The sequence below is a fragment of the Chitinophaga ginsengisegetis genome, from assembly GCF_900168065.1.
Classification (GTDB): Bacteria; Bacteroidota; Bacteroidia; order Chitinophagales; family Chitinophagaceae; genus Chitinophaga; species Chitinophaga ginsengisegetis.
The window spans coordinates 115,344-346,029 of sequence record NZ_FUZZ01000003.1 but is presented as its reverse complement, the minus strand read 5'-3'; the positions used below and the strand labels follow the sequence as shown (position 1 = coordinate 346,029).

At 45.3% G+C, this 230,686-nt stretch carries 200 protein-coding genes and 2 tRNA genes (2 of these 202 only partly in view); 128 read left to right on the top strand and 74 right to left on the bottom strand.

What is annotated here, in order from left to right:
• The 4 genes in view from nadB to B5Z18_RS20000 are tightly spaced (at most 56 nt apart) and all read right to left on the bottom strand, a layout consistent with a single transcriptional unit that may run on beyond the window.
• Positions 1-1,425, bottom strand: partial view of an L-aspartate oxidase gene (nadB, locus tag B5Z18_RS20015; RefSeq protein WP_079471271.1) — the 5' portion only. It extends 174 nt beyond the left edge of the window; 1,425 of the gene's 1,599 nt are visible here — the first part of the coding sequence; the start codon lies at positions 1,423-1,425; its stop codon lies off the left edge, out of view.
• A 19-nt stretch (positions 1,426-1,444) separates the two neighbouring features.
• Complete coding sequence (locus B5Z18_RS20010) at positions 1,445-2,119, bottom strand: lysoplasmalogenase (protein ID WP_079471270.1); 675 nt, start codon at positions 2,117-2,119, stop codon at positions 1,445-1,447.
• A gap of 37 nt (positions 2,120-2,156) precedes the next feature.
• Complete coding sequence (locus tag B5Z18_RS20005) at positions 2,157-3,497, bottom strand: sensor histidine kinase (RefSeq protein ID WP_079471269.1); 1,341 nt, start codon at positions 3,495-3,497, stop codon at positions 2,157-2,159.
• 56 nt (positions 3,498-3,553) lie between these two features.
• Entirely contained in the window at positions 3,554-4,903 is a 1,350-nt protein-coding gene (locus B5Z18_RS20000; protein ID WP_079471268.1) for a sigma-54-dependent transcriptional regulator, read from the bottom strand.
• Between the two features lie 216 nt (positions 4,904-5,119).
• On the opposite strand from B5Z18_RS20000, the gene B5Z18_RS19995 reads away from it, so the two are divergent.
• The 12 genes from B5Z18_RS19995 to B5Z18_RS19940 all read left to right on the top strand — a co-directional run bounded on the left by B5Z18_RS19995 (position 5,120) and on the right by B5Z18_RS19940 (position 26,804).
• Positions 5,120-6,367, top strand: coding sequence for an efflux RND transporter periplasmic adaptor subunit (locus B5Z18_RS19995; protein WP_079471267.1), 1,248 nt, complete (start codon positions 5,120-5,122; stop codon positions 6,365-6,367).
• Between the two features lie 47 nt (positions 6,368-6,414).
• Positions 6,415-7,104: an ABC transporter ATP-binding protein gene (locus B5Z18_RS19990; protein ID WP_079471266.1), complete on the top strand. Its 690-nt coding sequence runs from the start codon at positions 6,415-6,417 to the stop codon at positions 7,102-7,104.
• A gap of 27 nt (positions 7,105-7,131) precedes the next feature.
• Positions 7,132-9,543: an ABC transporter permease gene (locus B5Z18_RS19985; protein ID WP_079471265.1), complete on the top strand. Its 2,412-nt coding sequence runs from the start codon at positions 7,132-7,134 to the stop codon at positions 9,541-9,543.
• A gap of 2 nt (positions 9,544-9,545) precedes the next feature.
• Complete coding sequence (locus B5Z18_RS19980) at positions 9,546-11,903, top strand: ABC transporter permease (protein WP_079471263.1); 2,358 nt, start codon at positions 9,546-9,548, stop codon at positions 11,901-11,903.
• 4 nt (positions 11,904-11,907) lie between these two features.
• Positions 11,908-14,295: an ABC transporter permease gene (locus B5Z18_RS19975; protein WP_079471262.1), complete on the top strand. Its 2,388-nt coding sequence runs from the start codon at positions 11,908-11,910 to the stop codon at positions 14,293-14,295.
• Between the two features lie 152 nt (positions 14,296-14,447).
• On the top strand, positions 14,448-16,844 hold the full coding sequence (locus tag B5Z18_RS19970) for an ABC transporter permease (RefSeq protein ID WP_079471261.1): 2,397 nt from the start codon (positions 14,448-14,450) through the stop codon (positions 16,842-16,844).
• Positions 16,845-16,902: 58 nt separating this feature from the next.
• A complete protein-coding gene (locus B5Z18_RS19965) occupies positions 16,903-19,245 on the top strand; it encodes an ABC transporter permease (protein ID WP_159454366.1) in 2,343 nt (780 codons plus the stop codon).
• 11 nt (positions 19,246-19,256) lie between these two features.
• Entirely contained in the window at positions 19,257-21,665 is a 2,409-nt protein-coding gene (locus B5Z18_RS19960; RefSeq protein WP_079471259.1) for an ABC transporter permease, read from the top strand.
• An 80-nt stretch (positions 21,666-21,745) separates the two neighbouring features.
• Positions 21,746-22,411 carry an ABC transporter ATP-binding protein gene (locus tag B5Z18_RS19955; RefSeq protein ID WP_079471258.1) on the top strand — a complete coding sequence of 222 codons (666 nt, stop codon included), beginning with the start codon at positions 21,746-21,748 and terminating at the stop codon, positions 22,409-22,411.
• Positions 22,412-22,560: 149 nt separating this feature from the next.
• Entirely contained in the window at positions 22,561-23,916 is a 1,356-nt protein-coding gene (locus tag B5Z18_RS19950) for a TolC family protein (RefSeq protein ID WP_159454365.1), read from the top strand.
• 25 nt (positions 23,917-23,941) lie between these two features.
• Positions 23,942-25,327, top strand: a complete 1,386-nt coding sequence (locus B5Z18_RS19945; protein WP_079471256.1) for an efflux RND transporter periplasmic adaptor subunit — start codon at positions 23,942-23,944, stop codon at positions 25,325-25,327.
• Between the two features lie 454 nt (positions 25,328-25,781).
• On the top strand, positions 25,782-26,804 hold the full coding sequence (locus tag B5Z18_RS19940) for an NAD(P)H-dependent glycerol-3-phosphate dehydrogenase (RefSeq protein WP_079471255.1): 1,023 nt from the start codon (positions 25,782-25,784) through the stop codon (positions 26,802-26,804).
• 50 nt (positions 26,805-26,854) lie between these two features.
• On the opposite strand, the gene B5Z18_RS19935 is transcribed toward B5Z18_RS19940, so the two are convergent.
• Entirely contained in the window at positions 26,855-27,133 is a 279-nt protein-coding gene (locus B5Z18_RS19935) for a hypothetical protein (RefSeq protein WP_079471254.1), read from the bottom strand.
• A 431-nt stretch (positions 27,134-27,564) separates the two neighbouring features.
• Here B5Z18_RS19935 and B5Z18_RS19930 point away from each other — a divergent pair, with 431 nt between their 5' ends.
• The 3 genes from B5Z18_RS19930 to B5Z18_RS19920 all read left to right on the top strand — a co-directional run bounded on the left by B5Z18_RS19930 (position 27,565) and on the right by B5Z18_RS19920 (position 31,724).
• The gene (locus B5Z18_RS19930) at positions 27,565-29,838 is read left to right on the top strand and encodes a glycosyltransferase (protein WP_079471253.1); all 2,274 of its coding nucleotides are present in this window, start codon (positions 27,565-27,567) and stop codon (positions 29,836-29,838) included.
• 7 nt (positions 29,839-29,845) lie between these two features.
• Positions 29,846-30,214: a response regulator gene (locus B5Z18_RS19925; protein WP_227024459.1), complete on the top strand. Its 369-nt coding sequence runs from the start codon at positions 29,846-29,848 to the stop codon at positions 30,212-30,214.
• Positions 30,215-30,287: 73 nt separating this feature from the next.
• On the top strand, positions 30,288-31,724 hold the full coding sequence (locus tag B5Z18_RS19920) for a sigma-54-dependent transcriptional regulator (protein WP_079471251.1): 1,437 nt from the start codon (positions 30,288-30,290) through the stop codon (positions 31,722-31,724).
• Between the two features lie 40 nt (positions 31,725-31,764).
• On the opposite strand, the gene B5Z18_RS19915 is transcribed toward B5Z18_RS19920, so the two are convergent.
• On the bottom strand, positions 31,765-33,207 hold the full coding sequence (locus B5Z18_RS19915) for a hybrid sensor histidine kinase/response regulator (RefSeq protein ID WP_079471250.1): 1,443 nt from the start codon (positions 33,205-33,207) through the stop codon (positions 31,765-31,767).
• A gap of 71 nt (positions 33,208-33,278) precedes the next feature.
• Complete coding sequence (locus B5Z18_RS19910) at positions 33,279-34,718, bottom strand: sensor histidine kinase (protein ID WP_079471249.1); 1,440 nt, start codon at positions 34,716-34,718, stop codon at positions 33,279-33,281.
• A 301-nt stretch (positions 34,719-35,019) separates the two neighbouring features.
• Between B5Z18_RS19910 and B5Z18_RS19905 the strand changes: the two genes are divergently transcribed.
• The 4 genes from B5Z18_RS19905 to B5Z18_RS19890 all read left to right on the top strand — a co-directional run bounded on the left by B5Z18_RS19905 (position 35,020) and on the right by B5Z18_RS19890 (position 37,834).
• Entirely contained in the window at positions 35,020-35,247 is a 228-nt protein-coding gene (locus tag B5Z18_RS19905) for a hypothetical protein (RefSeq protein ID WP_079471248.1), read from the top strand.
• A gap of 30 nt (positions 35,248-35,277) precedes the next feature.
• Entirely contained in the window at positions 35,278-35,832 is a 555-nt protein-coding gene (locus B5Z18_RS19900; RefSeq protein ID WP_079471247.1) for a YciE/YciF ferroxidase family protein, read from the top strand.
• A gap of 81 nt (positions 35,833-35,913) precedes the next feature.
• Positions 35,914-36,780 carry an SDR family oxidoreductase gene (locus B5Z18_RS19895; RefSeq protein WP_079471246.1) on the top strand — a complete coding sequence of 289 codons (867 nt, stop codon included), beginning with the start codon at positions 35,914-35,916 and terminating at the stop codon, positions 36,778-36,780.
• Entirely contained in the window at positions 36,773-37,834 is a 1,062-nt protein-coding gene (locus B5Z18_RS19890; RefSeq protein ID WP_079471245.1) for a DNA topoisomerase IB, read from the top strand. The genes B5Z18_RS19895 and B5Z18_RS19890 overlap by 8 nt, the downstream gene beginning before the upstream one ends.
• 26 nt (positions 37,835-37,860) lie before the next feature.
• On the opposite strand, the gene B5Z18_RS19885 is transcribed toward B5Z18_RS19890, so the two are convergent.
• A complete protein-coding gene (locus B5Z18_RS19885) occupies positions 37,861-38,208 on the bottom strand; it encodes a hypothetical protein (RefSeq protein ID WP_079471244.1) in 348 nt (115 codons plus the stop codon).
• 107 nt (positions 38,209-38,315) lie between these two features.
• Here B5Z18_RS19885 and ku point away from each other — a divergent pair, with 107 nt between their 5' ends.
• Genes ku through B5Z18_RS19865 form a run of 4 tightly spaced genes read left to right on the top strand, consistent with a single transcriptional unit; the run spans position 38,316 to position 43,475 of the window.
• Complete coding sequence (gene ku, locus B5Z18_RS19880) at positions 38,316-39,104, top strand: non-homologous end joining protein Ku (RefSeq protein WP_079471242.1); 789 nt, start codon at positions 38,316-38,318, stop codon at positions 39,102-39,104.
• A complete protein-coding gene (gene ligD / locus B5Z18_RS19875; RefSeq protein ID WP_079471241.1) occupies positions 39,101-41,617 on the top strand; it encodes a DNA ligase D in 2,517 nt (838 codons plus the stop codon). The genes ku and ligD overlap by 4 nt, the downstream gene beginning before the upstream one ends.
• Positions 41,618-41,644: 27 nt before the next feature.
• Positions 41,645-42,109, top strand: a complete 465-nt coding sequence (locus tag B5Z18_RS19870; protein ID WP_079471240.1) for a DUF4199 domain-containing protein — start codon at positions 41,645-41,647, stop codon at positions 42,107-42,109.
• 16 nt (positions 42,110-42,125) lie between these two features.
• On the top strand, positions 42,126-43,475 hold the full coding sequence (locus tag B5Z18_RS19865; RefSeq protein WP_310006448.1) for a sigma-54-dependent transcriptional regulator: 1,350 nt from the start codon (positions 42,126-42,128) through the stop codon (positions 43,473-43,475).
• On the opposite strand, the gene chrA is transcribed toward B5Z18_RS19865, so the two are convergent.
• The 4 genes from chrA to asnS form a co-directional block, all read right to left on the bottom strand.
• Entirely contained in the window at positions 43,470-44,630 is a 1,161-nt protein-coding gene (gene chrA / locus B5Z18_RS19860) for a chromate efflux transporter (RefSeq protein ID WP_227024460.1), read from the bottom strand. The genes B5Z18_RS19865 and chrA overlap by 6 nt on opposite strands.
• A 355-nt stretch (positions 44,631-44,985) precedes the next feature.
• Positions 44,986-45,942, bottom strand: a complete 957-nt coding sequence (locus B5Z18_RS19855; protein ID WP_079471236.1) for an isopenicillin N synthase family dioxygenase — start codon at positions 45,940-45,942, stop codon at positions 44,986-44,988.
• A 43-nt stretch (positions 45,943-45,985) separates the two neighbouring features.
• Positions 45,986-46,507: an ExbD/TolR family protein gene (locus B5Z18_RS19850; protein ID WP_079471235.1), complete on the bottom strand. Its 522-nt coding sequence runs from the start codon at positions 46,505-46,507 to the stop codon at positions 45,986-45,988.
• Positions 46,508-46,661: 154 nt separating this feature from the next.
• Entirely contained in the window at positions 46,662-48,101 is a 1,440-nt protein-coding gene (gene asnS / locus B5Z18_RS19845) for an asparagine--tRNA ligase (RefSeq protein WP_181784981.1), read from the bottom strand.
• Between the two features lie 446 nt (positions 48,102-48,547).
• On the opposite strand from asnS, the gene rho reads away from it, so the two are divergent.
• Positions 48,548-50,260, top strand: a complete 1,713-nt coding sequence (rho, locus tag B5Z18_RS19840) for a transcription termination factor Rho (RefSeq protein ID WP_079471765.1) — start codon at positions 48,548-48,550, stop codon at positions 50,258-50,260.
• Positions 50,261-50,330: 70 nt separating this feature from the next.
• Here the strand turns inward: rho and B5Z18_RS32730 are convergent, their stop codons facing one another.
• The 11 genes from B5Z18_RS32730 to B5Z18_RS19790 form a co-directional block, all read right to left on the bottom strand.
• On the bottom strand, positions 50,331-50,504 hold the full coding sequence (locus tag B5Z18_RS32730; protein ID WP_168771287.1) for a hypothetical protein: 174 nt from the start codon (positions 50,502-50,504) through the stop codon (positions 50,331-50,333).
• A 120-nt stretch (positions 50,505-50,624) separates the two neighbouring features.
• Positions 50,625-51,230: an outer membrane beta-barrel protein gene (locus B5Z18_RS19835; RefSeq protein WP_079471233.1), complete on the bottom strand. Its 606-nt coding sequence runs from the start codon at positions 51,228-51,230 to the stop codon at positions 50,625-50,627.
• 64 nt (positions 51,231-51,294) lie between these two features.
• Positions 51,295-51,930: a TetR/AcrR family transcriptional regulator gene (locus B5Z18_RS19830; protein WP_079471232.1), complete on the bottom strand. Its 636-nt coding sequence runs from the start codon at positions 51,928-51,930 to the stop codon at positions 51,295-51,297.
• A gap of 258 nt (positions 51,931-52,188) precedes the next feature.
• On the bottom strand, positions 52,189-52,941 hold the full coding sequence (locus B5Z18_RS19825) for a LytR/AlgR family response regulator transcription factor (protein ID WP_159454364.1): 753 nt from the start codon (positions 52,939-52,941) through the stop codon (positions 52,189-52,191).
• Between the two features lie 29 nt (positions 52,942-52,970).
• Positions 52,971-55,055: a histidine kinase gene (locus B5Z18_RS19820; protein WP_143313648.1), complete on the bottom strand. Its 2,085-nt coding sequence runs from the start codon at positions 55,053-55,055 to the stop codon at positions 52,971-52,973.
• A gap of 20 nt (positions 55,056-55,075) precedes the next feature.
• Positions 55,076-55,306: a 4a-hydroxytetrahydrobiopterin dehydratase gene (locus tag B5Z18_RS19815; RefSeq protein ID WP_079471229.1), complete on the bottom strand. Its 231-nt coding sequence runs from the start codon at positions 55,304-55,306 to the stop codon at positions 55,076-55,078.
• 83 nt (positions 55,307-55,389) lie between these two features.
• A complete protein-coding gene (locus B5Z18_RS19810; RefSeq protein WP_079471228.1) occupies positions 55,390-55,833 on the bottom strand; it encodes an IPExxxVDY family protein in 444 nt (147 codons plus the stop codon).
• Positions 55,834-55,878: 45 nt separating this feature from the next.
• Positions 55,879-56,301: an MGMT family protein gene (locus tag B5Z18_RS19805; protein ID WP_079471227.1), complete on the bottom strand. Its 423-nt coding sequence runs from the start codon at positions 56,299-56,301 to the stop codon at positions 55,879-55,881.
• Entirely contained in the window at positions 56,228-56,431 is a 204-nt protein-coding gene (locus tag B5Z18_RS19800; protein WP_079471226.1) for a C1orf53 family protein, read from the bottom strand. The genes B5Z18_RS19805 and B5Z18_RS19800 overlap by 74 nt, the downstream gene beginning before the upstream one ends.
• Complete coding sequence (gene trmB / locus B5Z18_RS19795; protein ID WP_079471225.1) at positions 56,403-57,110, bottom strand: tRNA (guanosine(46)-N7)-methyltransferase TrmB; 708 nt, start codon at positions 57,108-57,110, stop codon at positions 56,403-56,405. Before trmB ends, B5Z18_RS19800 begins: the two co-directional genes overlap by 29 nt.
• Before the next feature lie 131 nt (positions 57,111-57,241).
• Positions 57,242-57,679 (bottom strand): TolB-like translocation protein, encoded by a 438-nt coding sequence (locus tag B5Z18_RS19790; RefSeq protein ID WP_079471224.1) that lies wholly within the window; start codon positions 57,677-57,679, stop codon positions 57,242-57,244.
• 420 nt (positions 57,680-58,099) lie between these two features.
• On the opposite strand from B5Z18_RS19790, the gene B5Z18_RS19785 reads away from it, so the two are divergent.
• Both B5Z18_RS19785 and B5Z18_RS19780 read left to right on the top strand, forming a co-directional pair.
• Positions 58,100-58,567, top strand: coding sequence for an Lrp/AsnC ligand binding domain-containing protein (locus B5Z18_RS19785; protein WP_079471223.1), 468 nt, complete (start codon positions 58,100-58,102; stop codon positions 58,565-58,567).
• Between the two features lie 63 nt (positions 58,568-58,630).
• Positions 58,631-59,560, top strand: a complete 930-nt coding sequence (locus B5Z18_RS19780) for a tryptophan 2,3-dioxygenase family protein (RefSeq protein WP_079471222.1) — start codon at positions 58,631-58,633, stop codon at positions 59,558-59,560.
• Between the two features lie 6 nt (positions 59,561-59,566).
• On the opposite strand, the gene B5Z18_RS19775 is transcribed toward B5Z18_RS19780, so the two are convergent.
• Both B5Z18_RS19775 and B5Z18_RS19770 read right to left on the bottom strand, forming a co-directional pair.
• Entirely contained in the window at positions 59,567-60,274 is a 708-nt protein-coding gene (locus B5Z18_RS19775; protein ID WP_079471221.1) for an alpha/beta fold hydrolase, read from the bottom strand.
• 109 nt (positions 60,275-60,383) lie between these two features.
• Positions 60,384-61,136: an SDR family NAD(P)-dependent oxidoreductase gene (locus B5Z18_RS19770; protein ID WP_079471220.1), complete on the bottom strand. Its 753-nt coding sequence runs from the start codon at positions 61,134-61,136 to the stop codon at positions 60,384-60,386.
• Between the two features lie 143 nt (positions 61,137-61,279).
• On the opposite strand from B5Z18_RS19770, the gene B5Z18_RS19765 reads away from it, so the two are divergent.
• The 16 genes from B5Z18_RS19765 to B5Z18_RS19690 all read left to right on the top strand — a co-directional run bounded on the left by B5Z18_RS19765 (position 61,280) and on the right by B5Z18_RS19690 (position 79,513).
• The gene (locus tag B5Z18_RS19765; protein WP_079471219.1) at positions 61,280-61,999 is read left to right on the top strand and encodes a DUF4290 domain-containing protein; all 720 of its coding nucleotides are present in this window, start codon (positions 61,280-61,282) and stop codon (positions 61,997-61,999) included.
• Entirely contained in the window at positions 61,996-63,306 is a 1,311-nt protein-coding gene (murA, locus tag B5Z18_RS19760; protein WP_079471218.1) for a UDP-N-acetylglucosamine 1-carboxyvinyltransferase, read from the top strand. Before B5Z18_RS19765 ends, murA begins: the two co-directional genes overlap by 4 nt.
• A 101-nt stretch (positions 63,307-63,407) precedes the next feature.
• Positions 63,408-63,977, top strand: a complete 570-nt coding sequence (gene gmk, locus B5Z18_RS19755) for a guanylate kinase (RefSeq protein WP_079471217.1) — start codon at positions 63,408-63,410, stop codon at positions 63,975-63,977.
• A gap of 42 nt (positions 63,978-64,019) precedes the next feature.
• Entirely contained in the window at positions 64,020-65,291 is a 1,272-nt protein-coding gene (locus tag B5Z18_RS19750) for a hemolysin family protein (protein ID WP_079471216.1), read from the top strand.
• Positions 65,292-65,910: 619 nt separating this feature from the next.
• Entirely contained in the window at positions 65,911-66,768 is an 858-nt protein-coding gene (gene tatC / locus B5Z18_RS19745) for a twin-arginine translocase subunit TatC (protein ID WP_079471215.1), read from the top strand.
• Between the two features lie 30 nt (positions 66,769-66,798).
• Entirely contained in the window at positions 66,799-67,257 is a 459-nt protein-coding gene (gene rpiB / locus B5Z18_RS19740) for a ribose 5-phosphate isomerase B (protein ID WP_079471214.1), read from the top strand.
• A gap of 127 nt (positions 67,258-67,384) precedes the next feature.
• Positions 67,385-68,896, top strand: coding sequence for a M28 family peptidase (locus tag B5Z18_RS19735; RefSeq protein ID WP_079471213.1), 1,512 nt, complete (start codon positions 67,385-67,387; stop codon positions 68,894-68,896).
• A gap of 577 nt (positions 68,897-69,473) precedes the next feature.
• A complete protein-coding gene (locus tag B5Z18_RS19730; RefSeq protein WP_079471212.1) occupies positions 69,474-70,007 on the top strand; it encodes an HdeD family acid-resistance protein in 534 nt (177 codons plus the stop codon).
• Between the two features lie 305 nt (positions 70,008-70,312).
• Positions 70,313-70,813, top strand: coding sequence for an RNA polymerase sigma factor (locus B5Z18_RS19725; protein WP_079471211.1), 501 nt, complete (start codon positions 70,313-70,315; stop codon positions 70,811-70,813).
• Positions 70,814-71,205: 392 nt separating this feature from the next.
• Positions 71,206-72,276, top strand: a complete 1,071-nt coding sequence (locus B5Z18_RS19720) for a fatty acid desaturase family protein (protein WP_079471210.1) — start codon at positions 71,206-71,208, stop codon at positions 72,274-72,276.
• A 327-nt stretch (positions 72,277-72,603) separates the two neighbouring features.
• Entirely contained in the window at positions 72,604-74,931 is a 2,328-nt protein-coding gene (locus B5Z18_RS19715) for an ATP-dependent helicase (protein WP_079471209.1), read from the top strand.
• A 5-nt stretch (positions 74,932-74,936) separates the two neighbouring features.
• Positions 74,937-75,395: a regulatory protein RecX gene (locus B5Z18_RS19710; RefSeq protein ID WP_079471208.1), complete on the top strand. Its 459-nt coding sequence runs from the start codon at positions 74,937-74,939 to the stop codon at positions 75,393-75,395.
• A 65-nt stretch (positions 75,396-75,460) separates the two neighbouring features.
• Positions 75,461-76,264, top strand: a complete 804-nt coding sequence (locus B5Z18_RS19705; protein ID WP_079471207.1) for an amidohydrolase — start codon at positions 75,461-75,463, stop codon at positions 76,262-76,264.
• Between the two features lie 20 nt (positions 76,265-76,284).
• Entirely contained in the window at positions 76,285-76,674 is a 390-nt protein-coding gene (locus tag B5Z18_RS19700; RefSeq protein WP_079471206.1) for a VOC family protein, read from the top strand.
• A gap of 21 nt (positions 76,675-76,695) precedes the next feature.
• The gene (gene nagA, locus B5Z18_RS19695) at positions 76,696-77,793 is read left to right on the top strand and encodes an N-acetylglucosamine-6-phosphate deacetylase (RefSeq protein ID WP_079471205.1); all 1,098 of its coding nucleotides are present in this window, start codon (positions 76,696-76,698) and stop codon (positions 77,791-77,793) included.
• A gap of 40 nt (positions 77,794-77,833) precedes the next feature.
• A complete protein-coding gene (locus B5Z18_RS19690; RefSeq protein ID WP_079471204.1) occupies positions 77,834-79,513 on the top strand; it encodes an ArnT family glycosyltransferase in 1,680 nt (559 codons plus the stop codon).
• A 52-nt stretch (positions 79,514-79,565) separates the two neighbouring features.
• On the opposite strand, the gene thiL is transcribed toward B5Z18_RS19690, so the two are convergent.
• Together thiL and B5Z18_RS19680 are read right to left on the bottom strand one after the other, a co-directional pair.
• Complete coding sequence (gene thiL, locus B5Z18_RS19685) at positions 79,566-80,600, bottom strand: thiamine-phosphate kinase (protein ID WP_079471203.1); 1,035 nt, start codon at positions 80,598-80,600, stop codon at positions 79,566-79,568.
• Positions 80,601-80,611: 11 nt separating this feature from the next.
• Positions 80,612-81,382: an inositol monophosphatase family protein gene (locus tag B5Z18_RS19680; RefSeq protein WP_079471202.1), complete on the bottom strand. Its 771-nt coding sequence runs from the start codon at positions 81,380-81,382 to the stop codon at positions 80,612-80,614.
• A gap of 180 nt (positions 81,383-81,562) precedes the next feature.
• Here B5Z18_RS19680 and B5Z18_RS19675 point away from each other — a divergent pair, with 180 nt between their 5' ends.
• Together B5Z18_RS19675 and B5Z18_RS19670 are read left to right on the top strand one after the other, a co-directional pair.
• The gene (locus tag B5Z18_RS19675; protein ID WP_079471201.1) at positions 81,563-83,101 is read left to right on the top strand and encodes a GH3 family acyl-acid amido synthetase; all 1,539 of its coding nucleotides are present in this window, start codon (positions 81,563-81,565) and stop codon (positions 83,099-83,101) included.
• A 29-nt stretch (positions 83,102-83,130) separates the two neighbouring features.
• The gene (locus tag B5Z18_RS19670; protein ID WP_079471200.1) at positions 83,131-83,769 is read left to right on the top strand and encodes a LysE family translocator; all 639 of its coding nucleotides are present in this window, start codon (positions 83,131-83,133) and stop codon (positions 83,767-83,769) included.
• Between the two features lie 67 nt (positions 83,770-83,836).
• Here B5Z18_RS19670 and B5Z18_RS19665 read toward each other — a convergent pair whose 3' ends face one another.
• Positions 83,837-84,877: a 2-oxoacid:ferredoxin oxidoreductase subunit beta gene (locus B5Z18_RS19665; RefSeq protein WP_079471199.1), complete on the bottom strand. Its 1,041-nt coding sequence runs from the start codon at positions 84,875-84,877 to the stop codon at positions 83,837-83,839.
• A 66-nt stretch (positions 84,878-84,943) separates the two neighbouring features.
• Positions 84,944-85,288: a carboxymuconolactone decarboxylase family protein gene (locus B5Z18_RS19660; RefSeq protein ID WP_079471198.1), complete on the bottom strand. Its 345-nt coding sequence runs from the start codon at positions 85,286-85,288 to the stop codon at positions 84,944-84,946.
• A gap of 236 nt (positions 85,289-85,524) precedes the next feature.
• Between B5Z18_RS19660 and B5Z18_RS19655 the strand changes: the two genes are divergently transcribed.
• Positions 85,525-87,729: a transferrin receptor-like dimerization domain-containing protein gene (locus tag B5Z18_RS19655; protein WP_079471197.1), complete on the top strand. Its 2,205-nt coding sequence runs from the start codon at positions 85,525-85,527 to the stop codon at positions 87,727-87,729.
• Positions 87,730-87,949: 220 nt separating this feature from the next.
• On the opposite strand, the gene B5Z18_RS19650 is transcribed toward B5Z18_RS19655, so the two are convergent.
• Both B5Z18_RS19650 and B5Z18_RS19645 read right to left on the bottom strand, forming a co-directional pair.
• Positions 87,950-89,692 (bottom strand): N-acetylmuramoyl-L-alanine amidase, encoded by a 1,743-nt coding sequence (locus tag B5Z18_RS19650; protein WP_079471196.1) that lies wholly within the window; start codon positions 89,690-89,692, stop codon positions 87,950-87,952.
• 128 nt (positions 89,693-89,820) lie between these two features.
• Complete coding sequence (locus B5Z18_RS19645; protein WP_079471195.1) at positions 89,821-91,614, bottom strand: acyl-CoA dehydrogenase family protein; 1,794 nt, start codon at positions 91,612-91,614, stop codon at positions 89,821-89,823.
• A 464-nt stretch (positions 91,615-92,078) separates the two neighbouring features.
• Here B5Z18_RS19645 and B5Z18_RS19640 point away from each other — a divergent pair, with 464 nt between their 5' ends.
• The 23 genes from B5Z18_RS19640 to B5Z18_RS32835 all read left to right on the top strand — a co-directional run bounded on the left by B5Z18_RS19640 (position 92,079) and on the right by B5Z18_RS32835 (position 112,835).
• Complete coding sequence (locus B5Z18_RS19640; protein WP_159454363.1) at positions 92,079-92,855, top strand: alpha/beta hydrolase; 777 nt, start codon at positions 92,079-92,081, stop codon at positions 92,853-92,855.
• A 5-nt stretch (positions 92,856-92,860) separates the two neighbouring features.
• A complete protein-coding gene (locus B5Z18_RS19635; RefSeq protein ID WP_079471193.1) occupies positions 92,861-94,003 on the top strand; it encodes a glycosyltransferase in 1,143 nt (380 codons plus the stop codon).
• Positions 94,004-94,024: 21 nt separating this feature from the next.
• A complete protein-coding gene (locus B5Z18_RS19630) occupies positions 94,025-95,146 on the top strand; it encodes an ABC transporter permease (protein ID WP_079471192.1) in 1,122 nt (373 codons plus the stop codon).
• Between the two features lie 48 nt (positions 95,147-95,194).
• Positions 95,195-95,626: a hypothetical protein gene (locus B5Z18_RS19625; RefSeq protein ID WP_133256138.1), complete on the top strand. Its 432-nt coding sequence runs from the start codon at positions 95,195-95,197 to the stop codon at positions 95,624-95,626.
• Positions 95,627-95,701: 75 nt separating this feature from the next.
• Positions 95,702-96,841, top strand: coding sequence for a glycosyltransferase family 4 protein (locus B5Z18_RS19620; RefSeq protein ID WP_079471190.1), 1,140 nt, complete (start codon positions 95,702-95,704; stop codon positions 96,839-96,841).
• A 29-nt stretch (positions 96,842-96,870) separates the two neighbouring features.
• Positions 96,871-97,224: a gliding motility protein GldC gene (gldC, locus tag B5Z18_RS19615; protein ID WP_079471189.1), complete on the top strand. Its 354-nt coding sequence runs from the start codon at positions 96,871-96,873 to the stop codon at positions 97,222-97,224.
• A gap of 18 nt (positions 97,225-97,242) precedes the next feature.
• The gene (locus tag B5Z18_RS19610; protein WP_079471188.1) at positions 97,243-97,695 is read left to right on the top strand and encodes a GatB/YqeY domain-containing protein; all 453 of its coding nucleotides are present in this window, start codon (positions 97,243-97,245) and stop codon (positions 97,693-97,695) included.
• Between the two features lie 106 nt (positions 97,696-97,801).
• Positions 97,802-98,344, top strand: coding sequence for a CvpA family protein (locus B5Z18_RS19605; protein ID WP_079471187.1), 543 nt, complete (start codon positions 97,802-97,804; stop codon positions 98,342-98,344).
• Positions 98,345-98,415: 71 nt separating this feature from the next.
• Positions 98,416-99,192 (top strand): alpha/beta fold hydrolase, encoded by a 777-nt coding sequence (locus B5Z18_RS19600; RefSeq protein ID WP_079471186.1) that lies wholly within the window; start codon positions 98,416-98,418, stop codon positions 99,190-99,192.
• A gap of 117 nt (positions 99,193-99,309) precedes the next feature.
• Entirely contained in the window at positions 99,310-99,969 is a 660-nt protein-coding gene (locus tag B5Z18_RS19595; RefSeq protein WP_079471185.1) for a CBS domain-containing protein, read from the top strand.
• An 81-nt stretch (positions 99,970-100,050) separates the two neighbouring features.
• Positions 100,051-101,463 carry a POTRA domain-containing protein gene (locus B5Z18_RS19590; RefSeq protein WP_079471184.1) on the top strand — a complete coding sequence of 471 codons (1,413 nt, stop codon included), beginning with the start codon at positions 100,051-100,053 and terminating at the stop codon, positions 101,461-101,463.
• A 35-nt stretch (positions 101,464-101,498) separates the two neighbouring features.
• Positions 101,499-102,389: an NAD kinase gene (locus B5Z18_RS19585; RefSeq protein ID WP_079471183.1), complete on the top strand. Its 891-nt coding sequence runs from the start codon at positions 101,499-101,501 to the stop codon at positions 102,387-102,389.
• A 156-nt stretch (positions 102,390-102,545) separates the two neighbouring features.
• Positions 102,546-103,412 carry a type IX secretion system protein PorG gene (gene porG / locus B5Z18_RS19580; protein WP_079471182.1) on the top strand — a complete coding sequence of 289 codons (867 nt, stop codon included), beginning with the start codon at positions 102,546-102,548 and terminating at the stop codon, positions 103,410-103,412.
• Positions 103,413-103,632: 220 nt separating this feature from the next.
• Positions 103,633-104,394 carry an isoprenyl transferase gene (locus B5Z18_RS19575; RefSeq protein WP_181784980.1) on the top strand — a complete coding sequence of 254 codons (762 nt, stop codon included), beginning with the start codon at positions 103,633-103,635 and terminating at the stop codon, positions 104,392-104,394.
• Positions 104,375-107,131 (top strand): BamA/OMP85 family outer membrane protein, encoded by a 2,757-nt coding sequence (locus B5Z18_RS19570; RefSeq protein WP_079471181.1) that lies wholly within the window; start codon positions 104,375-104,377, stop codon positions 107,129-107,131. Before B5Z18_RS19575 ends, B5Z18_RS19570 begins: the two co-directional genes overlap by 20 nt.
• Positions 107,132-107,195: 64 nt before the next feature.
• Entirely contained in the window at positions 107,196-107,711 is a 516-nt protein-coding gene (locus tag B5Z18_RS19565; RefSeq protein WP_079471180.1) for an OmpH/Skp family outer membrane protein, read from the top strand.
• Between the two features lie 57 nt (positions 107,712-107,768).
• Entirely contained in the window at positions 107,769-108,278 is a 510-nt protein-coding gene (locus B5Z18_RS19560) for an OmpH/Skp family outer membrane protein (protein WP_079471179.1), read from the top strand.
• Between the two features lie 182 nt (positions 108,279-108,460).
• A complete protein-coding gene (gene rpmH / locus B5Z18_RS19555; protein ID WP_012788729.1) occupies positions 108,461-108,616 on the top strand; it encodes a 50S ribosomal protein L34 in 156 nt (51 codons plus the stop codon).
• 13 nt (positions 108,617-108,629) lie between these two features.
• Positions 108,630-109,022 carry a ribonuclease P protein component gene (locus B5Z18_RS19550; RefSeq protein WP_079471178.1) on the top strand — a complete coding sequence of 131 codons (393 nt, stop codon included), beginning with the start codon at positions 108,630-108,632 and terminating at the stop codon, positions 109,020-109,022.
• A gap of 108 nt (positions 109,023-109,130) precedes the next feature.
• Positions 109,131-109,361: a membrane protein insertion efficiency factor YidD gene (gene yidD, locus B5Z18_RS19545; protein WP_079471177.1), complete on the top strand. Its 231-nt coding sequence runs from the start codon at positions 109,131-109,133 to the stop codon at positions 109,359-109,361.
• Positions 109,362-109,408: 47 nt separating this feature from the next.
• Positions 109,409-111,082: a S41 family peptidase gene (locus B5Z18_RS19540; RefSeq protein ID WP_079471176.1), complete on the top strand. Its 1,674-nt coding sequence runs from the start codon at positions 109,409-109,411 to the stop codon at positions 111,080-111,082.
• Between the two features lie 187 nt (positions 111,083-111,269).
• Complete coding sequence (locus tag B5Z18_RS19535; RefSeq protein ID WP_079471175.1) at positions 111,270-112,661, top strand: Gfo/Idh/MocA family protein; 1,392 nt, start codon at positions 111,270-111,272, stop codon at positions 112,659-112,661.
• Positions 112,662-112,730: 69 nt separating this feature from the next.
• The gene (locus B5Z18_RS32835; protein WP_317044691.1) at positions 112,731-112,835 is read left to right on the top strand and encodes a 3-keto-alpha-glucoside-1,2-lyase-like domain-containing protein; all 105 of its coding nucleotides are present in this window, start codon (positions 112,731-112,733) and stop codon (positions 112,833-112,835) included.
• Positions 112,836-112,917: 82 nt separating this feature from the next.
• Here the strand turns inward: B5Z18_RS32835 and B5Z18_RS19530 are convergent, their stop codons facing one another.
• Complete coding sequence (locus tag B5Z18_RS19530; protein ID WP_079471174.1) at positions 112,918-113,523, bottom strand: superoxide dismutase; 606 nt, start codon at positions 113,521-113,523, stop codon at positions 112,918-112,920.
• Positions 113,524-113,814: 291 nt separating this feature from the next.
• Here B5Z18_RS19530 and B5Z18_RS19525 point away from each other — a divergent pair, with 291 nt between their 5' ends.
• From B5Z18_RS19525 to B5Z18_RS19515, 3 genes are all read left to right on the top strand, one after another.
• Positions 113,815-114,519, top strand: a complete 705-nt coding sequence (locus B5Z18_RS19525) for a LuxR C-terminal-related transcriptional regulator (protein ID WP_079471173.1) — start codon at positions 113,815-113,817, stop codon at positions 114,517-114,519.
• A 192-nt stretch (positions 114,520-114,711) separates the two neighbouring features.
• Positions 114,712-114,927, top strand: a complete 216-nt coding sequence (locus B5Z18_RS19520) for a hypothetical protein (protein ID WP_079471172.1) — start codon at positions 114,712-114,714, stop codon at positions 114,925-114,927.
• Positions 114,928-115,042: 115 nt separating this feature from the next.
• Entirely contained in the window at positions 115,043-115,972 is a 930-nt protein-coding gene (locus B5Z18_RS19515; protein WP_079471171.1) for an SPFH domain-containing protein, read from the top strand.
• On the opposite strand, the gene B5Z18_RS19510 is transcribed toward B5Z18_RS19515, so the two are convergent.
• Both B5Z18_RS19510 and ligA read right to left on the bottom strand, forming a co-directional pair.
• A complete protein-coding gene (locus tag B5Z18_RS19510; protein ID WP_079471170.1) occupies positions 115,973-116,410 on the bottom strand; it encodes a nucleoside deaminase in 438 nt (145 codons plus the stop codon).
• A 48-nt stretch (positions 116,411-116,458) separates the two neighbouring features.
• Complete coding sequence (gene ligA / locus B5Z18_RS19505) at positions 116,459-118,567, bottom strand: NAD-dependent DNA ligase LigA (protein ID WP_079471169.1); 2,109 nt, start codon at positions 118,565-118,567, stop codon at positions 116,459-116,461.
• Between the two features lie 165 nt (positions 118,568-118,732).
• Here ligA and B5Z18_RS19500 point away from each other — a divergent pair, with 165 nt between their 5' ends.
• From B5Z18_RS19500 to B5Z18_RS19450, 11 genes are all read left to right on the top strand, one after another.
• Positions 118,733-119,452 carry an NUDIX hydrolase gene (locus tag B5Z18_RS19500; RefSeq protein WP_079471168.1) on the top strand — a complete coding sequence of 240 codons (720 nt, stop codon included), beginning with the start codon at positions 118,733-118,735 and terminating at the stop codon, positions 119,450-119,452.
• Positions 119,453-120,094: 642 nt separating this feature from the next.
• Positions 120,095-123,496 carry a methylmalonyl-CoA mutase family protein gene (locus B5Z18_RS19495; protein ID WP_079471763.1) on the top strand — a complete coding sequence of 1,134 codons (3,402 nt, stop codon included), beginning with the start codon at positions 120,095-120,097 and terminating at the stop codon, positions 123,494-123,496.
• A 135-nt stretch (positions 123,497-123,631) separates the two neighbouring features.
• Positions 123,632-126,061, top strand: coding sequence for a bifunctional YncE family protein/alkaline phosphatase family protein (locus B5Z18_RS19490; RefSeq protein ID WP_079471167.1), 2,430 nt, complete (start codon positions 123,632-123,634; stop codon positions 126,059-126,061).
• Between the two features lie 63 nt (positions 126,062-126,124).
• Positions 126,125-127,555 (top strand): glycoside hydrolase family 125 protein, encoded by a 1,431-nt coding sequence (locus tag B5Z18_RS19485; protein ID WP_079471166.1) that lies wholly within the window; start codon positions 126,125-126,127, stop codon positions 127,553-127,555.
• A gap of 103 nt (positions 127,556-127,658) precedes the next feature.
• Positions 127,659-129,440, top strand: coding sequence for a MutS-related protein (locus B5Z18_RS19480; protein WP_079471165.1), 1,782 nt, complete (start codon positions 127,659-127,661; stop codon positions 129,438-129,440).
• A 40-nt stretch (positions 129,441-129,480) separates the two neighbouring features.
• A complete protein-coding gene (locus B5Z18_RS19475) occupies positions 129,481-130,563 on the top strand; it encodes a PA0069 family radical SAM protein (RefSeq protein ID WP_079471164.1) in 1,083 nt (360 codons plus the stop codon).
• A gap of 580 nt (positions 130,564-131,143) precedes the next feature.
• Positions 131,144-131,710, top strand: a complete 567-nt coding sequence (locus tag B5Z18_RS19470; protein WP_200817306.1) for a DinB family protein — start codon at positions 131,144-131,146, stop codon at positions 131,708-131,710.
• Positions 131,711-132,553: 843 nt separating this feature from the next.
• On the top strand, positions 132,554-133,618 hold the full coding sequence (locus tag B5Z18_RS19465) for an AAA family ATPase (RefSeq protein ID WP_079471162.1): 1,065 nt from the start codon (positions 132,554-132,556) through the stop codon (positions 133,616-133,618).
• A gap of 100 nt (positions 133,619-133,718) precedes the next feature.
• A complete protein-coding gene (locus tag B5Z18_RS19460) occupies positions 133,719-134,450 on the top strand; it encodes a hypothetical protein (RefSeq protein ID WP_079471161.1) in 732 nt (243 codons plus the stop codon).
• Positions 134,451-134,462: 12 nt separating this feature from the next.
• On the top strand, positions 134,463-135,875 hold the full coding sequence (locus tag B5Z18_RS19455; protein ID WP_079471160.1) for an RtcB family protein: 1,413 nt from the start codon (positions 134,463-134,465) through the stop codon (positions 135,873-135,875).
• Positions 135,876-136,094: 219 nt separating this feature from the next.
• The gene (locus tag B5Z18_RS19450; RefSeq protein ID WP_079471762.1) at positions 136,095-137,312 is read left to right on the top strand and encodes a sterol desaturase family protein; all 1,218 of its coding nucleotides are present in this window, start codon (positions 136,095-136,097) and stop codon (positions 137,310-137,312) included.
• Between the two features lie 63 nt (positions 137,313-137,375).
• Here B5Z18_RS19450 and B5Z18_RS19445 read toward each other — a convergent pair whose 3' ends face one another.
• Entirely contained in the window at positions 137,376-137,876 is a 501-nt protein-coding gene (locus B5Z18_RS19445; RefSeq protein ID WP_079471159.1) for an RNA polymerase sigma factor, read from the bottom strand.
• 516 nt (positions 137,877-138,392) lie between these two features.
• On the opposite strand from B5Z18_RS19445, the gene B5Z18_RS19440 reads away from it, so the two are divergent.
• The 14 genes from B5Z18_RS19440 (at position 138,393) to B5Z18_RS19375 (ending at position 154,621) form a co-directional block, all read left to right on the top strand.
• Positions 138,393-140,858 carry an SLBB domain-containing protein gene (locus tag B5Z18_RS19440; RefSeq protein ID WP_079471158.1) on the top strand — a complete coding sequence of 822 codons (2,466 nt, stop codon included), beginning with the start codon at positions 138,393-138,395 and terminating at the stop codon, positions 140,856-140,858.
• 21 nt (positions 140,859-140,879) lie between these two features.
• The gene (locus B5Z18_RS19435) at positions 140,880-141,968 is read left to right on the top strand and encodes a Wzz/FepE/Etk N-terminal domain-containing protein (RefSeq protein ID WP_079471157.1); all 1,089 of its coding nucleotides are present in this window, start codon (positions 140,880-140,882) and stop codon (positions 141,966-141,968) included.
• A 102-nt stretch (positions 141,969-142,070) separates the two neighbouring features.
• Positions 142,071-143,642 (top strand): aldolase catalytic domain-containing protein, encoded by a 1,572-nt coding sequence (locus B5Z18_RS19430; RefSeq protein ID WP_079471156.1) that lies wholly within the window; start codon positions 142,071-142,073, stop codon positions 143,640-143,642.
• 7 nt (positions 143,643-143,649) lie between these two features.
• On the top strand, positions 143,650-144,384 hold the full coding sequence (locus B5Z18_RS19425; protein ID WP_079471155.1) for a 3-deoxy-manno-octulosonate cytidylyltransferase: 735 nt from the start codon (positions 143,650-143,652) through the stop codon (positions 144,382-144,384).
• A gap of 45 nt (positions 144,385-144,429) precedes the next feature.
• Positions 144,430-145,593, top strand: a complete 1,164-nt coding sequence (locus B5Z18_RS19420; RefSeq protein WP_079471154.1) for a sialidase family protein — start codon at positions 144,430-144,432, stop codon at positions 145,591-145,593.
• Entirely contained in the window at positions 145,593-146,219 is a 627-nt protein-coding gene (locus B5Z18_RS19415) for an HAD family hydrolase (RefSeq protein ID WP_079471153.1), read from the top strand. Before B5Z18_RS19420 ends, B5Z18_RS19415 begins: the two co-directional genes overlap by 1 nt.
• Complete coding sequence (locus B5Z18_RS19410) at positions 146,219-147,661, top strand: lipopolysaccharide biosynthesis protein (RefSeq protein ID WP_079471152.1); 1,443 nt, start codon at positions 146,219-146,221, stop codon at positions 147,659-147,661. Before B5Z18_RS19415 ends, B5Z18_RS19410 begins: the two co-directional genes overlap by 1 nt.
• On the top strand, positions 147,651-148,934 hold the full coding sequence (locus B5Z18_RS19405; RefSeq protein ID WP_079471151.1) for a hypothetical protein: 1,284 nt from the start codon (positions 147,651-147,653) through the stop codon (positions 148,932-148,934). Before B5Z18_RS19410 ends, B5Z18_RS19405 begins: the two co-directional genes overlap by 11 nt.
• Before the next feature lie 10 nt (positions 148,935-148,944).
• Complete coding sequence (locus B5Z18_RS33000; RefSeq protein ID WP_143313647.1) at positions 148,945-149,538, top strand: acyltransferase; 594 nt, start codon at positions 148,945-148,947, stop codon at positions 149,536-149,538.
• Between the two features lie 49 nt (positions 149,539-149,587).
• Positions 149,588-150,730 (top strand): NAD-dependent epimerase/dehydratase family protein, encoded by a 1,143-nt coding sequence (locus B5Z18_RS19395; protein ID WP_079471150.1) that lies wholly within the window; start codon positions 149,588-149,590, stop codon positions 150,728-150,730.
• Complete coding sequence (locus B5Z18_RS19390) at positions 150,727-151,800, top strand: WaaS/CpsH family glycosyltransferase (RefSeq protein WP_079471149.1); 1,074 nt, start codon at positions 150,727-150,729, stop codon at positions 151,798-151,800. The genes B5Z18_RS19395 and B5Z18_RS19390 overlap by 4 nt, the downstream gene beginning before the upstream one ends.
• A 3-nt stretch (positions 151,801-151,803) precedes the next feature.
• Positions 151,804-153,015, top strand: a complete 1,212-nt coding sequence (locus B5Z18_RS19385) for a hypothetical protein (protein ID WP_079471148.1) — start codon at positions 151,804-151,806, stop codon at positions 153,013-153,015.
• Between the two features lie 20 nt (positions 153,016-153,035).
• On the top strand, positions 153,036-153,917 hold the full coding sequence (locus B5Z18_RS19380) for a glycosyltransferase family 2 protein (RefSeq protein ID WP_159454362.1): 882 nt from the start codon (positions 153,036-153,038) through the stop codon (positions 153,915-153,917).
• Between the two features lie 32 nt (positions 153,918-153,949).
• On the top strand, positions 153,950-154,621 hold the full coding sequence (locus tag B5Z18_RS19375; protein WP_079471146.1) for an HAD family hydrolase: 672 nt from the start codon (positions 153,950-153,952) through the stop codon (positions 154,619-154,621).
• 851 nt (positions 154,622-155,472) lie between these two features.
• Here B5Z18_RS19375 and B5Z18_RS19365 read toward each other — a convergent pair.
• A complete protein-coding gene (locus B5Z18_RS19365; RefSeq protein ID WP_079471144.1) occupies positions 155,473-157,227 on the bottom strand; it encodes a DUF4838 domain-containing protein in 1,755 nt (584 codons plus the stop codon).
• Between the two features lie 208 nt (positions 157,228-157,435).
• Here B5Z18_RS19365 and B5Z18_RS19360 point away from each other — a divergent pair, with 208 nt between their 5' ends.
• From B5Z18_RS19360 to B5Z18_RS19330, 7 genes are all read left to right on the top strand, one after another.
• Positions 157,436-158,257, top strand: coding sequence for a glycosyltransferase (locus B5Z18_RS19360; RefSeq protein ID WP_079471143.1), 822 nt, complete (start codon positions 157,436-157,438; stop codon positions 158,255-158,257).
• 45 nt (positions 158,258-158,302) lie between these two features.
• Positions 158,303-159,265 (top strand): NAD-dependent epimerase/dehydratase family protein, encoded by a 963-nt coding sequence (locus B5Z18_RS19355; protein WP_079471142.1) that lies wholly within the window; start codon positions 158,303-158,305, stop codon positions 159,263-159,265.
• A gap of 40 nt (positions 159,266-159,305) precedes the next feature.
• Positions 159,306-160,418, top strand: coding sequence for a GDP-mannose 4,6-dehydratase (gmd, locus tag B5Z18_RS19350; RefSeq protein ID WP_079471141.1), 1,113 nt, complete (start codon positions 159,306-159,308; stop codon positions 160,416-160,418).
• Between the two features lies 1 nt (position 160,419).
• The gene (gene fcl / locus B5Z18_RS19345; protein WP_079471140.1) at positions 160,420-161,352 is read left to right on the top strand and encodes a GDP-L-fucose synthase; all 933 of its coding nucleotides are present in this window, start codon (positions 160,420-160,422) and stop codon (positions 161,350-161,352) included.
• 191 nt (positions 161,353-161,543) lie between these two features.
• Entirely contained in the window at positions 161,544-163,130 is a 1,587-nt protein-coding gene (locus B5Z18_RS19340) for a hypothetical protein (RefSeq protein ID WP_079471139.1), read from the top strand.
• A gap of 239 nt (positions 163,131-163,369) precedes the next feature.
• Entirely contained in the window at positions 163,370-165,271 is a 1,902-nt protein-coding gene (locus B5Z18_RS19335) for an ABC-F family ATP-binding cassette domain-containing protein (protein ID WP_079471138.1), read from the top strand.
• A gap of 236 nt (positions 165,272-165,507) precedes the next feature.
• Complete coding sequence (locus B5Z18_RS19330; protein ID WP_079471137.1) at positions 165,508-166,695, top strand: sialidase family protein; 1,188 nt, start codon at positions 165,508-165,510, stop codon at positions 166,693-166,695.
• Between the two features lie 71 nt (positions 166,696-166,766).
• On the opposite strand, the gene B5Z18_RS19325 is transcribed toward B5Z18_RS19330, so the two are convergent.
• From B5Z18_RS19325 to B5Z18_RS19300, 6 genes are all read right to left on the bottom strand, one after another.
• Positions 166,767-167,384, bottom strand: a complete 618-nt coding sequence (locus B5Z18_RS19325) for an acetyltransferase (RefSeq protein WP_079471136.1) — start codon at positions 167,382-167,384, stop codon at positions 166,767-166,769.
• A 20-nt stretch (positions 167,385-167,404) separates the two neighbouring features.
• The gene (locus B5Z18_RS19320; RefSeq protein ID WP_079471135.1) at positions 167,405-168,589 is read right to left on the bottom strand and encodes a glycosyltransferase; all 1,185 of its coding nucleotides are present in this window, start codon (positions 168,587-168,589) and stop codon (positions 167,405-167,407) included.
• Between the two features lie 4 nt (positions 168,590-168,593).
• Positions 168,594-169,706, bottom strand: coding sequence for a DegT/DnrJ/EryC1/StrS family aminotransferase (locus tag B5Z18_RS19315; RefSeq protein ID WP_079471134.1), 1,113 nt, complete (start codon positions 169,704-169,706; stop codon positions 168,594-168,596).
• A 345-nt stretch (positions 169,707-170,051) separates the two neighbouring features.
• Entirely contained in the window at positions 170,052-171,458 is a 1,407-nt protein-coding gene (locus tag B5Z18_RS19310) for a hypothetical protein (RefSeq protein WP_079471133.1), read from the bottom strand.
• A gap of 248 nt (positions 171,459-171,706) precedes the next feature.
• A tRNA-Arg gene (locus B5Z18_RS19305) sits at positions 171,707-171,781 on the bottom strand.
• Between the two features lie 49 nt (positions 171,782-171,830).
• Positions 171,831-172,397 (bottom strand): MarC family protein, encoded by a 567-nt coding sequence (locus B5Z18_RS19300; RefSeq protein ID WP_079471132.1) that lies wholly within the window; start codon positions 172,395-172,397, stop codon positions 171,831-171,833.
• Between the two features lie 88 nt (positions 172,398-172,485).
• On the opposite strand from B5Z18_RS19300, the gene B5Z18_RS19295 reads away from it, so the two are divergent.
• The 4 genes from B5Z18_RS19295 to B5Z18_RS19280 all read left to right on the top strand — a co-directional run bounded on the left by B5Z18_RS19295 (position 172,486) and on the right by B5Z18_RS19280 (position 179,473).
• Positions 172,486-173,070, top strand: coding sequence for a helix-turn-helix domain-containing protein (locus tag B5Z18_RS19295; RefSeq protein WP_079471760.1), 585 nt, complete (start codon positions 172,486-172,488; stop codon positions 173,068-173,070).
• Positions 173,071-173,171: 101 nt separating this feature from the next.
• Entirely contained in the window at positions 173,172-176,384 is a 3,213-nt protein-coding gene (locus B5Z18_RS19290) for a SusC/RagA family TonB-linked outer membrane protein (protein WP_079471131.1), read from the top strand.
• A gap of 26 nt (positions 176,385-176,410) precedes the next feature.
• Complete coding sequence (locus tag B5Z18_RS19285; protein ID WP_079471130.1) at positions 176,411-177,997, top strand: SusD/RagB family nutrient-binding outer membrane lipoprotein; 1,587 nt, start codon at positions 176,411-176,413, stop codon at positions 177,995-177,997.
• A gap of 150 nt (positions 177,998-178,147) precedes the next feature.
• Positions 178,148-179,473 carry a DUF5690 family protein gene (locus B5Z18_RS19280; protein ID WP_079471129.1) on the top strand — a complete coding sequence of 442 codons (1,326 nt, stop codon included), beginning with the start codon at positions 178,148-178,150 and terminating at the stop codon, positions 179,471-179,473.
• An 80-nt stretch (positions 179,474-179,553) separates the two neighbouring features.
• Here the strand turns inward: B5Z18_RS19280 and tatA are convergent, their stop codons facing one another.
• The 12 genes from tatA to B5Z18_RS19220 form a co-directional block, all read right to left on the bottom strand.
• Entirely contained in the window at positions 179,554-179,775 is a 222-nt protein-coding gene (tatA, locus tag B5Z18_RS19275; RefSeq protein WP_079471128.1) for a twin-arginine translocase TatA/TatE family subunit, read from the bottom strand.
• A 129-nt stretch (positions 179,776-179,904) separates the two neighbouring features.
• Entirely contained in the window at positions 179,905-180,462 is a 558-nt protein-coding gene (gene cobC / locus B5Z18_RS19270) for an alpha-ribazole phosphatase (protein ID WP_159454361.1), read from the bottom strand.
• Positions 180,447-181,223 (bottom strand): adenosylcobinamide-GDP ribazoletransferase, encoded by a 777-nt coding sequence (gene cobS / locus B5Z18_RS19265; RefSeq protein WP_079471126.1) that lies wholly within the window; start codon positions 181,221-181,223, stop codon positions 180,447-180,449. The genes cobC and cobS overlap by 16 nt, the downstream gene beginning before the upstream one ends.
• Complete coding sequence (gene cobT / locus B5Z18_RS19260; RefSeq protein WP_235015968.1) at positions 181,220-182,266, bottom strand: nicotinate-nucleotide--dimethylbenzimidazole phosphoribosyltransferase; 1,047 nt, start codon at positions 182,264-182,266, stop codon at positions 181,220-181,222. The genes cobS and cobT overlap by 4 nt, the downstream gene beginning before the upstream one ends.
• An 11-nt stretch (positions 182,267-182,277) precedes the next feature.
• Positions 182,278-182,790 carry a bifunctional adenosylcobinamide kinase/adenosylcobinamide-phosphate guanylyltransferase gene (locus tag B5Z18_RS19255; RefSeq protein WP_079471125.1) on the bottom strand — a complete coding sequence of 171 codons (513 nt, stop codon included), beginning with the start codon at positions 182,788-182,790 and terminating at the stop codon, positions 182,278-182,280.
• A 61-nt stretch (positions 182,791-182,851) separates the two neighbouring features.
• Positions 182,852-184,180: a DUF5074 domain-containing protein gene (locus tag B5Z18_RS19250; protein ID WP_079471124.1), complete on the bottom strand. Its 1,329-nt coding sequence runs from the start codon at positions 184,178-184,180 to the stop codon at positions 182,852-182,854.
• Between the two features lie 193 nt (positions 184,181-184,373).
• Positions 184,374-184,967 (bottom strand): DUF6580 family putative transport protein, encoded by a 594-nt coding sequence (locus tag B5Z18_RS19245; RefSeq protein ID WP_079471123.1) that lies wholly within the window; start codon positions 184,965-184,967, stop codon positions 184,374-184,376.
• Positions 184,968-184,984: 17 nt separating this feature from the next.
• Positions 184,985-186,931, bottom strand: a complete 1,947-nt coding sequence (locus B5Z18_RS19240) for a TonB-dependent receptor plug domain-containing protein (protein ID WP_143313646.1) — start codon at positions 186,929-186,931, stop codon at positions 184,985-184,987.
• 110 nt (positions 186,932-187,041) lie between these two features.
• Positions 187,042-187,692 carry a tetratricopeptide repeat protein gene (locus B5Z18_RS19235; RefSeq protein ID WP_079471121.1) on the bottom strand — a complete coding sequence of 217 codons (651 nt, stop codon included), beginning with the start codon at positions 187,690-187,692 and terminating at the stop codon, positions 187,042-187,044.
• Positions 187,693-187,759: 67 nt separating this feature from the next.
• Positions 187,760-188,632, bottom strand: a complete 873-nt coding sequence (locus tag B5Z18_RS19230; RefSeq protein ID WP_079471120.1) for an EamA family transporter — start codon at positions 188,630-188,632, stop codon at positions 187,760-187,762.
• A gap of 66 nt (positions 188,633-188,698) precedes the next feature.
• A complete protein-coding gene (locus B5Z18_RS19225) occupies positions 188,699-189,919 on the bottom strand; it encodes an MFS transporter (RefSeq protein WP_079471119.1) in 1,221 nt (406 codons plus the stop codon).
• A gap of 48 nt (positions 189,920-189,967) precedes the next feature.
• Positions 189,968-190,642: a FadR/GntR family transcriptional regulator gene (locus B5Z18_RS19220; protein WP_235015967.1), complete on the bottom strand. Its 675-nt coding sequence runs from the start codon at positions 190,640-190,642 to the stop codon at positions 189,968-189,970.
• Between the two features lie 145 nt (positions 190,643-190,787).
• Between B5Z18_RS19220 and B5Z18_RS19215 the strand changes: the two genes are divergently transcribed.
• The 7 genes from B5Z18_RS19215 (at position 190,788) to B5Z18_RS19185 (ending at position 199,468) form a co-directional block, all read left to right on the top strand.
• A complete protein-coding gene (locus B5Z18_RS19215; protein ID WP_079471758.1) occupies positions 190,788-193,184 on the top strand; it encodes a S9 family peptidase in 2,397 nt (798 codons plus the stop codon).
• Positions 193,185-193,315: 131 nt separating this feature from the next.
• Positions 193,316-194,194, top strand: coding sequence for a helix-turn-helix domain-containing protein (locus B5Z18_RS19210; protein WP_079471117.1), 879 nt, complete (start codon positions 193,316-193,318; stop codon positions 194,192-194,194).
• Between the two features lie 15 nt (positions 194,195-194,209).
• On the top strand, positions 194,210-194,671 hold the full coding sequence (locus B5Z18_RS19205) for a DUF983 domain-containing protein (RefSeq protein WP_079471116.1): 462 nt from the start codon (positions 194,210-194,212) through the stop codon (positions 194,669-194,671).
• A gap of 222 nt (positions 194,672-194,893) precedes the next feature.
• Positions 194,894-196,246: a TolC family protein gene (locus B5Z18_RS19200; protein WP_235015966.1), complete on the top strand. Its 1,353-nt coding sequence runs from the start codon at positions 194,894-194,896 to the stop codon at positions 196,244-196,246.
• Between the two features lie 13 nt (positions 196,247-196,259).
• Positions 196,260-197,489 (top strand): efflux RND transporter periplasmic adaptor subunit, encoded by a 1,230-nt coding sequence (locus B5Z18_RS19195; protein ID WP_079471115.1) that lies wholly within the window; start codon positions 196,260-196,262, stop codon positions 197,487-197,489.
• The gene (locus tag B5Z18_RS19190) at positions 197,486-198,235 is read left to right on the top strand and encodes an ABC transporter ATP-binding protein (RefSeq protein ID WP_079471114.1); all 750 of its coding nucleotides are present in this window, start codon (positions 197,486-197,488) and stop codon (positions 198,233-198,235) included. Before B5Z18_RS19195 ends, B5Z18_RS19190 begins: the two co-directional genes overlap by 4 nt.
• A gap of 12 nt (positions 198,236-198,247) precedes the next feature.
• Complete coding sequence (locus tag B5Z18_RS19185) at positions 198,248-199,468, top strand: ABC transporter permease (RefSeq protein WP_079471113.1); 1,221 nt, start codon at positions 198,248-198,250, stop codon at positions 199,466-199,468.
• A 4-nt stretch (positions 199,469-199,472) separates the two neighbouring features.
• Here B5Z18_RS19185 and B5Z18_RS19180 read toward each other — a convergent pair whose 3' ends face one another.
• The 3 genes from B5Z18_RS19180 to B5Z18_RS19165 all read right to left on the bottom strand — a co-directional run bounded on the left by B5Z18_RS19180 (position 199,473) and on the right by B5Z18_RS19165 (position 201,020).
• Positions 199,473-199,799 (bottom strand): hypothetical protein, encoded by a 327-nt coding sequence (locus B5Z18_RS19180; protein ID WP_133256261.1) that lies wholly within the window; start codon positions 199,797-199,799, stop codon positions 199,473-199,475.
• 108 nt (positions 199,800-199,907) lie between these two features.
• A complete protein-coding gene (locus B5Z18_RS19175; protein WP_111579877.1) occupies positions 199,908-200,201 on the bottom strand; it encodes a hypothetical protein in 294 nt (97 codons plus the stop codon).
• Positions 200,202-200,624: 423 nt separating this feature from the next.
• Positions 200,625-201,020: a nuclear transport factor 2 family protein gene (locus B5Z18_RS19165; protein ID WP_079471109.1), complete on the bottom strand. Its 396-nt coding sequence runs from the start codon at positions 201,018-201,020 to the stop codon at positions 200,625-200,627.
• A 142-nt stretch (positions 201,021-201,162) separates the two neighbouring features.
• Between B5Z18_RS19165 and B5Z18_RS19160 the strand changes: the two genes are divergently transcribed.
• Positions 201,163-202,161, top strand: coding sequence for an AraC family transcriptional regulator (locus B5Z18_RS19160; RefSeq protein ID WP_079471108.1), 999 nt, complete (start codon positions 201,163-201,165; stop codon positions 202,159-202,161).
• On the opposite strand, the gene B5Z18_RS19155 is transcribed toward B5Z18_RS19160, so the two are convergent.
• Complete coding sequence (locus B5Z18_RS19155; RefSeq protein ID WP_079471107.1) at positions 202,149-202,736, bottom strand: SMI1/KNR4 family protein; 588 nt, start codon at positions 202,734-202,736, stop codon at positions 202,149-202,151. The genes B5Z18_RS19160 and B5Z18_RS19155 overlap by 13 nt on opposite strands.
• A 146-nt stretch (positions 202,737-202,882) precedes the next feature.
• Between B5Z18_RS19155 and B5Z18_RS19150 the strand changes: the two genes are divergently transcribed.
• Positions 202,883-203,164, top strand: coding sequence for a hypothetical protein (locus tag B5Z18_RS19150; protein ID WP_079471106.1), 282 nt, complete (start codon positions 202,883-202,885; stop codon positions 203,162-203,164).
• Between the two features lie 60 nt (positions 203,165-203,224).
• On the opposite strand, the gene B5Z18_RS19145 is transcribed toward B5Z18_RS19150, so the two are convergent.
• Positions 203,225-204,070, bottom strand: coding sequence for an AraC family transcriptional regulator (locus tag B5Z18_RS19145; protein WP_079471105.1), 846 nt, complete (start codon positions 204,068-204,070; stop codon positions 203,225-203,227).
• Positions 204,071-204,156: 86 nt separating this feature from the next.
• Between B5Z18_RS19145 and B5Z18_RS19140 the strand changes: the two genes are divergently transcribed.
• The 7 genes from B5Z18_RS19140 (at position 204,157) to B5Z18_RS19110 (ending at position 208,907) form a co-directional block, all read left to right on the top strand.
• Positions 204,157-204,564, top strand: coding sequence for a DoxX family membrane protein (locus B5Z18_RS19140; RefSeq protein ID WP_079471756.1), 408 nt, complete (start codon positions 204,157-204,159; stop codon positions 204,562-204,564).
• The gene (locus B5Z18_RS19135; RefSeq protein ID WP_079471104.1) at positions 204,554-205,498 is read left to right on the top strand and encodes a polysaccharide deacetylase family protein; all 945 of its coding nucleotides are present in this window, start codon (positions 204,554-204,556) and stop codon (positions 205,496-205,498) included. Before B5Z18_RS19140 ends, B5Z18_RS19135 begins: the two co-directional genes overlap by 11 nt.
• Positions 205,499-205,576: 78 nt before the next feature.
• The gene (locus B5Z18_RS19130) at positions 205,577-206,518 is read left to right on the top strand and encodes a helix-turn-helix domain-containing protein (protein WP_079471103.1); all 942 of its coding nucleotides are present in this window, start codon (positions 205,577-205,579) and stop codon (positions 206,516-206,518) included.
• Between the two features lie 86 nt (positions 206,519-206,604).
• Positions 206,605-207,345 carry an SDR family oxidoreductase gene (locus B5Z18_RS19125; RefSeq protein WP_079471102.1) on the top strand — a complete coding sequence of 247 codons (741 nt, stop codon included), beginning with the start codon at positions 206,605-206,607 and terminating at the stop codon, positions 207,343-207,345.
• Between the two features lie 56 nt (positions 207,346-207,401).
• Positions 207,402-208,154, top strand: a complete 753-nt coding sequence (locus B5Z18_RS19120) for an SDR family oxidoreductase (protein WP_079471755.1) — start codon at positions 207,402-207,404, stop codon at positions 208,152-208,154.
• A 13-nt stretch (positions 208,155-208,167) separates the two neighbouring features.
• Positions 208,168-208,515, top strand: coding sequence for a hypothetical protein (locus B5Z18_RS19115; RefSeq protein ID WP_079471101.1), 348 nt, complete (start codon positions 208,168-208,170; stop codon positions 208,513-208,515).
• On the top strand, positions 208,512-208,907 hold the full coding sequence (locus tag B5Z18_RS19110) for a hypothetical protein (protein WP_079471100.1): 396 nt from the start codon (positions 208,512-208,514) through the stop codon (positions 208,905-208,907). The genes B5Z18_RS19115 and B5Z18_RS19110 overlap by 4 nt, the downstream gene beginning before the upstream one ends.
• Here the strand turns inward: B5Z18_RS19110 and B5Z18_RS19105 are convergent.
• The 4 genes from B5Z18_RS19105 to B5Z18_RS19090 form a co-directional block, all read right to left on the bottom strand.
• A complete protein-coding gene (locus B5Z18_RS19105) occupies positions 208,901-209,461 on the bottom strand; it encodes a 2'-5' RNA ligase family protein (RefSeq protein WP_159454360.1) in 561 nt (186 codons plus the stop codon). The genes B5Z18_RS19110 and B5Z18_RS19105 overlap by 7 nt on opposite strands.
• A gap of 295 nt (positions 209,462-209,756) precedes the next feature.
• Entirely contained in the window at positions 209,757-211,301 is a 1,545-nt protein-coding gene (locus B5Z18_RS19100) for an FAD-dependent monooxygenase (RefSeq protein ID WP_079471098.1), read from the bottom strand.
• 40 nt (positions 211,302-211,341) lie between these two features.
• Positions 211,342-212,175, bottom strand: coding sequence for a helix-turn-helix domain-containing protein (locus tag B5Z18_RS19095; RefSeq protein WP_235015965.1), 834 nt, complete (start codon positions 212,173-212,175; stop codon positions 211,342-211,344).
• A 48-nt stretch (positions 212,176-212,223) separates the two neighbouring features.
• Positions 212,224-212,514, bottom strand: a complete 291-nt coding sequence (locus tag B5Z18_RS19090) for a winged helix-turn-helix transcriptional regulator (RefSeq protein WP_235015990.1) — start codon at positions 212,512-212,514, stop codon at positions 212,224-212,226.
• 172 nt (positions 212,515-212,686) lie between these two features.
• Between B5Z18_RS19090 and B5Z18_RS19085 the strand changes: the two genes are divergently transcribed.
• A complete protein-coding gene (locus tag B5Z18_RS19085) occupies positions 212,687-213,457 on the top strand; it encodes an SDR family oxidoreductase (RefSeq protein WP_079471096.1) in 771 nt (256 codons plus the stop codon).
• 72 nt (positions 213,458-213,529) lie between these two features.
• Here B5Z18_RS19085 and B5Z18_RS19080 read toward each other — a convergent pair.
• The 11 genes from B5Z18_RS19080 to B5Z18_RS19030 form a co-directional block, all read right to left on the bottom strand.
• A tRNA-Arg gene (locus B5Z18_RS19080) sits at positions 213,530-213,601 on the bottom strand.
• A gap of 60 nt (positions 213,602-213,661) precedes the next feature.
• On the bottom strand, positions 213,662-215,476 hold the full coding sequence (locus tag B5Z18_RS19075) for an AMP-dependent synthetase/ligase (RefSeq protein ID WP_079471095.1): 1,815 nt from the start codon (positions 215,474-215,476) through the stop codon (positions 213,662-213,664).
• Positions 215,477-215,505: 29 nt separating this feature from the next.
• The gene (locus B5Z18_RS19070) at positions 215,506-215,793 is read right to left on the bottom strand and encodes a 2TM domain-containing protein (RefSeq protein ID WP_079471094.1); all 288 of its coding nucleotides are present in this window, start codon (positions 215,791-215,793) and stop codon (positions 215,506-215,508) included.
• A gap of 83 nt (positions 215,794-215,876) precedes the next feature.
• The gene (locus B5Z18_RS19065) at positions 215,877-216,542 is read right to left on the bottom strand and encodes a YceI family protein (RefSeq protein WP_079471093.1); all 666 of its coding nucleotides are present in this window, start codon (positions 216,540-216,542) and stop codon (positions 215,877-215,879) included.
• Positions 216,543-216,602: 60 nt separating this feature from the next.
• The gene (gene paaN / locus B5Z18_RS19060) at positions 216,603-218,258 is read right to left on the bottom strand and encodes a phenylacetic acid degradation protein PaaN (protein WP_079471092.1); all 1,656 of its coding nucleotides are present in this window, start codon (positions 218,256-218,258) and stop codon (positions 216,603-216,605) included.
• Positions 218,259-218,352: 94 nt separating this feature from the next.
• Positions 218,353-219,426 (bottom strand): tetratricopeptide repeat protein, encoded by a 1,074-nt coding sequence (locus tag B5Z18_RS19055; RefSeq protein WP_079471091.1) that lies wholly within the window; start codon positions 219,424-219,426, stop codon positions 218,353-218,355.
• A 95-nt stretch (positions 219,427-219,521) separates the two neighbouring features.
• Positions 219,522-220,373 carry a CPBP family glutamic-type intramembrane protease gene (locus B5Z18_RS19050; RefSeq protein ID WP_079471090.1) on the bottom strand — a complete coding sequence of 284 codons (852 nt, stop codon included), beginning with the start codon at positions 220,371-220,373 and terminating at the stop codon, positions 219,522-219,524.
• 74 nt (positions 220,374-220,447) lie between these two features.
• Positions 220,448-221,692 (bottom strand): DUF1015 domain-containing protein, encoded by a 1,245-nt coding sequence (locus B5Z18_RS19045; RefSeq protein ID WP_079471089.1) that lies wholly within the window; start codon positions 221,690-221,692, stop codon positions 220,448-220,450.
• 121 nt (positions 221,693-221,813) lie between these two features.
• A complete protein-coding gene (gene serC, locus B5Z18_RS19040) occupies positions 221,814-222,923 on the bottom strand; it encodes a 3-phosphoserine/phosphohydroxythreonine transaminase (RefSeq protein WP_227024673.1) in 1,110 nt (369 codons plus the stop codon).
• 154 nt (positions 222,924-223,077) lie between these two features.
• Positions 223,078-224,058 (bottom strand): zinc dependent phospholipase C family protein, encoded by a 981-nt coding sequence (locus tag B5Z18_RS19035; RefSeq protein WP_235015964.1) that lies wholly within the window; start codon positions 224,056-224,058, stop codon positions 223,078-223,080.
• A gap of 157 nt (positions 224,059-224,215) precedes the next feature.
• Entirely contained in the window at positions 224,216-224,824 is a 609-nt protein-coding gene (locus B5Z18_RS19030; protein WP_079471087.1) for a DUF502 domain-containing protein, read from the bottom strand.
• 165 nt (positions 224,825-224,989) lie between these two features.
• Between B5Z18_RS19030 and B5Z18_RS19025 the strand changes: the two genes are divergently transcribed.
• The 4 genes in view from B5Z18_RS19025 to B5Z18_RS19010 are tightly spaced (at most 36 nt apart) and all read left to right on the top strand, a layout consistent with a single transcriptional unit that may run on beyond the window.
• The gene (locus B5Z18_RS19025) at positions 224,990-225,601 is read left to right on the top strand and encodes a TetR/AcrR family transcriptional regulator (protein WP_079471086.1); all 612 of its coding nucleotides are present in this window, start codon (positions 224,990-224,992) and stop codon (positions 225,599-225,601) included.
• A gap of 4 nt (positions 225,602-225,605) precedes the next feature.
• Positions 225,606-226,964 carry a TolC family protein gene (locus B5Z18_RS19020; protein WP_079471085.1) on the top strand — a complete coding sequence of 453 codons (1,359 nt, stop codon included), beginning with the start codon at positions 225,606-225,608 and terminating at the stop codon, positions 226,962-226,964.
• 36 nt (positions 226,965-227,000) lie between these two features.
• A complete protein-coding gene (locus B5Z18_RS19015) occupies positions 227,001-228,125 on the top strand; it encodes an efflux RND transporter periplasmic adaptor subunit (RefSeq protein WP_079471084.1) in 1,125 nt (374 codons plus the stop codon).
• A 29-nt stretch (positions 228,126-228,154) separates the two neighbouring features.
• Positions 228,155-230,686, top strand: partial view of an efflux RND transporter permease subunit gene (locus B5Z18_RS19010; RefSeq protein ID WP_079471083.1) — the 5' portion only. Its footprint extends 1,029 nt past the window's final position; the window shows 2,532 of its 3,561 coding nt (coding positions 1-2,532); its start codon is at positions 228,155-228,157; its stop codon lies beyond the right edge, outside the window.

The window sequence follows — 230,686 nt, the reverse complement described above, 5'->3', positions numbered from 1 at the left end:
CGTTTCTTCATGCAGGATATCCATCCTGCGGAGGGCGCGTTGCAAACGTACGTCTGTTCTTACAATCCCTACGTAATCGCTCATGATCTGCTTCAGCTCTTTCAAACTTTGGGTGATCAGGATCATTTCTTTGGGTGCGCTGGTGCCGGTGGCATCCCAGTCGGGTACATTTTCTTTGAACTCCAGTAAATCTATTTTGCTCGTGGCATCCATAAAGCAGCGATGGGCAAACACCATTGCTTCCAGCAGTGAGTTGGATGCAAGACGGTTGGCGCCATGAAGCCCGGTGCTGGCGCATTCGCCACAGGCATACAAGTTACGGATAGAGGTGAGCCCCCATTCATTGGTTTTAATACCGCCACAGCTGTAATGCGCGGCAGGCGATACCGGGATCATCTGATGGGCCACATCAATTCCTGCGGCCTTACAGGTTTCATAGATATTGGGGAAATGATGAATAAACTTCTCCAGGTCCATGTGCCGGCAATCGAGGTATACATGTTCTGTACCGGTGATCTTCATTTCACTGTCGATGGCGCGGGCCACAATATCGCGCGGAGCCAGCGACAGGCGTGGATCGTATTTGTGCATAAAGTCTTCCCCGTGGATATTCCGGAGAATACCGCCATCGCCTCTTACTGCCTCGGTGATGAGGAAGGAAGGGCTTACACCTGGCTGGTAAAGGGCTGTAGGGTGAAACTGGATGAACTCCATGTTTTCGATACGGCCCTTTGCGCGGTACACCATTGCCACGCCATCGCCGGTAGCGATGTTGGGATTGGTGGTACTGCGGTATACCTGTCCATTGCCACCGGTAGCCAGCAGGGTTACTTTAGACAGGATCTTTTCTATTTTATTGGTAGCGAGGTTGAGTACATATACCCCGTAGCATTCTATATCGGGCGTGGATTTGGTGACCAGGTAGCCCAGGTGGTGCTGGGTGATGAGATCTACCACGAAGCAATGTGTGACCAGTTCTATATTTGGACGTTGGTGGATGGCCTCCAGCAGCGCGCGTTCAATTTCCTTGCCGGTAACATCCTTGTGGTGGATCACCCTGAAAACGGAGTGCCCGCCTTCGCGGCCGAGAGAGAAATCGCCATCGGCATTTTTGTCGAAGTTGGCGCCCCATTCGATGATCTCGTTCACTCTTTCCGGCCCTTCGGTTACCACGATCTTTACTATCTGTTCGTTACAGAGCCCGTCGCCCGCGATGAGCGTATCTTCTATATGTTTCTCGAAACTGTCATTCTCCAGGTCATTTACCACCGCAACGCCGCCCTGGGCGTATTTGGTGTTGGTTTCATCCTCCCGGCTCTTTGTAATGACGGTGATCTTTTTATCCGGACACTGTTGTGACACCTTGAGCGCATAAGTGAGCCCTGCAATTCCTGAACCGATGACAAGAAAGTCTGTTTGCTGCATAGTTAGACAAAAGTAAGAATTACCGGCTAATTTTTACCCGGAAGTACTCCGTACTGCCATATACCAGTCCCCATTGCGCAAAACCATAGGTGAGCATCACCAGGATATTGCCACCTGGAAACGGATGATAGAATTTGCCCACTGCTATCATGGCATCTGAAATCACAAATAATATAGCGCCAGCCAGGGAATACCAGCCGGTAGGTTGCCGCCGGAAATGAAAGGCATGCAGTACGCATTGTACCAGGAAGAAAAGGGTGATTGAATACGCGATAACGGGTACGGCTAAACTGCCCAGGTAGGGCAGGAGGAAAAGAATAAACAGGATAATGACAACAGCGTTGAGGAATATGTACGGATACCGGCACAGCGGTACCGGCAGATTGCTGTATCTTATTTTCAGGAAGAAGACACAATACATCACCTGTGCAATGAAAAAGCTGCCGAGGCCCGGCAGGAAAAGGTTTTCAAACAACAGCAGGTCATCTCCCAGGGAAGAAAAGAATAATGCCAGCAATAAAAAGATACGGAATGAACGGGGCATTTTTACATTGGTATACAACACATACACCGCCAGTAAAATCATCAGCAGCGGCTTGGTGGCATACCGGTATTCCTCCCTGCCAAAGGCAATCAACAGGATATCAGCCAATAGTACAAGAAAGTAAATAACCAAATGCTTTGGGCGGAACATGGAAAGGGATTGTATCAGTAATTTACAAATATTTCTGCTAAGTATTTAACAGGATATAAAACGTAGTGCCATTACCGTTAATGCCCGGACTGATCACTTTCAGCTGTCCGCCATGCATTTGTATGATTTGTTGAGACAGGCTCAAACCAATGCCGGACCCTTTCTTCTTGGTAGTAAAGAAAGGGATGAATATTTTGTTCATGGCGTCTTTATCAATACCAGGGCCGTTGTCTGTAATTTCAATGCATATCTGCTGGATGTTGTTAAGATACAGCTTCATGCTGATGGTCGCTTCCGGCGTATGTTCCAGTGCATCCATTGCGTTTTTGACAAGGTTGATCAACACCATTTGCAACTGCGATATATCCGCATGGGTCTCCATATTTTCGGCGTCTGTTTCTACGGAGAACCGGATGCCTGCCTGCTTCATATCTGCCTGGAACAGGCTGCTCACGGAGTTTACCAGAGTTCTTACATTAACCGTAGTAAACTGGGGTTGCGGCAGGGTGGTATAATCGCGGTAGGCATTTACAAAGTTCATGATGCCTTTGCTGCGGCTTTCTACTGTTTGCAGGGCTTCACGTAAGTCGGAGATTCCTTCCTGGTGTTGTGCGCCGGGAGCTATATCCAGGTCCACAATTTCCTGCATGGTACCAATCAGCGATACAATGGGCGTTACAGAATTCATGATTTCATGGCGCAATATTTTGGTAAGGTTTTGCCATGCTTCCAGTTCTTTTTTCTGCAGTTCCGAATGGATATTCTGGATGGAAATAAGTTTGATGAGCCGTCCCTGCAAACGTACGGTAGCAGCGTGAATAGACAGTTGTTGTTCCTGCCTTGTGGCATACAGTGTTTTATTGCCCGACGACAATTCCATCAGCAATTCCGACAGGCCCGGATGAACTGTTTTCAGCTCATGGATATTACGCAGCCGGTAGATGCCCATCAGGCGGAATGCCGCGGGGTTAATGAGTTCTATTTTGCCTTCTGCATCAAATGATAATACTCCAATGCTGATGTGCTGCACAATGGTATCGATATATTTCAGGTTAGCTTCTTTCTCTGCCCGGGTTTGCCGGAAGGCCTCCAGTACTTCGTTGAACTGGTGGTTGAGCATACTGAAACTTTTACCGAGTTTATTGTCGGCGCTGAAGCGGATGGAGAAATCTTCGTAGCGGATAGACTCGAGGAACAGGGTGAGTTTACGGTTAATCCGGTTGAGGTAATGATAGATACCGTACAGCTGTATTAATACCAGCGGGATCAGCAGGAATGTGAGTGGCTGCATACTGTGCATGAACAGCCAGATAGCGGCTGTGAGCGTGGCGGCCAGCAGGATAACCCGTAAGCTGATATTAATGCTGAAACGATTCATTGGAGCGCTTTTAGCTATTGGCTTTCAGTGATTATTTAACCGCTGAAAGCCAACGGCTATATGTTATATTTTTCCAGTCTTCTGTAAAGGGCGGCCCTGCTAAGTCCCAGTTCTTTGGCAGCTTCGGTGATGTTGCCGTTGCATTTTTTCATCGCCTGGGAAATGATGTTGCGTTCCATTTCTTCCAGGTTATAGCCGGTGTCCATTGCCTGATCGGCATTGTTGTTACTTTTCACAAACACATCTTTGGGCTGGAGTGTTTTTCCCTGTGAGAGAATCACGGCTCTTTCCAGTGCATGTTGCAGTTCGCGGATATTGCCGGGCCAGTCGTACCGCTGCAGCTGGGTGATGAGTGATTCGTGCATGCTGTTTACCGGGCGTTTATATTTATCGCGGTACAGCTGCAGGAAATGTTCTGCCAGCGGGATGATATCTTCCACGCGTTCACGCAGTGGCGGCAGGTGTATTTCGATGGTATTGATACGATAGAGCAGATCCTGTCTGAACAGGTGTTGCGCAGCCATGTGCGAGATGTTGCGGTTGGTGGCGCAGATCAGTCTAACGTCGATGGGTATACTTTTATTGGAACCTACTTTTGTAACCGACCTGTTTTGCAGTACAGTAAGCAGTTTTGCCTGGAAGGGGATGGAAATGTTTCCTATTTCGTCCAGGAAGATGGTGCCGCCGTTGGCTTCTTCAAAGCGGCCGGCGCGGTCTTCGCGGGCATCGGTGAAGGCGCCTTTTACGTGGCCGAACAGCTCACTTTCAAAGAGGGTTTCGCTGATGGCGCCGAGGTCTACGCTTACGAAGGGTTTGCTGCTCCGGTTCGACTGTGCATGTATCTGGCGGGCCAGCATATCTTTACCGGTACCGTTTTCACCGAGGATGAGGATATTGGCATCCGTGGCGGCTACTTTGGATACGGTATCAAATACGGCGAGCATACCGGGGCTTTTACCGATTACCTGGTTGCCGGGATGATGTACCGCAGCAGGTGGTTTATCCTGTTGGGCTGCACGTTTGTTGTAGGCTGTTTGAATAGTGGCAAGAAGCTTTTCGTTTTCCCAGGGTTTGAGCACAAAATCAACTGCACCGGCCTTGATAGCCCTTACCGCCATTTCCACGTCGCCATAAGCAGTGAATAATACAACGGCCGTTTCCGGTTTTATATCCAGGATCCGATCGAGCCATTCAAAGCCTTCTTTTCCGCTGCTCAGGTCGCGCGTAAAGTTCATATCCAACAGGATTACATCGTAATCGAAGTTGGATACGAGATAGGGTATTTTTTGCGGATTCTTCTCAAAATCAACCTGTTCGAAATGTCTTTTAAGTAACAGGCGGGCTGCACGTAAAACATCTACATCATCATCAACAATTAAAATCTTTCCTGGTTGCATGGTAGTCATATGCGAATGGTGAATAGGTGACAATATTAAACAAAGATTCTTTCAAACCCACAGCTAATTTCAGGAACTTTTAAAAGTGTCCGATTATGGACACCGCTTGTCCGGCAAAGGACGTTTTTTTAAACCATTTTTCCCTGAAAACGTTGCTGGTAAGCGGTTTTCAGCTTTGGCATGTGGATTGACTTTCTCCGGTCAGCAAACTTTTCGCTAAAAAACATGGACAGAAAATTAGAAAAGAAGTTTTGGAATAAAAAGCGCATCCTGATGATAGGTGGTGGCGCGGCAGTAGCAATGCTGCTGTTGTATACATTGCTTTTTGCGGATCACCGGGCCACCCTGAATGTAGAAAAGGACAAGATCACTATCTCTACAGTAAAGAAAGGAACCTTTGATGTATATATTGCCGTTACCGCTGTGGTAATGCCCCTGAAAACCATCCGCCTGGATGCCATTGAAGGCGGATATGTAAGCCGTAAGTACCTGGATGGAGGTAGTATGGTAAAGGAAGGCGATTCTATCCTGCGGCTGGATAACCAGCACATGATGATGGACTTTGTAAACCATGAAACAGAAATCTACCGTTTACGCAACGAACTGCAGAATACCCGTCTGAGTATCCGCCAGCAGGAATTTACCATGCAGCAAACCATTTCAGATATTGACGCTAAAATAGCCGCTGCACAGGATCTGTACGACCGGAACAAACAACTGGTAGAGGAGAAGATCGTTGCCCGCCAGGAGTTCAACAAAAACAAATTTGAACTGGAAGGACTCCTGCGTCAGAAAGATATCCAGCTGCAATCCCAGAAATACCAGCAGGACAATGCCAAAATGCAGATTACCCAGCTGGAGGGCACCCTGGCCAGAACCCAGCGCAACCTGGACCTGATGCGGGAAAACCTGAACAGCCTGATTGTTCGCGCCCCGGTATCCGGACAGCTCTCTTCCATCGACGTGGAAGTTGGTTCCAGCATCACCGCCGGCCAGAATATTGGCCAGATCGATGACCTGAACGGATTTAAATTACGCGCCGATATAGACGAACACTATGTTTCACAGGTATTTGCCGGGTTGAAAGCCACCTTTGAGTTCGATGGTAAATCTTACGAAATGCTGGTTACAAAGGTATATCCCGAAGTAAAAAGCGGCCGTTTCCAGGCCGATATGACCTTTGAAAAAAATACGCCGGAAGGCATCCGCCGTGGACAATCCTCTCCTATCCGCCTTGTATTGGGTAAGTCCGCAGAAGCCATCCTTTTACCGCTCGGCGGATTTTTCTCCGACACCGGTGGTAACTGGGTATATGTAGTGGATAAAAGCGGCAACCGCGCAGTAAAACGTAATATTTCGCTGGGCCGCAAAAATCCGCTATATTTTGAAGTACTGGAAGGCCTGCAGCCAGGCGACCAGGTGATCACTTCCTCTTATGAGAATTTCGGTAACAAAGATGTTTTATCCTTTTAGTTCATCCATTTTTTTATATAAACTAGCATTTAAAATAAATAACACTTATGATACGCACTGTTAACTTACAGAAGCTGTTTACAACAGAAGAGGTAGAAACCACTGCTCTCAATGGTATTAACATGGAAGTGCAGGATGGAGAATTTGTGGCGATCATGGGGCCCTCCGGTTGCGGCAAATCCACTTTGCTGAACATATTGGGTCTGCTGGATAACCCCAGCGATGGCGAGTATCACTTCTGGGATAAGGAAGTAGCGCGTATGAGTGAAAGACAAAGAGCACAGCTTCGCAAAGGTTCCATTGGTTTCGTGTTCCAGAGCTTTAACCTCATTGATGAGCTGACCGTTTTCGAGAATGTGGAATTGCCTCTGCTCTATCTGAAAGTTCCCGCCGCTGAAAGAAAAGTGAAGGTAGAAGAAGTGCTGGAACGCATGAACATTATGCACCGCCGCAACCACTTCCCGCAGCAGCTGTCCGGTGGTCAGCAACAAAGGGTAGCCATTGCCCGCGCCGTGGTAGCCAAGCCCAACCTGATACTGGCGGATGAGCCCACCGGTAACCTGGATTCTACCAACGGGGAAGAAGTAATGAAGTTGTTGCAGGAGCTGAACAACTCCGGTACCACCCTGATCATGGTAACGCACTCCCCATATGATGCCGGATTTGCACACCGTATTATCAACCTGTTTGATGGACGCGTGGTGACAGAGAATATCAAGGAGCAGTTTCATGTGTGATTTTTTCCGCCATTCTAAAACCACATCATGATGTTTCGGAACTATTTCAAAATTGCTGTCCGCCATTTGCAGCGCCATAAGTTCATCACGGTGATCAACATCTCCGGGCTGGCTGTGGGCATGGCCTGTTGTATACTGATTACGCTGTATGTGCGCGATGAGCTGGGTTTTGACAGGTTCCACCGTAATACGGATAACCTTTATCGCGTTACAACTCAAAGCACCCGCCCAACCGGTAACACAGAGTACGGCGCCGCTACCCAGTTTCCCATTGGCCCCAATCTGAAAAAAGATATCAGCAGTATAAAAGAATCCGTGCGCATTTTCGCACCGGGGAACACGCTTTATACTGCGGGAGATAAAAGAATCTGGGAAGAAAATACGGCCTTTGCCGATGAGCCTTTCTTCCGGGTATTCAATTTTCCTTTGCTGGAAGGGAATCCTGCTACTGTTTTAAAAGAACCTTATTCCATTGTATTAACCGAATCTGCTGCAAAAAAATACTTCGGAAATGAATCGCCCATTGGTAAACTGATAAAGGTAGGGAATGGCTACAGCTGCGCGGTAACCGGCGTGGCAAAGGACTTTCCGGCTAATACAGATCTTCGCATGACGATGATCATGTCGTTTTCCACAATGCTTAAAGAAGGATTAAAAACGGGAAACGACGTGGAAAACCAGTGGTTCATGTTCGGCAACAATGTTACCTATGTGCAGCTGGCCGATCATACAGATCCTGATAAACTCACCAAAGAATTAAAAACTTTTGTATCCACTCATATTGGTGGAATATTGAAGCGGCATAATATACAGTTTGCGCTGGAATTACAACCCGTTCAAAATGTACACCTGCACCCGGAAGGCGACAAAGGAGTGGATAATTCCCCGTTGATCTGGTTATACATTGCTATAGCCGTTTTTCTGATCCTGATTGCCTGTATCAACTTTATGAACCTCACCACTGCACGGGCCCATGAAAGAGCAAAGGAAGTAGGATTACGTAAAGTGCTGGGCGCTGAAAGAAAGAGCCTTGTCATGCAATTTCTCACAGAATCACTGGTGATCAGTATCATTTCTTTTGTGCTGGCTATTTTGCTGGTAGGGCTGGTAATGCCGCTGTTTAATACCATTACCGGTAAAGAACTGTTATTACTTTCTTCCGCAGATAGTTTTTTATATGCTGGTTTATTATTGCTGGTACTGGTTGTTGGCCTGGTAGCCGGCAGCTATCCTGCGCTTTACCTGTCTGGTTTAATACCGGTACGCGTATTGAAAGGCAATTTTATTACTTCCGGTTCCCGCGTGCTGATACGTCGTGGATTGGTGGTAGCGCAATTTGCGGTAGCCGTGGCGCTGATCATTTCCACGGTGGTGGTATTTTCCCAGCTCCGCTACTGGCAAACAAAGAACCTCGGATTCGACAAAGAACACCTTGTAAATATATACCTGTCCGGCGTGGATGGCAGCGCTAAAGTTGCACTGCTGAAATCTTCTTTCTTAAATCAGTCGGGTGTGCAGCAGGCTTCCATGCATAACTTTTTAATGGGCAGTGGCGTGTTTAACAATAACCCGGTAGTACGTGAGGGTGAAGATGATAAAGAAGGTTTCGTAGCGGGGATCATTCAATCGGATTTTGACCTGCTTAAAACAACCGGTATCAAGCTGGTATCCGGACGTGATTTTAACCCGGCGCTGGCCACTGATTCGTCTGATGCCTATATCATAAACCAGGCCGCCGCACGGCAGTTTGGATTTAAAGATGATGCCGTGGGTAAACGGATTGAATGGCGACCAGGCTATATGAGCAGGCACGGCACCATTATAGGAGTGGTGGAAGATTTTAACCTCCGCTCGCTGCAATCGGCGGTAGATCCTATCATTTACATGGTAAGGCAGGAAGAGGTAGCTATCATTACACTGCGGCTTGCCGCCGGCGATCAGAAGGCGATATTAAAACGCGTGGAAGCCGCATGGAACAGCATCGTCCCGGATGTACCATTTAATTTCACCTTTGTGGAAGCTGATATACAGTCGAAGTATGCCTCTGAACGTACACTGGGCAAATTATTCGGTATCTTCTCCGGCCTCGCCATCTTTATAGCCTGTATGGGCCTGCTGGGATTGTCTATGCTCATTTCCCGGCAGCGTACCAAAGAGATCGGCATCCGCAAAGTGCTGGGTGCTTCTGTTGCCAATATTTCATTGTTGTTATCGAAAGACTTTCTCAAACTGGTTTTGATAGGTATCTGCATTGCTTCTCCCATAGCCTGGTACGGTATGGAAAAATGGCTGCAGAACTTTGCTTTCCGGGTACACGTTGAGTGGTGGGTGTTTTTACTCACTGCCGTTGTGGTAGTGCTGATAGCATTGTGTACCGTCAGCTTGCAATCTGTAAGAGCGGCATTAATGAATCCGGTTAAATCACTTAGATCTGAATAAACATGATTAAGAACTATTTCCGCATTGCCTGGAGGAGTCTGAAAAGAAGCCGGTTTTTCGCTGCCGTGAATATCGCGGGGCTGGCCTTTGGCATGGCGGTGTGCATGTTTATCCTCTGCTGGGTACTGGATGAATACAGTATTGATAAGTTCCATTCAAACGGGAAGAATATTTACCGGCTGCAGGCAAATGTAGACTGGGGCGGTATACGTACCATGACGGCTACACCTGTTGTACTGGCAGATGATCTGAAAGATAATTTCCCGGAGATAACGGCGAACGTGAAAGTGCGCACGACTTATAGCAATATGTTGTTTAAAACCGCGCAGAAAACCGGCCTGGAAAAAAATTATATATACGCCACGTCTAACCTGCTGGAAGAGATGGATTTTCCGGTAGTAGCCGGAGATAAACATTCCGCGCTGACGCAACCCAAATCCATTGTACTGACTGAATCATTTGCAAAAAAATATTACGGTACCACCGATCTGGTAGGAAAGATCATTAACGTGGAAAAGAACAGTGCATTACAGGTAACGGCTATCGTGAAAGATGTACCCGCTGCGTCATCCATTCAGTTTGACTTTATCCTGCCCTTTGCGCTTACCCTGCAGCAAGATCCCTGGCTGCTGAAACCAGGTAGTTATAGCATTTATAATTACATGGTGATAAAACCCGGTACGGATATTTCCCGTCTCACTGCAAAGATGCAGCAACACTACGCTAAACTTAACCCCGGCAATAAGAACGAAATATGGCTGCAACCTTTCCGGGACATCTATCTGCATGAAAAATATGAAAATGGAAAAGTAGCCGGTGGAAGAATTGAATATGTGCGTTTGTTTTTTATTACGGCGCTTATTGTACTGGCTATAGCCTGTATCAACTTCATGAACCTTTCCACCGCACAGGCTTCCAAAAGAGCCCGGGAAGTAGGTGTACGTAAATCAATGGGTGCCTCCAGGCTTTCACTGATGCTGCAGTTTACCGGGGAAGCAATCCTGATGTGCGCTATTGCAGCCGTTACTGCGGCAGCAATAGTATACCTGCTGATGCCGGCGTTCAATAACTTTACAGGCAAACATATCACGTTTACGTTGCCTGTTACCCTTAAATACCTGTTAGGGATACTGGGTGTAATACTGGTGACCGGCTTGCTGGCCGGCAGTTACCCTGCTTTTGTATTGTCGCGTTTCCTGCCGGTGAAGGTATTGAAAGGTGACCTGAGCAGCGGCAGCGGCGCTTCCCTGTTCCGGAAAAACCTGGTGGTGCTGCAGTTTGTACTCTCTTTCATTTTTATTGTGAGCAGCGTAGTGATCTACAACCAGATGCAGTATATCTACCACCGTAACCTGGGGGTTGACAAGGAAAATGTAATGTATATAGAGCTGGATGAAGGCTTTTCTGCTAACCAGAACGCTATTGAGCAATCGCTGGCACAGCTGCCGCAGGTAAAGTCGTTTACCTATAACAGTTTCCTGCCACTGTCTATTGAGGGCACAAGTGCCGACCTGGGCTGGGAAGGAAAACCCGATAAGCTGATTGTGAATACCGCGCCGCAACAGGTAGGATACGATTATGTTTCCACTATGGGAATGACGATGAAGGAAGGCCGCGATTTCTCCCGTGATTTTGCTTCAGACTCCGCTGCTTATATCATCAATGAAACAGCTGCCCGTGTAATGGGCATGAAACATCCATTAGGAAAACAAATCAGTTTCTGGAAAGGAAAAGGAACAATTATCGGCGTGGTAAAGGATTATCATTTTGCTTCTATGCGGGAAAATATTTCATCGATGGTGATGATGCTGGAACCGAAGGATAACGGTTATATGATGATCCGCCTCGCAAAGGGAGAGGTATCCGGCCAGGTGGCCGCTGTGGAAAAAGTGTTCACCACACTGAACGCCGGCTACCCGGTAGATTATCATTTCCTTGATGAAACGTTTGACAATATGTACAGGTCGGAAACGATGTTGCGTAAACTGGCGCAGGTATTTGCGGTGGTAGCGGTCCTGATTTCCTGCCTGGGGTTATTCGGATTATCCGTTTTTACTGCCGAGCAGCGCAAAAAGGAAATTGGTATCCGCAAAGTTTTGGGCGCTTCTGTAATGAACGTTACCCGTTTGCTTTCAAAAGAATTCCTGACCCTGGTGATCATTGGTATCTTACTGGCCACGCCTATCAGCTGGTACATGATGAATAACTGGTTATCCGGGTTTGCGTATCATACAAATTTATCTGCCTGGATCTTTATCATTGCCGGTGTGCTGGCAGTGGTGATAGCGCTGGCAACGGTAAGTTTCCAGTCGGTGAAGGCCGCTATGGCCAATCCTGTAAAATCTTTAAAAGCCGAATAATTTTATGTTCAAGCGTTATATCGTCATAGCATTCAGAAATCTGCAGCGGCAAAGGTTGTTTACCTTTATCAACATCGCCGGGCTGGCGGTGAGTATGACGGTATGCCTGATCGTATTGATCTCCGTCAGGGAAAATTTCAGTTACGATAATTTTCATCCTGCTGCTTCGCGTACCTGGAGAATCACTACCCATGCGCAAACGCCGGATGGAAGAAAATATCATATGGCCAGTGTGCCTTTGCCAATGGGAGCGGCGTTGAAAAATAATTATGCTGCCGTTGAAAATGAGGCTACTTTATACGGTGTTTTGAACGGAGAAGGAAAAATAGATAAGAAGAAGATCTATATCAGCGGGACATTTGCCACGCCCTCCTTTTTTGAGGTGTTTGGCTTTAAACTGGCCGCAGGTGATCCCCGCACCGCGTTAGTTACTCCCAACAGCATAGTCCTTACGGCAGAAACGGCCCAACGCTTTTTCGGCACCAATGATCCGATGGGAAAAGTAATCCAGTTTGATCGCTTTGGTAGCTTTATCGTTAGCGGGGTAATGGAACCTGCACCCTCCAAATCACATATCGATTACGAAGCCTTTGCCGCGATGTCGTCTGTGCCTTCACTGGAACAAAGTAAAGTATTGCCGGATAAACTGAATAACTGGGACCAGGTACAGAGCAGCTATACCTATGTGGTGATGCGCCGCGGCGAAAAGTTATCGGCATTGGAATCTGCCCTGAAAGACCAGGCCCACCGTTACGACGGACTGGTACAGAAAGGACAGGGCAGCATGGCCTTTGAGCCACAGGCGCTCAGCAAAATCACCCCATCGCAGGAGCTGGTGGACGACATCGGCGGTACGCCGCCCTGGGGCAAAATATTGGCGGAAATAGGCGTGGCACTGGGCCTGATTATCTGCGCCTGTTTTAACTACACCAATTTATCCATTGTGCGTTCTTTACAGCGGGCCAAAGAAGTAGGCGTGCGGAAAGTAAATGGCGCGCAACGCTGGCAGATATTTTTACAGTTTATTACGGAATCTGTGATCATGTGTATACTGTCGCTGATCATGGCGGTTTTATTACTGCTGCTGATGCAAGCCACACATTTCAGGGGATTACCGGTTCCCGACAACAATCTGCTGGAGCCCCGGTTGCTTATGCTATTCCTTTTGTTCAGCATCGTCATTGGTATAGTGGCAGGCGCTATTCCCGCATGGGCCCTATCTGCTTTTCAGCCGGCTAAGGTATTAAAGAACCTCATCGATATTAAACTGTTTGGCGGACTGGGATTAAGGAAAACACTCATCGTCATCCAGTTTTCCCTGTCGTTAACCGCCATTATCTTCCTGGTAACAGTGTATCGGCAATTCCATTATAAAGCCATTAAGGACATGGGCTTCTATCGTAAAGATATCCTGAATGTACCGCTGGCGGACGCGGATTTCCAACGGATGAAGGAGCGGATGCTGCAATTGAAGGATGTGGGAACAGCCACTGCCAGTTCCGGAACATTAGGAATGCCAAGACATTGTAACTTTTGCGTTATCCGCACTGGTGAGAGCAAGGATAGAATGGAATTTGGTTACTACGCCGGGGATGTGGACTTCCTCAAAGTAATGCACCTGAGATTGATGGCTGGCACTACTTTCCCCGAATCCGCTTCTGCTGAAAAAGAACAATATATTATTATCAACGAAAAGGCGGTCAGCGTAATGGGTATAAAATCTCCTGCAGACGCTATCGGAAGAACCTTGTTCCTGTCCGATTCCCTGCCTGTAAGTATCATTGGCGTAGTAAAAGATTTCAACTTCCAGCCGATAGAAGTAAATATCCGCCCGATGGCGATCCGTTTTGTGCCTGCCGAATTCCATCAGCTGCAGTTAGCAATGCTGAAAGGAGATAAAGAACAGCAGGTAGCAGACGTGAAGAAAATATGGACCGCTATGCATCCCGGGGAAATATTTACCTCGGAATGGATGGATGAGCAGCTAGGTAGCCGCGATGGAAGAGAAGTGGTTTCCATGCTGGGGTTCCTGGTGTTCATTACCACTTTGATAGCTGCATTAGGACTGCTGGGCATTGTAGCCTATACCTCTTTTACCCGCAGAAAAGAAATCGCTATCCGCAAAGTACTGGGCGCCAGTGCGGCGGGGCTGTTAATGCTTTTGTCTAAGAACTACATAAAGTTAATCGTTATAGCGGGATGTATTGCCCTGCCACTGGGATATATCAGTAGCCTGCTTTTCCTGCAGATATTTGCTTACCGGGTAAGCACGGGCATTTTGGCAATGCTGGGAAGCTTTTTATTCCTGGTATTCCTGGCGCTGGTCACCATTTTTTCACAAACCTGGAGAGCTATTGAAGTGAATCCGGCAGATAACCTGAGAAACGATTGACTATGCTACTATTCAATTACATAAAATTTGCCGTGAAAGCCGCTATCAGGAACCCGGTAAACGCATTAAAGATAGAATAACAAGTGAACAGCAAATCAGAGTGTGTGTCTACACGCCCTGCTTTTATTTTTTATCACTTTAAATATAGCCGTATGTTAAAGAGTTACTTAAAGATTGCCTGGAGAAATTTGCGGAAACAAAAAGTGTTCGCCGCCGTTAACATTGTGGGAATGAGTACCGCATTGTGTGCCGCATTACTTTTATCTCTTACTGCATACCGGGAATGGACCTACGATAATTTTCATGAGAATGGGAAAGATATATACCAGCTGATTGGTATTGAAGACACCGGCGGCCAGGTGAAAACAGGTTCCAGTATGTCGAAACCACTGGCAGTGGCTTTGCAGAAAGAGGTGCCGGGCGTAAAAGGTATCACGTTTATAGCCGGGTATAATGTGCCGGTAAGATATGGCGCCAATCATTACTACCTGGGTGCGCAAATGGTAGACAAGGATTTTTTGAAGATGTTTACCTTCCCGGTGATTAAGGGAGATAAGAATAGTGCATTACAGCAGCTAAACCAGGTAGTGCTCACAAAGCGCGCCTCGGGGATCCTGTTTAAAGATACCGATGGGGTAGGCAAAACTGTGGAACTGAACCTGAATGGTAAATGGCAGCCTTTCATTGTAAGCGCAATAGCCGCCGATATTCCCGATAACTCAGGGATGTATTTCGAGTTGCTCACACGGTTTGAAAATGAACCCGAATATAATACCACCAAAAACGATTGGAGCGCATCAAATTTTCCTTTGTTTGTTCAGCTGGAACCGGGCGTTAGTAAAACTTCTTTCGAGAAAAATATGAACGTGGTGGTGAACAAATATTATAAAGGGAAGATAGAAGACCTGCAAAAAAACGCAGGGGGCGTTAAAAACGTATTTTACCTGAAAGGACTTCCGCTGAAAGATTTCCACCTGGACGCAGACAGCTCTTTTTATAGTGGCCTGAATAAATTTTATCCCTGGCTGATGATCATCCTTGCTACGCTGATTATCGGTATTGCCGCTATCAACTTTATTAATCTCTCTATAGCCAGATCTTTTGCCCGCAGTGGTGAAATAGGTTTGCGGAAATCCCTCGGTGCGCAGAATGGTCAGCTGCTGCTGCAGTTCTGGGCAGAAGCGTTCCTGTTGTGCTGCTTTGCGCTGGTACTGAGCCTGGGTCTGATGATCCTCCTGCTGCCTTATTACAACCAGGTGTTCGGACATCATATTGCGCTGAGTGTATTCCGTAATATATGGGTAGTAACCGGCACTGTTGCCGGCTTCTTCCTGATCACGTTACTGGCGGGTGGTTACCCGGCCTGGAAAGTAGCGCGGCTCAATATCCTGCAGGTGCTGAAAGGCAAGCTGGGTATGGGTAAAAGCAGTGGTGTCCGCAACGGGCTTATTGTTGTACAGTTTATGGTGGCAGTAGTACTGATCAGTTGTACTTCCATCATCTGGCAACAACTTAATTTCATACAGTCGGCCCCGTTAGGATATAATTCCTCCCAGGTGATCAGTATCCCGCTTGATAATGCCACGCCTTCAGATATCACTACCATGAAAAACAGGCTCGCCGAAATGGGTGAGGTAAGAAGCGTGAGCGGCAGCATGTTAAACCTCGGCATGGGAAAAGACGGCTCTTCCGGTAACTGGACCCGGGGCTTCATGTATAAAGACCGCCACGTTTCCACGCAATGTCTCGCAGTAGATTACGACTACGCCAGAACGCTGGACCTCAAAATATTATCCGGCCGCGATTTCTCCCGGGAATATGGAACAGACAGCAGTGCCGTAGTAATCAATGAACTGATGGCGAAGCAACTGGGCGTAACAGACCCGGTAGGCATAACTTTCCGGATGAGCGACGATGAGCCGCCGGTACATGTGATTGGCATGGTAAAGGATTATCACTTTGAATCGTTACACAAGAAAATTGATCCGCTGGTAATGATCATGAACGCTCCCCTGAACTATATCTTCGTAAAAGTGGAAACCCACAACCCGGTAGCCTCACTGAAAAAGATCACTACGCTCTGGAAAGGCATTAATGAACTGGCAGAAAGCGATCCTTCTTTCCTCGATGAAAATGCACAACGGTTATACAGACAGGAACAACGGTTTTCAAAGATATTTATGAGTGGCGCTGTTCTCGCCGTGATCATTTCCTGCATGGGATTATTTGCAATTGCCGTGCTGGTGATGGCGCACCGTAAAAAAGAAATTGGTATCCGTAAAGTATTAGGTGCATCTGTGAGTGGTATTGTGTTGTTGTTGTCGAAAGATTTTCTCCGCCTGGTACTTGTGGCAGTATTGATAGCCACCCCGGCAGCCTGGTACTTCATGCACCGCTGGCTGGAAGGGTTTGAATACCATACCACCATTCATTGGTGGGTATTCGGGGTAGCAGGGCTGCTGGCGGTATGCATTGCTTTTTTAACCGTGAGTTTGCAGTCGGTGAAAGCTGCGCTGGCAAACCCCGTAAACAGTTTAACCAGGGATTAACGTTAAAATATCACCTATGATGTGGCGTAATTATTTGAAAACAGCGGTAAGAAATCTGATGAAACGCAAGCTGTATTCGGCGATCAATATCACCGGGCTTTCTGCGGGCATTGCCTGTTTCATACTGCTCGCACTGTACCTCCGGAACGAATGGACGTATGATCAGTTCCACGCGCATGCGGCGGAGTTGTACCGTATCCGTTTCGACTATGGCGAAAAGGACCAGCCGGTGACTCATACCGCCCTCACGCCGGGCGGACTGGCGCCGGTGATGAAAGATTTCCCGGAAGTGAAACACATCTCTAGGGTTTATCCTTTGGCTACCACAGTGGCTTACGGGGATAAGGTAATGAACGAGAATAGCTTTCTTTACGCAGATCCCGCTTTTTTCAACATGTTTTCTTTCCCGCTGATAGCGGGAAATGCAGCTACTGTGTTGAGCGGGCCTAATATGATAGTGCTGTCTGAAACGATGGCCAGGAAGTACTTTGGAACTACTGATATAGTTGGTAAAACGCTAAAGATTAATAACAGAAAGGAATACCAGGTAACCGGTGTGGCAATAGATCCTCCTGCGAACACCCACCTGAAGTTTGACTTTATAGCCAGCTATGCTTCGCTGGGTAAAAACGATACCTGGAATTCGGCGAATGATTATACGTACATACAACTGGCAAGCAACACTACTGCCAGCGCGCTGCAAGGCAGGTTAACCAACCTGGTAAAAGAACAGATGGGCAATGCTACCAGGAGTGGCGTTACGTTTGGTTTTGTGCCGGAATCTGTACCCGGTATCCATCTCCATTCTATCTCCCTTAATTCAACAGAACCAGGCGGGGATATCCGCTATAATTATATTCTCACCATCATCGCGGCGTTGTTGTTGCTGATTGCATGCATCAATTTTATGAACCTGGCCACGGCCCGTTCTGCGGAAAGAGGCCGCGAAATCGGTGTAAGGAAAGCCCTGGGCGCAGTACGCGGACAGCTGTTCTGGCAGTTCATTGCAGAGTCTACGCTGATCTCCTTTTGCGCGATGGTACTGGGAATAATGATTGCTTTGGTACTGCTGCCGGCATTTAACAACATGGCCGGTACTACCCTGAAGCTCGGACTGGGTAGCTACCACATCTACCTATGGCTGGCTGGTATTTTTCTTTGTACTACTTTTTTTGCAGGTACCTATCCGGCCCTGTTCCTGTCGGGCTTCCGGCCGGTACAGGTATTAAAGGGAAGGGTGATGCATGGTTCGGGCGGCAGCATCCGTAAAAGCCTGGTAGTGTTTCAGTTTGCGGCTTCGGTGTTTTTTATTATCTGCACACTGGTGGTGGGCAGCCAGCTGAAATATATCCAGCATAAGAAAATAGGACTGGACAGATCGCAGGTATTGGTGCTGTCGGGAGAAAACTTTAACCGGCAGATGCTGGAAACGTTTAAAGGCAGGCTGTTGCAACAATCAGGTGTAAAATACGTAAGCGCATCCTACGACTCACCGGTATCGGTAGGTGGTGGATATACGATTGGCAACCTGGAAGGAAAACCGGCGGACTATAGCATGAATATTACCGCTATCCCTGTGGAGAAAGATTACCTGCAAACAATGGGGATTTCATTGCTGGCCGGCGCAAACTTAACCGACGCAGATATACAGGATGTTTTAAAAGAAGATAAAGACCGGGTATACCACTTCTTTCTCAACGAAACCGCTGTAAAGCAACTGGGCTGGACAGCCGAAACCGCAACAGGAAAGCGGATGGTGATGAATGGCCGCGCCGGAACAATTAAAGGCGTGATGAAAGATTTTCACTTTGCTTCTATGAAAAGCAAAATAGAACCCATCGTTGTTTTCCCGGAATATGAATGGTTTGGGGAAATTCTCGTTAAAACTTCCGGGGATAACCAGCAACAGGTAATAGCGGGAATAGAAAGCATCTGGAAAGATTATCTGCCTGCAGTGCCTTTCGCGTATCATTTTATGGACGAAGACTTTAACGGATTATACAAATCGGAATTCAGAACCGGTACCATTTTATCAACCTTTTCTATCGTTATTATCCTTGTTTCCTGTCTTGGTTTACTGGGTCTGGCTGCGTTTACCGCAGAACAACGTACCCGCGAAGTGGGCATCCGCAAGGTATTGGGCGCATCCGCCACCAGTGTGGTGGCCTTGCTGTCGAAAGATTTTATTAAGCTGGTGCTGATATCGCTTTGTATCGCGTCCCCGTTTGCCTGGTATGCCATGCATCAATGGCTGGAAGGCTTTGCTTACCATACCCGTTTACATGCAGGTACTTTCCTGCTGGCAGGTGCTATCGCTATTGTAATAGCCTTGCTCACGGTGAGTTTACAGTCGGTAAAAGCAGCATTAATGAACCCTGTTAAAAGTCTGAGATCAGAATAAACACTTGTATCATGCTAAAGAATTTTCTACTGGTATCTTTCAGAAACATCTGGCGCAACAAAGCCTTCTCCATAATCAATATCATGGGGCTGGTAGTGGGCATCAGCGCGGCATTGATGGTGTACCTGGTGGTACATTATGAAAACAGCTTCGACCGGTTTGAAAAGGATGGCGACCATATTTACCGGGTGGTGACAGAAATTGATTTCAACGGCGATATCATTAAAAATTCTGGCATTGCCGCGCCGGTAGCGGGCATGGTGGCAAATTATATTCCTGCCGCCGAAACAGTAGCGCCGTTTTTTGAGAATGACATCACCGGCAGGATTACTGTTAACGGAAAGGATTTTAAGAACGGGAAGGATATTATTTATGCAGATAAAAATTACTTCAGCCTTATCCCGCATCAGTGGTTGGCAGGATCTCCTGAAACCTCTTTGCAGCAGCCATTTAAAGTGGTATTAACCTCCGGCAAGGCGGCCGCCTATTTCCCGGGATTGCCCGCGGAAGCGGTACTGGGGAAGGAAATTATTTATGACGATACCATTCGTACAACAGTAAGTGGAATAGTGGCCGACCTGCAATATCCCTCTGATTTTGCCAACAAAGAATTCATTTCGCTGGCTACGCTGCAGAGCAACGGGTTAAAAGAAATGTATAGCCTCGACCAGTGGAATAGTGTGAATGCCAGTTCACAGCTACTCGTAAAACTAAACGCATCGGCCAATGTACCGAAAGTAACTGCGCAGCTCACAAAACTGAAAGATGAGCACCGGGTAGATGATTATACCAAAACCACCCTGCATTTGCAGGCGCTGCGCGATATTCATTTCAATAAAGATTATACGGCACAGGGCCGGCCGGCCAGCTTAACCCGGTTATATGCGCTGGGTGGCGTAGCATTGGCGTTGTTGCTGCTGGCGGGGATCAATTTTATAAATCTTACTACCGCCCAGGCCGCCCGCAGGGCCAGGGAAACGGGTATCCGCAAATCGCTGGGAAGCAGTTTCCCGCAGCTGATCACCCAGTTCCTCAGTGAAACATTACTGCTTACTTTGCTGGCATGCATCCTGTCTGCATTGGTCACGCCTTTGCTGATAGTGGCATTCCACTCTTTTTTACCAGTTGGTTTAACGGCGATGGCCCTGTACAGCTGGCAAACGGCGCTGTTCCTGGCCGGACTGTGTATCGCCATTACGCTGCTGGCAGGTATTTACCCGGCAATGGTACTGGCCAGGTTTGAGCCGGTAGCGGTATTAAAAACACAGGTGCAGTCGGCCGCAGGAAAATTATGGCTGCGTAAAACCTTAACGGTTTCGCAGTTCGTAGTAGCGCAGGTGTTTATCATAGCTACCATCATCGTGAGCAAACAGGTGCACTTTTCGCTGAGCCGCGATCCCGGTTTCCGGAAAGATGCCGTGGTAACGGTACGTACTCCTTTTCGCGGCGATGGCGCCAGTCAGCGTAACACCCTTCAGGAAAAATGGTCGGCCATTCCGGAAATTGCGATGGTAAGCCAGGGAGGAATGCCGCCTTTATTCAGGGGCTTTATAAGCAGTACCTTCCGGTATCATAAAGGAGATAAAGAGATTAACAAGAATGTGGAGATCCGGTATGGCGATAGTGCCTATGCAAAACTGTATGACCTGAAATTTGTGGCGGGCAGAAACCTGCGTACCAGCGATACTATTGCGGAATGGGTGTTAAATGAAAAGGCGGTAACTGCGCTGGGATTCCGTAATCCGCAGGATGTGATCGGAGAGATTGTGCAGAACCACCCGGTAGTGGGCGTGGTAAAAAACTTTTACACCAGCAGCACCCGTAAGGAAATACCCGCACTAGCCATCGCCAGTGATGCATCAAGACAACACCGCAACATGCACGTGCTTTTGCGGGCGCCCGGCGAAAACAGTATCGTCTGGAAGCACGCACTTGAAAAGATGGAGAAAGCCTGGAAGGAAGTGTACCCACGGGAAACCTTCAGCTATAATTTTCTTGATAAAAGTATAGAAGCTTTATATGAAGAAGAACGACGTACAGGGCAGCTCTTAAACTGGTGCGCGGGACTGGCATTCTTTATCAGCGCCCTGGGGTTATTGGGGTTGGTTATTTTTACCACTAACCAGCGCACCCGGGAAATTGGTATCCGGAAGGTATTGGGCGCTTCCGTATGGCAGATGGTGACCCTGCTCACCAGCGACTTTATGAAGCTGGTAGGTATTGCTTTCGTATTGGCTATTCCGTTGTCGTGGTGGGCCATGCAGCATTGGTTGTCGTCCTATGCTTACCGCACGCCGCTCAGCTGGTGGGTGTTTGCCGCCGGCGGTGGACTAATGGCTATACTGGCATTGGCTACTATGAGTATAAAAACGATCCGGGCGGCTTTGAGTAACCCGGTCAACGCACTAAAATCTGAATAACCGGAGCAGCTACTTTTAATTATATTGCTGAGCCGATATGCAGAAAATATCAATGTAAATTAAAAAACAAATTACCGATCATGATACAATTGCAGAAAATTTCCAGGCATTACCCGGTAGGATTCGGAAAAAATTACATCCTGAAAGATATTGACCTCACGATCAATGAAGGCGAGTTTGTATCTATTATGGGACCTTCCGGTTCCGGGAAATCCACCTTACTGCATATTTTGGGTTTACTGGAAGAACCATCCGAGGGACAGTACTTATTTGAGGGAGAGCGTGTAGACAAGATGAACGAGAAAAAACGGACCCAATTGCACAGGGGCTCCATTGGATTTGTGTTCCAGGCATATCACCTGATAGATGAGTTAACCGTGTACGAAAATATTGAAACGCCGTTACTGTATAAGAATATACCTGCTTCAGAAAGAAAAAGCCGGGTGGCAGATGTGCTGGACCGCTTTAACATGGTGGCCAAAAAAGATCTGTTCCCCAACCAGTTATCCGGCGGACAACAGCAGCTGGTAGGTATTGCCCGCGCTATTGTAGCGGAACCCCGGGTGATCCTGGCCGACGAACCCACCGGTAACCTGCATTCCGATCAGGCGAAGGTGATCATGCAGCTATTTAAACACCTGAACGAACAGGATAAAATTACAATTGTGCAGGTAACCCACTCAGACGTGAATGCCACCTATGGCAACCGCGTTATCCAGATCCGCGATGGACATATTCAACCATAATAAAGGCGGATCAGTTTTAAGAATTCTGTAAAAAAAAGATTATGTTGTACGCTCAATTAGTGAGGTATACTGCCATACCTACTAAATTTTTGCCTTCTATCAAGAAGGGTGGAAAAGTATCATCACAATTATTATATTTTTGGAATGTTATGAGAATATCCCGAATAGCAGGAGCAATCCTGATTTTATTGTTTGCTAACATAACATCCGCTGATGCGCAGGATACGTGGAGTTTACAACGTTGTGTGGATTATGCACTGCAAAATAACCTGACGGTTAAACAACAGGAAGTACAGAAACGCCTGGCAGATCTCACTTTACAGCAAAGCCGCCTGCAAATGATCCCTGGTTTCAGCGGATCAGTATCAGGAGGGTATACTGATGGTAGAAGTGCCAGCCTGGGAGATAACCAGTATGTTAACCAAACCGTGTTTAACTCCAGCGGTAACCTGAATATGCAGGCGAACCTTTTCAGCTGGTTTTATCAGCAAAAAACAATTGCCGCCAACAAACTGGATGCACAGGCTAACAGTTTCCTGCTGGAAAAAGCAAGGAACGACCTCGCTTTTAACGTAGCCACCGCCTTCCTGCAGATACTGCTCAATATCCAAACGGAGAAAGTAAACGAAGAAAACGTACGCCTTACCAACTCCAACCTGGATAACACCAAAAAGCTGGTGATCGCGGGCTCCGTACCGGAAAGCAACCAGGCCGACCTGGAAGCGCAGCTGGCGCTGGACAGCAGCAACCTGGTTACCGCCCAGAATAATGTGACCCTGGCTATTCTCCAGATGAAGGCATACCTCAACCTCGGATTTGAAATTCCTTTTAAACCGGATGTACCGGAAAATATTTCTTCCCTGCCATTAGCTGCCTTACAGGAAATGGCGCCTGAAATGGTGTACAGCGCCGCTTTAACCAACTACCCGCTGGTAAAATCGGACGAACTGAAGATCAAAAGCGCTACCAAAGCATACCAGGCGGCCAAAGCGCAGCTGTATCCCAACCTGAGCATCGGGGGCGGCCTCAGTACCTACTACGCCAATAACTATTACGAAGATATTGCGCAAACGAAAGTGCTGCCGTTTCATGACCAGATCAGCAATACCTACAGGAAAAATCTTGGGTTAACACTTAACATTCCTATTTTTAATGGCTGGCAGCAACGTACTACCGTAGCCAAAGCCAAAGTAAATATATATAGCCAGGAGCTGATCCGTGACCTGGATCACCAAAAGCTCAGACAGGATATTTATACCGCCCATGCCAATGCAGTAGCTGCTTTACAGAAATATAACGCATCTGCCACAGGGGTAATGGCCGCCCAGAAAGCGTATGATTTTGCCACCAAACGCTTCAATCTCGGATTAATGAACACCATTGATTATATCACAACGCAAAGTAAATTGTATAATGCGCAGGTAAACAAGGTGCTTGCTCAATACGATTACATATTTAAAATGAAATTGCTGGAATTCTACAGGGACCAGAAAATATCACTGTAGCCAACCCTGGAAATTAAATTGCTTTATGAAGAAGAAAAAACTTTACTGGTTCATAGGCATACTTTGTTCACTCGTTATTTTGTTCCTGGTGCTTAAAGCGTCCGGGGTTATTGGTAAAGAAGAAGGAATTAAAGTTGCTGTAGACAATGCTTCTAATAGAAATATTATAGAAGTGGTTACCGCCAGCGGTAAAATTTATCCTGAAATAGAAGTAAAAGTAAGCTCCGACGTTTCAGGTGAAATCACAGACCTGCCCATCCTGGAAGGTGATTCCGTGAAAAAAGGACAGGTACTGGCACGGATATACGCAGATATCTACGGATCGATGGTAGACAAAGCTGCGGCTTCCATGAGCCAGTCGCAGGCGCAGCTGGCCAATTCCGCTGCGGCGCTGAACTCCTTTAAAGCCCGTCTTGATCAAAACAAGGCTGCCTTCAACAGGAACAAAGAACTCCTTGCCCAGAAAGTGATTTCCAGGTCAGAGTTTGAAACAGCGGAAGCCACCTATCTCGCTTCCCTGGCAGACTATAACGCCGCCGTGCAACAGATCAACGGAAATAAGTTTGCCGTTGCCAGCGCGCAGGCCAACCTGAATGAAGCCAATAAAAACCTGGGTCGTACCACTATTTCCGCTCCCATGGGCGGTATCGTTTCCCTGCTCTCTGTAAAGAAAGGAGAACGCGTGGTGGGTACCGCACAAATGACCGGTACCGAAATGCTGCGTATCGCTGATATGAACACCATGGAAGTACAGGTAGACGTAGGTGAAAACGATATTCCAAAAGTAAAATATGGCGACACTGCCATCATTGAAGTGGATGCGTATAACAGCCGTCAGTTTAAAGGCATTGTAACACAAATTGCCAGTTCCAGTAAAGGCGCCGCTACCGCTACAGTAAGCACCGCCTCCTCTGCAGAGCAGGTAACCAGCTACATTGTACATATCCGCATCCTGCAGGAAAGCTACCAGGATCTCCTTGATAAAAACAAGAAGACCTTTCCTTTCCGCCCGGGTATGAGTGCCAGCGTGGATATTCAAACCAGGCATGTAAATAATGTACTGGCCATTCCAATTAACTCCGTTACTACCCGCGACGGCGATTCTACGAAAGCAAAAGGCGATAAAAAGAAAGAAGCGCCGGTACAGGATAACACTACACCGGGTTCTTCTGCCGATACCAAACCCGTGTTAAACGAGGTGGTATTTGTATTGCAGAAAGATGGCAGCGTTAAAATGGTACCCGTTAAAACCGGTGTGCAGGACGATGCCTGGATCCAGATCACTTCCGGCCTCAGTGCCGGCGACCAGGTAATCAGCGCTCCTTATACTGCCATTTCCCGCAACCTGGAAAACGGCAAAAAAGTAAAGGTGGTACCAAAGGCTGAGCTGTTTGAAGGTCAGGCAAAATAACGCAGTTACACAACTTTATATAAAGCAAAGAGGTTGTATCAAATTACTTGATACAACCTCATTTTTTTTGGTATTTCCGCTGATCAGGGTTATCTTTATGATATGCATAAAGCGTTGATATACAACATATTTCTCCGAAAAATTTATACAAAGAACGCAAGCGGACTCTGTATAGCGCATTGATATCCAATACGTTACCGATCAAGTCCACATCACCTCCACATCAAGTCCGTGTTATCTCCACATCAAAGGCATGTCCTAAGTATCTGCCAAGCATGTGCAAGGCAACTGCCAAGCATGACCTATATCATGATCAGGCATAAATCATTTATAAAATCCAAAAAGTAAAATCAGCAAAATCAGCGTAATCCGGAGAAAGACAACATCCGCGAATATCCCCCGCCCGCAAAACTGCTTTATTGCTTTTTAATTACATTGCATAAAAATTTGCATTGTGAGCAATAGCATTGGAATTATAGGCAGTGGCAGCTGGGCTACTGCCCTGGCTAAAATACTGACTGATAACGGGCATCATATACATTGGTGGATAAGGAACGATGATACCATCCGCCATATGCAGCTGCGGCATCATAACAAACATTATCTCACCTCCGTATATTTTGATACCAGCCTGCTGAGCCTCAGTAGTGATGTGAAAGCAGTAGTGGCTGCCTGTGATGAGCTGGTATTGGCTGTTCCCAGTGCTTTTTTGGAAGATGTGTTAAGCATGTTGCCCGCGGATGCGCTGATCAATAAAAGAGTCATTTCTGCTATTAAAGGGCTGGTACCAAGTACCAACGACCTGATTGGAGAATATCTTCTGAAACAATTCAATTTACCGGCCAGCCAGTATTTCACCATTACAGGCCCCTGCCATGCGGAAGAAGTAGCCAGCGAAAAGCTGTCGTACCTTACCTTTTCAGGCGCCCATCTGGATACTACCCAGTCTATCGCCGACAAATTTACCGGCAGCTACCTGCAAACAATTGTAAACACAGATGTAATAGGCGTACAACTGGCCGCAGTACTCAAAAATATTTATGCAATGGGCGCCGGTATTGCGCACGGACAGGAATACGGGGATAACTTCCTGAGTGTATTTATTACCAACTGCTTCCGGGAAATGCAAAGTTTCCTCGAAAAATATGAAGAGCAGAAAGCTACAATAGCCGGAACAGAGCCGGTGGTGCATAACTACAGCGCCAGCGCCTACCTGGGCGATTTGCTGGTTACCTGCTACTCACTGCATAGCCGTAACCGTACTTTTGGTAATATGATCGGGAAGGGGTACAGCGTAAAAGCTGCCCAGCTGGAGCTGAATATGATTGCAGAAGGTTATTATGCCAGTAAATGTATGCATGAAATGAACAGGAATATAGGGGCGTATATGCCGGTTGCCGAAGCCGTATATGCTATTTTGTGGCAGCAGGTGCATCCCTCAGAGGCGTTCCTGTCTCTCGAAAAAGGTTTCATATAAAGAACGGCCGGCTGTTAGTCTTGACAGGCTAACAGCCGTCTGCCAGGTGTCTAAAAATCGTCGTAATCTTCATAGTTATCTTCCCCAATCTTCATAATTGCCCGCACGTTCGGGAAATACTGTTTAATAAGACTGGCAATCCGGGTGAAAAGATATTCGCTTAACACCGGTCCCTCATAATACTCAATCTCATTGGTCTCGTCTGAGATGATATACTCCGTGATATTACGGTCAATGATGGCTTGAAAGCGCCTTTGCCGGGGAAGTTTTCTCAAACTGATTTTGGTAGGAACACCATCTACATTAAATGTACATGCAATGTTTCGCATAACGGCCATTGGGTTTAAATGAGAAAAAATGGAATGGTTAAAATTTGCTCTTCACATGGTAGCTTGGGGGCATCCTTCAGCTAAAATAAGCTGAAATGGACAAAAAAACATTATTGTTTACCTGTTATGGTAGTAATGTTGCTATTTGTGCCTGAATTAACCCTGTAACCAGCAAATTACATTACAATTGTAAACAATTATGATTATATGGACTGTTAATAGAATGTAAATGGTCCGCTTTTATTTTATTCACAGACCTTACCTGTGGATACGGGATAAAATGTGTGGAATTATATCCACACTTTCTTGCGTCCAAATCCGGTGAAACCCCCTACAGCAGGCATTGGATTGATATTTGAAACATCCTATGTCCCGATCCGCAAAATTGAGGACCTGGTTACTTGTTAACTGCGTAGTATAAAATTTTTGCCATGAAGATTAGAACTTTGCTTTTTGTTACATCTTACCCGCCCCGTGAATGTGGGATCGCAACTTTTGCACAGGACCTGGTAAACGCAATGAATAAGAACTTTGCCGGTAACCTGAATATTGAGGTGGCAGCACTGGAAGAATCAGGCAAACCTGCCAATGTAAAAGAAACACCTGTTACTTACTCGGTCAACCCGTTTGATATTGATAATTGTATCGATTTTGCACAGAAAATAAATGAGAACGACAAAATAGACCTGGTTTGTTTTGAACACGAATTTGGCCTGTATGGTGGAGAATACGGTCATAACCTCCTGGCTATGCTTTCCTTACTGGATAAGCCTTTTGTGGTCCGTTTCCATACCGTACTGCCTTACCCCGATCATAAATGCACTAAAGTAGTAAGCCTGATCAGCGCACTGGCGGCAAAAGTGATTGTAATGACCCGCTCGTCCGCCGACTTACTGCAAAATGTATATCATGTGCCTGCAGAAAAAATTGTGCATATCCCGCATGGTACACACGCGCACATCGTAGAAGATGTAGATACACTGAAAAGACAATACAATGTTGAAAACAGGATGGTACTGAGCACCTTCGGTCTGCTCAGCGAAAACAAAGGTATTGAAACAGGTATCCGGACTATGAAGGATATTGTGAAACAATATCCTGATGCCATTTACCTGGTGCTGGGAAAAACCCATCCGGTAGTATGTTCCCGCGAAGGAGAAAAATACCGTGATTCACTGGAACAATTGGTGAAAGAACTCGGCCTGGAAAACAACGTGAGATTCGTCAATAATTATCTTTCCCTGAAAACATTACTCGATTATTTATCTCTTACAGATATATACCTTTTTACATCAAAAGATCCGCATCAGGCAGTAAGCGGTACTTTCGTATACGCCATGAGCGCCGGCTGCGCGGTGATCTCCACCTCCTTTGTGCAGGCCCGCGAAATGCTGGAAGACGGAGCCGGTTGCCTGGTAGATTTCAATAACCCGGAACAAATTGCCGCATGCGCGTTACAGCTGCTCGGCGATCCGGAACTGCGCGCGCAGATGAGCCAGTCGGCTATTGAAAAAACACGCAACTCTATCTGGGAAAATGTAGCTATTGCACATATGAGCGTAATCAGCGAAGCACTGGCAGAAGATAAGATCCTGCCTAACCTGCCACCGCCTTACCTCGATCACATCGATCGCATGACCGATGAAACAGCGATGCTGCAATTTTCCAAACATGATATTCCTGATCCTGCGTTCGGATATACGCTCGACGACAATGCACGCGCACTTATTGCTACCTGCATGTATAGCAGCGAATTAAAATCCAGCAGCTTCGTGAACTCACTGACCCGTAAATACATTGATTTCATTACCTACTGCCAGCAGCCTTCCGGCAAGTTCCTTAACTATGTGGATATCGATCGCCAGTTCAATAAAATGAATGACGAAGTAAACCTGGAAGACGCCAATGGCCGTGCTGTATGGGCGCTGGGCTATGCCCTCGCTTCGCACCGTCACCTGCCTTTTGATGCGGTTCAGGATGTAGCAGCCATATTCACAAAATGCTTCACCTGGATGGATTCACTGAACTCACCCAGGGCAATGGCTTTCACCATCAAAGGACTGTATTACTTCCTCGCCTATAAGCCCGGTGGCAAAGCAGTGGAAATTTTACAACATCTGGCTGCAAAATTGTATGAACATTACAAACAGGAAGCAGATGAAACCTGGCATTGGTATGAATCCTACCTTACCTACGGTAACGCCGTATTGCCCGAGGCAATGATGATGGCCTACCAGGTAACCGGGATAGATGCCTATCGCAGAACCGCGGAAAACAGCCTCGCTTTCCTTTGTGGCAAAACCTTTACAGATAGCCATATGAAGGTGATCAGCAATAAAACATGGTACCACAGGAATAACACCCAGCAACAGGAAGACGGCGGCGAACAATCTATAGAAGTAGCCTATACCATGCTGGCATTGAATACTTTTTATAATACCACAAAGAATAAATCATATTTGGAAAAGATGCGTTTGGCATTCAGTTGGTATTTAGGTAATAATCACCTGAAACAACTTGTTTATAATCCATTAACTTACGGTTGCTACGATGGCCTTGAAAAAAACAACATAAACCAGAACCAGGGCGCCGAATCTACTGTATGTTACCTGATTGCCAGATTATTAATGGAACAATGGAATAAGCATAAGTATGTTACACCGAAACAAAACAGCCTGGCACCAGTCAGACTTGGCTACAACTGAGAATAACATGAAGTATCCCAGCATATTGATTATAGATGATGAGCCGGATATATGCAGACTATTGCAACTTACGCTGGTACGTCACGGATATAATGTAAAATACGTACATGAATTGGGAGAAGGGATGAAGTCCATTTTCAGACATCAGCCCGATCTCCTTTTCCTGGACATCCACCTGCCCGACGGATCGGGCCTCGAGGCTTTGCCAGTGATCAAGGAACGTTGTCCCACGTTACCAGTAATCACCATCAGCGCCTATGATAATGCGATGGAAAAGCAAACCGCACTGAAAGCAGGAGCCGCATTTTTCCTGGCTAAACCTTTCAGTCTCAAGAACGTAGATGAACTGATCGACAGTATCAAAATAAAAAGCTGATAACGCCCTCTTGGTTATAATCAGTAATTTTAACCAGCTATTCTGTTGCCAATTACCACTATATTAAAGAAGTATGAAAAATATTCTAATAATAGACGACGAAATTAATATCTGTACACTCCTGAGCAAATTCCTCGGGAAACATGGCTTTGATGTAGATACCACCATGACGGGTGGCGCTGCACTTAAAATGATGAAAGAGAAAACCTATGACCTTGTACTCTGTGATTACAGACTGAAAGATACAGATGGTGCACAACTGCTGCAGGATATCCATCAGATCAATCCTTCTACTATTGTAATTATTATTACAGGTTATACAGATGTAAGAGTAGCGGTGGAAATGGTGAAAAACGGCGCATACGATTATCTTTCCAAACCGCTGTACCCGGATGAAATTCTGAACCTCGTACATAAAGCCTTTGCGCATAAAGACGCAGAACAGGAACGGCGCGCATCCAGACCAGTAGAGTCGGGCAGTGAGCCCGAAGCAGTACGTGAAACGTTATTATCACGTAACCAGGACGACAAAAATAACAAATACGTATACGGTGAAAGCGAAGGAGCGAAAGAATTAATAAGACAGATTAAACTGGTGGCGCCCACCGATTACAGCGTTATCATTTTTGGAGAAACCGGTACCGGTAAGGAATCCGTAGCACATCTTATTCACCATCACAGTAAAAGAAACCAGCAACCATTTGTTGCGCTGGATTGCGGCAGCCTCTCCAAGGAACTGGCTGCCAGTGAATTGTTTGGTCACGAAAAAGGCTCTTTTACCGGCGCTATCAATACCAAAATAGGCGCCTTTGAACAGGCACAGGGAGGTACCCTGTTCCTGGATGAAATCTCCAATTTATCGTACGACATACAGGTAGCCCTGCTACGCGTTCTTCAGGAAAAATTAATTCGCCGGGTAGGAAGTTTAAAAGAAATACCAATTGATGTACGCATCATTGTAGCATCCAACGAAAAGCTCTCTGAATCAGTACAGCGCGGCAAATTCAGGGAAGACCTGTTCCATCGCCTTAATGAATTCACCATTTATATTCCGCCTTTACGCGAGCGCCGCGAAGATTTACCACTGTTCACTACCGCCTTTGTAAACCAGGTGGAAAAGGAACTGGATAAATCATGTGGTAAAATTTCTTCTGAAGTGTGGGATTGCTTCCAGCAATACAACTGGCCAGGTAATATCCGCGAACTGAAAAATGTAATCAGGAGAGCCTGTTTACTTACGCCTGAAATGGAAGATATTACCATGATCGCTTTGCCGCTGGAAATGAAAGAATCTTTTAACCAGATTCCGGAAGAAGTACACGTTTCCGGTGAACTGGCGCTGCTTTCCAACGATAATGATCTGAAAACAGTAGCCCTTCAGGCAGAATACAATAAGATTATCAATGTGCTGAAAGAAGTGAAGTATAATAAAACAAAAGCAGCGCAGGTATTGAATATCGACCGTAAAACACTGTATAACAAATTACGGTTGCTGAATATAAATTATTAGCAGTTTATTCCCTGGCAGACATCCGTCTCCAGGGAATAAATTATCCTATTGCAGGTATCGCAATCGTAAATACCGCTCCCTTCCCCGGTTCACTATCCACGTGTATAGTTCCTTTGTGATTTAATAGAATATTCTGTGTGCTGGTCAGGCCAAGACCTGTGCCTTTCGCCTTACTGGTATAGAAAGGATCAAACAAACGCGCCAGCTTGTCTTCCGCAATACCAGCACCATTATCACGGATCATCAGCTTCGCCTTGTCCTGGCTAAGCCTTGTACTGATGGTGAGTACGCCTTTGCCCGGTACCATTGCCTCAATGGCGTTGATGATAATATTCAGAAAGGCAATCACTACTTTTTCTTCATCCGCATTAATCATCACATCCGGCGATACCAGGTTTCTTTCCACACGGATTTCATTCAGTTGCAGCCGGTCGTTGGATAGCTGCAGCGCTTTCTCTATAAGCTCGTTGATACCTACAGGTTCCATATGCAGTTCAATCATACGGGTGCTGTGCAGCAGCTCTGTAATCAACTGGTTAATACGGGTGCAGTTCCGTTCAATGATATCTGTATACATCAGCGTATCATCATTGGCGGCCACTTCTTCTTCTTCCTTAAACTGGCTTACGGCCAGCAATATATTGGTTAGCGGGTTTCTTACTTCATGTGCAATTACCCTGGCAATACGCCCGGTGATTACAAATTTTTCCTGGTGTTGTTTCTCCTGTTCTTCTCTCTTTTTATCGGTGATATCCTGGATTACACAAAGGAATATCTGCGCCGCTTCGTCCAGCATAACGGCATTGATCAATACCACCAGCTTTTTGTTATCGGCAGTTTTGAAATCATATTCCTGTAAATTGGCAATACCACTGTTGCAGATGTTGTTCAGGAAATTCTCGCTTTGATCTTTGGAGATGAAGAGATCGCGCAGATGTAATTTCAGTATCTGTTCCCGGTTGTAACGAAGGGTTTTTAATGCAGCGGGATTGGCGTCAATAATATTCCGGTCGCAATCGGCCAGTACAATCAGGTCGTGCGCTTTTTCGAAGATGCCATAATATTTTTTCTCGCTTTCTTCAATAGACCGGCGATGGTTGAATTCATCGAGCGCATAGCGGATGGATCTTTCCAGCAGGTCGGCAGTCATTTCTCCTTTCACCAGGTAATCGTAAGCACCGGCCTGCATGGCTTCCCGGTCAATATTATAATCGCCTTTACCGGTAAGCATAATTACCGGCGGCTGATGATGCATCTGGTGTAACCTGCGGAGGATATCGATACCGGTATTGGGTCCCAGCCGGTAATCTACCAGGAATACATCATACGTATTGTCGGCTATGGCCGCCAGCCCCTTCTGATAGGTAGAAGCCCATTCAAGCACATATTGACCTGGTGAAATATCATGAAGTAGTTCTGTTACGAGAAAGAAATCGTCTTCATCATCGTCTATCATTAAAATGTGTATCGGTCGCTCGCTCATCGCAATAGAATAGATTAGGAGTTTGGGCAATTAATGACAAAATCCACAGCAATAAAGGTGCTAACCTTTTATTAATCTGTAGGTCCATCATTCCTGTTTCTCTGTCGCAGGGGTAGAATAATCACAAAGGAGGCTCCTTTCCCCGGGTATCCGTGGGCTTGTATGAAACCATTGTGGCTGTCTACAATTTTTTTGCAGATGGCGAGTCCTATCCCTGTACCGGAATATTCGCTGATGCCATGCAGCCGCTGGAAAATAAGAAAAATGCGATCGGCATAAGCCTGCTCAAACCCAATACCATTGTCGTCCAGGCTGATGCGGCAGTAGCTCTCGTTCCACCGGCTTTCTTTTACAATACCCAGTTCCTTTCCGAGCAGTAACTGGTGATGGATATTGATTTCCAGGCGCCTGTCGGGGCTGGCAAACTTAATAGAATTGGCCAGCAGGTTCTGAAACAGTTGGTGGAAAGAAGTATCGCTGCCTTCTATGACCGGCAGCTGGTCGTATGTAACCTGTACATTTTTTTCTTCCAGGGTAACCTCCAGGTCGCTGAGTACTTCCTGCAACAGCCTGGTCATATCCACGGGGGTAATGCTTTCCGGCGTAATACGGCCTGCCCTGGAAAAAATGAGGAGGTCGTTGATCAGCACCCGCATCCGGGAAACGGCGGACACCATACGGTCTATCAGCTGCGTGGCATCCGGCGGCAGCTGGTCTTTATATTTCATCTGCAGCCGGTCGCTGAAGGTAGATATCTTGCGTAACGGTTCCTGCAAATCGTGCGAAGCCACATAGGCAAACTGCTCCAGCTCCTGGTTGGTTTTATTCAGGAGGGAGATATTCTGTTGCAGATCACGTTGGTAGGACTTCATCCGGCTTTCAATATGTAACTGTAGTTTGAATTCCCTGGTGAGGGTAATATAGGAATAGATGCCTATCAGGATGGCCACCAGCGAGGATATAAAGATCATGGGTACCCACATCACCGCAAAGAAATGGAACAGTTCCGATTTTTCCTGTACCAGGCTTTCTTCAATCCGGATCATGTCACGCACCTTAATGTCGATGATATCCATTGATTTTTCCCCTTCTTTCACATCGGAGAGTTGTTTCAGCTGGGTGGAATTCTCCTCGCCCAGTTGTAGTTGCTGGTATTTGACGGCCAGTAACCGGCGAAGGGTATCCAGGTGTTTTTGCTGAACGGGGTTATCAGCAGTTATTTTCCGGAGCAGGAGATATTCCCGCTCAATCCTGTTGCTGCGCTCCTGCATACTGGGATCCAGGAAGGAGCTGTCTTTGGTAAGCGTATATCCCCTGATTGCAGCTTCCGCTTCCTTGAGCTGCCGGGTAATTACCTCCAGCCGTTTGGATACTTCAATGGCATGATTCAGCCTGCCGGCGTTATCCAGCAGGTTTTTGGCCACCAGGTACGAGAACACGGAGGCTGCCACGATAACGGTAAATGCAATGAAAAAGCCAAGTCGTATTTTTTTGTGTACTGAAAAATGCATCTGTATGTATGAGATCTTGAGAAAGCATTTCAAGTTACTATTTCTGCCTGAATTTCACTACTAAAAAATACCCTTTTCCCGCGAAGGGCTTTCTGAGCAACATATTCCACAGAATGACGGTAAATTCTACAAGCACCGGAAGCAGTGGCGCCTTACTGTTACCGCAGAGATACAGGTACGCTGGAATGCCTTCCCGTAGCGGGTTTGAGAAACGCGTTTTTTTGGTAAAAACAACAGGTCTAACTAGTGGAATGAACTTTGGACAACTAACTATAGTTCTTAACCAATAAACTTGTGAGGTATGAATAATCCGGATAGAAATAAACAGCCGATTCCTGATCCAACTCCAGATAAACAACAGCCGGGAAAAGAAGACCCAATACCGGTTCAGCCGCCACCGGACAAGCCGGAAATTGAACCCATCCCGCAGGAGATACCGGACAGGGATACTCCTCATACCCCCGCCAATCCGCAGGCGGTAGAGGAAAAAGAAGAAGCATTTAAAAGACAATCACCTGATAAACATTAACCATTCTTTCATCTAAAAAAATCTGTTACAATGCCTACCACAAAATCAGCCGGCAACGGCACCGCAAGAAGAACAGCCAGCGAAAAAATGCCGGACTCCAAATTCCATGAACTGTTTATGGATGAATTAAAAGACATCTACTGGGCAGAAAAGAACCTGGTAAAAGCACTGCCCAAAATGCAGAAAGCTGCTACCTCGGAAGAATTAAGTACCTGCATAGGAAACCACCTGGAAGAAACAAAAGAACATGTAGCCAGGCTGGAACAGGTATTCGAATTACTCGGCAAAAAACCACAGGCAAAAAAATGCGAAGCGATGGAAGGATTGATTGCCGAAGGACAGGAAGTTGTAGCAGATACTGACGAAGACACGGCCGTAAGAGACGCTGGTATTATCATTGCTTCCCAGAAAATTGAGCACTACGAAATATCCGCCTATGGCAGTTTACGCACACTCGCCAATGTAATGGGCCATTCCCAGGTTGCGAAATTACTGGAGCAAACTTTGAAAGAAGAAAAGAATGCCGACAGCTTACTCACAGAAGTAGCTGAATCTACTGTAAACGAAGAAGCTGCGGCAGAATAGGTTAACGATGATTTGTATAATTGTGTTAATGAAAACTGCAAAAGTCCCTGCATAAACAGGGACTTTTTTTAACCCGTTGATATGCAAAAATCCAATCCCAAAAAGCCAGTGAGGCCGGCCCGGAAACAATCCGTACAACCCGGCCTGGAAGAAGTGATGAACCCGGCCCCGGTGTTCGAAAAAAGCAATACAAAAAATGGTAAACTGCATAACAAGGTGGCCGTTATTACCGGCGGCGACAGTGGTATTGGCCGCGCAGTAGCGGTAGCCTTTGCCAAAGAAGGCGCAGACGTAGCCATTGCTTATTTTAATGAGCATACAGACGCAGAAATTACCTGCGAACACATTACCTTCGCCGGCCGGGAATGTATGCTCATTGCAGGCGATATCAGCAATGAAAAGCATTGCAACGATATTGTTAAAAAGGTAATAAAGAAGTTTAAAAAGATAGATATCCTGGTAAATAATGCAGCGGTACAATACCCGCAGGAAAGTATCACGGATATCAGCGCCGCCCAGCTGCACAAAACTTTTGAAACTAATATTTATCCGCACTTTTATCTTACGAAAGCGGCCCTGCCGTATATTCCCAAAGGCGGAAGTATTATTTGCACCACTTCTGTAACCGCTTACCGGGGCAGTAGCCATCTTATTGATTACAGTTCCACCAAAGGCGCCATCGTTTCTTTTGTCAGGTCTTTATCCGCCTCCCTGTCTGAAAAAGGAATCCGGGTAAACGGCGTAGCGCCCGGTCCCATCTGGACCCCGCTCATCCCCGCTACTTTTACCGCGGAGGAAGTGGCAAAGTTTGGTACAGATGTGCCGCTGAAACGCGCCGGCCAGCCCGTGGAAGTAGCCCCCTGCTACGTATTCCTGGCCAGCAATGAAGCCAGTTATCTCACCGGTCAGATCCTGCATCCCAATGGAGGGGAAATCATAAATGGTTAGCATAGATCTGATAACAGACCCCGTGGCCGTAGCCCGGTCAGTGAAACTGCGGTACGTTACAGCAAATACACCCAGGTATACACGCGTCCGCAAAGGGAAGGACTTTATCTACCTCGACCCCTCGGGCAAAAGAGTAAAAGACCCTGAAGTGCTGGACCGTATCCGGAAACTGGTGCTGCCGCCCGCCTGGGAAAATGTATGGATCTGCATCTGGCCTAATGGCCACCTGCAGGCCACCGGCACCGATGTGAAAGGACGCAAACAGTACCGTTATCATCTTGAATGGGGCAAAGCCCGCAATGAAACCAAGTACTACCGACTCCGGCAGTTCGGCAAAAAATTACCGGAAATACGGAAACGTATACACGAAGATTTAAAACGAACATCACTGGATAAAAATAAGGTAATTGCCATTGCTTTGTCCGTGATGGAGGAAACACTGATCCGCGTGGGCAATGCTTCTTATGAAAGGTTATACGGCTCACACGGACTTACCACCCTGCGGAATAAACATGTGAAGATCAATGGTAACAAAGCATTCTTTCAGTTCCGGGGGAAAAAAGGAGTGGAGCATAAAATAGCACTTCATGACGCCGCACTTGCAAAACTGCTGAAAAAAGTACAGGATATTCCCGGCCAGGTATTGTTTCAGTATTACGATGAAAACGGCGAACACAAAGCCCTCGATTCCGGAGAAGTAAATGAATATATAAAGCAGTGCTGCGCAGAAAATGAATTTACCTGTAAAGACTTCCGCACCTGGGCCGGTACGGTAAACGCATTAAATCTTCTGGCAGACCTTACACCCTTTGAATCCGTTACGGAATGCCGCCGGAATATTGTAGCGATAATCGACGGTGTGGCGGGCAAGTTGGGGAATACCCGCGCCGTGTGCAGGAAATATTACATCCATCCGCAAATCCTTAACAGCTACGAAACCGGCGAATTGGAACCCTGGCTGCAACAGCTGAGGGCTAAACGCAGTAAACCCGCCAGTGGCGGGTTACATGCGGATGAAAAGTTGCTCATGCAATTTCTGAAGGAAGCCCTGTAGCAGGTAAAGGCGCCTGCTATGCCCGGCTATCCGAATATCAGCTGATCTTCTCTGTCTTCTACTTTAATCTTCTGGATAAATTCGTCAAAACCTGCCTCTTCGTGCGAACTGTAGGCGCCGTAAGCGTCCAGTATGTAGCCCTTATTGCCATCCTGGTCTTCCATTACATACAAAATGGAGGAATCTGAAGGATCTGACTCTCCCTCAAAACGATAGGTTTTAATGATAGTCAGGTCTTCCGGGTTATAGATCTTCTGCTCATCCGTATTCTGTAACCTGCCGTGATCACTCATCTTTAACTCATGATCAAATCCTTTCTCATGCAGCTTTTCCAATACCCTCGATAAAGTTGTCATTTCGCCTGGCTTTTCCATAAAATAAGGTTTTAGTTAAACTTAAAAAACCAAAAGTTATGCCGCGATGTTTTAATATCATGGTACCATTTGTGTTAACTTTTATTTAATACCAAAACTATCATTTTATGCGAGCTATATGGTCAGGATCCATAGGATTCGGGTTGGTAAATATCCCGGTAAAACTATTCAGCGCTACACAGGACAGCCGCCTGGACCTGGACATGCTGGATAGCAAAAACGGGGCGCACATCAAATACCAGCGCATCAATGAAAATACAGGTAAAGAAGTACCCTGGGAACAGATCGTAAAAGGCTATCTGTATAAAGATGAGTATGTTATACTGGAAGATGAAGATTTTGAAGCAGCCAGCCCAAAAAAAAGTAAGATCATCGAAATAGAATCTTTTGTGGAAGAAACAGAAATCGATGACATCTATTTTGAAAATCCTTATTTCATTGAACCCGCTAAAGGGGGCGAAAAGGCATATGCCTTACTGCAACAAACCCTGGAAAAAACGGGTAAGGCGGGCATCAGCAGGTTTGTGCTGCGTACCCAGGAACACCTGGCCGTAATCCGGCCACGGGAAAATTACCTGCTGCTGCAACAACTCCGCTTTGCGGAAGAAATCCGCCCTTCCGGCGACCTCACCCTGCCAACACATATAAAACTGGCAAAGAAGGAGCTGGATATGGCCATAGAACTGGTAAAACAATACACGACCGAATTTGATATCAGTCAGTATAAAGATGAATATAAAGCGGAACTCCTGAAAATTATCAAGGCCAAAGCCGGTGGTAAGAAAACCGTAGTGAAGAAAATGCGTGTGGTACACACCAAGAGCGATAACCTGTTCGATCAGCTGAAAGCCAGTCTGGGTGGTAAACCCACCGCCACTAAAAAACGCGCATCATGAGCCTGTCGGAATACAAAAAGAAACGAAACTTCACGGAAACTACCGAACCTGCTACCGGTAAACCGGTGGCAGGGAAACACATCTTTGTGGTACAACGCCATCATGCTTCCCGGCTGCACTATGATTTCAGACTGGAAGTAAATGGCGTGCTGAAAAGCTGGGCAATACCAAAAGGTCCGTCCATGAACCCGGCAGATAAACGGCTGGCAATGGAAGTAGAAGACCATCCCTACGATTACAAGGATTTTGAAGGCACCATCCCGGCAGGCAACTATGGCGCAGGTACGGTGTACATCTGGGACAAAGGCACCTTTGAACTGATGAATCCCGATGGGAAAAGTTTTGATAAAGAAGCCCTCCGGGAGCTGAAATCCGGCGATCTTAAAATTGTAATGAAAGGGAAAAAGCTAAAGGGAGAATTTGCCCTTGTGAAGATGAAAGGACGCGAAGAAAATGCATGGCTGCTGATCAAACATAAGGATAAGTACGCAGTAGATGAATATAACAGTGAAGACTATACGCCAGAAAGAATAAAAGCACAGGGAGAAAAGAATAAAGCAACCACGAAGGTGGCAAAAAAAAAAGTAACAGCAGTAGTACGTAGTGAGTCAAAAAATAAAACAGCACGGGCTGTTCACCGGATAAAGAAAGTATATAAGCCCATGCTTACAACCCTTGTCAGTGAACCATTTGATGGGGACGGCTGGCTCTTTGAAACGAAGTGGGATGGCTACCGGGCCATTGCCAGCGTGGAAAAGCACAAGGCAACTTTATATTCGCGCAATGAGAAATCATTCAACAATGACTATCCCGCGGTAGTGGCTGCCGTAGAGAAAATTTCGCACAATGTGGTGCTGGACGGAGAGATTATTGTACTGGATAATAAAGGCAGATCCCACTTTCAAACCCTGCAGAATTACCGGACTACAGGTAAAGGGAAACTGGTATACGTGGTGTTCGACCTGCTTCATCTCGATGGGAATGAACTGCAGCACCTGAGCCTGCTGGAACGGAAAAGCCTGCTGAAAGATGTGATAGCGGAATTAAATGATAAAACAATCCGTTTCTCTTCTCATGTGCTAAAAAAAGGAACCAGCTTTTTTGAGAAAGCCCGGAAGCAACAGTGGGAGGGCATCATTGCCAAGAAAACAGACAGTGTGTATGAAGAAGGCAGAAGAGGGATGTCGTGGCTGAAGATAAAAATTGTGAACGAACAGGAAGCGCTGATTTGTGGATATACAGCTCCCCGCGGCAGCAGGAAACAGATAGGTGCCCTGGTGCTGGGCATGTATGAAAACAAAAAAATGAAATACATCGGGCATTGTGGAGGCGGATTAAACGAAGCCACTATCGGTGAACTTTACAACAGGCTGCAGCCCCTGATCAGCAAAACGTCGCCCTTCTCAGAAAAGGTGGCCACCAATATGCCCGTTACCTGGGTAAAGCCGAAGCTGGTATGTGAAGTGAAATTCCAGGAATGGACCGGCGACGGACATCTGAGGCAACCAGTTTTCCTCGGCCTCCGGGAAGATAAACCGGCAAAAGAAGTACATCCTGAAACCGCAAAAAAAATAAACATGGCTACTACTATTGAAAAAGAACGCACCCTGACGCTCAACAGCAAGAAAGTATCCCTCACCAATCAAACGAAATTATACTGGCCGGATGAGCAGATCTCAAAGGGACAACTGATCGATTATTACCTGTCGGTGGCAAAATATATGCTGCCTCATTTGAAAGACCGGCCGCTGTCGCTGCACCGTTTTCCCAACGGTATCAAAGGACCTTCTTTTTACCAGAAGGATCTAGACCTGGAACAAACCCCCGCCTGGATTAAGAGCGTGCCGCTGCACGCAGATTCTACCGGTAAGGATGTAGACTATCTGGTATGTAATAACGAAGCTACGCTGGCCTATATGGTAAACCTCGGCTGTATAGAAATAAACCCCTGGCTGTCGAGGTTAAGCAGCCTCGACAAACCGGACTTTATGATACTGGATCTTGACCCGGAAGACATTGATTTTAAATACGTGGTAGAAACGGCCCTGCATATCAAAAACATGCTGGATAATTTCAACATTACCTCTTTTTGTAAAACTTCCGGCTCTACCGGTTTACATATCTATGTGCCTGTTGGGGCAAAGCATTCTTATGATACCACCCGGCTGCTTGCGGAATATATTGCACGCCATGTTAATGAGGAGTTGCCAAAAAGCACCAGTGTGGTTCGCGCTAAATCTGCCCGGAATAAAAAAGTGTATATCGACTTTTTGCAAAACAGTAAAGGACAAACGGTCGCATCTCCTTATTCCGCCCGTCCAAAACCCGGTGCTACGGTATCTATGCCGCTTCTGTGGGAAGAAGTGAATGAAAAACTCCGTATCAGCGATTTTAATATTCATAACTCACTGGAACGGTTAAACGAAACTGGCGACTTGTGGCACGATATTAAAAGTATTAAGAATGACTTGCGTAAAGTGATCCGTGAAATAGAAAGCAATGCGCACGCCTGATCATTTTGTTCATTTAAATACTGAGTTATGGAAAGGCCTTTATCTTCAAAAGCGCTACCGGCGTATGGTTTCATTCTTGGCGCCATATGCATCGTTTTTACCCTCCTCTTTTATGTAACAAAGTTGTACGGCAATTTGTGGATGGGATATTTTGGCAACCTCATCATGTTCCTCGGTGTGCTGATCTCCATTATTCATTATAACAGGGTACATAAAGATAAGAACTCGGCTATGACGTCTTTTAATATGGGTTTACGCACCACTATCATAGCCACTATTATGTATGCTATATTCCTGCTCATTTTTCACCTGGTAGTGGGTGGAAACCCATCGCACGCCCTGCAGGAGGAAGACACGGTAAAAAGCAGTTTCTGGATTTACTTCCTGGGGAATGCTTTATTTGTAAATATTTTTGTTGGCGTAGTGGCAGCCCTGCTGGGTGCTATGGTTTTTAAACCCAATCAGAAAACAGATAAATCACGGAAGCCATAGGAACTATTATCTTTGCATGGCTATGTCTAAAGGCCATATTTTAATAATCGATGATGAGGACCAGCTCCGCAGGCTTTTAAGCCGGCTGCTGGCCCTGGAAGGATATACACTTCATGAGGCGGGCAATATAAGGTCTGCCTTAAAGATCCTGGAAAAAGAAGAAATACAGGTGATCCTGTCTGATGTAAAGCTGCCGGATGGCAACGGGGTGGAACTGGTGCAGCAGATACGCGCCAGGTACCCCGAAATTGAAACCATTGTGCTCACGGCATATGGTAACATCGCCGATGGGGTACAGGCCATTAAAAACGGCGCTTTTGACTATATCACCAAAGGAGACGATAACAACCGGATCCTCCCGCTGGTGAGCAAAGCGTTGGATAAGGCACACCTGCAGTTCCGCATCCGCGACCTGGAAAAGAAGATCGGCGGTAAATATAATTTCGGCAGCATCCTGGGCGAATCCCCTGAAATACGCGCCGCCATTGCATTGGCGGAAAAAGTGGCGCCGTCAGATATGACTGTACTGTTGCTGGGAGAAACCGGCGCCGGTAAGGAAGTATTTGCACAGGCCATTCACCAGGGGAGCCAGCGGCGGCAACAACCCTTTGTAGCCGTTAACTGCAGCGCTTTTGGAAAAGAGATCCTCGAAAGCGAATTATTCGGGCACGTAGCCGGCGCCTTTACCGGCGCTGTAAAAGATAAAAAAGGTTTTTTTGAAGAAGCCCGCGGCGGTACCATTTTCCTCGATGAAATAGGAGAGATGGCGATAGAACTGCAGGCCAAAATGCTCCGTGTGCTGGAAACGCAGGAGTTCTATAAAGTGGGCGAAACAAAACCCACTAAAACAAATGTACGGATCATCGCTGCCACCAACCGGCAACTGGAGCAGGAAATCGAAGCCGGGCATTTCCGGTCCGATCTCTACTACCGGCTGTCGGCCTTCCAGATTTCCCTGCCATCACTAAACGAACGCCGGAAAGATATCCCATTGCTGGCCACCTGGTTTCTTCAGCAGATAGCGCCTAAAATGAATAAACGTATTACCGGGATGACGCCCGCTTTCCTGCAGGCGCTGCAACAGCACAGCTGGAAGGGAAATATCCGCGAACTGCGTAATGTAATCGAAAGAGCCGCCATCCTAACGGACACGGACATACTGGATACCCCCGTGCTGCCGTTCGATTTTCAGCAAGGGAACGCGGAAGATGCATCTTCCCTTAAACTGGCAGATATGGAAAAAGCACACATTATCCGGGTGCTGGCCCACGCCAAAGGCAATAAAACCAGGGCCGCAGAACTGATGGGCATCGGGTTAACCACGCTTTACAATAAAATTAAAGAATACAATATCAGCGCATCATAACAGCCAGCCCAGTAACAGGCACGCCAGTACGATAAAAGGGGAAGGCACCTTGGTAAGGCACAGCAATGCCAGGGTGCTGGCCATGATCAGCAGGTTGTACCAGTTGACCGGGATCACAAAGAAGAGAATAAAAGTGGCTGCCCACATAATACCCACTACTACCGCATTGATCCCCTCGAGGGCACGGTATATCACCACGTATCTTTTCAGGTTATTCCAGATAGGGAAGAAAAACAATACCAGCAACAGGCTGGGCAAAAAGATCGCAATAGGCGCTATAATACACCCCAGGAACTGGTAACCCATACCCAGGTTACGCATGGCCATACCGCCTACATACGCAGATATGGAAAAGGTAGGACCAGGGAGCGCCCGCATAATACCGGCGCCGGTAAGTAACTCTTCCGCAGAAAGATATTGCGATTTGGCGCGGGTTACATACTGTTCCAGCATCATCGCAATCAGGATATCCCCTCCGCCAAATACAAGGCTGCCGAAACGGTAAAAGTTTTCAAAGAGGTTAAATGGCCGCCTGGTAATCCACTCGTGGGTACGCGCCAGCTCAGAAAGGAATCCGGCGAGTATAAACAACGACACAAATAACCAGATATTTCCCCACTGTATTTTACGGGGCTTTTCCGCCACACCGGGAATACGTTTGTTACTGAAGTTGGATACAATACCCCCCAGGATGATCAGCGCGGGAAAGGTCCACGGCGATTTCAGGAAGAAGGCAGTGAACATGGATACCACCATGATGGCAAAAGTGGCCACGCTGTTAATACTGATCCGGAAAGCACGGATGCCCCCGTACGCGAGGAAGCCTACCGCCATCGGCTGTACGTACTTGAAAATATCAGTGTGCAGGGCATTTTTGCCGAAATATTGCAACAGGAAACTCAGGGAACCCATGATCAAACAGGCCGGGGAAATCCAGATGAGCAGGGTAATAATAGCCAGTATTGCGCCGCCGCGTTTATAGCCGATTAAGGTAAGGGTTTGGGAAGAAGAAGCGCCGGGAAGCAGCTGGCAGAAAGCATTGTATTCCATCAGCTCCTGTTCCGTTACATCCTTCCGTTGCTGTACAAATGTTTTCATCATCATGGCCAGATGACCCTGCGGGCCTCCGTAGGCAGTGATGCTATGTAATAGCACAGCTTTAAGAAAAGGTATATGACGTAGAAGCACAGTTTATTTTAGTGTATGCCGATTGGACAGGTTATAAGGTACTCAAATATCCGGACAAAATACAACCGTGTTGCTAATATCGGTAATCCCCAAAATAATAAAGGCACAATACTTGTAATATCGGTGATTATTATAACGAATATGGCCTTTTGTCCGTTGTGATCAATTTATCAGACAGGTTAATTACCCACCAACATGAGAAATGTTCGGATCTAAAGAATAACCATATCAGGAAGAACCGTTAAAGAAGAGACTTGCTTATACGCAGGATATTTACAAAGTCCCGGTAACAATTTTACCGGGACTTTGCTATGTATAGTCCCTATTTTTTCAAGCCTATTTCGCGTAAGCGCTCATCCAGGTACTCACCGGCAGTGATGGGTTCATATGCCAGCGGGTTCTGTGCAGTAACGCAGCTTTCCAGGCTGTCCAGTTTCATATTGGATTTTGGATGCAGGAAGAAAGGAATCGAATAGCGGGAAGTATTCCACATTTCGCGGGGAGGATTCACCACCCGGTGTGTGGTAGATTTTAAACGGTTGTTTGTTAACCGCTGCAACATATCTCCCACATTTACCACAATCTGTTCCGGCAGGGAGGTAACCGGTACCCAGTTATCTTGTTTATCCAGGATCTGCAAACCATCCGCAGAGGCGCCCACCAGTAAAGTGATGAGATTGATATCTTCATGCTGCTCCGCACGGATGGCCGATTTAGGCTCCTGCGTGATAGGCGGATAATGGATGGCTCTCAGGATGGAATTGCCATTATGGATTTTATCATCAAAATAGGTTTCCTCCAGTCCCAGGAACAGGGCGATGGCCTGTAACAGGTATTTACCGGATTTTTCAAACCCACGGTATGCTTTAAAGAAAGTTGGCGTAAACTCCGGCACTTCCGCTACCTGTACGTTGGCAGGATATTCCGAACTGATAGGATCTTTATCTTCCACAGTTTGACCAAACTGGAAAAACTCCTTCAGGTCCGGAGCGTCATAACCTTTGGCGTGTTCTTTACCAAAGGAAGTATAACCGCGTTGCCCGGCCAGTTCCGGAATTTCATACTGATGTTTGGTGTCAGCGGGAAGCTTGAAGAATTGTTGTACGTATTTGTAGAGGTCCGCAATCAGTTCGTCAGGAATCCCATGATTCTTTACCGCTACAAAACCAACTTCTTCATAAGCCTTACCTAACTGCTGCACAAAGGCTGCCTTTCGTCCTGCATCTCCGGATGTGAAGTCTGCAAGATCCACTGAGGGGATAGAGTGGGTAGTTGCCATATTGAATAATTGTTTTGGAGCGATAAAGGTAGGGAAAAATAGCTCATTTGAAGTAGCCGGCCTCTTTATCGTTAATATCTACCATTGCGTAGCGGTCTACTTTATTGATGAGCATTTCATCCATCATATCCACCACATTCTTATAATTCGATGCCTTGTCTGCTTTGATCAGTACCATCAGCTCATTCTTGTGGAAAGCTTCGTATACGGCAGCCTTTTTTGCGATGATCACATCCCGGATTCCGTTACGGTTGGCATAGGTGCTGTAGTGCACCTGTGGCGGCATTGCGGGGTCGTCGCCAATGCCTTCGTACCAGGCAATACGGTTGTCCGGACCGAGGATTACGGTCAGTGCTTTTTTGGCCGGCAACGACATCGGATCGCCGTCTTCTTTGGGCATGATAAGATCCATTGTTTTGGGTTTGGCCATGGTGGTGGTAAGCATGAAAAAAGTGATCAGCAGGAATCCCAGGTCTACCATAGGTGTCATATCTACACGTGTAGATTTTTTGTTGCTGCGGGTGCCTCTTTTACTCCCCTGTGTAGCGGTGTTTATTTCAGCCATAAATAACGGTTTAGGTTAAACGAAATTGGTTGAAAGCGCTTTCAGGAGTATAGATGCGGAGAAGGGGAGTTTCCATAAGTAAGAGATAAAAAAGAAGGGAGACAGCCAACGGCTGTCTCCCTTCTTTTTATAAAATCAAAAATAATAACTCCGCTTAAAACTCTGCGCTCTTCGGTGTCCGCGGGAATGCAATTACATCGCGGATGTTCGTCATACCGGTAACAAACAGCATCAGGCGTTCAAAGCCTAAGCCAAACCCGGCGTGTGGCGCAGTACCAAAACGGCGGGTATCCAGGTACCAGCTTAGTTCTTCTACCGGCACATGCATTTCCTGCATACGTTTTACCAGTTTGTCGTAGTCCTCTTCACGCTGCGAACCGCCTACCATTTCACCGATGCCGGGGAACAGGATATCCATTGCCCGCACGGTTTTATTGTCGTCGTTCAGCTTCATGTAGAAAGACTTGATCTCTTTAGGATAATCGGTTAAGATCACCGGTTTCTTAAAGTGTTTTTCTACCAGGTAGCGTTCGTGTTCGCTCTGCAGATCGGCGCCCCAGCCTTCGATCAGGTACTGGAACTTTTTGTTTTTATTATGCTTGCTGTTTTTCAGAATGTCGATGGCTTCTGTATAGGTAATACGTACAAACTCGTTGTTCAGCACAAATTCCAGCTTTTCAATCAGTCCCATTTCACTGCGTTCCTGCTGTGGTTTTTGTTTCTCTTCTTCCGCGAGGCGGTTGGCCAGGAAGTCGAGGTCATCACGATTGTTATCAAGTATATAGCCGATAACAGACTTGATAAATGCTTCCGCGAGGTCCATGTTTTCCTCCAGCTCATAGAAGGCCATTTCCGGTTCAATCATCCAGAACTCTGCCAGGTGGCGGGCTGTGTTGGAGTTTTCAGCACGGAAAGTTGGGCCAAAGGTGTAGATGTCGCCAAAGGCCATAGCGCCCAGTTCTCCTTCCAGTTGCCCGGAAACAGTGAGGTTGGTGGATTTGCCGAAGAAATCTTCCTTGTAATCAATATCGCCGTTTTCGTTCAGTGGCGGTTTTTTCATGTCCAGTGTGGTTACGCGGAACATTTCACCGGCGCCTTCTGCATCGGAAGCGGTAATAATAGGCGTGTGCAGGTACACAAATCCGCGTTCGTTAAAGAAACGGTGTACTGCAAATGCCAGTGCGTGGCGTACACGGAAGATGGCGCCGAAGGTATTGGTGCGGAAACGCAGATGCGCTATTTCACGCAGGTATTCCAGGCTGGGCTTGTTCTTCAGCTGCAGCGGATATTTTTCCGGATCGCAGTCGCCCAGTATTTCCAGGGTAGCCGCTTTTAATTCTACTTTCTGTCCTTTACCCAGGGAAGGAATAATTTCGCCGGTAGCGCTGATAGCCGCACCGGTAGTGATACGCTTCAGCAGCGCGGCATCCGTATTCTCAGTATTAATTACTATTTGTAAATTATTATTGGTGGAGCCATCGTTCAAAGCTATAAACTGATTGTTGCGGAATGAACGCACCCAACCCTTAACTGTAACTTCGTAATGCGCCTTGTCGTCTGACAAGATTTGCTTGACTTTCACCCTTTGGCTCATGATATATATAATTTTAGGATTGCAAAAATAAGTGGAAAACTTCATAGTATGTAGTACGGGCTCCGGCCTTTTTCCGGGCTGCTACTGCAAAGGAAATGTTAAAAAAGAGGGGCAAACAGGCGCTACCCCTGTATAAACAAGGGTTTGAGCGTTCGGCTAACAGTAGGGTACAGCCCGGGGAAGAGCGGTTTTAGGGGCTACTTTGGGGCAATTTGCACTTAAATATTTTTGGATAATAGTAAAACTTGTTTTAATCTTGCGGTATATTCTGCCTGATTAAGTTCATTTTTCCATCTTCATCAGCAGTTCCTAAACTCAATCATTCCCTATCAAATTTAATAAGCTAATTAAATTTATTGACTCAAAAACAATTATTTGTAATTGGTGTATGTTGGTATGCAGTGGTACCCGCCTCACAACACTTCTAAAATTTGACAACACAGATGATGTACGACATCTTACAACTGAACGACATGCTCGTTCCTGAGCTGCTTGATATTGCAGAGAAACTGGACGTTCCCAACGCAAAAAAACTGAACAAACAGGACCTCATCTACAAAATTCTTGATAAACAAGCAGTATTAGCCTCAGAAGATAACCAAGCCAACGGAGACGAAAAGAAAGCACGGAAACGCAAACCTGTAAAGAAAGACGAAGCAAACAACGCTGCTGAAGAACCTGCTCACGCTGAAGAAAAACCAGCTGCTAAGAAACCAGCAGCAAAAAAAGCTACCGGTAATAAATCAAAAGATCATGACGAAGACGAGAAACCGGTAACTTCCGCCAAGCCTAAAATAAAAGACTTTGAGATAGACCTGGACAGTATCCCTTCCCTCACTTTCGATGATGATGACGATATCATTATCCCTTCTTTTACAGAAGATGAAGAACCGGAAGAGGAAGAAGAAGTGGTAGTAATTCCTCCGGCAGAAGATGAGCTGGACGAAGACGACGATTTTGTAGTGCCCGGAGAAATTCCGATAGTGCCTGCAGCGCAGAAGAACCGCTTCCCTAATAAGAAAGAACCAGTTTTCAATATAGAATTTGATGGCGTTATCGTAAGTGAAGGCGTACTGGAAATGATGCCCGACGGCTACGGTTTCCTCCGCTCTTCCGACTATAACTACCTCAGTTCCCCGGATGATATTTATGTGTCTCCGTCGCAGATTAAACTCTTCGGCCTCAAAACCGGCGATACCGTGAAAGGCTCTGTACGCCCGCCTAAAGAAGGGGAGAAGTACTTTGCTTTGCTGAAAGTGGAAACAATTAATAACAAGTCACCGGAAGAAGTACGCGACCGTGTACCTTTCGATTACCTGACACCACTGTTTCCTTTCGAAAAACTGAGATTAACTACTACTTCCAATAACTACTCCACGCGTATCATGGATATGTTTACGCCTATCGGTAAAGGACAACGCGGACTGATTGTAGCGCAGCCTAAAGTAGGTAAAACCATGTTACTCAAGGAAGTAGCCAACGCCATCGCTACCAACCACCCCGAAATTTACCTCATGGTGGTGCTGATCGATGAACGTCCGGAAGAGGTAACAGATATGGAACGCAGCGTAAAGGCAGAAGTAATTGCCTCTACCTTCGATGAACCGGCTGAAAAACACGTGAAAGTATCTGCCATCGCACTGCAAAAAGCAAAACGCCTGGTAGAATGCGGTCATGATGTGGTGATCCTCCTCGATTCCATTACCCGTCTCGCCAGAGCACACAATACCGTAGCACCTGCTTCCGGTAAAGTACTGAGCGGTGGTGTGGAAGCTAACGCCATGCAGAAACCAAAACAGTTCTTCGGTGCGGCACGTAAAATAGAACATGGTGGTTCACTGACCATCCTGGCTACCGCATTGATCGATACCGGTTCTAAAATGGATGAGGTGATCTTCGAAGAATTTAAAGGTACCGGTAACATGGAACTGTTGCTGGATCGTAAACTGGCTAACAAACGTATCTTCCCGGCGATCGATGTTTCTGCATCCTCTACCCGTCGTGATGATCTGTTGCTGGATAAAGATTCCCTGAAACGTATCCACATCCTGCGTAATCACCTGGGCGATATGAACACAGATGAGTCTATGCACTTCATGCTGCAACACATGCGCGGAACTAAAAACAACGAAGAATTCCTGATCTCTATGAACAGCTAGAAACAGGTTATCTTATAAAAGCAAAAACCCGTTACGGATATCCGTAACGGGTTTTTGCTTTTATAGAATGCTATTGTTTTTTCTGTTGCCCGGGTGCAAATGGTTTGGCCGACTTCGTGCCATAGATCTTTTTTTGCTGTCCCGGTGGTAACCCATGTGGATTGCCTCCCGGATGAGTAGTTACACAACCGCTGTAAATGATAGCGGCGGTAAAAAGCGACAGTACTAATTTTAGGTTTCGCATAACAGTTATTTTAAACAGAATTACTGCTATAATGCAAAAATCCCGCCACAGTAGTACTGCGGCGGGATTATCCAATCTATCTAACCTTATAACTATCTTACATAAAACATCATACGATGCTTAGAATATCCAGTTTACACCAACTTGAAATTCTTTAGGGAAATCGAAGTTAAAAGTGCTGGTGTTGGTTTTAACACCTGTTGGTTCTGCTTTCTTCTGATCGTAAGCGTAGCTCAGACCACCGAATGCGCCTTCCAGCATGAAACGTTTGGTTACGAAGTAAGTGATACCAGGCAATACTCTAACGGAGAAACCGTTGTAAGTAGCTGTTTTGGTATCATCAGTTTTGTCTGTACCAAAGTGGTAGCCGGCATTGGCTTCAGCGAAGAATGCAAATTTGCTTTCACCGATCATGTGGTAGTTACGAACAAAAACGCCCGGAGTGATATCGGATGATTTGGTTTTAACACCTGCAACATTTTTGTCGTTGCTGAATTCTGATCTTGCGAATACACCGATAACCCAGTTAGGAGTCAGTGCCACACCAACTTTCGGGCTGATACCGAAGGAAGTGCTGGTGGTTTTGTTGTCTGTGTCTTTTACTTTTTGTGAGCTGGTCGTAACATTCAGATTACCTCCTAAAATTACATCGCCTTTCGAAAACTGAGCCTTTGCTACTTGTGTGCCGAACAGTGCTACTGCGGCCAATACAATCAACTTTTTCATCTGTCGTTAAATTTAAATATTCATTAAAACTATTCCTGTGTTATTGGTTCTTCTACATACATTCTTAGCAATCCTTGTTGATGTTTGGTCGATATCTTAAGCCATTAAAAAAAATGGTCAGTACTTGTTTTTCACGATCCATAAAGCATTTCAGCGCTTCCCTGTCGTGCGGATCAAAACCTGCTGCCTGCCACTTGCACCATATTACCCATAATCCGAATAATACATTTACCAGTAGCTGCGCCGTGAGTGCTGTATCCGTATCCTTGTTAAGTTCCCCGCTGCTCACCCCTTTTGAGATAGTAGCAGAAAGAAAAGAAATTTCCACCTGCTGCAGTAACTCAATCGTTTGCCGCATCCTGCTGGAAGGAACATCCTTGATCCATTCGTTTACACCAAACAGAAAATGATACTCCAGCAACATTTTTTCTTTCAGCGCCAGGTAGCGATCCATGATGTCTGCGGTACAACGCGCCTCTTCCACATATGCCGACATGTCAATGAAACAATCGGCTATCATACGCTCTACCACCGCCGCATAGATGGATTCTTTATCTGAAAAATAATAATACAAAGAGCCTTTGGAAATTTCCAGATCCCTGGCTATCTCCTCCATGGTAGTTTTAGACAACCCAAACCGCTTGAAGCGCTTTAACGCCGCTTCCAGAATCATCGTTCGTTTCAGGTCCTGCTCTGCCATAGTGTGCTGCTAAACAAAACTGACTGTTTGACTATTTTGTTTTGCGGGTCAAATGTACGACCAAAACTAAAACCACCAAATTTTTTTGTTAAGAAATTGTTACGTACCCTTCGCGCAATACATTAAAACGAACGGAAAGTCATAGAAATACTAACACGTTCACAAAAACGTTGGCAAATCGTTAACTAAATCGAAAACATGTCCGCGGAAAAATTGAAATTGTATAATTACCGGAAAGGGATACACGAAACGGAACGGCTAATGATGCGCCATTTTATGCAGCAGATCACGTTGCCTTTTTTCGGTAATATCCAGTGTAGTACCGCCTTTCAGCACCACCTTCCCGGAAGAACCATCCAGGCGGCTGATGTTGGATATCTGTATCATCTGGTTGTTGTTGATCTGGTAGAAGTGAAGGGAAGTAAAAAGATCGGCATAGTAGCGGAACGACTGCACCGCTGTAATCAGCTTACCGGAGTTTAAGCGGAACATACAGTTATCGCCTTTTACTTCCAGGTATTCAATAGCGGGGATATTAATAGTATAGGCTTCCCCGTTAGTAGCAGGGATCAGCAGCTGCCAGGCCACAGGCTTGCTGTTATTGAAATTTTCCAGCAATACGCGGTAACGGTCTTTACTGCTGCCGGTGTTAATCCGCTCTGTGATCAGTGCCACTGCCTGCAACAGGCTTTCTTTGTCGATAGGCTTCAGTATCAGCTCCACGTCACTGAAACGGATTACATGCAGGAACTTCTTTTCAAATGCAGTTACAAACACCGCTTCAAAAGGGATGTCCGGTAAAGTGCCGGCCAGTACGTCAAAGCCGGTACCATCAGGCATTTCCAGGTCAAGAAATACCAGTTCGGGGCGATGCTGTTTTATTTTTTCTATGCCATCCGCACAATCGGAGGCCATGTCGGCAATCGTAATTTCAGGGCAGTATTTACCGAGCATTAACGCGATTATGTCCCGGCTGTTTCTCTCATCATCGATTATAATAGCCTTTATCATAAAAAGTAACATTAACGGATACACTAAAATTATAACTGGGGGATCAGTATTTTAACGATCGTGCCGCTATCCGATTCATCCTCAGATGATCTGTCAATAATTTCTATATGGATTTCAGTATTATACATTTTGTTCAGTAACTCAGCGCGGTTCTGGCTTATTTCCATGCCGGACGACTGGTGATGTTTTGGCAGCATACGCAATGATTTGGAACGGGCAATGCCAATTCCGTTATCTGCAATCACGCACTCCAGCATATCTGAAGCCACCTGGTTAAAATAGATGGAAAGCTTTCCTGTTGGCTGTTTGGGATTCGTCATGCCATGCTTTACGGCATTTTCCACGTAAGGTTGCAACAGCATCGCGGGGATTTCCAGTTCGGCGGTGGCAATCACGGGGTCTACTACTATTTCATACTCCATCCGGTTTTCAAACCGCATCTTTTCTAACCCAAGATAAGTATTCAGATAGGTAATTTCATCTGCCAGGGATATAAAATTACGCCGGGAGAAGTCCAGCGTTTTGCGGATCAGGTAAGAAAAGTCAGAAAGATATTTCTGTGCATACTCATAATCCCGCTGCATCACAAATAATTGTATGGAATTCAGGCAGTTGAAAATGAAATGCGGATTGATCTGCGCCCGGATGGCTTTGAGTTCAATTTCTGTCAGCTTTTTATCATATTCTGTTTCCAGCTGCTTCTTTCGCTGCTCTTCCAGTTCCTGCTTTTTGCGCAGGATCTCGGTGGTTTGCTCTTTTACCAGTTCTTCCAGTTGCTCATTCAGCTTGCGCTGCAGCTCTTTGTTTTTATTCAGCTGCTTAATCAGCAGTTCCTGGGTACGGGTTCTTTCCAGGTGTACCAGTTTATTGCGGTAGCTCAACCCGGCAAGAAAAAACATGGCCTGCAACAGTACACCGCCTATCAGCAGGATAGTAGGCGCTGCCAATTCGCCCAGGGCGCTGAGTAAGCCCAGCGGCCGCACATGCATAAGGAAGGAGCCCAGGCAGGCAAGGTATAAACATACCGATCCATACAAAAAGAACCGGACCAGCGGATGGTGACGGGAACGCCGCGCCAATGCCACAAATACCGCCAGCAGCGGTACCAGCGTTACAAAATACACATAGCTGTATATAATGGTAGGCATGTGGTACTGACCTATCCTGATAAAATACAAGCATAATATGATCAGCCCGCCCACTATCGCCGCTACCCAGGTAAACGCGCGCTCCATAAAAGGATATCGCTCGGTAAGGTTAAGAAAGGCATTGCCAAATAACAGGTACATCAGGTAAAAGCAAAACAACAGGCCGGGAATGTCCCAATAATATTTCAGCATGGGCCAGCGGTGGAAAAACGACAACTGGTAAGGCTTATCATCCAGCCGCAACGCAAAGAAGAGGATCAGTCCAAGTATATAGGCTGCAAAATAGATATACGATTTGTCGGGTAGCTGGATATAGTTAATAATGGAAATACTAAAAAATACGAGCAGCATACCCAGCAGCACCTGGATTACTACGGCTTCTTTGCGGAAGCCGTCCAGTTGTTTGTCGCGGAAGGTGCCATAGGCTTCGGTGCTGAAAAGTGCAGGCATCAGGGCGCCTTCATTGTAAGACTTATTGATGATATGAAGGTAAAACGTGCGGAGTTCCCCTGCTGGTACCTGTACGGCAAATGCGTAGTGGTTCCATCTTTCCACGCCACCTTTGTCCAGCATTAAACCGGTTTGCATCAGCAGCCGGGGCTTATCGCCCGGAGATTGCGCGTACCAGTACATATAGTCGTGCCAGCCGGAAAACAGGTGGTACGATAGCGGTTTATTGCTTTTATTTTTTACAGTAAGCCGTAGCCAGCAGTTATTAACCCGTCCGTTATTCTGGGGATTACTATGAAAGATGCTTTCCTGCCGGGCAAACGGCATAGTGGCTGCCTGCTCCGGGGTCAGGTGCTGCTCATCGGCTGTCAGCACATATAAAAAAGGCCGCAGGTCCAGATTCGCAGGGGCGAAAGCAGTATCAGTGATCAGTGTGTCTACTGGGGTACGATCTACAGTGGCAAAGGATTCTGCAGTGTAACAATACAACAGCAGCATTAGAATAATGCGCTTCACAAAGTGTAATATAAGTTTGGTTATAGCAATTTGTCAATAGCTTTTGCCATTGCTTCATCCTTAGCGGTGATGATATCACCGGCATCATGTGTGCACAGGAATATTTCCACTTTATTATAAACGTTGCTCCAGTTGGGATGGTGATCCATTTTCTCTGCGATCAGTGCAACCTTGGTCATAAATGCAAACGCATCCCGAAAGTCTTTGAATTCAAAAGCCCGGTAAAGCTGTTTATTTCTTTCTTCCCACATAAAAAATCAGGAATTTAAAGGTAAAACATCGGGTCTGTCATGGAATCTGGTCAAAATATTACCGCTGATGCGTCGTGCCTCTCCTAAAAAATAAGGTTCATCTTATTCTTGATCTCTCTGATATCAAGTAAAGATACTAATTGTACAAGCGGAACAAGGCGTAATTCTTCTAATAATTTTTTTACATCGCCGGGTTGGTAGTAATCCCCCTTGATCATCCACAGAAAATTGATCTGTTTAAGTTCGGGCAGCAGGAATTCTGCCTGGCAACGGTTGTTATAAAGGTAGTGTGCTACTGAATTGGTTGGTTCGTGAAACTCAAATACGGGGAAATGAAAAGATCTTGTTTTTTTAGACAGGGTAATTTCCAGGTTGTTATTCACCCGGAAGTTGGTATGCAACTGCCGGTTAATATGCCAGCACAACTGATAATCCCGCGTAGTGGAAGCGATGCCGATTACGTAGGTGCTTTCAAAGAAGTCCTCTACCAATTGGTCGTTGTCCAGTTTAAGCTTGAGTATTGTCATATGGAAAAGTAGCGCTGCACCCTGTCCGGATGTTGAATTAATATTTTATCCTTTCTTTTTACTGCCCTTTTTTAAAGGTTGTCCCGGATCCCAAAATACGGCTTTAAAATTTTCTATTTTATCTTCTTTTACAACTATTCCTTCCTGTTCCAGTAATTCCTGCATCAGGGTAGGGGTGGCAAAATGACTCCGGCCGCTGAGTTCTCCTTTGCTGTTTACCACACGATGCGCGGGAACAGGCGGTTTGGCGCTGCCGGCTGCATTCATGGCCCAGCCAACCATGCGGCCGGTGAGCTTTAAGCCGGAAGCGTCTGCAATGGCGCCATAGGAGGTTACCCGGCCGCGCGGTATGGTGCGTGCAATTTTAAAAACCGTTTCAAAAAAAGAAACCGGCTCAGCGGCCTTCTTTTCCTTCGTCCCTGCGGCGGGCAAGGAGTGCTGATCTTTCGGGTTCGGGTACTTTTTCATAATTAAATGGACAGTGCTTACAGCCGTTGCCGCAACAGAAGCCCCGGTCGAGGTGGAATTTTTCGGTAAATACCATATAGCCCTGGGCATTATAGTAGAAATCAATCTTCTCCACCAACGGTTGCTTCATCGGAAGGCAGTTTAATGCTTTGCCAGTTCAACGGTGCAGCAGGCAATTGAAATTTGAGATAACGGATTGTTCTGCCATCGGCGAGGTGCATGCCTTCATAAAAGGTCTGGATTCTCAGCAACGGCGGTACTTCCGGTAATGCGTATACATCAGGAATATCTTCTATTAACGTGCATCCGGCCGCGGCAATTACTTCCTGTGTGAAAGCATACAGCTGCGGGGAGTCTGTTTTCAGGTTAATGGTGGCTCCGGGCGCCAGCAAAGGCTGGAACAGCTGCAGGAACTTAGGGTGCGTTAATCTTTTCTTCGACTTGGAATTGCGCAGGAAAGGGTCAGGGAAGGTAATCCAGATGTCCTTTATTTCTCCCGGCGCAAAGTAATTATTGAGCTTATCTATTTGTGTACGCAGGAAAGCAGCGTTTGGCAGCGGTTCTTCCATGGCGGTTTTAGCGCCTCTCCAGATGCGGTTGCCTTTGAGATCCACGCCTAAAAAGTTCTGATCAGGAAACAGCCGGGCCATGCCCAGGGTATAGTCTCCTTTACCACAGGCCAGCTCTAATGTAACAGGGTGGCTGTTTTTGAAGAACTCATTCCATTTTCCCTGCATACCTTCCGGGTATATCAATACATTGGGGAAGGTTTCGATTTCAGCAAATCGTTGTAATTTTTTTTGTCCCATTTGCCGCAAAAATAGGGCGATTTTTTGAATGGGGGAGGGATAATGGGGAACTTGCCGCTTTGAGGCCGGGATATAAAAAAGAAAGATGCTGCCGGCTAGCCGGCAGCATCTTTTATAAGTAAGTACAGAAATTAGTAAGCACCTTGCACGGTCACATAGTTCCCGTCCGTATTGCCGTCTACTATCTTTTTTGCGTTTGTGCCGTCTGTTTTACAGGTATAGATGCCGCCGTCTTTTCCACTTGTACCTGACATTTCGTAGGTGCTGAATACCACGGTTTGGCCATCCGGTGTGAGGGAAGCTTCATCTCCTACCACGATATTGGGCGGTAAGGTGACATTTATTTTGTGTTTGTTACTGCCGTCCAGCTTACAGATCCAGATTTCGGATGCCGTAGTGCCTGGGCCGGTTTTAACGTAGTTAATGTATAACACAATATCCAGTTGTCTTAATGTGGTGCCGGTAACAGGAGTTTCGGCATTGGCTTCTTTTTTACAGCTCATCTGGGTGATGATAACCGCTGCATTAAAGGCTAAGAGGGCTACGGTACCTAATAAAAGTTTTTTCATGATAACTTTATATTTGAATTAATTCAAATATAAAACATCGTGATATAAAATAAAAAAAGCCCGTAAGCATGATAACTTACGAGCTCTTTAAACCAATTAAGCTGTAGGAGGAGGAGTCGAACCTCCACGGGGCAGTTAGCTATAGCACAAGTAAGATTAGTGGTCAACCCAATTATACTACGTTTATCCTGTGATCCCCACCCCCGAGACAAGAGGGCATGTCTGCCAATTTCATCATCCCACAATGTGTTTGAATCGTTACCAGCTATTGCTTTTCGTTAGCCGTTGTCGTAATGATTATGATGCAAATCTAAAGAGAAGGTGACTTTCTTGCAAATTTTTTAAGAAGAATTTTGGAATTTTCGATATTTTTTAAATATTTGCATATAACTTTAAAACATTCAAAAACAAATTGTAAAAATGAGCCACAATTTGAATATTGACAAACTAGATTTGCAGATTATCAGCGAGATGATGTCTAATGCTGAGATCTCCTACGCCGACCTGGGGAAGAAATTGTTCGTTTCCGGCGGGACTATCCACGTGAGAATGAAGAAATTACAAGAACTGGGTGTAGTTAAAGGTACTAAATTACATGTAGATTTAAAAATGATCGGCTATGATGTGATCGCTTTTATCGGCATTTATCTGGAAAAAAGCTCCATGTACGACACTGTCGCCAAGGAATTAAGGAAAATACCCGAAATGGTACGCCTTAATTATACAACAGGCAGTTATAGCATGTTTGCTGAGATCATCTGTAAAGATATCACCCAACTCCGCCGTATCCTCCACGATGAACTGCAGAAAATTAAAGGTATTGAGAGAACTGAAACCCTGATTTCCCTCGAAGAAAGCTTCTACAGAACAATTAACGTGGTGGAATAATTGGTTTTTAAGAATGGAAAGTTTACCCTGTTGCTATTTCATTCTTAATTATTAATTTTCATCATGGTTACAACAGAAATTGCCGAAAAAATTCAACGGCTGGAAGAAAAGTATGCCGCTATGGGGCAGAACCTGTCGTCCTACCTGGATGGCCTTCTGTATGCGGACTACCTCACTTATTGGGACTATATTCAACTTGATGTACTGCTTAATCTGCAACATCCACGCACACCAATTCCTGATGAAAGGATTTTCATCATCTATCACCAGATCACGGAATTGTATCTGAAATTATCGTTGCAGGCAATCGAGCAAATCAGCCTCGCACCCGTACTGTCGGCTGAGATATTTAAAACCCAGCTTAAAAGGATCAACAACTATTTCCACAGCCTTATCAGCTCATTTGAAATAATGGTGGATGGGATGGATAAGGAACAGTTCCTGCAATTCCGCATGGCACTGTTGCCTGCCAGTGGCTTCCAGAGCGGACAATTCCGCATGATCGAAATCTGCTCTACCCGGTTAAACAACCTGGTATACGAACCCCAGCGCCCGGAAGTGGAAGGGCTGGAACTAAAAGATGTGCTGGAGAAAATTTACTGGAGAAGCGGCGCCACGGAACTGGCTACCGGTAAAAAAACACTCACCCTCCGCCAGTTTGAGCTGAAATATATGGATACCTTCCTCAAACTGGCTACTGAGTACAAAGACAATAACCTGCTCGCCAGCTATAAAAAGCTTTCTCCCGCAGAACAAACGGAATTAATTCCCCTGCTAAAGGAATACGATCTCAATGTAAACGTGCGCTGGCCGCTGATGCACTACAAATCCGCAGTAAGATACCTGCATAAAAAACCGGAAGACATCGCCGCCACAGGAGGTACCAACTGGCAGCAATTCCTGCCGCCGAAAAATAAACGCATCGTTTTCTTCCCCGAACTATGGACGGATGAAGAACTCAGCAACTGGGGCAAAATTGCAATGGGAGAGTAACTGATATCAGATATCCTGTGTAGTAAATCTTCTTAAATAGTAAGCCAGTAGCGGTACATCCGCTTTTTCCAGTGGATGTGGCGTATCCGGCATCACCGTTAGCTGCGCCAGTGGAAGGGCGTTGTATACCTCGATGGTTTCCTGGAAAGACACCATGTTATCGCGGTCGCCCATCATCAGCATGCAGGGGGTTACCACCCGGGCATAATCTGCCGGTTTCAGCAGCGACTGATGTCCCAGCTCTTCTATCAGCTGCGCCGTGCGTGTTACCACGGTTTTCCAGTCGCTGGCGGTATGCCTTGCCTCCAGCACCCGTGCAAAGGCGGGAACTTTCTCTTCAATTAAATCCGGGTTCAGCTGCCGGATCTCTTTACCGGCGGTAGCCTCGTTCCAGTTGAACTTGGTGGCCAGCGTAATTACACGCCCTGTTTTTTCGGGGTAATGTCTTGCCAGGTACATCGCCACATACCCACCCATGCTGTATCCGAAAATGTGTACAAAGTCGAGTTGATGGGTTTCCAGATAGGATAATACTTCCGCCGCAAATACCTGGATGCTGAACCCCTGCTCGGAAAAAGGCACATCACCATGCCCGCTGAAATTAATCAGGTGCACATCGTAATGGTCGGACATTTCCTTAGCCAGCGGTTCAAATTGGGAAGCGGCGCCCAGTGCGCCATGTAAAAAAAGTATGGGGAGTTTATGTGTTTGCATTGACTAAAACTAGCAAACATTTTGGATTTGCCTGTTTGATTGTTTGAATTTTTCAGGGAGATAACATTTTTTTATCTCCCTGAAATGCTCAAAAAACAGCATAACCAAATCATCTGGCCAGGTATGCTCCATCAATGGGATAGTAGCTGCCGGTTACGAAAGAGGATTGCGGAGAACTGAGCCATAATACCAGTTCTGCTACCTCTTCCGGCTTGCCTAGCCGGCCTATGGGATGCAAACCTACAAGTGCCTGCATCTCCTGCTGGCTCAGATGTTTGGTTAATAATGGGGTTTCAATAAATCCCGGCCCCACGGCGTTTACCCGGATGCCTTTGGCCGAATATTCTACTGCCGCCGCCTGCGTAAGCCCTACCACGCCATGTTTGGCGGCTACATAGGCGCAGGAACCGGCAAAACCTACCGCTCCCAGTATGGACGCCATGTTCACAATTACGCCGCTGCCGGCCTTTTCCATCACAGGCAACTGGTAACGCATGCCATAAAAAACGCCATTGAGATTTATGTTAATAACTTTTTGCCAGTCCTCCAGCTTGTATTCGCCCGTAGGCGCCGCCGCGCCGCCAATCCCGGCATTATTGCAGGCAATGTCCAGTTGTTTGAACTCCGCCAGGGTTTTGGATACGAGTTGCTCGCAATCCGCCGGACTGCTGGTATCCGATTTTACAAAAATGGCCTTGCCACCTTTACTCCTGATGCCATCTGCCACTGCGTTTCCGCCCTTTTCATCAATATCGCTGAGCACTACAGCGGCGCCATTGGCTGCATACAGTTCGGCCACACATTTACCAATGCCGGAACCTGCGCCTGTAACCAGCGCTACCTTGTTTTTCAATTGGTCCATAACAATGTTTTTTGCTCTAATAAACAATACAGCCCAATGAAATGTTCCTCATATTTTTTTATTATGTTTGCATAGATGTTGCCGATTAATTTTCTTCACTTAAGATGTCCCATCATCAAATCATGTTTTTTTAAATACTAGTAATGGAATACAATACCACGCGCAATTACCTGATAATGAAGGAATATGGCAGGAATATCCAGAAAATGGTGGAGTACCTGGTAACCATAGAAGACGACGAAGAGCGCCAGCGTAATGCTATGGCTGTAATAGAGCTGATGGGTACGCTGAACCCGCATTTACGTAATGTGGAAGACTTCAGGCATAAATTATGGGATCATATTTTTAATATCTCCGGCTTTACCCTGAAGGTGGAATCACCATATCCAATCCCCACTATTGAAAAGCTCAGAGCCAAGCCCGACAGACTTCCTTATCCCAAAAAATATCCCAGGAACCGTCACTTCGGCAAAAACCTGGAAATGATCATTGATAAAGCCGTACATGAAGATAATCCTGAAAAAAAAGAAGGATTTACCCAGTGTATCGGTAACTATATGAAACTGGCCTACAGTAACTGGCATAAGGAAAGTGTACACGATGATGCCATCAAGGCAGAATTACTGGCCATTACAGACAACCAGCTGGAATACCACCCGGGTCATACTGCCCATATTCCAGGCCCTGTAAGCTTCGCACCAAGCGGTAACGTAGCAGGTGCCGGCGACCAGTTCCGCTCCAATAAGCGCAAAAACTTCCAGCAAAACAAGTTCAAAAGCAGCAACAGCGGCAGTGGCGGCAGCAAAAGCCGGGATAATAACAATAAGCACAATAACAAATACAACAAAAACAGGAACAAGTGAGTAGTGCTTTTGAAGTAAGAGGCGGCAACCGCTTAAAGGGGGAAATTATACCCCAGGGTGCCAAAAACGAAGCTTTACAAATCATCAGTGCCGTGATGCTAACCCCCGAAAAGGTTACTATCACCAATATTCCGGATATAGTAGATGTAAATCTGCTGATAGAGTTGTTAGGAGATGCTGGCGTAAAATTGAATCGTATCAGCAGGGACACCTGCGAATTTCAGGCAGATGCAGTAGATCTGAAGTACCTGGAAAGCCCTGAATTTAAAAAGAAATCCGGCCGGCTCCGTGGTTCGGTGATGATTGCAGGTCCGCTGCTGGCAAGGTTCGGACGTGCCTTCATCCCAAAACCCGGTGGCGATAAAATAGGCCGTCGCAGACTGGATACCCATATCATCGGGTTCGAGAAACTGGGAGCCAGGTTTGTATATGATGCGGATGATAACTACTTCCGCCTGGAATCTTCCGGAGGGCTCAAAGGCACCTATATGTTGCTGGATGAGCCAAGCGTTACCGGTACCGCCAATATTGTAATGGCAGCCGTAATGGCCGAAGGAACCACCACTATTTACAACGCTGCCTGCGAACCATATCTGCAGCAGCTGTGTAAAATGCTGAACCGGATGGGCGCCCGCATCAGCGGAGTAGGCTCCAACCTCCTCACCATTGAAGGCGTAAAATACCTGGGCGGCTGCGAACACAGCATGCTCCCGGATATGATCGAAATAGGCTCCTTCATTGGCCTGGCCGCCATGACGCAAAGCGAAATCACGATTAAGAATGCAGGCGTAGATAACCTGGGTATCATCCCGGAGAAATTCCGGCAGTTAGGTATCCAACTGGAAATCAGGGGAAACGATATCTATATTCCTTCCCAGGACTCCTACGAAATCCAGACATTCCTGGATGGCTCCATTCTTACCATTTCTGATCATCCCTGGCCCGGATTTACACCGGATCTGCTGAGCATTGTGCTGGTTGTAGCCACACAGGCAAAAGGCAGCGTGATGATCCATCAGAAAATGTTTGAAAGCCGCCTGTTTTTCGTGGATAAACTGATAGACATGGGCGCTCAGATCGTATTATGCGATCCGCACCGTGCCGTGGTAATCGGTTTGGGCCGTCAGCACAACCTGCGCGGTATCACCATGTCGTCTCCCGATATCCGTGCCGGTGTATCCCTGCTGATCGCTGCACTCAGCGCAGAAGGAAAGAGCACCATTCAGAACATTGACCAGATAGACCGTGGCTACCAGTACATCGACGAGAGGTTGAGAAAACTGGGAGCAGACATAAAAAGAGTATAAACAGTTGTTCATACTTCATCAAAGCCCAAATACCAGCAAAACATTTTACTGGTTTTTGGGTTTTGCATTTGGAGTAACCGCTACCTTGATTGTAATTAATAATGGAAAGAAAGATCATCATCGTTACCGCTCCTTCAGGCGCCGGTAAAACCACCATCGTAAAAAAGCTGCTGGCCAATATGCCGGTACTGTCCTTTTCTATTTCCGCCAGCACCCGCACCCCGCGTGCCAGCGAAGTAAACGGAAAAGACTACTACTTCCTGTCTTCCGATGAATTTCATCAGCGGATTGAAGAAAACGCCTTTGCAGAATATGAAATGGTGTATGCCGGTAAATATTACGGTACCCTGAAAAGTGAACTGGAGCGTATCTGGAACAACAACCAGATCCCGATGGTGGATATTGATGTAAAAGGCGCTTTATCTATCAAAGAAAAATATCACAACAACGCACTCACTATTTTCATACAGCCCCCCTCGTTAGATGCCCTGCGCGTCAGGCTCAGCGAAAGAGGCACGGAAACACAGTCTTCCCTGGACGAACGGCTCGCCAAGGCCCGCTATGAGCTGTCGTTTTCCCATGAATTCGACGAGATTGTAGTAAACGACGAACTGGAGCACGCCTACCAGGAAGTGAAAAGGCTGGTGACAGATTTTTTAAATATAAAATAGCGACGTGATCGTTGGTTTTCCTAATTCGTTATTTTTGTTAGGATGGACGGATACACTATAATTATTTTGGTTTTCCTGGTATTGCTGGCAGGCTTCTTTTCAGGTATCGAAGCTGCATTTGCCAATGTTAACAAACTTAGCATTGAGCTCAAAAAAAAGCAAGGCAGGGCTACTGGCAAAATATTGGCCAGTCTGAACGAGAACCCCAGTCGCTTCCTGGCTACCAGCCTGGTAGGATTCACAATTACCATAGTCGTTTATGGGATCCTTGTGGCAGGCGTATTTCAGCCGGCACTGGACACTATTATGCGGAAGCCTGATTCAGCCAGCATTCAGCCCTTTATTATTTTCGTTGAAATAATACTGGCTACCCTGTTGGTATTATTCCTGGGCTTTTTTATCCCACGGGCAATTTTCCGGTCAAGACCGGAAACGTTACTCAGTTTCTTTGCACTACCCGTGTCTATAGTGGCCAAGCCGCTGTATGTGATCGGTAATGTACTTGCTTCCATCTCAGAATGGATGCTGAAATATTTGTTCAATGTCCGTATCGTGGAAAACGGTGAATCCTTTACCCGCGTGGATGTAGAGCATTTTATCCGGCAGTCGCAACAGCATTTTGGGGAAAATAACCAGGAGCTGAATACAGAACTGTTTGAAAACGCCTTGTCACTTGCACACGTAAAAATCCGTGGCTGTCTTATTCCCCGCAAGGAAATAGAAGCGCTGGAAATACACCGGCCCCTCAGCGATGCCCGGAATAAATTTATGGATACCAAACTATCTAAGATCATTATTTACGAAGGTTCCATCGATAATATCCTGGGCTATATCCACCAGCTGGATATGTTTAAAAGCCCGCCGGATATCAAAAGCATCATTCATCCGATATTGGCTGTGCCCGAAACAATGAGCGCCATCGATCTCCTCAGCAAGTTTAATAAAGAACGCAAAAGTATTGCCTGGGTAGTAGATGAGTTCGGAGGAACAGCAGGTATTGTAACAATTGAAGATGTACTGGAAGAAATTTTCGGAGAAATCAAAGATGAACATGATGAAGAAGAATTCGTAGAGAAGCAGATTGCCGAAAAAGAATATATTTTTTCAGGAAGATTAGAACTCGATTATTTGAATGAGAGATATGGACTGGATTTTCCGGAAGATGAAAGTGAAACCTTATCGGGCTACATCATCAACCATCACGAAACCATTCCGAAGATCAAAGAACGCATTATAATCGACGATTATGAGTTTGATATTCTGAATGTTACGGATACCAGGATCGAAATGGTGAAGATGAAGATGTTAGTTTAAGATTCACCGTTAAACTGGTTGACTTATCAGATATTAATATGATATAATTATTTCCTTAATGTAACGCTTAACGATACAATAACAATTTTGCTAAAACGTTTTTAAAAAAAGTAGTAGGAATTTAACACGGATTGTATACATTTGCTTCAGATGATGTAACACAATGATTTGATTTTTGTTAAAAGGTTGTAAAAAAAGTGTTCCAACATTGATAATAAAATAATTCTTGTTATTTTTGTATTACAATATAAAACGCAACCAGGGATTCTTACTTATTCTGAACGCTTGCCATCAATTAGGTAAGTAGTTTAACTGGAAGCTAAAGACATTCTCGAATTCAACTTTTTTGGGGTTAACAAACAATGGATGAAAGGCCGGCTCTTGATTCTTCTCGGGCTGGCTCTTTTTTTTCTCCCAACTGCTCTCTCACTTTCTCCCTTTTTTCTTCTTCCTGATTTTTTCTTTTTACATACATGCAGTGAGCATGAACACCACTCTGCTTAAAGCAATATTAAAATAGGCACTTTATACGCGGTACACTGTAATTTGTAGTATGCAACAGCTATATTTGTGATCCTTAATAAGAAACTGTATTCAACATCGTTCGACCGTATAAAGTATGTTAAAGAAATTGTTCGCAAGCAATGAGGATAAGGCAGAAATGTCCTTTTTCGACCACCTGGAAGATCTCCGGTGGCACCTTGTCAGATCGGCCCTGGCACTTGTTGCATTCAGCGTATTCGGCTTTTTATATACACAGGAAATTCTGGACAACGTAATTTTCGGACCTACCAACGCCGATTTCCCCTCTTATGTGGCATTATGTAAAATCAGTCATTGGGTAGGACTGGGAGATCAGCTCTGTATTACGCCTGTAAAGGTCCAGTTTTTGAATTATAAGATGGTAGGGCAGATCATGTTGCAATTTAAACTGGCGTTCATGATTGGCTTTATTTGTGCCTTTCCTTACATTTTCTGGGAGTTTTGGCGCTTCGTAAAACCAGCACTGAAAGAAAAAGAACTGAAAGGAGCAAGAGGCGTGATCTTCTGGGTATCTTTTCAATTTTTCCTCGGGATCGGATTTGCCTATTTCCTGATGGCGCCTTTCACTATCAACTTCCTTGCTTCCTACACCGTTACAGCAAAAGCTGTAAACCAGTTTTTTATAGATGACTATTTTGATCTGATGACACAGATCGTACTGGGTATGGGCATTCTGTTTGAATTGCCTATTCTCGTATTTTTCCTCACCAAACTGGGCATCCTCACACCGGAATTCCTCAAATCTTACAGACGCCATGCTATTGTGGTGATCCTGATCCTGGCTGCAGTAATCACCCCACCGGATCTCATAGATCAGCTGATCGTATTCGTTCCCTTATACTGTCTGTATGAAATCAGTATCTTTATATCGAAAAAGGCGCTGAAAGACCGTGAAGACAAGATGACTAAAACAGAGGTGGAAGAGTGGTCCTAGTTCTCTCTAACAGTTAATAAGATATTTAAAATGGAAAATACCATATTTAACCTGACATTGCCAGTAGCTATCGGTTCTGATCATGCAGGATATGAATATAAAGAAGAAGTGATTTCTTTCCTGGAATCGAAAGGCTTGCAGGTAAAGGATTATGGCACTCACTCGAAAGACTCCGTGGACTATCCTGATTATGCACACCCGGTATCTACAGCAGTGGAAAGGGAACAAGCTGCGTTCGGGATCCTGATCTGCGGCAGCGCCAACGGAGTAGCCATTACCGCCAACAAACACCAGGGAATCCGCGCTGCGATTTGCTGGGGAGAAGAGCTGGCGCGACTGGCACGTTCACACAACAACGCAAACGTGTTGTGTATCCCTGCCCGTTTTGTGGATATTCCCGCTGCCAATCAAATGGTAGAAGTGTTTATCGGTACACCGTTTGAAGGCGGCCGTCACCAGGACCGGGTCCGTAAAATGGTTTGCCTGTAACGGTTTTAAGCCATATATCATTTTTTACTGTAACGAATACACGAAATTGTGGTAATATTAAAGAGCCGGCTTCCAACCGGCTCTTTTTTTTAATATACATGTGAATCTGACTATAAAAAAATACTCCATGAGAGTTCCCTTTGCTGTTGCTTTTCTGTTGCTGATGAATATTGCGCAGGCACAAACCAATAACGGCGTGGCTGCAGAATATGGTGAAACCATAACCGCCGGTGGTCTTAGCCGGCAACTCCACATCATTGCAGGACCGGAAATGGAAGGAAGGGAAACCGCTACAAGAGGGCAGGAGAGGGCTGCCGCTTATATTATCAGCCAGTTTTCAGCGGCAGGACTTCAACCCGGCGCCAATGGGAAATGGGAACAATATTATCCTATCTATTCAGATAGTTTGCTCAAAAGCACCATCACCGTTCGCAATAAAACATATTCATTTGCACAGGATTTTCTTGCTGATCTGCGCTCCGGTAACAAACAGGACTTACGCGTATCCCGCGTATTTTATGCAGATGCAGGAGTAGTAACCGCAGATCATAACGACTACCAGAACATGGATGTAAAGGGACAGGTAGTAATGATCCGGGATGACGTGAGGAGAGGACTACAGCGGGACCGCCGTAGCCTCGATGAAAGAATCAGCACTGCAAAAAGTAAAGGCGTGGCCGCCCTGCTGATCATCAGCCCTGCGGCCGGCAGATACCGTTCCCTGGAGCAAAAGAAACTGCATACCACCGGTCTTTACTGGCAGAAGGATACCTCCTGGAATCCGAATATCTACTACATCACACCCGCACTTGCCGCCGACATACTCAATACCGACAAAGGAGATAACCTCCTCGAAGAAATAGACAGGGGCTGGAAACCAGCTGCCGTTACGCAAACACCGGTTCATCTTGTTTTTGATAAAGCAGCCACAGTATTACAACCCTCCAACGTACTCGCCTACCTGGAAGGCACGGATAAAAAAGACGAAATTGTTTTCGTTACCGCCCACTATGATCATCTCGGCAAAAAAGATGACGAGATTTTTTACGGTGCAGATGACGACGGATCAGGTACCAGTGCGGTGATAGAAATAGCCGCTGCATTTGCCCGCGCAAAAAAAGCCGGCAACGGCCCACGGAGAAGCATGGTATTTATGACCGTGTCCGGTGAGGAAAAAGGACTGCTTGGCTCCCAGTATTATACGGAACATCCTGTTTATCCGTTAGCCAACACTGTCACCGATCTGAATATTGATATGATAGGACGCATTGATCCTGCGCATGAAAGAGATACCAACTATGTGTATATTATCGGCGATAATAAACTGAGTTCCGAACTGCGGCCCATTAATGAAAAGGCCAATGATACCTATACCCATCTTAAACTGGACTATAAATACAACGACCCCAACGATCCGGAAGGATTCTACTACCGCTCAGATCATTATATGTTTGCCCAACACGGTATTCCGATCATTTTTTATTTTAATGGCACACACGCTGATTATCACGCTCCAACGGATACGGTTGATAAAATCAGTTATAACCTCCTGGCGAAAAGAGCCCGCCTGGTTTTCTACACCGCCTGGGACATTGCCAACCGCGAGCAGAAACTGGTAGTAGACCGGCACGAAAAGTAACCCGATCAGCTCAAATCTTCCAAAAATCTCTTATTTCCGGTATAGAAGTACCGGTTAAATCCTTTTTGTTTTTTTTAACAAAATTTTTTAAATTGTGTATAGAGTCTTATTTTTTTTAGAAGGCAATAAATACATATTTCTTTTTTTGTATTTAAATGAACAGGTGAATCAAGATTAGTTAAGGTGTTATAAGGCGATTATTTCACTGAGAGCAGGCCTCCCCATTAAACATTTTTAACTAAGTTGTTGTTGTTCAATCGGTATTTATAGGATCAAGTGGAATTTTAACGGTAATGGAAAGCAGAACCGGTTCCCACTATTTGTAACCATATAAACTTACCAGTGTGGAAACACCTGCCACCTTTTCTGTTTTAAAAAAGTACTATCCCACAAGGAGAGCACCCTTGTGCCCTGATCGATGTTGCAACGGAAACACCTGGTTACATGTCTTGTAGTATTGTTATTATTAATTATCCTGGTTGTTCAGAATGTTGAGAAACGGAGAGGCTTACAGCACGTAATGGTACACCCTGCCATAAATACAGCACTCGTAGTGGAAACCTAAAACTGAGAATGCATGCCTGATTTTTATAGCGCTTATTGGTGGCTCTTTTTGTTGAGAGGAATTTTCGCCCTGGTATTGGGAGTGCTGGCCGTTGGTTGGCCCGGTGCTACTTTTACCACATTGATCGTTTTCTTAGGCGCCTATCTTTTTATCGCCGGCCTTTTTGCTGTTGCCGGCGCAATAGCTGCCCGGAAAACGAACGAAAACTGGGGTATTTTCCTGCTTTCAGGGCTGTTAGGCGTTATATTAGGTATCCTCACTTTTTACAATCCTTTTGCCACCGGCGCGGCACTCATTTACGTGGTTGCTTTCTGGGCTATGCTGGCGGGCCTGTTTGAACTGATTATTGCCATCAGGTTAAGAAAAGTGATAACAGGCGAGGGCTGGTATATTGCAGGTGGTTTGCTGACTATCATCTTTGGAATTCTCCTGGTTGCAAACCCTGTAGCAGCGGCGGTTACACTTACCTGGATCTTTGGTATATATGCCATCTTCACAGGAATCATGCTCGTATTGCTTTCATTCAGATTGCGCAGCAGGAGTTAAACGATAGCTATATTGATATAACTGAAGAATACGGTACCCTGTTTTACTATTTTTAAAGTACCCCATTATGCAAGCTTATTCTTTAACTAAAACCTTTTTTATGATTGTCGCAACACCTGGTTAGGGCGCCTGTTGCCGCCATTTATCAGGGTGTTGATACCTCCCTTTTAAATTACGTGGCAGGTGCCGGCAGTACCCGGAAGGAGACCCGCGGCTTTACCACTACTGCCTCAAATTCTATTTCTCCCGGCCAGATTTACAGGCTGTTGTTCTAGCTAATTGTGAATAATTTAAAGTTAACCGTTATGTCATCCACCGAATTTAACAACTTATTACTTGGAAACGCCGACTTCCTGCGGCCGTATGCAGTAACCTTAACTAAAGACTCTGAATCTGCAAAAGATCTCTACCAGGAAACCTTATTCAGAGCACTGTCTAATCGTGATAAATACCTTGCCGGCACTAACATCCGTGCCTGGCTGTATACCATCATGAGGAACATCTTCATTAACAACTACCGTCGCGGTAACCGCCAGTACCGGCTATTGGATAATGCGGTAGGAGATTACCTGCTGAGCCACCAGCCTTCTGCCATCGGAAATTTTGCAGAATCAGACCTGCGGGTGAAGGATGTGCAGATGGCAGTATACAATCTGCCGGTGATTTTTAAACAACCATTCCTGTTGTACTTTGAAGGTTATAAATATTATGAAATTGCAGCTATACTTAATGAACCATTGGGCACGGTAAAAAGCCGTATCCACTTTGCCCGGAAAATGCTGAAGACCCGTATTACAAGGCATTAACGGCTATTAACCATACAATACTATTCTCAGACTTTTAGATAACAGAAGTCTGCAAACCCTCAATATGGCCATTGAAAGCCGCTATGAATACCCGGTAGCAGGCGAAAATTGTGATTGTTTGTATATCGTATTGCCTGTAATTACCCTGTCAGGTGAGCGGTTATTGCTGTATGATTGTTTGCAGACTCCCATTATCCCTTTCTCCTCCGATTGTCATCCCCTCTACTGTCAAATCCCCTTATAAGCACAAATCTTTGTTAAATAACCGTTTATTATCCCGGGAAATATATAAAAACCGGTTTAAAGCCGTTTATTAGCGTAGACTTTTCAATTTTTTTTCCGGATTCTCTACAACTTACTGTACGCCCGGCAACAACAATGCTTATTTTTTTATGCCTAAAGTAACTTTCAACAACAAGAATGCATTATTCTTTCCGGCGCTCAAATCCGCTGTAGAGGACTATTTCAAATCAAACAACATTCAAAAAACAGGTAACTGGAAATTATATATTAAAACCGCCGTCCTTATTCCGGTAGCGGTAGCCTTGTATGTTTCGGTATTATTTATATCGATGCCGGCCATCCTCTCGGTAACTTTATGTGCTTTACTGGGGTTTGTATTGGCAAGTATCGGGTTCAACGTAATGCATGACGCATGTCATGGCAGCTATTCCACCAACAGCAAAGTGAACGACACCCTCGGTCTTACCCTTAACGCACTGGGTGGCAACGCTTTCATCTGGAAACAGAAGCACAATATCATTCACCACACCTACACAAACGTAGACGGCCTGGATGACGATATCGGCAAAAGCCCGCTCATGCGGCAGTGCAGCACCCAGAAATGGGTGCCCATGCACCGGATTCAGCATATTTATGTAATACTGATATACGCTATCTCCTCTTTCGCCTGGGTGTTTATTATGGATTTTGTGAAATACCTGAGCCGGAAAGTATATACCACTCCGCTTCAACCCATGAAATTAACCGATCATATGGTGTTCTGGGGCAGCAAAGTATTATACCTGGCGTTTTATATTGCACTTCCCATCGCATTGGTGGGCTGGCAGGCGTGGGCCATCGGCTTTGCAGTAATGCACGTGGTAATGGGCTTTACCCTGGCCATTGTATTCCAGCTGGCGCACGTAGTGGAAGAAACCGAATTTGAAGTAGTTGGTGAAGATGCCAAAGTCATCGAAAACGAATGGGCTATCCACCAGATCAAAACCACCGCTAACTTCGCACCCGGACATAAAATCATCTCCTGGTTCGTAGGTGGCCTCAATTACCAGGTAGAACATCACCTGTTCCCGAGGATCAGCCATGTGCATTACCCGGCCCTCAGCAAAATAGTGGCCGCCAAATGTGCAGAACACAATCTTACTTACAATTCCATCCCTACCATGCAGGGAGCAGTAATATCTCATTTCCGTTTCATGAAAGCACTCGGTGCTAAACCGTAGTGTTGGGTGACCGCCTTCGGCGGTTGTAAATTGTCTTGGAACAGGATTACACTGATTATACTGATTTCATAGATTTGATCACTTCTGATTTTAATAGATTAAGGGAGATATAAGTGGATACATGTTCGCTTATATCTCCCTTAATCATTATAAAAATCCCCAAAAATAAAATCAAAAGAATCAGTATAATCAGTATAATCAGTGTAATCCTGTTCCAAGACAATTTACAATCGCCGAAGGCGATTCTATTCTCTTCCTTTTTCGTACTTTTACACCCTTCAGAAATACTACATCTTTTCTACATATAAAATATAAACAGCAGTCGTGATGAAGGCAAATTATTTAGACGAGCTTAACGAACAACAGCGGGAAGCAGTAATACATATCAACGGCCCTTTGATGATTGTAGCAGGCGCCGGTTCGGGAAAAACGAAGGTGCTTACCACCCGTATCGCACACCTGATGCGGAATGGCGTGGATGCGTTTAATATTTTATCCCTCACCTTTACCAATAAGGCTGCCCGTGAAATGAAGGAACGTGTGGAAAAGATCCTCGGCGGCAGTGAAGCCCGTAATCTTTACATCGGTACCTTTCACTCCGTATTTGCCCGCCTCCTGCGCGCAGAAGCGCACCGCCTCGGCTATCCAAACGATTTTACCATCTACGATACCGACGATGCCAAAAGTGTTATCAAAACCATTATCAACGAGCTGAATCTCGATGATAAACACTATAAACCCAACTTCGTTTACAACCGCATCTCCGCTGCCAAAAACAGCCTCATGGGACCGGAAGAATACCAGTTGGATAACCTGGTGCAACAGGAAGATATGCGCGCCAACAGGCCACTGATCGGCAAAATATACGACATGTACGCCAAACGCACGTTCAAAAACGGCGCAATGGACTTCGATGACCTGTTGTTTAAAATGTATATCCTCCTCAAAACATTCCCGGAAGTACTGCATAAATACCAGCACAAGTTCAAATACATTATGATCGATGAGTACCAGGATACCAACCCTGCCCAGTACGAAATCATCAAATTACTCGGTGCTGTCAATGAAAATATTTGCGTAGTGGGAGATGATGCCCAGAGTATCTATTCCTTCCGCGGCGCTACCATCGAAAATATCCTCCAGTTTGAAAAGGATTATGATGATGTGAAAGTGGTAAAACTGGAACAAAACTACCGCAGTACCAAGTCCATCCTGAATGTAGCCAATGAAGTAATTGCACACAACAAAGGACAGATAGAAAAGAACCTCTGGACAGATAACACCGAAGGCGATACCATTAAACTGGTACGCACTATGACCGACAACGAAGAAGGTAAATTCGTAGCCGACACTATTTCGGAACAGAAGCTGCGGAATCATTACGACAACCGCGACTTCGTGATCCTGTACCGTACCAACGCCCAAAGCCGCTCCTTTGAAGAAAGCCTGCGCCGTAAAGCCATTCCCTACCGCATCTTCGGGGGGCTGTCGTTTTACCAGCGCAAGGAAATCAAAGACTACGTAGCTTACCTGCGCATCACCATGAACACCCGTGATGAGGAAAGCCTGAAAAGGATCATTAATTACCCCGTTCGCGGTATCGGTAAAACCACCATCGAAAAAACAATTGTGCTCAGCAATGAACACAATATCACCATGTGGGAAGTACTGGAAAGGGCCAGGGAGTTTGGTTTCAAAGGTGGTACCGTGGAAGCCATCGAAGCGTTTGTGATCATGATCAAAAGCTTCCAGGCAATGCTCACCTCGCACAACGCCTATGATGTGGCTGTTGCGGTGGGCAAGTCTACCAATATTGTAAAAGAACTGTTTAACGATAAAACTACGGAGGGGCTTGCCCGTTATGAAAACGTGCAGGAACTCTTAAACTCCATCAAAGAGTTTACAGAAACCCCCGATGAAGAAGGAGAGCTGCTCGATAAAAGCATGGGCTCCTATCTCCAGCAAATCACCCTGCTCACCGATGCCGATCAGGGCAATGATGAAAACAGCGATGTGGTGAAACTGATGACTATCCACGCCGCAAAAGGACTGGAGTTCCCGGTGGTATTCACCGTAGGACTGGAAGAAACATTGTTCCCCAGTGGTATGTCTATCAACACCCGGGAAGAGCTGGAAGAAGAAAGAAGACTGTTTTATGTAGCCATTACCCGCGCAAAAGCGCGCTTATGGCTCACCTACGCCAATAGCCGTTACCGCTTTGGTAACCTGGTACAGAATGAACCGAGCCGTTTCCTGGAAGAAATGCCGGAGAAATTCATCGACCGCAGCTATGCCGGCGGAGGCAGCGTGCGCAACGCCTTTGGCGGTGGCAGCACCTCCGGATGGAGCAACAGCAATAATATGTTCGACCGGAAGAAGGCGCCGTCGCAGCCTTCCCAGCCGGTAACGCAGAAGCCTGCTGCAAAACCAACCTTTTCTCCTGCCACTACCCATGTGCCTTCTGCTGACTTTGCCCCGGACGATCCGGCTGGCATGGAGCCCGGCATGCAGGTAGAGCATCAGAAATTTGGATTCGGTATCATCGCGGCAATGGAAGGAGCGCCTAACAACAGGATCGCTACCATCAATTTCCCTAAAGGCGGCGGTGAAAAGAAAATTATGCTGAACTACGCCAAGCTGAGAATAGTAAGATAAGTGACATGAAAACCGCGATGTTAAAACTCCGGCAGTTTTGCGCCTACCAGGAACGGAGCCACCAGGAAACAAAATATAAATGCCTGGAGCTGGGCCTGCGGGGAGAGGAAGTAGACGAAGCCATTTCTGAGCTCATCGCTGAAAATTTCCTCAACGAGGAAAGGTTTGCCAAAGCCTACGCCGGCGGTAAATTCCGGATCAAGCAATGGGGACGCAAAAAGATTATGATGGAGCTGAAGCAGAAACAGGTGTCTGCCTACTGCATCAAAAAAGGAATGGAAGAAATTGATGAAGATGATTATATCGCGGTACTCCATAAGCTGGCAGAGAAAAAATACCTGTCGCTGAAAGGAGAAACAGCCATGAAACGGAAGTACAAGGCCATGCAATACCTCCTGCAAAGAGGCTTTGAATCTGAACTCATCAACGAAGCACTTGAACAAATCGCAAAGAATGAGGCTTAAGCGGGCAATAATTTGAAAAGTTTCTAACCCGTCAGGCCGTAATTTTGTGACCACAATAACCGATAATGTCAGATCTGAAAGTAACACTCATACAAACCCAATTGCACTGGGAAGATAAGGAAGCCAACCTCCGTATGTTTGATGAGAAAATCAACAGCATCAAGGAAAGGACTGAAGTGGTATTTTTACCCGAAATGTTCAGTACCGGCTTCAGTATGCAGTCAGCGCTCCTGGCTGAAACAATGGATGGAACCGCAGTGCAGTGGATGAAGAAGAAGGCGGCGGAGAAGAATATCATCATCACCGGCAGCCTGATCATTGAGGAAAACGGCGAATACCTGAACCGCCTGATCTGGATGTTGCCGAATGGCACCTATGGCACTTATGATAAGCGTCACCTGTTTGGTTATGCAGGAGAACATGAGCACTACACACCCGGTAATAAACGCCTCATTGCACAGGTAAAGGGCTGGAAAATCAATCTGAACATCTGTTACGATATGCGTTTCCCGGTATGGGCGCGCAATACCATCCAGCCGGATACCAACGAAGCAGCGTACGACCTGCTCGTGTATGTAGCCAACTGGCCGGAAAGACGTAAAACCGCCTGGACTACGCTGCTACAGGCCCGCGCTATTGAAAACCAGGCATTTGCCATCGGCGTAAACCGGGTAGGCAACGATGGTAACAATATTTATCACAGCGGGGAAACCAGTCTTATTGATCCGATGGGAGAGATCATCTACCGCAAATCGCACGATGAAGACGTATTTACGTATACCCTTCAACGTGAGCGGCTGGAAGAAGTGAGGAAGAATATTCCTTTCCTGAAGGATGCCGACGCATTTACAATTCTCCCAAAGGGATAACTAACTAAACAAATTCTGATATGTTGTTACAGGCAGTCCATCACATCGCGGTTATTTGTGCAGATTACTCCAGGAGTAAAGCATTTTATACCGATGTGCTGGGCCTGCAGGTAATACGTGAAGTATACCGGGAAGAACGGGACTCCTGGAAACTGGACCTGGCACTGGGCAACCAGTACATTATTGAGCTGTTTTCTTTCCCGGACCCGCCGCCACGGCCAAGTCACCCGGAGGCCTGCGGGCTTCGCCACCTGGCTTTTGCGGTGGCTGATATCGAAGCTGCCGTTGCGCAGCTACAGCAAAAAGGGGTGAGTACCGAACCCCTGCGCATTGATCCCCATACCCAACAACGATTTACCTTTTTTGCAGACCCCGACGGGCTGCCTTTAGAGTTATACGAAGTCATTTAACACCCGTAAAATTTTATTGCTATGTCTGTTGCCTACATCAATGCCCGGATTTTTACCGGGGAAGAGATATTGGATGATCATGCAGTGATTACACAAGGAGGGAAAATTACCAGTATTGTTCCTGTCTCCGAATGGAAAAAAACCGGTAGTGAAACAGACCTGAAAGGAGGCCTGCTGGCCCCTGCTTTTATAGATCTGCAGATCTATGGCGGCAACAGTCACGTGTTTTCCATGTATCCTTCAGTTACTTCGCTGGCGGCTACAGTGGCTTACAGCAAAGGCGGCGGCGCGGCGTGGATCATGCCCACCGTGGCTACCATCAGCCCCGAAATTATGCTGGAAGCCATGAATGCAGTAAAGGCTTATTGGGAGCAGGGCGGACAAGGCGTGCTGGGACTGCACCTGGAGGGGCCTTTTATTAATCCTAAGAAAAAAGGCGCACACCTTGAGCAATATATTCATGCCCCTACCCAGGCGGATATTAACTGGATCCTGGAAAACGGCCGTGATGTGGTGAAGATCATGACCCTGGCGCCGGAATGCTGTGATCCCGAACTGGTAAGACAGCTGGAAGCAGCCGGTATCGTGATATTTGCAGGGCATAGTAACGCCACTTACGCGCAGGCCTATACGTCGTTCGACAGTGGTATTCACCATGCCACGCATCTTTTTAATGCCATGTCACCGCTGGAAAGCCGCGCTCCCGGCCTGGTAGGCGCCATTTATGATCACCCGCGGGTATCCGCCAGCATTGTGGCGGATGGCGTACATGTGGACTTTGCCTCCGTCAGGATCAGCAAAAAGATTATGAAAGATCGTTTGTTCCTGATCACAGACGCGGTAGAGGAAAATAAAGAAGGCGGGTATGTATATATTAAGGAGACGGACCGCTATGTAAGCGCCTCGGGTGTTTTGTCCGGCTCACGACTCACAATGACTAAAGCCGTCCGCAACTGTGTGGAGCAGGTAGGCATTCCGCTGGAGGAAGCTTTACGCATGGCATCCCTGTATCCGGCCCGTGCAATTGGCCGTGAGCAGGCATTGGGCCGTATTGCGGTAGGCTACGACGCGGCATTGGTTGCCATCGACTCTAACTGGGAAACTACAGTATACTGTTAATAGCCCTATCTTCGCAGGATTAATAATACTGTATATCCGCATGAGTGCACTAACTCGCTTCCTGAAAAAAGACCGGTATAAAAATCTGTTCCTGCTCTCCTGGCTGGTACTGGGCCTGCTACAGGCATGCTTCTCTGAACTATGGGATGATGAAGCCTATTATTGGGTGTATTCACGTCATATGGATTGGGGCTACTTTGATCATCCGCCTATGATTGCGCTGTTGATCAAAATAGGATACGGGATCTTTCATAATGAACTGGGAGTGAGGCTGCTCATCGTGGTGGTAAATACACTCACCCTGTGGATTACGGCTAAACTGATTGCTTCAAAAGACAATAAACTCTTTTACCTGATCATAGGATCTATGGGCGCCATGCAGATTGGTGGCATACTGGCAGTGCCGGATGTTCCCCTGATCTTTTTTGCAGCCGTATTTTTCTGGGTCTACCGCAATTTTGTAAACGAGCAAACCTGGAGAAACACGCTGCTGCTGGGCATTTCAATGGCATTGATGTTTTACAGCAAATACCACGGCATTCTGCTGGTATTTTTCACCGTATTATCTAACGTGAACCTGTTAAAGGTATTTAAGTTTTATGTGGCCTGCATACTCACTACAGTGCTGTTCCTGCCGCATATTTACTGGCAATATACCCACGGCTTCCCTTCACTGCAATATCACCTGGTAGACAGGAACGCATCTTCCTATAGCATTAATTACTCGCTCGATTATCTCGGCGGGCAACTATTATTATTCGGCCCTTTGCTGGGCTGGCTCATACTGTATTATGCGTTCCGCAGCCCGATCACCAACTCCTTTGAACGCGCCCTGAAATTTTGCGTGATAGGGGTGTTGTCCTTTTTCCTGCTCAGTACTTTCAAAGGCAGGGTAGAGGCCAACTGGACGGTGATGCTCTTTACACCGGTGGTAATACTGGCGCACCAGGCCATTGTACGGAAAGGGTGGTCGCAGAAATGGTTGCTGTATACGTTGCCGGTTACTTTGCTGCTGGTATTGGTGGTGCGGGTATACATGGTGTGGGACTTTATGCCGGGAGTGGAAATAAGACCTGAAATTCATCATAACAAAGAATGGACTTCACAGGTAGCTGCCCGTGCCCAGGGCAAGCCAGTGGTTTTTGTGAACAGCTACCAGCGGCCCTCGAAATACATGTTTTACACCGGGCAACTTTCCTATAGCCTCAACAGCCGCTATTCCCGCAGGAGCCAGTATAATTTCTGGGACACCGAAACGCAGCTCTGGGGCAAGCCTGTAATGGTGGTATCTGATCCGGGTTCAGGAATACCTATCACGGATAGCCTGAAAACGGTTCATGGCACATGGGATTATTACATTCAATCTGATTATTACTCTTACTCACTGATACAGCTGAAACCCGCGCTGAAAAGCATCCGGGCAAAACGTGGCGAACATGTAAATGTGATCCTGCAACCTACCAACGGTTACCACCAGCCTATCCGGCTGGACAGGTCCAATGAACCGGTGCTTGGCTATGGATTTATGGCGAAAGATGAAGCGCTGCCACCGGTGAAATCCTCCATGACCCTGGAAAGGGCCGTGCTAAGGCGTCTCATCAACCTGGAAGTGGTAATGCCCGACAAGCCAGGTAATTACCAGCTGAAATTCTCGGTGTTTGCAGGCGAATTGCCACCCACGCACAACAGCCCGGTGATACCGGTGATTGTAGAAAAATAAAAGAGAAAGGCGCATCACCGATGCGCCTTTCTCTTTTATATGATGCCGTGCTTTACTGCTGAAACGCGTTCCAACCCTGCGCCACCAGTTTATACTTGTTGCCGCCTTTGGTAAGGATATGTGCTCCTTCGGTAATATCGGTCATGTAGCCGATCACGCTGATCTGCTCATTGAGTACAATTTTGTCGTAGTCGGCCTGCTTCATGGTAAACAACAGCTCATAGTCTTCGCCGCCACTCAGCGCACAGGCAGTAGGGTCCAGTCCAAATTTCATGGCTATTTCCTTGCTTTCCTGGGCAATGGGGATCTTGTCTTCGTACAGCACAACACCCAGGTTACTCTGTTTGGCGATATGCAGTATTTCGGAGCTGAGGCCATCGCTTACATCCATCATGGAAGTAGGTTTAATATCTTCCTGTTGCAGGAATTCGATGATATCCTTACGGGCTTCCGGTTTCAGCTGGCGGCCTATGATATAGGTCTGGTCTTCCAGGTCGGGCTTTACTTCCGGGCTTTCCAGGTAAATCTTTTTCTCTCTTTCCAGGAGGGTGAGGCCGAGGTAGGCCGCGCCGAGGTCGCCGGTAACGCAGAGCAGGTCGCCCTTTTCAGCGGTGGACCGTTTTACAAACTGGTCGGGGGTTACTTCGCCGATGGCAGTAACACTGATGATAAAACCTTTCTGTGAGTTGCTGGTATCGCCGCCGATCAGGTCTACGCCATACTTTTCGCAGGCAGCGTACACGCCTTCGTAGAATTCGTTGAGCGCTTCCAGGGAGAAACGGTTAGAGAAGGCAATGCTGACCGTGATCTGTGTTGGCGTGGCATTCATCGCGTAGATGTCCGACAGGTTTACCACTACCGCTTTATACCCGAGGTGTTTCAGCGGCGTGTACATCAGGTCGAAGTGAATGCCTTCCACCAGCATATCGGTGCTGATTACGGTTTGTTTGCCGAAGTGATCAATCACAGCGGCATCATCGCCCACACCGAGTACGGTGCTGGCGTTTTGTATTTCTATGTTCCTGGTGAGATAATCGATCAATCCGAATTCTCCCAGGTCCTGTATTTCAGTTCTTTCCTGTTCCATCTTCCCAATACTTATTTACCGTTAACAAGATCTTGTAATGCACTATGGATACGGCCATTGGTGGCCAGTATTTCTTTCTGATAGGGGGAGTAACGGTTGCCTGAAAAGTCTGTTACCTTTCCACCCGCTTCTTCTACAATGAGGTAGCCGGCGGCGGAATCCCATGCCTGGAGGTGGTGTTCATAAAATCCATCAAAGCGGCCGCAGGCCACCCAGCAAAGATCTATGGCTGCAGAACCCAGCCTGCGAACGGGAATGCCCTCTTTGATAACGCGCTCAAGTACCTGTAAGGGATTGTTGGCACTATCCTGCCATTGATAGGCAAAACCTGTTACCAGGCAGGAGGTTGACACATCGGCTTTGACAGAAACATTGATCGGCTTGCCGTTCAGCGTAGCGCCCTGTCCTTTTTCTGCCACAAACAACTCGTTCATAAAAGGGTTGTATACGGCTCCCAGTATCATTTCTCCGTCTTTTTCCACGCCTATGGATACGCAACAGAGGGGAATACCATTGGCGTAGTTAACCGTACCATCGATAGGGTCAATGATCCATTTCACGGAAGAATCCGTCTTCATCTCGCCTACTTCTTCACTCAGGATAAAATGATCTGGATAAGTTTCCCTGATAATGTTGATGATAGCGGTTTCAGATTTTTTATCCACTTCCGTTACCAGGTCGTTAATCGTACTTTTACTGCTCACCTCGAAAGGACCGTTGAAATATTGTTGCAGTATTTTTCCGCTGGCTTCAGTAGCTTTGAGTAAAGTTGTTTTTAACATGCCGCAAAGGTAATTACGAATTACGAATTATGAATTGCGAATTATAACCTACATGTTTTGGATATTTTATATGTATAGATGACTTAATGATACTACATAATCTGTAATTCCGAATTATCAGTCAACTTATATTCAATATTCCACTTATTTTTGTAGTTCAATTAAAGAGAGGGAAAGTTAATGGCCATCATAGGTAATCTTATTTCCAGGTCACTACGCATCAGGAAGAAGTTCACATTTAAATTAGGAACACCGCGCCAATACCAGATGCAGGTGCTGCATCGGTTGCTGGAGAAGGCCAAGGATACAGAGTTTGGCCGCCACTACCAATTTCAGGAAGTATTGGATGGGGCTAATTTCATTAGTCACTACCGCGAAAATGTTCCCGTGCATAACTATACCAAAATGCACGCAGAGTGGTGGTACCGCTGCCTGGAAGGTGAAGCAAACGTGAGCTGGCCCGAGAAGATCAAATACTTTGCATTGAGTTCAGGTACTTCTGAATCTGCCAGTAAACATATACCTGTTACCAAAGCCATGCTGAAAACAGTGAAGAAGGTGGGCGTGAAGCAGCTGTATTCTATGGCTAACTTTAATATCCCGCCCCGATCTTTTGAAAAAGGCATCCTGATGCTGGGGGGTACTACTTCATTGTTTGAGAAAGGCGACTATTATGAAGGTGATATGAGCGGCATCCAGGCCAAGAATATCCCGAAATGGTTCCGCCGTTTTTATAAGCCGGGTGGTAAAATATCCCGCAAACCCAACTGGGAGCAGCGTATCAAATTAATCGTGCGCAAAGCGAAGGAGTGGGACGTAGGTACTGTTTGCGGCGTACCTGCCTGGGTACAGATTGTACTGGAAGAAATCATCAAATATCACGGGGTTAAAAATATCCATGAAATATGGCCAAATCTGGCAGTATATATTCATGGCGGCGTATCTTTTGAACCGTATCGCGACAGCTTCCAGAAGCTGCTCGGAAAGCCCATTGCGTTCATTGAAACCTATATGGCTTCTGAAGGTTCTTTTGGCTTCCAGGCGCGCCCGGGTACAAAAGGTATTAAGCTGGTCCTGAATGCAGGGATCTTTTATGAGTTTATTCCTTTTAATGAAGAAAACTTTGATGCCGAAGGAGAAGTAAAACCCAATCCTAAATCTTACATGATCCATGAGGTAGTGGAAGATGTGGAGTATGCAGTGATGCTGTCTACCTGTGCAGGAGCATGGCGTTACCTGATCGGTGACGTGGTGAAATTTACTTCCGTAAAAGAACATGAAATAGTGATTGTTGGCCGTACCAAACAGTTCCTCAGCCTTTGCGGGGAGCACATGAGTATCGACAACATGAACAAAGCGATAGATAACGTTCAGAAGAAACTGGGTATAAACGTCCGTGAGTTTACGGTAGCCGGGTTCCCTTATCAGAACCTGTTTGCCCACCGCTGGTATGTAGGTACGGATACGCCAGGTGTGGATGCGGAAAAAGTACGCGAAATCATCGACCAAACCCTCGCAGAGGTAAACGATGACTATGCTGTGGAACGTTCTGCTGCGCTGAAGGAAGTATTTGTGGAGATATTACCCAATGATGCATTTATAGATTACCTCCGTTGCAAAGGCAAGGAAGGCGCCATGAATAAATTTCCCCGTGTAATGAAAGGCGAGAAACTGAAAGACTGGGAGAAATTTCTTGCGGGAAAAACCGTTAAGAGTTAAGTTGCACCTGTGACACGGAAATTATACGCATGATAGCATCAATTGTAGCGGGACTGGGACTGGGATTATTTCTTTCTTTATCAGTAGGCCCGGTAATATTCGCAATTATAAAATATAGCATCAATAACGGCTTTAAGGCAGGGATCAGTTTCGCGCTGGGCGTGTCTTTCAGCGATATCATTTTTGTGTTGACAGGTAACCTGGCCACTTCTTTTATCAGCGGCCTGGAAGAATATAAAAGATCGATAGGTATTGTGGGAGGTTGTTTGCTGATAGGCATGGGTGTATACGGACTGTTGTTTAAAAAGGTAAAGATCAGTACGGGAGATGAAAAACCGGAAATGTTCCGCACCCACGACTACCTCAAGATATGGCTCGCCGGGTTTTTAATGAACACCCTGAATCCCGGTGTTATCATCTTCTGGTTAGGAGTTTGTGTGGCCAATAGTGCTACCACAGCCGGGCACCGGATCATCATGTACGCAGTTTGCCTAAGCCTGGTGTTGTCGGCAGATATCCTGAAGGTATTTGTATCTGATAAAATCCGTCATAAATTAACGCTTGCCAATGTAGAATGGCTGAACCGTATTGCCGGGGCCAGCATGATCATTTTTGGCGTGGTGTTGCTTTATAAAGTACTGTTCGACGTAGGCGCAATGGGACACTAAAAATACTGACATACAAAAAAGCCTTCCGTGTATCACGGAAGGCTTTTTCTTTTATTGGAGGTGTTTATTATCCTTTGATAGTCCAGGTTTCGCTGCCTGCCAGTAATTTATCCAGGTCGCCGGGGCCTTTTTTAGCCAGCGCTTCTGTTAACTGGAAGCCCATGATATCTTCATAAGTAGGACGGAAAGCCTCGTAGAAGATACCGAACGGACGGGGTAAATGTCCCTCAATACGCACGTCATCAAACATACGGGTGAGCAGTTGTGCTTTGTAGAAATCATTTTCGTCATGGATCCACAGGTCGCTTTCTGTATACTCACTACCCAGTTCCACTGCCACTGGCCTTAAACCATCCAGGCGGATACCTTTGTTTTTGGTAGCGCCAAATACCAGTGGTTTGCCGTGTTCCACAAAAATGGTTTCATCGGCTTTGCTGCTTTTTTCTGTGAAGGCTTCAAAAGCGCCATCATTGAAGATATTACAGTTCTGGTATATTTCCAGGAAGGAAGCGCCCTTATGTGCATGGCTGCGTTTCAGCATTTCCTGCAGGTGTTTGGGGTCGCGGTCCATACTGCGGGCAATAAAAGTAGCATCTGCTCCCAGGGCCAGGGCCATTGGGTTAAACGGATGGTCAATACTACCCATCGGGGTAGATTTGGTTACTTTATTTTCTTCTGAAGTAGGAGAGTACTGTCCTTTTGTTAAACCGTAGATCTGGTTGTTGAACAACATGATGTTCACATCAAAGTTACGGCGCAGCAGGTGAATGGTATGGTTACCGCCAATGGATAAGCCATCACCGTCGCCTGTTACAATCCACACGCTCAGTTCGGGGCGGGCTGCTTTCAAACCGGAAGCAATCGCCGTGGCACGGCCATGGATAGAGTGCATACCATAGGTATTCATATAGTATGGAAAGCGCGAAGAACAACCGATACCGGAAACGATCACAATGTTTTCGCGGGGTACGCCCAGCGTAGGCATAATAGTTTGTACCTGCTTAAGTATAGAGTAGTCGCCGCAGCCAGGGCACCAGCGTACTTCCTGGTCCGTTGCAAAGTCTTTCGACGTAAGTGGCGCCTGCGGGGCTATAGTTGCTGTTGACATTAGTATGAGTTAAAATAATATATTATAGAGTCCGTAAAGTTACGATAGATAGCTGTAATTATCAGCTCACTGCGCCTGTAATTCTTCCCAAAATTCTGCCGCCCGGCGGGTATGCGGAATCACTATGGTGCCGCCTACTATGTTGGCTACTGCAAAGATTTCATACATTTCTTCGGTGGTAACGCCCTGCTCAAACGACTTCTCCAGGTGATATTTGATACAATCATCACAACGGAGTACCATAGAAGCTACCAATCCCAGCATCTCTTTTGTTTTGGTGCTCAGCGCTCCTTCTGCATAGGTGTTGGTATCCAGGTTGAAAAGCCTGTTAATCACTTTGTTCTGCTTTCCAAGTATTACCTCGTTCATCTTAGCCCGGTAGTCGTTAAACTCCTGAATCGCATTGGCCATATAACTGCTGTTTATGTGTTATGTTTATCGTTTCACCCAATAAAGCTATGAAAGGATTTACAAATATAGATTAATCTACTGGTTAAGTAGACTATTTGGCCTATAACCTATATTTATGGATCATAACCAAAAGTTATTGCGTCAAAAGCATTCGTCAAATTAGTCTATTGATATAATAGACTATTTGTATATTGAGTGGATAAACCCTCTTTTTCAACAAGATCTGGATCGAAATTATGACAACAACCAACTTCTCCCTGCTCATGGCGCTGCTACTGTGCACAGGCGGGGCAGCACGGGCGCAGGACAAAAAGCTCACCGGGTATACCGGCAATGCCGCCACCCAACAGCTGGAACTGGAAAACCGCTTCGATAAACAGTTAAGCAGCAGCCACATAGGCGAAACCATCAAAGCACTATCTTCCCAACCACATCACATTGGCTCCGCCCGCGGCAAAGCCGTAGCGGAAGATATCCTGCAACGCTTCAAAAGCTACGGCTGGGACGCGGAAATAGTAACCTACCAGGTACTTTTCCCCACCCCGAAAGAGCGCCTGGTAGAACTTAAAGGATCTACTACCTACAAAGCCCTGCTGAAAGAACCCGCCCTGAAAGAAGATGCCACCTCCGGCCAGGAAGGCCAATTGCCTACTTATAACGCCTGGAGCGCCGATGGCGACGTGGAAGGGGAACTGGTATACGTGAATTACGGCCTCCCGGAAGATTATGAATACCTCGACCGCGCAGGCATTAACGTAAAAGGCAAAATTGTAATCGCCAAATATGGTCGCTCCTGGCGCGGCAGCAAGCCAAAAGTAGCACAGGAACACGGCGCCGCCGGTTGCATCATCTACTCTGATCCGAAAGACGATGGCTACTACAGCGGCGACGTATACCCCAAAGGAGCGTTCAAAAATGAATACGGCGTGCAACGTGGCTCCGTAATGGATATCGTGATCTATCCCGGCGACCCGCTCACGCCCAACACCGGCGCTACTGCCAACGCGCAACGGCTCGATCGCCTGCAGGCGCCCAATCTCCTGAAAATACCGGTACTGCCCATCAGCTACCACGATGCCACACCACTGCTGCAGGCACTGGAAGGCCCCGTGGCGCCGGACGAGTGGAAAGGCGCCCTCCCATTTACCTATCACATCGGCGGCGGTAAAGCCAGGGTACACCTGAAGCTGTCGTTCGACTGGCAGATACGCCCCTGCTATAATGTAATCGCCAAACTGAAAGGCAGCGAACAACCCGATCAATGGGTGATCCGCGGTAATCACCACGATGCCTGGGTAAATGGCGCCGCCGATCCCATCAGCGGACTGGCCGCTCTCCTGGAAGAAGCCAAAGCCATCGGTGCGCTGCATAAGCAAGGCTACCAGCCAAAACGTACACTGGTTTACTGCGCCTGGGACGGAGAAGAACCCGGCCTGCTGGGTTCTACCGAATGGGTGGAAGACCATGCGGCCGAACTGAAAGAAAAAGCAGTGGTATACATCAACTCTGATAACAATGGCCGTGGTTTCCTCAATGCCAGCGGCTCTCATGCCCTGGAAACCCTCGTGAATGAAGTGGCGCGTGATATTACCGATCCGCAAACACAGGTCAGTATCCTTGCCCGCAAACAGGCGTCAGAGGTGTTAAAGGCCGCTACGCCTAAACTGAAAAAGGAAAAGCTGGCAAAGCAAGGCATCGCAATCGGCGCTATGGGCTCGGGTTCCGACTATTCTTCTTTTCTCCAGCACCTGGGCGTACCTTCTCTTGATTTTGGTTTTGGGGGAGAAGATGCAGGCGGCGAATACCACTCCATCTACGATTCCTACGACGACTATACCCGGTTTAAAGATCCCGGCTTTAATTACGGCGTGGCACTTTCACAAACTGCCGGTCATACGGCTTTACGTGTAGCCAACACCGTTACCCTGCCATTCGATTACCGCAAGCTCTATGAAACCGTAAACGGTTATGTGAATGAGTTAACGGAACTCACCAGCAGCCTGCGCGAGTCTACCACTATCGAAAATCAGCTGATCCGTGACCGCAAATACCAGCTCACTACGGATACCGCCAAACATTTGTCGCCTCCACTTCTCAAATCAGAAGTACCGTATCTCGATTTTTCTCCTTTGCAGAATGCCCTCACCGGTTTAGACACCGTTACCACATCGCTTGCTGCGAGGAAGCAATTCTCCGCCGCCGCCAACAAAGCGCTGTACCAGGGCGAGCAACAACTGCTTAACGATGCCGGCCTGCCTGCGCGCAGCTGGTATAAGCATACCTTGTATGCTCCCGGATTTTATACCGGCTATGGCGTTAAAACCATTCCTGGCGTAAGAGAAGCCATTGAGCAACGCCGCTGGAAGGAAGCACAGGAACAGATTGGAATAGTAGCTGCGGCCATCAACCGGCTGTCTGCTTACTTAGGGAACATTCATTAACAGCCTTCGGCGGTGGTAAATTGTCTTGGAGCAGGATTACACTGATTATACTGATTACTAAGATTTGATCATATTTGATTTTAACAGATTAAGGGAGATATAAGCGAATAGATTCGCCTGTATCTCCCTTAATCATTATAGTAAAAATCAGGTTAATCACGGTTAATCAGTGTAATCCTGCTCCAAGACAATTTACCACCGCCGAAGGCGGTCCTCCGCATTATTTCACTGCTTCGCGGAGATAATCCTTTACGCCTTCCACGATGCCTGTAACCAGCTCCCGCTGAAACGCAGGGTCCAGCACTTTTTCTTCGTCGCCGGGGTTGCTGAGGAAAAGTGTTTCCACTAAGGCATCGGGGAACTCGGTAGGGTTGTTTAGGATGAAGTTGAAGCCGGAGTTATTGCCGAAATCATAAAGACCTGTTTGCAGCAAACGCTCATGTATAGCCGCGTTGAGCGGTTCGCAGAAAGGTTGCTTATAGTAAGTGGCAGTGCCATATACATCAACAGGGTTGCCGGAAGCATTGAGGTGAATACTCAGCAGCAGGTCGGGGTTGGCCCTGCGGAAAAAAGAAAGCCGGTCTTCGTTGGCAACAAATTTTTCTGTGGTGCGCGACATGATCACAGTAGCGCCTTCTCTTTCCAGCAATGTTTTCAGTTGCAGCGAAAGCACCAGGGTCATGTTTTTTTCTACCGCGCCGGTAAGACCGGTAGCGCCCGGGTTGCCGCCGCCGTGGCCGGGGTCCAGACCTATCACCATATTTTTCAGCGATAAGTTTTTCGGTACACGTTTAACCTTTACCGTTATACGGTTATTATCGTAATACACCTGGTAGCCCCAGGGCGCGTGTTGCAGGGAAATCACCATGCGGCATACATCGGGTGATGGCTGCCCCCATGCTACAGATGTGATTTCTTTGGTGTTTTGCAACACCGTATTCAATCCTTTCTCTGCATAAGCGCCGTGTATATCGATGATGATCTTTTTGGAAGAAACCAGTTGCGTGGAAGTATATGGCAGTTTATCAGATAAGGCCACCGACACATAATCATATTTTTCATCTCCCCATATTTTGGCATCGTCTGCAATGCTTACGGGAAGCTCTTCCTGGGGGATCTCCGTGTCCAATAACGGCTCCGGAATAAAGGCGGTGGTGCGGGAGGATAGCCTTACTTTGTAATAGTCTCCCTGTCTGCCCACAATATGTAAAAGCACATCTTTATCCAGGTAACCGATTTTGTCGGGTCCCAGCCGGTCGCCATTCGGACTGGCAGTGAGGTAGGTCATATTGTCGATGGTACGGCCGGTGAATGGTATTTCATTGTGCATTACGCTGTAGCGGTAGGTGCTACCCAGGATAGCAGTTTCGCCGCTTTGTTTGCGGAGGCGCACCATAATTTTTCCATTCAGCAGGGAGTCGCGTGGTTGTATGATGTAACTGCCGCTGTAATAGCCTGGTACTCCGCCTGTTTGCGAAACGGGCATTTCCTTTAGTGGTACGTCGTTGAACCAGCTGGCGCTTTGGCCGGGATAGCCTTTCATCTTTATCCGCAACGTATCTCCTTCGGAAAGCTGAAGGTTCCCGGAGGGCGATATCTCCATAAAATCTATCCGGAAAATACTGGTGGCAGCAGGCGCCGGAGGCTGGTTATAGTAATAGGTAATATTCTTCGTATATGTTTCTCCGTTAGGTGTGGTAGCGGTAACGGAAAAGGAATTTCTGCCAGTGGTCAGTTCATATTTTGCAGCAAAAGTGCCGGTGGTATAAACGTGTACGGTATCGTTATTAATCTTCACCGTACAGCCAACACAGGTGCGGCCGGCAATAAATTGTCTGGGTGTGTTTACATTATTCTGATCCCTTGAAGGCTGACTGATACGCAGTGTTGCCTGACTGCTTGCAAGAAAGGGGATAGCGATGGTAATAAGAAACGTAGAAAAAAACTTTGCTGATAGCGTCATACCCTGTCATCAATATCTTTGAAAGATGGTAAAGATAAGCAGGTGAGGGGAATAGGAAAAAAGCATTTAGAAAAAATGCAGCGAAATATGGTACTCCGCTGCATTTTTTCAAGTGCTTAAGCTGGTTGTTACCAGCTGTATTTATTATCTGCAATCAGTTTGTCCGCAATTCTTCTGCGGGCATCTTTTGCATTAAATGGTTCTGCTTTGGTAAAGCGTTTGAGGCCCAGCAGCATCATACGTTGTTCATCGCCTTCTGCAAAGGCATTGATGGCATCTTTACCGGATTTATTGATACGGTCGGCCGCATCGTAAATAAAGGTGCGTACAATATCTGCCTGGAGTGAAGCGGCGCTTTCGCCCTTGCTGTTGGTAAGCTTGATTAAGCGTAGCAGGGCGCTTTCAGCCACAAAGGTTTCAATGGCCATATCGGCAATATCCATCAGGATTTCCTGTTCGTTTTCCAGCTTCACCATCAGCTTCTGCGCAGCGGCGCCGGCAGCCATCAGGATGGCTTTTTTGAAGTTAACGATCATCTTCCTTTCCTTGCTGAAAGCACTTTCATCATCGTTGCCAAAGTCGGGAATACTCATCAGTTCCTTCATTACATTCATGGCAGGCGTCATCAGGTCCAGTTTACCTTTCAGGGCACGTTTCAGTGTCATATCCAGGGTTAGTAACCGGTTGATTTCATTGGTGCCTTCAAAGATGCGGTTGATACGGGAATCGCGGTAGGCTTTTGAAATGATGTATTCATCGCTGAAACCGTTACCACCGTGAATCTGTACGCCTTCATCCACTACGTAGTCCAGCACTTCGGAGCCGTTTACTTTCAGGATGGCGCATTCCACTGCATATTCTTCCGCGGCGCCCAGCAAGGCTTCGTTGAAGGGTTTGCCTTCTGCCAGCAGTTCTTTTTCCTTTTCATCGATCAGCTGTGCCGTGCGGAACAGGGCTGATTCTGATGTCCAGGTACGGATAGCCATTTCCGCCAGTTTATGTTTGATAGCGCCAAAGTTGGCGATCGGTTGTTTAAACTGTGTACGGGTATTGGCGTATTGTACGGAGGTATTGATACATTTTTTGGAGGCGCCCAGAGCGGCTGCACAAAGTTTCAAACGGCCTATGTTCAGGATGTTGAAAGCAATGAGGTGGCCTTTGCCAATTACGCCCAGCACATTTTCTGCCGGTACTTTGGCGTCCTGGAAATAGATCTGGCGGGTGGAAGATCCTTTGATCCCCATTTTGTGTTCTTCTGCGCCCAGCGTGAATCCGGGAGTACCTTTGTCCACAATAAAGGCGGTGAACTTATCCCCGTCAATTTTTGCAAACACGGTAAACACGTCAGCGAAACCGGAGTTGGTGATCCAGCTTTTTTGCCCGTTTAAAATATAGTATTTACCATCGTCCGTTAATTTGGCGGTGGTTTTAGCACCCAGTGCATCGGAGCCGGAATCAGGTTCTGTAAGGGCATAAGCGCCTTTCATTTCACCGGTAGCCAGCTTGGGTATATATTTTTGTTTTTGTTCTGCAGTACCAAAATAAAGGATCGGTAAAGAGCCGATGCCCGTGTGGGCCGCCATAGCAACGGAGAAAGAGTGACCAGCACCCAGTCCTTCGTTGATGATTGTTGCGGTCACAAAATCTTTACCTAAACCACCATATTCCTCCGGGAAAGAAGCGCCCAGCAATCCCTGTTCGCCCGCTTTCTCCAACAACGAGGGCATCAATCCTTCTTCCAGCTTATCTATCCGCTCCACTATCGGTGTTATCTCTTTACTGATGAACTGATCTGCCATGTCTTTAATCATCAGCTGTTCTTCCGAAAAATCTTCGGGAGTAAACACTTCCTCAGGAGCACTCTCCTTAACCAGGAACTCTGCGCCTTTTAACGCAGTCTTATTTTCAACTGTTGCGTCCATGTTACTGTATTTTTGGTAGTTCTGTAATTTACTGAAAAAAGCATTAAGCAAAACCGGCCACCGGGAGGGCTAAGCTGATTTCCCTGATACCTGCTGTATTAACTTACTGAATGTAAGTTAAATGCGGCACTCCTGTTGGGAGGCCGCTATTTTTAACAAAAAATAAATAGACTACCGGGTGCCAGGTACCCGCCATTTAGGGATAAGCCGTAGATAAGCCGTATATGAGCCGTATTTAAGCCGTAGATAACCCGTATCTATAAAGATGCTGGTTATCTATGGCTTATCACTGTCTTTATTACTGGTATAATATGAATGCAACCAGGGAAGTCACATAGTAACTATCCCGGGTGTGTGCCGCCTTATAGCCGGATCAATGCCTTTCCCTATAATCATATCCATCGCCATTAGGCATTTATTCTGTATCATTGTTGCCCTTTATGCCTGATTTTTATCTGTCATATTTGAAAAGCCGGTTTCACGGCACCGTGGAAGGTGCCGGGGAGGAGCTATTGATCTGTTTACACGGCTTTGGCGAAAGTGCGGCCCATTTTCACCCGTTAACCGCCACATTGGGGGATACCTTCACTTTAGTGGCGCTGGACATGCCCCTGCACGGCAGCACCCAATGGGAGGAAAACCGGGTGTTGGAGAAAGACGACCTGGTGGCGCTGGTGGAGTTATTACTGCAGCAGCACGGGAAGGAGCGCTTTTCCCTGCTTGGCTACAGCATGGGCGGGCGACTGTCGCTTTGCCTCGTGGAAAGGATGGCTGACAGAATCAATCACCTGATCATCGCAGCCGGAGATGGCCTGAGAAATAACCCCTGGCATATGTTTGTAACCCAAACCGCTGCCGGAAACAGGCTGTTTAAATATAATACCTACCATCCCAGGCTGTTTTTTACGTTATTGCATACCTGGAGAAGATTGGGGTTGCTGAACCAGAGCGTGTACAAATTTGCGCTGCATCGTATGAATGAAACGGAAAAAAGGGAATTGGTGTACAACGTATGGACCAATTTGCGGCGGATGATGCCGGATAAAAAATTGTGTAAACAATTATTATCCAGATATAACGTTCTAACTCTCCTGATATTCGGGAAATACGACCGTGTAATTCCACCTGTGCTGGGTACCCGTTTTTCAGATGGTTCTTTTCCCTGCAAAATACTGGTAATGGAAAAAGGCCATCAGCTGATTTCTGCTCAACTGGGGCTTATCATCAAAACAAATCTTTAACCCGGATGTATCTTTTTGTAATTATATTATTGGTGTTGGCTTTAGGGTATGGTATACTGATGTTATGGTATAGCCTGGGCTGGAAGCGCCTGAAAAGTTTTTCACCGGCAGCGCCATCGGCCTGCCGTACTGCCGTTACCGTGATCATTCCTGCCAGGAATGAAGCCGCCAATCTGCCGGCCCTGCTGGAAGCATTGAAGAAGCAAACCTATAACCCGGCCTTGCTGGAAGTGATAGTAATAGATGATTTTTCTACAGATGAAACAGCGGCAGTGGTGCGCAATTTCCCGGCAGAAAATATTCACCTGCTGGAATTAAAACAGTATCTCAATGAAGAAGAACGGCTGAATTCTTTCAAGAAAAAAGCCATAGAAATTGCGATCTCAAAAGCCACCGGCGACCTTATTGTAACCACCGATGCCGATTGTGTAATGGGGCCGCGCTGGATTGAAACACTGGTACAGTTTTACGAACATCATCAACCTAAATTTATAGCCGCACCGGTCAGCTTCTATAAAGAACATAACTTTTTTAAGCGCTTACAGTCGCTCGATTTCATGACCATGCAGGGCATTACCGGCGCAGCTGCACAACTGGCCTCCGGTACCATGTGTAATGGCGCTAACCTGGCCTATGAGAAAAAAGCCTTCCTGGAAGTAGGCGGTTTCAATGGCATCGATAATATCGCCTCCGGCGATGATATGCTGCTGATGTATAAAATTTACAGCGCATATCCCGATAAGGTGAGCTACCTGAAGTGTGAAGACGCAGTAGTGCGTACACTCGCGGTGGATACGCTGAGAGACTTTATGAACCAGCGGATCCGCTGGTCGTCTAAAGCAGATAAGTATGAAGATAAACGACTCACCTGGGTACTGCTGCTGGTATACCTGTTCAACGCCGGCTTGCTGGCGCTGGCGGTAATGGCCGTGTTTCTGCCGGTATGGTGGCCGTGGTTCCTTATTATTTTACTATTCAAAATAACCCTGGAGCTTTATTTCCTGCTCCCCGTAGCCAGGTTTTTTAATAAAACAGAACTGCTGTTATGGTTTATTCCGGGACAGATATTTCATATTCCTTATATTGTTGTTGCCGGGTGGCTTGGGAAGTTTGGCAGTTATCAGTGGAAAGGCCGGCAGGTAAATTAAATCCTGGTTCCTTTGTCAGACATGCAGCCTTATTGGAAAAAGTTATACCGGAATAAAGGTGCGGTGGCCGGTTTACTGGTCATTGCGGTGGCAGTGTTTATCAGTATCACTGCCTATTTTATTGCGCCGGATCATACGCCCAATGCCAACAGGATGGTGCTGGAAATAGAGGGGCAACACCCTGGTTTCCGGATCAATATGCTGGCGGTGTGGAAAGAGCAGCCTGTGAAAAAGGTATCCGTTTACCAGCGGTTGCTGTACGGCCAGGAATCCGATCTCAACTGGATACCTATCCGGTCGTGGCAGTTCAGGGATAGCATATTGGTCGTGCAGCGGTATGTGGATGAATCTACCAGCCGGGAAGAAACCTATGCTCTCACGAAGATCTGGTATGGCAATGCGCCAGCCAACCCCCTGTCATCAAAAGCGTTGCAGGAGAAGATACTGGCTGAACGGATTTTCTCCCGCACCTACTGGCTGGGTACCGACAAGTTTGGCCGGGATATCCTGAGCCGGTTGCTGATTGGCACGCGGGTAAGTTTAGGCGTAGGCTGTATTGCTGTAGTCATTTCCCTGAGCATTGGCGTGCTGCTGGGTGCCATAGCCGGCTATTTCAAAGGCCGTACCGATGATGTGGTGATGTGGCTGGTGAACGTGGTATGGTCCATGCCAACGCTGCTGCTGGTGTTTGCGCTCACGCTGGCGCTGGGAAAGGGGTTCTGGCAGGTGTTCATTGCCGTGGGACTCACTATGTGGGTGGGCGTTGCCCGTATTATCCGCGGGCAGGTGCTGGGCATCCGGGAGCTGGAATACGTGGAAGCCGCGAGGGCATTGGGTTATGGACATGTACGGATTATTGTGAAACATATCTTACCAAATATTATGGGGCCGGTGATGGTAGTAGCCGCCGGTAATTTTGCCACCGCTATTGTGGTGGAGGCGGGGCTCAGCTTCCTGGGGGTGGGGGTGCAGCCGCCACAGCCATCGTGGGGGCTGATGATCAAAGAGAACTACAATTTCATTATCACCCATAATCCCCTGCTGGCATTGGCGCCGGGCGTTGCGATTATGCTGCTGGTATTGGCTTTCAACCTGTTAGGTAATGGATTGCGGGATGCGCTGGATGTAAGAAGTAAAATTTGATTTGCATATTAAAAAAAGCTAATTTCATGCTCCTATATAACTAGAAATATGTTATTGAAAACCTGTCTCCCTGTCTTCTTAGCTATTGCAATGCTTACTTTTTCTTCCTGTAAAAAGAAGAAAAAAGATAATCCTGCACCCAATGTGCAGGAAGAAACATTGGCTTTCGAACTGCCCGAAGTACAGGTAGGGAAGTATAACATGGCGCAGGACAGCACCTATGCCCTGAAAGTAAATGTTACCAGTAAACTGCCTGAGAAGGGGGTGAAGGTAACGCTGAATGTAGCCACAGAAACAGGTCTTATCCCGCTGCCGCAGGACGATATAGCGGATATCAGCACTACTCCCTTTACTATTACGCTCCGTCATCTGAAGCCATTAAAAACCTACGAGGTAACTATCAGGCTGGCGTCTTTGGGTAACACCGGCAATGTAACTCCTCCACAGGTGTTTTTCCTTACCAATAAGTCTGCGGAATAGCCGGGCGATTAAAATCCATCAGTCCCGAATCTAAAATTGTGTAGGTTTGCAAGCTCGCAGACAAAGGAATCGTTTATGCAAATTGCTGTTAATGCCGCTTGTTTACGACAGGACATGCCTGCCGATACCGGGAATGTGGCAACGGAAATAATACTGGCGATGTGCCGGCAGCAGCCAGCGCATCAGTTCACATTTTTTTTTGACGGAAAAGTACCGGCCGGTTTGAAGGTACCGGCTAATGTGACCAATGTGGTGTTGCCCCTGAAAGGCAATAAGCCCTGGCATTTGTACTGGTGGCAGGAGTGGCAGCTGGTACGGGCTATGAAGCCATTCCGCCCGGACCTGTTCCTGGGGCTGGATGGCACGCTGCCTTTGCGTAGTAAAATTCCTGCGGGACTGTTGCTGAGAGATCTTTCGTTTTTACGTGATGCCGGTTTGCAGCCGGGTGTGCAACAGCGGTCGCTCAAAAACAATATCACGAAGTACCTCGACCGGGCGCGGCGTATAGCCGTGTTGTCGGATGCAGCACAGGATGAGGTGCTGCGTTACGCACCCGGCGTAAAAGATAAGCTGGTCCGGCTGGAAACCGGTATCAGCGAACTGTATAAGCCCCTGGAATGGGAGCAGCGCGAAACCGTGAAGCGGGCTTTTTCCGGTGGGGCGGAGTATTTCCTGGTAACGGGCAGTATGCATCCCCGGAATAATATTATACCGGTGCTGAAAGCATTTTCAGCGCTGAAGAAACGGCAGCGGAGTAATATCAAACTGGTGCTGGCAGGGAGTGTAACCCCGGCCGGAGCGGATATTGCCACTGCTTTACAGAGCTATAAGTTCAGGCAGGACGTGGTGTGTATAGAAGATGCGGATGAAGATACCCTTGCCCGGCTCACCGGTGGCGCTTATGCCGTCGTGTATCCGTCGAGGTTGGAAGGGCTTGCACTGCCGGTATATGCGGCGCAGCGGTGTGAGGTACCGGTGATTGCCCTGGAGGGGGCGGCTGCCCGGGAGGCAGGCGGAGACGCGGTATTATACGCTGATCCGGCGAGTTTGGATGATTTATCAGAAAAAATGAGTCTTTTATATAAAGATGAACAATTAAGATCCCGTTTACTGGCTAAGATCCCTGCGGCGAAGCCTTTCAGCAGCTGGGAGCATGCTGCGGAACAGCTGTGGAATCATCTCACCGGCACGGGTTTTTCCAAAATCAGTAAATGATGGCTATTTTTGCGCTTTAATTGAAAATCATGAGTAAAGTATCTACCATAAAGATCCAGGTTGGACTGGACGATCAGAAGGTGCCCGAGTCGATAGAGTGGAGCGCTACAGATAACAAGGAAGAAAGAATGGTCAAGGCCAAAGGCATGATCGTATCTTTCTGGGATCCGGCTGAAAAGGTTGCGCTGCGTATTGACCTGTGGACAAAAGACATGATGGTGGATGAAATGGCGGATTTCTTTTTTCAGACCATGATGACAATGGCTGACACCTACGGAAGGGCCACCCCTTATAAAGATCAGGCAGACGATATGCGTGCTTTTGCAAAGGATTTCTTTAAGAAATTCCAGGACAAACAGGCTGCCGAAGAAGCAGGTAAATAATCCATTAAACCTAACCATATGTCATTAGAACTAAATATCAACGCAGAAATCAAAGCTGCGATGCTGGGTAAAAAGGAAGCTGACCTGCGTGCACTGCGTGCTATCAAGGCGGCTATCCTGGTAGCCAAAACAGCAGAAGGCGCCCACGGAGACCTTACCGAAGCGGACGAGTCCAAGCTGTTGCAGAAGCTCGCCAAGCAAAGAAAGGATTCTCTCGAAATTTTCCGTGCCCAGAACCGTGAAGACCTTGCCGTGAAAGAAGAAGAGGAGCTGGTAGTGATTGAACGCTTCCTTCCCAAACAAATGGACGAAGCAGAACTACGTACAGCCATTACAGATATTATTGCTTCCACCGGCGCCAGTTCACCCGCTGATATGGGTAAAGTAATGGGCGTTGCCACCAAACAACTGGCCGGTAAAGCCGACGGAAAGGCCATTTCCGCCCTGGTGAAAGAACTGCTTACTAAATAGTGCTGTCTGGTATTTAACTGGTTGAAGAGCGGTAGCCGGGCAGGTAAACATCTCCCGGAAACTAAAAAATCAGGTAGTTAAATACCAGATTCCCTATATTTCTATCATGCCTATAGACATTATTTTTGCTATCATCATGGTTTTTGCCATCTACCGGGGCTACACCCGGGGTTTGATAGTAGCCTTATTTTCTTTGGTAGCCGCCGTATTGGGATTAGCGGCAGCCCTGAAACTAACAGCAATTACCGCCTTATATGTACAGGAACACTGGGAAATGCATTCCCGCTGGGTACCTGTGATCTGCTTTGTGTGCCTTTTCCTGGGAGTAATATTACTCGTGAGGTTGGGAGCCGGGGCGCTGCAGAAGTTGGTAGAGCTGGTAATGTTGGGCTGGCTGAATAAACTGGGCGGAATACTGTTGTATAGCGTTATATTTATAATAATTTATAGTGTAGTGCTGTGGATGGCCAACCAGGTATACTGGCTGAGTCCTGAAACAAAGCTGCAATCTGTGGTATATCCTTATATTGAGAATATTGGCCCGTGGGTATTGGATCATATAGGAAGTGTGATCCCGGTTTTTAAGAATATGTTCACCGAGTTACAATCTTTTTTTGAGCAGGCAGCCCGGCATATTCAACCTGGATAACTCGTTCCAAAGATTATTTAGATTAATAAAAAGAATTATTTTAGCGTAAAATTGACTTTCAAGATTTGGCAATGGATTACGAAATCAAAACACAGGGTAAGTTTAATTTTATAGAAGAAGGAGAAGGAGAACCACTGGTATTATTGCATGGACTTTTTGGTGCTTTGAGCAATTTCTCGCACATGATCGAATATTTCCGGCAGTATAACAAGGTTGTGATTCCGATGTTACCCCTGTACGATTTAAACATCCTGGAAACATCGGTAGGCGGACTGGCCAAATATGTGCACAAGTTTATTGAAGCCAGGGGATACAAAAATGTACACCTGCTGGGCAATTCACTGGGAGGTCACGTAGCCATCGTATACCTGTTAAAACACCCTGAAGCACCCGTAAAATCCCTGATCCTTACCGGCAGCTCCGGCTTGTTCGAAAATGGAATGGGTGAAACCTATCCTAAACGCGGCGACTATGAATACATCCGCAAAAAAGCAGAACTTACTTTCTATGATCCGAAAATAGCTACCAAAGAACTGGTAGACGAAATGTTTGAGATAGTGAACAACCGCCTGAAAGTGATCAAGATCATCACACTGGCAAAATCAGCCATCCGCCACAACCTGGGAGATGAACTGAAAGATATCCAACAACCAACCTTACTGATCTGGGGCCAGAACGATACCGTTACTCCTCCTATGGTAGGCGAAGAATTTAAAAAGCTGATACCTAATTCTGAACTGCAGTTTATTGATAAATGCGGACACGCTCCCATGATGGAGGTGCCGGAAGAATTCAACAAAATTCTGCACGCTTTCCTGGAGAAACTGAAGTTTCAACCTGCCAGTTAAACCGGCACTTTCCCGGCATCCTGGTAACTGTACCAACAGGTGCAGTGATTTCGCGTACATGTAATTTCTTTTTCTGTTGGCATATTCTTTACTATTATTGTATCAGAATACGCTAACATGATCGCCAGAGAACTCATATCTTCAGTACCTGTTCTGCATCCCTCGGATTCAGGAACAAAGGCACTGCGCCTGATGAACGAGTATCATCTTACGCAGCTCCCAATGGTTGTAGATAGCAAATACCTGGCCCTGGTGGAAGAAGACGATATCATGGATCTCGAAGATCCGGATGTACCCCTGGAATCTATGGAGTACAGCAGTACCCGCCCGGCTGTCATGGAATACGCTCATCTATTTGAAGCACTCAAACTTTTTTACGACTTTAAATTGTCTGCCCTCCCGGTAGTAACCAAGGAAAATGAATACCTCGGTATTATTACCAAAGATAACCTGCTGGCAGCTTTAGCAAGATATAACGGGGTGAAGGAACCCGGTGGTATCATCGCGTTTGAAGTAGATCCGCGCGATTACGCCCTCAGCGAAATTGCCCGTATCGCTGAATCAAATGATGTGACCCTCCTGAGCGTAAACACCATCACCAACCCCGTTACCGGCAAACTCGAAGTGGTACTGAAAACAAACCGGCAGGAACTGCAAGGTCTGGTAGCCACTTTCGAACGCTTCAACTATGTAATCAAATACATTTTTGCAGAAGAGCCGGAAGAAGAATTGCTGAAGAAAAACTACGACCTGCTGATGAATTATATCGGTATGTAAAATCCTCAGAAAGACAATTTCCGCCATTGGTTTTTGTTATATTTGGCTATTGTCAACTTTTAAAATGCTTTAAGGACCTACATGCTGAGATGCTGTTACTACCTGCTGGCCCTGGTCTGCCTGTTGGGAATTGTGATACCGGAAAATGCTGAAGGACAGTCTGTGTCTGTAATGGATACCAGCTACCTGGTAGTGCGTAACATCCTCGTTTCCGGTAATAAGAAAACCCGGACGTCCATCATTCTCCGGGAAATAAGCACCGTGCCCGGAGATACCATCTATCTCCGCGACCTCTCCGCTACCCTGGAAGAAAGAAGAAAACAATTACTTAATACCTCCCTCTTCCTCAATGTTACCGCCAACGTAAAAAACTGGACCGGTAACGAAGCCGACCTGGTATTTGAAGTATGGGAACGCTGGTACACCTTCGCCTATCCCATTTTCAAACTGGCAGACCGTAACTTTAACCAGTGGTGGGTGGAAAAAAATCACAGCCTTAGCCGCATCAATCTTGGCGTAAGCGGCACCCAGGAAAACCTGACCGGCCGAAACGATGCGCTGAACGCCGCGCTGCAGTTCGGTTACACCCAGCGCTTCGCCCTCCAGTATAATATACCGTATATCGATAAACGTTTCCGTCACGGCCTCGGTATCATCGCGTCCTATAACCGTAACCGTGAGGTGAACGACAGCACCAGCAATAATAAACAGCAGTTTTTCCGGAAAGATGATTTCCTGCGCCAGGTATACACCATCGGGCTTAACTATAGCTACCGCCGGGCCATCAACACCCGGCACCAGGTATTTGTAAATTATAACTATGAAAAAGTAGCGGATTCAGTAGCCATCATCAACCCCAACTACCTGGGGAAAGGCCGCACCAACGTACGTTTCATAGATATCACCTACCGTTTTACTTATATTAAGGCAGATAGCTGGGTGTATCCCCTCAAAGGATTCCGGATACTGGCAGAAGTAGGCAAAAAAGGCATAGGCTCCCTCAATGATGTGGATGATGTTCATTTCCGGCTCAATATGGCCAAGTACTGGCAACTGCGGCCCAAAACCTTTGCAGCACTGGGTATCCGCAGTGTGGCCAAACTCTCCAATGAACAGCCGTATATTAACCAGCAGGCGCTGGGCTACCGCGATGATTACCTGCGCGGACTGGAATATTACGTGATAGACGGTACCAGCTTTGCCATTCTCAAATCAACGCTCCGGCAGGAACTCCTTTCTTTTAAAGTAAAGCTGCCCATTGTTCCAAAGAAATTTAATACCGTTCCGGTGCGCATCTTCGCTAAAGCCTTTGGCGACGCCGGTTACGCCTATAACAAATTCCCCGGCGACAGCTTCCTCAATAACCGTTTCCTGTATACCGGCGGCATCGGGCTGGACATTGTTTCCTTCTATGATACCTGCCTGCGGATCGAATACAGCTTTAACCAGTTAGGGCAAAAAGGACTATTTTTACACACGAGCGTGGATATGTAGCACTTCAGAGCCGATCGTAAAAAGCTTAAAAAATTATGCAGGTAGCACTTTATAGCAGGGGATTTATTACAGAAGATATTTCAAACATCCGCCTATTGCTGGAGGAATTAAAGCGGGCAGAGATAGAGGCCATCATCTATGAGCCTTTTTTTCATACGCTGGAGCAACACATTCCTTTCGATAACGCACCAACGCTGTTTTCTTCCGCGGAAGACCTGCCGGGGAAAATAGACTTCCTGGTGAGCCTCGGTGGAGACGGTACCCTGCTGGATACCGTTTGTTATGTACGCGATACCAATATTCCCGTAATAGGGATCAACTTTGGCCGCCTCGGCTTCCTGGCCAGCATCGGTAAAGAAGAGATCCATGCACTGGTACAGGCACTGCTGAACCGCACGTATGTGGTAGACCAGCGGTCGCTGCTCCACCTGGATGCCAACATCCCCTTATTTGGCGATGTACCTTACGCCCTCAACGAGTTTACCATCCATAAAAAGGATACTTCTGCCATGGTAAAGATCCATACTTACCTGAACGGCGAATTCCTGAACACCTACTGGGCCGATGGATTAATTGTAGCCACCCCCACCGGCTCCACCGGCTATTCCCTGAGCTGCGGCGGCCCCATCGTATTCCCCGACGCCGGCAACTTTGTGATCACGCCTGTGGCGCCGCATAACCTGAACGTACGGCCTATCATTGTTCCCAACAACAATATCATTTCCTTTGAAGTGGAAGGACGTAGCGATCAGTTTCTCTGTACCCTCGACAGCCGCATGGAAACCATCGATAACCGGGTGCAGCTGGCCGTGAAAAAAGAAGAGTTCAAACTGAGCCTGCTCCGGCTGGACGACAGCAATTTCCTGCATACCCTCCGCAATAAATTACTCTGGGGCATTGACGCCCGGAACACGATTAAAATATAGAAATGTAAAATATATTGTTACATTTACAAATACATTTCATGCTGATTGTAATAGAAATTATGCCCCGTGAGGAAAGCAAACGCCAAATAAGTAAGCATAATCATCAGCCATACATTAAATAAATCCGGCATTTTAGCGTTTAAGTAGAACTGATTTATGCTGAAACCTATTCTATATTCCAAATACATCGTTTTTATATGGCTGGTGTCGGCCGGTTGTTTGTTTGCGGAACGTGCTGCTGCACAAAATGAGCTGGAATATGTGGGAGAGCTGGGTTTTTCCGTGGGAGGCGCGCAATATTTCGGGGACCTGAACACCCGGGGGGCTTTAAACACCCTGAAGCCTGCCATTGGGATTTACTACCGCAAATACATGAACGACTATGTGGGCCTCCGTGCTCATGCCCGGTTTATGCAACTTGGCTATTCCGACGTTTACAATAAAAATGAGTTCCAGAACCGCCGGAATCTTAGTTTCAATACTAATTTATGGGAGCTGTCGCTCCAGGGGGATTTTAATTTTTTCCGGTTTGAACCGGGCAGCTTATATGAGCGTTTTTCGCCCTATCTGACGGGGGGCGCCAGTATTTTTCACTATAACCCGTATGCCTATCTGAACGGGGTTAAATATTTTTTACAGCCCCTGGGCACGGAAGGGCAGGGCACGGCCCTGTATCCGGACCGAAAGCCCTATAGCCTGGTTTCCTATGCCTGGCTGATCGGGGGAGGGTTTAAATATAATATTTCCAAAAAAGTAAATGTGGGACTGGAAGCTTTATACCGCTTCACCCAAACGGATTATCTCGACGACGTAAGCACTACTTATGCCGGCCCTGCGGCTTTCCCTGCGCTTCCCAACGGCCAGCCCACGGTGGCGGCTCAGTTGCAGGACAGGTCGTCTGTAAAAGGCAGCCCCATCGGGGTGATAGGACGGCAAAGAGGAAACAGCCGGGATAAGGATCAGTTCGTGACCATCGAATTAACGATCAGCATTCTTTTCACTTCTTACAACTGTAAATTTTAATTTACAATAAAAAATCCTTTCTACGGGTGGCCTTTCCGTACCTGCCAACCGCCATGATAAGTCTCCGAATTTGCTAAAATCCCCACTGGTATTGAATTCGCTGTTAAAACTACGTTAAAACAACTTCTTAGGCTTTGCCAAAAAAGTCATTACTCTATTTTTGTATCTTTGCACCCTTTTAGTTAATCTGTTATAATCTGTTATAATACGCCTGACACAAATGAGCTTGAAGGAAAAATTGGACTTACAACGGTTGCCGCGCCATATAGCCATTATTATGGACGGGAACGGCCGTTGGGCAAAGGAGCGGGGACAAGACAGGCTGTACGGGCACCACGAAGGGGTAGAAAGTGTGCGTAATATAGTGACCACCTGTGCAGAACTGGGAATAGGTTATCTGACCCTATACGCGTTTTCTACTGAAAACTGGGACCGCCCGGTTTATGAAGTTAATGGCATCATGGAACTACTCGTAAACACTATCCGCATGGAAGTGAATACGTTATCAAAAAATAATATCCGGCTGAGCGTAATAGGCGACATGGAAATGTTACCTCCCCAATGCCAGCGGGAAATGGAGGAGGCCATTGCCCTTACCAGCCAGAATACCGGCCTCAATCTCATTATGGCTCTTAGCTACAGTGCAAGGTGGGAAATCGTGAATGCAGCCAGGAAAATAGCCCTGGATGTGAAAAATGGAGCCCTGGACCCGGTAGCTGTGACGCCAGAGGTATGGGAAAAATATCTCTGTACCGCCGGCCTGCCGGACCCTGAATTAATGATTCGTACCAGTGGAGAATGCAGGATCAGTAACTTCCTACTATATCAACTGGCCTATGCGGAACTGTATTTTACAGATACCCGCTGGCCGGACTTCCGCAATGAACATCTTTACCAAGCCATCTTAAATTACCAAACCAGAGAACGGCGCTTTGGCAAAACAAGCGAACAAATTCAGCAGAATGAAGAAATTATTTCCTAAGGGCCTTCTGGCTATAGCATTATGTTGCAGTGCAGGCATTCGTGTATCCGCTCAGCAAAAAGATACCGTGCCTCCTACGCAGCCCCCTGCTAATCCGCCGGCCGTTTCTCCTATCAACACAGGTATTCCGCAACAGTACGAAATTGCCGATATCACCGTTGCCGGTACTCAATACCTGGATAAATCACTGCTGTTGTCGCTCTCCGGCCTCACTGTCGGCGATAAGGTTACTTATCCGGGCGGTGACCAGTTCACAAAGGCAATTCAGAGCCTCTGGTCACAAAGACTGTTTGCCGATGTAACCATTTATGTGACCAAAATAGAAGACAATAAGATCTGGCTGGAAATAGGATTAACGGAAATGCCCCGCATGTCCTCCTTCGTTTTCAGGGGAATCAAAAAAACAGAAGCAGACGATATCACCACCAAAGCCGGTTTACGTAAGGGAAATGTGATCACACAGGCCCTGAAACAAAACGTAATTGGGGTAGTACATAAATTTTATGCAGATAAAGGATTTGGAAATGCTACCGTGAAAATCGAGGAAAGAGGGGATACCGGCCAGGTAAACTCCAAACACCTGATCTTTAACGTTACCAAAGGCAGTAAAGTACGTATCCAGGATATCAACATAGTAGGTAACGAAAGCATCGCCGACTCCAAGATCAAGAAGAAGATGAAAGGAACCAAAGAACGTTCCCGCTTCACGCTTCACCCGGATATGGAACACGTATATGTGGATTCCCTGGCCCAGCCGGATGATTTCTGGCAAACCTATGGCTTCCTGCAGCCTACCCGCGCATTTGAGAAACTGGATCCTTATTTCCGCTTTAAACTGTTCAGCTCTGCCAAATTCAACGAAAACAAATACTTCGAAGATAAAGGTAAAGTGATCGGGCTCTATAACTCCAAAGGTTATCGTGATGCGGTGATTGTAAGAGATACCACCTATAAAACCCACTCACAGAATCTGAATGTAGACATGCAGATTTCTGAAGGTAAAAAATATTATTTCGGTGATATTACCTGGAAAGGAAATACCCGTTATTCCGACTCCGTACTGACCCGTATCCTCGGCATCAAAAAAGGAGATATCTATAACCTGGAACTGCTGGAAAAAAGAATCGGTAAGCAAATGTCACAGGAAGGCGGCGATATCAGCGGCTACTACATGGACTATGGCTACCTCTTCTTCCAGATTGATCCGGTGGAAATCGGCATCCGTGGCGATACCATCGATTATGAAATCCGTTTACGTGAAGGACCGCAGGCAACCATCAAGGAAGTACGTATAGCCGGTAACGAAAAAACCAACGAACACGTTATCCGCCGTGAACTGCGTACCATTCCGGGTGAAAAATTCAGCCGCCAGGATCTGATCCGTTCCAACCGTGAAATTGCCAATCTCGGCTTCTTCAACCCGGAAAAGATCGGCATGAACCCCGTACCAAACGTTCAGGATGGTACCGTGGATATTGATTATACCGTGGAAGAAAAAGCCAATGACCAGCTGGAACTATCAGCCGGTTGGGGTGGTTATATCGGTTTAACCGGTACCCTCGGTGTTACCTTCAACAACTTCTCCCTGCGTAATATCTTCAAAAAAGAAACCTGGGATCCATTGCCAAGCGGCGACGGACAGAAACTCTCTGTACGTGTATCTTCCAATGGTAAAGCATACCGTTCCTACAACTTCTCCTTCACAGAACCGTGGCTGGGAGGTAAAAAAAGGAACCAGTTTTCTGTAAGTCTCTACAGCAGTTACCAGAACCCTTACGCATACAACGATTATTATAAGCTGCCGGGCGATACCACCACCTCTACAAATGGTCACTTTAAAGTGCTGGGCGCCTCTGTATCACTGGGTAAACAGCTGAAATGGCCGGATGACTATTTCACCCTGATCTATTCCGTGAACTATCAGCAGTATAAGCTGAAGAACTATAACTACTTTGGTATTCCCGGGTTTGAAAGCGGTACATCCAACAACGTCAACATCAAACTGACGCTGTCCCGTTCTTCTGTGGATCAGCAGATCTTCCCGCGCAGTGGTTCCAACTTCATGGTATCTGCGCAGTATACGCCGCCATACTCCCTGTTTAATCCCGACAAGGATTACTCCAAGGAGCCGGCTTCTGAGCAGTTTAAATTTATTGAATATCAGAAATACCGCTTTAACGCAGAGTGGTACGTGCCTTTGAGCCGTCCGATGGGTAGCGATAACAAAACGTTTGTATTGAAAGTAGCTGCGAAATTTGGTTACATCGGCCGTTACAACAACCGTACAACCCTGTCGCCTTTCGGCCGGTTTGAAATGGGTGGTGATGGTTTGAGTAACTTCGCTATCTACGACCGTGATATCATCTCCCAGAGAGGTTACCCGGTGTATTACACCTCCGATCCGAGCATCAATCCTGAAAACGGTCAGCCTGCCAACTATTCCGGCTTCACCGTATTTAATAAGTATGTGATGGAACTGCGGTATCCGTTCAGTTTAAATCCCAGCTCCACCATCTTTGGTTTGGCCTTCCTGGAAGCAGCCAACGGTTATAAAGACCTGAATGAGTACAACCCGTTCAGATTACGCCGTTCGGCTGGTATTGGTATGCGTTTCTACCTGCCGATGTTTGGATTGCTTGGATTTGACTATGGTATCGGGTTTGACCGTCTCCAGCCGGGTGGTGGTTTAAAAGACGCTGCTAAGTTTACATTTATGCTCGGGTTTGAACCAGAATAATGTGGAAAATAATTATATATTGCAAGTTTAACCGTCATTTGGTTTTGCGAAAAATTATTGTAGCATGAAGAAATTATTTATTACAGCCGCTATTGTGCTGGCTATGGGCGGTGCAGCAAGTGCACAGCGCTATTGCGTGATAGATACAAAATATATCCTGGAAAGCATTCCGGAATACAAGGAGTCACAGAAAAAGCTGGACGCAGTTGCGGAGCAATGGCAGAAGGAAATTGACGCTAAGTTCCAGGAAGTGGATAAGATGTATAAGTCTTACCAGGCAGAACAGGTAATGCTCACAGAAGAATTGAAACGTAAACGGGAGGATGAAATAGTAGCCCGGGAAAAAGAGGCAAAGGATTTGCAGAAGAAGCGTTTCGGTTACGAAGGTGATCTTTTCAAAAAGAGGGAAGAACTGGTAAAGCCCATTCAGGATAAGATTTACAATGCGGTGCAGAAGCTTTCTGCGGGCAGGATGTATGATTTTGTACTGGATAAGGCTGCAGGCGCCACCGTTATATTTTCTGATCCCAAGCTGGATAAAAGCGAAGAAATCCTGAAATCATTGGGAGTCAAGAAATAAACCCGTACCTATTTTTTAACTATAAGTATTTAAATTTTTTTAAACACAGACAACATCATGAAGAAGTACGTAATTATTGCTTTTGTGGCGGTTACCGGTTTGTTCAGCGTGAATGCAATGGCACAATCCAAAGTAGCGCATATCAATGCACAGGCACTGGTAGCAAGCATGCCGGAAGCCAAAAAGGCAGAAACTGATCTGCAAACTTTTGCACAGGGACTGGAAGGTGATGGAAAAGCACTGGTAGATGAGTATACGAAGAAAATGAAGGAATTCGATGATAAAGCGGCCACTATGACCGACAACATGAAAGAAATCAAAGGCCGTGAAATCCAGGATGCCCAGAAACGTATCCAGGACTACCGTGAAGGCGCTGAACAGAAAGTACAGGCTAAACAGCAGGAACTGCTGAAACCCATCTACGATAAAGCCCGTAAGGCAATTGAAGATGTAGCAAAAGAAAAAGGTTACAACTACGTAATCGACAGCTCTGCCGGTATGCTGCTGGTTTCTCCTGCTGCAGACGATATCCTGGCTGCTGTAAAGACCAAACTGGGAGTTAAATAATTAAAATTCTTAATACTTAAAGGTGGAATGTGGTGAAAGCTGCATTCCACCTTTACATTTAAGAATTCGTATTTTAATTTTACTTTTCAAATATTTTCTGCTACCTTTGCCTTCCGTTTTAAAAACCACAATCCTTTAACACGGGAGTTTTAGTATAGTACAGGTAAAAACAAAAAAAAGAAATGAAACGTACTTTTCAACCGCATAACAGACGCAGAAAGAGCGTTCACGGCTTCAGAAAGAGAATGGAAACTGCTAATGGCCGTAAGGTATTGGCTTCCCGTAGAGCAAAAGGTCGTAAGAAGCTGACTGTTTCTGACGAGCGTAAGCTGAAATAATTGTAGTAGCTAAATACTATTTGCCATAAAAACTTATTCTTTTACTAAGGAAGAAAGGTTAAAAAGCAGAAAACTTATTGAAACGCTTTTTCGTGAAGGAAAAGCGTTTTCTGTTTTTCCCTACCGGGTTGTTTACATGCCGTTGAAAGAACCGGGTAAATACCCCGTGCAGGTAGGCTTTAGCGCTGCTACCCGCCGGTTTCCCCATGCGGTAGACCGGAACCGCATCAAACGCCTGGGCCGTGAAGCCTGGCGCCTGCAAAAGCAGGAACTCTACGACCACCTTCGGTCTGAATCAAAACAGATCGCCGTTTTCCTCATCTACACCGACAAAAAAATCGCCGGTTTTTCTACCCTGAAAGACAAAATTTCGGTAATTTTAAAAAAGCTGCAAACCAGCATTTAGTACTTAGTAGTTAGCTTTTAGCTGATTGCAGCAAAACCGGTATTTGACATTCCGTTAAATGGCCCGCTTATTTTTTACTGGCGAAAAGCTAACTGCTAAAAGCTGCTTATGAATCGTGTTGTGCGCTGGCTTAGTTTCCCTTTTATCTTCCTGATAAAAATTTATCAATGGTTTATCTCGCCCCTTCTGGGCAGTAAATGCCGTTATACCCCCACCTGCTCACAATACGGGCTGGAAGCATTTAAAAAATATGGCCCTTTCAAAGGCGGCTATCTCACCATAAAGCGTATCTTGTCATGCCACCCCTGGGGTGGACATGGATATGATCCGGTACCATAATTATTACCGGTTGCCAACTACTATCATTCATCTTATACACTCGTTGCATGCGTGCGTTTTTTAATAAAAGAAGGAAACTGACAGCAGCCCTGCTCCTGATCATCACAACAGCAGGGATCTTCGCTTTCAATGAAAACGATAAGTATTTCCAGATTGCCAAAAACCTGGACATATTCGCCGCTTTCTACCGGGAACTGAATACGTATTACGTAGATGACCTCCCTCCTGAAAAAGTGATGCGGAAAGGCATTGAAGCTATGCTGGAAGAAACAGATCCATTTACAGATTTTGTTTCCGAAGAAAACCTGGACGATCTTAAATTTATGGCCACCGGTAAATACGGCGGTGTAGGCGCCTCCATCAACACCAGCGGCGAATGGACCTCCATCACCGATGTATACGAAGGCAGCCCTATGGACAGGGCCGGCGTAAAACCAGGCGATATCATCGTGAGTATGGATGGCAAGTCCAGCAAAAATGTAGCCCAGGAAGAAATCAGCAGGCAGCTTAAAGGCGCTGCCGGTACCCCGCTGGACATGGTGTTCCGCAACCCGGTAACCGGTGTGGAAACCCCTAAAAAAATCATCCGCGAGGAAATTAATGTGAAGGCTGTCAGCTATGCAGGCATCCTGAAAAATGATATCGGCTATATCAAAATGACCCAGTTCACAGAGAACAGCGGCGCTATGGTACGCAAAGCGGTGGAACAACTGAAACAAACCAACCCCGCTTTAAAAGGCATGATCCTCGACCTGCGCGGCAACCCCGGCGGATTACTGGATGAAGCCGTTGTGGTAGCCAACATCTTTGTAGATAAAAATAAACTCATTGTAAGTACCAAAGGAAAAGTAAAGAACTGGGACCGTAACTACGAAACATCCGAACAACCGGTAGACCTGCACCTCCCGTTAACTGTGCTCACCAATCACTCCTCTGCTTCTGCCGCTGAAATAGTGGCCGGCAGCGTACAGGATCTCGACCGCGGACTGGTAATAGGACAACGCTCCTACGGGAAAGGCCTGGTACAAACCACCCGTCAGCTGCCCTACAATACCAAACTAAAAGTAACTACTGCTAAATATTATACGCCAAGTGGCCGCTGTATCCAGGCTATCGACTACTCACACCGCAACGATGATGGCAGTGTAGACTATGTGCCGGATTCCCTGCGTAAGTCATTTACCACCGCAGGTGGCCGCGCCGTAAAAGATGGCGGCGGTATTGAACCGGATGCAAAGGTAGATCCTACCTACATCAGCCAGGTAGCCATTACCCTCATCCGCAAACAATTTATTTTTGATTACGCCACCAGCTACTATTATCGTCATCCGAAAATAGCTGCTGCCGGCTCTTTTGCGCTCTCTGAAAGCGACTTCGAAGATTTTGAACGCTATCTTGAGAACAAAGATTACAGCTACAAAACACGTAGCGAAGAAGCCCTGGATTCTTTCAAAAGCACCGCAAAAAAAGAGAAGTATTATGATGCCATCGCCAAAGAGCTGGAAACACTCGAAGCGAAAATGAAACACGATAAGAAGCAGGATCTGCTGAAGAATAAAACAGAAATAAAACGGTTACTGGAAGAAGAAATAGTGAACCGCTATTATTTGCAGAGAGGCCGTATTATCAGGTCGCTCGAATGGGATAACGAAGTAAATACCGCTATCGACTTATTGCATAATCCATCAAAATATAAGCAACTGCTTGCGGTAGCGAAGTAATCGCCCCCGTTGCTGATAACATTGAAGCCTGCAAACATGCCCCGGTTGTCACCGGAGTTTGTTTGCAGGCTTCATTATTCCTCCTTTTCCAATTCTCATATAAATTATGAATTCCCGTAGAATAATTATATTTTGAGAGTCCAGTGAATAATAAACACATATCATTTCTCAATCTAAATGGGTTATCATGCCAGTAAATTCCAATGAAGACTCTCGCCGGAGTTTCATCAGTAAATTTGCCAAGGGAGTAGTAGGAGCGTCACTGCTGCCAAGTATCCTGACCGCAGCTGATAAACAAAGAAACATTCAATCACTTTCCCGCCTGAAAGAAAAATACAGTCCGAACGACCAGATACAGATTGCACTGATAGGTGCCGGTGGTATGGGAACAGCAGATGCCAATACGGCAATCACCGTGCCCGGTGTAAAGCTGATAGCCGCCTGTGATTTGTATGATGGCCGTTTGGCTGATGCAAAAAAGAAATGGGGTAATGATATTTACACTACCCGCAGTTACCAGGATATCCTGGACAGAAAAGACATTGATGCCGTGATCATCGCAGTGCCGGACTTCTGGCACAAAGATATTTCTGTGGCAGCCATGAATAAAGGCAAATCCGTGTATTGCGAAAAGCCGATGGTACATGATATCACCGAAGGCCCTGCAGTAGTGGAAGCGCAGCAACGCAACGGAAAGGTAGTATACCAGGTAGGCAGCCAGGGTATGAGCTCCCTGGGTAATGAAAAAGCCCGGCAGCTGCTGAAAGATGGCGCTATCGGTAAACTTAATTATGCAGAAGGCTTCTGGGCACGTATGTCGCCCACCGGCGCATGGCAATATCCTATTCCTGCGGATGCTTCCACTAAAACAGTAGACTGGACCGCTTACCTCAAAAACGCGCCCAAGCGCGATTTTGACCCGTTACGTTTCTTCCGCTGGCGTAATTATAAAGACTATGGTACCGGCGTTTCCGGCGATCTGTTCGTTCACCTGTTTTCCAGTCTTCACCTGGTAACCGGTTCCCTCGGGCCCAACAAAGTAATGGCTACCGGCGGATTACGTTACTGGAAAGACGGCAGGGAAGTACCGGATATTATGCTCGGAATGTTTGATTATCCTGAAACAGAAATACATCCTGCATTTAACCTGTCGCTCCGCGTAAACTTTGTGGATGGTACCGGTGGTACCAACTACCTGCGCATGGTAGGCAGCGAAGGCTCCATGACGGTAGAATGGGATAAGGTAACCCTGTTCCGCAATAACGTACAGGTAGATGAAAACGATCCGCTGGCTACTGCCAATGCAGCTGCTTCCAACAATGGAAAATCGTATGCCTATCACCGTGCGAACATGCTGGATCCTGAAAAGATGATCTATGAAGCAGAGAAAGGGTACAAAGGCGCGCACTTTGATCACTTCTACAACCTGTTTAATGCAATGCGTACCAATGGCAAAGTAGCGGAAGATCCTACATTTGGTTTCCGTGCTGCCGCACCGGCGCTGCTGTGTAACGAAAGCTATTTCGATAATAAGATCATCCACTGGGATCCGAAGAATCTGAAAGTAGTGAACAAGTAATTAAACACGTGTACATATGAAGCACCTTTTGGTTCCTGCGTTGTCGGTATTAACTATTGCGGCCGCATCTTGCGGAAGCAATACAGTAAGGGGTTGTCAAAAAAAGGCCACATTGCGTTGCAGGATCATGACAGCGAAATATGGTTCAAAAATTTAAAGATCAGGGAACTATAAACAATTGGTCAAGCATATAAAAAATCCCGTCAAGGTTTACCTGGCGGGATTTTTTTATACAGTTTGATGAACTGGGGAGAGCTTATACAGCTGCTTCGTAGCGTTTGCTGATGGCGTTCCAGTCTACAACGTTCCAGAATGCTTTCAGGTATTCCGGACGGCGGTTCTGATATTTCAGGTAGTAAGCATGTTCCCATACGTCTACACCGAGGATAGGCGTGCCTTTTACCTCAGCTACATCCATCAGCGGGTTGTCCTGGTTTGGCGTGGAAGAAACTTCCAGTTTGCCATCCTTTACGGTTAACCATGCCCAGCCAGAGCCGAAGCGGGTAGCGCCGGCAGTGCTGAATTTTTCCTGGAATGCTTCGAAAGATCCAAAGGTGCTGTTGATAGCATCTGCCAGTTTACCGGTTGGTGCACCGCCTGCGTTTGGCGCCAGGCTGGTCCAGAAGAAACTGTGATTCCAGTGACCACCGCCATTGTTTCTTACAGCCGGGCTGATTTTACCGGCGTTAGCTACCAGTTCTTCCAGCGATTTGTTCTCGTTTTCTGTGCCTGCTACTGCTTTGTTCAGATTGTCTACATAAGCCTGGTGGTGCTTACCATGATGAATTTCCATTGTCAGTTTATCGAAATTCGGCTCTAACGCATCGGTAGCGTAGGGTAAGCTCGGAAGTGTAAATGCCATAACTCTAATTTTTATGGGTTTTAAAATATGATTTCTTGATAGTCGCCAAATTTACTGCCAATCCGTTAAAATTTAGATATTTATTATTAAGTTAACCACATGTTCTGCAGGCGACTGTAAAAAGGGAATGGGGTAACCGGATAATTAGTGAAATCAATCAATGCCTGGGCTTGATCATATGGAAAATTATTTTATATTTACGGATACTCGGTTTAACAGGACGTAACATCAGGCATATTTTTCAGGTATGCCCGGTTGTTGTTTACCTATTGTTTGTTTAAAACTTATAGTATGCAGACAGGCTCGGACTCGGGGCTACATTTTTCCCTCAATGCCTTACAGAAGGAAAATGAGCATTTAAAAAATCGTATCCATTGGTTGGAGAGCGTTTTACATCATGTACCCGCCATGATTTACAGTTACGATAACAATAATAAATGTGTGACATGGTGCAACGACCGTCTCGCAGAAACGGTTGGTTTTTCTGCTGATGAGATGACCGGTATGGGAATAGAATTTTTCCGACACATCATGCATCCTGAAGACTTCAAACTGGCAGCTGTAGCACAGCAATCCTTTATCAATAACAAAGCACAGTTTGGCGGCCTGGCCCGCATCCGCAAAAAAGGAGAAATTGACTACCGGTGGCTGCTTGGGTTGGAAGTGCCATTTACGCACGATAAGAATGGAAGGGTGGTGGAAATCATCTGTGCCTTTTTAGATCTCACCAATGCCATTGATACCAATGCTCAACTGTCTGAAGCATTGGCAGCCATCATGCGCCGCCAGAATGAAACCCTTTTCAACAAACTCACCCCGCGGGAGAAAGATGTATTAGGAATGGCTGTAAAAGGACTGAACAACAAAGAAATAGCCCAATCGTTGAACCTTAGCCGTTATACCGTGGAAACCCACCGGAAAAACATCCGGCTGAAACTGAAAGTGCGTAACACCTCAGAACTGGTAGCAATTGCCCGTAAGATAGGATTTGAATAAAATTGTATTTTCCTGATAGCCAACTTTTAAGGAGAAATATCTGGTTGCAGAATATTTGCTAAAAATTGCTAAATATTTCAAAAATACCCAACATTGGGTATTTGCTCGTTTTTCAAACTCCACTAATTTAGTGAATTAAATATTACATGTGTTTTTTAAACATCCGCTATGATTATTAGCTGAAACACCCCTATGACTATGATAACCGAGGAAAGAGCATTTGACATCTTACAACTGGAAGAATCTGCAACTGCGGACGAAATTGTGGCACGCTACGAAATCCTTAAAGATCAATACAGAAAAATAAAAGATGAAACGGAAGACCTGAGAACGCGGCTGGCGTACCAGTTGAAACAAATAGAACTGGACGACGTATTTATATATTTCAGAAGGAAACAAAGAATATAACAGAACCACCGGTATTCTTCCTTTATATATCCACAGGGAAAACTATGCCCTCATCTGCCCGTTGGCTTTAATTCATTATATTTACCAGCCTAAACCCTACCTAAACAATCATTCTATGAATGTTATCTTGATCGTTTTGATAGTACTGGCTTTAGTCATCATACTATCATCGTTTGTAACGGTGCAGCAGGGAAACATTGCTGTTACTACTATCTTCGGAAAATACAACCGGGTGCTTTTCCCCGGACTGAACTGGAAAATACCCATCATTGAAAAGGTATTTAAAAGGGTATCCATCCAGAACAGATCTGTGGAACTGGAATTCCAGGCCATCACCATTGACCAGGCGAATGTGTATTTCAAGGCCATGCTGTTGTATGCCGTGTGGAACCAGGAAGAAGAAACGCTTAAGAATGTGGCATTCAAATTTATGGATGAAAGAAGCTTTATGCAGGCGCTGGTTCGCACCATTGAAGGTTCTATCCGTGGATTTGTAGCTACTAAAAGACAGGCAGAGGTGTTAGGACTCCGTAAAGATATTACGGAACACGTAAAAGAACAGATCGACAAAACCCTGGAAGAATGGGGTTTCCACCTGCTGGATCTGCAGATGAATGACATCACTTTTGATGAAGTGATCATGAAGTCGATGGCGCAGGTAGTGGCTTCCAATAACCTGAAAGCAGCTGCTGAAAATGAAGGTCAGGCTTTACTGATCACCAAAACAAAAGCGGCAGAAGCAGATGGTAATGCGATCAAGATTGCAGCAGAAGCAGAGCGCCAGGCCGCGCAGTTGCGCGGTATGGGTGTGGCTTTGTTCCGTGAAGAAGTAGCCAAGGGTATGAGTATGGCCGCCAAAGAAATGCAGCAGGCCAACCTGGATACCTCAGTAATCCTCTTCTCCATGTGGACTGAAGCCATTAAACATTTTGCCGAAAACTCAAAAGGAAACGTCATCTTCCTGGACGGTTCTTCCGAAGGAATGGATCATACCATGAAGCAAATGATGGGCATGAATAAGCTGATGGATTCCACCAAAAAGTAATTATCTCCTTTGTTCAAAGAAGGTTTTCATCAGCTGTAAACTTTCTTCGCTGCACGGACCGGCCTCCAGTTTTGTTTTGGGATGAAACGGGGACCGGTCACCGGTAGCTCTCCGGTAGCTGTTCTTGTCATCTGCCGCGGCATAAACAATCCTGCCTATTTTACTCCAGTATAGCGCCCCGGCACACATCAGGCAGGGTTCCACTGTTACATACAAAGTAGCTTCCATCAGGTATTTACTACCGAGCGTATTGAATGCGGCCGTCAGCGCAATCATTTCTGCGTGTGCGGTACAGTCGTTCAATCTTTCCACATGGTTATAGCCACGGCCAATAATGCGGTTGTTCAGCACTACTACGGCACCAATGGGTACTTCTCCGTCTTCAAAGGCTTTGCGTGCTTCCTGCATCGCCTGCCGCATAAAATGTTCGTCTGTCATAACTGTTAGTGTTCAGCCTTTGATTGCAAAACAACCAAAGGCTAAAAATTATTTGTTGATCATTGCCAGAAACTCATCTTCCGACAGGATCTTAATGGTATTAATTTTCTTCGCCTTTTCCAGCTTGCTGCCGGCATCATCGCCTACTACCAGGTAGTTGAGTTTGCTGCTCACACCGCTCACTATTTTACCGCCTTCCTGTTCCACCATTTCCTCTGCCTCGGTGCGTTTCAGCTTATGCAGGGTGCCGGTAAATAAAAACGTTTGGCCGTTGAGGTTACCCGAGGTATGTGTTTCCTTTTTTGTATTCGTCATGCTGATACCTAAGGCTGCCAGCCTGTTCAGCATTTCAATATTATCATTGTTGGCAAAAAACAGCCGGATGGAACCCGCTACTTTCGGTCCTATATCTTCCAGTGCGAGGATCTGTTCTTCTGTCCAGTTTTGCAGGTCCATGATATGGTTCACTGCATTGGCGAGTGTTTTGGCGGTGGTTTCACCTACATAACGGATACCCAGGCCAAATATCAGGCGGTGCAGCGGCTGCGTTTTTGATTGCTCAATAGCCGATTGAAGATTGGTCAGTGATTTTTTACCAAAGCCTTCCAGCGCGCCTATCTTCTCAAAATCCAGTTCATAAATACCGGGTATATCTTTTAGTAGTCCTAATGAAAAGAATTTGCGCACATTACTTTCGCCAAAGCTTTTGATATCCATTGCATCCTTGCTCACGAAGTGAATCATTCTTTCTACTACCTGTGCTTCACAGCTGATGTTGGTGCAGCGCCAAACGCTTTCCCCTTCCGGCTTTACGAGCTTATCATGACATACGGGGCAGTGTGTAGGAAAGATGATGTCCTGCTCGCTGCCATCGCGTAGGTCGGCCACGGATTTCACGATATAAGGGATCACGTCTCCTGCTCTTTCCACCAGCACGGTATCTCCCAGTTTCAGGTCTTTCTCTTTAATTACTTCTTCATTAAAAAGAGAAATAGAACCTACGGTTACACCGCCAATGGGCACAGGGTCGATCTTTGCCACGGGCGTGATAGAGCCGGTGCGGCCCACCTGGAACTCCACGCTGCGGAGTTTACTGGTGGCCTGCCGGGCCTTGAATTTATAGGCAATGGCCCAGCGCGGGTGATGGGTGGTCATACCCAGCCGGTCCTGCAGGTTATAGTCGTTTACTTTGATCACCATGCCATCTATTTCATACGGCAGGTTGTCACGTTCTGTTTCAAATTTCAGCACGTAGTCAATAACGCCCTGTATACCTTTTATCACTTTCTTTTCTTTGGCAGGGCTGCGGAAACCGAGGGTAGATAATAGTTCCAGCGTACCGCTATGCGTTTTGAGTGCATCGGGTTCTGCTTTTCCCGGGTTCATGTTATGGTAGCTCATGTGATACAGGAAAGCTTCCAGTCCGCGTTTGGCTACTTCATTGGGATCTACCATCCGCAATGAGCCGGAGGCAGCATTGCGCGGATTGGCCAGCGGGGGCTGGTTGTCGGCGATGCGTTTATCGTTAAAGGCTTTGAAGGTGTTTTTATTGATGAGTACTTCCCCGCGTATTTCTATCTGGTGAATGCCATATTTTGAGAAGGAGGCCGACAGGGGGATAGAGCGGATCTGTTTGATATTGGTGGTGATGTCTTCTCCTGCAACGCCATCGCCGCGGGTGGCGCCGCGTGTCAGCCGGTCGTCTTCATAGATCAGTGAAATACTGGCGCCATCGAACTTGGGTTCAATGCAGTATTCAATTTCAGCAAGGCCGGCGCTTTCGCGTGCTTTGCGATCCCAATCCAGCAGGTCGTCGGCATTGTAGGAGTTTTCCAGGCTGAGCATGGGTACCAGGTGTGGTACGGTGATAAATTCTTTGGTGAGTCCCTGTGCTACCCGCTGGGTGGGAGAGTCGGATGTAACGAGGTCCGGATGTTCCAGTTCGAGTTTTTTCAGCCAGGCAAACAACTGGTCGTATTCATAGTCGCTGATCACGGGTTCACTTTCCACGTAGTAGCGCCAGTCGTTATAACTGATTACACGACGAAGGGCATCCAGGGTTTCATCAATGGATTGCAGCAGTTTTTCCTGCTGTAAATGGCTGAGCAGCTTTTTGGCCAGCTGCGTCAGGGTTATTTCTATCTCCTTTGTGTACATAATTGGTATAACTGAGCCGTAAATTTAAACTTATCTTTCAGGTTAGGGATATCTGTTGAAAAAAATCCGGGCACTTTTGTTTTAAATGTGATATTTTTTTCTTTCATTTGAATATAGTTCCACGCGTTATCGAATTAACTGAGTTTACTGTAATTCCACGTCTTTATGATGTCTATGTACACCAAGAACCTCAACACGCACCTCGTTGAAATAAAGGATTATTTCAAGGTAGCCATTTCGGTTGACTGCGTTATTTTCGGATTCAACAACGATGAGTTGAAAGTACTGTTAATAGAATCGGATCTCAAAGAGTTTAAGGGGAAGTGGTCGTTGCTGGGCGACATTGTACGCCCGGAGGAGGAGCTGGATGAAGCAGCTTACCGGGTGCTTAAAGCGCGCACCGGGCTGGATAATGTATACATGGAGCAGGTACAAACCTTTGGGGCGGTGGAGCGGCATCCTGCAGGCCGGGTGATTACCGTGGCCTATTATTCGCTGGTGAACATTGAGCATGTGGAGCTGAAAATGAGTAATAATGAACTGCACTGGCACAGCGTGAAAGAGCTGCATGAAATGGCCTTTGATCACAAACAGATCCTGGATACCTGCCACGAGCGGCTTAAACAGCAGGTGCTGGTACAGCCTATCGGGTTCAACCTCTTGCCCCGCAAATTTTCCCTCCGCGAATTACAGAATTTGTACGAAGCTATCCTGGACATGGAACTGGACCGTCGTAATTTCAGAAAGAAGTTTTTATCGATGGATTTACTGATGGATTTGAATGAAGAGGAAGAAGATGTGCCTCATCGTCCGGCGAAGCTCTATAAATTTAATTTTGATAAATATGACCAAAGAAAGAAGCGTTATCTCGGGATAGGCTTCTAAAACTGCTGTTGTAATATTTTTTTCTCCTTCACTTTTGCAATCTCTGCCATTTCGGTTAATTTAAATGAGGCCAAAATCCTCTGCCACGGAGGATTTGACATTGCTCTCGTGTGCCCCAAAACAGCGGTGTTAATTTTCTATCTAAATAGAAAAAAAAGTTTGTTTTTAACAAAATTTTAAGTAAGATTGTGTAAGATATACACATCTTAAGAAGCAAACAACCGTCAGTTATAAAACCAAAATTTAACTTGTTCGCCAAAAGCATTTTTTTTCGTTTGTTTTATTGCCGTATGTAGAAAATTCCATTTAACAGATTTGAAGACTATAAATCATTTATCACTAGTTTGATTTTATAGTTCCACGTTATGAAACATAAGACTGCTAAGCATTAATGCCTTGTGTCTTACTTTACGCTTTCCCTTGTACAGGTAATGTACAGGGGAAAGTTGTTTTAGGGAAATACTAACCCGATCCGGGATCAGTTAAATATTTTGCAATAAGATCCGGCGCCTGTTCAATCAATTCTAATTCTGGGCAAACCCACGCTATACCGGCAGTTCAGCTGGTTTTTCCGTAACTTGCATTCTTCGCGGATTTCATGCAGGAAGCATGAAATCCCTGGTCAAAAATCCGGTAATTGATATGTCTTATACACCACAACATAAGGTTCGCATTGTAACAGCGGCAGCTTTATTCGACGGGCATGATGCGGCCATCAATATCATGCGGCGCATTATGCAGGCAAAAGGAGCCGAGGTGATTCACCTGGGACATAACCGCTCTGCAGCAGAAATCGTAGACTGTGCCATCCAGGAAGATGCACAGGGTATAGCCGTAACCTCCTACCAGGGAGGCCACGTGGAATTCTTTAAATACATGTACGATCTGCTCCAGGAAAAAGGTTGCGGCCACATCAAGATCTTTGGCGGCGGTGGCGGTACCATTCTCCCGGTAGAAATAGCAGAACTGCATGCCTACGGCATTGCCCGCCTCTACTCACCGGACGATGGCCGGCAAATGGGACTGGAAGGCATGATTGAAGACCTGATCAGCCAGTGTGATATTGCTATCAAACCATTAACTGCCGGCGCCGGCGTGGAAGACATCCCGCAACTGCAGGCAGATAAAAATCCTAAGATCATTGCCAGGGCCATCAGCCTGGCAGAAAACGATATGCCGGTGGCTATGCTCACCGGGCAAAAAGCAAGAACTGCTGTTACAGTAGATGAAGCGGCCGGCACTCACATTACCCACACCGCCGCAGATCCGGAAAGATCTCCTGTACTCGGTATCACCGGAACAGGTGGCGCCGGTAAAAGCAGCGTAACAGATGAACTGGTTCGCCGCTACCTCAATCATACGACCGATAAAACCGTAGCCGTGATTTCGGTGGACCCTTCCAAGAAGAAGACCGGCGGCGCTTTGCTGGGCGACCGGATCCGGATGAATTCCATCCACCACCCACGCGCCTACATGCGCTCACTGGCCACCCGCGAAAGCGACAAAGCCATCAGCGAACATATCCAGGAAGCCATCGATATCTGCAAACTGGCAGCATACGATTTTATTATCCTGGAAACATCCGGTATTGGTCAGAGCGATACCGCCATCACAGACTATTGCGATGTTTCGCTGTATGTGATGACACCGGAATATGGCGCCGCTTCCCAGCTGGAGAAGATCAACATGCTGGACTATGCCGATGTAATTGCCATCAACAAATTTGACAAGGCCGGCGCACTGGATGCCCTGCACGATGTGCGTAAACAATATAAGCGTAACCACAACCTCTGGAACGCCAAAGAAGAAGAATTGCCGGTGGTAGGCTCCATTGCTTCCCAGTTCAATGACGCAGGCATCAACCTGCTGTTTGAAAAAGTAATGGAAAAAGTGGAAGAGAAAACCGGCGCCAGCTTCGGACCTATGGCGCATGAAAGCGTTAAGTCCACTTCTACCAAATCACAGATCATCCCACCGGCCAGGGTACGTTACCTGGCGGAGATCTCCGAAGCCATCGGCGATTACAGCAAATGGGTGGATGAGCAATGCAAACTGGCTACACAGCTATACCAGGTGGAAGGTGTAATGGCCCTGCATCCGGCATCCGCCGCCGCACTGGCCGACATCAAAGCACACCTGGAAAAATCATTACACCCGGAATGTAAAAAACTGGTGGAGGACTGGCCTGCACTGGTGAAGAAATATACCGCCGACTTTTACGAGTTCCAGGTAAGGGACAAAGTGATCAAACTACCGCTGTACAGCGAAAGCCTCAGCCACAGCCGTATTCCAAAGGTGTCGCTGCCTAAGTATAAAGACTGGGGCGATATTCTGCGCTGGCAGCTCACCGAAAACCTGCCCGGTGAATTCCCTTATGCGGCAGGCGTGTTCCCGTTGAAGCGCGAAGGAGAAGACCCTACCCGCATGTTTGCAGGGGAAGGTGGTCCGGAAAGGACGAACAAACGTTTTCACTACGTATCACTCGACCAGCCGGCAAAGCGGCTGTCTACTGCATTCGACAGTGTTACCCTTTACGGCGAAGATCCGGCAGTGCGTCCTGATATCTACGGTAAAGTAGGCAACTCCGGCGTGAGCATCGCCACTGTAGACGACGCCAAAAAGTTATACAGCGGTTTCGATCTCTGCGATCCGAAAACGTCGGTATCCATGACCATCAACGGTCCTGCGCCCATACTGCTGGCGTTTTTCATGAATGCAGCCATTGATCAGCAATGCGAAAAATATATCAAAGAGCAGGGTCTTACCGAAAAAGTAAAGGCCCTCATCAAAACTAAATTCAAAGATCATCCGCTGCCACACTACAGCGGCGATCTGCCGGCAGGTAACGATGGCCTGGGTTTACAGCTGTTGGGGATTTCGGGAGAAGAAGTACTGGACAAAGATGTATATGAAAAGATCAAAGCGCATGCTCTCAGCACAGTTCGTGGCACCGTGCAGGCAGATATCCTGAAGGAAGACCAGGCGCAAAACACCTGTATCTTTTCTACAGAATTTGCATTAAAACTGATGGGAGATGTACAGGAATATTTCATTACGCAAAAAGTCCGCAACTTCTATTCTGTCAGCATTTCCGGCTACCATATTGCAGAAGCCGGCGCCAATCCTATCACGCAACTGGCGTTTACCCTGGCAAACGGTTTTACCTACGTAGAGTATTACCTGAGCCGCGGCATGAACATCGATGATTTTGCGCCCAACCTGTCGTTCTTCTTCAGCAATGGTATGGACCCTGAGTATGCGGTGATCGGACGTGTGGCCCGCCGTATCTGGGCTAAGGCCATCAAGTATAAATACAAAGGAAACGACCGCTCCCAGAAACTGAAGTATCACATTCAAACTTCCGGTCGCAGTTTACACGCACAGGAAATTGATTTTAACGATATCCGCACTACGCTGCAGGCACTGTATGCAATTTATGATAACTGTAATTCCCTGCACACCAACGCATATGATGAAGCCATTACCACACCTACGGAAGAAAGTGTGAGAAGGGCAATGGCCATACAGCTCATCATTAACCGTGAACTGGGTACCGCTAAAAACGAAAACCCGGTACAGGGAGCGTTCTTCATCGAAGAACTTACCGACCTGGTGGAAGAAGCCGTGTTAACGGAATTTAACCGCATCACCGAACGTGGCGGCGTATTAGGCGCTATGGAGAGAATGTATCAGCGTAACAAAATACAGGAAGAAAGCCTGTACTATGAATCGCTGAAACATACCGGTGAATTCCCGATCGTAGGCGTAAATACTTTCCTGAATAAAAACGGATCGCCTACTATTATCCCGGCAGAAGTGATCCGCTCTACCACAGAGGAAAAGGAATTCCAGATCCATACCCTCGAAGCCTTCCAGCAAAGGCATCAGCATAAGAGCGCCGCTGCACTTAAACAATTACAGCAGGTGGCTGTTAGCAATGGCAACCTCTTTGCGGAACTGATGGAAACGGTGAAGCATTGCTCATTAGGGCAGATCACGCATGCACTGTATGAAGTAGGAGGGCAGTACCGGAGAAATATGTAATCTTAATACTGTTATAAAAGCCTGTATCAATAGCTGATACAGGCTTTTTGTATTATATTAGTATTACCTTTTTGATGGCCGTTATCAGCCGGGTCTGTCTGTCCTATTTTTACAGCTTCACTTATCGGAATTACTATGAAAAGAATACTTGTTGGTTTGGCTTTACTGGGCGCTTTGCAGGCAAATGCCCAAACAGCAGATACCGCGGCAAAGCGGGTGTTGCTGCCCAATGGCTGGGCTTTAACGCCGGTGGGGCATTCGTTGCCACTGGGGGATTTACCCCTGAATATGGTGGTATCTCCATCAGAAAAACTGATAGCGGTTACCAACAATGGTCAAAGCAAACAAACCATACAGCTGATAGATGCCGGAAAGGAGATTGTACTCGATGAAGTGAGTATCCCCAAAGCCTGGCTGGGACTTGCATTCAGCAGGGACGAAAAGAAACTGTATGCTTCCGGCGCCAATGATAACGTAATATGGCAGTATACTATCAGCAATAATAAATTACTGGTAACAGATAGTATCCGGTTGGGATTGTCGTGGCCAAAAGAAAAAATCTGTCCTACCGGGATGACTATCGACTACTCACGTAACCGGCTATACGTAGCAACTAAAGAAGACAACAGTTTATATATTATTGATCTGCTCACAAATAAAGTAATCAGCAAAGTGGCGCTGGGAGCGGAAGCATACACCGTTACTTTATCTAAAAACAGGAACTTGTTATACATCTCTCTTTGGGGAGGCGATGCGGTGGCGGTATTTGATGTTGCCTCCAATAAAATTACCAATACTATAAAAACGGGCAGTCATCCTAACGAAATGATTTTGTCTGCCAACGGAAAATATTTATACGTAGCCAATGCCAATGACAATTCGGTATCGGTGATCAGCACTGCCGGTCAACGGGTTATTGAATCGCTGCAAACGGCCTTGTATCCGGATGCGCCGGCTGGGTCCACTACTAACGGCCTGGCATTATCTGCCAATAACAACACGCTTTATATTGCCAATGCAGATAATAACTGCCTGGCGGTTTTTGATGTGGAAACACCGGGAAAGAGCAGATCGGAGGGATTTATCCCGGTGGGTTGGTATCCTACCTGTGTAAGAAGGATTGGCAAAAAATTATTTGTGGCCAATGGCAAGGGCTTTACTTCTATGGCCAACCCGGAAGGCCCTAACCCGGTGAGCAGGAAGGATGAAAGCGGATCGCACCTGGCGAATACCCGTAAGGATAGGCCGGTGCAGTATATCGCCGGTTTATTCAAAGGCACGCTGTCGATGTTCAACGAACCCGGGGAAGTGCTGCTGGGCCGCTGGTCCAAACAGGTGTATGAGAATACGCCTTACACAAAAGAGAAAGAACAGCATGCTGCCGGAGAAGCGGGGAATCCTATTCCACGAGCTGCAGGGCAATCATCTCCCATTAAGTATGTATTTTATATCATCAAGGAAAACCGTACTTACGACCAGGTGTTAGGTGATATGCCGCATGGCAACGGCGACAGCAGCTTATGCATTTTCCCGGATCGCATTACGCCTAACCAGCATCGTTTGTCCAATGATTTTGTATTGCTGGATAATTTTTATGTAGATGCAGAAGTAAGCGCCGACGGGCATAACTGGAGCATGGCAGCCTATGCCACCGATTATGTGGAAAAAACGTGGCCCACCAGCTACGGTGGCCGGGGTGGTACTTATGACTATGAAGGCAGCCGCAAGGTGGCTTACCCGGAGAAAGGATTCATTTGGGATTACTGTCAGCGCGCCGGTGTTAGCTACCGCACCTACGGCGAGTTTGCGGGGAAAGGAAAGGCGACGCTGAAATCGCTGGAAAAGTATTTCTGCACTGACTATCCTTCATTCGATCTTACCATACAGGATGTTGCGCGGCAACAGATCTGGCAGCGTGATTTCGATTCGTTGCTGGCGATAGATGCTGTGCCGCATTTTAACAGCATCCGTTTAGGGAATGATCATACCAGCGGTATGCGGAAGGGCGCCTATTCGCCTTATGCCTCTGTGGCCGACAATGATCTGGCAGTGGGCCGGCTGGTGGAATACATCTCCCATAGTAAAATATGGAAGGAGAGCGCCATTTTTATACTGGAAGATGACGCACAGAATGGACCTGATCATGTGGATGCACATCGTTCTCCAGCTTATGTGATTAGTCCGTATGTAAAAAGAAATACCGTAAATCATACCATGTATTCCACATCCGGCATGCTGCGTACAATGGAGCTGATCCTGGGTTTGCCGCCTATGAGCCAGTACGATGCTGCTGCTACTCCGATGTGGGAATTATTTTCAGCTACGCCCGATCTCCGGCCGTACACGGTATTACCTGCGAATGTGGATATCAACGAAAGAAATACTGCCTGGAATGAAAGTGCCCGCCGGTCTGCCAGCTTCGACCTGGCGCATGAAGACAGGGTGCCGGATCTGGAGCTGAATGAGGTAGTGTGGAAGGCCATTCGTGGCGAGCAGGCGGTGATGCCGGCGCCCAGAAGAAGCGCTTTTGTGAAGTTGCAGGCCGCTGAAGATGAGGACGACTGATAAATCGATTAAGCAAATCCACAAAACTTTTCTATTTTAGGGTTTCCTAAATTCAAAAACGTTATGGTTGCAAGGAGAGATTTTCTTAAGAACAGCGCCCTGGTAGCAGGCGTTGTTGGGCTTGGATTGCCCAAAACAGTGTTTGGCTGGAATGGGTATACCTCCCAACGTCCGCCCCTGGCAAAGCGGAAATTCACCAGTGAGGCGGTGGAAAAGACAATTATAAAGGTGAAATCCCAGATTGCGGATACCAAATTGGGATGGCTGTTCGAAAACTGTTTCCCTAATACGCTCGACACAACGGTTAATTTTAAGAAAGAAAACGGCCGGCCCGATACTTTCGTGATCACCGGCGATATCAACGCCATGTGGCTGCGCGACTCCTCTGCCCAGGTGTGGCCTTACCTGCCACTGGTAAAGGATGATGCAAAACTGAAAGAAATGGTGGTAGGCGTCATCAACCGTCAAACAAAATGTATCCTCATTGATCCGTATGCCAATGCCTTCAATGAAGGGCCTACCGGCAGCGAATGGGATAAGGATCTGACCACCATGAAGCCTGAACTGCATGAACGCAAATGGGAAATTGATTCCCTGTGCTACCCGGTTCGCCTGTCTTATAACTACTGGAAGATCAGCGGTGACAATACGCCCTTTGATGATAAATACAAACAGGCCGCTCAGCTCATTGTGAAAACATTTAAGGAACAGCAACGTAAAGACGGTCACGGTCCGTATAAATTTCAGCGCAATTCACCCGTACAGTCAGATACCGTTGCCAATGGAGGCTGGGGTAATCCCATTTCCCCGGTAGGGCTGATCGTTTCCATTTTCCGTCCGTCTGATGATGCTACGGTATTTCCTTTCCTGATTCCGTCCAACATGTTTGCCGTAGTATCTCTGCGTCAGCTGGCGGAAATCAGCGAAACTATTTATAAAGATGCAGCCTTTGCACATGAATGTATTGCGCTGGCAGATGAAGTGGACCGCGCTATTAAGGCCCATGCTATTGTGGAACATCCCAAGCTGGGTATGATGTATGGTTTCGAGGTAGATGGTTTCGGTAACCGTTTATTCCTTGACGATACCAATGTGCCCAGTCTCCTGTCTATTCCTTACCTGGGCTATACCGGCATTGATGATCCGTTGTACCAGGCTTCCCGCCACTTTGTATGGAGCAATTTCCAGCCCTGGTTTTACAGGGGCAAATATGGTGATGGGGTAGGCAGTCCGCATACCGGTAACGACTATATCTGGCCGATGAGCATTATCATGAGAGCTTTAACCAGTCATGATAAGGAGGAAATAGCTTCCTGTATTAAAACCTTACGGAATACTGACGGTGAAACCGGGTTTATTCATGAATCCTATCATAAAGATGATCCGTCGAAGTTTACCCGTCCGTGGTTTGCGTGGGTGAATACACTCTTTGGAGAGCTGATCCTGAAAGTAAGCCAGGAGTATCCTGATCTGCTGAAGAGACAATACGCATAGATAATCCGGAATGTCCATACCAGGGGTTTTGTGGTTTATGTTCAATATATTGTGAACATACACCATGAAATCCCTGATTTTTTTTGTTATAAATACCAGATAAATGACACCAGCAGATACGTACCAACAAAGGATCCATCAGTTCCGGGAAGCGATAAAAAAAGAGAAGCGGTTAACCGCCAGCCTGTCGTGGGCACGGCTGGTTAGTTTCCTGGTGATAGTAGCCGGCATCGTGTTTTTTATCCGGAACGGCTGGGAGGCGCCGTGGTTGCTGGTTACAGCTGCAGGTGTGATTGCGTTTATAGTATTACTGGTGTTGTATTCCAGCGCACAGCAGAAGCTGCAGCTCTTCAAATCCCTGCTGGAGCTGAATGAGAAGGAATTGCAGGTGGTAACTACCTGGCAATCGGCGTTTGACGACGGGAATGAGTTTGTGGACGACAAGCATGATTTCAGCAGCGACCTGGATGTTTTCGGGCCGTCTTCTATTTTTCAGCATATTAACCGCACGGGTACTTTGTCCGGCAAGCGGCAGCTGGCCGCCGCATTGAGAAACCCGCTGGAAGAAGCTCCCGCTATACTGGCCACACAGGAGGCTTTGCAGGTGCTTACACCGGAACTGGAGTTCCGGCAGTTGCTCACCGCTAATGCCACGCTGGCAAAAGAGGAAGAAAGCGATCGCAGGGAAATCAGCGCTTGGCTGGAAATGCCTTTCCATTTTCTGCACAACAAATTTATAAATGTGGTTATCTGGCTGAGTCCTTTGCTGGTAACCGGCTCCATTGTGGTGTATGCCACCACCGGTAAGTATTACCCGTTGTTAATACTGATTATGTTGAACTGGCTGCTGCTGGGCGGCAGTCAGAAAAAGATCATGGCGCAATATGTCCTGATTTCCCACAAAGAACGGATACTGGATAAGTTCTCTATCTTATTACATCTTATAAAAAACGGCAGTTTCAAAAAATCCGCTTTACTGCAACAGCAGCAGGATATGGCCAAAGAGGCCGATGTAGCACTGCGGCAGTTATCTAAAGTATGCAATGCATTTGACCAGCGGCTGAACCTTTTGGTGGCGCTGGGGCTCAATTCCCTGATGCTGTATGATCTCCATTGCATCCTGCGTTTGGAACGATGGAAAAAGCAGCATAAGCAGCACATCACCCGGTGGTTTGATGTGATTACCCAGCTGGAAGTGTGGAATAGCCTGGCTACTTATGCCTTTAATCATCCGGAATTTTCGTGGCCTGCGCCGCAGGCAGAAGGCCGCATCCTGGAAGCTACGGCGCTTGGGCATCCCCTGATCCCGGCCAGCGAATGCGTGAAGAACGATGGCGCCGCCGGCAGCAAGGATCATTTCCTGATCATTACCGGGTCTAATATGTCCGGTAAAAGTACCTTCCTGCGGAGCGTAGGCTCCAACCTATTGATGGCTATGTGCGGCGCACCGGTGTGTGCCGACCGTTTTGTGTTCAGCCCTATGCGTATCATGACTTCCATGCGTATCAAGGATTCTATCGCCAGCCACACCTCTTATTTCCAGGCGGAGTTGCTGCGGTTACAACATATTATCCGTCACCTGAAAACCGGTGCGCGGGTATTTATTTTGTTAGATGAAATTCTCAAAGGCACCAATTCTGAAGATAAATTGTCGGGCTCACGCAGCCTGATAGAGCATTTCCTGCAATATAACTGCCTGGGCATGATTGCCACGCACGACCTGGAGCTGGGGCAACTGGAAGCGGCCTATCCCGGTCAGATCAGGAACTACTGCTTTGAAAGTACCATACAGGACAATCACCTCTTCTTCGACTACCGCATCCGGGTGGGCATTGCCCGGAATAAAAACGCCACTTTCCTGATGAAGCAAATGGAAATTATTTAAATCCTAAATATTTTAGTATTTTTACTAAAATATTTAGTCTATGACTTTGCCATTCCAGGAGGGCGCACCGGAAAATCCATACTATAAAGGGCGCGGAGCACAGATTAATCCCAAGAATAAATACCTGGCAGACGAATATGCGCAGGAGCATGCAGAAGGTATTGATGAATGGTGGCAGGCAGATGTACCTACCCAGGTGTTTGAAGAACATGCTAAAAACCTCGTCAATAAGGTGGATAGTCCCGATGTGGGAATGTGGTACTCCATGAATCCCTACCAGGGCTGCGAGCATGGTTGCATTTACTGTTATGCCCGTAACACCCACCAGTATTGGGGTTTGAGTGCGGGTTTGGATTTTGAGAGAAAGATTATTGTAAAACATAACGCCCCGGAACTGCTGCGCAGGTTCCTGGATAATAAGAAATGGGATCCCAAGCCGATTTCCCTTTCGGGGAATACGGACTGCTATCAGCCGGTAGAGCGTAAGATGTGGCTCACCCGGCAGCTGCTGGAAGTAGCGCTGGAATACAAACAGCCGGTAGGCATCATCACAAAAAACTCACTGGTATTGCGGGATCGTTACCTGTTACAGCAGCTGGCGCAGGAGAACCTGGTGTGTGTGTACCTGTCTGTGACCACCCTCCAGGAAGACCTGCGGCAAAAAATGGAACCCCGCACTGCCACGGCGGCGCAACGGCTGAAGGTAGTGAAGGAGCTGAGTGATCTTGGTATACCCGTTGGCGTTATGACAGCCCCGCTTATCCCCGGGCTCAATGACCATGAAATTCCCCGCCTGCTGGAAGCTGCGGCCGCCAATGGGGCTAAGTATGCAGGGTATACGGTGGTGAGGCTCAATGACGCGGTGAAGGTTATTTTCAACGACTGGCTTTATAAAAACTTCCCTGACCGGGCGGATAAAGTATGGCATCATATAGAAAGTATGCACGGTGGAAAGGTGAATGACAGCGATTTTGGGCGGAGAATGAGGGGAGAAGGTAATATCGCAGACCTGATAAAGCAGCAGTTTAAAATTCACACAAAGAAGAACGGTTTGAATCAGGAACGCTTTGAATTCAATACAGCAGCCTTCCGCCGGCCCAATTCACAATTAAGTCTGTTCTGATAATCAATGATATTTGGTTGCACTTTAAACTAATTGTTAAGTCTAGGAAAAAAGTAGGGTGTTTTTTTGTGTAATAAAAAAAATAAAAATTACCTTTGCTTCAAGAACAAAAATAACTGTGCAACTTATATCAACATACGAGATTTCAGCGATGGCCTGCCAACACAAGCAGGTCAAGGCCGGAATGCGGGCATGTTGCACCGATTGTTAACGATAGAAAAAGTTATCAAACGATATAAACAAGAGTCCCGCACTAGAGAAAAGTGTGGGACTTTTTGCTTTTGAAGCAGTAATGAAATGACGACATTGAAAGAATTTCAAGCGATAACTGTAATGCAAAAAAAATACACCTCATGGTGTAAACGGAATGGTCTTGCCTTAAAAAGGCCATACGGACAAGGTATGCGGTAATGTGAGATAACCATCTACATTATTTATCCCGGTCCGTAAATACGGCCGGGTTTTTTTGTGGCCAAATCCGGCATAAAAATGGCAAACAAAATATTTATTCAAAGATGTTATGCGCTAACCCGTTTGATTAGCAAAAAAGTAAAGTGCATAATCCCAAAAACGTTAGATGATGAGAAACGTTATTCAAGTTGTAAGAGAGGCCTTACTCACCAATTTCAGGGAGTTGGATCAGTGGTTTGAAAAAGAACCGGCATTACTGGACTTCAAACCAGACCGTGATCAATGGAGCATACGGGAAGTATTGGAGCATATTACGCTCACCAATTACTTTTTGCTGCTGATCATCAATAAGAGTACCCGCCGTGCGCTGGAACGTAAGAAAACCGGCCACTCCGTGATACTCCCGGCAGATTATGCCAATAAATTAGAACAGATAGACGTCATCGGCAGCAAATCCTTTGGTTGGGTAAGACCCGAACATATGGAACCTACCGGACTTAAAAATATGCAGGAAGTAAAAGCCCTCCTGAAGCAACAGTATGCACAGTGCATGTACAACCTGTCTTTACTGAAAAACGGCGAAGGGGTGCTGGTATTTACCAATATGTCTGTGAATCAGCTGGGTAAGCTGGATATCTATCAGTACATCTATTTCCTCACCAAGCATATTGAGCGGCATATCCGCCAGATGCAGCGCCTTCAGAAGGAGTTCGAAGAAAGCGCGGTGTTAATATAACTTAGGTCGACCACCACCATCTGTTTTTGTTAATCCTGATCATAACTACAGCCGGAAGTCTTATCACTTCCGGCTTTTTAGTGCTCTTGTATTTTGCACACCTGCTCCAGGTCATAGATGCAGCCGCGGATTTTGAAAATCAGAAAGTGTTGTTTAAGAAAGCATAAATAAAATAGTTGAAAATATTTTGTTAAAAATTTGCAAATTCAAAATATATCCTGTTATCTTTGCATCGTTAAAATTGATAATAAAACAAATTGATAAACATGAAACGCATTAATCTACATATGGACAACGCAACATCCTGCCTCGGGCAAGATGGCCGCGGATTCCGGGCGTTTTATGGTTACAGGTAGATAAAAAATATTTGTAAGTATAACAGAAGCCCGGGTCTTTGGATCCGGGCTTTTTTGTTATCGATTTATTGAAATGATGAGTTTACCGGAAATAACAGAACGGATTCAAATCCGCCGCAGCAAATGGTTTAGAGATAGCATTAATTCAATTAATGCTAAACGGACGAGGTATGTCTTAACGTAGTGTATGCGTTAACGTTATATGACCCGGTCCGTTTTAAACAGACCGGGTTTTTTTATGCGGCAGTATAAAGATTATTTGAGGAGGTATATAAAAAACAGGCAGGCGGAGTAATCCTGCTCCGCTTTCATCTCCTTTTTAAGATATTTTTTTTCGTCTCTGTTTGCATTTTTAACCCCTTATCATCAGGTTATCAGAAGGATAACCTGTAATTTACCCCATGATAAATACGATTTACCCGGGACCGGCCTGGTTCCGGGAAATCTTTATCATCAGGAGGCAATCACATTAAAGAGATCAAGAAATATGGAGCATATAGTTAATAATAACATCGATATAACAGACGGCGAACATTTTGCCCCGAAGGGAGTATATACTGTTAATTTTAATGCTATTCCCGATATCAATAACATTTATGAAGTAGATGGTGATAAAGCCGCCGCTGCTTTTGCGAAGAAATATGAAAGTATGATTGTGCATACACACCGCTATACTGATTACGATAATAAAAAGAAAAAGTATAAACATAACCAGACGCTGTTTGTACTGAATAATAACAGCGTGGTGGCGTTCTGGCAATCGTGGTGTGAGATATTGCACAACGGCACTATTCCTGCATTTGTATCTGAAGTAACGGAAATGGCTACACGATATAAAGAGAAACAACGCAGGGAGCCGCATGAAATTAACCTGATCACCAGCGGACGTAAAGGACTGGAGCTTAAAAGCCTGGAAATAAAACGCACCAAGCTGGATATAGGTAAGTTTTATGAAGATGATTTTAAGGAGATAGATAAGGTGATACAACAGCGGCTGAAGAAGGATAAAGACAAGGGGATCGTGTTGCTGCATGGCTTACCGGGAACAGGTAAAACTACCTACCTGCGTTACCTGATAGGCCGGATAAAAAAGCGCGTGCTTTTTGTTTCACCGGACCTGGCGAACAACATTATGAATCCGGAGTTCATGGAATTGCTGATCGATAATCCCAATTGCGTGGTGATCATTGAAGATGCCGAAAATGTAATTATGGATCGTAAGTTTTCCGGAAACTCCTCCGTTTCCAACCTGCTGAACCTGTCGGATGGATTGCTGGCAGATTGTTTGAATATACAACTGGTATGTTCTTTCAACAGTGATTTATCCGCTATTGACAGCGCCTTGCTACGCAAAGGCAGGCTGATCGCAAAGTATGAGTTCAAACGCTTGTCTGCCGCTAAAGCACAGGCGTTATCAAAACACATGGGCTTTGATACGGTGATCAACAAGGCGATGACCATTGCAGAAATTGCAAATCAGCATGAGCCTTCTTTTGAAACCAGGCAACATGTGATCGGGTTCAGGCGGGAAATGCTGGAAGAGATCGCGTAATATTATTTATTCATCTTAAAAAAATTAATAAAAATGAAAAGAAATCAATTGTCCATATATATCAGCAGCGTAAACAATATTGAAAATTTAATTACTGATTATGGACAATCAGGAGATCGAAAATTATATGGCTGCCTCACGGATAAGAACGTGCAGGCGCAGAAAGCGCGATGCGCGTAAACAATACGACAAACAACTACTGCAATACAACAGAAAGAAAAAGGAATTGTGGCAGGCATGGAATCGGCGGGGCTATACGGAGCTGGATCCACCGGTAATGAAAGGTTACAAGCGTTACTTTGTTTTACGGGGGGACGTGGCCAGAAGCCGGGATGGTGAATTTTTCCAGGAGCTGTTAAAAAAAATCAATACGTATGATTATAGTCACCGTAAAGATTTTAAGGTTAAAAAACGAAGGAGAGGGAGAAAGATACATGTGCTGAGAGAACAACAATTGTTGCAACCTGTGGATTATCATTTTAAGAAAATGAAACTCACCCCAAAAGAGAGGAATTGTTTTGAAGAACGGGTACGTTATTGTAAAAACGGTATTGATCAGATTAAGTATTTTGTTGTAAAAGAACCCTGGAGATTTGTATTACAGGTGCGTCCCAATATGATCACCAAACAGCGGGTAACGGCGCCGGAGCTGCGTTCTGAGATAGATCAGCTGGATAATTTCCTGAAGCGGAATCAGCTGGAACCTAAGATCTGGAGCCTTACCAGGAGCAGGCAGTCCGGCTGGAGAAAATGGTTACCGGAGTATAAGATAAAATATCAATTTAAGCAGTATACCCTGCAGCAGCTGCTGCAGGAAGAATGGTACGAATAAAATTAACCCTTTATGTCAAGTTTAAAAATCAATGGTAAAAAATTACTGGAGATAGGTTACCCCCAAAGCCCTGTTTTTCGTATAGCTATGGATGTTATAGAAAAACATTACGGACACTATACAGAAGAAGAGGCAATTGCATTGTTAACCAAAGTGCTGGCGGATCCTGCCGCATATGCAGATGACGCCATACTGGGCGAAATAGCACAGGAACTGTTGGTTCCTGCTGCGCCGGCAGTGATTGCCTTGCGTGAAACGCCCGTGCCTTATTCCGTTTACGGAGAATCATATATAGAAGAAGGCGCGGTGAAGCAGTTGAATAACGCTGTTCGTTTACCCGTTGCCGTTGCTGGTTCCTTAATGCCGGATGCCCACCAGGGATATGGATTACCGATAGGCGGTGTATTGGCCGCAGATAACGCGGTGATACCATACGGCGTAGGCGTGGATATTGGTTGCCGTATGTGTTTGAGCGTACTGGATTTGCCGGTGCAAACGTTGTTAATGAACGAAACGTCGTATACAAAGCAGCTGATGACCTTCACCAAATTCGGCGCCGGTGCGGAGTGGAAGAAACGGGAGGCGGACCCGGTGCTGGAGAGAAGTGAATTTAAGGAGATAAAGTTTGTTAGGAACCTGTTTGATAAGGCGGCGGGTCAGCTTGGAACATCCGGTTCCGGCAACCATTTCGTGGAATGGGGAATTGCAACGATTACTGATCCGCAGAATGAATGGCAGCTGGCGCCCGGTGAGTATGTGGCATTACTATCCCACTCCGGTTCGCGCGGAATGGGTGCGCAGATAGCAGGGCATTATACGCAGCTTGCAAAAGAGATCTGCCCGTTACCGGAACATGCAAAGCACCTGGCTTACCTGGATCTGGATACGGAGGAAGGGCAGGAGTACTGGCTGGCGATGAACCTGGCGGGTGACTATGCGTCTGCCTGTCACCACCTGATTCACAAACGGCTGATTAATGCGATGGGCGCTACTTTACTGGCAAGGGTGGAGAATCATCATAATTTTGCCTGGAAAGAAATGTACCAGGGGAAAGAAGTGATTGTACACCGGAAAGGGGCAACACCGGCAGGAAAGGGAGTACTGGGGATAATCCCCGGATCCATGACAGCGCCGGGATTCATTGTGCGTGGAAAGGGTGAAGAGGGTAGTTTACAATCGGCTTCGCATGGCGCCGGAAGATTAATGTCGCGTACGAAGGCAAAGTCATCTATCACTAACGAAGTGTTGAAGCAGCAGTTACTTGAACATGGTGTAACACTGATTGGAGGTGGATTAGACGAAGCGCCAGGTGCGTATAAAAATATTGATACGGTAATGGCGGCGCAAACAGCGCTGGTGGAAGTGATTGGTCAGTTTGTGCCCAAAGTGGTGCGGATGGCTGATGGCGGACCTCCGGAAGACTGATAAAAATATATGCAATGAAGCGAAGGCGGATAACGGCGAAAGTTGTTTCCGCCTTTCGTTTTTATTAGTCTATTAAAATAGTAGGATAATTAAATTTTATTCCTTATCATTGTGGTAATTTACCACCACCAGTTTTTACCAGTAAACCTATGCATGGGCTGGCACCGTGTATTAGCCTATGTCTTACTATTTGGATTTCCGGATTTTAAATTATATCAAGTGCATTTAAACTACCTGGCATTGGCAGTTCCTTTTTTCCTGACTTTTATTGGGTTAGAATACCTGGTGGCGCGAAAAAACGGAAAGACTTATTTCAAGTTTAATGATTCTATTACCAACCTGAGTGTGGGTATTGCAGAGCGCTTACTGGATATGTTTACAGTAGGTCTTTTTTATTTTGTATACGACTACCTGTATCGTCATTTTGCCATTTTTGATATTAAATCCAGTGTATTGTTATGGGTGGCGTTGCTGATCTGTACGGATTTTATCTGGTACTGGTATCACCGGCTGGCGCATGAAGTGACCGTGTTCTGGTGTGCGCATGTGGTGCATCATCAGAGTGAGGAGTTCAATTACACGGTATCTGCGAGGATTACGGTGTTCCAGGCTTTCATACGTACCGGTTTCTGGGCTATACTTCCGGTGATCGGATTTCCTCCTGCCATGATTACCAGTATGCTGCTGGTGCATGGGTTGTATCCTTTTTTTATTCACACGCGCACTATTGGCAAGCTGGGGATACTGGAATATATATTGGTAACGCCTTCGCATCACCGGGTGCATCATGCGAGCAATCCGCAATACCTTGATAAGAATTACGGGGATGTATTTATAATATGGGATAAATTATTTGGCACTTTTGTAAAGGAAGAAGAGGAGCCGGTGTATGGTTTAACCAAGCCATTGGAAAGTAATAGCTTTTTATGGCAGCATTTCCACTTTATCCTGGAGATGTTGTATTCTGCCCGGCAGGCGAAAGGCTGGAGGAATAAGTTGCGGATCGTTTTTGGCAAACCGGATAATGTAGATCCCGGGGCGCGGAAGATCCTGGAAGAAAAGTTCCTGCTGCGTAATCCTCATATCACGGAAGCGCCCAAATTGTTTAATTATGTGTTGTGGCAGATTGTGGCCACGTTGATTGTATTGTTTTCCTTCCTGCTGCTGGAGCATTATGTGCCGGTATTTATACAGGTATGCGTAACCCTGCTGATCCTGCTTACGCTGATCAACTGTGGAGCAATTATGGAGCAGAAGAAATGGGTCTTTTACCTGGAGTATGCCCGTTACCTGGTATTTTGCCTGGCGGGCTATTATGTTTGGCCTCATCCTGCATTTCTCTGTGCAGCTGCTATTATAATGATTACTGCTTTTTATTTCCAGTCGCACCTTAAAGAGCATTATCTGCGCCTGGTGTATGGTTATCCCCGTTCATAGCAGTGCTGTTCCGGCGTTTTGGCTGGATAGCTGTGTGCTGGGATTTCCGGTACTGGTAGGGGATTATTGCCTGGGGACCTGTGATTTGAGAATTTTCCGGGCGAAGTGTATTCTGCTTTTGATGGTGCCCAGTGGTTCTTTCAGCATATTGGCAATTTCGAAGTATTTGTAACCCTCGTAGTAAAGCATAAATGGCTTCTTGAAGATGCCCGGCAGATGGTAGACTGCCACATGGATATCTTTCATTTGTAAGTTAGAGGCCGCTTTATTGCTGACTATATTCTGGTGGTGGTTTATAAAGAATTCGCTGGCGCTGGGTTCTGCGACGGTGCGATGTTTCAATTTTTTCCGGTAATGATTTATAAAGATATTCCGCATAATGGTGAATAGCCAGGCGCGGATATTTGTGCCTTCCAGGTATTTTTCCCGGTTGGACAGGGCTCTGAAAAGGGTTTCCTGATAAAGATCTTTTGCCTGTTCGGCATCTTTGGTGAGTGTAAAAGCAAAGGGTTTCAGGAAATCAGCGTTTCCGACAAGCAAGGTGTTAAATTCAACAGACGACATAATGTTTAAGTTTTGCCTTAACTAATTTAAACAAAAAAGGGGGTAAAAGACGTTTTCTAAGGATGCCTTGGGGGCAGTTAATACATGATTTTTTTCCGTTATTTTAATTGATTCTCAAGCAATTCGTCTTATGCCAGTACTTAGATCGGTAAAACAGGTGGTAGTTTAAGTTGTGATCCAAATTTTCTAAAACAGGTAAATACAGGTGACTCTCTATATACATTAACGTAAAGGAGAGAAAAAAAGATTGGGTTATTGTATTAATAATATTCACATATTATAAATAACTTAAAATTAAGGGCCAGGTGATATTTGGATGCATATTTGCGTAAGGGTGAGTCCAACACCCGGAAAGATGTTTAAACGTATATCAGACAGCTCATAAGGTTTTCAGGTTAAAAGTGTTAGGAACTAACATTTATATGTTATTTTTAATAGATTTGCACCTTATTTGGCCGGCGCCGGATAAGATTGTTTCCAAAAAAGGTATTCGAGAAAGTTTAGATCCTATTATACATGTTAAGAAAAATACTGTTGGTCCAACTGTTCCTGTTTGTAGGGTTTTGTGTAATGGCACAGGTACCGTCCCCAGCTCAGATAAAGCAAGTAAACGTAGATAATTTATCAGATGATCAGATCAGGCGGATTGTTGCTGAGATGAAACAGAACAATCTGGGAATGGATGATATAGATTCCTATGCGGAAGAGAAAGGTATTCCGTCAAGTGAGGCGGAAAAGTTGAAGAGCCGGATACAGATGCTTGGGTTGGATAAAACATTGGATAAAAAGAAAAGTACAGAGATCTTTCAGCAGGATAACCAATATTCAGGAAGATCATTCAATGATTCGGATACAAGTAAGGTTGATTTATTCAGGCAAAATGTAAGTCCCTCGGACATTAAACGAAGGAAGATATTTGGCGCTGAATTATTTACAAATAAGAACCTGACGTTTGAACCCAACCTGCGAATACCTACTCCCTCCAACTATAAATTGGCTGCAGATGATCAGGTAATGATTGATGTGTATGGTTATTCAGAAGTGCAATATAAGTTGACCGTGACTTCGGAAGGGTACATCAGAATCCCTAATCTTGGGCCTGTTTATGTGAACGGCTTGACTATGGACGAAGCTAAGAATAGAATTACCAAGCAATTGTCTACTATTTATTCAACTATATCAAGCGGTAAAACATTTGTACAGATTTCTTTAGGGGATATCCGTAGTATCCGTGTTTTGCTGATAGGCGAAATTTATCAGCCAGGTTCATATACATTGCCATCTCTGGCAACAGTGGCCAATGCGCTGTATGTATCCGGCGGCCCAGATGAAAATGGCTCATTCCGGAATATACAAGTGATCCGCAACGGACAGGTGATTACGACTTTTGACTTGTATGATTTTATCGCTAAAGGAGATCTGGCGAATAATATTGTTTTACAGGATCAAGATATTGTGAAAGTAAATCCCTACAAAACCAGGGTTGAGTTGTTAGGAGAAGTGAAGCGTCCGGCAATTTTTGAAGCGAAGGACAATGAAACATTGCAGAACATTCTTGACTATGCGGGTGGCTACACAGATGGATCATTTAAAGAAAATATTACAGGTTATCGTATTAATAATAAGGAACGGGAAGTAATTAACGTACCAGCTGATCAGATTGCTTCTTTTAAGCTTAAATCCGGTGACCAGTTCTTTGTTGATTCTATCTTAAACCGCTTCAGCAATCGTGTCACAATCAGTGGGGCTGTTTTTCATCCTGGGAATTATGGGCTTGAGCCTGGCATGACACTTTCAGATCTGATTAAAAAGGCAGATGGTGTTAGAGAGGAAGCATCATTGAATCGGGGTATTATCCGTCGTTTACAGGATGACTTCACACCGGCTATTATAAGTTTTAATGTGCAGGATGTGATTAATGGTAGAGCAAATATTCCTGTTAAGAAGGAAGATAGTGTGATTATATTTTCTAAACTGGATCTAAGACAACAGTATTCAGTATTGATTGGTGGTGAGGTCAACAAACCTGGTTCCTTTCCATTTGCTGATAGCATGCGCCTGGAAGACTTGGTGTTACTGGCCGGGGGGCTTAAAGATGCTGCATCGTTGAAACATGTAGAAGTGTCCCGACGGATCAGAAAAGGAGAGTATAACAGTAAAGACAGTTCAAGGGCAATTATCAGACAATTTGATATTAGCGCGGATCTGAGCAGCATTGTAGGAGAACAAGTGGCATTGGAACCCTTTGACGAGGTGGTTATTCGTAAATCTCCGGCGTACAGTGAGCAGGCAAATATTTCTATTGAGGGTGAAGTGGTATATCCCGGACAATACACTATTGTGAGTAAAGGGGAACATATTTCGGATCTGATAAAAAGGTCAGGGGGGCTTAGGCCTGAGGCTTTTCCGGAAGGAGCAGTATTGCTTCGCAAAACTTATATCAGTAGTGCTGACAGCGCCTTGCTCAACAATAAGTTAGAGTTGTTTTACAGTAAGTTGGAAGATAGTTCAAGTATTACCAGTGTTAAAAATATGATGGAACGCAAATATCAGTTGCTTGGAATTAATTTGGATGACGTTGTGAAGAAACCAGGATCGAAGTACGATATTCTGCTAGAGGAGGGAGATGTATTGAAAATACCAAAGAAATTGCAGACAGTGCAGATGTTTGGTGAAATTTATTTCCCCAAAAAGATTCGCTATGATAATGGATATGCTTTCCGGGATTATATAAGAGGGGCTGGGGGATATACAGCTTCTGCATTGAAGAGACGCAGTTATGTTGTATATGCTAACGGGGAGGTAAAAAGTACAAGGAAGATATTCTTCTTTAATAAATACCCCAAAGTGAAACCAGGTGCAGAAGTATATGTGCCATCAAAGAAAGATAGGAAGGGACTCACAGGTGGTGAAGCGATCGGCTTGGCCAGCGGTCTGGCTTCCATAGCGCTGATAATTGTTACTATTCTGAATAAATTGTAAGGGTTAATAATTTATACATTCATGGAACCATCTAAGGGCAATCCTCATAGTGAAATGCAGAATAATGAGATTTCATTAAAGGAATTGATCATTAAGTTACAGCAATTATTTAAGATTCTCTGGAGGAAAAAATTGGTAATAATAATAGCTGTAGTTATAGGTGGCTTGTTGGGATTAGGGGCATCGCTTCTCTCAGATGAAACTTATGTAGCTGAGTTGACTTTTGTTCTGGAAGCAAATAATGATAGTCCTTTTAGTGCATATGCAAGTCTTGCTGGTCAATTCGGAATTGATCTGGGAGGTAAAAGTGAGAGCAGTATATTTGAAGGGGATAACATAATGGAGTTTCTTAAATCAAGGCTAATCGTTGAAAAGGCATTATTATCCCCGGTAGCTGTATCTGGAGAAAAGGTAACGCTGGCCGAATGCTATATTAAATTTAAAAAACTTCGGAAGAAATGGGCAGGAAGAAAAGATAAGTTTGATGTAAAATATCCGGTTGGTCAAGATCGGAAAGCTTTTTCGTTAGCCCAGGATAGCATATTAAACGTTATGCAGGATGACCTGGTTAGACATTACCTCGTAATAGATAAGGTAGATAAGAAACTGAGTTTTATTGAAGTAAAGCTGAAATCGCCTATGGAAGAATTTTCTAAAGGTTTCACTGAAACCCTGGTGAGAGAAGCTATAGAATTTTATACGGATACCAAAACGATGCGGACTAAAACCAATGTACAAAGGCTTCAGACGCAGGCAGATTCTCTTAAACTGTTATTGAATCGTAAAACCTATGATGCTGCGGCCATTCAGGATTTTAATCTGAATCCAGCGAAGGTAGTGGCGGGGGTTGGTGCCGAAATTGGTATGCGTGACAAAATGGTATTACAGGCAATGTATCTTGAAATTGCCAAAAATCTTGAAATTAGTAAGATTGCTATGGAAAGAGAAACTCCTGTCATACAGATCGTTGACAGCCCTATTTTGCCACTTGTTATAGAGAAACTGGGAAAAATTAAAGGGATTGTAATCGGTGGAATGCTTCTTGGGTTCATTGCTACTATGGTAGTATTGCTGCGTAGTTTTTGGGCTGAGGTAATGAAAGGTGAGTAGTCTATAATAGCTAATTAGAAGATAGCGCGGTTGGGAATTCGAATATGGATATGAATTGTAGATATTTTTTTTATTAAGCTGAATTCTTTTAAAGAACTAACAATGAATAAAGTTAAAATATTGGATTGCACTTTGCGTGATGGAGGATATTACACAAATTGGGATTTTGATAAATCTCTGCTTGATGTCTATTTTAAAAGCGTCGAAAAGCTTCCAATTGATGTAGTGGAGGTAGGTTATAGAAGTTTACCTCAGACCCATTATTTGGGTGAGTTTTTTTATTGTCCGCAATTTATTCTTAATGATATTCGTAAATCTCTGCCTTCCAAGAAAATAGCAGTGATGCTAAATGAAAGAGATAACGCTCCTGAAAATGTTGCATCCTTATTAGGGCATTTAAAGGAAAGTATTGATATAGTGAGGATGGCTGTTGATCCAGTTAGATTTGATTCTGGCTTGAAGCTGGCTGAAGAAATTAAGAAGCTGGGTTTTGAAGTAGGCTTCAATCTCATGTATATGTCTAAGGTTATGAAATCTCCGGATGTTTTTGCGAAGTTCCCTTCAATGAATGGTCTTGTTGATTACTTTAGTCTGGTTGATTCCTACGGCGGTGTGTATCCTGAGGAAGTACGTTCGGCGGTAGAAAAATGTAAAGAAGTATTAAGTATGCCTGTTGGTTTTCATGGTCATAATAATGTGGAAATGGCTTTGATTAATTCTTTAACAGCGATAGAAGCCGGTGCTGATATGATAGATGCTACAATTAGTGGAATGGGGAGAGGTGCCGGCAATCTAAAAACAGAATTATTGTTGACCGTTTTGAATGCCCAGAAAAAGCTTTCTATTGACTATAATGCTTTGAGCGATGTAGTTTCGGCATTTGCCGCTTATCAGAAGAAATACGAATGGGGGACTAATTTACCTTATATGGTTTCTGGAGCTAATTCTCTTCCTCAGAAAGATGTTATGGAGTGGGTTGGCAAAAATAGATATTCCATCAGCACTATTGTTAATGCCTTGAATAATCAGAAGGAAAATGTAATGGATAATCTTCAATTACCTTCATTCGAGCCCACAAAAGGAAAGCATACAAAGGCTATTATTATTGGGGGCGGTAAATCAGCTGTAGAGCATGCCAGAGCTGTGAAAGCGTTACTAGAAAACAGCAATGATGAGTATTGTGTCATCCATTCAAGTACGAGAAATGCAAAGTGGTATGAGGATATTGAAGCAACTCAGTTTTATTGCCTCATAGGTAATGAGGGCCATCGCCTTTCCAGTTTATTTGATAATCTGAAAGCTTTAAGTGTTTCATGTATACTACCTCCGTTTCCGAGGAGAATGGGAACCTATGTGCCTGAGGATGTTGTGAAAAATTCATTTGAGCTGCAGAAAATCACCTTTATAGATAAGCATCATGATTCTCCGTTGACTGTTTCTATTCAAACTGCAATAGATATGGGAATAGATGAATTATATTTTGTTGGATTTGATGGTTACAGATCAGGGAGTGGTATCGATGATATTATTAATGCTACTCAATATGAACTGGCACAAGAGAATCAGTATATATTTGACAGGGCTTTAGCGTTGAATTTAAAGGCTGTACAGGCACTTACTCCGACAAAATATAAGGGTCTTTCCCAGTCTTCAATATTTTCTTATCTAGATTAATTTTAAAATGAAAATAATTGGTGTCATTCCTGCTAGGTTTCGATCCAGCAGATTCCCGGGTAAACCATTGGTGGAGATTTTAAACAAACCAATGATCATACATGTCGCTGAAATAGTAGAAAAAGCGCTTGGAAAGCAAAATACTTTTATAGCAACAGATGATGAACAGATAAAAAGCAAAGTAGAGGAATATGGCTTTCAGGTGGTAATGACACCCTCTGATTGTTTAACAGGAACTGACAGGGTATGGGAAGTGGCTAAACTTATCAAAGCTGATATTTATATTAATGTTCAAGGTGATGAGCCAATGTTGAACCCTGATGATATTAAACAGATAGCTGCAGTAAAGGCGCAGTACCCAGACAAAATCATCAATGGAATGTTCCCGATTGATTTACAGGAAGATCCTCAGAACGTTAATATTCCTAAAGTACTTGCGAATAAGAATGATGACCTGGTCTATATGTCCAGATTAGCAATTCCGGGAATTAAAGAGAAAGGAGATCAGTATCCTATCTACTTTAAGCAAGTTTGTATTTATGCGTTTAACTATAAAGAACTTGAAGCATTTGGGAATTGTAAAGAAAAGGCTGAGTTTGAAAAATATGAGGATATTGAAATTCTTCGTTTTTTTGATTTGGGAATACCAATTAAGATGGTAAGGACTTCAAGAACATCTTTGGCTGTCGATATCCCAGATGATGTGAAACGGGTTGAAGAAGCTATGCGTAATAAAAATTAATACAATTCATTAATACATTCCCTATACCACTTTAAGCCTTAATGCATGCTTTTTTATACTCGAGTTCAGACCCAATTTGCATTCACGGCAATCGTGACTTGTCTGATTTTTATTTTACTTGGATGCAAAAAAGAAGATCCTTTGGAATCATACGATCCCTCAGTAAAGTCTGTCACTATCATTTATGATACACAGGATCCAATTTACAATAAAAAAGTATGGCAAGGGATTCCTACTATTGAATTGTTACCCAACAAAGAAATATGGACGGCATGGTATTCAGGGGGAAATGGAGAAGAGATCGGCAACTACATTGTTATGGCGAAAAGTATGGATGATGGAGTTACCTGGAAGAAAAATGTTGTTATCGTTCAACCCAATGCAGGATATAGGGTTTTTGATCCTTGTCTTTGGGTTGATAATGAGCACAACAAATTGCATTTGTACTGGGCTCAATGTTTTCGGAAGTCATGGGACGGCGTAGGTGGAGTGTGGAACATAGAAAGAGACGTGTCGGGCATAACGTGGTCCTCACCTAAACGATTGGCAAATGGCGTGATGATGAATAAACCTACTTTGATTAATAAAGAGGTAGTATATCCAATTGCGTATTGGAATAAGGTTTACGATTTCATGCAAGCTCCGCAGCATCCGGAAGAAGCCGGAGTTAATGTTTATCGGTCTCAATCCGATAGTTTGTTATTCATCGGGAAAATAGGGATTGATAAAACATACGAAGAAGTTTCAGAGCATCAGATTGTAGAACTTAAGGATGGTAGATTATGGGCGTTGATAAGAAGTAAAAGGGGAATTTATGAGTCGTATTCTGCCGATACGGGACGTACATGGGAGCAGGCCCAATTTTTTAAACGTTGTGGTCCGGCCGCTTGTAGTAGGTTTCATATCCGGAAATTAAGCTCTGGAAGATTAATTTTAATAATGAATAATAGTCGGGAAAGGACGAATTTGACAGCTTTTCTTTCGGCAGATGACGGAAAGACCTGGCCATATAAAATGTTAATTGATGACCGTAATGAAGTTTCATACCCAGATGCTTCGGAAGATAAAGATGGGACTATTTATGTGGTCTATGACCGTGAAAGATACAAAGCAAAGGAGATATTAATGGTGAAGCTTACCGAAAAGATGATTATAGATAGTTCGAATATTAGAAAACCACAAATAAAAAAAGTACTAATAGATAACTAATGAGTATAAAAAGCATTTTCTGGGATTTTGATGGGGTAATATTAGACTCAATGCACATTAGAGATGTTGGATTTATACGAATATTATCGGCATTTCCCCATAATGCAATAGATGAGTTAATCCGGTATCACCGAGAAAACGGAGGGTTATCCAGATATCATAAAATACGTTATTTTTTTGAACAAATTTTGGGTGAGCCAATTTCAGAAGAAGAGGTGAATAGGTATGCAGATGCGTTTTCAAATATTATGCGCGAAATGTTAGTTGATCCCGCCAACCTTATCCAGGATGCTAATTTATTTATAGCAAAGCATTACAAAGATTACGAATTTCATATCGTTTCTGGATCTGACCAGAATGAATTGCGCTTTTTATGTTCCAAGCTTAATCTGAGTCAATATTTTAAATCCATAAATGGCTCGCCAACCGTTAAGAATAAGTTGGTGGCTGAATTGTTGGGCGAGGTACCTTACTCTATAGATGAAATCTGTTTGATAGGAGATTCTCAAAACGATTTTGATGCGGCCAGTTTAAATGGTATCTCTTTTTGGGGATATAACAACCCCTCTTTGAAAGAAAAGGGCTATAATTATATTGAAAGTTTTTCTGAATTAAAGCACATTTGATGTCCTTACGAAAAGAAAGTATACTTTTATCTATAAGCAATGTATTCCAGGTATTAACAAGCTTATTATTTAGTATTTTCGTTGCCCGGTTGATTATTAATAAAGCTGATTTTGGACGTTATCAGCAGTTATTTGTATTAATAAACTTCCTGGCGGTTATCGCCTCAAGCATACCCAATGCATTGAGCTTTTTCTTTGGAAAGTATGTGAATACAGATCAGCATAAAGGAGCTTTCAAGCGATTCTTTATTTTTTTATCTCTGACTTCGATATCATTGGTCATTTTATTCCTTGCTCTTAACAAATGGTTGGCCCTGCGGTTGGATAATTCGTTTATGACCAACTACGTTCTAGTTATTGCAGGGATTGCTTTAGTGCGCTTATTATTTGTTTATTTTTCGAATTTTTGCTTATTGACCCATAATTTATATTACTATATCTGGAATAATGTCTTTTATCTGATATTCTGCATCTGCCTTTTAGTAATTGCTTTTTTTCTAAAATTTAATATTAAAGAGATTCTTTTAGGACAATTACTGGTCGATAGCATCAGGTTAATCTTTTTATTACCTAAGGTCGCGCCATTTCTCAAACTAAAGAACAATGTATTTCTTAAAAAGGAAGAATTCTCTTATCTCTATCCCTTGTGCCTGGTTGCTGTAATAAGTAATTTGTATCTCATTGTGGACAGAATTATGATATCAAGCATGTTAGGGCCTGGTGATTTTGCCGATTACCAGGTTGGTGCTTTTGTTTTTCCGTTTATTGGGATTATTACAGGGTCTGTAGTTACCGCTTTATTGCCAAGGATATCCAAGAATTATCATGAGGGCGATTTCAAACAAATAGTTGATAATCTTCAACGGGCCACGGAGAAAGTCACTTTTTTGTTGGTCCCAATATTTGTTTATTGTTTGGTTTTTGGCCAGGAGCTTATTACCTGGCTTTATTCAGATAAGTTTGCCTTTTCCGGCTATATTTTTCAAATTTATACCCTGCGCTTCTTCGGTACAGTAGTATTGTTTTCAATGATGATGAATGCAATTGGTCTGCAAATGTGGGTATTCATAAATACTACTATTAACTTAGTAATCAATTTCATTTTGAATTATTTTTTTATTTTAAAATGGGGGGTAATGGGAGCTGTTTACGCAGGGATATTAAGTACCTATCTTGGATATATTTTACCTGTAACTATTATGAATAGGAGGTTGAAAGTTTCATTGTTAGACTATTTCCCAATTAAAAGCTACCTAAAAACGATATTGATCTCCCTGGTGATCGCTGTTTCTTTTAAACTTATTTATAACCATTATGCTTTTGTAAAGATTTGGAGCATTTTTATTTCAATTATTTACTATTTTATTGTTGTATATCTTTTGGATAGAAAGCTGTTTAGTAATGATAGTTTAAAAAAAATTTTGAAACGAGATGGATCGTGATTCTTTTAAGCGCTATATAAAAATAAAGAGCTTACTTAAAGTTGATTTTAAAGGGTATAGTATAGATAAGATCGTAGCACTAGATCTTATCATGCTTGTTTATTCGGGAGTGAATTTCTCTTTTAAAAGTTGCCTGTTTGCATTTGTGAGGCTGGATTTTTCAATGATTAAAGAGCTCCCTTTAGCTAAAGTGCTCAGCACAATGGGGCGATATAACAGAAGAAAAGACTATTATGAAATATTCGAATTTATAAATAATAAACTGGGTGATGTATATCCAGTTGATTTAAACGACTGTAAATATAGCATATGTTTCAGCGGATATAATATAGTTAAAGCATATCGACTTATTTTTAAAACTCCCCTACCTTATTTAACAACAAAAGAAAAACTATTTCTTTTTGTGAGAGTTGTTCATTACTACAATTGCATCAATGCCTTGGAAAAGTTTTCTCTGGAAACTAAGTATGAAAGCTACCTCGCCTTTAGCAGTGTACACCCATATGAGGCGATTTTTACATCGTATTTTCAGAAAAGAAAAGTACCGACATATTCGTTACAGCACGGCTTATACTTTATTTTTCAGCGAGATATACCTATTGACGCGTTAGCCTATGAGAATTTTATTTCTGACTTCCATTTTTGCTGGGGAGCCTACACCAGGGACGAGTTTGTAAGTTATGGCATCGCAGCTGATAGATTACTGATCGGTGGATATCCGAGAAAGGCACATTTTGTAAGAAAATCTTCTCCTATAAAATGTAGCCGCTGTATTATTTTTTTAGCCCGCCATAAGTATGCTGAAAGCAATTTTAAGCTGATAAACATGCTTGAAGAGTATAAAAAAAAGAATAGAGAAGATAATGTCCAACTATACTTTAAACTGCATCCGACGCTGGATGCTTCGTTATATGAAGAAAAAGTTAAGGATGTGGGAGTTATTCTAATGGACAATCTAACGTTGACGGAATTGCTACAAAGTGATAAATTTGATTTTTCTCTGGCAATTAATACAGCTGCGTATTATGAGTCATATATATATGGTGTTCCTTCGTTGCGTTTTAGTGATGATTCCTTTGAAAACGGTATTGGAGTGAGAGATGATATATTTACTTCTGTTGAAGAGCTCAGTATGCAAATAAAAAATTTGCGGCAGATGGATAATCTGGATATTTATAATAATGAGGTAGAACAAAAGCTGGATTATATTATTGGATTGAATATTTCTAACTATCCTGTTATTTTCAACAATACAATTGTGGACCTGGGTTAACAATGCAATTATGAGATATTTAATCAGAATTATAGATCTTTTAAAAACAGTATTATATTATAAGTTTGTATTTAAGAGAATAGGTATTAAGTCTATAATTGGTAAACCTCTGAAAATTGATGGTGGGAATAATATAATTATAGGTGAAAGTGTTTATGTAGCAAAGGGCACCTGGCTGGCTGCACTGCCATTAACGGGAGAGAAGGAATGTGTCCTGGAAATTGGGGACGGTTCTAATATCGGACATTTCAATCATATTTATGCGACAAAAAAGATCATATTAGAAAGGAATGTTCTGACAGCAGATAAAGTATATATATCGGATAATTTACATGATTATGAAAATATACATCTGCCTGTGATGAAGCAGCGGATACGCCAGATAGGGGAAGTAATTATAGGAGAGGGTTCATGGTTGGGGGAGAACGTTTGTATATTAGGCGCCAAAATCGGTAAAAATTGTGTTATTGGTGCCAACGCTGTAGTAACCAAGGATATTCCAGATTTCAGTATTGTTGTTGGGGCACCTGCTTACATTATCAAGCGATATTGTTTTGAAACGAATAGTTGGAGAAAAACAGACAATAAAGGTTTTTTTATTTGATGAGCTTTTTATCTGTATTGTCAATTGAATTGTAAAATAGAATTTGATTATGAAGAACGTATTAATTACTGGTGGGGCAGGTTTTATTGGCTCTAACTTAGCTTTAAAGTTATTGAAGAAGGGCTTTACGATAACTGTTCTTGATAATTTATCTGAGCAAATACACGGGGTGAATCCAGAAAAGAACTCTCCTTTGCTCAGGAGTATAGAGAATAAGGTCACCTTTATTAAGGGTTGCGTCACTTCTCGAAATGACTGGATGGAAGCATTAAAGAATCAGGATGTAGTAGTTCACTTAGCAGCAGAAACTGGTACTGGTCAATCAATGTATGAAATTGAAAAGTATAACAGCGTGAATATTGGAGGTACTGCATTGATGTTGGACATATTAGCCAATACTAAGCATTCGGTAAAAAAAGTAGTGGTAGCTTCATCGCGGGCTATTTATGGAGAAGGCAGATATCTTGTACCTTCCACCGGGCAGTACGTATATCCGGAGGCTAGAATGGAGGAGCAGATGCTGAAAGGTGACTTTAACGTAAGTACCCATGGGATACATGAACTCTTGAAGTTGGTGCCTACAGATGAACAATCAAAAATTCACCCAACATCTGTGTATGGTATTACAAAGCAGGTGCAGGAGCAGATGGTAATGCTGGTGTGTAAATCCATTAATATAGCAGCCGTTGCATTCAGATATCAGAATGTTTACGGCCCTGGTCAATCATTATCCAATCCATATACTGGAATATTATCGATCTTTTCTTCTTTAATTAAAAGTGGTAAGTCTATAAATATTTTTGAAGATGGTGAAGAGAGCAGAGACTTTGTTTTTATTGATGATGTTGTAGATGCCACAATATTGGGTATTGAAATGGACGAAGCCAATAATGAGGTCTTTAATGTAGGTACTGGGGTTCCTATTAATGTTCTCACTGTTGTGAAAAGTTTGATTAATTGCTATGGCGCTTCCGTGGGCTATAAGGTGTCAGGTAATTTCAGATTAGGCGACATCAGGCATAACTATGCAGATCTTACTAAAATTGGCAGTAGGCTTGGTTTTCAGCCAAAAGTACAGTTTGAAGAGGGGATCAAAGAATTTGCCAATTGGGTGAACAAACAGAATGTGAGCTTGGGGGATAGTTACGAGCAATCCATAGATGAAATGAAAAATAAGGGAATGTATAAATGATTATGCAGGAGCAATACTTAAAAAACAAACGTATACTGTTTGTTGGCCAGATATTTTATGATTATCATACAAAGATTTTGGATGAATTAAAAAATCAGGGAGCAGAGGTTGATTTTTATGAAAACAAGTTTTTTCCTGAATATGAAAAATCATCATGGCTTGCCCGTAGTGTCAGGAAGTTTTTTTTGCCGAACAGGAAGAAGAAATACAATGATGAAATCATAAATTCAATTGGACTAAAAGAGTATGATTATTTTTTCTGTATTGGAGGGTTTTCTATTACCCCGGAATTGCTTACACATGTTAAGACTTTCAATAAGAAAATAATCTCTATAATATATTTTTGGGATTCGTTTTCAGTTTGGGATCATTCAAAACTTTTTTTGTTATTTGACCGCGCTTATTCTTTTGACCCGCTTGATTGTGATAAATGGGAGGCTTTAAAGTATTTGCCGTTATTTTACACTAACGAGTATACAGCAGTTGACAATAGCGCAGCAAATAAGGAGGATATAGACCTTCTTTATATTGGTTCGGTAGGTCTTGCATCAATGAATCGTTGCGACATTCTGTTAGACCTGGATCACTATTCGAGGCGGATGGAACTTCGTTCTTTTCTCAGACTATATTTTCAGGCAAACGATGCTACCAGGGGAAGAAAAGTACTTAACGCCATCAAGCGCTTGTTATTCCCTGGTTACAGAACACTTATTGCTAAAATCAATAAGTGTAAGAATGAAGCAGATTTTATTACAACTAGTGTTTTAGGGCGCGAAGAAGTAGCAGAATTGACAAATCGTGCTAAATGTGTCGTGGATATTCCTGTCCCTGGACAGGTTGGATTAACAATAAGGACCATTGAAACCCTCGCAAGGGGAAAAAAAGTTATAACTTCAAATGTGAATATTAAAAAAGAAAGTATATATAATAAAGAATATGTATATGTGCTTGAAGGGTCAGATTTTGAAGTAGATAGGGAATTTATATCTTCTGTTCCAACTCACAAGCTAGATATTGAAGATTTCCATATTACCAATTGGTTGAGAAGGATTTTTACCGATGTTAATTAATTCATGAACACACCCGTTAAAAATATAAATCTGAAAAATTCTGCTCTACTTTTCTTTGCAGGAGTATTTTTCTTTTTTTTGACCAGGCAGGTTCCATTTAGTGGGTTTTCCATAATAATGAACCTCTTTTTATTATTAATTTATTTTGTATACTTTCTTCCAATAGTAAATAATATTTATCAAGGCCCCTCTTATTTTAGGATTCTACTTTTTTTGCTTACTGGTCTTTTGGTTTTTGATTTGTTTTACAGCATATGTTTAATGAACGATGTTGTCAAAAATATAAGGTTTTTTATACTTCTGATATTACTTATTTACTCTTTCTATCTAGTCCCTCCCGAAAGGTTATTAAAAATATTTATAGCGATAATGCTTTTGCAAGCAATAGTCATTATTCTTTTCTCAATTTATCTGAGCGTATTTTTTGACCTGACAAGCTATATGCCAATCAGGTTCTTTTTTCTGGAGAAAGAGTGGGGGGATGTATATACTTATAATGGATGGTTATTTATCGTTCAGATAAAGGGAAATGCCCTGCTTCCATTGACATTATTTATCACCTATTTTTATCCGATCAAGAGAAAATATCTTATACGGGGAATACTGCTGATTGCGTGTGTAGTAGCAGGGAATTTTGCATATGTGATTTCAATGGCTTTATTTTATATGGTGTATTTTTTACGTTCAGAAACTGCGAAGGAGCTTATAAGAAAAATAGTTCTGTTATTAATGACAGTTTTTGTTTTAAGCATACCTGTGTACACTTATTATGTAAAGCCTGTGCTTGAAGGAAAACAGGAAGGTTCATTGAGTACTCGTGCAGATCAAACTGCTTTGCTAATGGATGACCTGACACAAAATGCTGGTACTTTTTTGTTAGGAACCGGACTAGGGCATACCGTTGAAAGGGCCACATATGCAAGAGATTACAGGGGAGATGTATATTTTGAATTACAAGTGCTCTATGTTTTAAATCAGCTGGGAGTAATAGGATTTATACTTGTTTTTCTTTATGTAATTGTCCTGATGCCACTATATAAATTCCGTAATAAATGGTTACTATTCATTTATGTTTGTTATGTAATATACGCCTGCACCAATCCATATATTTTTGACTCTAATCAAATAGCCGTAATTTTAGTGCTTAACGCACTTCAGAATTTTTATGATCGTAACCCTTCTTTTCAAAAATGGTCGACTCTAGGAACAGCATAAGCAATGCTGGTATTGGGATTATGATTACCTATTATAATCCGGACTTGCTGCAAAGTGAATTGCAGCTGGAAGCTATTCATAAGCAGGAAAATATTACGCACATTTGTATTGTAGATAATTCTGCTGCAGAGTTGGCTATTTGGAACGATCGGTTAAGTGAGCAATGGCCGAAAGTTAAATATATTTCCTTAGGGGATAATAAAGGAATTGCTGTGGCTCAGAACACTGGGGCTTCATATCTATTTTCCAAAGTGGATAGTATCGTTTTTTTCGATCAGGATAGTTTACCTGCCGATAACATGGTGGCTTCCCTGGTAAAATCTTATGAACAAGTGTCTGCTATTGAAAAGTATAATATAGGCGGAATTGGTCCACGGGCAATTAATACCCAAACTGGGGTTGCATATAAAGCCAAGCTTAAAAAAGGCATTGCCGTTGCTGAAGGGATACAGGTTACAAAGCTTACAGAACTGATCAGTTCTGGCACCCTCATTAGAAAAGAGGTATGGGAGAAGACAGGTGGTATGGATGAAGCGCTGTTTATTGATGCTGTGGATCACGAATGGTGCTGGAGAGCCAGGGAGAAGGGAGGATATTCCTTTTTTATTGATGAAACAGCTCATTTATATCATGCGTTGGGAGAAGGTGACAAGAAAATACTAGGCATTAATTTTAAGGGAATTCCTAAGCCGGTGAGGTGTTATTATCTTTATAGGAATTACCTCCTTTTAGTCAGGCGTTCATATGTACCATTATATTGGAAGTTAATGAGTGGCTGCAAATTTTCTTTGAAGTTTTTTTTCTATCCTGTTTTTTTGGAGAACGGAAGAATGTATCTGAAATATATACTTAAAGGAATAAAGGACGGCGTGGCTGGTAAAGGTGGAAGGGTAGACTGGTGAAATATATCATCGTTTAAAATTAATATTGGGAAATGATCAGCGATAAGAGAATTGTTATATTTGATTTGTGTGGAACATTGTATGATTCTAATACCACAATGGATTTTATACGGGAGAAAGTATTCAGTGAGAAACGTCAGTACAGATTATTTAATAAGGTATCTCACTTTATCGGATGGAAAGTATTTAATAAGGTACTATACAAATTATTGGGGCTTGACCTGACAAGAGTGATTTTTGTCAGAAGTCTGAAGGGGTATGCAAGAACAGAATTAAACTTACTGGCGGAAGAGTTTATTAAAACCACCTTGTCGAATAAGGAAATTACAATAGCGCAGGAAATGCTCAGAAATGAGATGGCTCAGGAGAAGAGGGTTGCAATTGTTTCTGCGTCTATGGATTTCCTGGTACAGGCAATTGCAAAAGAGCTGGGAGTGAAGGAATATTATGCCACCACCTTGGACTTTGCCAGTGAAACGGGAATCTGTAATGGAAGAATCCTACACGATTTATTAGGAAATAAACTGGAGACCTGCAGGCTGCATAACCTGGATGTGAGTAAGGCTTTTGTTATTACTGATAATTTGAGCGATGCTGAACTGGTTAGTAAATCTTCTGAGGCGTTTATAGTTGCCAAGAAGAAGAATGAACTGTTCTGGACAAAATTCCCAACTGTAAAAGAAATATATGTTTTCGATAGATAAGGCTAAATTTTTTATTCCGGCTTTATATTTTTTTAGAACGAGAATTTCGTCTCCTGCTAAATTAATTTCCTGGATTATTATTTATATAGTGCCAACCGCTTATATTTCTTTTCACTATTTCCAGGAAATGGCCAATACACATTCGATTGTCGATTTTGTACTTATGTATCTACTACAGGTAGGTGCAATTTATAATTTTTATGAAGTTGGCTATATAGAAAATGATACGGAAACTATTAAAGGAGAATCGAATCCCACTATCAGGTTGAAGGATAAAGATTTTGTTTTTTATGAGAAGAATAAATTTTTAATCTATATATTCAGAATTTTATTTGGATGTCTTTTGTTGTGGAGCTTGGCTCTTTTTCACATGCCAATAATTAATTATTTTTTATTCGTGGGAGCTGTAATTGTCATACTGCCTATTTATCTTTTTTATAACAGGGTAAGAAGCCGGTTGACACTGCTACTGCATTTTTTACTAGTATGCATAAGATTTGCTTCATACCTGCTTTTGTATAAAGGATTTAACACTATTGGCCTTGTTGATGTAATATTTATATTGTTGGCGTTTCCTGTGATCAATTTGCTGGAAAGGGCCGCATTAAAGCGCTTTAATTTCAGACAATTGAGCTTTATTCTTTCTTCCCCATTTACACTGGATAAATTCCGGATGTATTACTATGCTATTTTTAGTTGTATTATACTAATAATTAGCTCTCTTAATAAGGAATATTTCTGGTTGCTCATACTTTTCGTCTATTATGCTTTGTACAGATCAGCTATTGTATTAAAACAAAAGGTGGCGAAAACTGCTTAGTTTCTGCCACCTTTTTATATTTTAAGCGATATCACTTTTTCATGAGTGATTTACTTTTTAAGGTCGACATCTTATTTTTCCAGTCGCTGTAAAATTGATAGAGAGGCAGGTTATTTTCATTGTGTACAAGCCGTTTAATACCGCATTGTTTTACAGATGTGAGGAAGCCTTCCAAATGCGTATTAAAGTTGTTATATTTTTGCGTATTATTAAAGAATTGGTCCGGGTCCTTGCTAGCCTCATCCAGATAGGCCTGAACGGCTGAATATTGTAATGGAATTCTTTCTTTTTGTACTCGCTTCAGATATACAGGTTGGTTTTTTACGCTGTTCATCGCAGCATCAAACAGGTCATCATAATTGTTAATCATGCTTTCTGTCAGCTTATTATTGCCCGTGAGTTGAGAGGATGTAAGTTGTATATAGCGTTTTAAAGAAGGTGCGGCATCTCCATAAAAGCCCTGCAGGAAGTCATCTATTACTGCATTATCGTCCAAATTTGGATCCCATGTTAATTTAGACAGAAGATAAGCTCTGAGCTCAGCAAATTCACCGTCTGGAAAAATATTTCCTTCTGCAAAATAACCTTTAATACCTTTATTTACAAAGTATTGCAGATTAGGTTTTAATATCAATAAATTAGGATGGATAGATTCAAGCGCCGAATAATCTATGACATAATCCCAGACAAAGATATTTTTGGTAAGTTTCTGCCAGCCATCAAATTGATTGTGCATTTCTGCATAGTCATCCCCCTGATAACTACTTACATAGTTCTTGGGCTGAGGGCAATACATGATATTTAAATTGGGGGCTAATTTCATATTCTGCGGTGGATTACGTGTATAGGAATATGCGAGTGCTGAAATATTTTCATTAGGAAAGTTCTGTGCAAGATTATTTGCCAGCGCGATTGTTGGTCCTCCAGGTGTTTTTGTGTTATTAATTACTGGCAGACATTTGTCGCACTCGCAATAAGAACCATTATCCTCCACTGAAACGGACCAATAGTTATATTGGGGTTGATTTTTAATTTTTGCATTTAGCCATCCAAGCAAAATATTATATACGTCTTTATTGGTAGGATCCAGTTGTAATGGCTGTCTTTTGCCTTTTACCAGGGAATAATATTCGGGATGAGTATTAAAATATTGCTTGGGTGGCATTATCTGAAAACCGGTGTGTGCAAATATGCCAAATAAAGAAGAATTAGTACTTCTTGCATGAATTAATTTATGCCAATCTGAATATGAGGAGTCCATTGCGCCTAGGTAAAAAACATCTCTTAAAATCAAAGTTGGTATTTCTGTGAGGTTAACAGCAGGGATAGTAAGACTGCTTCTTTTAGGGATTTTCATTACATCTGCCGTATACATTCTGCAACCGAAATATTTTTCCAGCAGTGTATATACGCCAAACAAGGGTCCCTTACCACTCCCCCCGGCTATAATGAGTTTTGTTCCTTTTGTAAGTATAGTGTATCCATCGGTTCCTAATTTTGATGTATTCACTTCGGGAGCCATTGATTTAATATAATCCCCTTGTCCAATTATAATCTGATTTTTTGCATTACCGTTATTCGTGATTGGAACGTCTATGCTTAGTGTTTTTTTTATATATTTTTGCAGTTCTTTTGCAGCTTTCGATGTAGGTTGTGTACTATTATCGGCAATAACAATGGCTGTTTGAGAAGCCGTTCTTTGGCTTAATACCAGCGACTGAGCGCATATTACATTCACTACCAGCAAGAGCGGGAGAGCAAAGAAGAGAAAATTTAATCTTTTCATATAACTTTCTTTTAATAACACTTATAAAAAACACCCGTTTAAATCGAATTATTGCATAATTTCGATTCCTATTATTAATTTGTAATTTATGAATAGTAGGTCTATACTAAAGCAGTTATAACAATTTACCGGCAGAAATGATGCCACGCTAAATTATATATTGAAAATTAATCTAATTTTAATCTTCCATAGTAAGTATAAATAATATATGTTTGAGTTTTCTGTCTTAATGCCTGTCTATATAAAAGAAAAACCTGCGTTTTTAGACCGTGCCTTAAAAAGTATATTAGAACAGACATTAATCCCTACGGAAATTGTAATAGTGGAGGATGGACCCCTTACCGATGAACTGTATACTGTTATAAACAAGTACAAATCTGATTATCCCGATAAATTGAATATTATCAAGCTGAAGGAAAATAAAGGCATGGGATATGCTATGGATACAGGTTTGCGTTACTGCAAATATGCATTTGTTGCCAGAATGGATTCCGACGATATAGCTAAACCAGACAGATTTGAAAAGCAGGCGATATTTTTACAAAAACATCTTGATATTGATCTGGTAGGGAGCTATATAGAGGAGTTTGCTGATGTTCCAGGCGATTTGAATAGATTCAGAAAGGTGCCTGTTCAACAAGAGGAAATCCGAGCGTTCGCCAAGTACCGTAACCCTGTCAATCATATGACAGTAATGATGAATAAGAAAAAAGCGCTTGACGCAGGCAGTTACTGGCATAAGCGAGTATTAGAGGATTATAATCTCTGGTATAAGATGTTGTTAAATGGATGTCGTTTTCATAATCTTCCTGAAACGCTCGTATACGCACGTGTAGGGAATAATAATATGGTAGGCAGGAGGCGGGGAATGGGATACATAAAAGAAGAGCTAAAATTTTTCCGCCTAATGGTAAAGGATAAATTTATTACCTCCAGGGAATTTTATCTGTATTCTGCAGCGAGAATAATACTGAAATTGTTACCCGTTTCTATGTTGAATTTTGTTTATACAAAGGTGTTAAGAAAATAGCTTCTGTTTTTATAACAGGATACAATTCGTAAAACTAAAGATTCTATGAGAGTTACAATTATTGGAGGCTCCGGATTTATTGGCTCTAATCTGATGAACAAATTAGAGGATGGTAATTATGATTTCACCAACCTTGATAAAGCAAAGTCATCTTTCTTTCCGGCGCAAACAGTCATTGCGGATGTAAGAGAGGTGCAATCACTTAAGAGTGGTCTTCAACCATGTGACTGGACGGTATTGCTGGCTGCAGAACATCGGGATGATGTTAGTCCTACTTCCTTGTATTATGATGTAAATGTAGCAGGAACAAGAAATGTGCTGAATGAGCTTGAAGAGAAAAATATCAATAGAATAATCTTCACAAGTTCTGTAGCGGTTTATGGTCTGAACAAGGAAAACCCCGATGAGTTGTTTGCAGCGGATCCATTTAACCATTACGGTAAAAGCAAATGGGAGGCAGAAGAGGTTTTAAGAGAATGGTTTAACAAAGATCCTCGGAACAGAACGCTTGTTATTATAAGACCTACTGTAGTTTTTGGGCCAGGTAACAGGGGGAATGTATATAATCTGCTTAAGCAGATAGCTTTCGGTAAATTTATGATGATTGGAAGCGGAAAGAACAAAAAGTCGATGGCATATGTGGAAAATGTTTCTTCCTTTATAAAATATTGTATAGACGAACAGCTCTCCGGGTATCACGTTTTTAACTATGCTGATAAACCAGATCTTAGTGTGAACGAATTGGTGACACAGGCGGGAATAACATTGAATAAAAGAATAGCTCCCCTGAGAATTCCATATGCTATTGGCTATAGTGGGGGAGTGTTTTTGGATATAGTAGCAAAGGTTTTAAATAAAAAATTTCCTATCAGTGCTGTGAGAGTGAAGAAATTTTGTGCTACTACTCAATTTTCAGCAGATAAGGTGAAGGACATAGGGTTTCAGCCTCCATATTCTTTATCTGAAGGTTTGGATGCAACAGTTAAGAATATTGTTAAGGAAAATTAATTTAAGATCATAGCCTACGCTTTTAATACAAAAACTAAAAATGAAGATTGCCCTTATTACCGGGATTACCGGTCAGGATGGTGCCTATCTGGCTCAGTTACTGCTGAAAAAAGGTTATGAAGTGCATGGCATTAAAAGGAGAAGTTCACTCTTTAACACTGATAGAATTGATCATTTATATCAGGATCCTCATGATAAGGATGTGAACCTCAAACTTCATTATGGAGACCTCTCAGATAGCACAAACCTGATCCGTATTATTCAGGAGGTACAGCCAGACGAAATATATAACCTTGGAGCTATGAGTCATGTTCAGGTTAGCTTCGAAGCACCTGAGTATACAGCTGATGTGGATGGTATCGGCACGCTAAGAATTCTGGAAGCAGTCAGATTATTGGGATTAACAAATAAAACAAGAATATATCAGGCTTCTACCTCGGAATTGTATGGCCTGGTACAGGAAGTCCCCCAATCTGAAAAAACACCCTTTTATCCACGTTCTCCATATGCAGTAGCTAAAATGTATGCCTATTGGATTACTGTCAACTACAGGGAAGCATATAATATGTTTGCCTGTAATGGAATTTTGTTCAACCATGAAAGTCCGCTTCGTGGTGAAACTTTTGTAACGAGAAAAATTACCCGTGCAGTCGCCAAGTTATCATTGGGTATGCAGGATAAGCTTTATATGGGTAACCTGGATGCGAAGCGTGACTGGGGACATGCAAAGGACTACGTGGAAGCCATGTGGCTCATATTGCAACAGGACAAACCGGAAGACTATGTAATTGCGACCGGCATTACGACTACTGTAAGAGAGTTTATCACAATGGCATTTGCAGAGGTTGGGATTGAAATAGTATTTAAAGGAGAAGGAGTAGAGGAGAAGGGATATGTGAAAAGTTGTGCACAGAAAGACGGCATACTGCAGGTTGGCCAGGAAATAGTTGCAATAGATCCACGATATTTCCGCCCTACAGAAGTGGAGCTGTTAATAGGAGATCCCACTAAGGCCAACATACAGCTCGGGTGGAAGCCTAAATACGATTTGCCTGCACTGGTGAAAGAAATGGTTGCCGCAGACCTTGAGCTTTTTCAGCGTGAAAAACTTCTAAAGGATGCAGGTTATAAAGTATTGAATCAATTTGAATAGCATGAATACGCAGGATAGAATATACGTTGCTGGTCACAGAGGGATGGTAGGTTCAGCTATTGTGAGGCGTTTGCAAAGAGATGGATTTAATAATATTATTGTCCGTACCTCCAAAGAATTGGATCTGCGTGATCAGTTAGCTGTAGCTGCATTTTTCAGGGAAACAAAACCTGATTATGTATTTCTTGCTGCAGCGAAAGTGGGCGGTATCATGGCCAACAACACCTATCGTGGGCAGTTCATCTATGAGAACCTGATGATTCAGAATAATGTTATTCATCATGCCCATTTGAATGATACTAAAAAGCTGATGTTTCTCGGATCATCTTGTATTTATCCTAAATTGGCCCCCCAGCCGCTTAAAGAGGAATATCTGCTCACTGGCCCGCTTGAACCAACGAATGAGCCCTATGCAATAGCAAAGATTGCCGGAATAGAAATGTGTGATGCCTACCGGGCGCAATATGGAAGCAATTTTATTTCTGTGATGCCTACTAACCTGTATGGTCCGAATGATAACTATGACTTAAATACTTCCCATGTGTTACCGGCGATGCTGCGTAAAATGCATGAAGCTAAAATCAATAATCATCCCGAAGTAACCGTCTGGGGAACGGGTACGCCTAAACGCGAGTTTCTCCATGCCGATGATATGGCGGATGCCTGTTTTTACCTCATGCAAAACTATAATGAAAAAGGGCTCGTAAATATTGGTGTAGGAGAAGATATAAGCATAGGCGATCTCGCACGGTTAATAAAGAAAATTGTTGGATTTGAAGGTGAGTTGGTATTTGATACCAGTAAGCCTGATGGCACACCAAGAAAGCTAATGGATGTAAGCAAATTGCATAGTTATGGCTGGAAAGCCAGTCTCAACCTTGAAGAGGGTATCATTAAAGTTTACGAAGAAGTAAAGAAGGAAAACTGGATATAATCATTCCGTACGCATTATTAGCCAGAAATTTCTAATTTTATACTAATCCCCATCTGTCACCTAAATTTATTGAAAACATTATCTTTGCGTTCTGACGAGCCAATTGTATTGTATTTGACTTTACAGAAACCTGTCAGGATGTTTGTGAAGCCTGATCCTGTGTACATTTTTAAGCAATCAAAAAACAATTAATGAAACATCTCGTTTGGATGGTAGCAGGTTTGTTACTATTTGGTGCAGCTAACGCGCAGGAAAAGTTGCCTGTCATTGTGCCTTATAACCCCCAGGATATCCGGGAGCTTTACCTGGATACGAGCAACCACCACACTGCGTTCAGGCCGATTCTGCATGAAGATACCAGTGCCATGTACACCAACCCGGATACGACTAAACGTAGCTGGTTCCACCGGAAGTTGTTTAACGAACACCTGCTGGAGTACCGAAACAAGGATTATAACGTTTTTATCGATTTCCTGCCGGATTTTCAGGTAGGCAAATCACAGGAGGGAAGCAGAACTACCTGGTTGAATACAAGAGGAGCCAGTATTCAGGCGAATATTGGCACAAAGTTTTATTTTGAATCTTACTTCTTCGAAAATCAGGGAAAATTTCCTTATTACCTCGACCAATACATCCGTAAGAACCAAATTGTGCCGGGCCAGGGAGGAATCAAAGATTATAGCGAAGGAAAGGCATTTGATTATAACTACGCGAGCGCGCTGTTAAGTTACACACCTAATAAGTACCTTAACATAACAGCAGGATACGGACAGAATTTTATAGGCGACGGCTACCGCTCCCTGATTCTGTCTGACATACAATTCAGCTATCCATACCTGAAGCTTACAGGAACTCTTGGTAACGTTCAGTATACGGCCATGTGGGCACAGTTTATGGATAAGCACAGCCAGAGCTTTGCTACTGCTTATGACGATTTGGGATACTATAAGAAATGGGGTGTATTTCATTTCCTGGACTGGAATGTAAGCAAACGCCTCACCATCGGCCTCTTTGATGCCGTGATCTGGCCGGACGCGGATTCCTCCGGCCGTAAGCGTGGATTTGACTGGAGCTACATGAATCCGATCATTTTCCTGCGCTCGGCTGAATTCTCGGAAGGCTCTTCTGACAATGCTTTGGTAGGTATGAATGCTAAGTTTAAGTTATTTCCCAAAACCACCATATATGGCCAGCTGGTATTGGACGAATTTAAGCTGAAAGAGGTATTTGGTGGCAAAGGTTGGTGGGCCAACAAACAATCCGCACAATTGGGCTTCAGGTCATTTGATTTATTTAAGGTAAATAAGCTCGACCTGCAAGGTGAATTCAACGTAGTTCGACCGTACACCTATTCTTACAAAAGCACATTGATTAATTATGAGCATTATAATCAGTCATTGGCTCATCCATTAGGAGCTAATTTTTGGGAGGTATTAGGTATTGCTACATATCGTATTAAGCGTTGGTATGGCCGCGGAGAGGTAATGTACTCAAAATATGGGGATGATCCCGATGCCCAAACCAACTATGGCCATGATATATCCAAGCCATATACTACACGACCAAATGATTATGGTAACTGGATCGGACAGGGGGTTAAAACCAATTTATTGTATGCGCAGGGAACTATTGCATATGTGCTTAACCCCAAGTACAATCTCCGGTTGGAAACCTCATTGGCGGCCAGAAGGGTGAGCAATGATATCGGCAGAAGCACCGACCTGATATTTAGTATAGGCCTGCGTAGTACCTTCCGCCAGTTTTACTACGACTTTTAATCAATAAAGAGGTTAAATATACACAAGCCCTTCCGCTTTCAGCGCAAGGGCTTTTTATTTTTCATCGCAAAGGGGGGAGGATAATAATGGACAAAGGGCCGAAATAACTGTTTGTCGAAAAAAATGTCAGGTACAGGAAACCCTGGTTATCCTATAATGAATATACGGAAAAAATCATAATATCAAATACATAATCCCTGTTCCCTTCCAGTGTTGCCGATAATTTATAACTTCGCACCATGCATTACGTTACAGTAGAAGGGCTTACCAAATCTTTTGGAACCAAACCATTATTCAGGGATATTTCTTTTCATATTGAAGAAGGAGATAAAATAGCGCTGGTGGCGCTTAACGGAACAGGAAAATCCACCCTGCTCCGCATTTTATGCGGAAAGGATGTGCCCGACAGTGGAAAAGTCTGGATCCATAAAGACGTAACCGTTGTAATGCTGGAGCAACAATCCGACTTTGATCTATCCAAAACCGTGATTGAAAACATCTTCAACCACAATAACCCGGTACTCAATGCCATCAAAGAATATGAGTTGCTTACCGAGGAGGGGCATGAACCGGATCTGGATAAGTTGACCGATTCCATCGCCAAAATGGACGAATTGAATGCATGGCACTTTGATACCAAAGTGAAACAAATATTAGGAAAACTTAATATACACAACCTGGATCAACCAGTTGGTTCCCTTTCGGGTGGCCAGCAGAAGAGAGTTGCGCTGGCCAAAGTATTGATTGAGATTGGCTTCGAGCATAAACACGTGTTGCTTATCATGGATGAGCCCACCAACCATCTGGACGTCTCTATGATTGAATGGCTGGAGAATTACCTGGATCAGGAAAAAGTAACCCTGCTCCTCGTTACGCACGATCGGTATTTCCTTGATAGCGTTTGTAACGAAGTGATGGAGCTCGACCAGGAACAGCTTTTTATTTACAAAGGAGATTATGAGAATTATCTCGAAAAGAAGGCTGCAAGGGAAGAAAGTGAAAAATCAAGTGTGGACAAAGCCCGTAATCTTTACCGCAAAGAACTGGAATGGATGCGTAAGCAGCCTAAAGCCCGTACCACCAAATCTAAATCCCGCCAGGATGCCTTCTATGAAGTGAAGGAGAAAGCCAGCACCAAAGTAGCAGATCAGCAATTGGAACTAAATGTGAAGATGACCCGACTGGGCGGAAAAATCCTGGAGTTAAAAAAAGTATATAAATCCTTTGGGAATCTGAAGATCCTGAAAGGAATGGATTATACCTTCAAGAAAGGAGAACGCGTAGGTATTGTTGGTAAAAATGGAGTAGGAAAATCTACGTTCCTCAATATGCTCTTAGGCACAGAGCAGCCTGATTCGGGAAAGATCAATATTGGAGAAACCATCGTGTTTGGTAATTACTCCCAAACTGGCCTGGTGGTAAAGGAAGATATGCGGGTGATAGAGTTTGTAAAGAATATTGCAGAGAACTTCCCATTGGCAGATGGTACCAAAGTAAGCGCCGCACAATTCCTGGAGCTATTTCTATTTCCGGCAGAAAAACAGTACACCTACATCTCAAAGCTGAGCGGTGGTGAGAAAAGAAGATTGCATCTGCTATCGATCTTATTTCGCAATCCTAACTTCCTGGTATTGGATGAGCCTACCAATGATCTCGATTTACCAACCCTCAGTATCCTGGAAAGTTTCTTACAGGAGTTTCAGGGCTGCGTGATCATCGTGAGCCATGACCGTTACTTTATGGATAAACTGGTAGAGCACCTGTTCGTTTTTGAAGGAGATGGAGAAATCCGCGATTATCCTGGTAACTACACACAATACCGGGAATGGCAGAAGGAAGAGGACAAGAAGAAGGCTATCGCCCCTAAAAAAGAAGTAACGACGCCCGTCGTAGTCACAGCGGCACCACTTGCAGAAAATAAAGGTCGCAAAATGTCTTTTAAAGAGAAGCGGGAACTGGAACTGTTGGAGAAAGAGATCGAACAACTGGAAACAGAAAAGAAGAAAATTGAAGCCTCCTTATCCAGTGGAGAATTGCCTTTTGATAAGATGGAACCACTGACACACCGGATTGGTGAAATTATCCAATTACTGGATGAGAAGGGCATGCGATGGCTAGAGCTCAGTGATATGACTTCATAAAGCTGAAGGAATATGATACGAATGCAGAAAATATCAATATTATTTTTGTAACCCTTAGAGGGGACAAGATGATTTTACGTTATTTATTTGAGGTTTAGCCAGAATTTCGATGGGGTAACACTCTGCTATAGATATATTTAGTCTTGGAGTGGCTTTAAGTTGTTAACCGCATTATAAAATTCAATCTAAATTAAAAATAATTTCTTTCGTTTAAAGAGTCTTTTACTTAACTATATATGAAAAAAGAAATTCTTTTTTTTGATGTGATATTCCTATGCTTATTACTCTCGTTCACTGGTTGTAAAAAAAATGATAATAACAGTAGTGTGTCACCAATTGTATCGATTGATCCATTGGATCTAGTTAAAGATCAGCCGGCGGCACGATTGCTATCCAATGTAACTCAGAACCCACTTTATACTCAAAGGCACTGGCAAGGGGTCCCCTCAATTGAAATTACTGAAAAAAAACATCTGGTTGTTGCATGGTATAGTGGTACTGCAGGTGAAGGCGCCGGTAATTATGTTACAGTAGCCGAAAGCCCAGATGGTGGTAAGACCTGGAGCAAAAATGCACTTATTGTTGCGCCGCCAGATAACGGTTATCGCGTATTTGACCCAGGATTATGGAAGGATGTTAACGGAGAAGTGCATCTCTTTTGGGCACAATCAAAAGGATGGTGGGACGGTAAAGGTGGTGTATGGACTAGTCTACTGGATTTCTCTACAGATAAAATTCAGTTTTCCAAACCCGAATCATTAACTAATGGTGTCATGATCAATAAGCCCATTTATAGCTATCAATCAAAAACAAAGATTCTAATGCCTGTTGCCCTTTGGCTTGAAAAACCAACACCCGTAAAGGCTTCAGGCGTATTTGTTGTAGCATCTGAATATGATGCAATAAAAAAGACGTTCAAAATTATATCACGTGCTTCAACAATACCATTGGATAATAACATAAGGGACTTTGATGAACCTCAGATTGTCGGATTAAAGAATGGTCAGTATCTCTGCCTTTTGCGAACAAAGAAAGGTATTTTCTATTCCAAAACCAGCGGTACTAATAAACAATGGAGTAAAGCTGCTTCTTTTACAGCAATCGAACCTACTGCTGATAGCCGATTTCATATTCAACGATTAAACTCAGGGAATTTGCTATTGATACTGAATGCTAGCAATGAAAGAGTAAATATGAGGGCTTTCCTGTCAACGGATGATGGGAAAACATGGCCACATAGCTTATTGATAGACGCTCGTTCCCATGTTTCTTATCCAGACGCATGTGAAGGGCCTGATAAAGAAATTTATGTTGTGTACGACCGTAATAGAAATAGTGATAAGGAAATAAATCTGGCCAGATTTAATGAAAGAGATTTCTTCGAAAGAGAATCAAAAGCAATACTTACCGTTATTGATAAGTAAATGATAAGTATGTAAAGTGATTAAATATTAGTCTTTCTTTATAAATGGTGTTTGATCTCTTTCAAAGAAAATTATTTTATCACTGCCGGCACTCCAACTACAGTAACATCATCCGGTACATTCTTCAGTACCAAACTGGCAGCGCCTACAATAGCGTTATTCCCAACTGTTTTGTTTTCCAGGATAGTGGCCTTTACTCCGATGAGGTTGGCATCTCCTACTTTTACAAAGCCTGATATGGATACACAGGGATTGAGTACGTTACAATTGCCAATCTCGGCATCATGTCCAACGGTAGTGGCTAAGTTGAAAATATTATAGGACCCTATTTTTATATCAGTTGTGAAAATGCAGTTGGCAGTTACAATATTCCCCCGGCCCCATGAAATATTGCTGAAATCCGCTACTACGGAGGGATGAATCAGGTTAGGAAAATCAAATTTCTCTCCGAAGATGTCTGTTAATTTTTTAATAATCCGAGGGTTTCCAATACCTACTGCGAGAGATACCCCCTGCAGCTTATGTAAGTCGTTTTCTCCGATGACATCCACCAACTGATGGCCTATCTTTATCTCCGGACCAGCTGTTATATCCACAAAGCCCCTAATATTGTATTGGCCAATCTGTGTAATTAAAAAATAGACTTCTCTTGCAAATCCTCCGGCGCCTAAAATATAGATGTCTTTCATCGGGTAAAATTAAAGGGTAATCAAATTGAATCAATAAGCGCTGAAAGTACATCTCCCAGTACGCTTATTCTTTGTGCTGTTTCTTCTTCCAGTTTATCAGCATCCAGCTGCCAATGGCTGCTTTTATGTTGTTCCAGCACCGCTTTCATCTTATCTGCCAGGTCTGCATGATTATTTACCTGGAAAAAAGTTACCAGCGGATCATTTATTTCTCTATTAATATCTATATCGGATATAATAGCTGGCTTTGAAAAGGCAATAGCGTCGTAAGTAGCGCCGCCGCCAGGTCCGCCCTCAAACAGGGTGGGCTGTATCAGTGCTACTGAATGCAATAATAGCTGGATCTGATCCGGCTTTGAGATATACCCCAGGAAAAATACTTTGTCCTCAATTCCTAAATCCCGAATCTCTTTTTTCAGCGAATCAAAATAATCAGCGCGTCTGGAATCACCGGTGTCACCTGTACATACAATAGCCACCCGTTCATTTGATATGGAATGTAAAATTTGCAGGGCGCGGAAAGCCGTAATATGCGACTTATGTATCCAGAACTGATTGGAGATTATAAAATACTTATCGGGTAAGGCATATCTATTCTTTATCTCCGTAAAATTACTGCTGAGTAATTGCCTGTTGAATAAAGGTGTAAAAGGAAGATTAGTGACCTTGGCAGTACTATCCGGGTAAAATTTTTCAATATCTTTTTTTACTGCGTATGAGTTTACAATCACATTTTTGGCAGTGTGTACTGTGTTGCCAAATTGTATTTGCCGGTGTTTAATTTCTTCGGGAGTGAAAAATTGTGTAAGATATTCATGCTGGAAATCGTAGATATAGCCTACCCAGGGAATATCAATATCCGGATTTACTACTTCTATGCAGGGAATGAGCAGGTCGATATGATGTCGTTTTACTGCTTTCTTTAGACTTTTTTTATAGGAAACACTTACCGCTTCGGGGCTAAATTCCCTGAATAAATTCCGTTGATCGCTGAATTGCCGGGGAGTATTTTTATTTGCTGTTAAGCTGAAACGTGACAGGCTTCTTTTTATCTTATCCTTAAAAGTCAGACGGTCAGGTAATAGTACAATAACCTCATATTTTTTTGTGGAAAGAATGCCCCGGATGATCATCCTGAGAAAATCAATTCCGCCTCCCCATCCGATAAAGCCTGCGGCATGTATGCCTATTTTTCTTTTCTGCATAACCTCAGACAGTCTCCCTGTTTTTATAATAATTAAGAATGAGATGGGTGATGTATGTGATCTCTTCAAAAGTTAGCTCAGGGAAGCTCGGAAGATTAATACCTCTCCAGCCTAAGTCTTCAGCTACGATATGTCTTTCATATTTACCCGAATACATAGGCATGGTATGGGCGGGATAGAAGAGTGGTCTTGTTTCAACGCCTGCTTTTTTAAGAACATCCCGTACCTCATCGCGTTCATCGGCGTTCTTCACCAGGATGGAACACATCCAATAGGAATGAAACGTATTTTCAGTTTCTGCATGAAAAGTAACACTGGAGCCTTTAAAGGCGTTTTGGTATGCTTTTGCAATCTCTCTCTTTTTAGCGATGATTTCTTCTACCTTTGATAGTTGTGCCACTCCGATAGCCGCACAGATGTTTGTCATGCGGTAATTATAGCCGATCACATCATGCCAGTACTCCCGGTGCTTTGCCAGCCCCTGGCCTTTGAAATGCACCATACGGTCGTATAGGGTTTGGTCGTTTGTTACTACCATGCCGCCTTCGCCTGTAGTAATTGTTTTATTGCCAAAGAAGCTGAAGGTGGAGATATCGCCAAAGGTGCCGGCATATTTGTTTTTGTATTTGCTTCCAATGGCCTCTGCGCAGTCTTCTATCAGGAAAAGGTCATGTTCTTTACAGATAGCCGCCAGGGTATCCATTTCACAGGGGTGTCCGTATAAATGAACCGCAATGACTGCCTTGGTTTTGCTGGTGATCTTTTTCTTCACGTCTGCAGGGCTGATCTGCCACGTTTCCGCCACTGAATCAACAAAAACGGGTGTGGCGCCTGTATAGGCGATAGCGTTTACAGATGCGATATAGGTTAAAGTAGGTACTATCACCTCATCTCCGCTGCCAATACCCAATGCCACCAACGCGAGGTGCAGGGCAACTGTGCCGTTGCAAACAGCAGCTGCATGATCCATACCTAAATAATCGGCAAACCCTCTTTCAAATTCGGTAATAAACTTTCCTTTGGATGAAATCCATGTAGAGTCTAAACACTCCAATACATTTTTCTTTTCCAGTTCTCCTAAAGAAGGTCTGTAGACAGGTATTTTATAATTATTCATGGATAATAATTATCAAGATGAATGATTTTAACGGAAGCAGTTGTTTTATTATGGATTTCCACGGCTTAAGGAGTATATGTATTTACTTTTAAAAGTCCGGAAAATCGCTTGCAAAGCTAAACATTAACATACAAATAAACTCTTTCTCTATTATAAAAAGCACTTTATTGAATATATTTTTTGATTATGTGTAGCTGTCTGATTGGCGGTTACCAGGAGCCTGATTTTTGAGAATCGGGCGTTGGGATATTTAAGATTTTCCGTTATCGAAAGGATTGTAAAAATAAAGTACCGGCAATCCTGGAGTGTGCCGGTACTTTACAGATTAATGGTATGTCCTTGTGACTAGGGATGAATGGAGAGTTTTTCCTGTTGTTTCTTCCACTCTTCCAATGCAGTGATCTTCTTATTCTGTTCAATCAGGTATAGCGTTAACTCCTCCACTTTCGCCAGTAATTTTTTATTCATTTCTCCCACGTCAATACCTTCTTTTTCTACTTCTGCTGCAGAAGGAATACCCTCCAGGTGTTGGTTGGAGCGCACATAGGCTTCTACCTCGGCTAAAGAAGGAAGTTGATAGTTTTTATGGAATACATAGTCTGCCCAGCCGGTTTGGGTTACTTTTACCCGTTGTGCGGTGATGGTGCCTTTCACGGAAAGTTCAGACTGGGGAGTTAAGGTTCCGATACCAACGCCTGCATCGGTAATGATGAGCGTTTTTTGATTAGTAGCCGTGGTACCTCCGGAAAGCAGCACAGGTAGGTATTTTGTTGCTCCGGGTGTCCGGTCAAAACCAATAAATGCTGCACGTCCGGCAGATATCCCTATTTCTGCAGCAGGGCCGGTTCCGTTGGCTGTATACCAGCCTTTAAATCTGCCTTGCCCTTCCCAGTCGGTGGCTCCCATACCATCAATTCTGCCGATTTGAGTAGTGCCACCGTAAAATTTAAAGCCTTGAGCATTTGAAGCTGAAGCGATACCAAACCACATATGATTAGTTTCCATACCGACGTCCCAGCCGGAGGTAGTAGCATTCAATGGGGCATTCCACAAAATAACCTTACTGCCAATGCTCCTAGTGGTAAAAGAAGGTCCGGCCAAACCCACTGCGTTGAAGCTTATATTATTAGAAGTAGCATTTGACATCAGGAAGGTACCGGTTGTATTTTGTACCTGTGCACTGGCTACCTGGAAGGCTCCTCCGCCGGTTTTGGGGTTCAGATTAATATTGCCATTATCACTGACAAGATAGATATCCTTATTAGCGCCACTCCCCATGCCCACATATCCATCCCTGGTGATATTATCGCTTTGCATGAATTGCAGATAGGATTGGTTAGCAGCGGTACCAGTACCCTGTATTTTAGATGCATTAGCAGCTGTAAGATTATTAACAATAACGTTACCGGTTGCCCTTTCTATGGCGAGCCCGGTCCCTAAGAATGCACCGGTATTTGAATACCGGAATATTCTGAAATCGGCGCCTGCATTGGAAGCTCCCTCCAACCCAATAAAAGCCTGGGTCCATCTGAGATTAGCGGGGGTATTGCCGTCGCCGGTAAACATATGGAAGTGGGACATTCCGGTAGCACTTGTACCTGCCGTTGTTTTCAGCGTGTTCGATTGTGCTGTTCCCGAAATGTAAAAATTTGATGAAGGTTGCAGTGTGGTTTGATTGTTAATATAGGTTTGCGCCTTACCTCCGGATACTATTGCTGTTAGCAATAACAGCAATGATAATGTTCTTTTCATAGATTTAAATCAGGGATGGGTTAATTATTAAATCAGGTTACAGTTTATTTATATAAGACTTCAGTTAACATAGATGCCTACTTAATCTCTATTTCTTTTTTCCAGTCTTTCAGTTAGTCTATAGCGAAATTAAGGTACAGAATCATTAAAATTTGCCAGGGTCAAAAAGGCGAGTTAATAAACAATCTATCATAATCATTAACTCGCCCAATTCCAGCTTTACTGAAATTGGGCGAATTAATATTCTTTGGTAGCCTCGTCAAGAATCGAACTTGAATCTGGAGCTTCGGAAACTCTTATACTATCCATTGTACTACGAGGCCATAAAACTCGCGCAAATCTACATTTTCTAATGTACAATCCCAAATTGCATTAAAGATTGATATTACTTTTAAAGATTTTTACTGCAATAGCCAGCAGGATCACCCCGAAAAATTTGCGGAGCACCATCAGCCCGGCCTTGCCCAGCATGCGTTCTATGTAATTCAGACTGCGGAGTACCAGGTATATGATCACCAGGTTCAGGCAGATACCGGCCAGTATATTATACTGCCCGAAGTTAGCTTTCAGCGACATGATGGTGGTCAGCGTACCGGAGCCGGCTATCAGCGGAAAGGCGATGGGTACCACGCTGCCGGCCTTGGCATCAGGGTCTGTTTTAAAGAACTCCAGTCCCAGGATCATTTCCAGCCCGATTACAAATATTACGATAGAACCCGCTACCGCAAAGGAATGTACGTCTACGCTCAGCAATTTAAGGAACGGTTCTCCCACCAGCAGGAACAAAATCATCAGGAAACCCGAAGCCAGCGTGGCTTTGCCGGCATCTATGTGGCCAAGCTTTTCTTTCAGGGATACCAGTACCGGGATAGAGCCAACAATATCAATAACCGCAAATAATGTAAAGGTAATGGCCAGAATTTGGTCGATGCTGAACATGAATGCTATTTTGTGTAAATATAGGGAGAATGATGAACGTTTTTATCCTGGCCGCTTTCTGCTTATATTTGTTTTAACTACAATTAATATGACAGAGGATATCATCATACAGATCAGTAATAAGATCAAGGAAAAGAGAAAGGCGAAAGGAATTACCATCCAGGAGCTGGCCGACAGGGCTGAGGTGAGTAAAGGGCTGATATCCCAGATAGAGAATAACAGAACGGTACCCTCCCTGCTGGTACTCATCAATATTATCAAGGCCCTCCGGCTGGATATGAACGAGTTCTTTAATGAAATCGATCAGCAAACCCAGAGCGCGAAGGTCATCATCAAACAAAAAGCCGCCTACCAGGAGTTTGAAAAAGAGCCTGCCAAAGGATTTATATATAAACGGGTGCTCACTAAAAATGTAAAGAATTTCCCGGTGGATATCGTTTTGCTGGAGTTGAAAAAGGGCGCCCACCGCTCCCAGACAGTAAAAACAGATGCCTACGAGTACAAATACATTATCAAAGGCACCGTTGAGTACCTCATTGATAACGAAAAATATGTGCTGGAAGAAGGCGACTCCCTCTTCTTCGACGGCCGCCTCGGACATAAACCCCGCAACATAGGCCCGGATAATGCACAGATCCTGGTCGTATATTTCTTCCTCGACAACGATAAATAAGGATTACAAATACTTAACATTAAATTTAGTATAGGTTAACATTCCGGTCACATAGGATTCTAAACTTTGCATGTAAATAATTTACCCAAACCTACTTTTACATGCAATCAAATCTACATCGGGCGCTCAAAAGGCAGCTATGCGCCATGTTATTGCTGCTATTCATCACCCTATCTGTACATGCCCAGCAGGCAATTACGGGAAAGGTTATCGCAGGCGACGACCGCCAGCCGGTAATCGGAGCCACCGTTAAAGTAAAAGGCGCCAATCGCGGCGCTGTTACCGATGCCACCGGTAGCTTTGTTATCTCTGCAGCCAGTACCGACATCCTCCAGGTTAGTTTTATTGGCTTCCTGCCCGAACAATACGCATTGAAAGGTGCTTCGGACGTAACCATTATCCTCCAGCCGGATAAAAAAGCCCTCGACGAAGTAGTAGTAACGGCATTGGGTATACGAAAAGAAGTAAAAAGAGTAGGTTATTCTGTACAGGAAGTAAAAGGAGCGGATCTGATCAAAGCCCGGGAACCCAACCCGGTGAATGGTTTGGCAGGTAAAGTGGCCGGCCTCACGGTAGGCGCTTCTGCAGAACTGCTGTCGGCCCCGCTGGTATTGCTCCGCGGTAATAATATAGGTTTGTATGTAGTAGATGGCGTGCCCATTAATTCTGATACCTGGAATATTTCTCCCGATGATATTGAAAGCTATACCGTACTGAAAGGGGTAACTGCTTCCGCGTTATATGGCTCCCGTGGCCTCAATGGCGCCATCATGATCACCACCAAAAAAGGAACAAAAGATAAGCGCGGCCTTTCTATTGATTTTAACTCCAGTACCATGTTCGAAAAAGGATTCAATGCCATCCCAAAAGTACAGGATGAATACGGTCCCGGCGATCATGGTAAATATGCTTTTGTAGATGGTAAAGGTGGTGGAACCAACGACGGCGACTATGATGTATGGGGCCCTAAATTCGAAGGTCAGCTCATCCCTCAGTACGATAGCCCGGTAGATCCGGCAACAGGTAAACGTACCGGTACCCCCTGGATCGCCCGCGGTAAAAACAACCTGCAACGCTTCCTCCAAACAGGTATGCTCAGCACCAATAATATCGCGGTATCTTCCCACACAGAAAAAGCCGATCTGCGCTTCTCCCTGTCGCATTCCTACCAGAAAGGAATTGTACCGAATACATCGCTGAACATTACCAATTTCAATATCTCCGCAGGTTATAACTTCAACTCCCGGCTACGACTGGATGCCTACATGAACTATAACCGCCAGTACTCCAACAATTTCCCGGATGTAACCTACGGCCCCAACAGTATTATTTATAACACCCTGATATGGGCGGGCGCCGACTGGAGCATGGATGACATGCGCAGCTACTGGCAGCCGGGCAAAGAAGGTATCCAATCTATTTACGCGGAATACCAACGCTATCATAACCCCTGGTTCATGACCTACGAATGGTTACGCGGACACTATAAAACAGATGTAAACGGCTATGCAAAACTGAACTACAAGTTCAGCGATAAACTGGAACTGCTGGCCCGCACACAGATCACTACCTACGATCTGATGAGGAACGAAAAAGTGCCCTTCTCTGCACATCCCTATGGCCGTGAAGAAGGGAAAGGCGACTACCGGGAAGACAAACGCAGCATGTTTGAAAATAACACGGATGTACTGTTGTCTTATACCAATACTTTCCCCAATAAGATCGGCATCCACGCTTCTGTAGGCGGTAATGCACGCTCTTACCGGTATAACTCCAGCTACGTATCCACCGGTTACCTGAATGCACCAGGATGGTACGGATTTGCCAACAGCCGCGATCCATTATTTGCCACCAACTACTACGCACCTATGCTGGTGTTGAGCGCTTATGGTTATATAGATATCGACCTGGGTAAATATGCCACCATCTCCTTAACAGACCGTCTCGATAAGTCATCTAACCTGCCGACACAGAATAATGTGTATTCTTACCCATCTGTTGCCGTTAGTACCGTGTTGTCAGATTATATACAACTGCCGGAAGTGGTTTCCTTCCTGAAGCTGCGCGGCTCCTATGCTAACGTAAAGGGAGGTTTTACACAGGCTACTATCGGCGCTACGCCGCTGGCTACTTACCCGCTGGGATATGGCTCTGAGTACCAGTCGTCTTATGATGGTCCTATTTACAACACTTCTTTCTATAATGTTGCCCCGGTTTATCAGAACCAGGCAGGCGCCTATATCTCACAAACTATTGCCAATCCTGACCTGAAGCCATTCGCCAGCAAGGTGGTGGAAACAGGCGTGGATATCCGTTTCCTGAAAAATCGTATAGGCATTGACGGTACTTATTTTACCAGTCAGAATGGCCCGCAGATCTATGATGTAATTATTCCAAGTTCTACCGGTTATGCAAAGAACCGGATCAACGGCGTAAACACCCGTAAAACAGGTTATGAAGTAACCCTGAATGGCAGTCCTCTCAGGAATCCAAATGGTCTTAACTGGAACGTCACCGCTAACTGGTCAACCTTCCAGGAAAAATATACAAAGATCTACGACGGGGAAGATAAGCTGAATGCCTTTGTAGGCGTGGGTGACCGCGTAGATAAGATTTACGGTACCAAGTTCGTAAGAGCTGCCGACGGACAAATCATTAACGGTACAGATGGCCGCCCGGTAGTGAATCCAACACAACAGTTTCTCGGTAACGCGAGTGCCGACTGGGTTTGGGGTATCAACAATAGCTTCAGCTATAAAGGCGTCAGCCTCAGTTTCCAGTTCGACGGCCGTGTAGGTGGCAACATGATCGATTATATCCAGCAGCAAACTTTCCGTGGCGGACGTAATATCCTTACTACAGAAGGCGCGATGGGCGAGGCCCGCTACCAGGATTATAAAGGTGTGAAATCTTACCTGGGCCAGGGCGTGGTGGTGAATAACAACGTACCTATCCAGTATGATAACAACGGTAATATTACCAACTACGATAAACTGCAGTATGGAGCCAATACCACTAAAACATTCCTGCAGGATTATATCAGCGTGTATTACAGAACCAACGAAGCAAACCTGATCAGCAAAACATTTGCAAAGCTGCGTGAGGTAACTATCGGTTATGCGCTGCCGCAGACCATACTGAGAGGCTCTTTTATCAGATCAGCCAATATATCTTTTGTAGGCAGGAACCTGCTCTATTTTGCAAAAAATAAAGATGTGGATCTCGATCAGTATCCGGGTGCAGACCAGGGCTCTTCTACCCTGCAAACGCCTACCACGAAGAGATATGGCTTTAATATCAACCTCAGCTTCTGATCTGTCACTTTAAAACAATGTATTGTATGAAATCTTTCAAAATATTAACCTTCATTGCTTTAACAGGTGCTGTACTCAGTAGCTGTAATAAGAAGTATGATGACTATGCCATCAACACCAACAAGCCTTCACAAACTCCTCCCAGCCTGGTGTTGGGCGGTGTGCTGGCGGATATGAATAAGGATAAACCCTGGAGCAATGTGATGCGCTGGAACCAGTTCGACTGCTGTAACTATAACTACTATGGTGATCAGCGTTACGACTGGGGCGGTGGAGATCTTGACAGTTATTACAGCATGACCAACGTGCAGAAAATGGAAGCGGAAGCCACCCGTTTAGGCGGACAGGCAGTGAATCCGTATTCGGCATTAGGCAAGTTTTTCCGGGCCTGGTTCTTTTATCGTATGACCAACCTGGTAGGAGATTTACCAATGAAAGATGCATTACAGGGGAAAGACAATCTGACGCCTGCATATGATGAACAGAAGAAAATTTTTGTTCAGATCCTGCAATGGCTGGATGAAGCCAACACACAGCTGGGGCAGCAGATTGCCAATCCGGATAAAAGTAATACCGCAGAAGGGCAGCTGTTAAAAGGGGACTTCTATTATGGAAATGACCTCGGCAAATGGCAGCGTGCTGTAAATACTTTCCGTTTACGTGTGCTCATTACTTTAAGTAAAAAAACAGCGGATGCCGATCTGAAAGTAGCACAGCAGTTTAAAGATATTGTTAGCAATCCTGCTAAATATCCACTGATGGAATCATCTGATCAGAACCTGCAGTTTATCTACAACAACATCAATAAATATCCGTCCAATCCGGATAACCTGGGCTTTGATGCTACGCGGTATAATATGTCTGCCACTTACCTCAATACCCTGGTAGCGTTTAATGATCCGCGTGCATACGTAACTGCGGAACCGGCCACCGAACAGGTGAATAAGATGGGTAAGTCACCGGCAGATATCACTGCTTATGTGGGCGCCGCTTCTGGTGAAAGCCTGGATAATATGTCTTCAAAAATGTCTGACGTAAACAATGCTGTATATTCTGTTCGGAGCCGCAGCCGCTACTACAGCAGTTATGCAGCTGAGCCTGGTGTATTGCTTGGGTTCCCGGAGCTGTGCTTTAACCTGGCAGAAGCGGCTAACCGCGGCTGGATTACTGCAGATGCGGAAGCCTGGTATAAAAAAGGAATCAAAGCATCTCTCGTTTTTTATGGTATCCCGGCTGAAGCTGCGGGCGTCATCACTAAAACGTATAATGGTCAACGTTATGATGTGCCTTTCGACTTTGAAAACGTTTATTATAAGCAGGCGAACGTACAGTATAAAGGCAACAATGCACAGGGGCTTGCACAGATCCTCACACAGAAGTACCTGGCCTTTTTTGAAAACTCCGGCTGGGAGGCTTATATCAACTGGAGAAGAACCGGTGTACCTACTTTCAGTGTAGGCTCAGGTACAGGTAACAGTGGTATTATTCCTAAACGTTTCAAATATCCGGATTCCGATCGCTCTTCCAATACTATCAACTGGACGGCTTCATTGAAGAGCCAGTTTGGCGGTACTACAGATGATATCAACGCGGATATGTGGCTGCTGAAGTAAACTGAAATCCCTTTTTTATAGTTAACGGCCCTCCGGAAGAGGGCCGTTGTTTGTTTACATATGTTTAACTATACTTAACATTAAGTTCAGCATTTGTTAACATTGTGTTTACATAAGACCCGCACCTTTGTCCCAAACCATTTGTTTACGATGTTGAATATCACCTGGATACAGAAGCGGTTGCAGCATGCACATCATGTTACATTTTCATTGTATGCCGCCCTGGTGGCCTTTGGTACTTATTCCTGCATGTATGCTTTTCGTAAACCCTTTACAGCGGGTATCTTTGAGGGTGTTACTTTCCTGGGGATTGATTATAAGATCTGGCTGGTAATTACGCAAACAATTGGTTATGCATGCAGTAAATTTTACGGCATCCGCTTCATCGCGGAAATGAAAGGGAATAAACGGGCGCAGAGCATTATGGTGCTGATAGGAATTGCATGGCTGGCCCTGTTGGGTTTTGCAGTGGTGCCGGCGCCGTATAACATCGTGTTCCTATTTCTTAACGGGTTTCCGCTGGGCATGATCTGGGGACTGGTGTTCAGTTACCTGGAAGGCAGGCGCAGTACGGAATTCATGGGAGCGGTGTTGTCGGTCAGCTTTATTTTTTCCTCCGGATTTGTGAAGTCGGTGGGAAAAATGACAGTGGTGAACTGGCACGTCACAGAATACTGGATGCCTTTTATCACAGGGCTTGTATTTATAGTGCCTATCATGATATGCATATTGTTGCTGGAACAGATACCGCCTCCCACAGCGGCAGATGAGCAATTGAGAACACGCCGTGCGCCTATGAATAAACCGGAAAGAAAAGCTTTTCTCCATACTTTCTTACCAGGGTTGGTGTTGTTGATTGCCAGCTATGTGTTGCTCACGGTGTTAAGGGATATGCGTGATAATTTCGCGGCAGATATCTGGAAAGATCTCGGTTATGGTACCCAGGCCGGCATCTTCACCCAAACAGAAATTCCTGTGTCTTTGGCGATCATTGTGATTATGGGATTACTGGTATTTGTGAAGAATAATTTCCATGCCTTTATGCTGAATCACTTTATTGTGATCACAGGTTTCCTGGTAGCATTGATCAGCACATTACTATACAAGCAGCACCGGCTGGACCCGGTATGGTGGATGACTTTAACCGGATTGGGATTGTATATGGGATACATTCCGTTTAACTGTATTTTCTTTGAACGTTTGATCGCGGTGTTTAAATACGTAAGCAATGTAGGGTTTGTAATTTATGTGGCAGATTCTTTTGGCTACCTGGGAAGTGTGTTGGTGATGTTGTTTAAAAACTTCAGTGGTATGGCTTTGTCGTGGAGCCAGTTTTTTATGGATGCAGTACTGGGTGTATCTGTTACCGGCATCGTGATGATGATAGCATCCGCCTGGTATTTTAAAAAAAGATATGAATCAGTGAACAATAAAAGTGCTTCAAACCTCGAAGGAGAAGTACAGATCGCGGCCTGACTACCGACCGCTAAAGCATAAAAAAAGGCAAATCGTGCATGCTGAATGCGCAATTTGCCTTTTGTTTTTATAACAGGAATTTAGTTCGCTTTGGCGTCTGGCGCGTCAGCTTTAGTTCCTTTCTTTGATGGTTCATCTTTGGCATCTTTAAATTCACGTATGCCGCTACCCAAACCACGCATCAGCTCAGGTATCTTCTTACCACCAAACAATAACAATACTACCAATGCTATCAGCAGTAATTCTTTGATACCTATTTCCTGCAAAAACAAAAGCGGGATGTTCAGAAAAGATGTTGTCATTATAACAGATTTTATTATGTGCTTTTATATATGGTATATGTAAACATAAAGTTAGCACGAATTACCAGTTTTTTTGTTTTTTAGGGAGATATTTAAAAATATTAATATAATTGATTTAAAGACAATTATTTACAGATTAGAAAATATCACTTTTACTTCCCCGTTTTCCACTTGTAAATGCGAAATATGACCATAATCCACCGAAATGTCGAACGCATCCACGAGCGGGGTATCAGTCACATGCGCCACAATACAGCGAATCACCCCGCCGTGCGTAACCAGCACTGTATCCTTTCCCGAGGCGGTTATTTCTTCCAAAACCTCGATACTCCGGTTATACAATTCTTCGTAGCTTTCTCCGCCCGGAATGTGCTCAAATACCACGTTATCCGCCCATTTGCTTAAAGCATTTTTGCTGATGTTATCCCAGGGCAGCATTTCCCAGTTGCCAAAATTCATTTCCTTTAACCGGTCGTCTTTGATATAATTATTGCCAAATAAGGCGGCAGCAAGCTTCTCACAGCGCTGTAAAGGGCTGGTGTATACCTCCAGAGGGCCGGAGGGCAGGAGCGGCTTTATACGGGCTGCTTCGGTATCAAAACTGCCTGCCACATCCACATCGGAAGCACCGTAACAAATACCACTTTCTATTGCCGGCGTGGTATGCCGGATCAGATATATTTCCATGTGAGAATACAAAAGCATAAATAAATAACAGTTTCCGATACCTGCTGTACGGCGCCCAGGCAATCGCCGGTATAGCCGCCTATCCACTTCTGCATGAGCCGTACCATGTACCAGCGGGCCAGTATCAGAGTAGGGATGGTGAGCAGCAGGGTATAGTTTTGCAGGTAAATCATCGCTGCAATAAAAGGAATAAAGCCCCAGATGGCGGCTATTCCCAGGTCAGGCAAAGAAATGCCCTGGGCGATAGGCTTCGCTTTGCTGTCTTCGTTTTCACGGGCATATTTATGGGTATACACCACTGTTACCGCTACAAAACGGCTCAATGGCTGCGCACTGGCAATAGCCAGCATAACTTTATACAGCGGCAGTTCCCGCAGCGACAGGTACTTGAGCGTCATGATCAGCAGCAGTCCCAGCATCCCGTAAGTGCCAATGCGGCTGTCTTTCATGATCTCCATGATTTTCTCTTTGGTCCATCCGCCGCCGAAACCATCACACATGTCTGCAAATCCGTCTTCATGAAAAGCGCCGGTTACCCATACGCCCACAATGATGGCCAGCAGGATGCTCACCATCGGCGGGGCAATGCCGCCCAGTACGTATAACACGCCTATCATAATCGTGCCGGTTATCCATCCTATCAGTGGAAGATAGCGGGTAGCTTTACTGAGCATCTCCGGAGAATAGGGGGTATTAACGGGAACGTGTATACGCGTATAGAACATGATAGCGGTTAGCAGTAACTGCCACTGTTTTTTCATATCGTACGGTTTGATACCTGTGCACTGTTAAAACTGGCCATTTCTTCCAGGAAGGCTACTGCGCTCCGGATCAGCGGAATTGCCAGTGCGGCGCCGGTACCTTCTCCCAAACGCATATCCATTTGTAGCAAAGGCGCTACTTCAAGATATTGCAGCATGGCTTTATGTCCTTTTTCTTCAGAGCAATGCGCGAAGATGCAATAGTCTTTCACCGCGGGTTGCATTTTCACGGCAGCCAGCAAAGCGGCAGTTACAATAAAGCCATCTATCACTACCAGCATCTTTAAAGCGGCGGCCTGTTGGATGGCGCCACAGATCATGGCAATTTCAAAACCGCCAAATGTAGCGAGGGCCTGTTCCGGCGATGGAGGCGATGCATGTTTGGCCATTACCTGTTGCAGAATGGCTCTTTTTTGGGCCAGTTGCTGCGCATTGCTGCCAGTGCCCGCACCGGTGCATTCGGCCACCGGTATGCCCGTAAAATGGCTCATCAGCAACGACGCCGCGGAGGTATTGCCAATACCCATTTCTCCAAAGCCAATCACATTGCAATCTTTTTCGTGGAGCAGCTTTACTTCGGCGGCGCCCGCCTGCATAGCCAGTTTACACTGGTCCAGCGACATGGCCGGCATATGCAGAAAGTTTTGTGTGCCCATGCCCATTTTGCGGTCTTTCAGTTGCGGATGCGGCGCAAACTCATGGTTTACCCCGGCATCTACCACTGTCAGATCCAGCTGATGCTGCCGGCAGAACACATTGATAGCAGCGCCGCCATTCAGGAAGTTATATACCATCTGCGCGGTAACGGCTTGTGGAAAAGGATTTACCTGCCCATCCGCCGCAATGCCGTGATCACCTGCAAATACAATGATAGCGGGATTCTTCACGGAAGGCGTCAGTGTATTTTGTACCATGCCGGCCTGCAAGGCAAGTCCTTCCAGTTTTCCCAGCGATCCGGGAGGCTTGGTCTTCTGATCTATCTTATCCTGTAAGGCAGTTCTCAGCCCGGGTGATACGGGTGTTATCCGGATATCATTCATCATGAGGGATTTTTTTACGCGTCATTTTTAATTACAACCGGAATGCCAGACACCATTAGCGTAACGGTACCGGCTATACGTGCAGTGTACTGGTTCACCCAGCCTTGTAAGTCTGTAAACTTGCGACCTGCCTCTGTTTCGGCATGCACGCCCATTCCAATTTCGTTGGTTACAATAATAAAAGTACCTGCTTTCTGGTGAAGCGCGTGTATTTCTGCCTGGATGGCCTGGAGGGTATTATCGGTATGATAATCATGTGCGGTAAAGAAATTGGTAAGCCACAGGGTAATGCAGTCGATCACTACAGTATGCCCGTCCAGCGGGAGGCGGCTTACATACAGTTCTTCTTCATAATTCACCCACACCGGTCCTCTTTCTTCTTTGTGCCGTTGTATGCGCTGTGCAAAATCGTCGTCCCATACTTTGGCGGTAGCCACGTATACCGGGTGAGCGCTTTGTGATAAGGCCAGCTCCTGTGCGTACCTGCTTTTACCCGAACGGGCGCCGCCTGTAATTAAATGAAGCATAGAAAAGCGTTTAGCCTTTTCCGGTAGTTGGCGTTTTGTAAACGCCAACTACCGGAAGTTATTAGTTAAATAACGGCATTGCCGGGAAGAAGAAGCCCATGAAGTTCACACTTTTCTTCAGGCTACCGCTGCTGGCATCATAGATGTACAGCGTGTTATCTTTATAATTATCGCCATAACCGGATTTTACATCTGTTACTACGATGGTATTGTTACCCGGATTGTATCTTACTCCTGCACCGTACATTTCACGGCCGGCCGGAATGGTTACAAATGGTGCATTCAGGGAATTGGGATTACCTACTGCATATTTGTATACTTCCCTGCCACCAGCGCCCCATGCGTTGGTTTTACCAATGAATACGGCATTTTCAATAGTGGATGCACTCAGCATACCGGCATTCCATGCGCCCCATGCGCCATATACCGGGAATGGAACTGTAACGGTATCCATTTTCAGGTTGTTGGCATTAATGGCAAACAACATGTTATTGCGGGCGGCCCAAACTGTGCCGTCGGGAGTGCGTGTAAAGCCTACATCTGCAGGGCCCAGTATTTTTGCCACGCTTAAATCGGTATTGTTCAACGCTACCATGCCCTGGGTTTCGGACATTACGATGATGTAGCCTTCTGCTGCTACCATACCACCAACCTGTCCGGTTACGCCGGCCAGTTTAGTGCCCAGCGCCAGTGTTTGCAGGTTAACCGGATACACACCATCCGCAGTACCTATCAAACCGGTGCTGCTGTTTACGCCGCAAAAAGAGTTGGCAAAAGCCGGCAGCTGATCAATACGGCCGGTTTCTTTCATGGTGCCGGGATCTGCTACTACAAAGGCGCCCTGTTTGGATACTAGGTATAATTTGTTCTTGTAAATGGCGCCATAGTCGGTAGTTTGACCGAGTTGTTTGCCAGGATTATTACGTTTAAATACGTACTGGTAAACGGAATCTTCCCCATTGCGGTAAAAATTCACGTCGCCGTTTTCCTTGCCATACTGACCTTCATTCACCAGGAAAAATCCATTTTCAAATTTGCCCAGTACTTTGATGCGGTAATAGTAGGTAGCGAGTGCGTTACCGGAAATTATTTTATAAGAGATGGTATAATCTCCTCTTTCTGCTGCGGTGAAAGTATAGGTAGAATCGGTACTTACCTGCACGCCATTTACCAGCCAGAGAAAGGTAGGATTTTTCACCTCTGCCAGTTGCGGGCTTAACACCCGGCTGTCGCCGATATAGATGGTATCTTTACCGTCTTTTAAGCCCGGAGCTACAATCTGTGGTACAATTACTTCTGCCTCATTATCTTTAGAACAGGAGGCTAATCCTGCAATAGCGAATACTGCTACAATAAAGGAAACCTGAAATTTGCGTGAAATGCTGCGCATGTGTTGTGATTTATTTTCGTATGTCTTGTTTTCGTATGGGTATTACAGTTAAACTGTAGCCAGGGTGCTAATACAGAAATGCTATGCAGAAGAGAGAAATAGTGAATCCCCTATAATAATTTAGAGATTTAGAGTCAGACAAATGTGTTCATCTGTCTGAGCCCCAAATCTCTAAAAAACAAATGTAAAAATATTATTGGGCAAAACGCAGTCTGCGCTTTACCAGTTCAAAGCTGCCAAAGAAAATGCTGCTGTAAATGATGTTACCTACCAGCACATACCACATGTAAGGAATAGCCTGGATATAGCAACTTGCTAATCCTGCTGCATCTTTGGTATACGGTAAACCGGTGAGCATGTTGGTGGAACCGCTTACCCACACGCCGAAGTTGGATACCAGGAAGTGCAGGAGCGCTGCGCCCGCAGAACCCATCAGGATATTGGCCACACTTGCTTTCTTGATTAACAGCTGACCCAGTAATACGATCAGTACAAAGCTGGCGTAGTTCCACACCCAACCCCTGTACAGTAAACCTTCTGCATATTGTTTATGAAAAACCTGCATCAGGATAATGTCGCTAACGAACAGCGTCAATAAAGGAAAGGCGTATGATTTCCACTTCTGTGAAAAAGAAGCGCCGCCAAATAAAGCCATCGCGCCTACCGGCGTAAACATAGCGATTGGTTGCATCGTTGCATCTGATCCCAACACGATACGTATTACACCAGCTGCCAGTATAAACAGCAGCAGTACGCCAAACCGTGGATTAAGATTCTTTAAAGACATTATGTTGGTTTTAATGTTTACAAATTAAATACAATACCGGTATTAAAGTTGAACCGGCGTGAATTATAACCCGAAATATCAAAATACTGATAATCTGTAATATTTCTGAAACCGGCGAAAATTTTAAGCAAGTTACCAAATTTATATTCACCATATAAATCCACGGTATAATAATCCCCCATTGGCCGGGTTCCCTCAAACCGTTTATCTATGTATTTACAGGTGGCGGCCACATATAGCGCCTGGGTGGCCTGGTAGCCTAAAGTGGCATTCACCGCGTGTTTGGGCACCCGGTACAGGTTGTAGTAGGAAGAGTCCTTACCGTTCTGGTTCACCGTAACACGGCCATCTACATAGGTGTAATTGGCGGTTAGCTGCAGCGCCCTGGTAATTCTCCAGGTGGCTTCCACTTCAGCACCATAAGCCTTTTGTTTATTGGCATTGCGGTACTGGCTGAAAAAGGTGACAGGATCAAAGTAAAAGATCACCAGGTCGCGGGTATTGCGGGCAAAACCGGTTACGCGGAAGTCTATTTTGCCGTTAACCACATCCGCCTGGTAGCCGGCTTCATAGCTGGTAGTGGTTTCCGGCTTCAGATCCTGGTTACCGTAGCCTTTTGCATACAGCTGGTATAAGGTAGGAACGCTGTAGGCAGAAGAAATATTGATAAATACTTTATGATGTGGGTTGATCAGGTAAGATGGATTGATGGAGAAGGTTTGGTTATTACCATATCGGCTGTGGTGATTAAACCGGCCCCCCACTTCGAGATTAAAGCCTCCCATGTTGTGCAGCAGGAACGAGGCATATACGCTGATCTGGCTGGTATGCGAGCTATCCGGCGATAAGGTGGTGGTATCAATTCCGGGGCTGTAGGTACTTTGGAGAAAGTCCTTTTGGTCGGTGGCGGAGCGGTTAAAGGCAGCGCCTCCGATCAGCCTTATCCGGCTGCTCAGGTCCAGGTTCACATAGCTTTCCACCTGGTGGGTGTTGGCGGTAAACAGGGAGCTGTCGTACCGGGCGTAGGCGCCCACGCCCACATAGCCTGAATCATTTAAGATATCCCGTTTGGTATGCTGGTAGCTGTATAATACATGCCAGGAGCCGTTTTTAAACCGGTATTCGCTGGTGAGGCCATTGAGCAGGTATTTTGATTTGCCGTTGTAATCCGTTTCATCTTTATAGCCGCCTTCATCCAGGTCGTGGCGATAGTTGCTGTAGTTCAGCAGGTAGCCGAAATTCCAGCGTTTTCCTGCTGCCAGCCCCAGTTTGGCAAAAACGCTGTTTTGCCGGAAGCCGTCTTTATCAAATCCGGCCTTGTAGGTGGAGTCGTAGGCATCGGAGAAGCCCCTGGTTTTTTCATGTTTATAACTTACCAGGTAAGAGAAGCGGTTAACATTGCCGTGCACATTTACATTGCCCAGAAAATCGTGGTAGCTGCCATAGCTGGCAGTGGCGCCCACACCGAACTTCTTATCGCCGGTTTTACGGGTAATGATGTTGATCACGCCTGCTACGGCATTGGAGCCATAGAGGGTCGACTGGCTGCCCCGGAGTATTTCGATCCGTTCTACCTGGTCGGGTGAAATGAAGTTGAGATCAAAAGTATTATTGATCTGGGAAGCGTCGCTTACCGGCAGCCCGTCTACGAGGATCAGGGTGTTGCCGTTGGATGCTCCGCGCATGTATACGTTTGGTACAGTGCCCGGGTTGTTTTCGGCGCCGTTGATGATCAGGCCGGTTTGCTGGTTGAGGATGCCGGCGATGCTCCTGCCGCTGTTCCGCTGCAGGTATTCATGTGAAAGGATGGTGACAACCTTGCCGGTTTCCCCGGCCTTCTGGGGGCCTTTAACGGCGGTAACGGTAATTTCATTAAGCTGGCTGATACGGCTGGTATCCTGTGCGGTAGCAGCGGTGTACAGCACAACAGATAAAAGTAAGGACGTGTAAAGTTTAAATTGCATCCGCGAAATATTAGTTGAAGGTTTATCAAAATAAAAATGCAGCAGGGACAAAGGTTAGGTTACTTTATCTCCACTGCATTTTCAAAGGCAAATTGCCAGGGGCAATTTACTTATCCCGGCATCCGGGAAATATATTTATCCATTTCTTTGATCTGGCTTACGATCTGCGCAGTGGTAGGCTTTTGAGCTTTGGCCCTGCGGAAATATTCTTTGGCGGATTTGAAGTCGCGGCGGCTCATGGCAATAGAAGCCAGGGTTAACAGGGCTGCTGCCGTGTTTTCCTTGTCAGGCAAGCCTTTGCGCATCGCAATTTTCAGGTTCTGATCGGCTGTTTTCAGGTCGTTTTTCTGGTAGGCGATAGTGCCCAGCTGAAAATACTGCATCCCCTCATATTCCTTCATCGGACTGCCAGAGTTAATGCTTTGGCGGATGGTGGATTCAGCTTTATCAAGATCATTGGAATACATGGCCATGTTGCTTTGCATAAAATAATATACAGAGCGGATGGGTTTGTACAGCAGTTTCGGGAACTTCACCTGGTTCATCAGGGCGGTGGCCCTTTCAATGTCACCGGCTTCCACGGCTTCCTGTACCATTCTCATGGGACCAAACATCACGTGTGTTACCAAACAAACCAGTGCCAGCACCAGCACAATGGTGGCTTCCCACCAGCCAACAGTAAGGCCCAGCGCAATACCACCTGCCAGTAATACAATACCGATCGGGAGGCGATATAGAATAAAAAAATTAAATGCTTTCATGAAAAAACAGTTCGTAAATCACTAATAGAGGGTGCAAAGATAAATAAAAAAAACACCTCATGGGTTTTCATTTCCGGCGTTTCAGATTCGCCATAGCAATAGCGCTTAATATGATGGCTACGCCGAGGATTTGCAGGGAAGACACGGATTCATGAAGGAAAATGGTAGCCGCCAGCATAGCCACAGGCAGCTCGGCGGCGCTGAGGATGGCGCCCAGCGATACCCCCGTTTGGGGCATCCCCTTTGAAAAAAGGAAGGGCGGCAGCACCGTACCGAAAAGGGAGAGGGGAATACCCCAGATCCACAGGCTGGTACCGGTAAAACGGCCATTAAACAGGTACAGCGGGGGAAAGATCAGGGTAATGAGCACAAATGCGCCGGTAACAATCCAGGCGCTCTTCAGCACCGGCCCCAGTGATGCGGCCACCCGGCCGCTCACCACTATAAATACCGTGTAACAGAGAGCTGCCAGCAAACCAAAACCAATGCCTTTCCAGTTCAGCGTGGTTTCAGTGTGATTAAATACGCCTCCGGCCAGCAGGGTACCGCCAAGAATAAAAAACACCGCGAGCCATTGTACGGGGGAAGGCCGCTTTTTATAGATGATCCATTCTGCCAGCATACTCATCCAGGTAAACTGCATCAACAATATGATAGCGATACTGGCCGGGATATATTGTACACTCTGATAATAAGTGATGCTTACCAGGCCCGTGGAACTGCCCAGGATAAAGCAGGTGCGGGCATCTTTATTGTTTAAGCCCATTGTTTTTTTACCGGAAAATGCCTGGATGATCCATAACGCCAGCATCCCGAAACCCGCCTGCACACTGCATAATTCGCCTAATGTATATCCTTGCTGATAGCCCGATTTAACGATCGTTGATAATATCCCAAAGCTGCATGCGCCAAGAAGCACAAGCAGTATGCCTTTCCACATAAGAATTGTTTTAGTGCTGCGAATGTATGCGAATTTAGCGGAGGCCATCGCCTCCGCTAAATGTGGTTATTTCTTTTTTTCAAGGTTCGGTAACAAACCGGTAAGGAGCCCTATTAAAGGAAGATAAGCGCAAACCTGGTATACATAGGAGATACTGGTGGCATCCGCAAGACGGCCCAGCAGGGCGGAGCCTACGCCGGCCATACCAAAAGCAAGACCAAAAAATAATCCTGCAATCATACCTACTTTACCCGGCACCAGTTCCTGCGCATAAACAAGAATGGCAGAGAAAGCGGAAGAGAGTATAACGCCAATGAATACACTGAGTACAGCCGTCCAGAACAAGGTGGCATGTGGCAGCAGCAATGAAAACGGCGCCACGCCCAGGATGGAGATCCAGATCACATACTTACGCCCGATACGGTCGCCAACAGGCCCGCCGATAAAGGTGCCCGCCGCTACTGCAAACAGGAAGATAAACAGGTATACCTGCGACGCCTGCGTTGAAATATGGAAACGGTCCATCAGGTAAAAAGTATAGTAGCTGGTCATGCTGGCCATGTAAAAGTATTTGGAGAAGATCAGCACCAGCAGGATGCCCAGTGAAAAGATCACGGTGGAATTGGATAGTTTCGGCCTGTTCAGCTCCAGCGCCGCTTTTTTTGGTTTGATGCGGTGTGTGTTGGAAAGGTACCATTTGCTGATATTCAGCATAACCACAATCGCCAGCAATGCAGCTATAGAAAACCAGATCACATGAAACTGTCCGAAGGGAACAATCACCATCGCGGCCAGTAATGGACCCAGTGAGCTACCGGCGTTGCCGCCTACCTGGAACAGGGATTGCGCCATGCCATGTTTTCCGCCGGAGGCCATGTGTGCAAGCCGGGAGGCTTCGGGGTGAAACACCGCAGAACCAACGCCTACCAGGCCTACAGATATCAGTACCATCGGGAAGCTCTGCGACAATGATAAACATACCAGTCCAAGCAAGGAGAAGCTCATGCCAATAGCCAGTGAATAGGGCTGTGGCTTTTTATCGGTATACAGGCCCACCAGTGGCTGCAGCAGGGATGCGGACATCTGGAAGGTGAGCGTGATAAGCCCTACCTGTGTGAAATTTAGTTTCAGTGAATTTTTAAGTACCGGGTACATCGCGGGAATAAGCGATTGTAAGGTGTCGTTCAGGAAGTGGGTAAAACTCAACGCCAATAGGATAGACAGCACCGTTTGCTGTGCTGCCTGTTGTGCGGCGGCTTTGGGCTGTTCTGGTAATGTTGTTTCCATTTTTTCTTCTTTTAAGATCAGATCATCTGATGTTTTAGGGTAAAAAAATTATTTGCCGTGGTTACTGATTTTCGTTGCCCAAATCAGCGCCTTCTTTGGGTCTTTATCTATAATGCTTTGCAGCAGTGCATCGTGATAATGCTGCGTGTCAGTAAATGAATCCGTGTTGGCATAACGCAGGAGGAACGACTTTTTCAGATGCTCTGCCACTATTCTGTACAGGTCGCGCATTATTTCATTTTTGCCTGCTTCTGCTATGGCATTATGAAAGCAGATATCCGCCTGGATACAAAGTTCCAGCTGGTTACCGGATGCATATTCAAAACGCTTTTTCAGGAAGCTTTTCATCTTTTCAATATCCTTGTTATTGCGGTGCATGGCGGCTTTCTCCGCAATTTTTACTTCCAGCAGGAAGCGCACTTCATTCAGGTCTTTGAAATCGGCCCGCTGCAACCGCTGCGACAGCGCTTCCCCGGTGCCCGATTGCGATAACACAAAGGTGCCGAGCCCCTGTTGTACCCGCACCAGTCCCCGGTGAGCCAGTATTTTCACCGCTTCCCGGATGCTGGAACGCCCTACGGAAAACTGCAGCATCAGCTCCGGTTCTGTAGGCAACTGCTGGCCTACTGCATATTTGCCGGACGTAATCAGTTCCTGCAGGCGGTCTGCCACCTCTTCAGCCAGGCTGAGTCGTTTTAAAGGAGAATTATTTGTAGTCATCATATCATCTGATGTTTGCAAAGGTAATAGAACTTTTTATTCTTTTTATCTTTTTTTAGGGAGATGGATAACGCTTATCATTTTCTGCTTTGCGAACTGTGGCAATAAGTTTATTTTGGCCGGATTGCTTATTAACATCAACTGCTATATGAGAAAACTTATTCTGTCATTATCCTTATTCATCACTTTCCACACCTATGCGCAAGATGCGCTGAAGTACCAGACTCCTCCAAAGAGTATCCTGGAACTGGCGATGGCAGCCCCTTCGCCATCAACGGACTTTAGCAGCAAAGGAGATTTGATGCTGATCATGGAGCGAACCAGTTACCCGACTATTGAAGAATTATCGCAACCGGAATACAAATTGGCGGGAGCGCGTATCAACCCGGCTAACTTTGGTCCCAGCCGCGCAGGTTACATCACCGCTATCCGTATTAAAAATATTAAAGGCAACAACGAATACGCGGTAACCGGCCTGCCCGCCAATGCACGCATCGGCAATATCAGCTGGTCGCCATCACAGAAAAGCATTGCTTTCACCCTCACAGACAACAGCCGTATTACTTTATGGAAAGCGGATGTTGCTACCGGCGCCGCCACACAACAAAGCACCCGCGCCCTCAACGATATTGCAGGCCCGGCATTTACCTGGATCGATGATAACCGCATCCTGGCACTGGCCGTACCTGCGGCTATTGGCAAAGCACCGCAGAAACCAGTGGCTCCGGCTGGCCCCACTGTACAGCAAACCTCCGGTAAAGCCGCGCCGGCAGCCACTTACCAGGACATGCTGAAAAATCCATACGACGAGCAGTTGTTCGATTATTACTTTCAGTCCGAACCAGTGATTATCAGCGCTACCGGCGAACAGGTAATCGGTAAACCCGCTATTTATGTAACAGCTTCCCCATCGCCGGATAATCAATACCTGCTGATGGAAAGTTTGCACCGTCCATATTCCTACCTGGTAGGCGCCCACCGTTTTCCTACTGAAGTAGAGATATGGAAAATGAATGGCGAACTGGTAAAGAAACTCGCCAGCAACCCGCTGGATGAAGTGCGTCCCAAAGGTTTTGATGCCACCAGCAACTATCCCCGTTACTTCTCCTGGCGCAACGATGCACCAGCCACTATCTGGTGGGTACAGGCCCTCGATGGCGGCGATCCTAAAAAGGAAGTGCCCTTCCGCGATGTAGTGAATACCTTGCCAGCTCCCTTCAGCGCCACGCCGCAGGAACTGGTGAAAACAGTGAACCGCTTTGCCGGCATCAGTTGGGCCAACAACCAGCTCGCACTGGTATCTGATGCCAACAGCACGCAGCAGAAAGTAAAGGTGAGCCGTATAAACCCTGCTAACCCTTCGCAGGCGCCGGTTACGCTGATCGATCGTTCTGAAAACGACCGTTACAACGATCCGGGAACCCCTGTAACTATAAAGAACCAATACAACCGATCTGTATTATACGTGTCGCCTTCGCATGAACTGCTGATGACGGCGCCAGGTGCTTCTCCTGAAGGAGACCGCCCATTCCTGTCTTCTTTTAATTTAAATACCGGCAAACAAAATATCCTGTGGCGCTCTGCTGCGCCTTACTACGAGCAGGTGGCCGATGTGATTGATCCTGCCAGGCTCGTGGTAGTGACAGCACGTGAATCGGTTTTATCTCCCGTAAACTACTACCTGCAAAATCTGAAAAAGAAAACATCCGTGGCGCTCACGGCATTTCCTCATCCACAACCACAACTGAAAGGCGTGCAGAAACAACTGCTGAAATACAAACGCAAAGATGGGGTGGATCTCACCGCTATGTTATACCTGCCGGAAGGCTATGACTCCGCCAAAGACGGCCGCCTGCCGGTGCTGATGTGGGCTTATCCACGCGAATATAAATCTGCCAGCGATGCTGCCCAGGTACGTGGTTCTGCCTATAGATTTACCCGCGTAAATTATGGTTCGCCTATCTTTTGGGTAACCCGCGGCTTTGCGGTAATGGATGCTACCGAAATGCCTATTGTAGGGGAGGGCGATAAAGAACCCAATGATACTTTTATCGACCAGCTGGTGATGAATGCGGAAGCTGCCGTAAACAAGATCACGGAAATGGGCGTGGGCGATAAGGACCGTATAGCAGTGGGTGGCCATTCTTACGGCGCCTTTATGACTTCTAACCTGCTGGCACATACGAACCTGTTCAAAGCAGGTATTTCCCGCAGTGGCGCCTATAACCGTACTTTAACACCATTCGGATTCCAGAACGAACAACGCACCTACTGGCAGGCGCCGGAAGTGTATTATAAAATGTCGCCTTTCTCTTATGCCGATAAGTTGAAAACGCCTATCCTCCTCATTCACGGGGAAGCCGATAATAACTCCGGTACATTCCCTATCCAGAGCGAACGACTGTACAACGCCATTAAAGGCAACGGCGGTACGGCGCGCCTGGTATTCCTGCCACAGGAAAGCCATGGCTATGCCGCCCAGGAAAGTATCCTGCATATGCTGTGGGAAATGGACGAATGGCTGATGAAATATGTAAAGCAATAAAGATCGCTCCTGTAATATCTGTGATGATCCGCCCGGATCATCACAGATATTATCATCATAAGTAAAAAGTACCATTAAAGCCCCTAATACCACAACCCCCGTTCCCACTTCCTTTGTACCTTTGTTGCATCATGTCAAAGGCGCTCATTCCAACATACGATATCTGTTCTCTGGCTATGGGAAAGCCGGCATCTGAGGATATACTGGTGGCCAGGTTTTCAGATTACCTGGCAGCACACCGGGATATTCATTTCCCACACCGGCATTCGTTTTATCATCTGGCATTTTTTACTGCCGGGAGTGGAAGCCATACGATCGACTTTGAAAAATTCCCGGTAAAGCCGGGGCAATTATATTTTATGGTACCCGGCCAGGTACATAGCTGGTTTTTTTCCGGTGAGATAGAAGGTTACGTAATGAATGTATCTGCCGGGTTCTTTAATGCTTTCCTGCAGGATGCGGACTACGTGGAACGGTTTCCTTTTTTCAGCGGGGTGAGTGCAGAAGGAGTGGTACAACTTCCCAAAGCCGCCATTCCCGTGGTAACTGCGCAGTTTGAAGGCATGCTGAAAGAAATAAAAGGTGAGCAGGCTTACAGCCAGGATATGCTGCGGTTGCAGGTGCTGGGAATGTTTATCGCGGTAAGCCGCGCCAGCAGGCAGGGTGAATCGCGGCAGGAGTTGCCGCATAATTATGTGCTGCTGCGCAATTTCCGCAAACTGGTAGAACAGCATTATATGCAGTTGCGGTTACCGAAAGAATATGCTGCCCTGCTGTATGTAACACCTAACTATCTCAATGCCTTTTGCCGGCATATGTTAGGGAAATCGGCCGGGGAAATTATCCGCGACCGGGTACTGCTGGAAGCAAAACGATTATTAATCAATGCAGATATGAGTATTGCCGCTATCGCCTACCAGCTCAATTTTGCGGACAATTCTTACTTCACCAAGTTTTTTAAAAAATACGCAGGAACAACACCGGAAGAGTTCCGGAAAAATATTTCCTGATAAATCTTTCATTATATGTGTGCAGATAAAAATAATGTAAAACCCAACCTGCTGAAAAGCCTGTTGGGGAACAAGTGCGCCCGTTGCAGAAGAGGGGCTATCTATACTACCCAAAATCCCTATGACCTGAAAAACTGTTTAAAGATGCCCGATGTTTGCCCGGTATGCGGTCAGCCGGTGGAAGTGGAAGTAGGTTTTTATTACGGTACCGGCTATGTGAGCTATGCACTGTCCATCGCCGTATGCGTGGCCAGTCTTATCGCCTGGTGGCTGTTCATTGGCTTCTCCATTTACGACAACCGGATTTTCTGGTGGCTTGGCGTAAACGCCCTGCTGCTGATAATACTGCAACCCCTGCTGATGCGATGGTCCCGCACCATCTGGATGGCATTTTTTGTATACTACGACGAAAACTGGCACCAGGGCCCTCCGCAGGGCACCGGCAGATCAAACGCTACATTTAAGAACGCAATATAATAGGCCAACAGGACAGGCAAGAAGTCGATAGGACGGAGATGGTAATTTACGGATCTATGGAGAGAACAAACGGAGCACTTATCCGTTATTATCTTTCTATAGGTCCGTTTTTCGTTAATAAGGCAACGCCCCTGATGTATGAAGATAAATAATTTGTTATCTTGTATTGTCATTTGGCCCCTTATTCCAGTTGTAGCCTTTACTAACATCAATGATTATACGATGATGTTTTTCAGACAGCCCGGAAAGTTTCTACTCATTTTTATTTTTCTATTGTCAGTGAAGCCCCGGCTGAACGCGCAGGATAGCACCATGCTGCAACTCCCGGCACAATGGAATTTACAGCAGTGTTTCGATTATGCGCTGAAAAACAATATCCAGTTAAACAGCCTGCGCCTGAGCAAAATGAGCAGTGACCAGGATCTGTTGCTGTCACGCGCCGCAAAGCTGCCTAACCTTACCGGCTCGGTTTCCCAGGATCTTAATGGTGGTAAATCTGTCACTGCCGCCGGCAATTCTTCTTACAGGGTAAATACCACCGGCAACTATGGTGTTAATTCAAGTGTTACGCTTTTCCAGGGAGGATACCTGAATAATGATATTAAGCAGAAGAACCTGCTCACACAGGTGGCAGGACTGAATATTGCGCAGCAGGTGAATGATATCACGGTGTTGATTACACAAGCCTATCTGAATATCCTGTTGGCAAAAGAAAACATTGTATATGTGCAGGACGTGGTAGCCACCTCCGAAGCCCAGGTAAAACAAGGACAGCAACAATATGATGTGGGCAGCATCGCGCTGATAGGGCTGGTGCAGTTAAAGGCGCAGTTATCGAACGACCGTTACCTGCTGGTGACCGCCGAAAACCAGCACCGGCAAAACAAGCTGGTGCTGAAACAACTGTTGCAGCTACCCAGCAGCTACAATTTTGAAATCCAGGAACCGGATACGCTGATCACCAACACCCGGTTGTATGCGTTGCAGGAAGTACAGGACTCCGCACTGGCAAACAGGCCGGAAGTAAAAAGCAGCGAGCTGGGTATCCAGGTGTCCAACCTGGACCTGGCAAAGGCGCGGGCGGGGTATTTGCCCACGCTTACAGCAGGAGGGGCATTGGGATCTTCTTATGTTAGCGGAGGAGCCAACAGCGCCTATTTCAAGCAAATGGATAATAATTTTTATCAGCAGATAGGGCTCACATTGTCTGTTCCCATCTTCACCCGGCGGGTCGTGAAAACCAATGTGGAGAAAGCAAAAATAGAAGTGGATCAGTCGAAGCTGGTTTTACAGGATACCAAAACAAATCTTACACAAACTATTGAACAATCCTATATCGATGTGCTCAATGCGCAATCGCAGTACGATGCTGCTGTGGAGCAGTTGAAATATTCACAGGAAGGTTACCGGATTGCCAGCGAACAACTGAAGGTGGGCGCTGCCAATATCGTGGTTTTTCTTCAGCAGAAGAATTTATATATACAGGCATTACAATCTTATATACAGGCGAAATACAATGCTGCTCTGAACATCAGGATATATGATTTTTACAGGGGCATACCGGTAAAACTATAAATGTAATTGAGGTATGAGAAAATATAAAGGTGTTATCATAACGGTGGTGATCATACTGCTGCTGGTGGCGATCTGGTTTTTCTTTATCAGGAAGAAAGAAGAACCGGTTAGGTTTGATACCGCCAAACCGGAATACGGGCACATTGCCACTACGGTAACCGCCACCGGCACCATTCAGCCGGTTGATACGGTAGCGGTGGGTACCCAGGTGTCCGGTACGCTCAAATACCTGTACGTGGACTTTAACACCCAGGTAAAAAAAGGACAACTGCTGGCGGAACTGGATAAAGATCTTTTCCAGGCACAGGTAGACCAGCTGCGGGCCAACGTGCAGGTAGCGCAAACTAACCTGGAATACCAGAAGAATAATTTTCAGCGGCAGGAGCTGTTGTATAAAACAGGCGCCATCAGCAAAGCGGATTATGACATTGCTGCCAACCAGATAGGACAGGCCAAAGCAAATCTTGCCAGTGTAAATGCCCAGTTGAATTCATCATTAAAGAACTTCTCCTTTACAGAAATCCATTCACCGATCGACGGCGTGGTACTTAACCGGAATGTAAGCGTAGGACAAACAGTAGCCGCCAGTTTCAACACGCCTACTTTGTTTGTAATTGCAAAGGATATCACCAAAATGCAGGTAGAAGCCAGTGTGGATGAAGCAGATATTGGCAATGTAAAAGATTCACTTCGTGTAACCTTTACCGTAGATGCCTACCTGGAAGATGTTTTTGCCGGGCGTGTGCAGGAAATCAGGCTGCAGCCCTCGGTTTCTTCCAATGTGGTTACCTACAATACCATTATCAATGCGCCGAATGACAACAGGAAGCTGAAACCAGGTATGACCGCCAATGTTACTATTTATACGGCAGAGAAAGACTCTGCCCTGCTGCTGCCTGTAAAGGCGCTTAAATTTATTCCCGACTCCGTACAGTTAAAGGATTATGTGATACAAAGCGCAGTGAGAAGAACCCGCAATGCTGCGCAAACAAAGGATACCACGGGCGGTAAGTTCAAAAGCACCACCCGCATAGGTTCCTCCAATTATGTATGGATACTGCGCGGGGATACGCTGGTTCAAAAACATGTGAGAACAGGACTGAACGACAATACACATATTGAAGTACTCTCAGGGCTAAACGAAAATGATATTGTAGTGACAGGTATCACAGCCGGGGGAGCCGTAGCGGCAGCGGGTGGTACCAGTCCGTTTTTACCAAAAATGGGAGGGCGAAGACGATGAGCAGCAACAAGATATTGGAACTACAGCAGATCAAGCGTGAATTTGTGATGGGGACGGAAACGGTACGCGCATTAAAGGGCGTGTCTTTTGACGTATTTGCCGGGGAGTTTGTCACCATCATGGGAAGCAGTGGTTCCGGAAAAACCACGCTGCTCAATATTCTCGGCTGCCTCGATAAACCTACTTCGGGCAGTTACCTGCTGGATGGCGTGAATGTGAGTGGCCTGTCGCGCAACGAACTGGCGCGGTTGAGGAATCATAAAATAGGATTTGTGTTCCAGGCATACAACCTGTTACCACGTACCTCTGCATTGGAAAACGTGGAGTTACCGCTGTTTTACAACCCGGAGCTATCTGTGCAGGAGCGGCGCGACCGGGCACTGGGCGCCCTCCAGGCGGTGAAGCTGGCAGACCGGGAAGATCATACCCCCAGCCAGCTTTCCGGCGGACAACAGCAAAGGGTAGCCATTGCGAGGGCGTTGGTCAATCAGCCGGTGATGATCCTGGCCGATGAAGCCACCGGTAACCTGGATACCCGTACTTCTTACGAAATCATGGCCCTGATGCAGGACCTGAACCAGGAAGGCAAAACGATTGTATTCGTTACACACGAACCGGATATAGCGGCATTCAGCAGCAGAACGGTGATGCTGCGCGATGGAAAAGTGGTGAAAGACAGCAAGAACGAAAACGTACGCTCGGCAAAGGAAGCACTGGCAGCATTGCCTCCGGCCGAAGACTATTAACTAACCGAAAGCATGAGTGCAATCAATCTCATAATGATAGCGTTAAAGGCGTTGCAGCGTAATAAGCTGCGGGCATTCCTGACCATGCTGGGGATTATCATCGGTGTAGCCGCCGTTATTGCGATGGTGGCTATCGGGCAGGGTTCAAAGGAAAGTATCCAGACGCAACTGAGCAGCATGGGGTCTAATATGATCACCATTTTGCCCAGCAGTAACGTAGCCGGTGGGGTAAGAATAGGAGGAGAGAGCTTTCAGTCGCTTACCATTGCAGACGTTTTAGCCATACAAAAGAATGCGGAATATGTAAGCGCAGTGTCGCCGGTGGCGTCTACCAAAGGACAGGCCATTTACGGGGCGCTGAACTGGCCTACTTCCCTGCAGGGAGTGGCCCCTTCTTATTTTGATATCAGGAAGCTTACGGTGAACGATGGCATCAGTTTTTCTGATGCCGACGTGGCTACCGCCGCAAAGGTGTGCGTATTGGGCCAAACCGTGATCAAGAACCTGTTTCCCAGTGGGGAAAGCCCCGTAGGAAAGGTGATCCGCCTGGGTTCCATCCCGTTACAGGTAATAGGTACGCTGGCGCCAAAAGGACAAAGCTCTTTCGGGCAGGACCAGGATGATATTATCCTGACACCATACACTACCGTGCAAAAGCGTATCCTGGCTACCATTTATTTCCAGAGTATTTATGCTTCCGCGGTGAGTGAAGGCGCTTCTGATCAGGCTACCAATGAAATTATAGACATCCTCAGAACCACGCACCGGTTGCGGCCTGCCGACGAAAATAATTTCCAGGTACGAACAATGGAAGAGCTGATAAAAACGCTGAGTTCCACCACCAGTTTGCTCACTATCCTGTTAACCGCTATTGCCGGTATTTCGCTGGTGATTGGTGGTATTGGTATCATGAACATTATGTATGTATCTGTTACAGAACGCACCCGGGAAATAGGGTTGCGTATGTCTATAGGCGCCAGGGGCATTGATATTTTACTGCAGTTCCTGGTGGAAGCCATTATTATTAGCGTAACGGGTGGCTTAATAGGGGTGGTGCTGGGGATTACATCTGCCAAAGTAATTACGCTCACGCTTGGCTGGCCTACGCTGGTATCGGAGTCTTCTATTATCCTTTCTTTTGTGGTTTGTGCTTTTACGGGGGTGTTTTTTGGCTACTATCCGGCGCAGGCGGCGTCCCGGCTGGATCCTATTGAAGCCTTGCGTTACGAGTAATTATTTACGCGTTACAGTCGTACGGAACGGCAATGCCCTCTGCGATCCATTTTATAAAAGCGCTTTCTCTTTCAAATTGCAGCAGGTTAAGCTGGTGCCCGGTGATATCTTCCAGTGAAAAACCATCGGCATGGGTTTCGATGGCCTGCCGGGTGGCTAGTTCCTGTTCGGTGCTGTAGTGTCCAAGCAATTTTTTGAGTTCAAACACCACGCTGTCGGAGGTGTCGTTGGCGTGGATAACCGCTACCACAAATTCGTATTCCCCAAATTGCTGCAGCGCTGCAATGGTCCTGGTATTTACCTTGTAACAGGTGCCTGGTTTCAGTTGCATAAGCGGGTATTTATTGGCAATATGAATATACGTAACAATATCTGTTTTTACCGGCAACAAAAAAGCCGGCAGGTTTCCCTGGCCGGCTTACTTTATGGCAGTGTAGATCTAGTCTTTTTTCTTGTCATGTATCTGCGATTTCTTCAGATACACCTTTTTGCCTTTTCCGTCTACAATGTATTTCCTGTCTTTTTTATCGATGTAAACGGTTTCTCCGTTGGGGCCTTCCTTGCCTTTAAAGGTTTTATCTGTAATGGTGGAGGCTCCTTTAACAGCTATAGAGGCTGTTTTGTTCCCTATTTTTTTGGCGGTACTATCAATTCCTTGTGCAAATGTGTGCTGGCCGGCCAGTGTTACCGCTACGCCTATGGCCGCAGCTATCAGCAGTTTTGGAGTTTTCATGTTTATTGTTTTTAATTTTAGTTTAAAAAAAATGATTGCCTGACGCTGGTTATTATTCAACAATAATGCCACTTGATTTGTTTATTGAAATACAGTTTTTTACAGATGTACTTTTTACCGTATTGCTGGTACATACCGGGGATTTTCCCGGGACGGGGTCATTAAAATTTCGTATATTCATTTACGGTAAGCCCTCTGCCTGTGAAGTAATCGAAAGGTCTGTATCTATCTGTTCCTACACCTCACAGGGAGAATTAAAGTAACGCGTAGCTGTAACATAACCGGTAGTTGATTTCTCCTTATTAACTGATGCTAAAAAAAATGACTGTTATCCGTAACAGCAGGGGGATTATTTATGCATAAAAAAACACCTTCCGGACTGCCCGTAGTCCGGAAGGTGTTGCCCGTGTTGAATGCTTACAATTAATTGCCCCAGAAAGTATCTTCCTGACTGATATCTTCCGCATATATTTTCGCTGCCACAATTTTACCATCTTCTACCGTATATACGTCTACGTTATCTGTATGCAGTTCTGCCCCCGGCCGGGATGCTTTCCAGGTAATTACTACAGACGCCTGGTTGCCGTTCACCGCAATGGTTTTGATGGCCGACAGGGACATCGTATTTTGTGATACTTCAAACATACCGCCTACCATCTGGAATACTTCCCCGCTGGACTTTTTGATACCGGAGAAGCGGTTGCTGCCCGGTTGTTCCCAGCTTACTTCGGGGTGTAGCAGTGCGCCTAATTTTTCAAGGTTTACCTGTTGTACGGCGTTTACAAAATCGGTTACTACCTGTAATGTTTGCTGTTCCATTTTTATACTTTTTAGTTGTTGATGAATTGATAATGCAAAGCTATTACCCGGCACCTCTTTATCGTTTACCTTTACACGACAATTACTTACCATTTGCCGACATGATGATTTTTGTAAACACCGTACGAAATACCTTTGCTATATGAAACAGCTGGTATTAAGTATTATCGCATATGCTGTGCAGCGGGATGTAGATGCGGCACAGCTCTGTAAGCTGGCCGGTATTGATCTGGCAGCACTGAAAAAAAGCCATACTGCGCCTGTTACTGCGCAGCAGTTGCAGGACCTGTGGCTGAATGCGGCCCGGCTAACCAACGATCCCCTGTTTGGATTGCACTTCGGTGAATCCCTGCAACCTGCTGCGTTGGGGGTGGTGGGAGAAATTATCCGGAGCAGCGCTACCGTGGGGGAGGCATTAACGCATGCCGCGGCGCTAACACACCTGGTAACGGACCAGTGCCGGATGGAAGTAACCCGCTCCGCTAAAAATTTCACGGTGCGGCTGCTGCCGGCGGTCGACTATGGCGCCGCGCCGCCGTATGCTTTCCGCCAACTGATTGATCTTTTACTGATGATGGTGATTCACGAACTGGATGGCTTGCTGCTGGAGAAAATAGTGCCGCAGGCAGCCCGGCTGGCTTATACCGTTCCTGACCCGGCTGAATATGAGCGCGTTTTTCGTTGTAAGCCTTCAAAACGGGTGGGAGACTATGTATTGGTATTTGACAGCAGGTATTGGGACGAACCGCTGTTAACGGCCAATTATGAGCTTCAGAACCTGCTGCTGCAAAAGGTAAGCAGTTTACCTCAAACGGCTGGTCAGCAGAAAACCTTACAAAACAGGATCTACAATTACCTGCTGGCCAATTCATACCTCGGTGTGTCGTCGCTGAACGACATGGCGGCTAACTTCAATTTGAGTCCCCGGAGTTTACAACGTAAACTGAAAGAAGAAGGTGTAAAATATCAGGATATTGCAGATGCGGTGCGGCATTCACTGGCGGTGTATTATATTTCTTCCGGTAATTACCCCTTGAAAGATATTTCCTGGATGCTTGGTTATAATGAGTTAAGTGCTTTTACAAGGGCTTTCAAGCGGTGGACAGGCAGTTCGCCGGTACAGTATAATCAATCGTTGTAGTTCAGGAAGGTGTCTTTATGCACGATTCCCCATTTCTTTACAAAAATATATTCTCCTTTTTCCAGGGCGGTGAGATAATCCTGCAGCCATTCTTCAAAAGAACCGGCTACAATGGCCCGGTGACTGTCGTCGTGCCAGAACGTAATCACTTGTCCGCGTTTACCTTCCGGTGCAGGGTCCAGGTCAATACAAAGGTGATTACCAAAGCCATCGCCGGTAAAAGGGATCCATAAAGGATTCCACCAGTCGTTTTTTATGCCGGTATCCGGTGTGGAAAGTACGGGTTCGTCATGATAGTTGAAAGTTCCGGCATCCAGCAGGTCTTTCCAGTGATGCCACTGGGTGGTGATGTCTTCCACGCTCAGCAGTTGATCAGCGTCTACCAGCCCGGCCCTGGCTTTCTGTTGTCCGTTGTGAATAGCATAAAATGCTTTAAAGGAAGCCGGCATGGCCGTTCCTATTAGTTTTTCAAGAGATTCCACCGCCTCAAAAGTAACGCCGGGATGGAGGATGTTAAGCAACCTGGGGGCGTGCTGCTGCATCCAGTTCTCCCATCTGAGCCAATATTGCTGCATATGGTATGGGTTTTAACGACTATAAAGATGTGAAATTTAATCAATAAATTTATTCATTCCCACTGCATGTTTTTTATAAGCTAATTATCAATAATTTTGTAGCTCTTGAAAAGAGTACAACATCATTAAAAGTAAATAACTCCTTTATGGCACAGTTACCTAAATTTCTGATTGCAGACGATCCTGTAACAGATCCGGAAAATGAATATATTTTTCATACCGAGAAACCCCGCTTCTTTGCCAAACGGGTAGAAGAAGATGAAGAAACTGCCTACATCGATATCATTCACGAAATCGATAATGTAGAGGAATTCTACAGAAGCGCTCCGGAAAAGAAACAGGAACTGCTGGAACAGCTGGAAGACTGGTACTACTCTTACATGGAGTGGCTGGAAGATGACGGTGAGGAAGAAGAAGACGAAGAATAGTAACAAAGAAAAGGTATTGTAAAAAAGCGTCCGCATACTGCGGGCGCTTTTTTATGCCCGTCAGTTATCCTGCGCCTGCAGCTCTTTCCGGTAAGCAGAAGGATTTACGCCTTTATATTTTTTAAACATCCTGTTCAGGTGACTTTCGTCTGTAAAGCCCAGTTCATCCGCAATTTCTCCCACCCGCATACTGCTGTACTGCAGCCTTGTTTCCACCAGCTTCAGTTTATATTGGGTGATATACTGCTGTAAGCTGTCGCCATTGTTACGTTTGAAGTATTCGCTCAGATAAGTTGGCGAAATATTAAAGTGGGACGCAATCTGCTCTGCACGCAGCTTTTCAGGGGTGTAAATATTTTCGTGGATGTAATGCAGTATATTCATGGAAGCATCCTGCCTGGCGGGATGTTTGGGTTGTTCGGGCATTTGCAGCAGGATATTCCGGGCAATCACCATGATCATGGTATTAACAATCTGCTGGGCCATTTCCCGGTGATAGGGCTGCTGGTTCACCAGTTCGCGGATCAGCGCTTCTACCAGTGATTTCACCAGCGGCTTATCATTTTTATTTTTTAAGATACACCCCGGCATGTGGTTATGATTCTGGAAAATAAATTCCAGCTGCTGTATCCAGTCTTTATGCTGATTTTGCAGGTAGATGTTATTGAAGCGGATGAAGAAGAATTTGGTGGATTCCTGTACATCAAACGAGTGGCAGTCCTGCGGCATTACCAGGAACAGTTTTCCCGGGCTGTATGGTAGCTGGTTCTTATTCACACACTGCATCCCACTGCCTTCCACAATATACACCAGTTCAAAAAAGTTATGTTTATGCGGATCTATCGGGCATTCTGTACATTCGCGGTATTCTATCTCAAAAGGCTGATATAAGTTCTCTTGTAACATACCTGCAAAATTACAGAATGATCCTAAAAAAGTACAAATTATTTCCCGGGATCTGCCTGATCTTTGTGTCACAAAAAATCAAACAAATGGAAAACAACCCTATCGTATTTCTATTGCTCCGGCTGGCGGTAGCTGCCAGTATGTTTGGCCACGGCCTGGTAAGACTCCCTAAGCTGAATGGCTTCAGCGCCTGGATGGTAAAAAGCTTTGAAAAGTCCATGCTGCCCGACCTGCTGGTGGTACCTTTCAGCTATGCTTTACCCATTGCCGAATTTGTAATCGGGCTACTGCTCCTGCTGGGCTTATTTACCCGTGCTTCCCTTATTGGCGGCGGCGCAGTAATGATCATCCTGATATTTGGCACCGCTATGATAGAAAACTGGGAAGCATTGCCCTCCCAGCTGATCCACGCGGCCTTCTTCGCGGTACTGCTGGCCTTTATCCAATACAACACCATCGCTGTTGATCATCTTATAAAAAATAATGGCTACTAGAAAAGAATTCCTGAAAACAGCCGGGCTCGCAGGACTGGCAGGCATGGTACTGCCGGGAACTGTACTGTCGCAAACAAATGCCACGCCGGCAGCTAAGTCCGGCCCCGGATGGGCCGATGGCTCCCGCCTGGTGGTATCGGTGTCCATGCAGTTTGAAGCCGGTGGTCAGCCCGACAGGCCCGAAAGTCCCTTCCCGCAGAACATGCTCAACGGCTATAAAGACCTTCCCGCCACCACCTGGTACGAGTACGGCTTCAAGGAAGGTATCCCCCGCATGCTGGATAACTGGGACAAACACGGTATTAAAGTAACCTCCCATATGGTAGGCAGCGCGGTGGAAAAACACCCGGCCCTGGCGAAAGAGATTGTACAGCGCGGACATGAAGCCGCCGCACATGGCCGCGACTGGTCGTCGCAATACATGCTGCCCTATGAAGAAGAAAAACAATTTATCAGGGATGGCGTGGAAGCAGTAAGAAAGGCCACCGGCGTAACACCGGTAGGCTACAACGCCAACTGGCTGCGCCGCGGCGATAATACGCTCAACATCCTGCAGGAACTGGGCTTCCTGTATCATATCGATGACCTGAGCCGTGATGAGCCTTTTATCACTAAAGTGAATGGCGGCGACTTTGTAGTAGTGCCCTACACTTTACGCTGTAATGATATCCAGCTGGTAGCAGGCCAGTGGTTTTCTACCGATCAGTTCCTGCAACAGATAAAAATGGAATTTGACCAGTTGTACGAAGAATCTGCCCGCCGCAAACGCATGATGTCTATTAGTTTCCACGATAGAATAGGAGGTACCCCGCAACTGGTAAAGGCCACCAGCGAGTTGTTTGCCTATATGAAGAAGCATGCCGGCGTGGCGTTTAAAAGGAAAGATGATATTGCGAAGATGGCACTGGCGGATAAGAATACAATCAGGGAGTAGTGGGGTGTGAAATTAAATAGAAAGGACAGGCATTACCCGCCTGTCTTTTTTATTTAATTTCACATAAAGCAACACCGGATGTCAGAAAAGAAAGCACGCCAGGAAGAACGGATCATATTTAACAACCTGCTGGAACAGTATCTCTACCAGGGTTTGCCGGTAGACAGCATCGACGCGAAGACCGCCTTTACCATTCATAACCTGAAGGACATTCATCTCGAGCTGCCTTATACCTCCATTGTATACCGTACTAATTTCTTTTCTTTTGTTTTTGTGAAAGATGCGATAGGCAAGTATACCACCGATGAGCAAACTTTTAACACTTCTCCCGGAACTATTTATTTCACTAACCCGGGGCATTTTAAGTCTTTCGAATGGAAGGAGATCCGCGATGTACACCTGGTTACACTCAGCGAATCTTTTCTCAAAGAAAATGTACATCCGAAGATCTTTGAGGAATTCCCTTTTCTACTTGCGGAAACCGTTCCGCCCAGAACGTTGCAGCCGGAAGTGTTTGCGGAGTTTGAACAATTATATCTGCAGATAGAAAAGGAATATTTTTCCTCTTCTACCTACAGAACGCGGATGATAGGTAACCTGTTTGTGGTGCTGCTGCTGAAGATCAAAGAATACTTCTGGGAAGACTATAATCCTATCTATGAAGGTAACCGCAGCTCGCAGATTGTAAAACAGTTTAAAAGAACCCTGGAGCAGCACTACCGCGACCTGGTAAACGGAAAGGCGGATAAAGTATTCAGGGTACAGGATTATGCAGCTGCACAACACCTGCATCCCAATTACCTCAGCAATGTGATTAAAAGTAAAACAGGAAAACCCATAGGTACCTGGATTTCGGAGAAAACTATTACCGAAGCCCGTACATTGTTACAGCATTCCCCGGCGTCTATCAAACAAATAGCTGGTCAGCTGGGCTTCACAGAGGCTACGCATTTCAGTAATTACTTTAAGAAGCAAACCGGTATTTCCCCCGTTTTATACAGAAAGCAACATACATCTTAGATATTTGTAACTATTAGTGTAATTCTTATACTTTTCAGGGCGGCCGTTGATTCATCTTTGTGTTATCAAAATAAAAACACAAAAACATGAGCACTTTAAAAGATAAGATCATCCTGGTTACCGGTTCTTCAAGAGGTATTGGCGCTACTATTGCCCGTCAGCTGGCGGTTGCTGGCGCGAAAGTAATTGTTAATTACGCCGGTGGTAAAGATGCCGCGCAACAGGTAGTGGAAGACATTAAACAACAAGGCGGCGACGCCATCGCCCTGCAGGCGGATGTAAGCAAGAGCGAAGAAGTGAAAGCCCTGTTCGACGCAGCTATCGCGCATTATGGCCGTATTGATGTACTGGTGAACAACGCCGGCATCATGATCACCAAACTGATTAAGGATACTACCGATGAAGAATTCACCCGTCAGTTTGATATTAATGTAAAAGGAACTTTCAATACCATGAGAGAAGCCGCTACCCGCCTGGCCGACAAAGGCAGTATCATTAACTTCTCCACTTCTGTAAACCGTATTATGCTGCCTGGATATGGAACTTATGTAGCCACTAAAGCAGCAGTGGAACAACTCACCCGCGTATTCTCCAAAGAAGTAGGCGCCCGGGGTATCAATGTAAACTCCGTTTCTCCCGGCCCCACTAACACAGAATTATTTACCAATGGTAAATCAGAAGAAGTGATTGCCCGCCTGGCTTCCCTTTCTGCCTTCAACCGCATTGGCGAACCCAATGACATTGCACAGGTAGTGGTATTCCTCGCTGGTGACGACGCTAAATGGATCAGCGCACAGAACATCGGTGTAAATGGTGGCATGGCCTGATGATCAGGCATCCTTCTTTCAATACATCTCTCAAAAAAGTATTAAATACAAGTATTATGAACAGCTTAAAAAATAAAGTAGCGCTGATCACAGGATCAGCCAGGGGATTAGGTAAAGCCATTGCAGAACGCTATGCTGCCCTGGGCGCGGATATAGTGGTTAACTATTCAAAAGATAAGTCGTCTGCCGATGAAGTAGTGAGTAACATTACTGCTATGGGCGCCCGTGTAATAGCCGTACAGGCAGATGTAAGTAAAGTAGCCGACCTGGAGAAATTATTTGCAGCGGCAAAAGAGGCATTTGGCAAGATAGATATAGTAGTGGCCAACGCAGGTATTGAAATGGTGGAAGTACCGGTAACAGATTTTACAGAAGAACAGTTTGACCGCGTATTTTCTATCAACACAAAAGGAACTTACTTTACCATGCAGCAGGCCGCAAAACATGTAGAGAACAACGGCCGCATTATTTATATCGCTTCCAGTACCACTTCTTTCCCGGTTCCCGGTATGGCTGTTTATGGTGGCAGCAAAACCACTCCAAGATACCTGGTAGATATTTTATCAAAAGAAATAGGACATAAAGGAATTACCGTAAATTCGATTATCCCTTTTGCAGTAGATCACTCCGGTATTTTTGTGGACCCGGCAGCTTATCCTGAACTGAGAAAACAATTACTGGATAGCTGCCCGATGGGAAGACTCGCAGAAGTGGAAGATGTAGCTAACCTGGCAGAGTTTTTCGCCAGCGATTTATCTTCTTTCGTTTCCGGTCAGCACCTGCTGGTGAACGGAGGCGCCACTAACTAAAAAATCTACCACTATGATAATTAAAGTACTCAATGCCGTTCTGATAATTTTTACTGTATTCATGGGCCTGAAACAAGGACTTGCTATGATTGGCCAGAAGCCGGAAATGATCACCATGTTCAGCCGGTGGCACTTTAGTAAAACAGCTATCATCATCAATGGAGTGGTAACAGTGTTGAGTGCTTTAATGATCCTGTTTCCCAGAACGTTTTTGTTGGGTAACTTCCTGATGGCAGCATCTATCCTGATGATCATCTGTTTTTCTTTGTATGGGCGTGATCTGAAAGGTGCTGCTATTGAAGTGCCTTTCTTTCTCCTGAATCTTGTTATCATTTATCTGCAACATCCGCTCGCAAAATGAAAGTATTGTTATTGGCAATTATCGGCTTCCTGCCGGTGATACTCTTTGCACAGCAAAACAATCGTACCATGAACACAGATAAACTCACTCACGCAACCGTGAAGCAGGCCATCAATGCCCTGCAAACAAACGACAGCAAAGCATGGTTTGCTTTATTTACCGATAAGGCAGAAATGTTTGATGATGGAAATAAAATGGATTTCAAATCTTTCTGGCAGAAGGCCGTTGGTCACGAACGTTTTACCAGTATTGATAAAGTAGAGAACAACGGACTGGACGTATATGGCCGGTTTCACAGCGATCAATGGGGCGATTTTAAAACCTATTTTAAGTTTCATATCGATAAAAACGGTAAGATTAACCGGCTGGATATCGGGCAGGCGAGTTATTGAGCGGATAATAATACTTCAAAGAGTTTATCATACTGTCTAGCGCCAGGTATTTTCTTTAGAATAGTAATTTGCGTGCATAGGAAGGAATCATAATAATTGAATGGGGAGAGATCAATTTTGCGAAGCTTATGGTGTGGTACTTCTTTTACAATGGTCATGTGTGGTGTTATCCTGGGCGTTTTCCGTTTAAGCGCTTTAAACAGTGATTTATGAAGCTCAATTATCGGTTGAGGGTTACTGATCTGTAATACCAGTGAATCGGAAGTATAGCCGTGCCGGAAAATGTCGTAGCCATTCAACTGCACTTCAAAAGACGGCAAAACAGCTACTGCACTTTTAACCAGGTGAATGATCCGGGTATCATCCTCTTCTGATGTGAATTTTAGGAGGGAGATATGGGCTTTCAGATATTGTTCGTGTTTTGCCTCCGGGATGAAATCATACACCTTGTTCTCCATGATTTTGACATGATCCACTATGTTACGGGGTGGTGAAATAACAACAGCATAGGATACCATTGTGGTAGGAATGGTATCCAGCGGAAATAAGGTCAACTGGTCAGGATTATGGCGGCGTGGCATAACTTAATAACAAAGCAGGTGCGGGGTTGGTTTGGTGAGGAAGATAGCAGGCGCAGCAGTATTGGTAGTGCATAGATAGTGCATGGATAGTGCATCAATAGTGCATGAGGAGTGCATGAGGAGTCCATGCGGACAGTATGGGAACAGTATGGTGACTGTATGGATAGTGCATAGATGATCCATGACATACGCAGGTCCTAAGTATCGGAGATGTATCCGGGAAGTAATAGTCCCATTATTCAGCTTTTTCTAATGCCTGCCTCCTGAATTACAAACAAAACCAGCGACCGGCGGCCTTTTGAAGTTCGTTGTAATCCTGCCCGTTATCAGAGGCCCATGCGATAACCCCATCCGGGCGTACCAGTACAGCGCTCAGGCCCAATTGTTCCTTCGCCCGGCCAGCAACATACCTGATTTGGTCGCCATATTCACTTGCCAGAGCTTCAAGTGAGGGATTCACAGCGAAGTCAAGCAGCATCCCCTGGCCATCGTGCATGAGTTCACCAATCCTTGTTCCGTCTTCCAGTTCAAAGTTGGGAAGGCTGTGGCCTGCAAGAGGGTGGTGCTCATCCAGGTTGTAATGCGTGGCAATGCCCCATACTCGTCCTGCGATATAGGTAGCGCCATCGCGCGTATTGATGAGGTCGCGGATAATTGCATGCAGCGCATGCGCGCCGGGGTCTGGTTTCATGATGGCCACCTGTGCGCGTGACCAATCCAGCACCTGGACACCAATTGGGTGCCGTTCGGTATAATAACTGTCTAACAAGCCTTCCGGCGCTTTGTGTTGAATGGTTGCGGCCAGCTTCCAGCCCAGGTTCATGGCATCGCCCAGCCCCAGGTTGAGTCCCTGGCCACCTAATGGCGAGTGAATGTGCGCGGCGTCGCCGGCTAAAAGTACCCGTCCGTTGCGGTACGTGGTGGCCTGCCGTGCCCGGTCAGTCCAGGTGGTTGCAATATGAAGGGCGCTGATGGTCACGTTGGTGTTTGAGATGCGGCGTAGCACCTCCTGCACATGTTCCAGCGTGATTGGCTTCTTTGAATGATGAAATGCCCCGCCATCAAAATCCTGCATTAATAAGTAACCCGGTTGCGATTGCATGTACATGCCTCTTGGTGTTACATTCCGGCCCGGGTTGAGCTTTTCCGGGTCGGCAATGTCCACCTGCGTGGAGTAGCCGGTAAATTCCGGCTCCGTACCGGCGAATTCAAAACCGCCGGCCTTGCGAACAGCACTACGACTGCCATCGCAGCCTACGAGCCATTTACTTTGAAAAGATTGGTCGCCGGCCAGCACTGTTACTTCTTCGGCGGTTTGATGAAAGCCGGTAATGGCAAGCCCGCGTTTGATGCTTACTCCCAGGGATGCTGCGCGGCGGGCCAGCACCGTTTCAAGCTCGGCTATTTCAGAAATCAGATTGGTATCAGTGGAACCTGGCAGGCGATATTTCCATTGTGAGACATCAATATTGCCGTCAAGAAACGGAATGCCGGCGAAGTGCCCTCCCTGTCGGCGTGGCCCCTGTACAGCATTTGAGTGGGGATTTTTAAGACGCTTATGTATCTCCAGTTCATCGAGCAATCCACGGCGGTAAAGCGCTTCAATAGTAGGCGCTGAAAGTCCCCGTATCCCGAATGGAAGTTGCTTCAATGGCGAGTGTGGATCTTCTTCTTTTTCCAGTATCAAAACTGAACATTGGGCTAAGGCCAGTTCACAGGCGAGGAAAAGGCCTACCGGGCCGGCCCCGGAAATGATTACATCGTAAATAGTATGATTTTGTGCAGATGTATTGCTTTCAGATGTTGCTTTCATTTAGTATGATTGAAGCACAAAATTCTGAAATGCTTTTGCACTAGGCTTGTACAAACGCGACAAAATCGTTGCTTACAGCCTGCTTCCCTTTCTTTGCTTTCCGCGCGAATGCCGCTGGTGTAGTGCCGCTGTAGCGTTTGAATTCCCTGCTTAGGTGGGATTGATCTGTATAGCCCAGCTCATGAGCCAGGCCGGCGATATTGGAATCCGGATAATGCCATAACCGGTTGCGTACCTGCTCAAAGCGCATCAGGCCAGATACGTCTTTAACAGTATAACCGGAGGATTGCTTGAAATTCCTTTCCAGTGTACGAACCGTTGCATGCGCCGCTGCCGCTACCTGGCTTACCGGCATAGTGCCGTTTGCAGCCGTCATAGCAGCTCCCGCTTTGAATAGCATGCTGCCAGTAGCAACCTGCGACCGTGCTTGCAGGAAGTACTGTTTTAACCGGGTCAGCGCTTCCTCTATTTTACCGGCTTCAACATACTTATTCAGCGTGGATTGAAGCTGGGCAATAGGATGATCAAATGTGCGCATGCCGCCTTTCCCGGATGGCAGTCCGAGCAAGTCAAACACCGTCCAGGGAAAACACCTGACAGCAATAATCTCTAAACGGTTTTTCGAAAAAAAATGAACAGGCTGATTGAGCAGCCCCATCATAAACGGTGAGGGCAATGGCTCCTGGCCTTCCTTGTAAGAACTGCTAAACAGGTTCCCGAAATAAAAAATAATTTCAGCATAGCCATCAGGTACTACCTCAAAATCCGGTGGTAGTTCTCCGAAGTCTATTTTGTTGTGCCAAAAGCACTTAATGGTATCCCGTAATTCTTCAGGAGGTTCAAATTCCTGGTGCTGCATTTTGGAAGATAGCATATGTGGGGGGACTTAAATAAGATAGTGGTGGCGGCGAGTGGACTGTTACTACTTCCCAACAATTTTCTTTCGGTGTACAATTCCCCAATCTGTAAGATTAGTGATTATCGTTTGTAGTGTATTGCCATGTTCTGTAAGTTCATATTGAACCGTTATGGGTTGTGTATCCAAAATGGTTCGTTTTACCAACTGGTTTATTTCTAATTCCTTTAATTCTTTACTCAACATTCTGTTGGAAATTCCGGTAATATCATTCAAAATGTCTGAAAACCGCCTTTGGCCGTAACAGCAAATAGATGAGATAATAGCAATCTTCCACTTCCCATTAAGCACGTCCATTGAATCCTGAACGGCTTTTATCCTTTTCTTTTGTTCCTGTTGAAACTCTTCTATTTTACACCCCATAATGTTACTTTGTTACACCTGTGTTACTGTTACTTTTCGGTACAAAGTTACTAAAAATAACTTTGATAGTCTAGCTTTGTCGCTCAATCATTTAAAAATGGAAATAATGAGTAGACTGAAAAACAAGGTTGCCGTGATTACAGGCGGCAATAGCGGTATAGGGTTTGGCATTGCGGAAGCATTTAAAAACGAAGGCGCAGTTGGTGCAATCGCCGGAAGGAATGAAACTACGTTAAACAAGGCTGTTGAAACCCTGGGAGGTAATTTTATAGGTGTAAAAGGAGATGTAACCAATCTTGATGACCTGGAGAACCTGTATAGGACTACAGCTGATAAGTTTGGGAAGATAGACGCATTGGTAGTGAATGCAGGTGGCGTTGTGGACGGGATTCCCCTGATGACCATAACCGATGTAACGGAAGAAGGTTACGACCGCTACATGGAGCTGAATTTAAAAAGCGCCTATTTCACCGTGAAAAAATCGCTTCCTTATTTAAATGACGGCGCTTCCATTATACTGATCGCGTCGAACGCCGCACACCGGGCTGCACCCGGAGCAACAATCTATGCCGCCGCAAAAGCAGCTGTTATTTCATTGGCCAGAGGCTTATCGCTCGATTTATTGTCGAGGAGAATAAGGGTGAATTCCATTTCACCTGGCTCAATTGATACGCCGGTTTTTGGAAAGATGGTACCACAGGAGTTCGTGGACCAGGTGAAGCAAGTCTGGATAAATCTTACGCCGCTTGGCAGGCAAGGGACGCCGGCTGAGATCGGGAAAACGGCTGTATTTTTAGCCTCCGACGATTCAACATTCATTGTAGGCGCCGATATCTTAGCGGATGGTGGTATGGCTAATGCCTTCTCAGTGAAATAAGCTTACTTGGTAACGGATTGCCTCAAAATAAAAAAGGAAAAGTGATTAATCACTTTTCCTTTTTTGTAGTTGTAGCCTCAACAGGGATCGAACCTGTATCTAAAGTTTAGGAAACTTCTATTCTATCCATTGAACTATGAGGCCAGCACTTTTTAACCCCAATTCTGGGATCGGGTGGCAAAAGTAAGGGTTTTAATTTAATATTTAAAGACTTTCTATATCTACTTTTCCACCGGCGGGGGCGTAAATACTGTCGATTTCCTTCTTGAATTTCTCCAGGATTACCTTCCGTTTTGCCTTGAGGGTAGGGGTGAGTTCACCATTGTCTACCGTCCATTCATGTGGGAGGAGGATGTATTTTTTCACCTGCTCAATATGGCTGAAAAACTGGTTGTATTTGTCTACTGCCTGTTTGTAGAGGTCCTGTACATCCGGGTTTTTCACCAATTCTTCGTTGGAGGTGGCGGTAATGCCGCGTTTCTGTGCCCAGTTGCGGAGGTTACTGAAGGAGGGAACAATCAGCGCAGCCGTGAATTTGCGGTCTTCTCCCACAATCATGATCTGTTCAATGTAAGGCGACTCCTTAAACTTGTTTTCGATGGGTTGCGGCGCCACGAATTTGCCGCCGGAGGTTTTAAAGAGTTCCTTTTTCCGGTCGGTTATTTTCAGGAATTTGTTATCGATCATTACGCCGATATCCCCGGTATGGAACCAGCCATCTTTGATGGCATCGGCAGTGAGATCGGGGCGTTTATAGTAGCCAATAGTTACATTGGGGCCTTTACAAAGGATTTCACCATCTTCCGCGAGTTTTACTTCTACTCCGTTGATAACAGGTCCTACGGTGCCAAACATGCGGTCTTCCTCATTGAAGCGGTTTACACTGATCACCGGAGACGTTTCCGTAAGGCCATACCCTTCCAGGATGGGAATGCCGCCGGCGGTGAATATCTTCAGTAAACGTACCTGGCAGGCGGCGGCGCCGTTTACAATACACTGGATGTTGCCACCGAGGGCTGCACGCCATTTGCTGAACACCAGCTTATTGGCCAGTTTGAGCTGGAGGTTATACCAGGCGCCCTGGTCTTTATTGATTTCATACCGTTTGCCGATGTCTACAGCCCAAAAGAACAGGGCTCTTTTTATGCCTTTGAGTTCAAGACCGGTAGTCATGATCTTTTCGTACACTTTTTCCAGCAGGCGGGGAACGGTAGTAAAGATGGTGGGCTTCACTTCTTTCAGGTTATCGCCAATGGTTTCCATGCTCTCCGCGTAATAAACCGGTACGCCGGCGCGGAGATACAGGTAGGTCACCATTCTTTCAAATATATGATTCAGCGGCAGAAAGCTAAGAGCCTTTGCTTCTTTATTAACGGGGAGGTAAGGCTGACAGGCCAGTACATTGCTTATCACATTGTGATGACTGAGCATTACGCCTTTTGGGGTACCGGTGGTACCGGAAGTATAGATGATGGTTACCAGTTCTTCCGGGGAAATGTTCTTCTTTATTTCATTGATCTGGTCAAAATCGGTAGTGTCGGCGAGCGCAGGGATTTCTGTCCAGTGGCGGGCGCCTTCTACTTTATTGAAGGTGAATATTTCACGGATGGAGGGGAATTTATCCCTCATGGCATTTACCTTTTCCAGCAGGTCTTTGTCGCTCACAAAAAGAATGCGCGCTTCCGCGTCATTCAGTACGTAGGCGAGTTCTGTTTCGCTGATGGTGGGGTAAATGGGTGTGAGCACGGCGCCCAGCTGCTGACATGCCAGGTCGGTGATGATCCATTCCGGTCTGTTGGGTGAAATGATGGCTATTTTATCTTTCTCCTCATTTTTTTTAATTCCCGGTCTGATACCCAGTTTGAGCAGGCCGGAGCTGAATCTGAGGGTAAGGTCCGCTACTTCTTTTGTACTATACTTTTTCCATTGCCCGTTTTCTTTTCCGGCCAGCATATCCTCTTTAGGAAAGTTGGCTAATTGGTAAGAAATCACATCAAATAGTCGTTGCGGTTGGTCCATGCTGCTGTAATTTTGTTTTGGCTCAAATATCAGATACGCGTGTGTTCCTGTTCTTTTAGCTTTTCATATTCCCCTAACGCGTCACCGAAAGGATCTTTGTGGTATGCGTTGAAATACTGGAAAGCCAGTGCGATGCCCCATCCCAGTGCAGGCCATACGGGCCAGGGAGTGCCGCTTGTTTTATCACTGTCTGTCAGAAACCATACTGCCCATAGTCCCAGGTTAATCACGAGATAGATGATCAGGTGGGACTTAAATCCTGCCCTGGCTTTTGCGATGCGCCAAAGTCGGTTATCTCTTTCTTGATTTGTTTCCATGGAAGTCAGTTTTAGGTACTAGTGATTGTACTAAATTTAAAATATTTTATTGGCTTCACGCAGAAAAAACGAAAAAAGAGGGCCTAACGGCTGGCCTTTATATCGAAAGAGATATTTACCTGTGAATTGATGAGTTTGTCCTGTAATGATTTATCTGCGCGGTAGCTGATGCCCCATTCGGTGCGATCGATGTTAAAATTAGCTATTGCGCTTATGCTGTTGTCTTTGAATATTACCCTGGCAGGGAAGGAAATGTTTTTGGTAACGGATTTAAGGGTCAGGTTCCCTTTGATAATATGGGTAGCATTCCTGAGGGTGAGTTCATCGCCATCAGTGGGATGAAAGGCAGTTACTTCAGTTATTTCAAATGTAGCGGTGGGATATTTTTTTACATCAAAAAACATTTCTCCCTTCAGTTCAGTTTCCAGCTTGCGTTTCATAGCGGAATCGCCTGCCAGGTCTATATCCTGGAGGGAACTCATATTGATGATGAACTGGCCGCCGGTAATGAGGCTGTCTTTTAGATACAATGCGCCACCGGCCAGTTTCAGGCTGCCGTAGTGTTTACCGGTAGGCTTTGTACCCACCCATCGTACCACGCTTACGGCGGTATCAGGAAGATAAGCATTGCCGGTGCCGGCCTGCACGGTTTGTGCATCGGTGATCCGGGCCTTATCTGCTTTAGGCGCCTGCTCGCATGCCATGATGCCACAGGTAACAACGAGTATTATACATAAGATTCTCTTCATAAATACTTGTATGCTTTAAAACAAGCGCCCGTTTAAAAGGGCGCTTGTCAGGAAATTGCTCTATTCCGCCAGCTCCCGGTTGCCTACCCACACGAACCTTTTCACAATAAATTCCTGGTTGGTAAAGCTGGCATTACCTGCCGGATTACCGCCCGTAACATGGAAATCAGAAAATGCAGCGTGCTGGTTTACCCAGATAAACCCGGTAAGATTAAAAGATACCGGTGTGAAAACACTGTTCATTTCTTCTGCTATTTTTTCTTTGGCAGATGGATCTGTGGTATAAGCCCCGCAGGTAATGGCACCATATTTTGATGCCATCTGTTTAGCCAGTTGTATACTATGTGCGGTGTCCCTGGTTTTGATGATCAGGATCACCGGTCCGAAAAGTTCTTTCTCATAGATGGCAGTATCGGCGCTGGTTACTTCTAAAATAGTAGGAGCGCATACCCTTGCATTGGAGAATTCTTCATTCACTACCGGGGTGCCTTCCAGGATCACTTTTCCTCCGAGGTGGCGTGCTTCCTGTGCGCGGGTAAGGGTACTGTCGTTTTGTATGGCGCCCAATGTGCCTGCGCCCATCTTCGGATGGTTTACCAGGCCCACTACCGCCTCCTTGAACTTTTGCACCACGTCATTGAAAGGCACCTGGCCATTGGCGGTTTTGATGCCTTGTTCGGGGATGAAAAAGTTTTGCGGCGCAGTACACATCTGCCCGGAATATAAGCTAACAGAAAAGGCAAGGTTCTGAATTACGGCATCGAGGTCGGTTACGCTGTCGAGGATCACTGAATTAACGCCGGCTTTTTCTGTAAATACTGTTTTGCCCGGGAGTGATTCCACATAGTTGCCGAAGGCGCTGCCGCCGGTATAATCAATCAGTTTCACGTCGGGGTGTCCGCACAGCTCTTTTGCAATAAGATGATCGGAGCTATCTGCCGCAAGCTGGCAAAGGTTCGGATCATAGCCGTTATCCTGTAATGATTGCTGGATGGCGCTCACGGCAATGGCTATAGGCAGCACTGCTTTCGGGTGCGGTTTCACAATCACGGGATTGCCGGTGATCAGGTCGGCATAAACGCCGGGAAGTGTGTTCCACACCGGGAATGTAGAACAGCCAATTACTACACCCGGCCCCTTGGGTATTGGTTTAAAAGTTTTGTAGAGTTTGATACTGGTTTTACCCATTGGTTTTTCCCAGGTCAATGTGGGCGGGTATCGCTGCAGTTCGTGATAGCCGGTGGCTACTGCTTCGAGTGCGCGGTCGTTTGCATGCGGACCGGAAGCCTGGAAGCTCATCATAAAGCTCTGGCCGGTAGTGTGCATGGTGGCGTTGGCAATATCAAAAAAGTAGTCCTTTATCCTTTCCAGCGTTTCGGTGAGAATACCGGCTCTTTCGGCTACCGGTACTTTTGCCCAGCTTTTGCCCGCTTCTGTGGCTTTCTTCAGCAGGTCGCCTATAGCAAAAACGGGGTAGGTAACGCCCAGCACTTCGCGGGTGTAAGGGGATACTTCTTCTCCGCTCCAGCCGGTTTCGCCGGTTTGCAGTAATTGTTTGAAAGGTTTCCCCAGTAATTGCTGATAGCTCTGTACGCCTTTGGCATGGGCTTCTTCACCGTAAGCTTTGGGATGCTCCGGGTATTGCGAATAGAAGGTTCGTTCGTGGTTCGCCTTTACAGCATTGTCGATAATGTTTTGGTGTTTGTTAACGAGCATATTCAGATTTTGAGATTTACAATTTACGGATTTAGTCATTCAGTTGCTACAGCAACTAATTGACTAAACCGGTAAATCAAAAAATATCTAAATACTAATACCCGGAATTGATCAGCGTAAACCTTCCATCGTTGTAATATTCATCAGGCTTCGGCTTTAATGGATTGCTGCGCTGAAATTTCAGGAAAGCATCATAGTCGGTTTTATGTAATCCTACCCACGCTTTGTAGCTGGCCTGGTTGGCTGACGGGCCAAACAGCCATTGGTTATACGATTCAAACATTCCTTCCCGTAGCAGGCTGCGCTGATAGTCGAAAAGGGCGTACGGATATTTCATACCGTAAAAGTTGTACCAGTCCAGTAAAAAGCGGGTACGTACCATAATTAACACATCAGGATCTATACCACCCGTTACTACACTGATTTGTTTGCCCATACAGGCTTTATATGCTTCTACAAATGCGTTGCTGCCTTTTTTGCCCTTCTTATCCTCTGGTATGGCACTTTCAAACAGCGAAGGGTCATTGAATAACTTTTTATAAGATTCCAATACAATATTCCTGATTTCTGCCGTGCGGGTGGTGAAACTTTCCATATTCATGAAGGTTTCGCCGTAGAGTATGCACCACAACGGATTATTGCTGAAGTCGTATGTTTTGGTGGCATTGTAATAGTTGCCGGGAAACCCGGGATCCTGCTCAATACCTTTGATCCAGCTCCGGAGGGCGCCGTCATACATTTTGAAGTTCATCAGCAGTGTGCCGTTATCGTTGTACAATTCACCGCTATTCGGGAATTTTTTGATGGCGCGCTCAAACATGCGTTGTGCCGTTTTCCACTCTTCCCTTCCCACATAAATATTTCCTGCAATCTGGAATACCTGTACGTCTGCTTCTTTGCTGCCAAGTAGTGGCTCAATGATGCTTTTTGCTTTTACAAGGTCTCCTTTCAGGTAATAAGTAAAACCAAGTTGTTTCTTTAATTCAAAATTATCTGGTTCCAGTTGTAACGCCTGGTTCAGTACCAGTATGGCATTGGAATAATCTCCTCCACGAATAAAGCCTGTGGCTGTATTATACAGCTCTTTGGCATCCTGTGCAACTGCAACCTGTGAAAATAAAACTCCCGCAACAAAAAGTGCTTTCAATAAAGAAGACCGTATGTTCATCCCTGTCTGTCGTTTGCTGTAAAAGTAAGGAAAATGGGGTAATGTCCCACAGATCAATCCATGAGAAGGGAGATAGAAGGGATATGTTTCTTATATTACTTTATTGCTTTATTTGTTGACGGGAGACTTGTTTGCAGAACAATAATGCAGAGGATGGCAATAATACCAGCCGCGCCCACCCAAACAGGCGAACGTAATGCCTGTTGTACATATGTATTAAATTGATCCTGCAGGATAAATACCAGCAGGGCGGGTATAAGACCGCATAATACCTGCATATAAAAGGTATTACCGAGGTTGTCTGTTTTCAGATATATCCACGACAGCATCAGGGAAAAGGAGGTGGTATATAGCAATGTGTAAGGAGACAGGCTGAAGGCAAAGCTGATAGCAGCTACATTTAAAAGGGCTTTTACCGGAGAATAGTTTTTAAGGAAACTATCCAGGATCACTCCTCTCATCAGGCTTTCCTGGATAAACGGATCAATGAGGAAATAAATAAAGCAATAGAATACCGGTTTTTCCCGGATCAGTAAAAAAACGGAGTCCCATTCCTGGAATGCGCTCAGATGAATCCATTCCTGGACGCCAAATGTAAATAAATAGAGGGAAAACATCAGGAAGGGACCTGTCAGCAATACGGCCACAGAAGGCGTTCTGAAGGGGAGTATATAATCAGGTTCTATTTTCTTTTTCCTGTTGTAGCTGTAAATCAGCATCACCAGTAACAGGCTGCAATAGATGGGTATTGTGATCAGGCTGCTCAGCAACTTGTCGTTTATAATGCCCGGGTAGGCAAGCGTGGCGGCAATATAAAAAGTGATGAACACTACCAGGCTATAAACGGGTATCAGCCATGCGTGCCCCAGTGTGGGATAAAACTTCTTCTTTTCTGCGAGTAAGGGATCATCATCAAAGATAGAGTGGGTGTTGTCAGTTGTTTTCATGGGTTGGGTATAAGGGAGTGATGAAATAAAAAGCTTCCCCGGCGGATAAATCAGCGGGGAAGCGTATAGTATATTTAAATAATATGCGTAATCAGTCCATCGCGTAACTTGGGCTCAAACCAGGTGCTTTTCGGCGGCATTACATTTCCACTGTCGGCAATATCAAACAATTGCTGAATGGTTACCGGGAAAAGGGCGAATGCTACTTTCATTTCGCCGCTATCTACGCGTTTCACCAGTTCGTTCAATCCGCGGATACCGCCTACGAAGTCGATGCGTTTATCGGTGCGCTGGTCTTTGATGCCCAGCAGTTTGTCCAGTATGTTATTGGAAAGGATGGTTACATCCAGGATGCCGATGGGATCGGTGGTGTAGGTACCTTCTTTTGCAACCAGGCGGTACCACCTGCCATCGAGGTACATGCTGAATTCATGCAGCATGGAGGGCTGTTGCGGCAGGTGCCCGATTTCTTCCACGGTAAAATCGTAGTCCAGGCGGGAGAGGAGTGCTTCCTTACTCAGGCCGTTAAGATCTTTCACCACGCGGTTATAATCCAGGATGGCCAGCTGGCTGGCCGGGAAAATGGTGGTGAGGAAATAGTTAACGGGGTTATCTACTGAGGTGATCTTCCCTTCTTTTTCAAATGCAGCCTGTACGAGGCTGGCGGAAGCGGCGCGGTGATGGCCGTCGGCGATATAGGTGCAGGGCACCTTTTCGGCGAACAGGGTAGTGATGTCCTGGATGGCAGCGGGAGTATTGATCACCCATATGGTGTGTTGGATGCCATCTTCGGCGGTGAAATCATACACTGGTTTGTTGTGTTCCTGCCAGTGGTCAACCAGGGCGTTTACTTCCGGTACATCGTTGTAAGCGAGGAATACGTTGCCGGTTTGCGCTTTGGTGGTTTTAATATGATTAATGCGATCCAGTTCTTTATCGGGCCGGGTAAACTCGTGTTTTTTGATGATGCCGTTGTTATAGTCTGATATGGCGGAAACGCATACCAGTCCGGTTTGTGCGCGGTCATTCATTACCAGTTTATAGATATAATAGGCCGCTTGTGGTTCCAGGAAAAGGGTACCTTCCTGAACCATGCGGTGCAGGTTTTCCGCTGCTTTATCATATACGGGCTTACTGTGGGTATCTGTTCCTTCGGGCAGATCTATTTCAGATTTTGAAACATGATAATATGAGTAGGGGTTACCGGATGCCGCTGCTTTGGCTTCTTCCGAGCTGAGTACGTCGTACGGCCTTGCAGCTACTTTTGCTGCCAGATCTTCTGTAGGCCTTAATCCGTTAAAGGGTCTGATAATAGCCATGATGTAGATATGTGTGAGTGGTAAATGTAATAATAAAAAAATTACGGATTACCGCTAACGAATTACGGAGTTGCAGTCAGGGGATCTGTCTGCAACTCCGTAATACAATAAGGATATTTTCTTATGCCTTTTTCAGGGAGAAGTATTTCATGGCTTCCACCATTACTTCAACGCTTTCATATGGCAATGCGTTATACATAGATACGCGGAATCCGCCGGAGAGACGGTGTCCTTTGATACCAACGATATCTTCTTTCTTGCAGAATTTCAGGAATTCTTCTTCCATTTCCGGTTTATCCATGATGAAGCAGGCATTCATTTTACTACGGTCTTCTTTCACTACAGTGCCGCGGAACAGCGGGTTGTGATCGATTTCATCGTAGAGGAGTGCTGCTTTTTTATCATTGATTTTTTCAATGGCCGGGATACCTCCCTGCTCTTTGAGCCAGCGGAGTGTGAGCATGGAAATGTACACAGCGAATACGGGAGGGGTGTTCAGCATAGAACCATTTTCTATGTGGTTCCTGTAATCCAGTATGGCTGGTATTTTGCGCGTTACCTTGCCCAGTATGCTTTTGCGTACAGCTACCATTGTAGCGCCTGCGGCGCCCATGTTTTTCTGTACACCGGCATAGATCAGCGAGTACTTGTTAAAGTCCATGCTGCGGCTCATGATGTCACTGCTCATATCTGCTACCAGGGGTACGTCGGTAACAGGTGTCATTTGCCACTGTGTACCATAGATGGTATTGTTAGTGGTAATGTGCAGATAACTTGCCTTTGGGGGGATGGTGAACTGTTTGGGAATGTGATTGTAGTTGCTTTCTTTGGAGCTCGCCACAACGTCGGCGAAGCCAAACAATTTTGCTTCTTTGATGGCCTTGTTGGACCATACTCCGGTATCCACATATGCGGCAGATTCGCTGCTTTCCAGCAGGTTCATTGGCACCTGCATAAACTGCGTGGTGGCTCCGCCATGTAAAAAGAGTACTTCAAAGTCGTCATCAAGCTGCATCAGTTCCCTCACCAGGTTGCGCGCCTCGTCCATCACCGCTATAAACGGTTGCGTTCTGTGGCCAATTTCCAGTATAGACATCCCTGACCCTTCAAAGTCAATCAGAGCTTTACTGGCCTTGTACAATACCTCGTTGGGTAATACAGAAGGACCTGCGTTAAAATTATGCACCTTCATGTTGCGATTCAGATTAAATTCATTTTTTGATCTTTCCACTTTGTTTTGGTTTTTCTAAGGAAACGGAAAAAAAACGGCACGGGTGTTTTAAAACCAGTAAGGCGCGTGGTGTAGGACAGGCTAAAAGATGGTACGGGCAAAGATAAAATTTCTTTTCTAATTATTAAGTATTAGCATAAATATTTTAACCGGCTCATTCCTCCCTCACCGGCAGCTTACCCTCCAGCCATTGACGCTGCAGCAGCTCCATCTCCTGTACCTCCTCCGGGGTAAGGACGGTGTGGTTCAGCTCCTGCAAAGAGGGCTGTCCCGCATTTACCCAGGCGGTGTACCAGGCTGCAGCCACGGCGGCTATTGCATTTTTCATCCTTCGTTCAACCATGTCGCCCATCGAAAGCGCGTATGCTTTCGTATAGTCTTCTGCGTAAGTACGGATTAATACCCCATTCCGGTTTTCATATCCGTAACGCCTGCCCGGCGGAAATTTTTCACTAAGCCGCTTTTCGTAAGCCAGTACTGTATCTGCGGCCATTCCGCTTACCCTGATAATGTCCCAGATGTATTTACGGGGTTCGGATATATACACGGCTTTTCCGGCCCAGTAATCGAACGTTTTATCTGCCAGTAATTCCGGGATGCGGGATTCCCATAAACCGTGAATGCCCTGCTGGCCGGTAAACTGGCCGTTATGATTGGAGCAAACATGAAGGGGCACGTGTGCATCTGCAATATAATGCCCCAGCTCAGCGGAGAGCCGGAGGATGCGCTGCTGGTCCTTTTCCCGGAATGCGGCGGTGAGCATGGCCATCATCTTTTCAAGATGCCAGGGCAAAATACCGTTGCGGTTCAGGGAGTCGGCGGAATATTTAGTTACCGCATCGGCCCAGTTGCGGGGAATCTGCGCGTAGGGCGGTTTGTCGAACAGGTCGATATCAATGTAGTGCCGCGCGCCTTCCGCGGCTACCGCGTAGCGGCGCTTATCCGGATCGGTGGCATGCGCCGTGATGTATTCCAGTTGCGGCTTGTAGAGGATCATCATTTCCGGCGGCAGGCAAAATACAGCCAGCCGGTTGATCCGCTGATGTGCAAAAAATCCCCATGCACAAACATCTGTACAGGAAAATATGATTACAGTAAATAATACGGGAATCCGTAGCCAGGTGTGGGTTAACATGTCACTATATTTTTGGGAAGACGAATATAGCGAAAAAAAAGTATGCTGATATTTTATCTCCAGGGATAATAAAATATCAGCATTGTTATACAGACAAATAATTTAAGCACGCTTCAACTACGGGGTATCTACGCTTCATCTACGACGCATCCCCGGATCAGATATGCGTAACGCCGCCGCTTACGGCAAACTTCATGGCTTCGCCGGCAGAAACGTTGGTGAGTGGTTTAACCCGCTCTTTCGGCACCATAAACACCTTACCGGTAATGGCATAGGCGTGCGGTACATATACTGCCATATATCCCTCGAGGCCCAGGTTGCTGACATCTGTCTGCGTAATGAACCCCATCTCCCAAACATCCACTCCGTATATCTGCACCAGCACCGGATGGTCAAATTTTTTCTTTTCTCCTACAAACGCATCAAAAACATCTTTGATAGAAGTATAGATGTATTTGATAAAAGGCGTACGCTCCAACAGGTGGTCGAACAAATCAAAGATCCGCCCGATAATAAAGGAGGAGCTGAGATAACCTACCACGATGATCAGCAGCAGTACCAGTGCAAATCCTACTCCTTTGTACTTCAGAAAACTGAAAGAGGCGCCTTCCGGAATCAGCTCTTTCGGAATAATATTATCAATAGTAATAAAGGCCCAGTACAAGGTAAGCGCAGTAATACCAATGGGCGCCAGAATGAGCAATCCCTGAAAGAAGTAACGCAGCAATCTTGATGCAAATACTTTTAATCTAAGCTTTGGCGACATGGTTTGTGATTAGGGCTGCAAATTAGACAATAAAGCTTAAAGGAGGAAGTAAGGGCGGTTAATTGAATGTTGCCACATTTAAAAAAATAATACTGGAAACTTTGGAAGTTTGGAAAGTTTCCATAGTTTTGTCCTGCATAACAACAGGGTTAATGCTGCAAATTTATGGAAGTACAGGAACGTATTATGGACACGGCTTTTGGCCTTTTTCGTCAGTTTGGTACCCGCTCTATTACGATGGATGACATCGCTGAAAGAATGGGGATCTCAAAGAAAACGCTTTACGCCCACTTCACCGACAAGGACGATATGGTTTGCCAAACCATCGGCCGGTTCATAAATATTATTATTGAAGACTGTATTGAAGACCGGAAAAAATCGAAAGACGCCATTGATGAGTTATTCCTGGTGATGGACATGCTGGATCGCCGCCTGCGCAATATGAACCCTGTCATTCTCCTGGACCTGCAGAAATTTCACTCCAAAGCCTACCAGCTGTTCCTCGACTACCGGAACAATACCCTGGCCACCATGATCCGTGAAAATATGGAAAGAGGCATCAGTGAAAAAGTATACCGGCCCGACATCGACATTAAAATACTGACCCAATACAGGATATACGCTTGTATGATCTGTTTTCAACCGGAAGTGTTCCCTGGCGCCAATGATATGAACAAAGTGCAGAAAGTGTTGCTGGAGAATTTTTTATATGGGGTGGCTTCCGTAAAAGGATACCAGCTTATTGAAGAATATAAACAACTATCGCAAAATAAATAACACTATGCTATCAATCAAAAGGCTCACCAGTATGGCTTTTGGGGTGTGGCTGTTGTCGCTGGCCACCATCGCCGGCGCCCAGCAGCAGGTTTCGCCTGAACCCATCCGTTTGTCTGCCAAAGAAGCGGTAGACTACGCACTGGCTAATCAGAGCACCGTTAAAACCGCTAAACTGGACGAACTCATCCAGCTGGCCAAGAACAAGGAGGTGAGCGGTTTGGCATTGCCCAACATCGCTGGTACCGGTTCTTACCAGTACAACCCGATTCTCCAGAAACAGATGTTTAGTACAGCGAACTTTGGCGGACCCAAAGATTCCTTTAGCGTAGTTTCCTTCCAGCTGACCCATAATATGGTCGGTGAAGTGAGACTTACACAAACGCTCTTCGATCCCAGCGTACTCGTAGCTTTACAGGCCCGTAAAACACTGGAAGAACTCGTATCACAGGGCGTGACAAAAGCGGAAATAGATGTAAAATCCACTGTGTACAAGGCCTATTACAATGTACTGTCGGCCAACAAGGCTTTGACCATCCTTTCCGAAAACATCAGTTCCCTGGAAAAGATCCTCAATGAAACCAAAGAGATCTATAAAAACGGCCTCGCGGAAAAACTGGATGTAGACCGCCTGGTGGTACAATACACCAACCTGCAAACAGAACAAACCAAACTCCGTAACCTGATTGAAATTGGTACCGCTTCGCTGAAATACCAGATGGGCATGCCACTGAAACAGGCTATAACGTTAACGGATACACTTTCTACAGAAAGGATTGCTGCAGATGTGCTGGATATGGATAAATTCGACTACTCACAGCGGATAGAATACCAGTTGCTGCAAACACAAAAGAAAGCAAATGAATATGATCTGAAAAGATATAAGCTGAAAGGTTTACCCTCCCTGCAACTGTTCGGTTCTACCGGCGCACTCCGGGGTAGCGAAAAGCTTGATTACTTCCAGAACCAGATGTGGTACGGTTATGTAAACACAGGACTGAACCTCTCTGTTCCTATTTTCAGTGGGATGCAACGCAAACGCCAGGTAGACCAGGCATGGCTGGCAGTAAAGAAAAGTGAAGTGGCCATTGAAAACGCAAAGCTGGGCATCGACCTGGAAAGGGAACAATCGTACTCCACTTTCCGCAACAACGTACTCACGCTGGAAGCACAGGAGAAAAACATGGAGCTGGCGCAGGACGTGTATAACACCACCCAGATCAAATACAGGGAGGGCGTAGGTTCCAGCCTGGAAATGACCACCGCTGAAAACGATCTGCTCACTGCACAGAATAATTATTTCACTGCATTGTTTAACGCTATTGTAGCCAAAGTAGATCTGCTGAAATCGTACGGCAAACTATAAGCTTCATTATTTCAATCACCATTCACTACTAACTATATGATCAAAAAATATTCTTTCCTGATCCCTTTTATTACCCTGGTGCTCGCAGCCTGCGGTGGTGGCGGAAATAAAGCTGAACAGCTGGAGAAGCTGAAACAGGAGAAAGTAAAATATAACGAAAACATCGACAAAAAAATAGCCGCGCTGGAAAAAGAAGTGGGTGTGAAAGATACCACGGCGCAGAAAATGAAAGATGTAACCGTAACTGCTATCACGGATACCATATTTGAACATTATATAGATGTGCAGGGAAGTGTGGACGCCCGTGAAAACGTAAACGTTTCCGCCCGCGTACCGGGAGTAATTACCAACATTTTTGTAAGAGAAGGACAGGCAGTAAAACAGGGACAAACACTGGCCCAGGTAGACGACCAGGTGCTGAGAGCCAACATGGCCGAACTCCGCACCCAGATGGATCTGGCTAACACCCTGTTTGAAAAACAGAAAAATCTGTGGTCACAGAAAATAGGTTCTGAGGTACAGTATCTCAATGCCAAAAACCAGAAAGAAAGCCTGGAAAGGAAGATGGCTACCCTGCAGGATCAACAATCGCAAACCCGCATCATTGCACCTATCAGCGGTACCGTAGATGCGGTAATTGCTAAAGTAGGCGACAATGCAGCGCCGGGCGCACCTGCCTTCCGCGTGGTAAACGCCAACAACCTGAAAGTAACTGCCAACGTAGCAGAAGCTTACGCCGGTTTGCTGAAATCAGGCGACGCAGTGATCTTGTCTTTCCCGGATATTAACCGTGAAATACGCAGTACTATTGGTTTTGCTTCCAGGACCATTGATCCGCTGAGCCGCACCATCAAAGTTGAAGTGCCGCTGAAACCCGACGCAGGCCTGCGTCCTAACATGATTGCCCGCATCAGGATCGTAGATTATACCGCTAAAAACGCGGTAGTGATCCCGGTAAGCGTGATCCAGTACACCTCCGGAAAACCATATGTAATGGTAGCGCAGAATGCCAATGGTAAAATGGTGGCACAACGCAAAACAATAGATATGGGCCGCACATACAACGATAAGGCTGAAATAAAGAGTGGTTTGACAACAGGTGATAAAATTATCACCACCGGTTTTCAGGGGTTGAACGATAACGACCTGATTAAATTATAAAGCTGAATCAAACAGCTAAAACCAAGTGTATGCAAGACAATCTCCATAAAGAATTTAAGCCTACCAGCTGGTCCATTGATAATAAGGTGAGCGTATACGTAGCCACCATTATCATTGCATTGGCAGGTATACTTTCCTATATTAACCTGCCGAAGGAACAGTTCCCGGAGGTAGTGTTCCCGCAGTTCTATATCAATACCATTAACGCCGGTACTTCCCCGGAAGATATGGAAACAACGGTAACCAAACCGATAGAAAAACAATTAAACGGCATCTCCGGTGTAAAGAAGATCAAGAGTACTTCCATGCAGGATTTCTCTGCGATCACCATCGAGTTCAATGCCAATGAAGATATTGAAGCTGCCCGTCAGCAGGTGCGTGAAAAAGTAGATGATGCGAAGAAAGATCTGCCGAAGGACCTGACCCAGGAACCGCAGATTGTGAAGATAGATGTGTCGCAGATTCCTATCATGAACGTAAACCTTTCCGGCGACTTCGATCTGCAAACACTGAAAAAGTATGCAGATGACATGAAAGACCGGATTGAAGCGTTGAATGAAATTACCCGTGTAGACCTCGTAGGTGAACTGGAACGCGAAATCCAGATCAACGTGGACAAATACAAAATGGACGCGGCGCAGATCAGCTTCGAAGATATCATCGGCGCCATCCAGGGAGAAAACATCACCATCTCCGGTGGTCTTGTTGCGATGGATGGTCAGAAACGTACCCTGAGTGTAAAGGGAGAATATAAAGACCCGGCAAGAATAGGTAACATCATTGTACGCGGCCAGTCCGGCGCAACGGTATACCTGAAAGATATTGCCAACGTGGTAGATGGTTTCCTGGAACAGGAAAGCTATGCACGCCTCGGCGGTAAAAATGTAATCACCCTCAACGTTATTAAACAGAGCGGTAAAAACCTGATCGACGCATCCGATAAGATCCAGGCGATTACAAAAGACATGAAGGAAAATTACTTCCCTAAAAACCTGGAAGTAACCATCACGGCAGATCAATCTAAATCTACCCGTGTAACCCTGCATGACCTGATCAATACCATCATTATCGGCTTCCTGCTGGTAACAGTGATCCTCATGTTTTTCATGGGAGCGGTGAACGCGATCTTCGTGGCATTATCCGTACCAATTTCCATGTTCATTGCATTTTTACTGATGCCGATGTACGGATTTACATTAAACATGATGGTGCTGTTCTCCTTCCTGCTGGCATTGGGTATTGTGGTGGATGATGCCATTGTGGTGATAGAAAACGTACACCGTATTTATAACCAGCGAAAGGACCTGGGCATTGTGAAGGCAGCAAAGATAGCTGCGGGAGAAGTGTTCCTGCCGGTATTTTCCGGTACCCTTACAGTGCTGGCGCCGTTTGTGCCACTGCTGTTCTGGCCTGGTGTGATCGGTAAGTTCATGTTCTACCTGCCGGTTACGCTGATCACTACACTGGGTGCGTCCCTGGTGGTGGCCTATATCATTAACCCGGTGTTTGCAGTGGATTTCATGGACAGGCATGAAGGGGAGAATCATCCCAAGCCTAAGTTTGATAAGAAATTCACGATCCTCTCCGCCGTGTTTGCCTTCCTGGCCCTGGTGGGTTATGCCAATGGCAGCATGGGTGTGGGCAACTTTGTAGTATTCCTTTACCTGGTGATTGTACTGGAACGTTTCTGGTTAGGTGGCGTGGCACGCCGCTTCCAGCACGGATTCTGGCCCAAAGTGCAGGATCGTTACAAACGCATATTGCAGTGGTGTTTGCTGGGATGGCGCCCGGTATGGATTGTAGTGGCCACGTTTGGATTGCTGATCTTCAGTATTATGCTAACGGCTATACGAAATCCGAAAGTAGTGTTCTTCCCGCAGGCAGATCCCAACTTCATCTATACTTATATAGAGTTACCCAATGGTACTGATCAGAAGTATACCGATTCTATCACCAACCTGGTAGAAAAGCGTATCACTAAGGTAGTGGGTGAAAAGAACCCGATAGTGGAATCTATTATTTCCAATGTGGCCAAAGGCGCCGGCGATCCTTCACAGATGGATCTCAGCGTGCAGCCGCAGAAAGGTAAAGTAACGGTAGCCTTCGTGGAATTTGGTGCGAGGGATGGGCAGTCGACCGTACAATATCTTGATAAAATCCGTAACGCGGTAAAAGGTATCCCGGGTACCAATATCACGGTAGAGCAGGAGCAGGGTGGTCCGCCAACCGGTAAGCCTATCAATATTGAAATCAGCGGCGATAATTTTGATGAGCTGACCAGTTCTTCGTTCAGACTTAAACGTTATCTCGATTCCCTGCAGATTGCGGGTGTGGAGGAACTGAAGAGCGATTTTGAAGATAATAAACCGGAGATCGTGGTGAATATTGACCGCGAGCGGGCGAATGCAGAAGGTATTTCCACCCGTCAGATTGGTGGCGCCCTCCGTACAGCGCTGTTTGGATTTGAGGCTTCCAAGATCCGTGATGCGAAGGATGAGTATAAGATTATGGTAAGATTAAATGAGGATCAGCGGAATAATATCAATAACCTGATGAACCTC

Coding starts and splice junctions, on each gene's coding strand:
- B5Z18_RS19970 (WP_079471261.1), top strand. CDS start 14,448: ATGTTAAAGAGTTACTTAAAGATTGCCTGGAGAAATTTGCGGAAACAA.
- B5Z18_RS19995 (WP_079471267.1), top strand. CDS start 5,120: ATGGACAGAAAATTAGAAAAGAAGTTTTGGAATAAAAAGCGCATCCTG.
- B5Z18_RS19915 (WP_079471250.1), bottom strand. CDS start 33,207: ATGAGCGAGCGACCGATACACATTTTAATGATAGACGATGATGAAGAC.
- B5Z18_RS19530 (WP_079471174.1), bottom strand. CDS start 113,523: ATGGCATTTACACTTCCGAGCTTACCCTACGCTACCGATGCGTTAGAG.
- B5Z18_RS19980 (WP_079471263.1), top strand. CDS start 9,546: ATGATTAAGAACTATTTCCGCATTGCCTGGAGGAGTCTGAAAAGAAGC.
- B5Z18_RS19810 (WP_079471228.1), bottom strand. CDS start 55,833: ATGACAATACTCAAGCTTAAACTGGACAACGACCAATTGGTAGAGGAC.
- B5Z18_RS19220 (WP_235015967.1), bottom strand. CDS start 190,642: ATGATGACTACAAATAATTCTCCTTTAAAACGACTCAGCCTGGCTGAA.
- B5Z18_RS19115 (WP_079471101.1), top strand. CDS start 208,168: ATGATAATTAAAGTACTCAATGCCGTTCTGATAATTTTTACTGTATTC.
- B5Z18_RS19015 (WP_079471084.1), top strand. CDS start 227,001: ATGATCAAAAAATATTCTTTCCTGATCCCTTTTATTACCCTGGTGCTC.
- B5Z18_RS19475 (WP_079471164.1), top strand. CDS start 129,481: ATGACTTTGCCATTCCAGGAGGGCGCACCGGAAAATCCATACTATAAA.
- B5Z18_RS19160 (WP_079471108.1), top strand. CDS start 201,163: ATGAAACAGCTGGTATTAAGTATTATCGCATATGCTGTGCAGCGGGAT.
- B5Z18_RS19430 (WP_079471156.1), top strand. CDS start 142,071: ATGAATAAAGTTAAAATATTGGATTGCACTTTGCGTGATGGAGGATAT.
- B5Z18_RS19805 (WP_079471227.1), bottom strand. CDS start 56,301: ATGAAAAAGTACCCGAACCCGAAAGATCAGCACTCCTTGCCCGCCGCA.
- B5Z18_RS19110 (WP_079471100.1), top strand. CDS start 208,512: ATGAAAGTATTGTTATTGGCAATTATCGGCTTCCTGCCGGTGATACTC.
- B5Z18_RS19375 (WP_079471146.1), top strand. CDS start 153,950: ATGATCAGCGATAAGAGAATTGTTATATTTGATTTGTGTGGAACATTG.
- B5Z18_RS19985 (WP_079471265.1), top strand. CDS start 7,132: ATGATGTTTCGGAACTATTTCAAAATTGCTGTCCGCCATTTGCAGCGC.
- B5Z18_RS19215 (WP_079471758.1), top strand. CDS start 190,788: ATGAGAAAACTTATTCTGTCATTATCCTTATTCATCACTTTCCACACC.
- B5Z18_RS19405 (WP_079471151.1), top strand. CDS start 147,651: ATGGATCGTGATTCTTTTAAGCGCTATATAAAAATAAAGAGCTTACTT.
- B5Z18_RS19095 (WP_235015965.1), bottom strand. CDS start 212,175: ATGCTATCTTCCAAAATGCAGCACCAGGAATTTGAACCTCCTGAAGAA.
- B5Z18_RS19920 (WP_079471251.1), top strand. CDS start 30,288: ATGAAAAATATTCTAATAATAGACGACGAAATTAATATCTGTACACTC.
- B5Z18_RS19190 (WP_079471114.1), top strand. CDS start 197,486: ATGAGCAGCAACAAGATATTGGAACTACAGCAGATCAAGCGTGAATTT.
- B5Z18_RS19250 (WP_079471124.1), bottom strand. CDS start 184,180: ATGCGCAGCATTTCACGCAAATTTCAGGTTTCCTTTATTGTAGCAGTA.
- B5Z18_RS19180 (WP_133256261.1), bottom strand. CDS start 199,799: ATGCAACTGAAACCAGGCACCTGTTACAAGGTAAATACCAGGACCATT.
- ligD (WP_079471241.1), top strand. CDS start 39,101: ATGAGCCTGTCGGAATACAAAAAGAAACGAAACTTCACGGAAACTACC.
- B5Z18_RS19735 (WP_079471213.1), top strand. CDS start 67,385: ATGAGAGTTCCCTTTGCTGTTGCTTTTCTGTTGCTGATGAATATTGCG.
- B5Z18_RS19455 (WP_079471160.1), top strand. CDS start 134,463: ATGTCAAGTTTAAAAATCAATGGTAAAAAATTACTGGAGATAGGTTAC.
- B5Z18_RS19565 (WP_079471180.1), top strand. CDS start 107,196: ATGAAGAAATTATTTATTACAGCCGCTATTGTGCTGGCTATGGGCGGT.
- B5Z18_RS19480 (WP_079471165.1), top strand. CDS start 127,659: ATGACACCAGCAGATACGTACCAACAAAGGATCCATCAGTTCCGGGAA.
- B5Z18_RS19315 (WP_079471134.1), bottom strand. CDS start 169,706: ATGAATAATTATAAAATACCTGTCTACAGACCTTCTTTAGGAGAACTG.
- B5Z18_RS19930 (WP_079471253.1), top strand. CDS start 27,565: ATGAAGATTAGAACTTTGCTTTTTGTTACATCTTACCCGCCCCGTGAA.
- B5Z18_RS19700 (WP_079471206.1), top strand. CDS start 76,285: ATGTTGTTACAGGCAGTCCATCACATCGCGGTTATTTGTGCAGATTAC.
- B5Z18_RS19075 (WP_079471095.1), bottom strand. CDS start 215,476: ATGGACCAACCGCAACGACTATTTGATGTGATTTCTTACCAATTAGCC.
- B5Z18_RS19355 (WP_079471142.1), top strand. CDS start 158,303: ATGAGAGTTACAATTATTGGAGGCTCCGGATTTATTGGCTCTAATCTG.
- cobC (WP_159454361.1), bottom strand. CDS start 180,462: ATGGAAATATATCTGATCCGGCATACCACGCCGGCAATAGAAAGTGGT.
- yidD (WP_079471177.1), top strand. CDS start 109,131: ATGAATCGTGTTGTGCGCTGGCTTAGTTTCCCTTTTATCTTCCTGATA.
- B5Z18_RS33000 (WP_143313647.1), top strand. CDS start 148,945: ATGAGATATTTAATCAGAATTATAGATCTTTTAAAAACAGTATTATAT.
- B5Z18_RS19200 (WP_235015966.1), top strand. CDS start 194,894: ATGATGTTTTTCAGACAGCCCGGAAAGTTTCTACTCATTTTTATTTTT.
- B5Z18_RS20010 (WP_079471270.1), bottom strand. CDS start 2,119: ATGTTCCGCCCAAAGCATTTGGTTATTTACTTTCTTGTACTATTGGCT.
- B5Z18_RS19990 (WP_079471266.1), top strand. CDS start 6,415: ATGATACGCACTGTTAACTTACAGAAGCTGTTTACAACAGAAGAGGTA.
- B5Z18_RS19285 (WP_079471130.1), top strand. CDS start 176,411: ATGAAATCTTTCAAAATATTAACCTTCATTGCTTTAACAGGTGCTGTA.
- B5Z18_RS19245 (WP_079471123.1), bottom strand. CDS start 184,967: ATGTCTTTAAAGAATCTTAATCCACGGTTTGGCGTACTGCTGCTGTTT.
- B5Z18_RS19680 (WP_079471202.1), bottom strand. CDS start 81,382: ATGTTAAAAACAACTTTACTCAAAGCTACTGAAGCCAGCGGAAAAATA.
- B5Z18_RS19300 (WP_079471132.1), bottom strand. CDS start 172,397: ATGTTCAGCATCGACCAAATTCTGGCCATTACCTTTACATTATTTGCG.
- B5Z18_RS19600 (WP_079471186.1), top strand. CDS start 98,416: ATGGATTACGAAATCAAAACACAGGGTAAGTTTAATTTTATAGAAGAA.
- B5Z18_RS19410 (WP_079471152.1), top strand. CDS start 146,219: ATGTCCTTACGAAAAGAAAGTATACTTTTATCTATAAGCAATGTATTC.
- B5Z18_RS19165 (WP_079471109.1), bottom strand. CDS start 201,020: ATGGAACAGCAAACATTACAGGTAGTAACCGATTTTGTAAACGCCGTA.
- B5Z18_RS19670 (WP_079471200.1), top strand. CDS start 83,131: ATGATAGCATCAATTGTAGCGGGACTGGGACTGGGATTATTTCTTTCT.
- B5Z18_RS19390 (WP_079471149.1), top strand. CDS start 150,727: ATGATTATGCAGGAGCAATACTTAAAAAACAAACGTATACTGTTTGTT.
- B5Z18_RS19210 (WP_079471117.1), top strand. CDS start 193,316: ATGTCAAAGGCGCTCATTCCAACATACGATATCTGTTCTCTGGCTATG.
- B5Z18_RS19025 (WP_079471086.1), top strand. CDS start 224,990: ATGGAAGTACAGGAACGTATTATGGACACGGCTTTTGGCCTTTTTCGT.
- B5Z18_RS32730 (WP_168771287.1), bottom strand. CDS start 50,504: ATGCGAAACCTAAAATTAGTACTGTCGCTTTTTACCGCCGCTATCATT.
- B5Z18_RS19830 (WP_079471232.1), bottom strand. CDS start 51,930: ATGGCAGAGCAGGACCTGAAACGAACGATGATTCTGGAAGCGGCGTTA.
- gldC (WP_079471189.1), top strand. CDS start 96,871: ATGAGTAAAGTATCTACCATAAAGATCCAGGTTGGACTGGACGATCAG.
- B5Z18_RS19440 (WP_079471158.1), top strand. CDS start 138,393: ATGTTAAGAAAAATACTGTTGGTCCAACTGTTCCTGTTTGTAGGGTTT.
- B5Z18_RS19815 (WP_079471229.1), bottom strand. CDS start 55,306: ATGTGGGAAGAAAGAAATAAACAGCTTTACCGGGCTTTTGAATTCAAA.
- B5Z18_RS19525 (WP_079471173.1), top strand. CDS start 113,815: ATGCAGACAGGCTCGGACTCGGGGCTACATTTTTCCCTCAATGCCTTA.
- B5Z18_RS19140 (WP_079471756.1), top strand. CDS start 204,157: ATGGAAAACAACCCTATCGTATTTCTATTGCTCCGGCTGGCGGTAGCT.
- B5Z18_RS19030 (WP_079471087.1), bottom strand. CDS start 224,824: ATGTCGCCAAAGCTTAGATTAAAAGTATTTGCATCAAGATTGCTGCGT.
- B5Z18_RS19520 (WP_079471172.1), top strand. CDS start 114,712: ATGACTATGATAACCGAGGAAAGAGCATTTGACATCTTACAACTGGAA.
- B5Z18_RS19470 (WP_200817306.1), top strand. CDS start 131,144: ATGAGAAACGTTATTCAAGTTGTAAGAGAGGCCTTACTCACCAATTTC.
- B5Z18_RS20005 (WP_079471269.1), bottom strand. CDS start 3,497: ATGAATCGTTTCAGCATTAATATCAGCTTACGGGTTATCCTGCTGGCC.
- B5Z18_RS19905 (WP_079471248.1), top strand. CDS start 35,020: ATGAATAATCCGGATAGAAATAAACAGCCGATTCCTGATCCAACTCCA.
- B5Z18_RS19035 (WP_235015964.1), bottom strand. CDS start 224,058: ATGTTAACCCACACCTGGCTACGGATTCCCGTATTATTTACTGTAATC.
- B5Z18_RS19435 (WP_079471157.1), top strand. CDS start 140,880: ATGGAACCATCTAAGGGCAATCCTCATAGTGAAATGCAGAATAATGAG.
- thiL (WP_079471203.1), bottom strand. CDS start 80,600: ATGGAACAGGAAAGAACTGAAATACAGGACCTGGGAGAATTCGGATTG.
- B5Z18_RS19340 (WP_079471139.1), top strand. CDS start 161,544: ATGAAACATCTCGTTTGGATGGTAGCAGGTTTGTTACTATTTGGTGCA.
- B5Z18_RS19330 (WP_079471137.1), top strand. CDS start 165,508: ATGAAAAAAGAAATTCTTTTTTTTGATGTGATATTCCTATGCTTATTA.
- gmk (WP_079471217.1), top strand. CDS start 63,408: ATGGAAAGAAAGATCATCATCGTTACCGCTCCTTCAGGCGCCGGTAAA.
- B5Z18_RS19945 (WP_079471256.1), top strand. CDS start 23,942: ATGAAGAAGAAAAAACTTTACTGGTTCATAGGCATACTTTGTTCACTC.
- B5Z18_RS19620 (WP_079471190.1), top strand. CDS start 95,702: ATGCAAATTGCTGTTAATGCCGCTTGTTTACGACAGGACATGCCTGCC.
- B5Z18_RS19050 (WP_079471090.1), bottom strand. CDS start 220,373: ATGAAAACAACTGACAACACCCACTCTATCTTTGATGATGATCCCTTA.
- B5Z18_RS19720 (WP_079471210.1), top strand. CDS start 71,206: ATGCCTAAAGTAACTTTCAACAACAAGAATGCATTATTCTTTCCGGCG.
- cobS (WP_079471126.1), bottom strand. CDS start 181,223: ATGAAAAAACAGTGGCAGTTACTGCTAACCGCTATCATGTTCTATACG.
- B5Z18_RS19690 (WP_079471204.1), top strand. CDS start 77,834: ATGAGTGCACTAACTCGCTTCCTGAAAAAAGACCGGTATAAAAATCTG.
- B5Z18_RS19825 (WP_159454364.1), bottom strand. CDS start 52,941: ATGATAAAGGCTATTATAATCGATGATGAGAGAAACAGCCGGGACATA.
- B5Z18_RS19675 (WP_079471201.1), top strand. CDS start 81,563: ATGGCCATCATAGGTAATCTTATTTCCAGGTCACTACGCATCAGGAAG.
- B5Z18_RS19595 (WP_079471185.1), top strand. CDS start 99,310: ATGATCGCCAGAGAACTCATATCTTCAGTACCTGTTCTGCATCCCTCG.
- B5Z18_RS19950 (WP_159454365.1), top strand. CDS start 22,561: ATGAGAATATCCCGAATAGCAGGAGCAATCCTGATTTTATTGTTTGCT.
- B5Z18_RS19705 (WP_079471207.1), top strand. CDS start 75,461: ATGTCAGATCTGAAAGTAACACTCATACAAACCCAATTGCACTGGGAA.
- B5Z18_RS19335 (WP_079471138.1), top strand. CDS start 163,370: ATGCATTACGTTACAGTAGAAGGGCTTACCAAATCTTTTGGAACCAAA.
- B5Z18_RS19425 (WP_079471155.1), top strand. CDS start 143,650: ATGAAAATAATTGGTGTCATTCCTGCTAGGTTTCGATCCAGCAGATTC.
- fcl (WP_079471140.1), top strand. CDS start 160,420: ATGAATACGCAGGATAGAATATACGTTGCTGGTCACAGAGGGATGGTA.
- B5Z18_RS19065 (WP_079471093.1), bottom strand. CDS start 216,542: ATGAAGAGAATCTTATGTATAATACTCGTTGTTACCTGTGGCATCATG.
- B5Z18_RS19155 (WP_079471107.1), bottom strand. CDS start 202,736: ATGCAGCAATATTGGCTCAGATGGGAGAACTGGATGCAGCAGCACGCC.
- B5Z18_RS19055 (WP_079471091.1), bottom strand. CDS start 219,426: ATGAACATACGGTCTTCTTTATTGAAAGCACTTTTTGTTGCGGGAGTT.
- B5Z18_RS19235 (WP_079471121.1), bottom strand. CDS start 187,692: ATGAAAGCATTTAATTTTTTTATTCTATATCGCCTCCCGATCGGTATT.
- B5Z18_RS19395 (WP_079471150.1), top strand. CDS start 149,588: ATGAAGAACGTATTAATTACTGGTGGGGCAGGTTTTATTGGCTCTAAC.
- B5Z18_RS19965 (WP_159454366.1), top strand. CDS start 16,903: ATGAAACGCAAGCTGTATTCGGCGATCAATATCACCGGGCTTTCTGCG.
- B5Z18_RS19710 (WP_079471208.1), top strand. CDS start 74,937: ATGAAAACCGCGATGTTAAAACTCCGGCAGTTTTGCGCCTACCAGGAA.
- B5Z18_RS19225 (WP_079471119.1), bottom strand. CDS start 189,919: ATGGAAACAACATTACCAGAACAGCCCAAAGCCGCCGCACAACAGGCA.
- B5Z18_RS19935 (WP_079471254.1), bottom strand. CDS start 27,133: ATGCGAAACATTGCATGTACATTTAATGTAGATGGTGTTCCTACCAAA.
- B5Z18_RS19665 (WP_079471199.1), bottom strand. CDS start 84,877: ATGTCAACAGCAACTATAGCCCCGCAGGCGCCACTTACGTCGAAAGAC.
- B5Z18_RS19510 (WP_079471170.1), bottom strand. CDS start 116,410: ATGACAGACGAACATTTTATGCGGCAGGCGATGCAGGAAGCACGCAAA.
- B5Z18_RS19515 (WP_079471171.1), top strand. CDS start 115,043: ATGAATGTTATCTTGATCGTTTTGATAGTACTGGCTTTAGTCATCATA.
- B5Z18_RS19415 (WP_079471153.1), top strand. CDS start 145,593: ATGAGTATAAAAAGCATTTTCTGGGATTTTGATGGGGTAATATTAGAC.
- B5Z18_RS19485 (WP_079471166.1), top strand. CDS start 126,125: ATGGTTGCAAGGAGAGATTTTCTTAAGAACAGCGCCCTGGTAGCAGGC.
- B5Z18_RS19925 (WP_227024459.1), top strand. CDS start 29,846: ATGAAGTATCCCAGCATATTGATTATAGATGATGAGCCGGATATATGC.
- B5Z18_RS19650 (WP_079471196.1), bottom strand. CDS start 89,692: ATGACGCTATCAGCAAAGTTTTTTTCTACGTTTCTTATTACCATCGCT.
- B5Z18_RS19975 (WP_079471262.1), top strand. CDS start 11,908: ATGTTCAAGCGTTATATCGTCATAGCATTCAGAAATCTGCAGCGGCAA.
- B5Z18_RS20000 (WP_079471268.1), bottom strand. CDS start 4,903: ATGACTACCATGCAACCAGGAAAGATTTTAATTGTTGATGATGATGTA.
- B5Z18_RS19610 (WP_079471188.1), top strand. CDS start 97,243: ATGTCATTAGAACTAAATATCAACGCAGAAATCAAAGCTGCGATGCTG.
- B5Z18_RS19175 (WP_111579877.1), bottom strand. CDS start 200,201: ATGAAAACTCCAAAACTGCTGATAGCTGCGGCCATAGGCGTAGCGGTA.
- B5Z18_RS19135 (WP_079471104.1), top strand. CDS start 204,554: ATGGCTACTAGAAAAGAATTCCTGAAAACAGCCGGGCTCGCAGGACTG.
- B5Z18_RS19750 (WP_079471216.1), top strand. CDS start 64,020: ATGGACGGATACACTATAATTATTTTGGTTTTCCTGGTATTGCTGGCA.
- cobT (WP_235015968.1), bottom strand. CDS start 182,266: ATGATGAATGATATCCGGATAACACCCGTATCACCCGGGCTGAGAACT.
- B5Z18_RS19765 (WP_079471219.1), top strand. CDS start 61,280: ATGGAATACAATACCACGCGCAATTACCTGATAATGAAGGAATATGGC.
- gmd (WP_079471141.1), top strand. CDS start 159,306: ATGAAGATTGCCCTTATTACCGGGATTACCGGTCAGGATGGTGCCTAT.
- B5Z18_RS19540 (WP_079471176.1), top strand. CDS start 109,409: ATGCGTGCGTTTTTTAATAAAAGAAGGAAACTGACAGCAGCCCTGCTC.
- B5Z18_RS19445 (WP_079471159.1), bottom strand. CDS start 137,876: ATGTCGTCTGTTGAATTTAACACCTTGCTTGTCGGAAACGCTGATTTC.
- tatA (WP_079471128.1), bottom strand. CDS start 179,775: ATGACAACATCTTTTCTGAACATCCCGCTTTTGTTTTTGCAGGAAATA.
- B5Z18_RS19870 (WP_079471240.1), top strand. CDS start 41,645: ATGGAAAGGCCTTTATCTTCAAAAGCGCTACCGGCGTATGGTTTCATT.
- B5Z18_RS19585 (WP_079471183.1), top strand. CDS start 101,499: ATGCAGGTAGCACTTTATAGCAGGGGATTTATTACAGAAGATATTTCA.
- B5Z18_RS19890 (WP_079471245.1), top strand. CDS start 36,773: ATGGTTAGCATAGATCTGATAACAGACCCCGTGGCCGTAGCCCGGTCA.
- ku (WP_079471242.1), top strand. CDS start 38,316: ATGCGAGCTATATGGTCAGGATCCATAGGATTCGGGTTGGTAAATATC.
- B5Z18_RS19145 (WP_079471105.1), bottom strand. CDS start 204,070: ATGTTACAAGAGAACTTATATCAGCCTTTTGAGATAGAATACCGCGAA.
- B5Z18_RS19290 (WP_079471131.1), top strand. CDS start 173,172: ATGCAATCAAATCTACATCGGGCGCTCAAAAGGCAGCTATGCGCCATG.
- B5Z18_RS19280 (WP_079471129.1), top strand. CDS start 178,148: ATGTTGAATATCACCTGGATACAGAAGCGGTTGCAGCATGCACATCAT.
- B5Z18_RS19770 (WP_079471220.1), bottom strand. CDS start 61,136: ATGGACCAATTGAAAAACAAGGTAGCGCTGGTTACAGGCGCAGGTTCC.
- B5Z18_RS19715 (WP_079471209.1), top strand. CDS start 72,604: ATGAAGGCAAATTATTTAGACGAGCTTAACGAACAACAGCGGGAAGCA.
- B5Z18_RS19255 (WP_079471125.1), bottom strand. CDS start 182,790: ATGCTTCATTTAATTACAGGCGGCGCCCGTTCGGGTAAAAGCAGGTAC.
- B5Z18_RS19230 (WP_079471120.1), bottom strand. CDS start 188,632: ATGTGGAAAGGCATACTGCTTGTGCTTCTTGGCGCATGCAGCTTTGGG.
- rpmH (WP_012788729.1), top strand. CDS start 108,461: ATGAAACGTACTTTTCAACCGCATAACAGACGCAGAAAGAGCGTTCAC.
- nagA (WP_079471205.1), top strand. CDS start 76,696: ATGTCTGTTGCCTACATCAATGCCCGGATTTTTACCGGGGAAGAGATA.
- B5Z18_RS19855 (WP_079471236.1), bottom strand. CDS start 45,942: ATGGCAACTACCCACTCTATCCCCTCAGTGGATCTTGCAGACTTCACA.
- B5Z18_RS19730 (WP_079471212.1), top strand. CDS start 69,474: ATGCCTGATTTTTATAGCGCTTATTGGTGGCTCTTTTTGTTGAGAGGA.
- B5Z18_RS19385 (WP_079471148.1), top strand. CDS start 151,804: ATGAACACACCCGTTAAAAATATAAATCTGAAAAATTCTGCTCTACTT.
- B5Z18_RS19900 (WP_079471247.1), top strand. CDS start 35,278: ATGCCTACCACAAAATCAGCCGGCAACGGCACCGCAAGAAGAACAGCC.
- B5Z18_RS19090 (WP_235015990.1), bottom strand. CDS start 212,514: ATGGACGTGCTTAATGGGAAGTGGAAGATTGCTATTATCTCATCTATT.
- ligA (WP_079471169.1), bottom strand. CDS start 118,567: ATGTACACAAAGGAGATAGAAATAACCCTGACGCAGCTGGCCAAAAAG.
- B5Z18_RS19320 (WP_079471135.1), bottom strand. CDS start 168,589: ATGCAGAAAAGAAAAATAGGCATACATGCCGCAGGCTTTATCGGATGG.
- rpiB (WP_079471214.1), top strand. CDS start 66,799: ATGGAAAATACCATATTTAACCTGACATTGCCAGTAGCTATCGGTTCT.
- B5Z18_RS19295 (WP_079471760.1), top strand. CDS start 172,486: ATGACAGAGGATATCATCATACAGATCAGTAATAAGATCAAGGAAAAG.
- B5Z18_RS19955 (WP_079471258.1), top strand. CDS start 21,746: ATGATACAATTGCAGAAAATTTCCAGGCATTACCCGGTAGGATTCGGA.
- B5Z18_RS19070 (WP_079471094.1), bottom strand. CDS start 215,793: ATGGAAACAAATCAAGAAAGAGATAACCGACTTTGGCGCATCGCAAAA.
- B5Z18_RS19785 (WP_079471223.1), top strand. CDS start 58,100: ATGAGCCACAATTTGAATATTGACAAACTAGATTTGCAGATTATCAGC.
- B5Z18_RS19310 (WP_079471133.1), bottom strand. CDS start 171,458: ATGAAAAGAACATTATCATTGCTGTTATTGCTAACAGCAATAGTATCC.
- B5Z18_RS19910 (WP_079471249.1), bottom strand. CDS start 34,718: ATGCATTTTTCAGTACACAAAAAAATACGACTTGGCTTTTTCATTGCA.
- B5Z18_RS19380 (WP_159454362.1), top strand. CDS start 153,036: ATGATTACCTATTATAATCCGGACTTGCTGCAAAGTGAATTGCAGCTG.
- B5Z18_RS19125 (WP_079471102.1), top strand. CDS start 206,605: ATGAGCACTTTAAAAGATAAGATCATCCTGGTTACCGGTTCTTCAAGA.
- B5Z18_RS19850 (WP_079471235.1), bottom strand. CDS start 46,507: ATGGCTGAAATAAACACCGCTACACAGGGGAGTAAAAGAGGCACCCGC.
- B5Z18_RS19150 (WP_079471106.1), top strand. CDS start 202,883: ATGGCACAGTTACCTAAATTTCTGATTGCAGACGATCCTGTAACAGAT.
- B5Z18_RS19500 (WP_079471168.1), top strand. CDS start 118,733: ATGATGTCTATGTACACCAAGAACCTCAACACGCACCTCGTTGAAATA.
- B5Z18_RS19535 (WP_079471175.1), top strand. CDS start 111,270: ATGCCAGTAAATTCCAATGAAGACTCTCGCCGGAGTTTCATCAGTAAA.
- porG (WP_079471182.1), top strand. CDS start 102,546: ATGCTGAAACCTATTCTATATTCCAAATACATCGTTTTTATATGGCTG.
- B5Z18_RS19045 (WP_079471089.1), bottom strand. CDS start 221,692: ATGGCTATTATCAGACCCTTTAACGGATTAAGGCCTACAGAAGATCTG.
- B5Z18_RS19100 (WP_079471098.1), bottom strand. CDS start 211,301: ATGAAAGCAACATCTGAAAGCAATACATCTGCACAAAATCATACTATT.
- paaN (WP_079471092.1), bottom strand. CDS start 218,258: ATGCTCGTTAACAAACACCAAAACATTATCGACAATGCTGTAAAGGCG.
- B5Z18_RS19630 (WP_079471192.1), top strand. CDS start 94,025: ATGCAGCCTTATTGGAAAAAGTTATACCGGAATAAAGGTGCGGTGGCC.
- B5Z18_RS19605 (WP_079471187.1), top strand. CDS start 97,802: ATGCCTATAGACATTATTTTTGCTATCATCATGGTTTTTGCCATCTAC.
- B5Z18_RS19800 (WP_079471226.1), bottom strand. CDS start 56,431: ATGAAGCAACCGTTGGTGGAGAAGATTGATTTCTACTATAATGCCCAG.
- B5Z18_RS19570 (WP_079471181.1), top strand. CDS start 104,375: ATGAAGAAATTATTTCCTAAGGGCCTTCTGGCTATAGCATTATGTTGC.
- B5Z18_RS19085 (WP_079471096.1), top strand. CDS start 212,687: ATGAGTAGACTGAAAAACAAGGTTGCCGTGATTACAGGCGGCAATAGC.
- B5Z18_RS19360 (WP_079471143.1), top strand. CDS start 157,436: ATGTTTGAGTTTTCTGTCTTAATGCCTGTCTATATAAAAGAAAAACCT.
- B5Z18_RS19185 (WP_079471113.1), top strand. CDS start 198,248: ATGAGTGCAATCAATCTCATAATGATAGCGTTAAAGGCGTTGCAGCGT.
- B5Z18_RS19205 (WP_079471116.1), top strand. CDS start 194,210: ATGTGTGCAGATAAAAATAATGTAAAACCCAACCTGCTGAAAAGCCTG.
- B5Z18_RS19465 (WP_079471162.1), top strand. CDS start 132,554: ATGGAGCATATAGTTAATAATAACATCGATATAACAGACGGCGAACAT.
- B5Z18_RS19240 (WP_143313646.1), bottom strand. CDS start 186,931: ATGCAATTTAAACTTTACACGTCCTTACTTTTATCTGTTGTGCTGTAC.
- B5Z18_RS19655 (WP_079471197.1), top strand. CDS start 85,525: ATGACAACAACCAACTTCTCCCTGCTCATGGCGCTGCTACTGTGCACA.
- B5Z18_RS19365 (WP_079471144.1), bottom strand. CDS start 157,227: ATGAAAAGATTAAATTTTCTCTTCTTTGCTCTCCCGCTCTTGCTGGTA.
- B5Z18_RS19780 (WP_079471222.1), top strand. CDS start 58,631: ATGGTTACAACAGAAATTGCCGAAAAAATTCAACGGCTGGAAGAAAAG.
- B5Z18_RS19560 (WP_079471179.1), top strand. CDS start 107,769: ATGAAGAAGTACGTAATTATTGCTTTTGTGGCGGTTACCGGTTTGTTC.
- B5Z18_RS19885 (WP_079471244.1), bottom strand. CDS start 38,208: ATGGAAAAGCCAGGCGAAATGACAACTTTATCGAGGGTATTGGAAAAG.
- rho (WP_079471765.1), top strand. CDS start 48,548: ATGTACGACATCTTACAACTGAACGACATGCTCGTTCCTGAGCTGCTT.
- B5Z18_RS19865 (WP_310006448.1), top strand. CDS start 42,126: ATGGCTATGTCTAAAGGCCATATTTTAATAATCGATGATGAGGACCAG.
- B5Z18_RS19835 (WP_079471233.1), bottom strand. CDS start 51,230: ATGAAAAAGTTGATTGTATTGGCCGCAGTAGCACTGTTCGGCACACAA.
- tatC (WP_079471215.1), top strand. CDS start 65,911: ATGTTAAAGAAATTGTTCGCAAGCAATGAGGATAAGGCAGAAATGTCC.
- B5Z18_RS19895 (WP_079471246.1), top strand. CDS start 35,914: ATGCAAAAATCCAATCCCAAAAAGCCAGTGAGGCCGGCCCGGAAACAA.
- B5Z18_RS19590 (WP_079471184.1), top strand. CDS start 100,051: ATGCTGAGATGCTGTTACTACCTGCTGGCCCTGGTCTGCCTGTTGGGA.
- B5Z18_RS19575 (WP_181784980.1), top strand. CDS start 103,633: ATGAGCTTGAAGGAAAAATTGGACTTACAACGGTTGCCGCGCCATATA.
- B5Z18_RS19020 (WP_079471085.1), top strand. CDS start 225,606: ATGCTATCAATCAAAAGGCTCACCAGTATGGCTTTTGGGGTGTGGCTG.
- B5Z18_RS19460 (WP_079471161.1), top strand. CDS start 133,719: ATGGACAATCAGGAGATCGAAAATTATATGGCTGCCTCACGGATAAGA.
- B5Z18_RS19490 (WP_079471167.1), top strand. CDS start 123,632: ATGAAAAGAATACTTGTTGGTTTGGCTTTACTGGGCGCTTTGCAGGCA.
- B5Z18_RS19660 (WP_079471198.1), bottom strand. CDS start 85,288: ATGGCCAATGCGATTCAGGAGTTTAACGACTACCGGGCTAAGATGAAC.
- trmB (WP_079471225.1), bottom strand. CDS start 57,110: ATGGGACAAAAAAAATTACAACGATTTGCTGAAATCGAAACCTTCCCC.
- B5Z18_RS19635 (WP_079471193.1), top strand. CDS start 92,861: ATGTATCTTTTTGTAATTATATTATTGGTGTTGGCTTTAGGGTATGGT.
- B5Z18_RS19775 (WP_079471221.1), bottom strand. CDS start 60,274: ATGCAAACACATAAACTCCCCATACTTTTTTTACATGGCGCACTGGGC.
- B5Z18_RS19960 (WP_079471259.1), top strand. CDS start 19,257: ATGCTAAAGAATTTTCTACTGGTATCTTTCAGAAACATCTGGCGCAAC.
- asnS (WP_181784981.1), bottom strand. CDS start 48,101: ATGAGCCAAAGGGTGAAAGTCAAGCAAATCTTGTCAGACGACAAGGCG.
- B5Z18_RS19645 (WP_079471195.1), bottom strand. CDS start 91,614: ATGGACGCAACAGTTGAAAATAAGACTGCGTTAAAAGGCGCAGAGTTC.
- B5Z18_RS19195 (WP_079471115.1), top strand. CDS start 196,260: ATGAGAAAATATAAAGGTGTTATCATAACGGTGGTGATCATACTGCTG.
- B5Z18_RS19790 (WP_079471224.1), bottom strand. CDS start 57,679: ATGAAAAAACTTTTATTAGGTACCGTAGCCCTCTTAGCCTTTAATGCA.
- B5Z18_RS19725 (WP_079471211.1), top strand. CDS start 70,313: ATGTCATCCACCGAATTTAACAACTTATTACTTGGAAACGCCGACTTC.
- B5Z18_RS19625 (WP_133256138.1), top strand. CDS start 95,195: ATGTTATTGAAAACCTGTCTCCCTGTCTTCTTAGCTATTGCAATGCTT.
- B5Z18_RS19420 (WP_079471154.1), top strand. CDS start 144,430: ATGCTTTTTTATACTCGAGTTCAGACCCAATTTGCATTCACGGCAATC.
- B5Z18_RS19130 (WP_079471103.1), top strand. CDS start 205,577: ATGTCAGAAAAGAAAGCACGCCAGGAAGAACGGATCATATTTAACAAC.
- B5Z18_RS19495 (WP_079471763.1), top strand. CDS start 120,095: ATGTCTTATACACCACAACATAAGGTTCGCATTGTAACAGCGGCAGCT.
- B5Z18_RS19325 (WP_079471136.1), bottom strand. CDS start 167,384: ATGAAAGACATCTATATTTTAGGCGCCGGAGGATTTGCAAGAGAAGTC.
- B5Z18_RS19120 (WP_079471755.1), top strand. CDS start 207,402: ATGAACAGCTTAAAAAATAAAGTAGCGCTGATCACAGGATCAGCCAGG.